The 174,474-nt window shown below is 44.7% G+C and carries 155 protein-coding genes, 11 tRNA genes, 4 pseudogenes and 1 riboswitch; of the genes and pseudogenes, 141 read left to right on the forward strand and 29 right to left on the reverse strand.

Annotated features, from left to right (window positions below; genetic code table 11):
• Window positions 1-103 precede the first annotated feature (103 nt).
• From B9N86_RS02570 to B9N86_RS02685, 24 genes are all read left to right on the forward strand, one after another.
• Window positions 104-179, forward strand: a tRNA-Asn gene (locus tag B9N86_RS02570).
• Between the two features lie 3 nt (window positions 180-182).
• A tRNA-Thr gene (locus B9N86_RS02575) sits at window positions 183-258 on the forward strand.
• A 12-nt stretch (window positions 259-270) separates the two neighbouring features.
• A tRNA-Glu gene (locus B9N86_RS02580) sits at window positions 271-345 on the forward strand.
• Window positions 346-394: 49 nt separating this feature from the next.
• Window positions 395-470: transfer RNA gene (locus tag B9N86_RS02585), tRNA-Val, on the forward strand.
• A 57-nt stretch (window positions 471-527) separates the two neighbouring features.
• Window positions 528-602: transfer RNA gene (locus tag B9N86_RS02590), tRNA-Gln, on the forward strand.
• A gap of 69 nt (window positions 603-671) precedes the next feature.
• Window positions 672-747: transfer RNA gene (locus B9N86_RS02595), tRNA-Lys, on the forward strand.
• A gap of 14 nt (window positions 748-761) precedes the next feature.
• Window positions 762-845: transfer RNA gene (locus B9N86_RS02600), tRNA-Leu, on the forward strand.
• Between the two features lie 7 nt (window positions 846-852).
• A tRNA-Gly gene (locus B9N86_RS02605) sits at window positions 853-927 on the forward strand.
• Between the two features lie 6 nt (window positions 928-933).
• Window positions 934-1,010, forward strand: a tRNA-Arg gene (locus B9N86_RS02610).
• A 21-nt stretch (window positions 1,011-1,031) separates the two neighbouring features.
• Window positions 1,032-1,105 (forward strand) — tRNA-Pro (locus B9N86_RS02615).
• Window positions 1,106-1,116: 11 nt separating this feature from the next.
• A tRNA-Gly gene (locus B9N86_RS02620) sits at window positions 1,117-1,190 on the forward strand.
• Window positions 1,191-1,472: 282 nt separating this feature from the next.
• The gene (gene ppc / locus B9N86_RS02625; protein ID WP_208917638.1) at window positions 1,473-4,259 is read left to right on the forward strand and encodes a phosphoenolpyruvate carboxylase; all 2,787 of its coding nucleotides are present in this window, start codon (window positions 1,473-1,475) and stop codon (window positions 4,257-4,259) included.
• Window positions 4,260-4,523: 264 nt separating this feature from the next.
• Window positions 4,524-5,093, forward strand: a complete 570-nt coding sequence (gene sigW, locus B9N86_RS02630; protein WP_208917639.1) for an RNA polymerase sigma factor SigW — start codon at window positions 4,524-4,526, stop codon at window positions 5,091-5,093.
• 115 nt (window positions 5,094-5,208) lie between these two features.
• Window positions 5,209-5,823: a zf-HC2 domain-containing protein gene (locus B9N86_RS02635; protein WP_208917640.1), complete on the forward strand. Its 615-nt coding sequence runs from the start codon at window positions 5,209-5,211 to the stop codon at window positions 5,821-5,823.
• A gap of 200 nt (window positions 5,824-6,023) precedes the next feature.
• Window positions 6,024-6,863, forward strand: a complete 840-nt coding sequence (gene cdaA, locus B9N86_RS02640) for a diadenylate cyclase CdaA (protein WP_208917641.1) — start codon at window positions 6,024-6,026, stop codon at window positions 6,861-6,863.
• Window positions 6,847-8,310, forward strand: a complete 1,464-nt coding sequence (locus B9N86_RS02645; protein WP_208917642.1) for a CdaR family protein — start codon at window positions 6,847-6,849, stop codon at window positions 8,308-8,310. Before cdaA ends, B9N86_RS02645 begins: the two co-directional genes overlap by 17 nt.
• Window positions 8,311-8,346: 36 nt before the next feature.
• The gene (gene glmM, locus B9N86_RS02650) at window positions 8,347-9,687 is read left to right on the forward strand and encodes a phosphoglucosamine mutase (protein WP_208917643.1); all 1,341 of its coding nucleotides are present in this window, start codon (window positions 8,347-8,349) and stop codon (window positions 9,685-9,687) included.
• A gap of 664 nt (window positions 9,688-10,351) precedes the next feature.
• Window positions 10,352-12,184 (forward strand): glutamine--fructose-6-phosphate transaminase (isomerizing), encoded by a 1,833-nt coding sequence (glmS, locus tag B9N86_RS02655; protein ID WP_208917644.1) that lies wholly within the window; start codon window positions 10,352-10,354, stop codon window positions 12,182-12,184.
• A gap of 351 nt (window positions 12,185-12,535) precedes the next feature.
• Window positions 12,536-12,727: a hypothetical protein gene (locus B9N86_RS02660; protein ID WP_210190633.1), complete on the forward strand. Its 192-nt coding sequence runs from the start codon at window positions 12,536-12,538 to the stop codon at window positions 12,725-12,727.
• Window positions 12,728-12,755: 28 nt separating this feature from the next.
• Window positions 12,756-13,103, forward strand: coding sequence for a M24 family metallopeptidase (locus tag B9N86_RS30550; RefSeq protein WP_208917646.1), 348 nt, complete (start codon window positions 12,756-12,758; stop codon window positions 13,101-13,103).
• Complete coding sequence (locus B9N86_RS30555) at window positions 13,039-13,467, forward strand: M24 family metallopeptidase (RefSeq protein ID WP_210190634.1); 429 nt, start codon at window positions 13,039-13,041, stop codon at window positions 13,465-13,467. The genes B9N86_RS30550 and B9N86_RS30555 overlap by 65 nt, the downstream gene beginning before the upstream one ends.
• Before the next feature lie 470 nt (window positions 13,468-13,937).
• Window positions 13,938-15,014 (forward strand): ribosome small subunit-dependent GTPase A, encoded by a 1,077-nt coding sequence (rsgA, locus tag B9N86_RS02675; RefSeq protein WP_208917648.1) that lies wholly within the window; start codon window positions 13,938-13,940, stop codon window positions 15,012-15,014.
• Window positions 15,011-16,093 carry a phosphotransferase enzyme family protein gene (locus B9N86_RS02680; protein ID WP_208917649.1) on the forward strand — a complete coding sequence of 361 codons (1,083 nt, stop codon included), beginning with the start codon at window positions 15,011-15,013 and terminating at the stop codon, window positions 16,091-16,093. The genes rsgA and B9N86_RS02680 overlap by 4 nt, the downstream gene beginning before the upstream one ends.
• 142 nt (window positions 16,094-16,235) lie before the next feature.
• Window positions 16,236-17,593 (forward strand): IS3 family transposase gene (locus B9N86_RS02685; protein ID WP_208914705.1). Its coding sequence is split into 2 segments (ribosomal slippage): window positions 16,236-16,689 and window positions 16,689-17,593, totalling 1,359 coding nucleotides; the frame shifts between segments, so codons are not numbered across the junction.
• A 286-nt stretch (window positions 17,594-17,879) separates the two neighbouring features.
• On the opposite strand, the gene B9N86_RS02690 is transcribed toward B9N86_RS02685, so the two are convergent.
• The gene (locus B9N86_RS02690; protein ID WP_210190635.1) at window positions 17,880-18,164 is read right to left on the reverse strand and encodes a hypothetical protein; all 285 of its coding nucleotides are present in this window, start codon (window positions 18,162-18,164) and stop codon (window positions 17,880-17,882) included.
• 153 nt (window positions 18,165-18,317) lie between these two features.
• Here B9N86_RS02690 and B9N86_RS30890 point away from each other — a divergent pair, with 153 nt between their 5' ends.
• From B9N86_RS30890 to B9N86_RS02765, 15 genes and pseudogenes are all read left to right on the forward strand, one after another.
• A complete protein-coding gene (locus B9N86_RS30890) occupies window positions 18,318-18,455 on the forward strand; it encodes a Cap15 family cyclic dinucleotide receptor domain-containing protein (protein ID WP_425298595.1) in 138 nt (45 codons plus the stop codon).
• A gap of 672 nt (window positions 18,456-19,127) precedes the next feature.
• Entirely contained in the window at window positions 19,128-19,916 is a 789-nt protein-coding gene (locus tag B9N86_RS02700) for a helix-turn-helix domain-containing protein (RefSeq protein WP_208917652.1), read from the forward strand.
• Window positions 19,906-20,256, forward strand: a complete 351-nt coding sequence (locus tag B9N86_RS02705; protein WP_244562929.1) for a YfzA family protein — start codon at window positions 19,906-19,908, stop codon at window positions 20,254-20,256. Before B9N86_RS02700 ends, B9N86_RS02705 begins: the two co-directional genes overlap by 11 nt.
• Window positions 20,257-20,544: 288 nt before the next feature.
• Window positions 20,545-21,330 carry a MerR family transcriptional regulator gene (locus B9N86_RS02710; RefSeq protein WP_208917653.1) on the forward strand — a complete coding sequence of 262 codons (786 nt, stop codon included), beginning with the start codon at window positions 20,545-20,547 and terminating at the stop codon, window positions 21,328-21,330.
• 58 nt (window positions 21,331-21,388) lie between these two features.
• A complete protein-coding gene (locus B9N86_RS02715; RefSeq protein ID WP_208917654.1) occupies window positions 21,389-22,144 on the forward strand; it encodes an SDR family NAD(P)-dependent oxidoreductase in 756 nt (251 codons plus the stop codon).
• A 296-nt stretch (window positions 22,145-22,440) separates the two neighbouring features.
• Window positions 22,441-23,088: a TetR/AcrR family transcriptional regulator gene (locus tag B9N86_RS02720; protein WP_208917655.1), complete on the forward strand. Its 648-nt coding sequence runs from the start codon at window positions 22,441-22,443 to the stop codon at window positions 23,086-23,088.
• Window positions 23,081-24,379 carry an MFS transporter gene (locus B9N86_RS02725; RefSeq protein ID WP_208917656.1) on the forward strand — a complete coding sequence of 433 codons (1,299 nt, stop codon included), beginning with the start codon at window positions 23,081-23,083 and terminating at the stop codon, window positions 24,377-24,379. Before B9N86_RS02720 ends, B9N86_RS02725 begins: the two co-directional genes overlap by 8 nt.
• Window positions 24,364-26,682: an ABC transporter permease gene (locus B9N86_RS02730; protein ID WP_208917657.1), complete on the forward strand. Its 2,319-nt coding sequence runs from the start codon at window positions 24,364-24,366 to the stop codon at window positions 26,680-26,682. The genes B9N86_RS02725 and B9N86_RS02730 overlap by 16 nt, the downstream gene beginning before the upstream one ends.
• Window positions 26,683-26,686: 4 nt before the next feature.
• A complete protein-coding gene (locus B9N86_RS02735) occupies window positions 26,687-27,445 on the forward strand; it encodes an ABC transporter ATP-binding protein (protein WP_208917658.1) in 759 nt (252 codons plus the stop codon).
• A 331-nt stretch (window positions 27,446-27,776) separates the two neighbouring features.
• Complete coding sequence (locus B9N86_RS02740) at window positions 27,777-28,187, forward strand: NUDIX hydrolase (RefSeq protein ID WP_425298568.1); 411 nt, start codon at window positions 27,777-27,779, stop codon at window positions 28,185-28,187.
• 283 nt (window positions 28,188-28,470) lie between these two features.
• Window positions 28,471-28,926, forward strand: a complete 456-nt coding sequence (locus B9N86_RS02745; protein ID WP_208917659.1) for a DinB family protein — start codon at window positions 28,471-28,473, stop codon at window positions 28,924-28,926.
• Between the two features lie 358 nt (window positions 28,927-29,284).
• Window positions 29,285-29,944 (forward strand): TetR/AcrR family transcriptional regulator, encoded by a 660-nt coding sequence (locus B9N86_RS02750; RefSeq protein ID WP_208917660.1) that lies wholly within the window; start codon window positions 29,285-29,287, stop codon window positions 29,942-29,944.
• Between the two features lie 510 nt (window positions 29,945-30,454).
• Window positions 30,455-31,594 carry a histidine kinase dimerization/phospho-acceptor domain-containing protein gene (locus B9N86_RS02755; protein ID WP_208917661.1) on the forward strand — a complete coding sequence of 380 codons (1,140 nt, stop codon included), beginning with the start codon at window positions 30,455-30,457 and terminating at the stop codon, window positions 31,592-31,594.
• Between the two features lie 46 nt (window positions 31,595-31,640).
• Window positions 31,641-31,871: pseudogene (locus B9N86_RS02760) on the forward strand (ATP-binding protein); the annotation flags it as partial.
• Window positions 31,872-31,904: 33 nt separating this feature from the next.
• Window positions 31,905-32,402 carry an SRPBCC family protein gene (locus tag B9N86_RS02765; protein WP_208917662.1) on the forward strand — a complete coding sequence of 166 codons (498 nt, stop codon included), beginning with the start codon at window positions 31,905-31,907 and terminating at the stop codon, window positions 32,400-32,402.
• Window positions 32,403-32,538: 136 nt separating this feature from the next.
• Here B9N86_RS02765 and B9N86_RS02770 read toward each other — a convergent pair whose 3' ends face one another.
• From B9N86_RS02770 to B9N86_RS02780, 3 genes are all read right to left on the reverse strand, one after another.
• Window positions 32,539-33,948, reverse strand: coding sequence for an alpha/beta hydrolase family protein (locus B9N86_RS02770; RefSeq protein WP_208917663.1), 1,410 nt, complete (start codon window positions 33,946-33,948; stop codon window positions 32,539-32,541).
• 72 nt (window positions 33,949-34,020) lie between these two features.
• Window positions 34,021-34,662: a TetR/AcrR family transcriptional regulator gene (locus B9N86_RS02775; protein ID WP_208917664.1), complete on the reverse strand. Its 642-nt coding sequence runs from the start codon at window positions 34,660-34,662 to the stop codon at window positions 34,021-34,023.
• Window positions 34,663-34,747: 85 nt separating this feature from the next.
• Window positions 34,748-35,329 (reverse strand): TetR/AcrR family transcriptional regulator, encoded by a 582-nt coding sequence (locus B9N86_RS02780; protein WP_208920057.1) that lies wholly within the window; start codon window positions 35,327-35,329, stop codon window positions 34,748-34,750.
• Between the two features lie 380 nt (window positions 35,330-35,709).
• Between B9N86_RS02780 and B9N86_RS02785 the strand changes: the two genes are divergently transcribed.
• Genes B9N86_RS02785 through B9N86_RS02795 form a run of 3 tightly spaced genes read left to right on the forward strand, consistent with a single transcriptional unit; the run spans window position 35,710 to window position 39,023 of the window.
• A complete protein-coding gene (locus B9N86_RS02785; RefSeq protein ID WP_244563116.1) occupies window positions 35,710-36,909 on the forward strand; it encodes an MFS transporter in 1,200 nt (399 codons plus the stop codon).
• A 49-nt stretch (window positions 36,910-36,958) separates the two neighbouring features.
• Window positions 36,959-38,038 carry an LLM class flavin-dependent oxidoreductase gene (locus B9N86_RS02790; protein WP_208917665.1) on the forward strand — a complete coding sequence of 360 codons (1,080 nt, stop codon included), beginning with the start codon at window positions 36,959-36,961 and terminating at the stop codon, window positions 38,036-38,038.
• A 46-nt stretch (window positions 38,039-38,084) separates the two neighbouring features.
• The gene (locus B9N86_RS02795; protein ID WP_208917666.1) at window positions 38,085-39,023 is read left to right on the forward strand and encodes an alpha/beta hydrolase; all 939 of its coding nucleotides are present in this window, start codon (window positions 38,085-38,087) and stop codon (window positions 39,021-39,023) included.
• A gap of 85 nt (window positions 39,024-39,108) precedes the next feature.
• On the opposite strand, the gene B9N86_RS02800 is transcribed toward B9N86_RS02795, so the two are convergent.
• Complete coding sequence (locus B9N86_RS02800) at window positions 39,109-39,693, reverse strand: LysE family transporter (RefSeq protein WP_208917667.1); 585 nt, start codon at window positions 39,691-39,693, stop codon at window positions 39,109-39,111.
• Between the two features lie 114 nt (window positions 39,694-39,807).
• On the opposite strand from B9N86_RS02800, the gene B9N86_RS02805 reads away from it, so the two are divergent.
• On the forward strand, window positions 39,808-40,362 hold the full coding sequence (locus B9N86_RS02805) for a helix-turn-helix domain-containing protein (RefSeq protein ID WP_208917668.1): 555 nt from the start codon (window positions 39,808-39,810) through the stop codon (window positions 40,360-40,362).
• 140 nt (window positions 40,363-40,502) lie between these two features.
• Here B9N86_RS02805 and B9N86_RS02810 read toward each other — a convergent pair whose 3' ends face one another.
• On the reverse strand, window positions 40,503-42,002 hold the full coding sequence (locus B9N86_RS02810; protein WP_208917669.1) for an ATP-binding cassette domain-containing protein: 1,500 nt from the start codon (window positions 42,000-42,002) through the stop codon (window positions 40,503-40,505).
• A gap of 424 nt (window positions 42,003-42,426) precedes the next feature.
• On the opposite strand from B9N86_RS02810, the gene B9N86_RS02815 reads away from it, so the two are divergent.
• Window positions 42,427-42,843 (forward strand): NUDIX hydrolase, encoded by a 417-nt coding sequence (locus tag B9N86_RS02815; protein ID WP_208917670.1) that lies wholly within the window; start codon window positions 42,427-42,429, stop codon window positions 42,841-42,843.
• Between the two features lie 56 nt (window positions 42,844-42,899).
• Complete coding sequence (locus B9N86_RS02820) at window positions 42,900-43,418, forward strand: DinB family protein (RefSeq protein WP_208917671.1); 519 nt, start codon at window positions 42,900-42,902, stop codon at window positions 43,416-43,418.
• A 66-nt stretch (window positions 43,419-43,484) separates the two neighbouring features.
• On the opposite strand, the gene B9N86_RS02825 is transcribed toward B9N86_RS02820, so the two are convergent.
• Complete coding sequence (locus tag B9N86_RS02825) at window positions 43,485-45,764, reverse strand: alpha/beta hydrolase (RefSeq protein WP_208917672.1); 2,280 nt, start codon at window positions 45,762-45,764, stop codon at window positions 43,485-43,487.
• Window positions 45,765-45,930: 166 nt separating this feature from the next.
• On the opposite strand from B9N86_RS02825, the gene B9N86_RS02830 reads away from it, so the two are divergent.
• Both B9N86_RS02830 and B9N86_RS02835 read left to right on the forward strand, forming a co-directional pair.
• Complete coding sequence (locus B9N86_RS02830) at window positions 45,931-46,656, forward strand: response regulator transcription factor (RefSeq protein WP_208917673.1); 726 nt, start codon at window positions 45,931-45,933, stop codon at window positions 46,654-46,656.
• Window positions 46,646-48,085 (forward strand): sensor histidine kinase, encoded by a 1,440-nt coding sequence (locus tag B9N86_RS02835; protein WP_208917674.1) that lies wholly within the window; start codon window positions 46,646-46,648, stop codon window positions 48,083-48,085. The genes B9N86_RS02830 and B9N86_RS02835 overlap by 11 nt, the downstream gene beginning before the upstream one ends.
• Before the next feature lie 39 nt (window positions 48,086-48,124).
• On the opposite strand, the gene B9N86_RS02840 is transcribed toward B9N86_RS02835, so the two are convergent.
• Window positions 48,125-49,465, reverse strand: a complete 1,341-nt coding sequence (locus B9N86_RS02840; protein WP_208917675.1) for an aminotransferase-like domain-containing protein — start codon at window positions 49,463-49,465, stop codon at window positions 48,125-48,127.
• A gap of 119 nt (window positions 49,466-49,584) precedes the next feature.
• On the opposite strand from B9N86_RS02840, the gene B9N86_RS02845 reads away from it, so the two are divergent.
• The 16 genes from B9N86_RS02845 (at window position 49,585) to B9N86_RS02920 (ending at window position 66,160) form a co-directional block, all read left to right on the forward strand.
• Complete coding sequence (locus B9N86_RS02845) at window positions 49,585-50,505, forward strand: DMT family transporter (RefSeq protein WP_208917676.1); 921 nt, start codon at window positions 49,585-49,587, stop codon at window positions 50,503-50,505.
• Between the two features lie 32 nt (window positions 50,506-50,537).
• The gene (locus B9N86_RS30895; RefSeq protein ID WP_483243737.1) at window positions 50,538-50,687 is read left to right on the forward strand and encodes an EamA family transporter; all 150 of its coding nucleotides are present in this window, start codon (window positions 50,538-50,540) and stop codon (window positions 50,685-50,687) included.
• A gap of 60 nt (window positions 50,688-50,747) precedes the next feature.
• Window positions 50,748-51,215 carry a DMT family transporter gene (locus B9N86_RS02855; RefSeq protein ID WP_208917678.1) on the forward strand — a complete coding sequence of 156 codons (468 nt, stop codon included), beginning with the start codon at window positions 50,748-50,750 and terminating at the stop codon, window positions 51,213-51,215.
• Between the two features lie 147 nt (window positions 51,216-51,362).
• Entirely contained in the window at window positions 51,363-52,022 is a 660-nt protein-coding gene (gene catA / locus B9N86_RS02860; protein WP_208917679.1) for a type A chloramphenicol O-acetyltransferase, read from the forward strand.
• 272 nt (window positions 52,023-52,294) lie between these two features.
• Window positions 52,295-52,855, forward strand: a complete 561-nt coding sequence (locus B9N86_RS02865; RefSeq protein WP_208917680.1) for a MarR family winged helix-turn-helix transcriptional regulator — start codon at window positions 52,295-52,297, stop codon at window positions 52,853-52,855.
• Window positions 52,856-52,968: 113 nt separating this feature from the next.
• The gene (locus tag B9N86_RS02870) at window positions 52,969-53,469 is read left to right on the forward strand and encodes a hypothetical protein (RefSeq protein WP_342193541.1); all 501 of its coding nucleotides are present in this window, start codon (window positions 52,969-52,971) and stop codon (window positions 53,467-53,469) included.
• Window positions 53,466-54,332, forward strand: coding sequence for an SDR family oxidoreductase (locus B9N86_RS02875; protein ID WP_208917682.1), 867 nt, complete (start codon window positions 53,466-53,468; stop codon window positions 54,330-54,332). Before B9N86_RS02870 ends, B9N86_RS02875 begins: the two co-directional genes overlap by 4 nt.
• Window positions 54,333-54,403: 71 nt before the next feature.
• Window positions 54,404-55,297 (forward strand): DUF2268 domain-containing putative Zn-dependent protease, encoded by an 894-nt coding sequence (locus B9N86_RS02880; RefSeq protein ID WP_208917683.1) that lies wholly within the window; start codon window positions 54,404-54,406, stop codon window positions 55,295-55,297.
• A gap of 149 nt (window positions 55,298-55,446) precedes the next feature.
• Window positions 55,447-55,890, forward strand: a complete 444-nt coding sequence (locus B9N86_RS02885; protein ID WP_208917684.1) for a MarR family winged helix-turn-helix transcriptional regulator — start codon at window positions 55,447-55,449, stop codon at window positions 55,888-55,890.
• A gap of 50 nt (window positions 55,891-55,940) precedes the next feature.
• Entirely contained in the window at window positions 55,941-56,882 is a 942-nt protein-coding gene (locus B9N86_RS02890) for a ring-cleaving dioxygenase (RefSeq protein WP_208917685.1), read from the forward strand.
• Window positions 56,883-56,899: 17 nt separating this feature from the next.
• Complete coding sequence (locus B9N86_RS02895) at window positions 56,900-57,958, forward strand: LLM class flavin-dependent oxidoreductase (protein ID WP_208917686.1); 1,059 nt, start codon at window positions 56,900-56,902, stop codon at window positions 57,956-57,958.
• A 13-nt stretch (window positions 57,959-57,971) separates the two neighbouring features.
• On the forward strand, window positions 57,972-58,538 hold the full coding sequence (locus B9N86_RS02900; protein WP_208917687.1) for an NADPH-dependent FMN reductase: 567 nt from the start codon (window positions 57,972-57,974) through the stop codon (window positions 58,536-58,538).
• Window positions 58,539-58,960: 422 nt separating this feature from the next.
• On the forward strand, window positions 58,961-62,785 hold the full coding sequence (locus tag B9N86_RS02905; RefSeq protein ID WP_208917688.1) for a glycosyl hydrolase family 18 protein: 3,825 nt from the start codon (window positions 58,961-58,963) through the stop codon (window positions 62,783-62,785).
• 143 nt (window positions 62,786-62,928) lie between these two features.
• Window positions 62,929-63,702, forward strand: a complete 774-nt coding sequence (locus B9N86_RS02910) for a sporulation protein (RefSeq protein WP_208917689.1) — start codon at window positions 62,929-62,931, stop codon at window positions 63,700-63,702.
• 101 nt (window positions 63,703-63,803) lie between these two features.
• Window positions 63,804-65,498 (forward strand): M3 family oligoendopeptidase, encoded by a 1,695-nt coding sequence (locus tag B9N86_RS02915; RefSeq protein ID WP_208917690.1) that lies wholly within the window; start codon window positions 63,804-63,806, stop codon window positions 65,496-65,498.
• Between the two features lie 185 nt (window positions 65,499-65,683).
• Window positions 65,684-66,160 (forward strand): DinB family protein, encoded by a 477-nt coding sequence (locus B9N86_RS02920; protein WP_208917691.1) that lies wholly within the window; start codon window positions 65,684-65,686, stop codon window positions 66,158-66,160.
• 130 nt (window positions 66,161-66,290) lie between these two features.
• On the opposite strand, the gene B9N86_RS02925 is transcribed toward B9N86_RS02920, so the two are convergent.
• Window positions 66,291-67,763, reverse strand: coding sequence for a sodium/proline symporter (locus B9N86_RS02925; RefSeq protein WP_208917692.1), 1,473 nt, complete (start codon window positions 67,761-67,763; stop codon window positions 66,291-66,293).
• A gap of 224 nt (window positions 67,764-67,987) precedes the next feature.
• Between B9N86_RS02925 and B9N86_RS02930 the strand changes: the two genes are divergently transcribed.
• The 5 genes from B9N86_RS02930 (at window position 67,988) to B9N86_RS02950 (ending at window position 77,638) form a co-directional block, all read left to right on the forward strand.
• Window positions 67,988-68,698 carry an L-2-amino-thiazoline-4-carboxylic acid hydrolase gene (locus B9N86_RS02930; protein WP_208917693.1) on the forward strand — a complete coding sequence of 237 codons (711 nt, stop codon included), beginning with the start codon at window positions 67,988-67,990 and terminating at the stop codon, window positions 68,696-68,698.
• The gene (locus tag B9N86_RS02935) at window positions 68,691-69,905 is read left to right on the forward strand and encodes a Zn-dependent hydrolase (protein WP_208917694.1); all 1,215 of its coding nucleotides are present in this window, start codon (window positions 68,691-68,693) and stop codon (window positions 69,903-69,905) included. Before B9N86_RS02930 ends, B9N86_RS02935 begins: the two co-directional genes overlap by 8 nt.
• 356 nt (window positions 69,906-70,261) lie before the next feature.
• Window positions 70,262-75,472: an S-layer homology domain-containing protein gene (locus B9N86_RS02940; protein ID WP_208917695.1), complete on the forward strand. Its 5,211-nt coding sequence runs from the start codon at window positions 70,262-70,264 to the stop codon at window positions 75,470-75,472.
• Between the two features lie 296 nt (window positions 75,473-75,768).
• Window positions 75,769-76,338 (forward strand): TetR/AcrR family transcriptional regulator, encoded by a 570-nt coding sequence (locus B9N86_RS02945; protein WP_208917696.1) that lies wholly within the window; start codon window positions 75,769-75,771, stop codon window positions 76,336-76,338.
• 91 nt (window positions 76,339-76,429) lie between these two features.
• Window positions 76,430-77,638, forward strand: coding sequence for an MFS transporter (locus B9N86_RS02950; RefSeq protein WP_208917697.1), 1,209 nt, complete (start codon window positions 76,430-76,432; stop codon window positions 77,636-77,638).
• A 132-nt stretch (window positions 77,639-77,770) separates the two neighbouring features.
• Here B9N86_RS02950 and B9N86_RS02955 read toward each other — a convergent pair whose 3' ends face one another.
• The gene (locus B9N86_RS02955) at window positions 77,771-79,300 is read right to left on the reverse strand and encodes a DHA2 family efflux MFS transporter permease subunit (protein WP_208917698.1); all 1,530 of its coding nucleotides are present in this window, start codon (window positions 79,298-79,300) and stop codon (window positions 77,771-77,773) included.
• A 291-nt stretch (window positions 79,301-79,591) separates the two neighbouring features.
• On the opposite strand from B9N86_RS02955, the gene B9N86_RS02960 reads away from it, so the two are divergent.
• The 6 genes and pseudogenes from B9N86_RS02960 to B9N86_RS30115 all read left to right on the forward strand — a co-directional run.
• The gene (locus B9N86_RS02960; protein WP_208917699.1) at window positions 79,592-80,203 is read left to right on the forward strand and encodes a TetR/AcrR family transcriptional regulator; all 612 of its coding nucleotides are present in this window, start codon (window positions 79,592-79,594) and stop codon (window positions 80,201-80,203) included.
• Between the two features lie 191 nt (window positions 80,204-80,394).
• Window positions 80,395-80,955, forward strand: a complete 561-nt coding sequence (locus B9N86_RS02965) for an NADPH-dependent FMN reductase (protein WP_208917700.1) — start codon at window positions 80,395-80,397, stop codon at window positions 80,953-80,955.
• Window positions 80,956-81,170: 215 nt separating this feature from the next.
• Window positions 81,171-81,701, forward strand: coding sequence for a DUF2179 domain-containing protein (locus B9N86_RS02970; protein ID WP_208917701.1), 531 nt, complete (start codon window positions 81,171-81,173; stop codon window positions 81,699-81,701).
• A gap of 90 nt (window positions 81,702-81,791) precedes the next feature.
• Complete coding sequence (locus B9N86_RS02975; protein WP_208917702.1) at window positions 81,792-82,037, forward strand: hypothetical protein; 246 nt, start codon at window positions 81,792-81,794, stop codon at window positions 82,035-82,037.
• 30 nt (window positions 82,038-82,067) lie between these two features.
• The gene (gene rnhA / locus B9N86_RS02980) at window positions 82,068-82,724 is read left to right on the forward strand and encodes a ribonuclease H (protein ID WP_208917703.1); all 657 of its coding nucleotides are present in this window, start codon (window positions 82,068-82,070) and stop codon (window positions 82,722-82,724) included.
• A 788-nt stretch (window positions 82,725-83,512) separates the two neighbouring features.
• Window positions 83,513-83,788 (forward strand): annotated as a pseudogene (locus B9N86_RS30115) (type 1 glutamine amidotransferase family protein); the annotation flags it as partial.
• Here the strand turns inward: B9N86_RS30115 and B9N86_RS30560 are convergent.
• Window positions 83,768-83,902, reverse strand: coding sequence for a hypothetical protein (locus B9N86_RS30560; protein ID WP_280175014.1), 135 nt, complete (start codon window positions 83,900-83,902; stop codon window positions 83,768-83,770). The pseudogene B9N86_RS30115 and the gene B9N86_RS30560 overlap by 21 nt on opposite strands.
• A 122-nt stretch (window positions 83,903-84,024) precedes the next feature.
• Between B9N86_RS30560 and B9N86_RS02990 the strand changes: the two genes are divergently transcribed.
• From B9N86_RS02990 to B9N86_RS03030, 9 genes are all read left to right on the forward strand, one after another.
• Window positions 84,025-84,960: a DNA-binding transcriptional repressor DeoR gene (locus B9N86_RS02990; protein ID WP_208917705.1), complete on the forward strand. Its 936-nt coding sequence runs from the start codon at window positions 84,025-84,027 to the stop codon at window positions 84,958-84,960.
• 343 nt (window positions 84,961-85,303) lie between these two features.
• Window positions 85,304-85,969, forward strand: a complete 666-nt coding sequence (gene deoC, locus B9N86_RS02995; RefSeq protein WP_208917706.1) for a deoxyribose-phosphate aldolase — start codon at window positions 85,304-85,306, stop codon at window positions 85,967-85,969.
• 32 nt (window positions 85,970-86,001) lie between these two features.
• Window positions 86,002-86,397: a cytidine deaminase gene (locus B9N86_RS03000; protein WP_208917707.1), complete on the forward strand. Its 396-nt coding sequence runs from the start codon at window positions 86,002-86,004 to the stop codon at window positions 86,395-86,397.
• 115 nt (window positions 86,398-86,512) lie between these two features.
• Entirely contained in the window at window positions 86,513-87,691 is a 1,179-nt protein-coding gene (locus B9N86_RS03005) for a NupC/NupG family nucleoside CNT transporter (protein ID WP_208917708.1), read from the forward strand.
• A 60-nt stretch (window positions 87,692-87,751) separates the two neighbouring features.
• Window positions 87,752-88,930 carry a phosphopentomutase gene (gene deoB, locus B9N86_RS03010; RefSeq protein ID WP_208917709.1) on the forward strand — a complete coding sequence of 393 codons (1,179 nt, stop codon included), beginning with the start codon at window positions 87,752-87,754 and terminating at the stop codon, window positions 88,928-88,930.
• 24 nt (window positions 88,931-88,954) lie between these two features.
• Window positions 88,955-89,662 (forward strand): purine-nucleoside phosphorylase, encoded by a 708-nt coding sequence (gene deoD, locus B9N86_RS03015; protein WP_208917710.1) that lies wholly within the window; start codon window positions 88,955-88,957, stop codon window positions 89,660-89,662.
• Window positions 89,663-89,734: 72 nt separating this feature from the next.
• Window positions 89,735-91,036, forward strand: a complete 1,302-nt coding sequence (locus B9N86_RS03020; protein ID WP_208917711.1) for a pyrimidine-nucleoside phosphorylase — start codon at window positions 89,735-89,737, stop codon at window positions 91,034-91,036.
• A gap of 450 nt (window positions 91,037-91,486) precedes the next feature.
• Window positions 91,487-92,452, forward strand: coding sequence for an MraY family glycosyltransferase (locus tag B9N86_RS03025; RefSeq protein WP_208917712.1), 966 nt, complete (start codon window positions 91,487-91,489; stop codon window positions 92,450-92,452).
• Window positions 92,453-92,863: 411 nt separating this feature from the next.
• Complete coding sequence (locus B9N86_RS03030; RefSeq protein WP_244562931.1) at window positions 92,864-94,276, forward strand: serine hydrolase domain-containing protein; 1,413 nt, start codon at window positions 92,864-92,866, stop codon at window positions 94,274-94,276.
• Between the two features lie 176 nt (window positions 94,277-94,452).
• Here B9N86_RS03030 and B9N86_RS03035 read toward each other — a convergent pair whose 3' ends face one another.
• Window positions 94,453-95,403: a BadF/BadG/BcrA/BcrD ATPase family protein gene (locus tag B9N86_RS03035; RefSeq protein WP_208917714.1), complete on the reverse strand. Its 951-nt coding sequence runs from the start codon at window positions 95,401-95,403 to the stop codon at window positions 94,453-94,455.
• 222 nt (window positions 95,404-95,625) lie between these two features.
• Here B9N86_RS03035 and B9N86_RS03040 point away from each other — a divergent pair, with 222 nt between their 5' ends.
• From B9N86_RS03040 to B9N86_RS03080, 9 genes are all read left to right on the forward strand, one after another.
• Window positions 95,626-96,816, forward strand: a complete 1,191-nt coding sequence (locus B9N86_RS03040) for an anhydro-N-acetylmuramic acid kinase (RefSeq protein WP_208917715.1) — start codon at window positions 95,626-95,628, stop codon at window positions 96,814-96,816.
• 50 nt (window positions 96,817-96,866) lie between these two features.
• Complete coding sequence (locus tag B9N86_RS03045) at window positions 96,867-98,297, forward strand: FAD-binding oxidoreductase (RefSeq protein WP_208917716.1); 1,431 nt, start codon at window positions 96,867-96,869, stop codon at window positions 98,295-98,297.
• Window positions 98,294-99,718 carry a (Fe-S)-binding protein gene (locus B9N86_RS03050; RefSeq protein ID WP_244562932.1) on the forward strand — a complete coding sequence of 475 codons (1,425 nt, stop codon included), beginning with the start codon at window positions 98,294-98,296 and terminating at the stop codon, window positions 99,716-99,718. Before B9N86_RS03045 ends, B9N86_RS03050 begins: the two co-directional genes overlap by 4 nt.
• Before the next feature lie 255 nt (window positions 99,719-99,973).
• Complete coding sequence (gene melA / locus B9N86_RS03055; RefSeq protein WP_208917717.1) at window positions 99,974-101,272, forward strand: alpha-glucosidase/alpha-galactosidase; 1,299 nt, start codon at window positions 99,974-99,976, stop codon at window positions 101,270-101,272.
• Between the two features lie 156 nt (window positions 101,273-101,428).
• Window positions 101,429-101,656: a helix-turn-helix domain-containing protein gene (locus B9N86_RS03060; protein WP_208920060.1), complete on the forward strand. Its 228-nt coding sequence runs from the start codon at window positions 101,429-101,431 to the stop codon at window positions 101,654-101,656.
• Between the two features lie 286 nt (window positions 101,657-101,942).
• Entirely contained in the window at window positions 101,943-102,725 is a 783-nt protein-coding gene (locus tag B9N86_RS03065) for a TerC family protein (RefSeq protein WP_208920061.1), read from the forward strand.
• A 304-nt stretch (window positions 102,726-103,029) separates the two neighbouring features.
• Complete coding sequence (gene map / locus B9N86_RS03070; protein ID WP_208917718.1) at window positions 103,030-103,782, forward strand: type I methionyl aminopeptidase; 753 nt, start codon at window positions 103,030-103,032, stop codon at window positions 103,780-103,782.
• A gap of 102 nt (window positions 103,783-103,884) precedes the next feature.
• Window positions 103,885-104,691 (forward strand): pyridoxine/pyridoxal/pyridoxamine kinase, encoded by an 807-nt coding sequence (gene pdxK / locus B9N86_RS03075; protein WP_208917719.1) that lies wholly within the window; start codon window positions 103,885-103,887, stop codon window positions 104,689-104,691.
• Window positions 104,692-104,928: 237 nt separating this feature from the next.
• Window positions 104,929-105,573, forward strand: coding sequence for a YqaA family protein (locus B9N86_RS03080; RefSeq protein WP_208917720.1), 645 nt, complete (start codon window positions 104,929-104,931; stop codon window positions 105,571-105,573).
• Between the two features lie 102 nt (window positions 105,574-105,675).
• Here the strand turns inward: B9N86_RS03080 and B9N86_RS03085 are convergent.
• Window positions 105,676-105,891: pseudogene (locus B9N86_RS03085) on the reverse strand (GNAT family N-acetyltransferase); the annotation flags it as partial.
• A gap of 114 nt (window positions 105,892-106,005) precedes the next feature.
• On the reverse strand, window positions 106,006-106,629 hold the full coding sequence (locus B9N86_RS03090; RefSeq protein WP_208917721.1) for a hypothetical protein: 624 nt from the start codon (window positions 106,627-106,629) through the stop codon (window positions 106,006-106,008).
• A gap of 302 nt (window positions 106,630-106,931) precedes the next feature.
• Here B9N86_RS03090 and B9N86_RS03095 point away from each other — a divergent pair, with 302 nt between their 5' ends.
• Both B9N86_RS03095 and B9N86_RS03100 read left to right on the forward strand, forming a co-directional pair.
• The gene (locus B9N86_RS03095; RefSeq protein WP_208920062.1) at window positions 106,932-108,014 is read left to right on the forward strand and encodes an ATP-binding protein; all 1,083 of its coding nucleotides are present in this window, start codon (window positions 106,932-106,934) and stop codon (window positions 108,012-108,014) included.
• A 120-nt stretch (window positions 108,015-108,134) separates the two neighbouring features.
• The gene (locus B9N86_RS03100) at window positions 108,135-109,352 is read left to right on the forward strand and encodes an MFS transporter (protein WP_208917722.1); all 1,218 of its coding nucleotides are present in this window, start codon (window positions 108,135-108,137) and stop codon (window positions 109,350-109,352) included.
• A 95-nt stretch (window positions 109,353-109,447) separates the two neighbouring features.
• Here the strand turns inward: B9N86_RS03100 and rnjA are convergent, their stop codons facing one another.
• On the reverse strand, window positions 109,448-111,163 hold the full coding sequence (gene rnjA, locus B9N86_RS03105; RefSeq protein WP_208917723.1) for a ribonuclease J1: 1,716 nt from the start codon (window positions 111,161-111,163) through the stop codon (window positions 109,448-109,450).
• A gap of 216 nt (window positions 111,164-111,379) precedes the next feature.
• Here rnjA and B9N86_RS03110 point away from each other — a divergent pair, with 216 nt between their 5' ends.
• Complete coding sequence (locus tag B9N86_RS03110; RefSeq protein WP_244562933.1) at window positions 111,380-112,138, forward strand: YqcI/YcgG family protein; 759 nt, start codon at window positions 111,380-111,382, stop codon at window positions 112,136-112,138.
• A gap of 296 nt (window positions 112,139-112,434) precedes the next feature.
• The gene (locus tag B9N86_RS03115; RefSeq protein ID WP_208917724.1) at window positions 112,435-113,838 is read left to right on the forward strand and encodes a glycosyl hydrolase family 18 protein; all 1,404 of its coding nucleotides are present in this window, start codon (window positions 112,435-112,437) and stop codon (window positions 113,836-113,838) included.
• Window positions 113,839-114,011: 173 nt separating this feature from the next.
• Here B9N86_RS03115 and ymzB read toward each other — a convergent pair whose 3' ends face one another.
• On the reverse strand, window positions 114,012-114,350 hold the full coding sequence (gene ymzB / locus B9N86_RS03120; protein WP_208917725.1) for a protein YmzB: 339 nt from the start codon (window positions 114,348-114,350) through the stop codon (window positions 114,012-114,014).
• 368 nt (window positions 114,351-114,718) lie between these two features.
• A complete protein-coding gene (locus B9N86_RS03125) occupies window positions 114,719-114,898 on the reverse strand; it encodes a hypothetical protein (RefSeq protein ID WP_208917726.1) in 180 nt (59 codons plus the stop codon).
• Between the two features lie 122 nt (window positions 114,899-115,020).
• Between B9N86_RS03125 and B9N86_RS03130 the strand changes: the two genes are divergently transcribed.
• The 7 genes from B9N86_RS03130 to B9N86_RS03160 all read left to right on the forward strand — a co-directional run bounded on the left by B9N86_RS03130 (window position 115,021) and on the right by B9N86_RS03160 (window position 122,542).
• Complete coding sequence (locus B9N86_RS03130) at window positions 115,021-115,815, forward strand: sulfite exporter TauE/SafE family protein (protein WP_208917727.1); 795 nt, start codon at window positions 115,021-115,023, stop codon at window positions 115,813-115,815.
• Window positions 115,816-115,854: 39 nt separating this feature from the next.
• Window positions 115,855-116,763, forward strand: a complete 909-nt coding sequence (locus tag B9N86_RS03135; RefSeq protein WP_208917728.1) for an aldo/keto reductase — start codon at window positions 115,855-115,857, stop codon at window positions 116,761-116,763.
• Between the two features lie 295 nt (window positions 116,764-117,058).
• The gene (locus B9N86_RS03140; protein ID WP_208917729.1) at window positions 117,059-117,928 is read left to right on the forward strand and encodes an ABC transporter ATP-binding protein; all 870 of its coding nucleotides are present in this window, start codon (window positions 117,059-117,061) and stop codon (window positions 117,926-117,928) included.
• Window positions 117,921-120,128 carry an ABC-2 family transporter permease gene (locus tag B9N86_RS03145; protein WP_208917730.1) on the forward strand — a complete coding sequence of 736 codons (2,208 nt, stop codon included), beginning with the start codon at window positions 117,921-117,923 and terminating at the stop codon, window positions 120,126-120,128. The genes B9N86_RS03140 and B9N86_RS03145 overlap by 8 nt, the downstream gene beginning before the upstream one ends.
• 63 nt (window positions 120,129-120,191) lie before the next feature.
• Window positions 120,192-120,866: an RNA polymerase sigma factor gene (locus tag B9N86_RS03150; protein ID WP_208917731.1), complete on the forward strand. Its 675-nt coding sequence runs from the start codon at window positions 120,192-120,194 to the stop codon at window positions 120,864-120,866.
• A complete protein-coding gene (locus tag B9N86_RS03155) occupies window positions 120,847-121,692 on the forward strand; it encodes a hypothetical protein (RefSeq protein WP_208917732.1) in 846 nt (281 codons plus the stop codon). The genes B9N86_RS03150 and B9N86_RS03155 overlap by 20 nt, the downstream gene beginning before the upstream one ends.
• The gene (locus B9N86_RS03160) at window positions 121,685-122,542 is read left to right on the forward strand and encodes an ATP-binding cassette domain-containing protein (protein WP_208917733.1); all 858 of its coding nucleotides are present in this window, start codon (window positions 121,685-121,687) and stop codon (window positions 122,540-122,542) included. The genes B9N86_RS03155 and B9N86_RS03160 overlap by 8 nt, the downstream gene beginning before the upstream one ends.
• A gap of 47 nt (window positions 122,543-122,589) precedes the next feature.
• On the opposite strand, the gene B9N86_RS03165 is transcribed toward B9N86_RS03160, so the two are convergent.
• Entirely contained in the window at window positions 122,590-122,793 is a 204-nt protein-coding gene (locus B9N86_RS03165; protein ID WP_244563117.1) for a DUF3949 domain-containing protein, read from the reverse strand.
• A 341-nt stretch (window positions 122,794-123,134) separates the two neighbouring features.
• On the opposite strand from B9N86_RS03165, the gene B9N86_RS03170 reads away from it, so the two are divergent.
• The 6 genes from B9N86_RS03170 (at window position 123,135) to B9N86_RS03195 (ending at window position 129,865) form a co-directional block, all read left to right on the forward strand.
• On the forward strand, window positions 123,135-124,427 hold the full coding sequence (locus tag B9N86_RS03170; RefSeq protein ID WP_208917735.1) for a homocysteine synthase: 1,293 nt from the start codon (window positions 123,135-123,137) through the stop codon (window positions 124,425-124,427).
• Window positions 124,428-124,616: 189 nt separating this feature from the next.
• Window positions 124,617-125,795, forward strand: coding sequence for a thioredoxin domain-containing protein (locus B9N86_RS03175; RefSeq protein ID WP_210190636.1), 1,179 nt, complete (start codon window positions 124,617-124,619; stop codon window positions 125,793-125,795).
• A gap of 361 nt (window positions 125,796-126,156) precedes the next feature.
• Entirely contained in the window at window positions 126,157-128,181 is a 2,025-nt protein-coding gene (locus tag B9N86_RS03180; RefSeq protein ID WP_208917737.1) for a heavy metal translocating P-type ATPase, read from the forward strand.
• Between the two features lie 58 nt (window positions 128,182-128,239).
• The gene (locus B9N86_RS03185; protein WP_208917738.1) at window positions 128,240-128,494 is read left to right on the forward strand and encodes a hypothetical protein; all 255 of its coding nucleotides are present in this window, start codon (window positions 128,240-128,242) and stop codon (window positions 128,492-128,494) included.
• A gap of 130 nt (window positions 128,495-128,624) precedes the next feature.
• Complete coding sequence (gene trxB / locus B9N86_RS03190) at window positions 128,625-129,566, forward strand: thioredoxin-disulfide reductase (protein WP_208917739.1); 942 nt, start codon at window positions 128,625-128,627, stop codon at window positions 129,564-129,566.
• Window positions 129,567-129,622: 56 nt separating this feature from the next.
• Window positions 129,623-129,865 (forward strand): glutaredoxin family protein, encoded by a 243-nt coding sequence (locus tag B9N86_RS03195; RefSeq protein WP_208917740.1) that lies wholly within the window; start codon window positions 129,623-129,625, stop codon window positions 129,863-129,865.
• A 186-nt stretch (window positions 129,866-130,051) separates the two neighbouring features.
• Here B9N86_RS03195 and B9N86_RS03200 read toward each other — a convergent pair whose 3' ends face one another.
• Both B9N86_RS03200 and B9N86_RS03205 read right to left on the reverse strand, forming a co-directional pair.
• Entirely contained in the window at window positions 130,052-130,249 is a 198-nt protein-coding gene (locus B9N86_RS03200; protein WP_208917741.1) for a hypothetical protein, read from the reverse strand.
• Window positions 130,250-130,390: 141 nt separating this feature from the next.
• Window positions 130,391-131,563: an ROK family protein gene (locus B9N86_RS03205; RefSeq protein ID WP_208917742.1), complete on the reverse strand. Its 1,173-nt coding sequence runs from the start codon at window positions 131,561-131,563 to the stop codon at window positions 130,391-130,393.
• Between the two features lie 240 nt (window positions 131,564-131,803).
• On the opposite strand from B9N86_RS03205, the gene xylA reads away from it, so the two are divergent.
• The 4 genes from xylA (at window position 131,804) to B9N86_RS03225 (ending at window position 138,668) form a co-directional block, all read left to right on the forward strand.
• On the forward strand, window positions 131,804-133,120 hold the full coding sequence (gene xylA, locus B9N86_RS03210; protein ID WP_208917743.1) for a xylose isomerase: 1,317 nt from the start codon (window positions 131,804-131,806) through the stop codon (window positions 133,118-133,120).
• 125 nt (window positions 133,121-133,245) lie between these two features.
• Window positions 133,246-134,742 carry a xylulokinase gene (gene xylB, locus B9N86_RS03215; protein WP_208920064.1) on the forward strand — a complete coding sequence of 499 codons (1,497 nt, stop codon included), beginning with the start codon at window positions 133,246-133,248 and terminating at the stop codon, window positions 134,740-134,742.
• 304 nt (window positions 134,743-135,046) lie between these two features.
• Window positions 135,047-137,386 (forward strand): YcdB/YcdC domain-containing protein, encoded by a 2,340-nt coding sequence (locus tag B9N86_RS03220; RefSeq protein WP_208917744.1) that lies wholly within the window; start codon window positions 135,047-135,049, stop codon window positions 137,384-137,386.
• 139 nt (window positions 137,387-137,525) lie between these two features.
• Window positions 137,526-138,668: a transglutaminase domain-containing protein gene (locus B9N86_RS03225; RefSeq protein ID WP_208917745.1), complete on the forward strand. Its 1,143-nt coding sequence runs from the start codon at window positions 137,526-137,528 to the stop codon at window positions 138,666-138,668.
• Window positions 138,669-138,724: 56 nt separating this feature from the next.
• Here the strand turns inward: B9N86_RS03225 and B9N86_RS03230 are convergent, their stop codons facing one another.
• Window positions 138,725-140,173 (reverse strand): amino acid permease, encoded by a 1,449-nt coding sequence (locus B9N86_RS03230; RefSeq protein WP_208917746.1) that lies wholly within the window; start codon window positions 140,171-140,173, stop codon window positions 138,725-138,727.
• A 109-nt stretch (window positions 140,174-140,282) separates the two neighbouring features.
• Window positions 140,283-140,475: riboswitch (Lysine riboswitch) on the reverse strand.
• Window positions 140,476-140,567: 92 nt separating this feature from the next.
• Window positions 140,568-141,701 carry a virulence factor gene (locus tag B9N86_RS03235; RefSeq protein ID WP_208917747.1) on the reverse strand — a complete coding sequence of 378 codons (1,134 nt, stop codon included), beginning with the start codon at window positions 141,699-141,701 and terminating at the stop codon, window positions 140,568-140,570.
• A gap of 355 nt (window positions 141,702-142,056) precedes the next feature.
• Between B9N86_RS03235 and B9N86_RS03240 the strand changes: the two genes are divergently transcribed.
• The 5 genes from B9N86_RS03240 (at window position 142,057) to B9N86_RS03255 (ending at window position 147,483) form a co-directional block, all read left to right on the forward strand.
• Complete coding sequence (locus B9N86_RS03240) at window positions 142,057-143,409, forward strand: cytochrome ubiquinol oxidase subunit I (RefSeq protein ID WP_208917748.1); 1,353 nt, start codon at window positions 142,057-142,059, stop codon at window positions 143,407-143,409.
• Complete coding sequence (locus B9N86_RS03245; RefSeq protein ID WP_208917749.1) at window positions 143,406-144,437, forward strand: cytochrome d ubiquinol oxidase subunit II; 1,032 nt, start codon at window positions 143,406-143,408, stop codon at window positions 144,435-144,437. Before B9N86_RS03240 ends, B9N86_RS03245 begins: the two co-directional genes overlap by 4 nt.
• 5 nt (window positions 144,438-144,442) lie before the next feature.
• Window positions 144,443-144,544 carry a cytochrome bd oxidase small subunit CydS family protein gene (gene cydS / locus B9N86_RS30900; protein WP_425298569.1) on the forward strand — a complete coding sequence of 34 codons (102 nt, stop codon included), beginning with the start codon at window positions 144,443-144,445 and terminating at the stop codon, window positions 144,542-144,544.
• Window positions 144,545-144,651: 107 nt separating this feature from the next.
• Window positions 144,652-145,659 carry an MBL fold metallo-hydrolase gene (locus tag B9N86_RS03250; RefSeq protein ID WP_208917750.1) on the forward strand — a complete coding sequence of 336 codons (1,008 nt, stop codon included), beginning with the start codon at window positions 144,652-144,654 and terminating at the stop codon, window positions 145,657-145,659.
• Window positions 145,660-145,857: 198 nt separating this feature from the next.
• On the forward strand, window positions 145,858-147,483 hold the full coding sequence (locus tag B9N86_RS03255; protein ID WP_208917751.1) for an ABC-F family ATP-binding cassette domain-containing protein: 1,626 nt from the start codon (window positions 145,858-145,860) through the stop codon (window positions 147,481-147,483).
• Between the two features lie 164 nt (window positions 147,484-147,647).
• Here the strand turns inward: B9N86_RS03255 and B9N86_RS03260 are convergent, their stop codons facing one another.
• The gene (locus B9N86_RS03260) at window positions 147,648-147,833 is read right to left on the reverse strand and encodes a hypothetical protein (protein ID WP_208917752.1); all 186 of its coding nucleotides are present in this window, start codon (window positions 147,831-147,833) and stop codon (window positions 147,648-147,650) included.
• Between the two features lie 235 nt (window positions 147,834-148,068).
• Here B9N86_RS03260 and B9N86_RS03265 point away from each other — a divergent pair, with 235 nt between their 5' ends.
• On the forward strand, window positions 148,069-148,938 hold the full coding sequence (locus B9N86_RS03265; RefSeq protein ID WP_208917753.1) for a cation diffusion facilitator family transporter: 870 nt from the start codon (window positions 148,069-148,071) through the stop codon (window positions 148,936-148,938).
• Between the two features lie 56 nt (window positions 148,939-148,994).
• Here B9N86_RS03265 and B9N86_RS03270 read toward each other — a convergent pair whose 3' ends face one another.
• The gene (locus B9N86_RS03270; RefSeq protein ID WP_208917754.1) at window positions 148,995-149,396 is read right to left on the reverse strand and encodes a hypothetical protein; all 402 of its coding nucleotides are present in this window, start codon (window positions 149,394-149,396) and stop codon (window positions 148,995-148,997) included.
• 234 nt (window positions 149,397-149,630) lie between these two features.
• Here B9N86_RS03270 and B9N86_RS03275 point away from each other — a divergent pair, with 234 nt between their 5' ends.
• A complete protein-coding gene (locus tag B9N86_RS03275) occupies window positions 149,631-150,206 on the forward strand; it encodes a hypothetical protein (RefSeq protein WP_208917755.1) in 576 nt (191 codons plus the stop codon).
• A 241-nt stretch (window positions 150,207-150,447) separates the two neighbouring features.
• Here the strand turns inward: B9N86_RS03275 and B9N86_RS03280 are convergent, their stop codons facing one another.
• Window positions 150,448-150,612, reverse strand: a complete 165-nt coding sequence (locus B9N86_RS03280) for a DUF1328 domain-containing protein (RefSeq protein WP_208917756.1) — start codon at window positions 150,610-150,612, stop codon at window positions 150,448-150,450.
• A gap of 232 nt (window positions 150,613-150,844) precedes the next feature.
• Here B9N86_RS03280 and B9N86_RS03285 point away from each other — a divergent pair, with 232 nt between their 5' ends.
• The 11 genes and pseudogenes from B9N86_RS03285 (at window position 150,845) to B9N86_RS03335 (ending at window position 162,518) form a co-directional block, all read left to right on the forward strand.
• A complete protein-coding gene (locus B9N86_RS03285) occupies window positions 150,845-151,357 on the forward strand; it encodes a DUF948 domain-containing protein (RefSeq protein ID WP_208920065.1) in 513 nt (170 codons plus the stop codon).
• 61 nt (window positions 151,358-151,418) lie between these two features.
• Window positions 151,419-151,952, forward strand: a complete 534-nt coding sequence (locus B9N86_RS03290; RefSeq protein WP_208917757.1) for a hypothetical protein — start codon at window positions 151,419-151,421, stop codon at window positions 151,950-151,952.
• Between the two features lie 76 nt (window positions 151,953-152,028).
• Window positions 152,029-152,376 (forward strand): YflT domain-containing protein, encoded by a 348-nt coding sequence (locus B9N86_RS03295; protein ID WP_208917758.1) that lies wholly within the window; start codon window positions 152,029-152,031, stop codon window positions 152,374-152,376.
• Between the two features lie 187 nt (window positions 152,377-152,563).
• Window positions 152,564-153,745 (forward strand): PP2C family protein-serine/threonine phosphatase, encoded by a 1,182-nt coding sequence (locus tag B9N86_RS03300; protein ID WP_208917759.1) that lies wholly within the window; start codon window positions 152,564-152,566, stop codon window positions 153,743-153,745.
• The gene (locus tag B9N86_RS03305; RefSeq protein ID WP_208917760.1) at window positions 153,735-157,388 is read left to right on the forward strand and encodes a response regulator; all 3,654 of its coding nucleotides are present in this window, start codon (window positions 153,735-153,737) and stop codon (window positions 157,386-157,388) included. The genes B9N86_RS03300 and B9N86_RS03305 overlap by 11 nt, the downstream gene beginning before the upstream one ends.
• 65 nt (window positions 157,389-157,453) lie before the next feature.
• Complete coding sequence (locus B9N86_RS03310) at window positions 157,454-158,323, forward strand: CheR family methyltransferase (protein ID WP_208917761.1); 870 nt, start codon at window positions 157,454-157,456, stop codon at window positions 158,321-158,323.
• An 18-nt stretch (window positions 158,324-158,341) separates the two neighbouring features.
• Window positions 158,342-159,565 (forward strand): annotated as a pseudogene (locus tag B9N86_RS03315) (ATP-binding response regulator); the annotation flags it as partial.
• Window positions 159,566-159,731: 166 nt separating this feature from the next.
• Entirely contained in the window at window positions 159,732-160,070 is a 339-nt protein-coding gene (locus B9N86_RS03320; protein WP_208917763.1) for an STAS domain-containing protein, read from the forward strand.
• A gap of 16 nt (window positions 160,071-160,086) precedes the next feature.
• Window positions 160,087-160,539: an anti-sigma B factor RsbW gene (gene rsbW, locus B9N86_RS03325; RefSeq protein ID WP_208917764.1), complete on the forward strand. Its 453-nt coding sequence runs from the start codon at window positions 160,087-160,089 to the stop codon at window positions 160,537-160,539.
• Complete coding sequence (locus B9N86_RS03330; protein ID WP_208917765.1) at window positions 160,536-161,306, forward strand: sigma-70 family RNA polymerase sigma factor; 771 nt, start codon at window positions 160,536-160,538, stop codon at window positions 161,304-161,306. The genes rsbW and B9N86_RS03330 overlap by 4 nt, the downstream gene beginning before the upstream one ends.
• 231 nt (window positions 161,307-161,537) lie before the next feature.
• The gene (locus tag B9N86_RS03335; RefSeq protein WP_208920066.1) at window positions 161,538-162,518 is read left to right on the forward strand and encodes a magnesium transporter CorA family protein; all 981 of its coding nucleotides are present in this window, start codon (window positions 161,538-161,540) and stop codon (window positions 162,516-162,518) included.
• Between the two features lie 58 nt (window positions 162,519-162,576).
• Here the strand turns inward: B9N86_RS03335 and B9N86_RS03340 are convergent, their stop codons facing one another.
• Window positions 162,577-162,987: a DUF5665 domain-containing protein gene (locus B9N86_RS03340; RefSeq protein WP_244562934.1), complete on the reverse strand. Its 411-nt coding sequence runs from the start codon at window positions 162,985-162,987 to the stop codon at window positions 162,577-162,579.
• Window positions 162,988-163,149: 162 nt separating this feature from the next.
• Entirely contained in the window at window positions 163,150-163,536 is a 387-nt protein-coding gene (locus B9N86_RS03345) for a YtxH domain-containing protein (RefSeq protein ID WP_208917766.1), read from the reverse strand.
• A 344-nt stretch (window positions 163,537-163,880) separates the two neighbouring features.
• Between B9N86_RS03345 and B9N86_RS03350 the strand changes: the two genes are divergently transcribed.
• Window positions 163,881-164,885: an asparaginase gene (locus B9N86_RS03350; protein WP_208917767.1), complete on the forward strand. Its 1,005-nt coding sequence runs from the start codon at window positions 163,881-163,883 to the stop codon at window positions 164,883-164,885.
• Between the two features lie 154 nt (window positions 164,886-165,039).
• Here B9N86_RS03350 and B9N86_RS03355 read toward each other — a convergent pair whose 3' ends face one another.
• Window positions 165,040-165,264 (reverse strand): DUF1128 domain-containing protein, encoded by a 225-nt coding sequence (locus tag B9N86_RS03355; protein ID WP_208917768.1) that lies wholly within the window; start codon window positions 165,262-165,264, stop codon window positions 165,040-165,042.
• 184 nt (window positions 165,265-165,448) lie between these two features.
• Between B9N86_RS03355 and yyaC the strand changes: the two genes are divergently transcribed.
• The 5 genes from yyaC (at window position 165,449) to B9N86_RS03380 (ending at window position 171,663) form a co-directional block, all read left to right on the forward strand.
• Window positions 165,449-165,988, forward strand: a complete 540-nt coding sequence (yyaC, locus tag B9N86_RS03360; RefSeq protein WP_208917769.1) for a spore protease YyaC — start codon at window positions 165,449-165,451, stop codon at window positions 165,986-165,988.
• A gap of 107 nt (window positions 165,989-166,095) precedes the next feature.
• Window positions 166,096-166,887 (forward strand): alpha/beta fold hydrolase, encoded by a 792-nt coding sequence (locus tag B9N86_RS03365; RefSeq protein ID WP_208917770.1) that lies wholly within the window; start codon window positions 166,096-166,098, stop codon window positions 166,885-166,887.
• 162 nt (window positions 166,888-167,049) lie between these two features.
• Window positions 167,050-167,727 (forward strand): DUF6483 family protein, encoded by a 678-nt coding sequence (locus B9N86_RS03370; RefSeq protein WP_208917771.1) that lies wholly within the window; start codon window positions 167,050-167,052, stop codon window positions 167,725-167,727.
• A 100-nt stretch (window positions 167,728-167,827) separates the two neighbouring features.
• Window positions 167,828-169,003 (forward strand): class I SAM-dependent methyltransferase, encoded by a 1,176-nt coding sequence (locus B9N86_RS03375; protein ID WP_208917772.1) that lies wholly within the window; start codon window positions 167,828-167,830, stop codon window positions 169,001-169,003.
• A gap of 314 nt (window positions 169,004-169,317) precedes the next feature.
• Window positions 169,318-171,663: an O-antigen ligase family protein gene (locus tag B9N86_RS03380; RefSeq protein WP_210190637.1), complete on the forward strand. Its 2,346-nt coding sequence runs from the start codon at window positions 169,318-169,320 to the stop codon at window positions 171,661-171,663.
• Window positions 171,664-171,676: 13 nt separating this feature from the next.
• On the opposite strand, the gene B9N86_RS03385 is transcribed toward B9N86_RS03380, so the two are convergent.
• The gene (locus B9N86_RS03385) at window positions 171,677-171,991 is read right to left on the reverse strand and encodes a hypothetical protein (RefSeq protein WP_208917774.1); all 315 of its coding nucleotides are present in this window, start codon (window positions 171,989-171,991) and stop codon (window positions 171,677-171,679) included.
• A gap of 156 nt (window positions 171,992-172,147) precedes the next feature.
• Here B9N86_RS03385 and uptA point away from each other — a divergent pair, with 156 nt between their 5' ends.
• The 4 genes from uptA to B9N86_RS03405 all read left to right on the forward strand — a co-directional run bounded on the left by uptA (window position 172,148) and on the right by B9N86_RS03405 (window position 174,339).
• Complete coding sequence (gene uptA / locus B9N86_RS03390; protein ID WP_208917775.1) at window positions 172,148-172,756, forward strand: undecaprenyl phosphate transporter UptA; 609 nt, start codon at window positions 172,148-172,150, stop codon at window positions 172,754-172,756.
• Between the two features lie 2 nt (window positions 172,757-172,758).
• The gene (locus B9N86_RS03395; protein ID WP_208917776.1) at window positions 172,759-173,325 is read left to right on the forward strand and encodes a thioredoxin family protein; all 567 of its coding nucleotides are present in this window, start codon (window positions 172,759-172,761) and stop codon (window positions 173,323-173,325) included.
• 6 nt (window positions 173,326-173,331) lie between these two features.
• The gene (locus tag B9N86_RS03400; RefSeq protein ID WP_208917777.1) at window positions 173,332-173,958 is read left to right on the forward strand and encodes an MBL fold metallo-hydrolase; all 627 of its coding nucleotides are present in this window, start codon (window positions 173,332-173,334) and stop codon (window positions 173,956-173,958) included.
• A gap of 189 nt (window positions 173,959-174,147) precedes the next feature.
• A complete protein-coding gene (locus B9N86_RS03405; RefSeq protein WP_208917778.1) occupies window positions 174,148-174,339 on the forward strand; it encodes a hypothetical protein in 192 nt (63 codons plus the stop codon).
• Window positions 174,340-174,474: the final 135 nt, after the last annotated feature.

Genomic DNA, 174,474 nt, shown 5'->3' on the forward strand with positions numbered 1-174,474 from the left:
TCCACGCGTACCCATCCCGAACACGACCGTTAAGCCTTCCAGCGCCGATGGTACTTGGACCGAAGGGTCCCGGGAGAGTAGGACGTCGCCAAGCGGTATATATTCCCTGATAGCTCAGTTGGTAGAGCACTCGACTGTTAATCGAGTTGTCACAGGTTCGAGTCCTGTTCGGGGAGCCACTTGCTTCCATAGCTCAGTAGGTAGAGTGCATCCATGGTAAGGATGAGGTCACCGGTTCGATCCCGGTTGGAAGCTCCATTTTAGCAATGAGGCCCGTTGGTCAAGGGGTTAAGACACCTCCCTTTCACGGAGGTAACAGGGGTTCGAATCCCCTACGGGTCACCACTTATTTAATCGTTTCAGGGGATGAAAATCCCATTATCCCTACCAGTATGGAGGCTTAGCTCAGCTGGGAGAGCATCTGCCTTACAAGCAGAGGGTCGGGGGTTCGAACCCCTCAGCCTCCACCATTATTTTACTCATGTTCTGTTGCAGAATGGGATAGAATATAATCAATACCTCGTTATTGGGGATTAGCCAAGCGGTAAGGCAACGGACTTTGACTCCGTCATGCATAGGTTCGAATCCTATATCCCCAGCCACTTTACCCTAAAAAGTGAAGTATGGCTTTGAAGGTAAATCCGAATGCTTTTTCGGGGACCTTTAAATGCGAGCCATTAGCTCAGTTGGTAGAGCACCTGACTTTTAATCAGGGTGTCGAAGGTTCGAGTCCTTCATGGCTCACCATTAGTTTTACTTGTGCGCGTGTGGCGGAATTGGCAGACGCACTAGACTTAGGATCTAGCGTCTTTGACGTGGGGGTTCAAGTCCCTCCACGCGCACCATGTTTTTGCGGACGTGGCTCAGCGGTAGAGCATCGCCTTGCCAAGGCGAGGGTCGCGGGTTCGATTCCCGTCGTCCGCTCCATGATTTGCGCCCTTAGCTCAGCTGGATAGAGCGTTTGACTACGAATCAAAAGGCCGGGAGTTCGAATCTCTCAGGGCGCGCCATTTTTAATTCTTCATATGTAACGGGATGTAGCTCAGCTTGGTAGAGCACCTGGTTTGGGACCAGGGGGTCGCATGTTCAAATCGTGTCATCCCGATTGTTACATCTGCGGGTGTAGTTCAATGGTAGAACTCCAGCCTTCCAAGCTGGTAGCGTGGGTTCGATTCCCATCACCCGCTCCATACATAAAGCAGGACATCACAGTGTGTGATGTTTTTTTTACATATTGTCACCACACTCCTGCGAAGTGTCAACGTGTTAAAGCAATCACCAGTGACAAATGAAGAACAGATGGGGAATTATAAGGAGATTGAGAAGAAATTACCACTGTAAAAACGTCCTCTTTTGTCGATTTGGCGAATTTTTTCGGTTGGAAAGTAAAGATTTTCAGGCGCATTTATTGTATGATATTAGGAAGGCATAAAAAGACAAACTGTTGAACGGGTTTAGATGGGAGGAGTAGCATGACTGAACTTACTGTAACCGCAAAAAGCAATTCCAATAATCTGCTGCGGCGTGATGTACGGTTCCTGGGAAACATTCTCGGTGAAGTTCTTGTCCACCAGGGGGGCAACGAGCTTTTAGATATAGTTGAGAAGATTCGCGAGACTAGCAAGTCATTACGTTCCGTATTTTTACCAGAATTGTTCGCAGATTTTAAAAGGATCGTCAGCACGCTGGATCCGGACAATCGTCATCAAGTAATCAGAGCGTTCGCCATTTATTTTCAATTGGTTAACATCGCAGAGCAAAATCACCGGATACGCCGGAAACGCGATTATGAACGTTCCGCAGGTGAGAGTGTCCAGCCAGGATCGATCGAAAGTGCAGTCCAGGATTTGAAAGAGCGTAATTTTACGTATGAAGAAGTTCAAGACATTCTCGAAAGTCTTTCCTTGGAGCTCGTAATGACTGCGCACCCTACAGAAGCAATGCGACGTGCCATTCTCGACATCCACAAAAGAATTTCAGAAGATGTTATGCTCCTTGATAACCCAACGCTCACATTCCGTGAAAGAGAACAGCTTCGGGAAAAACTTCTTAACGAGGTGATTACACTCTGGCAAACGGATGAGCTGCGCGACCGTAAGCCAACGGTATTGGATGAGGTTCGCAATGGTATGTATTATTTTCATGAAACGCTGTTTCACATTCTGCCAGAAGTTTATCAAGAACTTGAGCGCTGTCTTACTAAATTTTATCCCGGCTACAATTGGCATGTACCGACATATCTCCGCTTTGGTTCATGGATCGGTGGAGACCGTGACGGTAATCCTTCGGTAACAGCAGACATTACTTGGAAGACGCTAGAAATGCAGCGGAAACTGGCTATCCGGGAATACCAGCGCATTTTGACAGGGCTCATGAAAAATCTCAGCTTCAGTGCAACGATTGTTAACGTGTCCGATGAATTAAAGCAGTCTATCCGCAAGGACCGTGAGAATGTAACACTGAAGAAGATGGAAATTTGGCACAATGAGAAAGAGCCGTACCGCATCAAGCTTGCTTATATGCTTGCCAAAATGGCCCACGTGCTGGATGAAAGCATGATTGGAGCAGAACGTTATCAGTCACCGGAAGAGTTTATTGAAGACTTGCAAATTATCGACCGCAGTCTGCGCCATCACTATGCTGACTATGTGGCTGATACTTATATTAAGAAACTGATTCGCCAGGTTGAACTGTTCGGATTCCACACAGCTACACTGGACATTCGGCAGCACAGTAAAGAGCATGAGAATGCAATGACTGAGATTTTAGCGAAAATGAACGTAGTCGAAGACTACTCTGCACTTGAAGAAGAAGAAAAGATTGAGCTTCTGAACAAACTGCTTAACGATCCGCGTCCGCTGACTACTCCTTATCAGGAGTACAGCGATAGTACCGAAGAGTGCCTTGAAGTTTACCGTACCGTATACCGGGCGCAAAAGGAATTCGGTGTTAAGTGTGTCTCCAGCTATTTGATCAGCATGGCAGAAGGCGCCAGCGACATTATGGAGGTAATGGTATTTGCGAAGGAAGTTGGATTGTTCCGGAAGGATAACGATGGAACCATAGTAGCTACTCTTCAGGCTGTACCGTTGTTTGAAACGATCGAGGATCTCCACGCAGCTCCCGATATTATGCGCCGTCTGTTTAACCTCCCGATTTATCGTGAGGGTGTTAAGGCAATGAATGATCTCCAGGAGATTATGCTTGGCTATTCTGACAGTAACAAGGATGGCGGTGCAGCAACAGCCAACTGGGAATTACAGGTTGCCATGAAGGACATTACCGCGGTTGGTAATGAATTCGGTGTGAAACTGAAATATTTCCATGGCCGTGGCGGTTCACTCGGACGTGGTGGCATGCCGCTTAACCGTAGTATTCTGGCACAGCCTGCGAATACAATTGCTGGCGGGATCAAAATTACCGAGCAGGGTGAGGTTATTTCCTCTCGCTATTCTTTGCAGGGAATTGCATACCGTAGTCTTGAGCAGGCAACATCAGCGCTGATCCGAGCATCTATAATTGCCCGGTCACCGGAGGAAAATCCACACGAGAAGGAGTGGGAGCAGATCTCGGCCCGAATTTCGGCTGACTCCCAAAAGAAATACCAGGATTTGATTTTCCGTGATCCGGATTTCCTGAGCTTCTTCAAGGAATCCACACCGCTGCCTGAGGTAGGGGAACTGAATATTGGGTCCCGTCCCTCCAAGCGTAAGAATAGTGACCGTTTTGAGGACCTGCGTGCCATCCCTTGGGTGTTTGCGTGGACTCAGAGCCGTTACCTGCTACCAGCTTGGTATGCGGCTGGTACGGGCCTACAGAGCTTCTATCAGGACAATGAAGAGAATCTGAAGATCTTGCAAGATATGTATGTTAACTATCCTTTCTTTACATCAATGATCGATACTCTGCAAATGGCGATGGCCAAAGCCGATCTCACCATTGCGAAGGAATACTCGCTGATGACGAAGAATGATGTGGCCCGGGAGCGGATATTCGGTCTGATTACAGAAGAATTTAAGCTTACGAAAGAAATGGTTCTCAAAATTACTGGGCAGCAGGAAATTCTGGATAATCAACCGGTATTGCAGGAATCCATACGACTCCGCAATCCGTATGTTGACCCGCTAAGCTATCTGCAGGTGCAGCTTCTGAATGAGTTGCGTGATCTGCGAGAAAAAGGTGAGGATGATCCGGATCTGCTGCGTGAAGTGCTGTTGACGATTAACGGTATTGCAGCAGGACTTCGTAATACAGGTTGATACCCTTTTTCGTGAAATATATACAGGGTTAGGGATAGTCAAAGGCGAGGTTCCCTGTGGGAGCCTCGCCTTTTGCATTGTTAGCAGAAACTGCGAATGATTAGTACAGCTTTAATGAAGACTGTATTACAAAATTGATAAAGCTAGAAATCGCAGTAACGCTGTGTTTTCGAATTTTGTTGCATTTTCGAATAAGTTGAATTACCATTTGAATGATGCTTTTAGACTTAAAGACGTTACCCATCAGACCATTCTGGGGGAATTATGGTGGACAATTTAGATGTGAGATTGGCGAAGCTGGCCCGAAAAGGGGACCAGCGTGCTTTTGCCGAAATAGTAGAGCTATATAAAGATAAGATTTTTCATCTGGCGTACCGGATGCTGAATAACCGGCATGAGGCTGAGGATATTGTTCAGGAGACGTTCTTACGCGTGTACAAGAACCTGGATCGATATGATGAGAATCAGAAATTTTCGACATGGATTTATCGGATTGGTACAAACTTATGTATAGACCGGTTACGCAAGCGCAAGCCATCCTACTCTCTCGACGCGGATATGAACGACCAAGAGGGAATGGATGGTTATTCGATGATACCGAGTGATGACCGCACACCGGAGTCGGAGATGCTGATATCCGAGACGCAGCGGATTATCCATCAGGCTATCGAGTCTCTTCCTGCAAAGTATAAGACGATTATGATACTACGGTATATTCAGGATATGTCACTTCAGGAGATTAGTGAGGTGCTTACTCTGCCTGTGACGACGATTAAGACAAGAGTTCACCGCGGGCGGGAGTTTTTACGTAAGAAACTCGAATTTAAATTATAGGTTTTTAAAAATAATGAAACATCGCCGCTTCCGGTGCGTATGAACATTAAGCAAGTCTTATGCCCCTGATGGGGAGTAGACCCAGCAAAGAGATTGAACGAAAGGACTGGCTCATATGGATTGCAAATTGGCCGTCTCTTTGATGCACGATTATCTGGATAACGATTTGTCCAGACAGCAGCAGCTGGAACTTAAATCCCATTTGCTGCAATGTGTTGACTGCCGGAATAGGTTCGAGGAACTGGAGCAGACAGACATGCTTCTGTATTCCTTGACACATCATGCCACAGGGCCTTCTGACGATCTGGCGGACCGGATTATGGGAATGCTACCTCAGCAAAAGAAGCAAAAGCTTTGGTTAACTTGGATAAAGAATCACCCGGCAATCACGGCTGCTGCTCTTTTTCTGGTCGTAATGCTCTTTAGTACCGTCAGCTTCTGGAGCCAGGAGAATCAACTGATCGTTAAAGGCAGTGAACTCGACAAACTTATCATCGAAGGAAATACGGTTATTATTCCACCAGATCAGATTATTACGGGTGATATAACTGTAGAGAACGGAAAGACGCAGGTTTTCGGACAGGTTCAAGGAAACTTAACCGTTATCGACGGAGAGCTTTTTCAAGCCTCTACGGCCCACATATCTGGACAAGTGAAGGATATAGATAAAGCAATGGATTGGATCTGGTATAAGATTACCAATCTGTTTTCGGATGTCGCTTACCGCTAAGATGAAGTTTGCACCCTGATGAATAACGGCGCCTCTTTTCTCCGAAAAGACGGCGCCTTTTTTGTGGTTTTTGATATTTTTTTATCCTGCAAACGGGGCCTGACTTGCATCGTGAGGATTAACGTTATAACCTAGATAGTGTAGAGCACATACTACATCTAAAGACGCAAGCGTTATTAAGCAATGACGGGGGTTGCAGTATGGAGTATTTTACGGACTTAACCTGGAAAGAGTCCATTAAGGATATTATCGATATACTAATCGTTACCTATATTATTTATCATCTGATACTGCTTGTCCGCGGTACCCGGGCTGTTCAGCTGCTGAAAGGGATTTTGGTGTTGGTGCTCATCTGGGCGCTCAGTACCTGGTTTGACCTTTATACACTGAAATGGCTGATGAACCAAATCTTCACGTTTGGTGTTCTGGCGGTCTTTATTATATTCCAGCCGGAATTGAGACGGGGATTGGAGCAGCTTGGACGCGGGAAGCTGTTCGGAAGGTCAGCAGATATTGATGAAGAGACCAATAAATTAATAGCAGAAACCATTAAAGCAGTGAATTATTTATCACGACGGAAGATCGGGGCACTGATCGTTTTTGAGCGGACAACCGGTCTGAATGAATTTGTGGAATCCGGTATTCCTATGCGATCCGTGATTAGCTCAGAGCTGTTTATCAACATTTTCATCCCAAACACGCCACTTCACGATGGTGCGGTGATCATTCAGAGTAATCAAATTGCAGCGGCAGGATGTTATTTACCGTTGTCGGAGAATCCCTTCATTAGTAAGGAACTAGGGACCCGGCACCGGGCAGCGATTGGAATTAGTGAGGTGGGTGACGCTATCTCTGTCGTCGTTTCTGAGGAAACGGGACAGGTCTCCCTTGCGATTAACGGACAGGTTGTCCGTGATATTAAGGAAGAATCACTCATATCCAAACTGTATGAAGAGCTGCGCCCTGCCGCATCCATAAAGGAGAAACGTTCGTTCTTCTGGAAACGGAAGGGAGACGGTGATAATGGAAAAGTGGTTTAAAAACAACATGGTATTAAAACTCATGGCACTAGCGGTCAGCGTATTGCTGTGGGCAATGGTTCATATGGACAGCGGAGCTCCCACTCCGCCAACGACCATTATTGATACGAATGTAATTGAAGATGTCAAAATCCAGACGTATGGCTTTGATGATAGTGAATATACGCTGACGGGCATCAATATTGACCGTGTGAATCTGGAGGTTCGAGGTAAGCGGACAGATCTCACCACGATTTTTTCAGATGAATATAAGGTGAAGCTGGACCTAAGCAGTGTAAAGAAACCGGGAACCCATACCCTTCCACTGACGTACTCACTTCCGGCAGGTGTGGAACTGGTATCCATGGATCCGTCTATGGTGACGGTAACTGTAGAGGAACGCATCACCAAACCCGTTACAGTAAGTATTGGAACTAAAGGAGAGCCCGCCAAGGATTATCGGGCAGGTGAACCTGTGACAATCGAACCAGGGAGCGTAAATGTTACCCTTCCAGAATCAGAGCTTGCTACCTTGGCTCAAGTGAGAGGGACCGTGGATCTGGATGGGGCAAAAGAAAATATCGTGGAAAAAAAGGTGAAGCTCGCCGCATATAATAAAGAAGGAAAAGTGATGGAGGATGCGATTATTGAGCCTTCCTCCGTAGCTGTGGAAATTCCTGTGGAAGCTTCGTTCGTCACGGTTCCTCTTGAGATGGATTATACGGGACGACTGCCCGAAGATCTGGTTCTTTCCAAAGTGAATCCGAAAGTTAAAGAGGTTAAGTTGTTCGGAAGTAAAGAAGCATTAGCAGGAGCAAAGTCCTATACAGGAGTTACTGTTAATTTAGGAAGTGTAAGAAATTCAGGGACAACGGTTCTTACGGCCGACTTGACGACGCCCGAAGGTTTTGAGAAAATCGAGCCTAGTTCCGTTCAGGTTGAGATTACCGCTGTCTCGCACGGCGAACGAGTGTTGGATGGAATCCCTGTTTCTTTGAAGGGAGTTCCTTCCGGAATGGAAGCCATCATAACGGAACCGAAGAGTCAATCCATGTCGATGACGTTGACTGGAGCACCGGATCTGCTAGACAGTCTGCAACCTACAGATATTGGATTGGTCGCAAATGTTGCTGGCTTGAAGGCCGGGGTGCATGAAATACCGCTTCAGGTTACTCTGCCCAATTTGATTAATCGGGTGGACCAGAAGCAGCTTGTTGTAAAAGTGGAGTTGAAGGAAACTGATAAACCGGTGACCACTGAACCTACTCCCAAGCCGGATGAAGGTAAAGATAAGGAAAAGCCGGATGAGCCACAAGATAAGCCTGGTTCTGGCACCGACAATGGATCGGGAGATGGCCAGACTGGTGGCGGTGAAGGCGGTGATCATTCCGGTACAGAACCTCCCACGGGAGAGGGAAGCGAAGAGGAAACTCCAACACGGAATAGCACGGATACACCAAACGAATGACAATATAAAGAGTAGGACAAAAGGAGCTAACGTAACATGGGGAAATATTTTGGAACAGATGGTGTCAGAGGGGTTGCCAATAAAGAACTAACTGCTGAATTAGCATATAGCATTGGACGCTGCGGAGGATATGTTCTCACAGGAGACAAGGAAAAACCAACTGTTGTTATCGGTATGGATACCCGTGTATCCGGTGCAATGCTGGAGTCTTCTCTGGTAGCTGGACTACTGTCCATCGGTGCGCATGTGGTTCGCTTAGGCATTGTCTCGACGCCTGCAGTAGCATATATTACAAGATTACTTAAAGCAGACGCTGGGGTTATGATTTCCGCTTCCCACAATCCGGTTGAGGATAATGGTATTAAGTTTTTCGGTGGAGACGGCTTTAAGCTGTCTGATGAAACAGAGCTGAAGATCGAGGAATTGATGGATGCGGAAACCGATGAGCTTCCTCGTCCGGTAGGTAAGGATCTTGGCGAAGTGATTGTGGATGATGAATCAAAGTATAAATACTTGGAGTATATCAAGACAACAATCAGCAACCGCTTTGACGGATTGAAAGTTGTATTGGATTGCGCGAACGGAGCAGCTTATGAGCTTGCGCCTAAATTGTTCCGTGAGCTCGGAGCAGAGGTTATAGCGATTGGTGCTGAGCCGAACGGCTTGAATATCAACGATGAATGTGGATCGACACATCCGGAGCATTTGAAGGAAGAAGTGATCCGTCATGGAGCTGACCTGGGGCTGGCTTTTGATGGCGATGCAGATCGGCTGATTGCGATTGATCATACGGGTGAAGAAGTGGATGGCGACTTCATTCTGTGTATTTGTGGTGAAGCCATGAATCAGGCAGGCAAGTTAAAGGAAGGCACGGTTGTATCTACCGTCATGAGTAATATTGGTTTCTATAAGGCATGTGACACGTTGAAACTGAAGACAGCTAAAACCGCTGTAGGCGACCGTTATGTCATGGAAGAAATGCGCCGTGGGGGATACAACTTGGGCGGTGAGCAATCTGGGCATGTCATTTTCCTAGATTACAATACGACGGGTGACGGTATTTTGACGGGTATTCAGCTTGTGGACACGATCGCATCTTCTGGAAAACGTCTGAGTGAGCTGAAGTCCAGTATGCGAAAATATCCGCAGGTGCTCGTGAATGTTCGCGTAGGCGACAAGAACAAGTATGAGGGGAATGCTCAGATCGAGGCAGCTATTACGGAAGTTGAGCAGTTGCTTGGTGACAATGGCCGCGTATTGGTTCGTCCTTCAGGAACAGAGTCTTTGATCCGAGTTATGGCCGAAGGTCCGGATAAGGATGAGCTTGATCGCTTTGTGACACAGATTGCTGATGTAGTAAAGCGGGAGCTGGTGTAAGCCGCAGGGTGTATTTTTAGAGGTATATGGGGCTAGGCCTTGCTTGGGCCGGTGGGACTAAAAAAATGGTTTCACCGGCTTTGTTGCGAGGTTTATTATGGTTAAGGCGTCCGGGAGTGGAAGTGTGACCCAGTTGCCAAACCTGTGCCGCATGAATATAATAAAGAAATGTTATTCAAAGATAGAGAGCGAGGATCGTGAGGTTACGAAGTTACACAAGCGCCAGAGCTTGAGACTGCGCGGGAACGGCTATGTTGTGAAAGAGAAGTTGCCTTGATTACGAGGCTAACTGATTTTCTTTTTCATAGATTGGGCCATCGGCAGAGCAAGCTGACGAGGTGGAGGTGTTCGAATTGTTCGGCGGGGACCTCCCGGTAATCTGCACCAACCGTAAGCCGTATCGGAAAATGAGTGGGCGACCGTTCATACAACGTACCGGCGGGTGCTATCATCATACTAACTTAAAACATGAGTGTACGATGAACGCGGTCAACGCGGCGGAAGAAGAGTGCATTCATGACGATTCAATCGGAATATATAATTATCTGATGTTATTGGAACGTTGAAAATTGAATAATTCATTCTTCTTTTGATATGCCGCACATGTGTGCCGCGTTCTTTTCCACACGATCCTATATGGAAAATCGAACGGAGGAATATTACTATGTGTGGTATTGTCGGATATATTGGAAATCAGAAGACTCAGTCGGTGTTGATCGATGGATTGAAAAAGCTGGAGTATCGTGGGTACGATTCAGCGGGAATTGCCGTGTTTACAGACAAAGGTCTTCGTGTCACAAAAGCGCAGGGACGTCTTGCCAATCTGGAATCCAAGCTGGAGAATGCTCCACTTGTCGGTACAGCCGGGATTGGGCATACCCGCTGGGCAACGCACGGGAAACCTTCGGACGTGAACTCCCATCCACATACGGATGAGAGCCAGAAGTTCTCGGTAGTTCACAACGGGATTGTAGAGAACTATCTGGAGCTGAAGGAAGAGCTGATGGAGCAGGGACACCATTTTGTGTCTGAGACAGATACAGAGGTTATTTCCCATCTGGTTGCACGCGAGTATGATGGAGATATTGTTAAAGCGGTACAGAAGGCTATCTCCTTAATGAGAGGCGCATTTGCTCTTGGTGTGCTGACTGAATATGAGCCTGATAAATTGGTCGCTGTGCGTCAAGCCAGCCCGCTGATTATCGGTCTTGGTGATGGAGAGAACTTCATTGGTTCTGATATTCCGGCAATTTTGAAATATACGCGAAATGTGTACATTTTGAATGACGGGGAGATGGCATTGCTTACAGCAGATGCTGTCGAACTGATGACAATTGAGGGGAACTTTATTTCTCGGGAAATGATTCGTGTCGATTGGGATGCCGTTACTGCAGAAAAAGGCGGTTTCGATCACTTCATGCTGAAGGAGATCCATGAACAGCCTAGAGCATACCGTGATACGATGCTGGGACGTGTTGATGAAAGCGGCCGTAAGGTTGTATTGTCCGATCTGAAGCTGAGCAAGGATCAGATTGCGAATATTCGTAATATTCAGATCGTTGCATGCGGTACCGCGTATCATGCCGGCCTTATCGGACGTAGTGTCATCGAATCATTGGTTCGGATTCCTGTTGAAAATGACGTGGCATCCGAATACCGCTACCGTTCCCCAATCGTTACACCGGAGACTCTTGTCATCGTGGTCAGCCAATCCGGCGAGACAGCGGATACGCTGGCTGCACTGCGTGAAGCTAAAAGCAATGGGGCTCACGTATTGGCGATCACAAACGTAGTGGGCAGCTCGATTGCCCGTGAAGCGGATGATGTGCTTGGAACGTTGGCGGGTCCGGAAATTGCCGTGGCGTCAACTAAAGCCTATACATCACAGCTGATTGCGTTTTATCTATTCGGTCTGTATTTGGCTCAAGTTCGCGGTACCATTACCGAGGAGGCTTCAGCTGAAATCCTGGCCGCTATGGAAGCTCTGCCAGAGCAGGTTGAGTTCATGCTGGCGAATACCGGAGCCATTAAAAATTACGCAGAGCAAATTTCGAAATATGAGCATTTGTTCTTCATTGGTCGCGGTCAAGACTTTGCTGTCGCCCAGGAAGGCTCGCTCAAGCTGAAAGAAATCTCCTACATTCACTCTGAAGCGTACGCTGCAGGTGAATTGAAACACGGTACGCTTGCTCTCATTGAGGAAGGTATCCCTGTGATCGCCTTGGCAACACAGGAGGACGTTCTTGAGAAAACCGTGAGCAACATCAAGGAAGTTAAGGCACGTGGTGCTGATGTTATGGTTATCACCCATGAAGAGCATGTGGTTAACCTGCTGAAGTCCGTGGATCAAGCTTTTGCGATTCCTAAGACGCTGCCGATTCTTACAGCGGCATTGTCCGTAGTACCATTGCAGTTGTTGGCTTACTACGCATCACTGGCGCTGGGTCATGACGTGGATAAGCCGCGTAACCTGGCGAAGAGCGTGACGGTGGAGTAAGCGGGGGAGAGTTAGAGTTTAGTTGTCAGATGATAAAAAAGTCGTGAACCAGTAAAAAATGTTGTGAACCGAAATGCAAGATGATTGAACATCTAGAAGGGAGCCCGGGGGAATGATTCGGGCTCCCTTTTAATCTGTGTAGAAATAAATGTACACGGGATTTTACGATTGGTGATGAAATTGTTGAGTGACATTGGACATAGAATCAAATGTATCCGCAAAGAGAACAATTTAAACCAAATTCAATTTGCAAAAAGTATAGGCATTTCTTAGGGGAACCTGAGTGAAATTGAAATGGGAAATAGTAATCCGTCTGCGGAAACATTAATATCTATTCGAACACAATATAATGTGAACTTAAACTGGTTATTAACCGGTGTCGCTGCAGAAGATGGGACGACATATGAAGATGAATTCGAGAAAAGGCTGATTGAAGTTTTTAGAAATCTTGATGATTATGACAAGAACGAAATAATTGAGTTTATACGAGTAAAAATATTTACAGGACTTTCTCCAACGCCGGTTTGTTCGAATGGCTGCTAAGCAAAACTAACCTAAGGAGTAACATGTAATGGATCATTTGACTACGTATGCTTATGTTCAATCTATTGCAAAAGCAACGATGAGCAGCCTGAAGGATTTTATACAAGAGGGAATTACGGAAAGGGACATCGTAGACCAGACGGAACGCATCATGAGAAATTTCGGAATCCATCAGTTTTGGTATTATGATGTAGGCGCTTTTGTTCATGTTGGGGAACGAACGATAATTTCGGAATCAGGCAAGCATTACAAACCAACGAATCAGACCGTTCGAAAAAATGATATCGTTACGATTCGATTTGAGTCCTGTAATGAACAGCTACTGGGGAGATTATGCCAGAACCTATATCATTCGGGACGGACAAGCATTAACTGAAGATGAGCTGACGCAGCACAAAAGCGATTCTGAATTTGCATATGGAATAACTACCGAACAGTTGCTTCACCACAAGTTTATGGAGTATGTTTCTCCAGACAAAACCTTCGAGGATGTTTACCTGTACATTAACGAAATCATAAAGCAGCACAACTACAAAAACCTTGATTTTGCAGGAAACCTGGGGCATACCATCGAGTTTCATATGGAGGATCGGCAATATTTTGAAGCTGGCAATCAAACAACGCTTGGCGAGGTTCGTTTATTCACCTTTGAGCCGCATATTCAGAGAAGTGATGGACGTTACGGATTCAAGAAAGAAGATATCTATTACTTCCAGAATGATGAAATCGTGATGTTGTAAGGTTAACTGCCTGTAGACTTTGTTCCTAATGGAATCGTCTAAAGCCTTTATCCAAATATATACATACAGCAGGAAATATGGTATATTACTTATGTTGTACCGTAGTTTTATAAATGTGTAAAGGGGCTGTTTCGTAATGAAAAACGCAAAAACATTTGAGGTATCCCATACTTAAAACCGAATAAGGGCGCATGACTGAATTTTTACTGGGAGTGTATCCCTTTATTCAGTATGCCAAAAAAGTAACCTTTCGTGAATATTGAAGCTTTGGTCAAAAGCAACGGTAGCACACTTCTGGGTGTGTTATTTTTATGCTCATTTTTCCTTCATCATTGGACCGCAGCAGACAGCCATGAACGGCTGCTTGCTGCGGTTTTTTTGCATTGCGCCCTGGACGGTAACAAAAGTATGGCCTGTAATATGGTTTCTCGGACGTGGTTTTTCTTTACAAAAACAGCAGGGAGGCATCCATGAACACTTTTACACTACGTGACTATGGCTTCACGCCGCAACATGATCCACTACACACAGATGGAACCTACGCAAGGGTTACCGCTGTGCATAAACAACACTACAGCCTCATAACCGAGCAGGGGGAATGCCTTGCGCGACTGAAGGCGGGTATCTACTTCAACAACTGTACCGAAGAATTCCCTACCACCGGGGATTTCGTGCAAATTCAATATAATCCCGACGGCGAAAGCCTGATTATCAGAACGCTGCCACGCAAATCGAAATATGCTCGAAATGACTTATCCGGTCATGCGGCTAACTTTGCAAAGACCATAAAAGAGCAGACGGTGGCCGCCAATTTCGACTACGTATTCATCATGCAATCGCTAAACCATGACTTCAATCCGCGTCGGATTGAACGTTATCTGGCTTTATCATGGCAGTCGGGCGCCATTCCCGTTGTCATCCTGACCAAAGCGGATTTGATAACCGATACCTCGGAATACCTTGCTGCGGTGAATCAAATAGCAATCGGAGTTGCGGTTTATGTCATTAGCGCAAAAACCGGTTACGGCATAGACGGACTTTCCGACTACCTGACAAAAGGGAACACTATTGTGTTTCTCGGCTCTTCTGGTGTAGGAAAATCAAGCCTTGTCAATAAGCTTGCAGGAAAGGAAATGATGACGGTTAGCGACATCCGCGAGGATGACAGCAAAGGCAAGCATACCACTTCCCATCGCCAATTAATTCTCCTGAGCAGCGGCGTTATGGTCATTGATACGCCGGGGATGCGCGAGCTTGGCATGTGGGAGGCCTCCGAAGGCATCCGTGAAGGATTCTCCGATGTGGAGCGTTACCTGGGTCATTGTAAATTCTCCGACTGTGGGCACGCAAGTGAGCCGGGTTGTGCCGTCAGAGCCGCCATACAAAACGGGGAGTTGCCGAAGGAGCGTTGGGACAGCTATCTCGCTCTTAGAAGGGAAGCCGCATTCGTAGAGGACAAAGCTGCCTATTTGCGCAACAAAACGGCCCAGATCGTGGCTTCAAAAGTAATGGAGAGACAGCAAAAAAGAGGAGGAAAACATAGATGAGCATAACCTACCAAGCAGCGGCCGCAACAGCACAAAGTCTGTTATTGCCCGCAATTAAGAGACTATATGGTTTAGAGGACTACTCCTTTTCCCAAATTCCACCGCATGACGGCGGTAGAAATCTGGTGTACACCTGCCATAAAGCAGAAGCACAGGATATGGTCATCCGAATCTCTTTTCTGGACGACCGCAGCAAAGATGACTTTCTGGGCGAGCTCGAATATATCTGTTATTTGCACGAACACGGAGGCAGTGTATCCAATGTCATCCACTCAAAGAATGGTCGGCTTCTGGAAGAAATTCAGCATGAGGGTCAAGTCTTCTTTATCTGTTTGTTCGAACGGGCCGCAGGGAAGCAGCTTGCGGAAAACCACTACCGTTATCGGGATGGAGCGCCACTGACCGAATACTTCTACAACTGCGGCAAAACGCTTGGCAAGCTGCACCAATTGTCCAAAGCCTATAAGCCCACCTGCCGGAGATACGATTTCTTCGATAAATACAATAAAACCTATATAGAACAAATAGTTCCCGACTTCTTGTCGCCGGCGGTCAAGGAGAAATTGTTCCGTATTCTTGAGCAATTGCAGGGGCTCAACAGGCATTCCGATCATTATGGCATGGTTCATTTTGATTACAGTGACGGAAACTATAACATCGATTACGATAACGGACAGATTACGGTATTTGACTTCGACAACTCCTGTTTCTGCTGGTATATGTACGACTTGGCGGGTCTGTGGGGACATGGCGTTGGCTGGATTCAATTCGAAAAAGACGTAAACAAACGGATGAAGTTTATGGAGGACTATTTTGAGACTGTTCTGGACGGCTATCGCTCCGAAACTGATCTTGATGATGCTATGCTGGAGCAATTGCCTTTATTTATTCAAACGACTATCTTGGAGAATATGATTGACGCATTTGAGGTGGCACAACAGAACGGAGAGCAAGTGGAGTGCGACGAAGCATTGCTGTACCTTATCAAATGTTTGGAGGAAGACATCCCGTATAGAGGATTTTTCCACGACATTTATTCATTCGAAGCGCCTTTTCAATACGAGGAAAACAAGAGGTAACAGCGGTCATGGGCAGTGATGTATTGAATTAGGGATAAACCATCGGTTCTCTTCCCCTGATGCGGGTGATTGTGCATTGCGGAGGAATGAACTGCACCCCAATTGTTAGACACCATCTAACTATTGGAGGTGCAGTTTTTATATGACCAGATTCAGTACAGATGAAAAAATACAAGCAGTTATGCGTTACCAAAAGGGATCCGACAGCTTAAAAGCTATCGCAAAATCCATAGGTATTCACCATACTGTCTTTTTAAACTGGATTAGACAATATGAGCATCATGGTGATGAAGCTTTTAAAAAGGGCTATACATCATATCCTGTACAGTTTAAACTAGACGTACTTAATTATATGAACGAATTTGGGACGTCTGTTAGAGAAACGGCTGCGGTATTTAATATTGCGAGTCATAGTACCATTTTAAGCTGGCAAAGGAGCTTAGAATTACATGGAATGGACGCTCTACAACCAAAGAAAAAGGGGCGTTCACCCATGAAAAAAGAATCTAATAAACAAAAGAATCAAACGTTAGTAGAAGGATCTGTAGAGGCTTTACATGCAGAGGTAGAGCGTTTACGAATGGAGAATGCATATTTAAAAAAGTTGAATGCCTTAGTTCAAAACAAGGAAAAATCACCAAACAAGACAAAGCTCAAGTAGTCTATGAACTAAGGAACGAATTTTCGGTGAAAGCACTTCTACAGCTAGCAGATATCCCTCGTAGCACGTATTATTACGCGGTAAAAACGTTTGGGATGCCAGATAGAGATACGGAGTTAAAAGACATTATCCAAGCCATTTATGAGGAGCATGAGGGGCGCTATGGTTATCGTCGTATTCGTGACGAGTTAGTGAATCGTGGATACCGTGTGAATCATAAAAAGGTACAACGTTTGATGAAAGTATTGGGATTAAAATGCTTGGTACGCATGAAAAAATATCGTTCGTACAAAGGGACGGTTGGCAAGATTGCACCGAACATATTAGAACGTAACTTTTACGCTGAAAAGCCAAATGAGAAGTGGGTTACAGATATTACAGAGTTTAAATTATTTGGAGAAAAGCTGTATTTATCTCCAATGCTAGATCTATACAATGGTGAAATTATTACGTATACGATCGGTTCAAGACCGGTCTACTCGCTTGTTTCAACGATGTTAGATCAAGCATGTAGCCGATTAACAGATGAAGATAAGCCCCTTATTCATTCTGACCAAGGTTGGCACTATCAGATGAAACAGTATCGTCATGCCCTCAAAGAATGCGGTATCAAGCAAAGTATGTCCCGAAAAGGTAACTGCTACGACAACGCTGTCATCGAGAACTTCTTTGGCATCATGAAATCTGAATTTCTGTATTTAAAGGAATTTGAAAGTATCGCACATTTTAAAAAAGAGCTATCAAAATACATCGATTATTACAACAACAAGCGTATTAAGGCAAAACTAAAAGGCATGAGTCCGGTACAGTACCGAATTCATGCCCAACAAGTCGCCTAATGACATAACCTGTCTAACTTTATGGGGTCACTTCAGAACCGGTGGTTTTTCTTTTGGTTTGTTTATATATAACATACTTGCCAATAATCGATTCAATAATTTTGAAGTTGAAAAATCTGACAGTATCCCTATGCAGCTCTGAGCTGCGTTTTAATCTGGGCTAATGTAGCCCCAACTTGAGCTTGATAGTAGACACTCAATCATGTCCTGCTTTTTCTGTGAGCGGTAGGTATGCCATCAATCAAGCTTCCATGTCCATCACAGATGCAGCACATCGAAGCAAACATCAGCAGGGCAGCGTTTTCCAACGATTGAGCTTTCCTTCATAGCGATAGACCCGATAAGCGGAGGAGCCGATGGTCACCAGATCGGTATCCGATTTCGAGATATAAGAAGCAAAGCTTTTGAGCGATTGCCGAATGCCTTGGGGATAGAAAATACGAGTCGTTTTTAAACCGCTAATGACATGAAAGCCTCGCTCTGCGCACGTTTGAAGCACCGAAGACGACGGGTACCACGAGTCCATCAGCACGTAGGTTGGGTACTTGGACATCGGGACGGCTTGAATCATCTCGCAGGCCAGGTCAATTTTACTCGTTCCTTCCGGGTCGTAACGTTCCGCAGCAAAAGGATACACCTCATCACCCGAACGAAGCAGAAGGTTATATTTTAAGTTATGAGTATCAAAATGATCCTAATTATAACTCTGTAAACACAATGATAAATTCATCGTGGGTTTACTCGTCTAAGGCTTATGGACAATAAAATGGGACTTGAAGGAGAGTATTATACAGGAAGAGGTAGATTAAATTATGGGACAATGAAGTTCCAAAAAAACTTAAATATGGTTCGTTTCAAATAATCTGTTCCCTGAATATTCGATATTAAGTAAGAAAGCTAAATGAATCATTTTTTAAATTTCCTTACTTAAATAACGTTATAAACTTTGTAGTTTCTAACTTTCTTTTCATGGTAATTTTTAGTGGTTCCAGACTTTTTATTTATCGTGTTTATCACGTGCTGTTGCAAACCCAATAAAATCAACAAAATTAGTTCCAGAGATTTTTATCACCCGACAATTTAAAATGAAGTCGTATCGTTTATAAATAAGATGCACCGTTTTACCCCTTTGGATATGATTATCTAAAGGGGTGTTTTTGTGTCTAAAAGAAAAAGAACATCTAAAGTCGATAAGTGGATTAGAGAAGGTCGTGGAACTGGCAGTGGGGTAGAATATCAACCATGATATATTACCGGAAGGCCTAGGAGAGAGGGAATTTACAAAGTTAAGCGATGGTATTACCAAAAGGAGTTACATAATTGCCGAAGTATTTATGATGAGTGGAAGACGACTCAGCATTATTGAGGTAGAACGTGAACGTCATTCCTTATCAACAAGTTACGCAATCGGGCCATATTATAGAGTAATAACAAAAATGCAACCATAAGTTGACAAAGTGCATTCGCCGCGAGATAGAAAGAATAGCAATGTTTTCATACAATATAGGTAACAAAACGAAAGGGATTGAAGTTAATGACTTTTGGCGAGAAACTTTTTAAGCTAAGAAAAGAAAATGGGCTTTCTCAAGAAGCTTTGGCTGAAAAATTAAACACGACAAGACAGGCAGTCAGTAAATGGGAAAATGGTCAGGGGTATCCCGAAACTGAGAAAATTTTGATGATTGGAAATATTTTTGAGGTGTCTATCGACTATTTGCTGAGAGATACCGCTGAGCCAAGTCGGGAAAATGATGAAGGGTATTATGTAAGCAAAGAAATGGCTGAAGGGTATTTGTTGAACAAAAGTAAAGTCAGTAAATATATTGCTTTAGGACTTTTTGTTGTTGCGTTATCTTTTATACCTTATTTCTTTTTTAACCAGGATCCTTCAATGTATTCACTTCCAACTATTATTATTGCTACAGTAGGAGTTGGAATAACTGCATCAGCAAATTATTTAGAAGAAGATCAATATAAAATACTGAAGCAGGAACCTTTGCTGTTTGACGAAAAATACCTTAAAGAGCTGAAAGTGAGATATGAAAAAATGAAGAAAAAATATGCTGCTCTCATGTTAGTTGGGACTTGTTTATTTATTGCAGGTTTCTTACCCATTCTATTCGAAAGAAGGGGTATTACATCAGGATTTTTCATACAATATTATCCGATTTGTATCGCTTTGGTAGCAGTCGGTATCTTCATTTTAAGTCTCACTTCAACCATACTGGATGGATATAAACTTCTGGCTAAAAATGAGGAGTACACTAATCGCATTAGTTTTAAACTAAGAAAAAAGGTAAGGAAAAAAGTGGATGGAATTTAATAACCAACGTAAATATGAACAAAAAAGTGAAAGGAGAACTGGTCAAATGACAGACAAACGAAAAAAAGATCATCCTAATCGAATAAGAAGTTGGGTTATTACCCTTGGTGTTTTTCTCATTGTGCAATTAATCTTTATCGCCGTTGATGGCACATCATTGGAACCGAACATAAACGATTCGCGCAACATAGCAGGTAGGCTTTTACAATCGGAGCTCTTTACGGAATGGATCACTCCTTATAGCTTCCCATTTTTCAACCTGTGCACGGTGATTTGCGTCATTGCTATACTCGCAAAAGCAGTAACAGACATCTTTTCCAGCATCTTTTCTAGAGAATGAATCAACCTACTCAAGATTAGTCAAGATGATGATATTTTGGTTTTTATCTCTTCAAGTATAGGGCGCAATTGTGGAGCAACAAGGTAGAGAATGATCAAACTTTTTTATAAAGCTACAGTGCAAAAAGGATACACTGAAACCCATTTGTATATGAATGGGTTTTATTTTTCGTATTGTATTTATTCAGAACGTCTCGTCAAGCGGAAGATCCACGTTTTAATAAATTGAACTTGAATCCTATAATGTATATTATAAATTTAAATAAAATTGATAGTAGGTGTTTCAGTAGTGAATAATGATTTGCTTCTGATAAAAGATTTTAGCAAGTTAACTGGCTTATCAAGAAAAGCTTTGTATATTTATGATGAACATAATATTTTGAACCCTGTGTTTATTCATCCAGATAATGATTACCGATATTATGATAAGAATCAGCTACTAACTGCTAAACGAATAAATTTGTTGAAACAAGCAGGATTTACCTTGAATGACATCAGTAAAATCATTCATAGAAAGTTATCAGATGATGAAATAAATAACTTGATAGAAGAAAAGCTTCAACTGGAAATGAATAAGATAAAAGAGGCAAATCAAGCAATAAATAAATTGAAAGAGCTGAATCATCCGATTGCGATTTTAAATAATGAAGTCAATGAAGATTATCTAGAATCATTGATCGTATATGAATATGAATTATTACCAAATGAAAATATATGTGTAGCGCTGAATAATTCAGAGGAAATGATTAATGAACTTAATGTTAAAAAAAATGAAAAAATCATCAAATATAAAATGACAGATAATAAAATTCATCCTGTTAGTATCGCCCTGCCATTAGAAAACCAGGAATTGAATCAATCGGGAGTGACAAGATATTTTGGTTTTCAAACGCAAAAGTTTTTCTGTGAAATTGATCCTTATCAAGAAGAATCGGTATTAAGGATAAATGAGATAATGAAAAATAACGAATTAGAATTATCCGAACCATATATTTATGAACGTATATTAACCCCGGATGATTATCTATATTCCTCCAAACGCCTTTCGGAATTTATTTTTCCGTCTAAGTATTAAGTAATTGACCTTACCCTTAGGTTAACCTTTAGACTCTCTTTAAAGGAGGGGTTAACACATGAAGAACAATAATTACGCATTGGTAACAGGAGCTTCTAGAGGAATAGGAAAAGCAATCGCAATCCAACTTGCAAATGATGGGTTCAATTTATTATTACATTATAATCAAAATATTGAAAAAGCCAATCAGGTCAAAGAGGAAATTGAATCAATTGGCAGACAAGCACAATTAATTCAAGGTGACTTCAATTCCAGTGAAAGAATTAAAGAATTTATTGAGAAAACTAAAAAAATGATAATCCAAGATAATAATGTATCACTGCATACAATCGTTCATAATGCTGGACATGCTACATCAAATGGATTTGGAGAAGTGGACTATGATGAGTTCGATCGGCTATTCAATGCAAATGTTAAAGCACCATATTTTATTACACAATCTCTAATCGGACTTTTAGAATCCAATGGCAGGATAATAAACCTATCATCAGGTGTGACACGTATCGCATTTCCTCATATGATGGTATACAGTATGACAAAAGGCGCAATTAATACAATGACGTTTTCACTAGCAAAGGAATTAGGTGAAAAAGGAATTACGATTAATTCCGTAATGCCTGGAATCATTGATACGGATTCAACTGCTAACTGGCTGCATACAGAAGAAGGTCAAGAAAATGCAAAGAATATGAGTGCTTTAAAAAGAGAGGGTCAACCAGAAGAAATTGCAAATGTTGTTTCGTTTCTAGCGAGTGAAAAAGCGAGTTTTATTACTGGGCATAATATGGATGTAACTGGTGGAAGTCATCTGTAATTATTGAAGATTCACAATAAAGTTGGGAACTAAAAATTTTCACAACTACCCGCTAGTTCTTCTAGAGGGTAGTTTTTTTATGGGGATTGAAAATCAGCTTACCTCTTAATTGAGCATAGATACATTTCGGTTCACTTTTTTCATGCCTTAATAAACATTGGAGTCGAAAACTCCTGATGGAGTAATTTAAAGGTCAGTTTTTGACGAGATTTTTCACACTCTCTTGACAGCTAAAAATAGTATGCTATTATATTACCGACAGGCAGTCGGTCGGTTTATAATAAGGAGATGTAAAAATGAGAGTTGTAAAAGAAGCGGAGGAACGCAGGAACGAAATACTTGATGCGGCGGATGAGCTTTTCGGTCAGAAGGGTTTTGACGGCACAAGTACAAACGATATTCTCGAAAAGGTCGGAATTGCGCGGGGAACGCTGTATTATCACTTCAAGTCGAAGGAGGATATTATGGACGCGTTGATTGAGCGGTATAGTATCCGTATTTTAGGTGCGGCCCAGGAAGTTGCCGCAGATAAAAGCATACCCGTAATCGAGCGCGTGATCCGCGCTGTAATGGCAATGAACATAAGCGGCGGAAGCAGTGAGGTAATTATGGACCACATTCACAAGCCGCAGAACGCGCTTATGCATCAAAAAATTGAAAAGGTCATAATCAATGGCGTTCCGCCGATACTGACGGGAATCATCCGCGAGGGCATTGAGCAGGGACTATTCAGCACACCGTTTCCGTATGAATGCATGGAAATGGTTGTGATATATGCGAATACCGTTTTTGATGATGATATGGTTACAATGACGAACGAGGAGCGCGGTTCACGAATGCTGGCCTTTGTTTGCAACGTAGAAAGGCTGCTCGGTGCAGAAAGTGGAAGTCTTATGGACGCTATGCAGATGTTTGGTGGAGGAGACGGAAGCAGCTATGAATAAATCGGGAAAATCCTTCAGAAAATTTCTTCTATTGTGGTCGGGACAGCTTACTTCAGCAATAGGAAGCGGGCTTACGTCGTTCGGGCTAGGGATTTTTGTTTTCCAGCAGACGGGAAAGGCATCGGCAATGGCACTTGTAACCTTGCTTGCGTTTATGCCGTCGCTTCTCTTAAGCTCCTATGCGGGAGTACTTGCAGATCGCTATGATCGCAGACTGTTAATGGTGTTAGGCGATAGTCTTTCCGCAATAGGACTTGTCTACATTCTGATTTGTATGCTTCACGGAGAAGCACAGCTATGGCAGATTTGTGTGGGAGTTACAATAAGCTCGGTGTTTTCATCGCTGCTTGATCCCGCATACAAAGCTACGGTTACGGATTTGCTTACCGAGGAGCAGTACACTAAGGCAAGCGGTCTTGTCCAGGTGGCGGGCTCGGCAAAATTTCTGATTTCGCCGATTATTGCAGGATTTTTGCTAACTCTTTCGGATATAAAGCTATTGCTTATAATCGACATTTGCACTTTTTTTGTCACCGTTACTAGTACTCTTGTTGTACGCAGCGGTCTTGCTTCCAAGACCTGCGAACAGGCTAAATCGTTTATCCACGAATTCAAAGAGGGCTGGCGGGCAGTTTCTAAAAACAGAGGTGTGCTTGTTCTTGTGATCATAACATCAGTGCTGACATTTTTCCTCGGATTTATTGAAACACTTTCCATACCCATGCTGCTTGCTTTCACGGATAGTTCCGTAATTGGAACGATTGAAACTATTGTCGCTTCGGGGATGCTTGTATCAAGTGTGATAATAGGATTTCTTCCAATAAAAAAGGGTTATGTGAAAATTCTTACGATTGCGCTGTTTTGTGAAGGAATGTTTATGGCGGCGTTCGGATTTCGTGAACATATCATTTGGATCAGTGTTTCAGGATTCCTCTTTTTTGCGATGATGCCTTTTGCAAATGTAAGTCTTGATTTTCTTGTTCGCACCAACATTGATAATTCCGTTCAGGGCAGAGCATGGTCACTTATCGGAGTCATTTCTCAGCTTGGATTTGTTGCGGCTTATGCGCTTTCGGGTGTACTGGCGGATTATGTGTTCACTCCTTTATTAGTTAACGGCGGAGTGCTTGCTGACAGTGTGGGAAAGATCATCGGCACGGGCAGCGGCAGAGGAACGGGATTTCTCATTATAATCGCTGGGATGCTGTTATGTGTGACTTCGGTAATTCTGTATAACGCAAAATCAGTTAAAAAGCTAGAAAACAGAGGTGACTTATGTATTACAGAATAATCCGCAATGACATTTCAAAAAGCAAACTGATAACGCTGACAACAACGATATTTGTCGCTGCCGCGGCTATGCTTGTTTCTCTCTCGGCGATACTTGTCGTAAATCTTTCGGGTTCGATAGATACACTCATGAAGCAGGCGAAAACTCCGCATTTTATGCAGATGCATTCGGGTGATATTGATACTGTACGGCTTGCGGATTTCGCGGAGCAGAACAGCAATGTCGATGAATATCAGGTGCTTGAATTTCTCAATGTTGACGGTGCGCAGATTGTAATTGACGGAAACTCGCTTGCGGACAGTGTTCAGGACAACGGCTTCAGCACACAGAGCGAAAAATTTGATTATCTCCTTGATCTTGACGGAAACGTTATAAATGTATCCGATGGGGAGATTTATGTTCCGGTAGGTTATATGAAGGACGGCACTGCAAAAGTCGGTGACAAGGTTGTGATAGACGGAAAGAAATTTACCGTTGCGGGATTTCTCCGCGATTCACAGATGAATTCGTTACTTGCCTCGTCAAAGAGGTTTCTTGTGAGCGAAAATGATTATGCGGTAATTAAGAATTTCGGAAGCACGGAATATCTGATTGAGTTCAGATTAAAGGACTTGTCTGAAATTAGCGCATTCGAAACTGCTTACACCTCCGCAGGACTTGAAGCAAACGGACCGACAATTACATATCCGCTTTTCAAAATGCTTAATGCCATTTCCGATGGGCTGATGATTGCGGTCATACTTCTTGTAAGTGCGCTTGTCGTTGCAATCGCATTTATGTGCATACGCTTTACGCTCCTTGCGAAAATCGAAAACGATTATCGCGAAATTGGCGTTATGAAGGCAATAGGGCTGCGTATCTCCGACATAAAGAAGATTTATCTTGCGAAGTACGCGGCGACTGCGGCGGCAGGCTGTATTCTCGGTTTTGCACTTTCTTTTGTGTTCAAAGGCATGCTTCTTGAAAATATCCGGCTTTATATGGGTGAAAGCGAAAATTCTTCTTTTGCCTTGTTGTTCGGAATAATTGGCATACTGCTTGTATTCCTTGCAATAATTGCCTATGTAAGCGGAGTGCTGAGACGCTTTCGGAAAATATCTGCCGCCGAAGCAATCCGTTTTGGCACTTCACACGAAAAAAACACGGGCGCAGAGCGTTTTAACCTAAGCGGAAACAGGCTGTTTAACACGAATATTTTTCTCGGTGTCAAAGATGTTCTCGCAAGGAAAAAACTTTACGCCACAATGCTTGCGGTGCTGATGATTTCGGCATTTATCATTATTGTTCCGCAGAATCTGCACAACACGATTTCCTCGAAAAGCTTCATCAAATATATGGGGATAGGTAACAGCGATATACGCATAGACATTCAGCAGAGCGACAATATTTCTGAAAAAGCCGCTGAAATTATAAAAACGATGAGCAGCGACAGTGCCATTTCAAAGTATGGCATGCTTACAACAAAAACATTCAAAGCAAAGACGGAGGACGGCTCGGAGGAAAGGTTAAAAATTGAGCTCGGCGACCATTCAATATTCCCTGTAGAATATTCCGAGGGCAGAGCACCAGCCGCAGAAGACGAAATTGCGCTTTCGGCTATGAACGCCGATGAGCTGAGCAAAAAGGTCGGCGAAATCATTACACTGGTGATTGAGGGGAAGGAAAAAAATCTCACGGTAAGCGGCATTTATTCCGACATTACCAACGGAGGTAAAACCGCAAAGGCTGTTTTCACTAACAATTCGGCGGACATTATGTGGTACGTGATCTGTGCGGAGCTTTCAGATCAATCTCTTATCGACAGTAAGGTTTCGGAATATGCGGACAGGTTCGATTATGCAAAGGTTTCGGACATTGATGAATATATTGCACAGACATATGGCTCGACAATAAGCTCCGTCGGAAAGGCCTCCAATTCTGCAATTGCCGTCGCGCTGATTATAACGGTGTTGGTTACACTGTTGTTTATGAAAATGCTTATCGCAAAAGACAGATATTCCATTGCCGTCATGAAAGCTTTCGGTTTTACACACTCCGACATTAAGGCGCAGTATGTTTCACGTTCGGTATTCGTTCTGATTGTCGGAATTGTTCTCGGTACGCTTCTGGCAAACACTCTCGGAGAGATGCTTGCGGGCGCGGTGATCTCCTCGTTTGGAGCGTCGACGTTTCAATTTGCAGTCAATCCGCTTTCGGCGTATCTGTTTAGTCCGCTAATGATGATATGCTCGGTACTTATCGCAACAATGATCGGCACATCGGGCGCAGGACAAATAAAAATTTCCGAAAATATAAAGGAGTAGGCATATGAAGAAGATTATTATCGGTGATCATATAGTAAAATCTTTCGGCGAGGTCGATGAACAGCGCAATGTTCTCGATGGAGTGTCCGCCTACATTAACGAGGGCGAGTTCGTTGCGGTTATGGGACCTTCGGGCTCAGGAAAATCGACGCTGATGTTTGCATTGAGCGGAACGGATGGCGTTAATAGCGGAAAGGTCGTTTTTGACAGCAAGGATTTATCGGCGGCCTCGGAGAATGAACTTTCAGATATACGTAGAATAAAAATGGGATTTGTTTTTCAGCAGCCGACGATGCTGAGAAATCTGAACATCCTCGACAACATCATTCTTCCGTCCATGCGCGGAAACAGAAAAAACGCCGCTGAAATTTCGGAGAAGGCAAGAGCGCTTATGAAAAGGGTAGGCATTGCGGAGCTTGAAAAGCGTGACATTACACAGGTTTCGGGAGGTCAGCTTCAGCGTGCGGGAATATGCCGCGCTCTTATGAACAGGCCAAAAATTATCTTCGGCGACGAGCCGACGGGTGCGCTCAACTCAAAATCTGCGCAGGAGATTATGGACATATTTTCCGAAATCAACGCGGACGGTACTGCGATTATGCTTGTAACTCACGACGCAAAGGTTGCGGCGCGGACGGAGCGCATTATGTTTATGCGCGACGGAAAAATCGTAAGCGAACTGAAGCTTCCGAAGTTTGACGGGACGGATATGGATGGCAGGGTCGAGAAAGTTACGAAGAAAATGTGGGAAATAGGAATATGATTTGTTGTTTCACAGTCACGATTTTTACTAATAACACTTTCAGATATCCAAGAAAAAAAGTCTTAGACTGATGATGCGATATTAAGCTAACGGGCAGGATAGTAAAGTTTATAAATCCCCCACAACAGTAAATATTTGGGTTATGATAGTGTGGGACTACATAATTCATTTCGGGAGGATATTATGTGAAATATAGATTACATCAATTATTATTGGCAAGATAATGAAGTTTGATTACGTTCTTGGAACTACATAAGAAGCCATCTCCTAACTTGAGGGGACACCGTGTTTACTTAGGTTTTATTAGTTGAAGAATTGGAGGATGATGAGAGTGGCTCCAAAACATTTTATTTCTGCAGCGGCAATTGTACTTAATGAGCGTAACGAAATATTATTAATAAAAGGTCCTGATCGAGGTTGGGAAATGCCAGGTGGGGTTGTTGAGGAAGGCGAATCGTTGATAAATGCAGCGATTAGGGAAACAAAAGAAGAGAGCGGTATAGATATTGAGGTAACAAAATTTTGTGGTGTTTTTCAAAATTTACATCAATCTATTTGTAACACATTATTTTTGGGTAGACCAATTGGAGGTGAACTAACAACAACTCCTGAGTCTTTGGAAGTAGGTTTTTTTCCAATTGAAGTAGCATTAGAGAAGGTAACCTGGGGTAATTTCAAGCAGAGAATCGAGTATTGTTTAAATGAAGAACTCCATCCATTTTATGTAGATTTTCGACTATAACCATTGTGCTAACGGGACACGATAGCTGAATAACTATAAGATGGCAGCCGGTTAGTGCGAACGGCTGCTTTTGTTCAACTAACGGGCAGAATAATTCCAATATGTGTTAATGTGGATTTGTCGGTTTACAACATTCTATAAAGGGGTGTGTCCCATTTATGAAGTTTGATAAAGACCGCACAAAATTGGATGACATGTCGAAAAAGCACCTCTGACCAAATGATTAAACTAACGGATAACAGTAGGTTCAAGTAATCGATGAGACGAAGAGGGGGAAACCGAAATGAAGACGATCAAGCGCATGATGGACCACCTGTACTGGGCGGACGGACGCATCTTGGACGCGCTCGAGGAGAGTGAGACGAAGAACAAGGACCTTCTGAAGCTGGTTCGGCACGTCGCGGTCGCGGAACGAGTCTGGCTGTCACGATTGCAGGGCAAGGGCAGCGCGCAATATTCGTTGTGGGAGGAAGCGGAAGACCTGACGGCGATCCGGACGATGTTCGAAGAGAACGCCGAGCAATATCGCGTCTATATCGAAGGGCTCGAGGAATCCGAGTTGGACGAGATGGTCGACTATGCGAACCAGAGCGGGGTTCCGTTCCGAACGTCCGTCCGGGACATCCTGTCGCAGGTCCTCTTACATGGGCAATATCACCGGGGACAGATCAACCGGGCACTTCGGTTCGAATCGGCAGAGCCCGTCCAAGTCGATTACATCACGTTCGCGAGGCTCTAACGGGGCCTAATAATCACCATCACTTGGAATGGGATTGGCATTGACCTAACGGGACACGATAGTTCAATAATACAGCTAAAGATGTGATGTTTGTAAAAAAGTTACAAAGCTTTACCCCTTTAGATAGTATCTAAAGGGGTGTTTTTATGTCCAAAAGAAGAATATCTGAAATTAAAATATGGATTATAAAAATGAGCAGGCAGTATGGGTTATCTAAGAGTATGCAACTCATTTTACATGGAGGAAATGATGATCATATTAAAATGACTGTAGTGTCATTTTAATATTGACAATGAATAGCCCATGCCATACTAGAAAGATGACTATGGTGTCATTTTTATTTTAGGAGTTGGGTACTATGCCAAAGGTAAGCCAGGAGTATGTGATAAAAAAGAAAAATACCATTTTAGAAGCAGGTTTATCGGTGTGTAAAGTTAAGCCACTCTATGAAATTACGATGAGAGATATCATTAAAGCGTCAGGAGTAAGTCAAGGTGGGATTTATCGCTATTATTCGGATTTGGACGAAATACTTGTTGCTGTCATTAATCAAGCTAATGCTAATGCAGACTATACGCAAGTTGTCGATGCGATCATTGAAAATAGCAATTCTCCCAAAGAATCGATAAACAAACTGTTTACTTTTCTCGGTGAGTACATTAAAGAAAACTTATCAACGGTTGGCAAAATTCAATTTGAGCTCACAATCGTATTTGCGAACAATCCAGAGAGACAAGAGAAAATTTTATCGAACATTACTGAAAATGAAAGCGGACAATATTTGGTCGAGCGGTTATTTAGCACAATTCATGAGGGAATTTCTTTAGGGAGCTTTCAGCCTGTAGTATCACCAGAAGATTTATTTACTTTTATTATGACATCCATTGATGGCATTGTAAGAGATGTTGTTTTACAAAAATGTTATGGTATGTTCCAAAATGAACAAGTGCAATTTGACGAAATCCGTCTGATGGATACTCTATGCAAGTCCGTATTATTAATGTTGGGGTCTAAATAAGGAGGGCTACAGTTTGGGAAAAGAGATAAGAAGATTTCTATTTTATACCTTTGTATCGTCGTGGATACTATGGGGCGGCTTAGCGATATTAACACAGTTCAATCTGCTCAGGTTTGGAACTGCATTTTCAAGATGTTGTTTATTCTTGGTGGTGTTACCCCTGCCATTTGCGAGATTTGGCTGCTTTATTTACACTTTTGTTTGCGCTGTTTATTTTTACTACATTTGAATTGTATCGAAAGAGGAATATCACTAAAGGGCATAATTTATTTCATGGATAACCATGTTTTCACCACTTAACTAATAGAATGTGAAGAACGTAGCCCAAGCGATGATTCGGGAGCGTTCTCTTTTTTTTGAACAGACCGTTAATCAAAATTGAAGGGGAATATGCGAAGATGTTTAACGCCTAGGACAAGCCGTATATTTCTTAATTTTCCATATTTTAATATGTGTTTAAGGTTTGTGTGATATCTTAACTTGCATATAAAACCAAAGGCGTTGAAACAAATGACATTAAAAACAAAATTATCATTGGTTCACTCTTTGATATTAATGGTTATGTTAATTGTTTTTGGGGTGGCACTTTATTTTTTCCTGCATCAATATATATATAAGGATATAAAAAAAAATTTGGCCTATGAGGCTGGATTGGTTCGAAATTCAATTTCGTATAAGCTAGAGATATCGAGAAGAGATTGGAACTTATTGATTAGTATTGATGAACGGGCTAGTCTCCAAAAGGGAATGTTTTTTCAAATTACTAATTTTTTTAACGGTGCTATTATTAAGTCTAGTAACTTAGGGTACTTAGAGTTACCTGTAGAGGGGAAAAATGTAGCTACGGCTTATTTTGATACTGTATCTTTGTTAGAATCGCCTGTATTGATCTATTCTGCTCCGCTAACTTTTAATGGTGATATTGTAGGGGTAGTACAATCAGCTGTTAATGTAAGCCAATTTGAAAATTTTTTTAAGATACTACGTTATGCTCTGTATATACTTACTTTGAGTGTCGTATTATTGGCAGTTGTATCAGGAAGGGTACTATCAAAAGTTACCCTTAAACCATTACAATCGATGATTGAGGACCTGGAGAAAATAAGAAATACAGGTGAATTGAAAAACAGAGTATTCTATAAAAGGTCTAAAGATGAAATTGGAACATTGGTTACAGCTATTAATTTTATGCTTGAAAGCATAGAGATCAATTTTGAAAAAATTAATTATATGTATATTAATCAACAACGATTTGTGGCGGACGCATCTCACGAGCTTCGTACACCATTGACGTCTATTTTAGGAAATGCACAACTCTTACAGAAAATGTGGTTGAATAAGTCAATCGGTGATTCAAAATTGGAGGATTCGATTGAATGCATTCATGATATCGTCGATGAAGCTGAGCGTATGAGAAAATTGGTTAACGATTTACTATTTCTTGCCAGATCGGACTCTAGGTTCAAGATAGAACTTCAAGAAATAGAGTTTAAGCCTATTGTGGAAAAAGTTATTCGGCAAGTCGATGTAATGCCTAAAAAAGTCAAATGGCTTCACAATGATATCTCTGTGTTAAATAATGTATACATCTTAGGTAACAGTGACTATGTACAACAATTGCTACTAATATTTATAAGACAATGCCTTTAAATATACCCTAGAGGGTTCAGTCGCACTATCTTTTACAACAAACAATAATATGGTTGGAATAAGCATTAAAGATACAGGAATTGGATTAGATAAATCTAAAATTCCCTACATTTTTGATCGTTTTTACAGGGCGGATAATTCTCGAGGTAAAATCGAGGGAACTGGCCTTGGTTTATCTATTGCCAAATTTATTATTGATGAACATCATGCTTCTGTAGAGGTAACAAGTTCAAAAGACATCGGATCTACATTCACTATATGGTTTAGAGAATGTTGATGAAGGGTATTTTCAGAGGAAAGGAGTTTTAAGATGAACAACTATTCAACAACCACTTTAACAATGACAAGAAACTTTGATGTAACACCTAAAAGAGTTTTTGATGCATGGTTGAACCCTGAGATGATGAGAAAATGGTTCTTTACATTGGAGGGGACAAATAAGGTAGCGCAAAATGATCCTCAAGTAGGAGGCACCTGGGAAATTGTTGATCATCGGGATGGGAAGGATTATCGTGCGATTGGGGAGTACATTGAAATTGATCCGTCTAAAAAATTAGTGTTTACTTTTAAAATGCCACAGTTTAGCGAATCAGAAGATACGATTACAGTTGAGCTAAAAGAACTTCAACAAGGCTGTGAAATGACATTTTCACAAAACATCATTGTTCCTCATGAAGAAAATTGGACACCAGCTGATATCGAAAAAGCTCTTGGAGAATATCACGATGGATCCGAGCATGGTTGGAATTTAATGTTCATGGGACTTAAGGAATTAGTTGAGACAGGAAAAGTTAGCTATAGAGGCTAAAATCGTTTGAGCAATCAAAAGTTGTTTCAGTGAACTCGATTAAGACAAAAGGGGCGCACTTCTTGAGTAAGTGCGCCCCTTTATAAATTGGCCTAAGAAACCGTTTAGAATACTATTACTGATGATGATTTTGTCCTTAATAATTCGTTAAGTTAATATCAGGATGATTCTTCTGAATTTCTTCTAATTTATTTTCATTTGTCCCTTTTAAATGTTTATCAAAGAAGCCAAGCGCCATTTCATTAATCAGTTTATAAATCGCATTCACATCTGCCCCTGATTCATTAATGATTGGTGAAACTGCTGCTAAGTCCGTAAAGCTACCATGATTCGTTTTTGGAATAGTTGTTGTGTAAACACCAGGCGTTTCAACTGTTTTATTTCTGAAATAGGCCTCTTCAAACAATTCATCACGATTACCTGGCTCTTGGCCATGTGCTTCCTTCATAAAGTTAATTGAAGCCTCAGCATTCATCAGCATGAATGGCTTTCCGGGACCATTTTTCGGCATAGGATCTCCATACAATCCGCCATCCATATCTAATGCTGCTTTAATTCGATCATCCTTCACTAACATCTGTGCAGAAGTTGCACCGCCAAAAGAGTGACCTAGCATACCGATTTTGTCATAATCAATTAACTCCGCAATTGGTTTGAAATTCTTATCAAAATCACCTTTAATGACTTCATCTAAAACAAAAGAGGCATCCTGCTCCCAAAGCTTGATACGATTGTTCAAGAATGTAATCGTATTTTCAATCGGTGTAAAATCAACACGGTCTCCATCTGGGAAAACCGTTGTTGCCGCATCCCCTGTAAAGTTAAGAGCTACTACAACATAACCCTGACTCGCTAATTCTTCTAGTTGGAATGTGTTCTGGCGACTATATAAACTCATCCCATGCGCAAATAAAAGAAGTGGGAATTTTTCTTTTGCTTTTACCGGTGTTGCATCTTTATAAGAATGTGTTTCTGTCAATCCTAAGTGTGTTGTTGCAATATGTGGAAAGCCTTGTGTGACAGATAATTGTTCAGTTAATGCATCTATATTTTCATAGTAAGGAGAAGGTTTCCCTGTCCCTTTTTCAGCAGGATAATAAACCTGTACCATCAACTCACGATTCACCTGATTATTCGGCACAACAAATTCTTTTCGATTTTTATCAACTAGATGAAATGCTTGAGTCCCTACCGTATACTCTCCTGTCGGCTCTGGGAATGTCATGATTGGGAAAAGCTTCGGTAATGTAAACATTGCAATAGCAGCTACAACAATCCCTGCACCTTTTATGATTTTCATCTCTAATTTTTTCGAAACAATAGTGTTTTTAGGCTTCACGAAAACTTGCAATGTTAAAACTAGTGTTACGATATAAGCAGGTATCATGCGCCAGTTTGCACCGATTGCAATGATGGTTACCAATAAAAACACATAATCGATTGCTAAAATGATTAAATTATTTTTTGTCAGACCACGTTGTCTGAAAACTAATAAAATGCTCGATAGTATCAACACAGCTACAAAAATGACTTCTAAACTTTTCATATTTCATCTCCATTCCACATACATACGAATGTATGTAAATAAACAAAATAATAAACTACATGGAGTAGTCTATTATTCTTGAACTTTATCTAACAAATCCAAAAATACATTTTTCAATTCTTCATTCACAATTGGCATTCCAATCCCTTCAAACATCAAACGAATATGCTCGATTTTTTGAATGAATTCATCTCGACTTACACGAAATATTTCTGGATTCATCCAAATATCAAAAAGCATCGTAAAGGTTTCAGCCGCTTGTTTTGGATAAGCAATTTGTATCGAACCGTCTTGATTACCTTCTTCAATAATTTTCTGAATCCCAGGCGCAACAACCTGAATACCTTCTGTGATGCGACTAAAAACAAACTCAGCTGAATTCATTTTTAGAGGAATCGTTGATAGATTGTCTTCTTTTAGACTTTGCAAAATCGAAAAGGAAATGCCTTGTCTTAAACGATCTAAAGCAGGTAAATTCTCTAAATCAGGAATTTCATTAAAATAATTATTTTCCATCAGCATTTCTTTCGTGATGGCATCAATAATATCTGCGCGTGTTTTGAAATGATGATAGAAGGCACCTCGAGTAATGTCCCCGACATCATCTACAATTTCTTGAATCGTTACATTGTCCCAACCATTCAGCGTGAACAATCTAATAGCCGATTCAATAATTCTCTTTCTTGTAATTTCCGGATATTTATTTCTGGCCATATCATATCTCCCTAAACATACATTCGAATGTATCTAACATATTAAATTAAACTATTTCATTAGTCAACAAGATGCCCAGTCCGAATTACTTAAGCAATGTAAGTGTCGCTTTTATCGCATTATCAACAAATGATCGCTGTGGACGAGACTTCATCATTACGGTTAGTCCGATCAACGATACGATTAGCGCTTGTGATAAAGCCTTCGCATCTGTATTGGCCTCGAGCTCACCTGATTGTATACCTCGTTCAATGGTTTCTTGAAATATGACAGATAGGTACATTTGATGTTCCCTTGTCAGAATTTCAAATTTCTCATCATGAGGTGCAAGTTCAACCATTGTATTGATGCAAAAGCAGCCCCGACTTCGATCTTCTGCATATTCCTCAGCAACCACACCCTCAAAAAAAGTGGAAAAGGCTTCTTTTACCGATGAATGGTTTTGAAGTCTAGTTCGCACATCGGAAGCACGGGACATCGTGTATTTGCGCAGTGCGGCTTCGAACAATTCTTTCTTGTCTCCAAAGGCAGAGTATATACTGGGGCGTTGAATGCCCATTCTGGAAGTTAAATCGCTTAATGAGGTAGCCTCATATCCTTTCTCCCAAAATAGTTGCATAGCTGCATCTAATACTTTTTCTTCGTCAAATTCACGGGTTCTTGCCATCATGAATACCTCTCGTTACTCTTTATTTTTTTCCTTGCTCAATGATTTCGATTGTAGGTGACTGTCAACTGCCTCTATTTACGTACCGAACAGTATATTATAATTTTATAATTGGCCGTTTACTTTGTCAAATGTAGGTTAGTTTATCCTAATAAAAGAAGCTTCATATTAAGTTATAACCAGTGAAATCAAATGTAATTGTTGACATCGAGAGTAACCGTGAGATATATTTACTGGGAATTATAACATACCGATCGGTACATTATAATATTCAGCATTTAAAAAGTGAATGGAGGTAAGGTGTGTACAAAACGGAAGAGGTTATAGAAAAAGTAGCGGACAATACCGATAGAAAGGCGGATTCGTCACAGGCGCAGCCGATCACATCTGATTCAGATCATCGTGCTTCCATGTCTCGCTATGTGACACTATTATTCGCGGCTGCCTGCGGGATGTCAGTCGCCAATATCTACTTCGCACAGCCGTTACTCGATCAGCTGTCGAGTGAGTTTGGTATTGAGCATTCCATCATTGGCATTGTTATTACCATCACTCAGATCTTTTATGGATTGGGATTGCTGCTGCTGGTACCGCTTGGAGATTTGCTGAACCAGCGCCGCTTGATTATCGGCCAGATGTTATTATCCATAATAGCTTTGGTTATCGTTGGAACTGCTTCTACCAGCGCGGTACTATTCGCAGGTATGGCTTTGGTGGGACTGCTTGCAGTTGTGACTCAGACTCTTGTGGCGTTCGCGGCAACTATGGCCGCCCCTGCCGAACGAGGACGTGTCGTTGGTATTGTAACAAGTGGGATTGTAATCGGCATACTTCTTGCGCGGTCCATTGCAGGGATATTAACGGATCTTGCGGGTTGGCGTTCCGTATATCTAGTTTCTGCAACGCTGATGCTTTTTATGGTTTGGATGTTTATTAGGGTGTTGCCCAATGCCCAGCGCGAGGTAAAGTCACTGTCCTATCCTCAGTTACTTAGATCGGTGCTTATGCTGTTTAGACAAGAACGGATATTACGCATCCGCTCCATTCTGGCTCTGCTGATTTTTGCTGATTTCAGTATTTTGTGGACTTCACTCGTACTGCCTCTTAGCGCGCCGCCATTATCTCTTTCGCACAGTGCAATTGGAGCATTTGGTCTTGTAGGAGTAGCAGGAGCGTTAGCTGCTGCACGAGCGGGGAAGCTGGCTGATCGAGGTTTCGGACAGAGAACGACGGGCATTGCTTTGATCCTATTGTTGATTTCGTGGTTGTTCATCAGCTATACAGAACAGTCGCTGTTCGCATTGGTCATTGGTATTGTTCTTCTTGACTTGGCAGTGCAGGCCGTACATGTCACGAATCAAACTATGATCCTTCCATTGCGTACGGAGGCACGTAGTCGGCTTACTGCCGGATACATGATTTTCTATTCCATCGGCAGTGCTAGCGGTTCAATTGCTTCAACTCATATATATGCACATTATGGCTGGGACGGAGTATCTTTGCTCGGGGCTTCTGTTAGTGTTTTAGCTCTTCTATTTTGGGCAATGACCAGGCGGGCTACGGCCTCCGCATTAAAATAAGATTGCTTGTATGTTTACGGAGAAAAATTTGAAATAGGAGAGATTACTCGTGGAAATAGGTATTACTTCGTTTGTAGAAACAAAGCCGGATGTTCAGACTGGTGAAGTGATAAGCCACGCACAGCGATTGCGTGAAGTGGTAGAGGAAATTGTGCTTGCCGATCAGGTGGGACTTGATGTGTTTGGTGTAGGTGAGCATCATCGGGAAGATTATGCGGCATCTTCACCAGCAATGGTGTTGTCTGCGGCTGCCTCGCAGACGAAACGGATTCGGCTGACTAGTGCAGTGACGGTGCTTTCTTCAGCTGATCCGGTGCGCGTTTTTCAGGATTTTTCTGCGCTCGATGGTATTTCAAATGGACGTGCGGAAATTATGGCGGGCAGGGGTTCCTTTATCGAATCCTTTCCATTGTTTGGCTATGACTTAAATGACTATGATGAGCTGTTTGAAGAACATTTGGAATTGCTCCTAAAAATACGGGGGTCCGAAAAAGTAAACTGGAAGGGCGGGCATCGGCCAGCGATTAATAATTTGGGCGTGTATCCACGGCCCGTTCAGGATTCTTTACCGATATGGGTTGGCAGTGGGGGTAGACAGGAGTCTGCTGTCCGTGCAGGTTTGTTAGGATTGCCTCTAATGCTAGCGATAATTGGTGGGAAACCGACGAATTTTGCACCGCTCGTGCAGCTTTATAAGAAAGCAGCTGCGCACGCTGGTCATGATGAATCGCGGCTTAAGGTTGGATCACACTCGATAGGATTTGTTGGAGAGAATACGGAACGAGCTGCCGATACATTTTTTCCTTCTACCATGGCAGGTATGAATAGATTAGGCAAGGAGCGGGGCTGGGCACATTATGATCGTTCTAGCTATGATGCCGCGCGCAGCTTTGAAGGTGCACTGTATGTTGGCGATCCCGAGACGGTTGCCCAGAAGATCATTCACCTTCGCAAAAATGTAGGTGTTACACGCTTTATGCTGTATGTACCGTTAAGTACGATGCCGCATGACCAAGTGATGAGAGCTATTGAGCTGTTAGGAACTGAGGTAGCGCCCCGAGTTCGGGAGGAAGTAGCCAAGTGGGAAGCTGAGACGGAACAAGTATCATCATTCAATCTTGATTCATAAAACCACAATTGATTCACGAGCACATTTAATTACAGGAGGAATTGACATGGATTTTGAAAGTCGGGTACTGCCGGAATTAAGGTCGGCATTAGCACTATTTCCAGGTTTTCAACTGGAGGGGAATTTAGAGTGGAGCAGGAGTTTGTTGTCAAATCCTCCGATTGAGAAGTCAGAGCATGTACGTACGACAAGCCAGATGATTCCGGGCGCAGCAGGCGAGATGCTGGTTGAAATCTACGAGCCAGCCCAGCGAACTGACGCGAAGCTTCCAGCCATGTTGTGGATTCACGGGGGAGGCTATGTCATGGGACATCCCGATATGGACGATACTTTGTGCGAACGCTTCGTACAGGCGGCTAATTGCGTTGTCGTATCGGTCGATTATCGACTTGCTCCCGAGCACCCCTATCCAGCTGCTATCGATGACTGTTATGCCGGCTTGATATGGATGACGGACGAAGCTGAGTTGCTGGGTATCGATGTGGATCGCGTCGCGATTGCCGGTGCAAGCGGGGGCGGCGGTCTGACCGCAGCACTTGCTTTAATGGTTCGCGACAAAGGCGGGCCAGACCTCATCTTCCAAATGCCGCTGTATCCGATGATCGACAACCGCAATATGACGGCATCGAGCCATGAAATTACGGCCGATAACGCAACTTGGAACCGGACGAACAATTTGACGGCCTGGAGCATGTACTTGGGTGAGGGTGCTGATGATATCGTGGAATCCCCATATGCGGTGCCGTCGAGAGCGGAAAGCCTGGCGGGGCTACCGCCGACCTATACGTGCGTAGGTCAGCTCGATCTGTTCCGAGATGAGACAATCGAATATGTGACGCGCCTTGCGGTAGCGGGCATAGACGTCGAATTTCATCTGTATCCCGGCACCTTCCACTGCTTTGAAGTATTCGTTCCCGAAGCGGAAGTGAGCCAGCGCGCCAGCCAAAGCTATGTGGATGCGATGGCGAGAGCGCTTAACCCTTAAACCATTATAGGGGCTGTCTGTAGGTTCAGTATTAATACCTCCTTTGCAAGATCTGACTTATCAGATACATGTGAAGGGGGCTTTTTCATTGGAATAGAATTGAAAAAGCACTATATACCAATAAAACGGCCATAATAATATTAAACTGTTGTCTGTATTGTAATAAGAATTTTTGAAAAATCGAACCAAATAGACTCCAACTAAATGTACTCATTACACCAACCATTCCTAAAAACAATGAGAATAGAAGGTAGCTGAAATATGAAGTGTAATAGGGGAGAATGTAGGTTGCTACTACTGTAATCCCAAACAGAATACCTTTCGGATTAACAAATTGTAACAAGATTCCTATTAAGAAAAAGTTTCTACTATTTTCATCATGTCCGCCGCCAATATCTTTACTGGTAAGTATTTTATAAGCCAAATATAACATATAGCCTACACCAAAAAGGGTCAAAGGAAATTCAATTATTGGCATAACACTTGTAAGTATGATATTGAAAAAACTACACAATAATGTGATAACAAAAAATCCGACACCTACGCCTAAACTAAATACAATTGTTTTTTTTAATCCATGTTTATTCGCAAACGCCATGGCCATGATATTGTTGGGACCTGGAGTGAAACTGGTAATAAAGACAAATAACAAAAATGAAAATAAAGGCATTTTGGGAGCTCCTTTTTAGTGTGTATGTTATAATGTTCGAAATAGACGATATAACGTCGTGCTTTTTATTATACATATTGGTCGTTATATTGTACATATTATGGGAGTGAGTTTATGGAGGAAATTCATCTTATTCTTGCAAGAAATTTAAAAGCTCTCAGAGAGAAGGAAAAATTAAGTTTGGAAAAGGTCTCTCAATTAAGTGGAGTAAGCAAAACGATGATAGGGCAAATTGAAAGAGGAGAGTCAAGTCCAAGTCTCACAACGATTTGGAAAATAGCTAATGGATTAAAGATCTCCTTTACTTCCCTAATAAATAATCCGCAGCCTGATACTAAAGTTGTTTTAAAAAATGAAATTCAAGTATTGTCTGAGGACAATGGAAGGTATAGAGTATTTCCCTACTTTCCCTTCCAAGAGGATAGACGCTTTGAAGTTTACTCTGTTGAAATTGAAAAAGAAGGACTACTAAGTTCTGATTCCCATAGAGAGGGAACTGAGGAATTTATCACTGTTTTCGATGGAGAAATAACTATTCGTGTCAGTGAAGGTGAATATAAATTAAAAAGTGGTGATTCAATCAGATTTAGAGCTGATAGACCTCACACATATTATAATTCTGGAGAAACCTTAACCCGATTAAGTATGACGATATATTATCCAAGCTAACAAAGGGTTTATCGCTGAGTACTAAAGTTGTTTAAAAGTTACAACAAAAACATCCGTTCGCTTATTTTGATTATAAGCGAACGGATGTTTTTTTAGGTTGAATTGTAATAGATAATACTTTGAGAAGATGGAATATGATCCTATTTTATTTTTGTTAAACCTTCAGAGGTTAGTTCATAAATAGTTGTTGCTACTTCATATAAATACCGGCGATCATGTGAAATACTAATAATAACACCCTCAAAAGCGGTTAATGCACTGCATAGAACAGGCGTCGTTAATGGACTGAAATTCCTTGTTGGTTCATCTAAAATAAGTACCTCACACTGATCTAATATCATTTTTAATATGAGCAATTTCGCTTTTTGTCCCCCACTTAGGTTTTCCATTGAATGATGCATTTCATCAGACGTAAATTTCATACTACCTAAATGCGTAAAAGCCTTCGTGATCGCTTCCTTAATCCCTGTTGTTTCTAAAAATTCAATCGGCGTTTTTGATAAATCTAATAAGTCTTCATAGTTTTGTGGCATGTAGCCTATCTTTAGTGAAGAATGTTGGATTAACTCATCTTTCACTTTTTTCAATAACGTCGTTTTCCCAACACCATTTTCTCCGATAATCGCTATTTTTTCTGGTCCAGTAATCGATAAATGGATATTTCGCGATAATTTTTTGTCTGCTATTTGTAGTGTTTCCAGTGAAAAGTCGAGTATGTTTTTACTGTTATGCACATGAATCGTTGAGTCGAATCGAAATTCGCTTGCTTCTTCCACACTCGGCACATCTTGGAATGCTTCAGTTGCTTTTTCAATACGTTTTTTTTGATTTTTTAATGACTTTACTTTCTTTTGCAATCTTGGATCTGACCGAGACACATTCTGATGTTGATGTTCTGCTTTTTGCCATACGTCATTCCATTTATTCATTTGTTTTTTATGATCTGAAGCTTGTTTTTTCGCTACCTGCTCTTGTTTATTCAAATGGTTCGCTCGATTGGAGAGATATGTTTCATATGGCTCTCTCGAAATCGTATATCTTGGTACTTGTTTGCGTTGTGTTTGTTCCATATGAATAATGCCGTTTGCTGTATTACTAATAAATGTTTCATCATGGGATACCAATAAGATCGGTCTAGTCGTCTGCTGAATAAATACTTCTAACCATTCCATCGTTTGAATATCCAAATCATTCGTTGGTTCATCTAACAGAAGGATATCGGGGTCTAAGGCTAACAGTTGTAAAAAGCGGTATTTAAACCGTTCACCACCTGAAAGAACGCCTATCTTTTTTTCTGAAATCAATGATTCAATACCAAAGTCATTCATCGCTTTTAATAAATCTTTATTCCAATTATTTTCGATAAAATAGTCAGTAATGGTTATTTGTTTTTCTTCATCTGTTAGTTCCTGTGAAAGAAATCCCAATGAATAATCATTTCTAATAATTTTTCCCTCGTAGGTGCAGTAATCTGCGATTAATTGCTCATCGTAAATTAATTTTAACAATGTGCTTTTTCCATTTCCTTCTTCACCGATGAATGCTAATTTATCTCCACTTTGAATACTTAAATTAAAGTCTTGTATTAGTGTCCGACTGTCTTTTGTTGTGTGGATTGTTATGTTTTTGATTTCAATCATTTTGATACCTCATTTCGTTTCAAATTGTTTTAGAGGTTTTATTATTATTTGTTCATATACATCACCCCAAATTTTTTTCAACAAAAAAAGATGCTTCTGTTCATAAACAGAAGCATCTCGTTCGAAATCTATTTCAAAAATAGAAATAAAAACATACTATATGGAATAAAACACCATATATAGATTTGTTAAATATGATTGTAGGTGAAATCAGCTTCTTGTTTATTTATTAAGTTATTTGCTTTTTTAATAAATAAACAATTGCTCAAATGATTCACCCTCCGTTCAAAAAATATTAACTTCAATCTAGCACTTTACTATAGCTTCTGTCAATTTGGGATTACACAAGCGCATTTCGGTTGCTTTAGTTGAAGATCGCAATAATGTTATAGTCTAATTAGATCAATATCAAGAGGTGTTATATATGAAGAGAGTAGATGTTGTATATGCGTTTATTTATGATGAAATAACAGAAAAAGTATTAATGGTTAATAATCGGCATTCAACTTGGTCACTACCAGGTGGTGCAGTTGAAATAGGAGAAACCTTAGAACAGGCAGTTATTCGCGAAACAAAAGAAGAAACGGGTTTAATAGTTGAAGCAGGAAGTATTATTGCAGTTAATGAAGCGTTTTTCACAAGACATGGGCATCACGGTCTAATGATTACATTTGCAGCAAAAATTATAGAGGGGCAAATTACCATTGAAGATGAGAAGGAAATCGTCGAGATCAAATGGGTGGATAAAGATACTGCTAATAACTTAATGCCTTATCATCCAGGTGGAGTAGAAAGCTTATTAAAAGCAGCTGCACCGTATGTTTTTCAGGGTGAATGTTAATAAGAAGATTCACATTTTATTCGTCATTTTTTTGGGTACGAGAGAGGAGCGGGAATATGGTTAAAGAGCTGATGGTTGGGGACGTTATGCAGGAGTTTACCGGTACGCGTCGCATACTGGAGAACATTCCAGAGGAGCACTTAACGTGGAAGCCGCATGAGAGATCGATGAGTCTCGGTGAGCTGGCCACACATATCGTCAACTTGTTCATCTGGCAGGAGGCAATCCTTCGTTACCCTGAGTTTGATCTAGCAGCGGCGCCGCCAAGTCGGGCAGCATTGGAGAGCCGCAAAACGATCCTTGAAGAATTTGATACGAGATCTGGTGAGATCAGCAAGCTGCTAACTGAAAGCGATGAGGAGTATCTCCGTGAGGAGTGGACACTGCGACGTGGAGAGATGATTATCCAGCGTCAGCCGCGGGGGCTTGCGCTTCGCACCTTCGGAATAAGCCACATGATCCATCACCGTGCACAAATGGGGGTATATCTGCGGCTTCTCGATATACCGGTGCCGGGCCTCTACGGCCCATCAGCCGATGATAAACAACAACAAAAAACGCCAGATTTTATCTGACGTTCAAGGGTAGGTGAAGATAGTGATGGAATGATATTGGACCGGGCATCTGGTGTCGTTTTCGATTTATGGGCGGCTCACGGCTTCGTCGTTGCGGATGCCGATGTCTCGGATCAGTACCGTTCCTGTCTCTGTCTTATCGAACACGAAGCTGATTTTGCTCATCTGCTCCGGCAGAAAATTCGGGTTGACCTTTTTCAGATCGTCCAGCCTGAAGGCGAAGTTTTGAAATATCGGTTCCTTCGTCGGCAAGGATGAGGTAAACGGCCACTTGACAATGTTTCCTTCGAACATCGGCAGCAAGTTAGCTTCGCTGCTTAGCGGTAAAGCGGCTATATTGCCGTTCTTGTCCTCGGCTTTTACAGTCAAGTCGACGAGGACATCCGTGCCGGAAGCTTCTTTCTCGTCATTCCCGTCGGCCATGGCAAAAACAATCGAGCTATGCTCGGACACATCAAGCCCGTCATCTGGCAAAATAATTGTGTAGCCAGGAATGTCGGAAGCTGTCGCACGATCCCATCCGAGGCGAACTGCGCTGTACTGCTCAGTCGCGAATTTCATCTCAACTTTTTCTTCCTTCCACTCCTTTAAACCTTCGCCGATCATCCGCCCTCCGGCCAAGGTTGTCGTACCAAGATCGATGTCTTCGTCGAAGCTGCTGATGACTTTCGTATGCGAATCCATATAATTTCCGATGTACATTGTGTCCGGCAGCCACTCCCGGGCGTAGCCAAGGTCCTGGAAAACGGTACGGTATTCGTTACTCCCTTTCAGCGTCGCATCCAGGAAGGATGAGACTAGCACTTTCGCCGCTTGCAGCTGTTCTTCCTGCGGGATAAGTTGGGCCGTGTTATACAGCTTGTTGCCTAGTCCAGCAACGTCGGTACTCCCCCATACGGTATTGAATTGCCCATGGTTCGCCCCGTACATATACACCGACGCTTTAAAATAATCACTGTCGTTCGTAAAGCCGATCCGGCTGTATTGGCTCGCTCCGTCGAACGAGCTGACGTCCATGTCGTGTGCTCCCTGTAGGGCCAAATAGTTTAAATCCTCCAAAACCGTCGATTGTCCCGCAGGCTTGTATTGTCCATCGGTACCTGCAATCGAAATGACGGAACGGATGCCGAAATTGAAGTCGAACTTGATGTTGCCGTTCTCTGGGGAAGCCGGTAGCTTGTTGTACGCCGCAGCTACTGTTGTTGCTTCGCCGCCACGTGAGTGGCCGATCAGCGCGATCTGGTCCATGTCCGCTTTGCCGTAAAACGGGTTGCCCTTCGTTGTGTTCCATTCTTTCCACACCTTTAAATGCTCCAGCATTAGCCATCCCCGGGCCGGATTTTCCTTCTCTAACACGTTCAGCATAAATAAGTCGTCATACGGTGAAGTGTTGAGAAAATTTTCGTCGATCGATACGAATATATATCCGCGGCTCGCCAACAGCTTGCCCAAATATTCATAACCTGGATCTGAATAGTCGGTCGCGAGATGATTGCCGTGAACGGCAACGACAAGCGGGAATGGCCCTTCGCCATCGGGATACCAGACTAACCCATTTAGCGGCATCGCGTCCGGTCCAAAGCCAAACGTGCTTGTACGGATCGACGACCATTTTCTCACAAAATCCGATCCGTCCACTTGCTTCGTTACAAGCGATCCTTCCGCATTAAACTCCTTTCGATAGCTATTCGTGCTTCCATATGTCAATGTTTTGATTTTAAACGATCCTTGTTCCGCTGGATTCGCCATCGTTGTCGGGTAACGGTCTTCCGGTTTCATTGCTTGCAGCCGGTACGGCTTTGCCAGATCTGCATTGCTGTTGTCTAGCAGCCAATACCCGCCGATGCAGATGTAGCCGAACGTCACAGCTGTGACAACTCCAGCCATCACTTTCGAGATCGTCTTCGCCTCGCGATATGCTCCGGTTATCCATCGGAATAGGAGTGAACCAAATAAGGAACAAGCGATAATGACCGATAAAGTCACCAGAAACATTAGCTGCATCGGGCCAATGAAGCTGATGAACAGCAAACAAAACGAGGCAAGCGCCAGCCAAACGTAACGCGAAGGCATCCTTTTTGCCCAGTGAAGTATCCCGGTAATAATGCCGGTTATGAGTACGATCGCCAAGAGGAATAGTATGGTCCCGGTCAAATAATCGAAGGCGCCCCGCGTCCCGAGAAAATGATATCCTTGCACGAAATAAATACATAAAGTAATGAAGGTCAGCGCAATGAAGGCTCCTTTCCAACCCGGGGTAAGGGGTGCAATACGCTTAATCGGATTCGTGAACCACGCAAATCTTTTTTTGACCGGTTTATTCGGAGTCAATTCTGTTTTTGCCATGTAACGACCTCTTTCTTTCATGAATTCGTATTGCTTAAAAACATTATACATTTTCTATTATAGGGAATGTCTCTTTCTACCAGCTTTCACTTTTCTTAAATTAAACTTACATTGCAGGAGATTAATGGAACAACTCGAACAATACGTATTACAGGGAGGGAGAACGATGCGCAAGACGATTTTGCTAGTCGACGACGAACCGGACATTGTAGAATTACTTAAGTTGTTTTTGGAAAAAGAGTTTGATGTGCTCGAAGCGAACGACGGTCAGACGGCAGTAGAACTGTTCTCACGGACTTCGATCGATTTGGCCGTCATCGACATCATGATGCCGCATCTAGACGGCTTCCAGCTGCTGCAATGGATTCGTAAGCATTCGAAGCTGCCGGTCATTGTCGTATCGGCGAAAAATCAGGAAACCGATAAAATCACCGGGCTTGGCCTAGGCGCGGACGATTTCATAACCAAGCCGTTTAGTCCGCTGGAAGTGGTAGCGCGCATTCAGGCACAGCTGCGGAGAACGTACGAGTTCAATGATCATCCTGCTCTGACGCGGGTCGAAGTGGAGATGGCTGAAACGCATCTGGGCGATCTGACGCTCGATCACGAAGCTTGCATGTTGTATAAACGAGGCGAGCCGATAGCGCTCAGTGCCATTGAATATAAGCTGTTGAAGCTGTTTATGAACAAGCCGGGACGTATCTATACGAAAAAGCAAATTTTCGAAAGCGTATGGTCGGACCCGTATATCGCCGACGACAACACGATTATGGTACAAATTAGCCGGTTGCGGGATAAAATCGAGGATTCGCCCCGCATGCCTGTTTATGTGAAAACAGTTCGGGGGCTTGGATACCGGTTTGCCAAGAAGGAGGAGCTGCATGCGCCGTAAATCGAAATTGTTCGGCATGCTTCTCCGAAACTACATTTTCTTTTCGCTGACGGTTGGCGTAAGTGTGTTATTACTGCTGCTGTTTTTTGTCGAGCGAACGAATGAGTGGTTGTCTGCTCAGGAACTGTCCCGACTACAAGCTAGCGAGATCATCCGGCCGAATACGGCCGACATGCCAACGGAGGCGATTGAATCGTTTCAGGGCTGGGTGGAAATCCTCGATGAACGTCTGCGGGTAATTGAAGTAAAGGGCAGTAAGCTGGACAAGCCGACTTCGTATACGGAAAAAGAGCTGAACGCGTTATTTTATGATGTGAAGGAAAAACTTTATTACACTTCCATCGCCCCGTTCCACACGGATGACGGGCAGCTCCAGTATGCTCTCATTAAGCTACCGAAAACGAATATTAAATTAGAGATTGCCCTCGACGAGGGAACGGCGGACAACCAGAAATTTTTCTGGAAAGCCTTGATGGAGACGGGACTGCTGTTCATCGTACTGTTCGGAATCAACGTGTATGTGTACAGCCGTCTGACTGCGGTTAGAATAACGAATCCGTTAAGCGCGATTGCGACAGGTATCCGCAATGTTGCGGGCGGACGATATTACGAGAGACTTCATTTCGAGGCGAATTACGAACTGGCGCAAATCCAGGAAAGCTTTAACGCTATGGCGGAGAAATTGGACAAGGCGGAAGCGGAGAAAAAGCTGCTGGAGGAAAGCAAGCAGCGGATGCTCGTTCATATTTCGCATGATCTGAAGACGCCGATCACGACGATTCAGGGCTATGCCAAAGCACTGCAGCTCGGCATGATTGAAGATGAAGAGAAGAAGCAGCGGACCGTAAAGCTTATTCATGACAAGACAGAGCTTGTCACCGAGTTGATCGACGACGTGTTTGAACTGTCCAAGCTAGAAAGCCCAGACTATCCGATCGTCAAAGAAGCTTGTGACCTTGCTGAATTCGTCCGCGAGATGGCGGTTGATTATTATGACTTGTTCGAGGAGAAGCATTTTGTGTTTGAATGCGATATTCCTTCACAGGAAGTGTTCGTCCCGTTTAACGGGAAGCTGATGTATCGAGCTGTCTCTAATCTGCTGGAAAATGCGCTGAAATACAATCCGCCGGGAACGAATGTGCAATTGACGCTCGTTAACCGAGACACGGAGGTGCGCATCGAAGTGACCGATAACGGCGTCGGTATTCCCGACCATCTGCGGGATCGGGTATTCGACGCGTTCAGCCGCGGCGACGTGGCGAGAAAAAGCGACGGCGGGACGGGCCTTGGGCTGACGATCGCGAGGCATATCGTAGAAAAACACAGGGGCTGGCTCGTATTGGATACGGATGGAGGCACGACGCGGTTTGAATTGACGTTGCCGAAGAATGCGGTGGCAGCAACGAAGCTTGCCAGCGCAGCGAACTAGCGTGCATAAATAAAAGCTGTCCTCCAATTTAATAGCACTCTAAATAAAATAGTTTTTTAAATTGTTCAAGGCCTTGGCAATTTCTTTAATACCGGTCTCAATGTTATGCTCTTCGATATTTGTAACATTTAACTTTAATATTCTTTCACGATAAAATCCGTCTAAATAATTTCGATCAATGGTATCTAGTAAAATATGTTGTTGTTCCAAATGACGAAGAAGTGAGTTCATGTTGACTTGTTTTGGCAAAACGATATGACTATGCATGCAAATCTCTGATGGTGCTTCATACATTGGCAAATGTGTTCTAAGGGATTGCTGAAGAATTTTGGCACGAACCGTATAGGCCTCACGTACTTGCGCCTGATAGTGTTCAAACATGCCACTTTTCAAATAAAGCTCTAGGGCTGCTTGCGAAATCATCGAGCTATCAATATCGGTTGTGTTTTTATATTGTTGGAAAGTATTTTTTAACGCATTAGGTAATATTGCGAACCCAATGCGTAAGCCAGGAAACATAATTTTAGAAAGACTTTTTAAGTAAATAACACGTTCGTTTATATCATTCGTAAATAGCGGATCCAGTTTTTTATTTTGTTCAAAATCCGCTAAGTAATCATCTTCTACGATGTACACATCATATTTATTGGCTAGTTGGAGAATGGATTCTTTCTCTTTTTTGCTATAAGAAGTGCCTAGTGGGTTATGGAATCGTGGCATGGTGTAAAAATACTTAATGTCGCCTTGACGAAAAATTTGTTCTAATTCATCTAAATCAATGCCTTGCGTTGTACGCCGAATGCCAACAGCTTGTAGTCTATACGTTTTTATAAAGTCCATATATAAGTGATAGCTAGGTTGTTCTACAAGAATGGTTGTGCGATGATTTGGAAACGGCATGATGCTCAGTAAGGATAGTGCTTGCTGCACGCCTGAAGTAATGAAAATATGATCTGTATGTGTAAATACCTGATATGTTTCTAACAATTTTTTGGTTTCTGTAATTAATGAAGGCAAACCGTTCAGTGTACCATATCGAAATAAATCTTCTTGATACGTATCGATAGCTTTATTGATGCAATGCTGAAAATCTTTGTAAGGAAAATGGTTCCATGTTGGTGATGATGTTGCAAAATCTATGGAATCTGTAGTGGGTGGTTCCTGTGGCATTTGATGGTCTACGACATAATAGCCGCTCTTAGGAATCGCATATATCAGGTGTTGGTCTTCAAGTTTCTTTAAAGCGGCTAGTATTGTACTTTTACTACAAGAAAAGTGTTGTGATAAATTTCGAACAGAGGGCAGTTTTGCACCAGAATGTAGGCCGCCCGTCTGAATTTGATGACGTAGTTCGTCATATATCAGTTCATACTTAAGCATATTATAGCTCCTTACACATCTGTACTGGTACAGATGTGTATTTTTTATATCGTGCAAAATGTTATTTTTCATTACGATAGCTTTATCGGCCGGATAGAAAAGTACAGGGAGTGGATCAAATGGCAGAAAATAATAAAGCGTATATCGCAGCAATTGTATATGCATTCATTATTGGGCTTTCATTTATGTTTGTCAAAGTGACTCTAACCGTTGCGAGCCCAATGGACACACTTGCGCATCGATTTACGATTGCATTGATCGGTGCCACCATTTTTATAGGAATTAGCAAAAATAAATTAAGGATAGATTGGAGAGTTTTACTCCGAATTTTTCCTTTAGCGTTGTTATATCCTATTGCTTTTTTTGCCTTACAAGTGTTTGGATTAGTTCGTACATCTTCTTCAGAAGCTGGGATTATTCAAGCTACGGTTCCTATTTTTACGTTAGTGTTTGCAAGGATCATATTAAAGGAGAAAGCAACACGCGGACAGTTAGTCTTCATTAGTTTGTCGGTAATGGGTGTAATCTATTTGCTCTTTATGAATGGAGTAGGAGCTCAGATAACGAATTTGATCGGCAGTGGGTTAATTCTATTATCGGCTGTAGCTGCTGCGCTATATAACGTTTTTGCAAGAAAGTTAACGCAGCAATATTCATTAATGACATTAACCTATAGCATGACATTATTCGGATTTTTGGTGTTTAACACCATGGCGATTGGCAATCATGTGATGAAGGGTACAACAAAACAATTTTTCCAACCCTTTATGCATATCGATTTTGTCTTAGCCATATTATTTTTAGGTGTTTTATCATCACTCGTAACTTCGTATCTTTCGAATTATGTTTTATCAAAAATAGAGGCGACTAAAATGAGTGTGTTCAGTAATTTTGCTACGCTCATTACGATCTTAGCTGGGGTTATTTTCTTGAAGGAAGAATTTTACCTATACCATCTTGCTGGTGCCGTTGTCATTATTATAGGGGTTGTTGGTACGAATTACTTTGGCAGAGGAAGTAAACATCGTGAAAAAGTATAGTCTTTTACTAATGATTATATTTTTGGATTGCCATCTTTGAAGTCGTATTGCCTTTTATTCTTATTGCGCAAGGTCAAAAATCTGTATCGAGCAGTATTGCCTCAATGCTCATCGCGATGGTCCCGATCTTAACTTTAGTATTTCTCTTATTGATCTTTAAAAAGAAAATAAGTCAGTTATAGATAATTAGCATTAGTTTAGGATTCTTAGGGATTGTTTTCTTAGCGTGGCCATCTCAAGGAATGATGAGTGTTTCAGGGAATCTGCTTGGAAATGTGTTACTCATTCTGGCTGCTATGAGCTTTGCGTGGTCATTGATTTTAATGGAAAAATTAGAGGGGGGCTCTCCTGTAATTCATATGAGAAACGTTTTATGGATTGCAAGTATCCTATTGATACCCTTGGCATTCTATTTTGAACGGCTGTTACAAATCGATATAAATAATTCACAGTTGTTATATATTATCATTCTAGGTATATTCCACGCAGGAATCATCTACATGTTGTATAATGTTTTGATTCAAGAAGAGGGAGCGCTATTTGCATCATTCAGCAATTATATTGTCCCAGTTGTTGGTGTTATTTCAGGCTATTTCATTTTAAATGAACCTTTATTTTTGCAGCATAAGATTGGTATATTCATTATTCTTTTAGCACTTATTTTTTCTAATAAAGATATATTTAGAAAATGGGTTAGGAAAGATCATTAGTATCAAGCCTTGTGGGGTAGTTGAACAAGGGCTCTATAAGCGTTACACTGAAAAAAATGAATGAACGCACTGGGGTGAGAGTGTTGGTGAAATCAGAGGAAATAACCTTCTAAAATGAGAAATGATGAATTTTAGGAGGTTAAACTTATGAATTTTAATCTAATTGATATGGAAAGTTGGAACAGAAAACCTTACTTTGAACATTACTTAAATCAAGTTAGGTGTACTTTTAGCATCACAGCCAATATTGATATTACATCGTTATTAGTGACACTTCGTGCACAAGATATCAAATTATATCCAACTTTTATTTATATGATTACAAAGGTAGTCAATGCTCATGTGGAATTTAGAACATGCTTTAATGAGGAAAATGAATTAGGATATTGGGATCGTATGACACCGAGTTTTACGATATTTCATAATGATGATAAATCATTTTCGAGCATTTGGACTGAGTTTTTCGATGATTTTCAGACTTTCTATAATAACTATGAGAAAGATTTGAAACAATATGGTGATGTGAAAGGGATCGTAGCAAAAAATAATGTCCCTATGAATTCTTTTCCGATTTCCAGTATTCCTTGGGTTAATTTCACAGGCTTTAATATTAACGTCTTTAATGATGGTAAATATCTGTTGCCCATCGTGACTGGCGGTAAATATTTCTGCCAAGACGGCCGAACACTATTACCTGTTTCATTGCAGGTACATCATGCAGTGTGTGATGGATATCATGCAAGTCAATTCATGAATGAACTGCAACAATTAGCGAACAACTACGATGAATGGCTACAGCTATCATGAGCAGAACGTATAGCTGATTGAGATCGGAAGAGAAAGTCAGAGATGAAAAGAGCGTCTTCCATAAAGGAAGATGCTCTTTTTCATTCCTGATAACCTCTTGACCTTTACGCTGCGTCATAGCTTAAGGTGGTCGTAGGAGGGATTTTACGATGAATATTATTATAGAAGATACGATGAAATGCTTTCCATCAACGTTATATGGGTAGGCTTAGGTGTTAATGAATTCGAGGGAATATATTGACATGAAAATGATTAGGAGCCATACTATATGCATGAACAACAATAATAAAGTAACAAAAGACATTGGCGCTATTCCCTCGCTTGAACAATCTAAACGTCAGATTGATCTCTATAACCTAGACGTAGACGCACAGGCTGTTCTTGTTGCGTCTAGGCTAATGGCGACGGGAGCCAAGCTTGGACATGCTGCAGAGATTCATTTCTCCAGATTCGGTTTATCAACAGGGCGATATCGTTTATTGGCAGACCTGGAAGATAACGACGGAGAAGAGTTGCCCTCGCAATTAGCGGAACATCTAGGTGTTACTCGCGCTACAGTGACGGGTCTTATTGACACTCTTGAGCGAGATGGTCTAGTATCCCGACGGTCAAGTTCAGAAGATGGCCGTCAGAGATCGGTCATTTTGACGGAGAAAGGGGCGAAGAAGCTCCGTGATATGGCGCCTGAGCATTTCGAAAGGCTGGAAGCAATGGTGGGCTTGCTCAGTATCGAGGAGCGCAGCGTATTTCTCGACCTGTTAGGTCGGATTACACAAGGCATCTCAGCACTTACGGATGATCCAGGCGAAAAGGAAAACATCAGCAAGGAGTAGAACGGGCTAGTTAAGCTAGCCCATTTTCACTCTTATATAGTTAGGTTCCTAATTATATATCAATAAATCAACTGCTGAACGATTAAAAAGAAAGGAGTAACTAAATGAACAAGATGAAATATCTAGATCAGACAGATGGTGATTACCGCATTAAGGCTGGTGGTTCCAATGCAAAGACGTTTGTACTCTGGCGTGAAGTTGTAATGGCCTATGCTGCTCCTGCCATTATGGCAGGTATCGGGGGATTGATCACTGCCAATAGAGACCTTCAAATAGGAGCATTGACCACAATTGGCGGAGCGTCTGCCTTGGTGGCGTGGATGCTTGGTCTTTGGTTGCGCAGCCGAGGGGGACATAAGCGGTGGATCATTGGTGCACCTCACTTGGTTGTGGTAGGGATGTTTTCGTTGGTGGGGGCAGCGTTTGGTCTATTCGCCGCATGGGTGATATCTGGTTTACTGGAAATTATTATTCCGAATCATCACTTGGCATGGGTCGATCGTGTCTGGAGCGATTTCCCGCTATCTGGATTGATAGCAAGCACGATAATGACATGGCGTTGGCGTCTTAACGTCACAACAAATTTTTCATCAAAAGGAGAAGATAAAAAATGATAGTTATTATTGGAGCAACAGGTACGATAGGAAGTGCGCTTTTGAAACGTTTGGTTGATCTTGGCCTGCCCGCCCGGGCGATAAGCAGAGAGCCTGAGAAGTTGCGTGTTCAGCTTGGAGAGAAAGGTCAGTCAATTATCGAGGTCACATCGGCTGATGCTTCTGACCCCGAATCGTTGCGCCGTGCGTTTACAGGAGCTAGCCAGCTCTTCCTTGCCATGTCCAATAGTCTAAGACAAATCGAATTGGAGACATCGATCATACAGATTGCCGCCGAAGCTGGAATCGAACACATCGTAAAAATATCCAGTCCTGTCTTTGAGGAGAGCTCTCCAGTGGCGGTGGCGGGCTGGCATAACGAAATCGAGAAGATCCTGTCCGAATCGGGTCTTACCCATACCGTGTTGCGCCCATATGCGTTCATGCAAAACTTACTGCGCCTTGCACCAACGATCGCAACACAAGATATTTTCTTCGGCTCCATGGGTGATTCACCTTGTAATTTCATTGACTGTCGTGATATCGCAGACATTGCCGCAGAGGTTATGACCAACCGCGAGGTAGCAGGCCAAATATATACGCTTACAGGTTCGGAGATTTTCAGCTATCCCCAGATCGCGAGTAAACTCTCCACTCTGCTTAATCGGCCGATCCGTTACATCAACTTGGATCCCCAAGAATTACTTCGCAATCTCATCGAGCACGGGAGCATGCCTCCTTGGATCGCAAACCACGTTGTAGAAATTCAAGCCATGGCAACAGTGGTACCAGAAAGGACTACGAACACAGTAACATGCTTACTGGGCAGAGAGCCCCGTACGCTGGATGCTTTTTTGCATGAGTATGTAGAAAGTTTCCGGTAGAGTAACTAATGATAAGCTGTTGACCTTTACGCTGCGTCATAGCTTAAGGTGATCGTAGGAGGGATTTTACGATGAATATTATTATAGAAAATACGATAACCCAGTACGAAACCATGCTTTCTTTACCGAATGAGAAAAAAGAGGACTTCTTTAGGTACACAATGATGAAGCCTCTGGAAGATATGTGGAGGACAATAAATGTCCCCATGAAGGCTAAGGAGCCCAACGGATATGATGTTTTGATGGCCACTCAAATGATGGGATACTTAGACATTCATAATAACGATGTCGCTGAGAAGGCTTTAAGGGATTTAAAAGAAATCAACGCACTTGAAATCGCGAAGAAAACGATAGCAGACTGTATTGCATTTTCATCAGCATCAGGCTTGGTCGTAAAGGCGGAGGATATAATATTCGGGATGTATATTGCCGATCCTATAAAGCTCCAGAATGAAGATGGATACTGCGGTTTTGGTGGTATTCCGGGTTATGTCACGATAACCATTCATCCAAACGAATATAATATTCCGAGAATGCCCTCACTGATTGCACATGAGTTTCATCATAATTTGCGCTTTTCCTATTTTGATTGGGATCATGGGGATGTCACTGTAGGCGAATATATCATTATTGAGGGACTCGCAGATTCTTTCGCAACTGCTCTGTACGGGGAAGAATATTTAGGTCCATGGGTGACTTCTATTGATCAGGAAGAACTGGAATATTCCATTAACGTCATACGGGAAGGTCTGGATGTTAAAGGATTTGCGGAAGTCAGCAGTTATATGTTCGGGGATGAATTCGCCAAGAAGGAAGGCTATCCACCTGTAGGTCTATCCCCAGGAGCGGGATATGCTGTCGGTTATCATGTAGTTCAATCTTTTACGAAAAGAAACAATATTACAATTCAAGAAGCTACATTGCTGAGTGCAGAAGACATAATTAAGGGATCGGGTGTTCTTTAAACAATTTTATAATCGAAATAGAGCCGAGCAAATACAGGATGGTATTCTGATATTTGCCCGGTTTTTGTCAATCCGCTTATCCCCCCTTGCATTTTTATCAATTGAGTAGTAAAGTGATATCAAGGTTAACGATGAGAAGGAGAAATGAAGTGGAGAATAATACGATTGGTTCGTTAATCTGGTTACGTTTAATTCGTTTCACCAACCAGAGTAACCAAATGTCGAATGAGTTTTTAAAGCGATTTGATTTAACAACAGCACAATTTGATGTACTTGCGCAAATACATGTATATCAGCCATTAACACAGATCGAGCTTGCTGAAAAGGTAACCGTCACACAAGGTGGAATTTCTCGCATGCTTGCCCGTCTTGAAAAAGAAGGTTACATTGCGCGAAAGCAAGAGTGGAAAACAAAAACAATTTCCTTAACTGAAAAAGGGACTGCAATACTAGAAGAAGCGATGCCGGAACAACTAGCGTTCCAATCATCATTTTTTGACGACATATTAAATGAAGAAGAAAAGAAAACATTATATTCATTAATGACACGTGTGCATAAGCATAGCCAAAAAAAACAAATACCACCCCAGTAAATTTTTTTACACTATCACTTGATTAGTCAAGTTAAAAAGGAGGAACTACCATGTACCAAATTCCAGGACACCATCATATATCCATGCTGACAAAAAATGCTCAATTGAATAATGAATTTTATCAAAAGATATTGGGCTTACGCAGAGTGAAGAAGACCGTCAATCAAGATAATCCTTTCATGTACCATTTATTTTATGGGGATTTAACCGGAAGCGCGGGCACAGAGCTATCTTTTTTTGAAATGCCGGCCGCAGGCAGAACTGTGCGTGGTACCAATGCGATTACACAGATTGGCCTGCTTGTCCCATCATCCGAAAGCTTGGAATATTGGAAAGGGCGCTTTGAACAATACGATGTAAAACATGGTGATATCACCACGTATGCAGGCAGAGAAGCATTGCCATTTGAAGACTCGGAAGGGCTTCGCCTTATTCTCATTAACAACAATGGTGCGGAAGTGCCGGAGGATTGGGCGGCATGGGAACAATCATTAGTCGAACAAGAACATCGCATTTTAGGGATGGGAACGGTAGAAATGACCGTACGGAATGTAGACAAATTGGCTAAAACACTAACAGATATGTTCGGATATATCGAAGTCTCGCGTTCAGAACAAGAAGCGATTTACCAATCGGTTGAAGGGCAAGTGCTTGGTGAAATTGTGGTGAAGCAGCAAGATGGACCAAGCGAAAAGCCGGGCCGAGGTAGCATTCATCATTTGGCGATTCGTGTGAAAAACGAAGAGGAGATCGCTTACTGGAATGAAGTTGTAAAAAAACGGGGCTTCCAATCAACGGGTGTTATTGATCGCTTTTACTTCAAAAGTTTATACTTCCGTGAATCCAATGGTATTTTATTCGAAATTGCGACAGATGGGCCGGGATTTACAGCAGATTCTAAGGTTGAAGATTTAGGTGAAAAACTTGATTTACCACCATTTTTAGAAGGAAGACGTGCTGAAATTGAAGCTGGATTAACACCATTAGAATAAGAAGGAGAGATTATAAAATGGAAAAATATCGTATCGATACAAATAAAGGAATGGAATTTGGTTTATATTCGATCGGTGAGCATCTGGTAGATCCGACGACCGGAACTCGAATTAGCGCTGAGCAGCGTATTCATGAAATCATTGAAACAAGCAAGCTGGCAGAAGAAGCAGGCCTGGATGTATTTGCAGTAGGTGAGAGCCATCAGGCACATTTTACAACACAAGCACATACGGTAATTTTAGGCGCGATTGCCCACGCAACAAAGAACATTAAAATTGCAAGCTCGGCAACCGTGTTAAGCACGTCGGATCCTGTGCGCGTATACGAAGATTTTGCAACACTCGATCTGATTTCACAAGGCCGTGCTGAAATTGTTGCTGGTCGTGGCTCTCGTGTCGGTGCTTACAGTTTGCTCGGTTATGATGTACGTGATTATGAAGAATTGTTTGAAGAAAAGATGGATCTATTACTGAAGCTAAATGCTGAAGAGACCGTAACGTGGGAAGGACAATTCCGGGCACCACTCAAAAATGCAACCATTATTCCGCAGCCGCAAAATGAACAAATGCCGATTTGGCGTGCAGTAGGGGGGCCACCAGCAAGTGCAATCAAAGCAGGTTATGCCGGTGTTCCAATGATGTTAACAACGCTGGGTGGTCCGGCTGTTAACTTTAAGATTGCTGTTGATGCATATCGGGAAGCAGCACAGAAAAGCGGTTTTGATTCTTCAACATTACCAATAGCGACAACCAGTTTGTTCTATACAGCAGAAACCTCGCAGGACGCACTTCGAGAATACTACCCTCACATCAATTCTGGGATGATGGCATTAAAGGGTGGCGGATATCCAAAACAGCAATTTGCCCAGGCGACGGATCATCGCGATGCGCTAATGATCGGCAGCCCGCAGCAAATTATTGAAAAAATGCTTTACCAATATGAACTGTATGGACATCAACGATTCATGGCACAAATCGACTTTGGTGGTTTACCGTTTGAGAAAATCGTGAAGAACATTGAGCTCATAGCAACAGAGATTATGCCAGCCATTAAAAAGCATACGGCAAAAAAATAAAGGAGAATATGACATGAGAATTGTAGGCATTGCCGGCTCAAATATAGGCTCTAAAACAAGAACAGCAATGAATTATACATTGAAGGTAACCCGTGAAAAGTATCCGGACGCTGACATAACATTGCTTGATTTGGCCGATTATCATATGGTTTTTAGCGATGGCCGAAATTATTGGGAATATGAAGGGGATACAAAATACGTGACCGAAACAATCATGGCCGCGGACGCCCTTATCATCGGGACACCAACCTTTCAAGCTTCTATTCCAGCAGCGCTAAAAAATATTTTTGATTTATTGCCGATCAATGCATTTCGGGACAAGGTAGTGAGCATCTTTGTAACTGCCGGGACAGCAAAACATTATTTAATGGTGGAACAGCAATTAAAGCCAATTTTATCTTATATGAAGGCGCATATCGTACCTGGTTATGTATTCATAGAAGAAAAGGATTTTCATCGAAAGGAAATAGTGAATGATGATATCCTGTTCCGTATTGAGCGTCTAGTAGAGGATACCGTATTACAAGTCAACGCGGTTGCCAGCATGCAACAAGCAAAAGATGCGGCATATGATTTCTAATGAGGGCTTGCGGTGAAGCTCGGGAAAGTTGAATAACAAGTTTGGGGATTTGGGACTATCTTTCTGCAATTTAAAGCGCAGAAAAGATAGTCCCATTTTCATTTTCAAAGCAGTAGGTCGTGTCCATTTATGCATCATCCATTTTTATCCCTCTAAAATGGAAAAATCCCCCTTCCTATATGATGAACTTCATTCCATTATAAAAATGACTGAATTTACATACATAACATTATTTTGTAATGGAGGTGTAGCGTTCGTACAAGTACAAGCAAGAAAGTGAGTAGTAAACTAACAAGGAGGTTGGAAAGAACATATTTTTGCATAATATGGTAACCGCTTACAAAAAAACATCGCAGATAGGGGCTAATTTATAAATATTAAATCGAACTTATTTACAAAATTCAGTATTTAGAGGTGAACATATGCATAGATCTGGCCGGAAGAAGTATTCGAACATGATGGTTCTGTTCCTGAGCATGCTATTGGCGTTTGGTACATTGTTTAACGCTCCAACCTCATACGCTGAAACAGATGTTATTGAAAATCCTGCGGAAGCGCCTGCTCCTGAAGAGGTAGCTCCGGGAGAAGTTGTACCTGAGGAGGTTGCCCCGGTGGAACCACAAAATCCAGAAGGGACTCCTCAAGATCCGGAAGCACTTCCGCAGAATCCAGAGGCGGCTCCACAGAAACCAGAAACAGCTCAGGAATCAATTAAGGCGGCAAATGTCGGCCCTAAAAATCTTAGAGTCGTAGAAGTAACCCATAACACCGTATCTTTGGAATGGGATCCTGCACCGGACATCAAGCATTACTGGATTTGGGATACCAATAACAAGTACATTTTCTGGGCGAACGATGGAGCTCAAACCGTGGGTGGATTGACACCTTCGACGACTTATTCTTTTTACGTCGGACCGAATGGAGTACAGGCACCTAATCTTACACCAGAACAAAAAAGTAACGTAGTGACGTTTACAACATTGGAGGATGTAAGCGAATACAAGGATCCGCCTCTAACGCCACCAAGTTATTTAACAGTGACTGATGTCACGTATAACTCTGTAACGCTTGGCTGGGGGGGAGTTTCGAAGGCAACGGGATACGATTTTTATGTGAATGGCCAATGGATTAACGGTATATGGAGTAATACGGTAACCTCGATTACCTATGCACCTGAATCTGGCATGGAATTAGGTAGAACATATACCTTCGAGGTTGGAGCACAAAACCCTCCAAATCCGGTTTCAGCGAATAGTAATAAAGTTAAGATTACGTGGGGAGAGCTTTCCTCTCCTGAGGATTTACAGGTTATAACAGCAACGAGAACAACAGCTTCACTGGGGTGGGCCCCTGTACCTGGAGCGACAAGTTATGATATTTTTCAGGATGGTAAGCTTGTAGGTTCAAGCGAAACAAATCGCTTTGTAGCAAATGGACTTACAGAAGGGCAAAACTATTCATTTACCGTCGTGGCTAAAAATAATCTGTGGGAGTCTCCGGCAAGCAGTGAAAAGACCGTTGTGCCAGGAAGCGAATATACCAATGTTACGTACTACACTTCATGGTCTGGAATCGAAACACGAAACTTTAAACCAACTGACATTGACGTATCTCAAATTACGCATATCAATTATGCTTTTGCCGATTTATGTTGGAAGAAGTATGGCACAGGCGCCGCAGCTTGCCAGAACGAGAATATTCCATTGCAAAAAGATTATGTATTCGATGGTGAGATGATTATTGGCGACCCTGAGGTGGATATAAACAATTTTGAAACATTCGCAAACATTAGAAATCAAAATCCGCATTTGAAGATGATGATTTCGGTAGGCGGCTGGACCTGGTCCAAGAACTTCTCAAACATAGCAGCTACTGAAGAGACACGTCACACTTTTGCCAATTCGGTTGTGAAATTTCTAAGGGAGTACCGATTGGACGGAGTAGACATTGACTGGGAATACCCGGTTGAAGGTGGAGAAGATGACAACTCCAGACGACCGGAAGATAAAGAAAACTTTACACTTTTGATGAAAACGGTTCGTGATGCCTTAGATGGGGCCGGCTCAGAAGATGGTAAGTATTATCTTCTGACGATTGCTTCCGGACAAGGTGATAATTTTGTTGTGAATGCGGATTTTGTGAATTCCGCAAGCTATCTCGATTTTATTAATATTATGACCTATGATTACAGCGGAAAAAATGATGTACTTGGTCATCACAATGCGCCGTTATTTTATGATAAAAACCATCCAGGCAGGAATGCCCCTAGAAATAATGTGCAGGGTGGAGCTTTAGGCCATTTAAACGGTGGAGTACCCAAGCATAAGCTAGTACTTGGGATTCCGTTCTATGGGAAGGGCTATAGGGATTGTCTGCCCAATGGGCAATACCGGACCTGTGCCGGGGGCACGGAAACGGGGACATGGGAAGCCAATCTTTTTGATTACACCGATCTCGAGAGAAATTATGTGAACAAAAACGGCTATGTCCGTTATTGGAACGAGGCTTCGAAGGTAGCTTATCTGTATAACAGTGAGAACAAAGTCTTTATTACCTATAATGATAAGGAGTCGATGTTATACAGCGCTTCTCTCGTAAAATCGTTGGATATTGCGGGAGTCATGAGCTGGGACATCAGCGGTGACCGTAACAAGACCCTGAATACACAATTGGTGCATGACTTGCCGATTAACGGTACCGTGAATACGTCACAATTAACCGCTCCTTCTCAAATCTCGGTTACTTCCAAGCAGGCCAGATCGCTACAGTTGAAATGGAATGCTTCCGAGGGAGCCACAGGCTATGAGGTATACGTGAATAAGCAGTGGGTAGGCAATATAACAGAGCCGCAGTATACGATAAACGCTCTTAAACCAGACACCGAATATTCTATTCATGTATTGGCGATTGAGAAGGCTAATGAGACCGTGCAAAGAGTATCCAGAAACAGTGACGTATTGAAAGTGACAACCTCATCAGATCCGGTGACTCCACCATCATCTGGGGGAGGAGGAGGAGAAACAACCACTTCGCCACCGACAACACCTGTACCAACAGATAAAGACAAAAATGAATTAGGAACTAGGGTCAGCAAAAATGGCAACACAACAGTAGTCACGTTGACAACGGATGCTGCAGCCATTAAAAAAATTGCTGATTCGGCTTCAACGACATTCAACATTGTTATTGATAGTGACGGCGGAAAGCCTGTGGAATTGACCGTACCTCAACAGATCATTGCGGCAATTGCCAAAAAGGGAGAGGAAGCTGCACTCTCGATCCGTATGAAGGACGCTGAATACAGCATTCCGATTCATGCGATTCATGGAACGGCTGACATTAAAATTTCGTTCCAAACGCCGGAGCAGAGTGTCTTGGATCAGATGAAAAAAGGGCTCGGTTCCAAGGGCATAACAGATCTAGTTCAACCGTTTGAGTTAAAGATTGAACAGATCGCTTCTGGGCAAACGGCCAAATCACTTACCGATATCGGAAAATACTATATTAGCCGCGTATTCACATTAAATGCGAAGGATATCGATGTGAATCGCATTTCCGGTGTGATCTTCATCCCGGGAAGCAACGAGCTTCGTCCTGTTCCAACGGTATTTAAAGTGAATGCGGATGGAACGGTTACTGTCGAAATGAAAACAAAAGGCAGCGGTATGTACGCTTTAATCAAAACTAACTACAACTTCCTGGACGCTACAAAGGGCTGGTTACAGAAGGATGTTCATCTGGCAGCCGCGAAGCTGATTGCCTCTGGAGAGAGTGCAAATATTTTCGGAGTGAACAAGAGCGCTACCCGAGCTGAGGTCGTGTCAATGATCGTAAGGGGCTTGGGGATCGTACCGGATTCAACCAGTTCTGCGTTTAAAGATGTGGATGTAAAGTCCAAGTACGCTGGTGATATCGCAGCGGCATCAAAATTAGGTTTAATCCAAGGGAAAACGAAAGATACATTTGATCCAGACGGATTGGTGACCCGTCAAGAGATCGCCGTTATGCTTGCGAATGCAATGAAGTACGCAGGCAAAACGGGTGAAGCCAAAGCGGGTGTGCTGGGGCATTTTGTTGATCAATCCGCTATTTCTTCTTATGCGAAATCGTCAGTGGCCTTTATCGTACAAGAGCAGATTATGAACGGGGTTTCCAAAACCCGTCTGGATCCTCAGTCGAACGTAACGAAAGCTCAGACTGCGGTGAGCGTGATGAGAATGCTGCGATCCTTACAACTATCTAATTAAATTGAAGAGGGGGCGTCCCCAAAGGTCTGTTGGCCTGGGACCCTCCTCTTTTTTCTGTTATGAGATGAGAATAAATCAAGAAACCTTTCTAACCAAGTTAACGTATATCCCAATATCTTCAAAATTAGTGAGGGGGTTTAAGCATGTCATTTTTTAATAAAATGTTGGCCAGTGTTGGAATTGGGGCGGTAGAGGTAAATACGCATCTTGAAAAATCATCGTATTATCCCGGGGAAGATATAAGAGGAGTTATTCATATTAGGGGCGGGAACGTAGATCAAAACGTTGATCGAATCTACGTAAAGCTGATGACGGAATACATCAGAGAGCATGATGATAAGAAGTTCACGGAATCTTTCATCATTGCCAAAGTTAAACTATCGGACAGCCTGGTAGTAAAGCAGGGCGATAAGCTTGAAATTCCTTTTGAATTCCCACTCCCTCTGGAAACACCGCTTACCTTGTCCAGGCAGCCAGTTTGGGTGCATACAGGTTTGGATATCGAATATGCGATCGATCCGAAGGATCGGGATTTTATCGAAGTTACGCCGCACCCTTATACTTCAGTTGCACTGGATGCAGTATCGGAGCTCGGCTTCCAATTCAAGAAGGCAACCTGTGAGCATCATCCCCGATTAGGCCGCGGGCTTCCTTTTGTTCAGGAAATCGAGTTTTATCCGGGACGTGAATATGCAAGTAGAATTACAGAGTTGGAGCTGATCATGTATCTGGAGTCTGACCGACTAACCGTTCTGGTGGAAATAGACCGTAGAGGAAGAGGCTTGTCCGGCTGGCTTGAACGCTCGTTCGATATGGATGAACGTCAATGCCGAATGATTTTGGAGAAGAGTGAACTGCAAAAGGGCCCAACGTACATTGCCGAAATCCTTAAAAATATGTTGGATAGACAAATATAATAAAACAACAAAGCAGTCGATTGAATTGAAATTTATGGTAGTAACCCTCATGAATTTTAGTATAATAGATGTACTATATAACTGAAGGGAAGGGTTATCGTATGAAGTTTACGGAATATCCGTATAAGCGTCCTGACATTAAAGAAATTGAACAGCGGTTTAAAGAATTACTGAAAGCGTTTAATGAAGCATCCACTTTTGAAGAGCAGGATCAAGCGATGACGGCGATTAACGAGCTGCGCCATAACATGGATACCCAAGCCACACTGGCGAGCATCCGTCATTCGATCGACACCACCGATTCGTTCTATAAAGAAGAACAGGACTTTATGGATGAAGCCGAACCGGTGTTTCAGGAATACATAACCGATTATTACAGAGCGCTAATGGGCTCCAAGTTCCGCACTGAATTGGAGGCTAAATGGGGACAGCAGTTGTTCGCCCTGGCTGAATTGTCACTGAAGACGTTCAGTCCGGAAGTGATTGAAGACCTTCAGCTCGAAAATAAACTGTCGACCGAGTACTCGCAGCTGATTGCATCAGCAAAAATTCCTTTCAATGGTGAGGAGCTTACGCTTTCCCAGCTGACTCCTTATGAATTGTCCACAGACCGGGAAGTACGCCAGCGTGCTTTTGATGCGCGTTATCAATTCATGGCAGAGCATGAAGATGATTTTGACCGGATTTATGATGAGCTGGTTAAAGTACGGACGAAAATCGCCAAAAAGCTTGGTTATAACAATTTCGTGGAGTTGGGTTATGCGCGCATGGCCCGCACCGATTATAACGCAGAAATGGTTGCGAACTTCAGACAGCAGGTGCAAGATTATCTCGTGCCGATGGCCTCCAAGCTGAAAGAGCGCCAGCGCAGCCGTATTGGCGTTGACGATTTGTTGTTCTACGACGAGGGCTTCAGCTTTAAGTCCGGAAATGCAACGCCGAAGGGTGATGCCGAATGGATCGTGGAAAACGGTAAGAAAATGTACAGCGAACTGTCACCGGAAATGAATGAATTCTTCACCTTTATGATAGAGAACGATCTTATGGATTTGGTAAGCAAAAAAGGAAAGCAAGCCGGTGGATATTGTACGTTTATTCCGGACTACCGCGCACCGTTCATTTTCTCTAACTTTAATGGTACCTCCGGAGATATTGACGTGCTGACGCATGAAGCGGGTCATGCATTCCAGGTGTATGAGAGCCGCGGATTCGATGTGCCGGAATACAATTTCCCGACATATGAAGCGTGCGAAATTCACTCCATGAGTATGGAGTTCTTCACATGGCCTTGGATGGATCTGTTCTTTAAAGAGGATACCGACAAGTACAAGTTCAGCCATTTGTCCGGTGGTTTGGAGTTTATTCCTTACGGCGTGTCTGTCGACGAGTTCCAACATTTCGTGTACGCTAACCCGGATGCTACGCCGGCTGAACGTAAAGCAGCATGGCGTGAAATCGAGCGTAAGTACCTGCCGCATCGTAATTTTGCGGGTAATATGTATCTGGAAAATGGCGGCTTTTGGCATAAGCAAGGTCATATTTTTAAATCACCGTTCTATTATATCGACTATACGCTGGCTCAAATTTGCGCTTTCCAGTTCTGGGTACGCCTGCATGAGAACTATGAAGCCGCTTGGGCTGATTATTTGAAGCTGTGCCAGGTCGGCGGCAGCAAGTCGTTTGTTGAACTGGTGAAATATGCCGGTCTTAAATCTCCGTTTGAAGACGGCTGTATAGCTTCCGTTGTTGGAGATATTGAAAATTGGCTGAACAGCGTGGATGACAAGGCGCTTTAATCGTTAGTAGAGAAGTGGAATCATAACATCAAGAGCCGAGTGAGATTTTGGGATCATGTCCTAGATTTCACCCGGCTCTATTCATTGTCCTTACATTTCTGTAAATTTGTTGTTTGCAGATAAAAAGGTTAAAATGAAATTAGGTTACTTAAAGTAAGACCAATATCGAAATGGAGGAGTTAATCATGTCCCAAAATATTTTAAACACAGGTAAACTAGTTCATAACATGGCACTTCAACAGATTCAGGCTATTCCGGAGGAGCTATTTGATATCCAGCCTCCGCAGTTCAATAATACGATCCGTTGGCATGTGGGGCACGTTATCTCCAGCTTGAATTACTTTCTTTCTCTAGCTGTTCCGTTTAACTTTGAGATTCCGGAATCATATGGTGGATTATTCGGAACCGGAACGAGACCATCGGAATGGACGACAACACCTCCTACAAAGGAAGAGCTTGTCAAGTATTTCTCCGGTCAACTTGAAAGCTTGGCGGGTATATCTCCAAGTGCTCTTGAGCAATCGCTAAAAGCACCGATTGACTTGGGCAAGATGCACTTTGAAACCGCAGGAGAGTTGGTCAACTTCGCTCTGATTCATGAAGCTATGCATATTGGAAACATCTCCAGCATGTTGAAAGTCATTCAGCACAATCAGGCATAATCATATTGTTAAAAACGCCTTCGGCGTCCTTCTCAAGGACGCCGAGGGCGTTTGTGTTTGGTGAAGCAGTTTCACGGATGTGGTCGTTGTCGCGCACGTGGAATCGGCCAGCTTTTTATCAATTAAACAATTAAACAGCACTTTGCTCAATTTGCACAGCAACTGATTTACGATCGGGATATATTAAGCTTGCAATTATACCAACCAAGAGGCAGATGAAGAAAGTGCTGAATTTCGCAGAAACAATCGCTTCCAGTGGTGAAATCGACCACAGTATCGCACTGAGAAAACCTGTAATAATCGTTGCGATTACCCCAATACCCGATGTCTTTTTCCAGAAGAAAATTAATAAAATGACAGCAGAAAACGTATTGCCTATGCCTGCCCAAGCAAAGCTTACAACACCATAAATGATGGAATCAGACCATAATGAAATGATAAGACCTAATATCCCAGCTATAATAACGACGAGACGAGATAAATTAACTAAAGTGCTGCCCTTCATCTTAATTCCCATTGATTTATGAATAATATCTTCACTTACTGATGTAGTTACCACCAATAGTTGAGAGGAGGCTGTAGACATAATGGCAGCCAATATACTGGATATAATAATTCCTGCTACCCAAGGAGGCAATAAATCCGAAACCATATAAGGCAATATCATTTCGGCATCATCTATTGTGCCTTGTTTATAAAGAACGGAACCGAAAATCCCTACTAAAAACGCGCCGACATAAACAATAAGTGTCCAGATAAAAGCGACCCATTTCGCTGTACGCAGTTCCTTTTCATTTGTCAGCGCCATAAAACGAGAGCTTAATTGAGGTTGTCCGCCAAGCCAACCAAAGAACCACGAAAAGTTGGTCATCAACATGGCTCCTAACGCTAACCCTGTTAATCCTCCAAACCAGTTATTAGCGCCATTCCCCATTTCAGTCAAAGCATGAGAGATCGATAAATCATGATGTTGAATTTGGATAAACGCCACAATCGGAACGATGATAAATGTTAACACCATTAAAAAGCTTTGTACCGTATCTGTCCATACAACGGACATAAAGCCTCCCATGCACGAATAGGCAATGATAATTAATGCAATCACTACCGTTCCAATTGTGATATCCACACCGGAAATCGAATAAAGGGTTTTACCCGTACCTGAAAATTGGCCTGCAATATAAAAGACGGAAAATGCCCCCATAATTAAAGCGGATAATACCCGAATCATGTTGCTGTGGTTTGGAAATTTAACAGCTAAATAGTCCGGCAACGTAAAGACGTTATATTTTTTTCTTTCATTCATAAATTTCCGCGCTAAAAATAGCCAGGAAAAAACTACCCCTAAAAACATGCCAGACAATATCCAAATACCCGATAGACCAGTCACATAAATAAAACCAACCGCGCCTAAAAACATGTACGCAGATTCACCAGTTGCTCTTTCTGAAAAAGCCAATGCCCAACCAGGTAATTTATTTCCGCCTAAAAAATAATCATGTTGATCTAACTTTTTTCTACTAAAATAAACGCCGATTCCTAACATAGCTAGTAAATATATTACGATTTCTGCATAAATCACAAAGCTGCCTGTAACGTTCATGCGATTCCCCTCTTTTAATTCGTAGTAAACTTATAAGATTTATATAAATTTAAGCTACATACGATGATCTGTCAATAAATTAATATAATAAATAAAAAAATAATTCTCAGTAAACTCATATGAATTAAATTGAATTAAATAAGTATAGGCTATATAATGATGATTATTAATATAATGCAATGTCCCCTTATGCTTATAAGAAAATATAAATGGGAGTGTCTACTATGAATGAAACTAAAATCATCATCCCGCCATTATCGATGTACGCGATCACAGCTAAACTTTTTACACATGTAGAAAGAGCAGTTGTTTCTAAATACGGTGAACAAGGACAAGACCTTATGCAACAAGCAGTAGAACGTTTCGGATATAAAGATGCGGAAGACATTGCTAAAACAGCAACGGTTGATGGCGAAAACCATACATTATTCGAATATATTCCAAGTTATCATCATACTGAGAACAAATATAAAGACCTGACGATCTATGCATTAATGGCTAAGTTATTTGCGCAGCTGAGTAAAGCGGTCGTTGATGAATTTGGCGATGTAGGAAAGGATACGATTCGTGAAGGGGTTCGCACATTTGGTGAAGAGCGTGGCCGAGGAATCGCGCAAAGGGCTCGTACGAATGGGGAGAAAAATACAATTTATAACTACTTGTCCAATTATGATATGGGTAGAAGTGATTTATTCACCTATACGTCCGATATTAAGCCTGAGGAAATCGAGCAGAACTTTACGGCATGTCCTTTTGGTCAGCAATGGGCGGATGACGACATGCACGAATATGGTATTTTATATTGTGAAATGATTGACCCCGCTGTTGCGCGCGGATACAACAATAAATTTGAAGTTGAACATGATCAGTATGTGTTAAAAGAAGGCAACTGTCATTTTAGATTCAAATTAAAGGAATCTGAGTCAAATGATTAATATACAACGATTAAGCGAACATATCGAACAATTATCCTTAATAGGAAGAACGGCTGATGGGGGAATCAACCGCTTTTCTTATACGGATGATGAAAAAAGAGCGAACGAACTTGTTGCGCAATATATGGAAGCAGCGGGGTTAACCGTTCGTTACGACGTGGTTGGCAACCTTATTGGAAGTCAGACAGGCACCGAAGATTTACCTGTGATTTTATTAGGATCTCATATAGATACCGTACCTGACGGTGGAAGGTTTGATGGCAGTTTAGGTGTGTTAACAGCTATCGAAGTCATTCACTCTTTGAAGGAACAAGGAATAGATCTCAGACATCCGGTGAAAGTCATTGCTTTTAAAGATGAGGAAGGAACCCGATTCGGATTTGGCATGATTGGAAGCAGAGCGATTGCAGGGACGTTATCAACAACCGATTTGCTGAGAATGGATGAAGACGGAGTAACGATTGAGCAAGCCATCGCCAACGATGGTTTAGAGAGGAGACCTCTTTCCAGCGCTAAATTAGACAATGTTAAATGTTATGTAGAAGTTCATATCGAACAAGGAAAAGTGCTGGAGCGAAGTGATGCGGCAGTTGGAAATGTAACGGGAATCGCAGGACCTTTATGGCTGAAATTTCAGTTAATAGGGCTGGCTGAACATGCAGGCGCGACCCCAATGAACCAACGCCAAGATGCTTTAGTGGGAGCAAGTTTAGTCATTGCTGAAGTTGAGAAGATGGCGAAGAAATATCATTCTTCGGTGGCGACTGTTGGCAAATTAATCGTTAAACCCAATGGCGTAAATGTAATTCCTGGTGAAGTTGAATGGACTGTTGATATTAGAGATATAGACGAAGACAAGCGCAATCTACTGGAAAATGACATTAAACAGTATGCTGAAACCGTCGCCAAGGAACGTCAATTGCATCTACATGTCACCGAATTACAGCGTGTAGAGCCAGTTCAGTGTGATGAAAATATTCAAAATGCGATTAATGAAAGTATTCAAGAAATAGGTGAGAACGTTGTATCACTACCAAGCGGGGCCGGACATGACGCCATGCAATTTAAGCAAAACTTCCCTGTTGGCATGATTTTTGTCCGGTCTAAAGATGGAATCAGTCATAATCCTAAAGAATTTACTGCTGAAGAAGATATTGAAAAAGCAGCAAAGGTTCTATACAAAACGATTGTAAAACTGGATCGATAATCATATTGTTAATTTGGTCTCCCTGAGCTTTGAGCTTTGGGGAGATTTTTGTTGTGGTCGGAACGTCAGAACGTCAGAACGCTGCACGAAGGAATGGGCTAAGGTTATTCACTAAAACATAAAATCTTGACAAACATTAGCTGTTTTTAATCTATATAGAATACATGTATAAGTCCTGTATTTAACTCGGAAAAGATGCTATATTTTATTCATACTTCGATGAAAGTGCTTACAAATGGCTGTGGAAAGTGACAGAAAGGAAGGTGAGGCAGGGATGATGTAAGCTTTTTGAGGTCTAAATTGCTTCCGAGCATGGCCCTGATTAGAGATTGTAACGGTAGAGGAGGATATTAATATTGAACAGGTCATTAAGCGCAAAGGCGTTCATTCTAATGCTTAGCTTTTGTATGCTTCTATCATCCTTGGGCTTAGTAAAGTCTGCAGAAGCAGCTGAAGAGATATCGGAAAGTAATTTAACACTAGAGAATCCAGGATTTGAATTGCCGCTCACAGACGGAGCTGTACCTGGCTGGACACAGTTACTCGGCGTGAGCATGAACGGTGGAATATCGGTAACGGATGCCGTCTACAATTCAGGCTCATACAGCTTAAAGATTACAGATAACGATAAGGTCAATCTTGGTGTAGAGAGCAGTAAAATAGACGTCACTCCGCTGACCGAATATACAACAGGAGCCTACGTTCATATAGAAAGCGGCTCCGTTCAGCTGCAAATGCGGTTTTATAAACAGGATGGTTCTCTTATACCAGCCGTTGAAGGAGGAATCGCCGTTCACGATCCTAACTTTACAAGCACGCCAGTTGGTCAGTGGCAGCAATTGACGGTCAAGGCAGCTGCACCGGCTGGGGCGGTATCTGCGTCCGTTGTTCTGGTATCAGGCAAAAATGCATCGGGTATCAGCTACTGGGACGATATTAGTGTGGAAAAAGGTGGAGCAGTAACCCCGAATCCAGATCCGGATCCGGAACCGGAGCCTAATCCGGGAGAGCAGCCAGGTCCCGGGTTCTTTTTAAAAAACGGAGGGTTTGAACAGCCAAGCACTGAGCCAACTATTCCCGGTTGGACGGTAAAAGGGGGGCATGCTCGCCTAAGTCAATCGCTTGTTTTTGAAGGGCAGAACAGCTTGTACCTGGAAAATCAGGCGAATGTCGGTCCTGCTGTTCATGTAGAGAGTGATTTGATGAATGTGAAAGAGGGGGAGAGTTATACATTGACATCGAGCGTTTTCTTGCAGAATGGTCAACTGGAAGGCTTCTACGTCTATGTTTACGATGAGAGCGGAAAGCTGGTTCCCGGTCCGACAGGCTCGAACTTTCATCTGTATGTGAATGCACTGCCCGTGTTGGCAGACGGCAAATGGGGATTGGCTGAAGGCACGTTCAAAGTGCAGCCTGGTGGGAAGACAGCAAGGATATCAGTCATCACAGGTTCCAAGAAAAGCTTTCAGGTTTATATCGATGATGTCAGCTTGCTGAAATCGGTTCAGAACGGAGGTTTTGAAGAAGACGTAACCAATGGCATCGTGCCCGGTTGGAAAAAATTCAACGAAGCTACAGATAGCGGGTCTTACAGCGTAACCGATGAGAAATCGTCATCCGGGAACAAAAGCTTAAAAATTCAGAACACACCGGATGTCTATCTGAATGTGATCAGTGATCTGATTCCGGTGGAACCGGGGGTTACGTATACGGCGAAAGCCCGGAATTTTATTGAATACGGCTCGGCTGATATGTATGTCCGTTATTTTGATTCCAGTAGAAAGTATCTGGGCAAACAGCATTACAGTATTAAGTCTGAGCCTATCTCGGTTTGGTTTACGAATGATGTGGAGGCGATTGTTCCGGCAGAAGCCAGCTACGCGGCTGTTATGTTTGCTGGCAGTCCGAAAAAATCGTATACGTATTACGTGGACGATGTGAAATTCATCAAGGGCAATCATCTAGAGAAGGAAGTTCCGGTTCCGGATAACTCCATTTCTAAAGTCGGACAGAATCTGGGGGTTCAAATCCGCAAGGCAACCATCATGAGAGGTGATATTGGAAAATACGCCGATGGACGCAATGTGATTTACACGGTCGTACAAGGGGCGCCATCCGTATTTACGGTGATCGATATTAAAACAGAGAAAGTGCTCAAAAGCATGCCGCTGGAGAACACAGAGGGAGCTTGGTCTGTGAAAGTATCAACCGATGGAACGGTGTATCTCGGAGCCTATAATAAGGGACTGTTATACCGTTACCTGCCGGATACGGACGAAATGATCAACCTGGGTCATCCGTTGCTGACCAAGGATGCCGTACTGTACCCGATGGACAGCGGAAAGGACGGAAAGATGTACGGAGGAAACTACCCATCCGGGAGCGTTTATGAGTATGATCCTGCCACGAACAAGTTCACCGATTACGGTACAATGGCGTTCAAGACGCAGGGCGAACGCTGGACGCGTGTCACGGTATATGATCCGGAGCATCATAAGATTTACGCGGGTGTTGGCAATGAAGCACGGCTTGTGGAGTACGACATTGCGACTGGCGTGAAGAGGGACCTTTTACCGGAGAAATACAAGGACATCATTTCGGTCTATGACCTCAATCTGGTCGGTGGAAAGTTATTTGCACGCAAGGAAGCGAACAACAGCTTTGAAACGTTTGTGCTGGATGCTGAGAGTGGAGAACAGATTCAAATTACGAATGGAGATACTGGAGAGAAGGGCTTCGAGCTGATCAACTATTCACGCGGGGTATCCCCGAAGTCTCCGATCGCGAACAAATTATATTATGCTGGACTGAATGGGATGCTGTATGAGTACGACCTGAGTACAGACACGTACCGTTCTCTTGGCGCCAGCATCGAGGGGGCTGCAATCGGATACGGCTATGTGGAACTTGAAGAGGAAGGCTTCCCTGGTTACAGTCTGGTCGGATTGTCCGGCAACGGCGGTAAAATGTTCAAATACAATCTGGAGACCGGAAAAGTGAAGCTGACGGATGTCATGCTGCCAGCGGAGCCTGTGAAGATTCACGATATTGAGAGAGGTCCCGACGGCAAAATCTATACAACCGGCTATCTCGCCGGTAACGTGGGAGTCTACACGCCGACAACCGGAGACAGCATGTATCTTAATGGTTTGAGTCAGAGCGAAGGAACCACCGTCATTCATAACAAAATGTATTTTGGTATCTATCCGGATGCCAAAATTTACGAGTATGATCTGAGCAAACCATGGAATCGTGACAATTCCGATAAACTGAATCCCAATCTCTTGTTTACTCTGTCGAAAAATGAACAGATTCCGGGTTACACCTTGCAGGATCGGCCGTTTGGAGTGGCTGGTTCAGAGGAGTTGAATAAGCTGTTTGTTGGTACCGTTCCGAAGAACAGCCTTCTTGGCGGGGTGCTGGCGGTATATGATCTTACGGAGCGGAAGGCACCGGAAGTGTATTGGAATCTCGTACCGGATCAAAGCGTTCTCTCGCTCGTATATAAAGACGGGATTGTGTACGGAGGAAGCTCCGTTTATGGCGGGCAGGGAGGGACACCTGCAGCTTCGGAAGCCGTTCTGTTTATGTGGGATGTGCAGAAAAAGGAGAAGGTATTTGAAGTGGTTCCTGTCCCCGGTAAAAAATCCATTACCGCGCTTCATATTGGACCCGACGGGAACATTTGGGGACTATCCAACGGGGCGTTGTTCGTATTTGATCCGGAGCAGCGAAAGGTGATTTACAGTAAGGATGAATTTCCGGCCGCAGCTGGGCGCTGGATTGACGGATCGATGGAAACAGGTAGTGACGGGAATGTGTATGCGACGGTTGGAGGGAACTTCTTCAAAGTGAATGCCGATACGAAAGAAATGACCGTGTTGGCCACCGAAGTCCAGAAGGTCGCACAGGACGACTTTGGACATTTTTATATGTATACAGCAGATGGAACGATTCTTTATAAATACTCCATTCCTGAACTCATACTTAAAGTGACAGGCGCTGAGCTTTCAGCTTCGGATACCTCCGTCAAGGTTGGTGAGGAGTCTCAGTTATCTTTAAGAGCACAGTTGGAAAAAGGGCGAAGCACCAAGGAGCTGTCAGGCGCTAAGATTTCGTATACCATTAGCGATCGGGCAGCGGTGTCTATCAAACAAGGAATGATAACGGCACTAAAACCGGGCGTTGTCAGCATTCAGGCAACTGTAAGCTTAAACGGTACGGTGGTGGAGTCGAACTCAGTCCAGCTAACAATTACAGGCACGGGTAGCGGAGGTGATGGTGGTGAGAATGGCGGAGGAAATGGTGAAGGGACTCCGGGATCACCCAGCCCTGGAAATCCTCCTGCAGAGACGGGAACACCGTCAAAAGACAGTGAGACGTCTGCACAGGGTGCGACGCATGCCCGGATTCAAGTGAATGTGGCTATTGTTAAACTGCAAAATGGGGCAGCTGCACTGGAAATAAAGGATGATGTTTATAAGAAAGCTGCTGAGCAGGCAGCGGCTGCTGGTATTCACGAGCTCGTTATTCAGCTACCTACGGTCCAAGGACTGAATAAATGGAATGTTCAGCTTCCAGTTACGGCTTTGGAAACGGCGAAGAACAACAAGGTGACAAAGGTCAGATTGACCTCCGAAATTGCCGATATGGCGGTGAAACTGGATGCGATCAATAATGTCGCAGGCTCCGTGTTGCAGCTTGAGCTGAGCCGTATACAAGGGGAGGGCAGCAATCTTTCACATCTTAGGGGTGTGCCGATATACGAGTTTAATGTTTATCAGAACAATAAAAAAGTAACTGATTTCACACATAAGAGGGCACTTGAGATTGTTATTCCTTTCGAGCTTGCAGCTGATGAAGCCCCGGGTATGATGATTATGTACTTGCTTAATCCGGACGGCAAGCTCAAGCCTGTAAAGTCTTCAGCATATGATGCCGTGAAGAAAAGAGTTTATATGGTTAGTCATCAGCCCGGTCGATATGTTATTAAACAGGCACAGGTCAACTTTAATGATGTTGAAGAAAACCGTTGGTCCCAAAAGTACATTCATCAACTGGCCGCGAGAGGAATTCTCGAAGGGAGAACAAAGAACCAGTTTGCGCCCGGTGAACATGTGACCCGTGCCGAGTACTTGAAGCTGATGATGGAAGCTTTTGATCTTATTCAGGGACAATCTAAAGCTGACTTTGTTGATGTGAAAGAGGGCGCCTGGTATTACCAAGCTGTAGCAAGCGCTCAAAATCTTGGTATTGCCTCCGGCGTTGGAGGAAACAGGTTTGAACCTCATCAGCAGATCACGAGAGAAGAGATGGCTGTGATCGCAAGCCGGATCGCAGACACTTCCGGTATTGAGCTTCTGGTGAAGGCGGAGCAAGATGATATACACTTCAGTGACGGCGCGGATATTCGACCTTATGCGAAACAAGCAGTAGAACGTCTTCACAAGGCGGGTATTATTACTGGAATGGAGGGCGGTCGATTTAACCCTCAAGGAATGGCAACGCGTGAGCAGGCGGCAAAGGTCGTGTGGCTGATGCTCGAAGCCACGATGGAATCCTTGTAACATAATAACGGGAAATGGTGCATAATAACTGAGCGGAAGCAGGGGGAATCCTGATTCTGCTCAGTTTTTTTGTGAGATAAAAGTCGGAGTAAAGTGCATCCTTAGGCGAATATCATGAATTACCTGACTACAGTCAGTCTATATAATATCGATAATAATCCTATATTTATGGGATGTTTATCGTTTAGTCTGACCGTAGTTAAACAAAAAAATTGCAAAATAAAAGATGCCCTGTTAAGCTGTAATGAATTAGTTTTTGATGTTGATTTATTTTTGAAATAGAGGTGGTAAGAGCTGTGAATGAAGAAGTGATCAAAGAGATTGCGATGAAACATTTCATTTTATATGGATATGAAGGAACCAAGCTGGCCAAAATCGCGGAAGAGGCTGGCATCAAGAAGCAATCTCTATATCACTATTTTAAGAACAAGGATGAACTGGTCCTTAAGATGAATGAGGAAGCTATAGAAGAAGAAATTGAATTCCTGAAACGTTACTTTAGGGAGAAATCGACCAAACCACTGAATGAGATCTTGGTAACCTTTCTTATAGACTATAAAAAGCGTTATCTGTCAAATGACAATTTGTCGTTTATGCTTCTGATGGCATTTATGCCGCCTGCCCATCTATGTCAGGTGTTTCAGCCCAGCTGCCGAAATTATTATTCGCATCTGGAGCTGCTGTTGGAAAGAATCTTTATCGAGCACAAGGATGTTATTCGAGTCTCCCCGGAAGATGCGGCAGTGTCGTTTGTTATGTTTATGGACGGGGTCGTGGTACAGCTTTTTTATGAAACTCCGGAAGCCTTTGATAAGGTTTTGCGGATCTCTTGGGATATTTATTGGAGAGGGCTCTCCTGTGGATAAGTGTTGTTCGGAATATTACTGAAGACAGCCTCCTTCTGGCAGAGCATCTTGTCTTTTGTACTCTAGTTAATCTAAGAATGAGGTTAAAGATATGAATATCAAGCAAAAAGCACCATTAATTTTATTGTTAACGAATTTATTTATCGCTTTTCTAGGCATGAGTCTTGTCATTCCGATTATGCCCACCCTCATGAAAGAGCTTCATTTCTCCGGTGAAATCATGGGGTATCTCATCTCACTGTTTGCCATTGCCCAGCTTGTTACATCTCCTATCGCGGGGATTTGGGTAGATCGATTTGGCAGAAAAAAACTGATTGTTATCGGATTGTTTTTGTTTTCCGTTTCTGAGTTGATTTTTGCAGTGGGCAGCAATGTATGGATACTTTTCCTATCCAGAATACTGGGAGGGATTAGTGCCGCGTTAATTATGCCGGCGGTTACCGCGTTTGTGGCTGATATTACAACGATGGAGGAAAGACCTAAAGCACTCGGATACGTTTCTGCATCGATCAGTATGGGCTTTATCATCGGTCCGGGAATTGGCGGATATGCTGCCGAGTGGGGAATCCGGGTTCCATTTTTCCTGGCAGCTGCTGTTGCTTTGAGTGCGGCGATTTTTTCACTCTTTATGTTAAAGGAGCCGTTATCTCCGGAGCAGTTGCAGATTAACAAAGGGAAAAAAGCGAAAATTAACATTTTTGAAGAGTTAAAAAAATCTACGCATTCTGTTTACTTTATCCCGTTTATTATTATTTTCGTTCTATCCTTTGGACTGTCCGCATTTGATACCGTATTCGGTCTGTTCGTGGATTCCAAGTTCGGTTTTACACCTAAAGATATAGCAACGATTCTTATCGTAAGTGCGATCCTGGGAACCATTGCCCAAATCTTCTTATTTGGTAAGCTTGTTCAGATGTTCGGGGAAAGAAAGCTGATTCAGATGTTTTTATTGGTCTCCGCTGTATTCCTGATTATCTCTATCTTTGTCAGAAGCTATTGGCTGATTTTAGGTACAACCTTTGTGATGTTCCTCGCCTTTGATTTGCTGCGTCCGGCCTTAACGACGTTGCTGTCCAGAATGGCAGGGGAGGATCAAGGGTTTGTTGCCGGAATGAACTCGACCTATACGAGCTTTGGTAACATTATCGGGCCTCTTGCTGGAGGCATGTTATTTGATTGGAATATTAATTTTCCGTATACCTTCGCAGCGCTCATGCTTCTCATTGCCTGGACGTTTTCGGTGAAGTGGAAAGAGAAGCCGGCAGCTTCCGAAGCAGTTTATTCCACAGCAAACGAATGATTATGTACAACACGCGGTTTCTGCCGGTGAAAGCGGGGAAGAGATCGCTTATATAAAACGATACTAAAAAGGCTCCTGAGCAATCAGGAGCCTTTAGTTTAAGCTGGTACTTATAGATACTGTTGTTGCATTTTATGCTTTTTGAACCGCCGGAGCCTTGTCTGTGTTTAGTTCTTCATCAGGCTGCGCACGTTTGATGAATATGGCCAGCAGGAACGCAATCACGATGATCCCGGCGGATACGAGGAATGAATCGTTGATTCCTTCTATGGTACCCTGAGCAGTAATTTGCTGTGTTAATGTTTCGAGTTCTGCTGCTGAAGGCTTGGAGGTCAGCTTCGACATGGCCGATTCCATCATCGTTTCAATATGCGTTTTCGTGCGGGTTGACATAACAGTGACGAGCAGTGCTGTACCGATGGCACCGGATACTTGGCTCAGGGTACTGTTCATAGCTGTACCGTGAGGAGTAAATCTCATAGGCAGTTGATTCAACCCGTTTGTCATGATCGGCATCATGACCATGGACATCCCGAACATCCGGAAGGTATACATGAGGATTAGCGTATTGTATGACGTTTCAAGTGTCAACTGACTGAAAAAATAAGTAGTGACAACTGTAATGGTCAAGCCGGTTAAAGCCAGCGCCTTGGCTCCGAATTTATCGAACAGTTTACCTGTAATCGGGGACATAATACCCATAACGATCGCACCTGGAAGCATGAGCAATCCGGAGTCCATAGGTGAAATACCCCGAATGGATTGTAGGTAAATCGGCATGAGCAGCATGGCAGAGAACATGGCCATATTTACAGCAACAGAAATCACGGACGACAAAGCGAACATCGGGTATTTATACACCCGGAAGTCAAGCATTGGCTGCTTTAGTTTGAATTGACGGATAATAAAGAAGAACAGCGCGATAATACCGACAATAAGCGTGATATATACCTCGGAGTTGCTCCAGCCGCCCTTCTGGGTATCGCCGGCAGAACTAAAGCCGTACAAAATACCACCGAAACCGACACTGGATAGAACAATCGAAAGAACATCGAGGTTGATGGCGATCTTTTCTTTCTTGTCTTTCAGTTTGAAGAAAGCGAACAGCAACACTACGATTGCGATTGGCCAAATAATATGGAACAATAAGTTCCATTTATAATGCTCGATAATCCAGCCGGAGAGCGTAGGGCCAATGGCAGGGGCGAAGATCATGACGAGACCGAACATCCCCATCGCGCCACCGCGTTTTTCAACAGGAAAGCTGGTCAGCATTACATTCATCAGAAGCGGCATCATGATTGCGGAGCCAGAAGCCTGAACCATACGGCCAGTCAGCAGTACGGCAAAGGAAGGTGCAAATCCGCCCATGATCGTACCCAGTGCAAACAAACTCATGGCCACTAAGAACAAATGTCTGACCGAGAACCGTTGAATCAGAAATGCGGTTGACGGAATCATAATCCCGTTAACGAGCATGTAACCCGTTGTGAGCCACTGTACTGTTGATGGGCTGTCAATGTGAAATTCCTTCATGATCGAAGGGAGTGCAATGTTAAGTAAGGTATTGCTTAAGAGTGCGACAAAGGCACCTGTTAAAAGAATGGCTATAATTCCGAAAGGCGAGGTTGAGTGACTAGATCGCCCGTTAACATTTTCCATAATTTCTCCTCCAATAATTCAATTACTCTGAAATAATGCACTTAAGTTGGAAGGCGCCGGGTTCATCCCTCCTTCAATCACAACAATCCAAGTTATCTACATTATTTGTCCTAAATGATGCAAGAATACGCTTATGTTAATAAACATCTTGTTCATTAAAAGTCATGAAGTATATTATAATACACTTAATTCTCATTGCAATAAACAATTTGGGGGGAAATGTTATTTTCTGAACAAGTAGATGTTAAGTTGTCTAATATTTAAATATTTACATATGGTGGTGACGCTAAAATGAAAGAAAATGCCGTTGACAGAAGAATTGTTCGTACCAAGAAAGCTTTACGGGATGCGTTAACCGCATTAATGAAAGAAATTACATTTGATGAAATTACAGTAAGCGATTTAACGAGGAGAGCTGATATAAATAGAGGGACGTTTTACTTGCATTACCGGGACAAGTATGATCTGCTGGAGCAAAGCGAAGAAGAGATCATTGAAGGCATTCGGAGTATTCGGAGTCAAAAACAGCAATTAACGAAAGAGGATCTTCCCACTTTTGATTACATGAATGAACCGATGCCCTTTGTTACAGAGCTGTTTGCGTATGTAAAGGAAAACGCAGACTTTATGAGGGTTATTTTAGGCCCTAAGGGAAATCCAGCTTTTCATGTAAAGCTTAAAACAGTGATGCGCGACAATATGTCTCAGGGGATTTTAACACATCTGGATGAGGCCCAACTCATTGTTCCCATTGGATATATTTCAGCCTATGCCATTTCGGCACAGCTCGGCGTGATCCAGCACTGGCTGGACTCGGGCATGAAGGAGTCTCCGGAGGAACTTTCGCTCATTAATTCCAAACTGGTCTTTGGTAATCCCGCTACTATTTACAAAAAGTCCTAAGAGCGGTACAACGATTCGCCGAACGAAGAACGAACAGGATTACGTTGAGAAGGAGCATACGACGGATATTTCGCTCCACTTTACTGAAGAAAGTATAAGAGTCAGACTTTTGATACTTAGTCTAATTAGTTATATACTAAGCGATGAGCCTAAGTGATTGATATTATTCTATAACTTGGAGGAATTTGCAGATGAAAATCGTAGCTTTAGTCGGGAGCACCCGTAACAACTCCTACAACCTGAGATTGGCACAATATGTGCAGAATAAATATCAGGAGCAGTTGAATGTTGAAATTTTGAACCTGAAGGAAATTCCTTTTTATGATCAGGATATCGAGGTTAACCCTCCAGCAGCGGTGAAGGAGCTTGCTCATAAAGTGGCTGAAGCGGATGCTGTATTGTGGGTCACACCTGAATATAACTACTCTATTCCGGGTGTACTGAAAAATGCGATTGATTGGCTGTCACGCGGTGAGCGTGTGCTCGTAGGTAAACCTTCCTGGATTATGGGAGCTTCCATGGGAGGTTTGGGTACCGTTCGCGCGCAGCAGCATTTGCGTGATATTCTGTTCTCGCCAGGTGTTTCCTCTCCGCTGCTGCCAGGAAACGAAGTGTATGTCGGTCTGGTTCACGAGAAGATTGATGAAGAAGGAAATTTAAATCATGAAGCAACCGAGCTGTTCCTGGATGTAGTTGTTAACAACTTTGTGAAGTGGATGAAACAGCAGGAGGCAGCTAGCGCGGTTAAGTAAATATAGCGACATTTATGTACCATGGGGACCCTTTGCAGGGTCCTTTCTGTTTGTTATGAGAATAAAACGTTGAGAACATGTGCAAACGGGTAATATAAAGGATAAGTAACAATCTTTGTGAATACAAAAGGAGCTGATCGTGTGAACCGAAACTGTTTATCGATTTTCTTAAAGGAAATAGGGCCTGTGATTTATCAGGCTGAAGTTCGTATACGATGATTTCAATTGCTCTTATCGGTTCCATCATTGGAATTAACGTCGTATATGTATCTATCTTCACGCTTCGGTTGATCTTGATGATTAAAGGAAGAAGAGGCTTGGCTTCTTTTCTGTCCATGATTGAGGTTTTTGTCTATCTGATGGGTTTGAATCTCGTTTTGCAAAATGTGGACAACCCTTTTAATATGGCCGCCTATTGCCTTGGATTTGGCTTGGGTGTGTACATAGGAAGCCTTATAGAAGAATATTTGGCGCTAGGTTACCTTGTCGTTCAGGTTTTTGTAGATTCACTGGAGATGGAGCTGCCATCCAAGCTGCGTGAAAAAGGATATGGCGTCACATCGTGGACGGCTGACGGTAAAGATGGAAAGCGGCTTGTATTACAGGTACTGGTAAAAAGAAATAATGAAAGACGATTAATGGAAACACTGAAAAAGCTGTCACCGCATGCTTTCATCATTTCCCATGAGCCTAAAAGTTTTAAAGGCGGCTTCTGGGTTAGACTTACGGAAGGACGCAGATCATGAGCATGAACGAATTATAAACCGATACAGTTCCAATCGGCGGCTCTATATCGTAGAATAAAGAGTGTACTATCATAAAGGAGTGTGGGAACGATGGCTCGTACTAAAACTCAAAAGGCCATCCGCAAAGCGGATCGTGCCGGTAGCTGGTGTGCTGTAAGTATACGTAAGACGAATAAGGATTATGGTGCTCTGTCACAACATGTGAGAGTAAAGCCGACGAAACAGGAACAATTACAGAAGATCAAACACAAAAAGCGGATCGGAGACGATGGCGCTTTTTTTATTTATATGGATGTCGCTTTGCACTTCCCCAAGACTACTGCTATAGTACGCTAGAGAGGTTAGTCTTTAAGATGGAGGGGCTTTATGGCAAAGCAAAAATACTATGTTGTATGGGTGGGAAATCAGCCTGGAGTATATACAAGTTGGAGTGACTGCCAGCTGCAGGTAAACCAGTACAACGGAGCAAAATTTAAAGCTTTTGAATCGAAGGCAGAAGCCGAAAAGGCATATGCACAAGGCTGGAAAAGCTTCTGGGGGCAGCAATCTCAAGGGGGATCGGGTGCAGGCTCAAAACCGAAGAAAAACCGTACGACTGCCCCAGAGGAGCCTGGCGAAATCGATTATGACAGTATTTCCGTTGATGTCGGTACTCACGGAAATCCCGGGCCGGTGGAGTATAAAGGTGTGGATACCCAAACCGGAGATGTTATATTTTCCTGCGGTCCCATTCAGAAAGGGACAAATAATCTAGGTGAGTTCCTCGCCATCGTTCATGCTCTAGCCTATTTGAAGAAGATCGGCAGTACGAAGACCGTCTATAGTGATTCAGTGAACGCTATGAAATGGGTCAGACAGAAAAAGGCTGTCTCCACACTGCCGCGGGATGCGTCAACCAAGGAAATATGGGATCTGGTAGACCGCGCGGAACATTGGCTGAGGAATAATTCTTATCCAAATAAAGTGTTGAAATGGCAGACGAAGAGCTGGGGAGAGATCAAAGCCGATTATGGACGCAAGTAAAGCGTTCATGCACAGTTTATCCCCTGCTTGTGTGTAAATAGTTGAATAAATATACCCGAACGCTCCGGAATTAACCCGGGGTGTTTTTTTATGCACATGTGGATTAAATGGGGGGAAATCTATTTTTTGAAACATAAGGATCTGCTGTTCATAATATATGATGCGGCCTGCTCGGAAGGAGGATGATCCGCTCTGAAAAAGGTAAAAGTAAAAGCAATTATCCAAAGGAGGCCATCAGCTGCTAACTTAAAGCAATTAGCCTTTTTTGCCGCTGTATTGCTGGTCATCGCTGCATTAATAGGATTGTACATTGCGTGGGTCGAGTTAAATACTCCCGGTGCGACGGGAGAGCTGATTATTTAGACAATAAGTTTGGCAAGTGTCTCAAAAATTTAGCTTGGGTGCCGGGAATCAAGAGATTGGTTTCCGGCTAAGCTGCTAGATACCTGCGGAATTACATGAGGTGGATATGTGAATAAGTATTTTCAGATTAAGCGTATACACAAAGTTATGAACATCTTCGGGAGTCTGCTGTGATAAATAATCTGTTTTTGGACGTAGTTATACAGAGTTTGTGAACACAATGTGGAAAACATGTGGGATAACTTCCGAAGAAACAGCAAATAAAGCTCCAATTTGGGATAACCCAAGGAGTTTATTTAGATTTGACGCTGATGCTGTGGATAAGCCTAACGGCATCATTTTTATTATACACAAGTTTATGAACATATTAGAAATTTGCAGGAAAGATATTAGAATAACATGCCTTCCGGGTATGTGCAACCAAAATGTTATCCCCATATGGTAATTTCGGCCGGGTGGCAAACATTTATCCTTAAGGTATACATAAGGCAATTGCAGCTTTTTTGGAGAGGGACAGTAACCTGGAAGTATAGACGGCGGTGCTTGGAGAATCCGAACACGGTCTTACCGAAGGAGAAGCTGAATAAGACGGATGTATTAATCTGGTGGGAGCATATTGCCCATTATATGGTGACGAGGTGGTTGAGCGAGTCCGTTTGTGGGACCTGGACGGTATGGGGTTAATTGTACTTCATTCCGGCACCGGATGAGCTGGTGTTTATCTCTTGGTTAGCCGGCGGGGGGAAATATTCAGAAGCGGATGTTGTATCCTGCTTATCCACAGTGGATAAATGTGCAATTTTGAAATTTTCCATCCTGATTCGAACAACATCCCCTCCTTATTATGGAAGCGCTCGATATTTATACAGGAACCTTGTATAATGTATCCAATTCTTAATACTGAATGATGATTATGATTATAAAGTAGGTTGGATCAATGGATAATGATAAACAGCGTCTAAGCATCGAAGCGTCAAGACTGTATTATTTGTCGGATTTCAGCCAACAGGATATTGCCACAAGGCTTGGCGTGTCCCGTCCAACGGTCTCCCGATTGCTTCAGCATGCCAAGGAACAGGGTTATGTCCGGATCAGCATCGTTGATCCACTTGAAGATTTGGATGCGCTCGGTGAACAGGTGAAGCAGCGTTACAAGCTGGATCAGGTACTGGTCTGTTACAGTCCGCTGAATGAATACCGGGAAATACAGAAGCATATCAGTAAAAAAACAGCCGAATACTTGTATGAAACGGTGCAGGATGCCGATATCATCGGAGTAACGTGGGGAACAACCATGTATTCCGTCGCCTTGGAGCTTCAGCAAAAGCAGGTAAGAGGTGTTGAGGTTGTACAGCTGAAGGGGGGCGTAAGCCATTCCCATGTAAATACGTATGCGGCGGAAACCGTCAATCTGTTTGCAGATGCCTATCATACGATTGCTAGGTATTTGCCGCTGCCGGTCATCTTTGACAGCATTGAGGTGAAAAAGATGGTGGAGGAAGATCGGCATATCCAGCGAATCATCCAAATGGGCAAACAGGCGAACATTGCGGTCTTTACAGTGGGCACGGTACAAGAAGATACGCTTCTGTTCCGATTGGGTTATCTTAGTGAGAAAGAGCAAAAGCTGCTGCAAAGCACGGGCGCTGGAGATATCTGTTCCCGGTTTTTTGATGCTCAAGGAAACATATGCAGCGAGGTGATTAACAACCGGACCATTGGTATCGAGCTGGAGGATCTCCGGCACAAAGACAAATCCATTCTTGTTGCGGGAGGCCAGCAGAAGATTGATGCGATAAAGGCAGCCCTCATCGGAAGATATGCTAACATTTTGGTAATTGATCAATTTACGGCACAGGCGTTATTAGGTTAATAAGGACGGTATTAATAACAGAGCACCTCTATCCTAGATAGAGGTGCTTTTTTGTGTTGATTGTATCTGAAATGGAGCAAAGGAGCAGATTGAATATGTGTTTACGTTTTGCTGAACAGGGTATAGACATTAATATAAGGAGGATTTTTGGTTCCCAATAAATTCATGAATGATAACAAGTAAACAAGTGAAAAATGATATATATCATTGCCACAAAACCCCATGAACATAATTTCAATTGTTGTTTTACATATGTTCATAGCTATGATATGATGGAGCCGTTCAGAGATTTTAAGGTGTTTGAGAACGCTTTTATTAATGATAAATAAGGAGTGTCAAACAGATGAGTATAGCAGGAATGATAGATCATACGCTTCTGAAAGCGGATGCTGTGAAAGAGGATATTACGAAACTGACCGAAGAGGCGAAGAAATATAATTTTGCTTCCGTTTGTGTAAATCCGGCATGGGTTGCCTATTCAGCAGAACAGCTTGCAGGCACGAATGTAAAGGTTTGTACTGTAATTGGATTCCCTCTTGGAGCTAATACTCCGGCTGTTAAAGCTTTTGAAGCAAAGGATGCTATCGCAAACGGTGCTGATGAAGTAGACACGGTAATTAATGTTGGCGCGCTGAAGGAAAACAATGATGAGCTGGTATTGAATGATATCAAGGCTGTTGTTGATGCTGCTAATGGTAAAGCTTTGGTTAAGGTCATCATTGAGGCATGCCTTTTGACGGATGAAGAGAAGGTTCGCGCTTGTGAGTTGGCTGTTAAAGCAGGTGCTGATTATGTTAAAACGTCTACTGGTTTTTCCACAGGCGGAGCAACAGCAGTAGATGTAGCGCTTATGCGCAAGACGGTTGGCGATAAAGTCGGTGTGAAAGCTTCCGGCGGTGTACGCAGCCTCGAAGATATGAACAGCATGATTGAAGCCGGAGCTAGCCGAATCGGTGCAAGTTCAGGCGTGAAGATCATGGAAGGCGGACAAGATACATCATCTTATTAAACTTATCCCTGCCGATGAAGGAGGACTAACTCATGAAAGAAGAGTTGATTCAGGAAGCGATCGAAGCTAGGAAGCAGGCATATGTTCCTTATTCCGGGTTTCAGGTCGGTGCTGCAATCCAGACAGGCGGGAAGGTGTACCGGGGATGCAATGTTGAGAATGCATCCTACGGTCTCACCAACTGCGCGGAGCGCACCGCTATATTTAAAGCGGTATCCGAAGGGAATCGTAAGATTGATGCGATTGCCGTCGTAGCCGATACTGAAGGACCGGTATCCCCGTGCGGCGCCTGTCGTCAGGTGCTTGCCGAGTTTTGCGATAGTGACACTAAAATTTATTTAACTAATCTTCACGGGAACACGGAAGAGTGGAATATGTCCCAGCTGTTGCCAGGAGCATTCCAAGCGGAAGATATGGATAAAAAATAATCCATGTGCTAGGCACAATCACTGTATCCCAATAATGTAAGCGCTTAATGAAAATAATCACTGTAATTTTCAACAACTTAGAATTTCAAAATGCTCATCAATGGGGGAACATCTCATGAAATATTTAATCGCGATATTGGGGCTGCTTGTCGTATTCGGAATGGCGTTTCTGATTAGTAATGACAAGCGTAACATTCGTTACCGTCCACTGGCTGTCATGATTGTGCTGCAGTTAATTCTAGGATTTGCGCTGCTGAATACCAGCATCGGTGAATACATGGTCAAAGGTATTGCCAATACTTTTGAAGCTCTGCTCGGTTATGCAGGAGAAGGCATTAATTTTGTGTTCGGCGGTATAGCTAATGAAGGAGCGGGTCCGTTCTTCCTTAACGTGCTACTTCCGATCGTATTCATTTCGGCATTGATCGGTATATTGCAATACATCAAGGTTCTACCGATCATTGTGAAATATATTGGTATCGTATTGAGTAAAGTTAACGGTATGGGTAAGCTCGAATCTTATAACGCTGTGGCATCGGCGATTTTGGGACAATCGGAGGTATTTATTTCCGTTAAGAAACAGATTGCCCTTATTCCGAAACACCGGATGTACACCTTGTGTGCCTCCGCGATGTCTACAGTTTCGATGTCCATTGTCGGAGCATACATGACGATGATCGAACCGAGATATGTTGTAACCGCGCTTGTACTCAACCTGTTTGGCGGGTTCATTATTGCTTCCATCGTGAATCCTTACACCGTGCCTAAAGAAGAGGATATTCTTGAGGTACAAGAAGATGAGAAGCAGTCCTTCTTCGAGATGCTCGGCGAATACATTATGGACGGATTCAAGGTAGCCATTACGGTTGCTGCGATGCTGCTTGGTTTTGTAGCTTTGATCGCCCTGATTAACGGCGTATTCGACGCTATCTTCGGCATCTCTTTCCAGGAAATGTTGGGATTTGTGTTTGCTCCGTTTGCTTTTGTTATGGGTGTACCTTGGAAAGAAGCCGTCGATGCCGGCAGCATCATGGCTACGAAGCTCGTATCTAACGAATTTGTGGCAATGCTGGATCTGGCTAACTTTAAAGATATGTCAGAGCGTACTATCGGTATCGTCTCCGTGTTCCTCGTATCCTTCGCGAACTTCTCCTCAATCGGTATTATTGCCGGTGCGGTAAAGGGATTGAATGAGAAACAAGGGAATGTGGTTGCCCGTTTTGGATTAAAGCTGTTGTATGGCGCAACCTTGGTAAGCGTGTTGTCCGCAACCATTGCAGGATTGTTCCTGTAAAAAGCGAATGATATTGAATAACAGAAACTTGATCGTAATCTGAAATGGGGGAATATGGACATGGAGCAATTTAAACGGATTCACTTGATCGTATTGGACTCGGTAGGTATTGGCGAAGCACCGGATGCGGCTGCATTTGATGATGTAGGTTCCGATACGCTGGGACATATCGCCCACGAATGCGGTGGCCTGAACATGCCGAATATGTCAGCGCTTGGTCTGTCCAATATCCGTAAAATTGAAGGTGTGCCTGCAGCTGAGAAACCGCGTGCTTACTTTACCAAAATGCAGGAAACTTCCAACGGTAAAGACACCATGACTGGACACTGGGAGATCATGGGTCTTTACATTGATACGCCGTTCCGGGTGTTCCCGGACGGCTTCCCGGATGAGCTGATTACCCGCATCGAAGAAAAGACAGGCCGGAAGGTGATCGGCAATAAACCGGCCAGCGGTACGGAAATTATTGAAGAGCTCGGCGAGGAGCATGTAAAGACAGGTGCACTCATTGTGTATACCTCTGCAGATTCTGTACTACAGATTGCAGCACATGAAGAGGTTGTACCTTTGAAGGAATTGTATGAGATTTGTGAGTTCTGCCGTGAAATTACGCTGGAGGACCCTTACATGTTAGGACGCATTATCGCCCGCCCATTCGTAGGGGAGGTTGGCCAGTTTAAGCGGACGGCCAACCGTCATGATTACGCGCTTAAGCCATTTGGACGTACAACGATGAATGAACTGAAAGACGCTGGATTTGATGTAATTGCACTTGGGAAAATCTCCGATATTTATGATGGAGAAGGAATTACCGAGGGCATCAGAACCGTCTCTAACATGGACGGCATGGACAAACTGGTGGCCACCATGGATAAATCTTTTAACGGTCTAAGCTTCATAAACCTTGTCGACTTCGATGCTGTCTACGGACATCGCCGCGATCCGAAAGGTTACGGTCAGGCTCTGGAAGAATATGATGTACGTCTGCCTGAGGTGTTCGACAAAATGACGGATGATGATCTGTTGATTATCACAGCGGATCATGGTAATGATCCTACTTATAAAGGAACGGACCATACTCGTGAATATGTGCCGCTGCTCATATATTCCCCACGCTTTGCTGAAGGGAAGGAACTGCCACTCCGTAAGACGTTTGCGGATATCGGAGCTACTGTAGCCGACAACTTTGGTGTAACAAAACCTGAGTATGGTACGAGCTTTTTAAATGATCTCAAATAATATCAGAATGTGGAGGAATGGAACATGAGTACACATATTGGAGCGAAACCGGGAGATATTGCTGAATCCATATTGCTGCCTGGGGATCCGCTACGGGCGAAATTCATTGCTGAGACCTATTTGGAGGACGTTACCTGCTACAACGAAGTTCGCGGTATGCTTGGCTTTACAGGAACGTACAAAGGAAAGCGTGTATCCGTACAAGGGTCAGGCATGGGTGTGCCTTCGATCGGTATCTATGTCAATGAGCTTATCTCCGAATATGGTGTGAAAAATCTGTTCCGTGTCGGCACCTGCGGCGCAATGCAGCAGAATGTACGTGTTCGTGATGTAATTTTGGCACAGGCTGCTTGTACGGATTCAGGAATGAACCGCCATCATTTCCAAGGTTACGATTTCTCACCGATTGCGAGCTTCCCGCTGTTGAAAGCAGCTTACGAGCGTGGTGTTGAAAAGGGTCTGAATATGCATGTGGGCAACGTGTTTACTTCCGACGTGTTTTATCGTGAAGACAAATCAGCTGTTCAAAAGCTGATGGATCACGGGGTTCTGGGTGTAGAGATGGAGACGACGGCCTTGTATACAATTGCAGCGAGAAAAGGTGTAAACGCCCTGACGATTCTGACGGTAAGCGACCATCTCCTGACCGGGGAAGAAACGACATCGGAAGAGCGTCAGACGACCTTTAACGACATGATGGAAGTGGCTTTGGATACAGCAATTTCGCTTTAATAAGCCAGGATTACTTAAATTTTCCACTTAATTTATAGAGAATATCAACGCGAACAGTGAGGAGAATGTACGATGAGAATGGTTGATTTGATTGCGAAGAAACGCGACGGCAAGGAACTGACAACAGAAGAAATCAATTTCTTTATCGGCGGATACACCAAGGGCGAGATTCCTGATTATCAGGTCAGTGCGATGGGTATGGCTATCTTCTTCAAAGATATGACAGACCGTGAGCGTGCAGATTTGACGATGGCTATGGTGAACTCTGGTGAGACGATCGACCTGTCTGCGATTGAAGGCATCAAGGTCGATAAGCACTCTACTGGCGGCGTAGGCGATACGACCACACTCGTACTGGCACCTCTCGTAGCTGCGCTCGATATTCCGGTAGCGAAGATGTCCGGACGTGGTCTCGGCCACACCGGCGGAACGATTGATAAACTGGAATCCATTGAAGGCTTCCATGTGGAGATTAGCAAAGATGAGTTTGTTAACCTCGTTAATAAACATAAAATTGCTGTTATCGGTCAGACGGGTAACCTGACTCCTGCTGACAAAAAGCTGTACGCACTGCGCGATGTTACCGCAACCGTTGATTCCATTCCGTTGATTGCAAGCTCTATCATGAGTAAGAAGATTGCAGCTGGATCCGATGCTATTGTACTTGATGTAAAGACTGGTGCAGGTGCATTTATGAAAACGGTGGAAGATGCGAGGGAACTGGCACATGCGATGGTTAGCATCGGTAACAATGTCGGCCGTAAGACGATGGCGGTTATTTCTGATATGAGCCAGCCGCTTGGGGTGGCTATCGGTAACTCTCTGGAGGTGCAGGAAGCTATCGATACACTTCGAGGCGAAGGACCGAAGGATCTGGAAGAGTTGTGTCTTGCATTGGGAAGACAAATGGTATTCCTGGCGAACAAAGCAGAATCACTGGAAGAAGCCGAAGAGAAGCTGAAGGAAGTTATGCGTAACGGTAAGGCTCTTGAGAAATTCAAGGAGTTCATCGCAAACCAGGGTGGAGACGCCTCCGTTGTGGATAACCCTGAAAAGCTGCCACAAGCGAAGTACAAAATCGATCTTCCTGCACTTGAAGACGGTATGGTCGCCGAGCTCGTTGCCGATGAAATCGGAACAGCTGCTATGCTGCTCGGAGCAGGCCGCGCAACGAAGGAATCAGAAATCGATCTGGCTGTCGGCTTGATGCTGAACAAGAAGATTGGTGACACTGTGAAAAAAGGTGATTCCTTGGTGACGATTCACGCCAACCGTGAAAACGTGGATGATGTAAAAGAAAAGCTGTATGCAAACATCCGCATCTCAGATCACGCAGAAGCTCCTGTGTTGGTGCATGATATTGTAACTGAATAGTCGTAACCTTCTTAACATAAATGTGAAAATGTGACTGTCCCTCCAGTGTATTTTCGGGGGGACAGTTTTTTTGTAGGCTTATAGATCATATCGTCTGTGCGCCGCTCATATATTGCTAATGGGGAAAGGTAAGTAAGGCAGTTTGATGGGAGAGAGAGAAGCCGTTCGTAAGAGCCATCCTGATTAGGGAGGCGGGCGGCTATGACAATCGATCAGTTGATTGCTTTGCTGGCACTTATCGTTATGATCATCGGACTTGCGGTGAACAAGAGCAAATCATAAGCAAGTTCGGATGAGGGCAGATATTGCCCTCTTTCTTTTTGTTTTCTTTGAAGCCATCTGCACATTATTTCCACTCTAGTACCTGGTGCTATATTGCTAGATTTCGCAGAAAGTCATATACTGTGGTTGCAATGTTCTCCATATTTCATCAATTCATAGGAGGAAGTCATGCTCTATGTATCAGCGTTTGTCGTTTCTATACTGCTAGTGCTTCTACTGATTCCGCCGTTTCGCAAGCTTGCCGTCAAAATCGACTTTGTTGATAAGCCAAGGCCCGACAGTGAACGTAAAATTCACCGTGAACCTATTCCGCTTACCGCAGGTATAGCGATTTTCCTTGGATTTTTTATTACATATTTTGTGTTCATAGGCTCAATTACGAAAGAAGCCGTCGGGATTTTTCTCGGTAGTATACTAATATTAGGGATCGGCCTTGTGGATGATTGGTATAAAACCAATGGCAAGGAGCTGGCTTCACTGCCGAAGTTGATTGTTCAGGTGTGCGCAGCAATTATCGTGTACAGTTCCGGTATTGCATTTGAGGGATTTAACAATCCGTTCAACGGCCAGTACATCAATTTGCCGGAATGGCTGCAGCTTGTGCTTACAATTCTGTGGATTTTCGGCGTTACCACCGTCATCAATTTTTCGGATGGCATCGACGGTTTGGCTGGCGGGCTCTCGGCTATCTCGGGAGGAACCTTGTTCGTGGTCGCCTTGACGATGGGAAGAGGGGATTCGGCACTGCTTGCCGTCATACTGGTGGGTGCGGCTCTAGCGTATTTGCGATATAACAAACCACCGGCCAGAGTGTTTATGGGTGATGCGGGGGCGACGTTCCTTGGCTTTATTCTCGGCATTATCGCTTTGGACGGAGCTTTTAAGGGTGCTACGCTTGCCTCACTGTTCGTTCCGATCTTCGCTCTGGGTGTACCCATATTCGACAACATTATTGTGGTCATCCGTAGACTGCGTGAGTCTAAACCGATCTACCAAGCGGACGCGTCTCAGGCACATTACCGGCTGCTTGCGACAGGATTGAACCAGAAGCAGACACTCATCTTTCTGTGTTTACTGAATCTGTGTTTTGGTCTGACGGCGATTATCCTTGCCATTAACGGAGCTGGAGTGTAGTTGGTTATATCGTATTTACTAAGATGGAATAAAAGCTTTGTCCTTCCAATGGAAGCGGCAAAGCTTTTTTTGCGTTTATCTCGAAATTGTTAGATCGAAGTGACAAAGTTGTTAGTAACCGGTGCGATTTTGAAAGGTGAATCGATGGATCGCATACAAAATTTACCTTATATTTAAATCACAAAAGTTGATCAGACAACAGGGGAGGTTAGAGTTTGGCGGAGGCCTCGTCAACGTGCGGTGTGGCATTGCATGACGACGGTTGACCACATGCGGTTTCAGGTATATCAGTATCCGTGATCTGCTTTTAGTTTAATTGTACTCGAGGAGAAGAATACAAACATGGACCCATCTAAAAAAAATTACAAGATAATTCAATATCGGAGTACATCTATACTCGCAATTGTTTTTATGTTGTTATTGAATTCGGTTGTCTTCACACCGTCAGTTGATGCTGAATCGAATCAAAATCATATGGATACCGCAAAAATTGATCAATTCATGGAGTCTGCGATGGAACGACTCAACATTCCGGGTGCTTCCCTGGGAATTGTCAAAGGCGATCAGGCCGTCTATCTAAAAGGTTACGGGATCTCTGGTCCTGATAAATCGCCCGTCACGTCCCAAACTCCTTTTGTGCTGGGCTCCACAAGCAAATCAATTACGGCGACTGCTATCATGCAACTGGTGGAGGAAGGAAAGATACACCTAGAGACACCGGTACAGCATTATTTGCCCTGGTTTCAATTGGCTGATAAAGAAGCTTCAAGCAAAATAACTGTCAAGCATTTGCTTCATCAAACAAGCGGTATCTTTACTCGTGATGGTCGGGTCAGTTTGACAAAAGGTAATAAGTCTATAGAGGAACATATAAGAAGTTTACATAAGACACAGCTTACCAAGCCTGTAGGATCTGAATATCAATATTCCAATTTAAACTATGATATTCTCAGTGGAATTGTTCAAGCTATATCCGGGCAATCTTACGAACAGTATGTACGGACGAACATTTTTGATCCATTGGATATGAAGCATAGCTACACCTCACCCAATGATGCAGCTAAGGGTGGTCTGGCGACAGGTTATCAGCCTGTATTTGGATATATGACACCGACCAAACAGCTGAACCATAAGGGGACTATTGCTTCGGGCTATTTGATTTCAAGTACAGAGGACATGTCCAATTTTTTAATTTCTCAGATGAACCGCGGATATTTTAAAGACAAATCGATTTTGTCTGAAGAGAGTATGAAGCAGATGCATCAGCCTTCTTCATCTGCTGTGGACGGCCCATCTTACGCCATGGGTTGGAGCGTTAACGACAATGTGATATTTCATGACGGTGCCACGGAAAACACATATTCTTTTATGGCTATGGATGGGGAGTATGGGTACGTCCTTCTTGTTAATGCAATGGATTACCTCGTCTCCTATGAAAGTCTGATTGCCGGAGTTAGAGGTATAGTTCATGGTGAAGAACTTACACAGGATGATGTTCCCAGTGCAATGAATACGTATCTGGTGGCTGATCTTATCGCCTTAGTGGCGTTGGTATTTGTCATTTACTCAATCTACCGTTTATTTAAACGGAGAGACAAAGTACGGATTACAGGTTCTCGCGTTTTCATTCAAGTCTTATTGATGCTTGTATTTTATTTCACGCTTCCTATCGCCGTATTAATCTATATGAGTACAATAGCCCCTTGGCCGGTCATTGAGTTGTTCCTGCCTGGATTGGGACACCTGCTCTTCACTCTTTCCATACTTTTACTGATTATCGGTGGGACCAAGACAATTCTACTTATTCGCAGCCGTGTAACATAGAGAAAGAGAGGCTTGCGACGAGTGACATAACAGGGAAAATCGTCATTATTCGGGAGCATATAAATAAACAAAAGACCGCAGTGGCAGCCTTCATCGGCTAGTCCTGCGGCCTGTTTTTGATTACGGAGATTGTGACTTACATGTCTGAGCAGTGGAGGACGAAAGTCCACAGTTCCTCAAACTTTTTCTGAGTATAGCTTTCTGGATAATAAAGCTGCACCATCTGCCGGTGTAAGATCATTTTTTCCTTCCATGAAAGACAAGCCGGGGAAGCGGCTTAACAGAGTTTCACGAAAGGCATCACGGAAAATAGCGGAATGGTTGAATATAGAGCCAGTACAGACGACCTCGGTCTCTGTAAGCTCCGAGTCCCGCCCGATCAGGGCCGTCGTGGTTTCCGCAAGTTCTACCGCTTGATCCCTCAAAATGCCTTGGGCCAGATCATCGCCGTCCTTCGCAGCCTCCACGCAATAGCGGGCAAAAGCAGCAATGTCATTTCTTCCAATAGAAGACTGATAGACATAGGATTTCAGTTCTGAAATATGTCCGAAGTTATAAGCATCCGTAATACGCTGGGACATTAACGTAGCCGGCAGCATACCTTCAAGACTCTTGATTACCGTCTTCAGGGTAAGAAGACCGATCTGGTAGCCGCTGCCTTCGTCGCCGAGAATATGGCCCCAGCCACCGACGCGGTAGCGCTTACCTTTTTGGGTAATTCCATATGTATTGGATCCGGTTCCTGAAATGACCAAAATGCCATACTCCCGTTCCAGTGAAGCCATTAATGATATTTCTGCCTCGGTTGTGATCGATATGGGAAATGAGTGGTCATGCTGCTGCTGATAAGATCGGAGAAAGGAAATGACGTTATCCTTTTCTTCCGACGTACTTACACCCGACATACCCAAACATATACCTTTGATTGCTACATCAGACAAGGATAAGGATAAAGGCTCTACCACACGGTTAAGAACATTCGAAAGCTCCTGCATGGCACCATCAAAAGTGACGACATACGGATTGGTGGAGCTTCCCGAGTATCGAGATAATACTTTACCATGGCTGTCTATGGCGGCCGCTTCCGTTTTAGTACCGCCTCCGTCAACACCTAAAAAAATATCCATCGCTAATCACTTCGCTTTCCATTTCAGTATAGGAGAAAATCATAGTGTTGTAAAATAAAATTTTAAAAAACTAATAATCAATTGAAATATTATTTCATACATTTTATAATAAACACAATCTAACTTTTTGAAAGCGATATCATTTATTTGTCGAATTTTGATTTTTGATATAACGTTGGCCGTTATTTTTACGTCATTTGAAAGTTGAAGGAGGGGCAAGCCATGATCGTATCCGGTTGGGAAAAGGATCTTCCGGTAATCGTAGTCGGACTTATGTCGGGAACTTCACTGGATGGCATAGATGCGGCCGTTGTCCGGATTACCGGAAGCGGATTGCAGTCACAGGTGGAGCTTATTCATTACGCAAGTACACCGTATGATGCTTCAACCAGAGAGAAACTGAAGGCATTGTGCAGTGTGGAGCATTCCAGCAGCGCTTCGATATGCAGCATGAATGCCTATTTGGGAAGTCTGTTCGGTGAAGCAGTTCTTCAAGCCGTCTCGGAAGCCATGCTTCAAATCGATGACGTTCATTTGATTAGCTCGCACGGTCAAACGGTGTGGCATATTCCAGTGGGAGAGAGTGGAGATCACTATTCTGTTCCTTCTACACTGCAAATCGGTGATATATCGGTTATAGCCAAGCACACCGGAACAATGGTCGTGGGCGATTTCAGGCCTGCGGACATGGCCGTCGGTGGACAAGGCGCACCTCTTGTTCCATACGGTGATTTTATTCTGTTTCGGGATGAGCGCAAAGGGCGTCTGCTTCAAAATATCGGCGGAATCGGGAATTGCTCGGCCATCCCGGGTGGTGCAGGTCCCACAGAAGTGCTCGCGTTCGACACGGGACCGGGCAATATGGTTATGGATGAAGTCGTTTATGTCTTGTCTGGGGGCCGTCTGTCTTACGATGAAGAAGGACGGTGGGCAGCACAGGGGAGAGCCGACGATGGTCTTCTTGCGGAAATGATGTCACACCCTTATTTTCATATGACGCCTCCCAAGTCCACAGGCAGGGAGTTGTTCGGTAAGGGCTATGCTTCTTGGTTCTTGGATAAGGCCAAAGAGCGGAATCTTTCGGATGAGGACATCATTGCAACAGCGACAGCATTTACCGCTCATTCGATAGCAGACAGTTATCAAAAATATGTGTTTCCGGTTTGTAAAATTCATGAAGTGATCGTTAGTGGCGGCGGGGCTCATAATGCAGAGCTGCTACGGATGCTTTCCGAACTGATACCGGAGCAGAAGGTGTTGACCTCGGCACAGCTTGGCTTTCATGATGATGCGAAAGAAGCCGTCATTTTTGCACTGCTGGGTAATGATTTCATGCATGGCATTCCGAATAATTTGCCTGCGGCAACAGGTGCGGGACGTCCTACAGTCATGGGGAAATTGGCATTGCCATAGAGGATTCCGAAGGGATCAGGAAAGTACCACGAAAGAGAGGATGAAGAACTGTGCTTAAGCCACATATACGGGAACAATTGGCTGCGGTCGTGGGAGAGAAATGGCTGAAAGACGACGCGGAAAGCCTTGTTTCTTACAGCTACGATGCTACACCGCTTTATCAGTCTATGCCGGATGGAGTTGTTTTTCCAGGGAGCACCCAAGAGGTTTCCGATATAGTGAAAATATGTGCTGCGAACGGAATTCCGATTGTCGGACGAGGGGCCGGAAGCAATCTGTGCGGGGGAACCGTACCGCTTCAGGGCGGGCTCATTATTGTGATGACCCGAATGAACAAGCTGCTTGAGATTGATGCGGATAACCTGACCGCAACCTTTCAGACAGGGCTGAATACGAAGCAATTTCATCAAACAGTGGAGCGTGCTGGACTATTTTATCCGCCGGATCCAAGCAGCATGATCATTTGTACGATGGGTGGAAACATTGCGCTTGGAGCCGGCGGACTGCGGGGACTTAAATACGGTACAACCAAGGATTATGTACTGGGACTCGAAGCAGTCCTGCCGGATGGAAGTATTATGCGCACGGGTGGCAAGCTGGTGAAAGACGCGGCTGGATACGATTTGACCCGTCTGCTGGTCGGGTCGGGAGGTACGCTAGCTATTTTGACGGAAGCAACGGTAAAGCTGATTCCGAAGCCGCCGTACCGGCGTGCAATGGTCGCCATGTACGATGACATTTATGCGGCGGCACGTACAGTATCGAACATTATTGCCAATCATATTTTTCCGTGCACATTGGAATTTATGGATCAGCCGACGCTTCAGGTCGTGGAGGATTTTGCGAAGATTGGTCTTCCAGTGCACGCAAAGGCGATGCTGGCGATTGAGCAGGACGGTAGTGAAGAGGACGTAGAACGTGATTTGAAACGAATCGAAGAAATTTGCCTGGAATCAGGGGCTACCCAGATGAAGATTGCGGCTTCGCCGGAAGAAGGGGCCAAAGTTATGGAAGCCCGGCGCAGCGCGCTCGCCGCCTTGTCCCGTCTGCGTCCGACAACGATCCTAGAGGATGCGACCGTTCCGCGCTCCAAGATTGCCGATATGGTGCTCGCAGTTCAGCGTATAGCTCAGAAATATGATGTGCAGATTTGTACGTTCGGCCATGCAGGGGACGGAAACCTTCACCCGACGGCTATGACGGATGCGAGAAATCCCGAGGAAATTCACAGAGTAGAGCAAGCATTTGCTGAGATATTTGAAGCAGCGATTGAGCTGGGCGGTACGATTACGGGAGAACACGGTGTAGGTATTGTAAAAGCTCCGTACTTGGAGTGGAAGGTTGGCGCTGCCGGATTGGATATGATGAAACGGATTAAGGATGCCATTGATCCGGCTGGTATTATGAACCCCGGCAAAATGTTTGCGGAGACGAGAAAACGGATTGTGATGCAGGAGCAGCCTAAGTTAACTGGAGTATGAAGGGAATGACTGGAATGGAACAATCACATGGTGCGCTCGCCCAGCGCATGAAGCTGACGCTGGATGAAGAGCAGCTGACCAACTGCATGCGTTGTGGCTTTTGCCAGATGGCCTGCCCGACTTTTCTCGAGACTGGACTCGAGGCGGCATCGCCGCGGGGCCGGATTGCACTCATGAAAGCGGTCGTGGACGGGATTATGGAACCTGATGAAAGCTTCCAGAGCCAGATGGATCTGTGTCTCGGCTGTCGTGCCTGTGAGCCTGCATGTCCGTCCGATGTGAAATACGGGCAGCTTATTGAACAGACGCGGGAAGCTATTGTGAAGGAGAAGAAATTTTCCGTACCTGTGAAGCTTGTCCGAAAGACTTTTTTACAGGGGATTTTTCCGCATAAAGGCCGGCTGAAGTTTATGGGCAAGAGTCTTAAATTTTATCAAAAGTCAGGCCTGCAGAAATTCGCCCGTAGTTCTGGCGCAATGAAGATGTTTCCTGAGCATCTCCGTCAGCTGGAGAAGGTGGTTCCTACGGTAACCGGAGACGGCCTGACGGATCTTTGGAAAAAGGCAGGGTTCCCGCTACGTACAGAGAAGACCTCGTCTGGATCGGATTTACTGATCATTCCTGCAGTGGGTGAGAAGGTATCAAGGGTCGGCATGTTCCGCGGCTGTATTATGGATGTGATGTTTGCCGAAACGAATGTGAATACGGTTCGATTGCTGCGTCAGGCTGGCTTTGAGGTAGCGATCCCGGACAGTCAGGTATGCTGCGGGGCATTGCACGCACATGCTAGTGAGATGGAGGATGCGCGTGATTTGGCCGGGCAAAACCTGATCGCATTTAAGGAGGCAGGGGTCGACTATATCGTAAGTAATGCCGGCGGCTGTGGAGCGCTGCTGAAGGAATACGACCACTTGATGAAGGATGCAGCCGATGCCGGGCAGCAAGCCGATGCACGTCAGTTCGCCGGACAGCTGAAGGATATTTCCGAGCTGCTACAGGATATTGGTCGCCCACTTATCCCGTTAGAGGATAAATCGGATGAGACGGCACCGGTGAAAGTGACATATCAGGATTCCTGTCATCTGCGGAATGTTATGCGTGTTCAGGGACAGCCGAGAGAACTGATTCACCAGATGCAGGGTGTGAGTCTGTGCGAGCTTCAGGGATCTGAGGTCTGTTGCGGCTCGGCGGGTATCTACAATATGACACAGCCTCAAATGTCGATGGATCTGCTAGACCATAAGATGGATCATGTAAAAGACACCCGTGCGGAGGTAGTGATTACGTCTAATCCGGGCTGTCTGCTTCAAATGAAGTGGGGGATTGAACGGGCTGGAGTTCAGGACCATGTCGAAGCTGTTCACCTCGTGGACTTCTTGACTGAACGTGTCCGTCTTTACGATAAGGACCAAGATGATTAAAATGAAAGTGCAATGATACTATCGATTCGATTGCCCTCTGCATCTATGTGCTGGGGGTTTTCTTTATTATGAGTGGGGCGTGCTGATGGTGGACTTATGAAATTGTACTATGTAAAATATCCGAAAACTCATCTGAAAGCGGATACGGAAATGGGATTATGACATGTATTGCTTGGGTTTCTCCATGTTTTTTAGGCTGAAGGGCGGTTATAGTTAGATCAAGCGTGAGGCCAGAACCTTAGGAGGAATCATTTCATGTCTAAAATAACGTTTATTGGTGCGGGCAGCACCGTATTTGTCAAAAATGTGCTAGGTGACGTGATGGCAACACCCGCATTGCAAGGCTTCGAGCTTGCATTGTTCGATATTGATCCGGAGCGGCTTCAGGATTCAGAACGGCTGCTTAACAGTATGAGGAGTACACTTGGCAGCACCTGTGTCATTAAGGCATATTCGGACCGCAGGGAAGCGCTGAGAGGTGCCAAATATGTAATTAATGCAATTCAGGTAGGCGGTTATGATCCTTGTACGATTACGGATTTTGAAATTCCGAAGAAATACGGTCTGCGTCAGACCATTGCAGATACGGTTGGCATAGGCGGGATATTCCGTAACCTGCGTACGATTCCGGTGATGCTTGATTTTGCAAGAGATATTCAGGAGGTATGCCCGGATGCATGGTTCCTTAACTATACGAATCCGATGGCGGTTCTAACGAATGTGATGAATACAGCAGGAGGCGTTAAGACGGTTGGATTATGCCATAGCGTTCAGGTCTGTGTGGACGGATTGTTCCAATCGCTCGGCATGGATCAGACCGGTGTAGAGTCCAAAATTGCCGGGATTAACCATATGGCATGGCTGCTGGAAGTCAAAAAGGATGGAATCGACCTGTATCCGGAAATTAAACGCCGTGCAGCTGAGAAACAGAAAGAACAGCATTGGGATATGGTCCGTTATGAGCTGATGTTTCGCTTCGGTTACTATGTGACTGAATCATCCGAACATAACGCAGAATATCATCCGTACTTTATTAAGCGTAGCTATCCGGAGTTGATCGAGAAGTACAATATTCCACTGGATGAGTATCCACGCCGCTGTATTAACCAGATTAACGGTTGGAAGGAAATGCGCGGGAAACTGTTTGAAAGCCAGAGTATCGAGCATTCGCGTTCCAAGGAATATGCTTCCTACATTATGGAGGCGATGGAGACGAACGTTCCGTTCAAAATCGGCGGCAATGTCATGAACACTGGGTTGATTACAAACCTGCCGAAGGAAGCCTGTGTAGAAGTGCCCTGTCTCGTAGACTCGTCGGGTGTTACGCCTACGTACGTGGGAGATCTGCCTCCGCAGCTCGCTGCACTGAACCGTACCAATATCAATACTCAGCTACTCACCGTCGAGGCGGCCATCACCGGCAAAAAAGAACATATCTATCACGCTGCTATGCTTGATCCGCATACAGCAGCCGAATTGTCTCTCGACGATATTGTGGGGCTTTGTGACGAACTGATCGAAGCGCACGGCAGTTGGTTGCCTTCATTTAAATAAACGGAACATAACACGAATACCGCAAAAAGACGCTCTTTTCCTGCAATGGTTTGTGGGAACAGGGAGCGTCTTTTTATGTTAGGAAGTTATGTCTGACTAAGATAAGAAGCAGGCGTTTATAATATGTTTAACTGATTTTAGGAAGAGAGGGATTTGATGAAAGTTGAGCTTGGCCGTTGTCTGTTGAACGAAGTGCTGAAAAAGGCTGGAATGACGACGGTAGACCTTTCCCGCAAACTGCTGTACAAACCTGAACGATTGTCCGATTATATCGATAATAAGAGGGTGATGCCGCTGAAGGTTGCTCTATCGATCGCAGATACGACTGACTGCCGTGTGGAAGAACTATACGAAATCATTCCGGTAAAAAACCATGAAAATTAAATAAATTTCTTCTCTTGGCATGATTCTGGGCGACATGATATAATGCTCGTAATTAGTAAAGGGGAGTAGCTCCACAACAAAGTCGTCATTACGTGACAACGCATGTCTCCGGCTTTGTTGGCAACGAAAGTTGTTTGCGAGACCTTTGCCGTAATCGGTAAAGGTATCTATTCCTGCTGCACATGTACGGGTAAATACCTTTATCGCCGACTTTTCGGGGTAAGGGTATTTTTTGTTTCCTTTGATCTGAAAAGAGCGGACTATCACATAGAAGGGAAGGATGCTGTTGAATACGGGGCTGTTACTGGAGTACGGATGGGTTCTTTTGGTGTTAATTGGTTTGGAGGGAATTCTTGCAGCGGATAATGCACTGGTTATGTCGATCATGGTTAAACATCTTCCGGAAGAGCGGAGAAAGAAGGCTTTATTTTACGGATTAGCTGGTGCATTTGTGTTTCGTTTTGCTTCCCTCTTTATTATCTCGTATTTGGCGGATGTTTGGTACGTTCAGGCATTGGGGGCAGCTTACCTGCTGTATATCAGTATCAATCATATCGTGAAGCAGTTCTTTGTGAAGAAGAAGGTTCACATGAAAGAGGCTGCAAAAAAAGACGAGAAATTCTGGGTCACCGTACTTAAAGTAGAGCTGGCGGATATCGCCTTTGCGGTTGACGCCATCTTGGCAGCCGTTGCGCTCGCGCTGACTTTGCCGGAAACGAATTTGCCGCAAATCGGCGGAATGGATGGCGGACATTTCCTTGTTATCTTAACTGGCGGGATCATCGGACTTATTATTATGCGTTTTGCTGCATCATACTTTGGCAAGCTTCTCGTCCGAAGACCTGGTCTGGAAACAGCAGCATTCATGATTGTCGGTTGGGTGGGAATAAAGCTGGCCGTATATACGCTGGCACATCCTGACATCGCAATGATTGACAAGGGATTTCCGAAAAGTACAGGATGGAAGCTCATTTTCTGGGGTGTTCTGATCCTGATTGCTGTCCTCGGCTGGTTCTTGTCTAAGGACAAAAGCGAGCTTACGAAGACAGAGCAAAAGCAGGTGGAATAAGACTTGTCGCTGTTGTTGAAGTTTCCTCCGCGAGTGCAGAGACCGGCGGCGGGCAGCAGCAGCTGTGGTTGTAAAGATGCACGCATAACCTGTAAGAGTACAGGGAAATATTTTTAATAAACGTATGCTTATTGTGGTTACTACAATAGAGGAGTAATATATTAGTATCAGGCAATACATTTTTTATAAGTGAACAGCCTTATTGGCCGATGTATTCGGAGTAGGCAAGTGCCTGTTCGATGCTCGTTGGCCGTTAAGGCTTTTTTGAGCTTTATACGAGAACAAAAGTGATAGGGGTGCAGTTATGATCATCATCAAGACGGAAGAACAAATTGCAAAAATGAACAAAGCCGGACAACTGCTTGCAGAATGTCACCGGCAAATCGCCGGAATGGTTAAGCCCGGTATTACAACATTGGAAATCGACCAGTTTGTCGAAAAATTCCTTAAACAACATGGAGCGCATCCTGAGCAAAAGGGTTATCATGGTTATCCCTTCGCTACGTGTGCGTCAGTGAACGACGTCATTTGTCATGGGTTTCCAAGCGATGTGCCTTTGAAGGATGGAGATATCGTTACCATTGATATGGTCGTTAAACTGGACGGCTGGCTGGCGGATTCCGCCTGGTCTTACGCTGTCGGAAACGTCTCCGAAGAGGCACAGCATCTGCTGGACGTAACTAAAAAGGCACTTTACCTCGGCATTGAGCAGGCTGTTATCGGGAATAGGATTGGAGATATCTCACATGCAATCCAGTCGTATGCTGAATCGGAGAACTTGTCTGTGGTACGGAATTTTGTTGGCCACGCCATCGGCCAGGACATGCATGAAGAACCTCAGGTTCCTCACTATGGACCTCCTCACCGCGGTCCCCGCTTGAAAGAGGGAATGGTCATTACTATTGAGCCGATGCTCAATATCGGTTCCTATGGCTGCAAGATCGATCCGGATGGTTGGACTGCCCGGACGGTTGACGGAAAATGGTCAGCGCAGTATGAGCATACGCTAGCCATTACCAAGGATGGCCCGTTGATTCTTACGGAGCAGGATGCTTGATCACTTTTCAGTAGCTTATAATCGTTAAATTTTTTAAAATATAAAAAGTATAAGTTTTGACTTATACTTGACCTATATTTCACGTATGAAGGGACAAAGAACATGACGATTAAAAAAGCTTTGACGGTTGCCGGTTCGGATACAAGCGGTGGTGCTGGCATCCAGGCAGATTTGAAAACATTTCAGGAATTTGATGTTTACGGCATGACGGCACTGACGACTATCGTGTGCATGGAGCCGGAAACGTGGAATCATCAGGTATTCCCAGTAGCTCTGGATATTGTGGAAACACAACTCAAGACGGTGATTGAAGGAATCGGAATTGACGCTATGAAGACGGGCATGCTCGGTTCCGTTGAGATTATTGAGCTTGTCTCACAATTTATTGATCGTTATAACCTGAAACGGGTCGTTATCGATCCCGTGATGGTATGCAAGGGCACCGATGAAGTACTCCAACCAGAGAACACGGAAGCGATGATTGAGTTTCTGCTGCCGCGGGCGGATCTAGTAACACCGAACCTATTCGAAGCTTCGCAACTCGCGAAATCCGGTCCGATCAAGACTCTGGAACAAATGCAGGAAGCTGCAGCAGTGATCCACAGCAAGGGAGCCAAGAACGTCCTGATTAAAGACAGAGGAAAGATTCAGGAAGGCAAAGCAATGGATCTTCTGTATGACGGCAAAAATTTTGAGTGGTTTGAAGCGGATGCTATCGTTACGCAATTCACGCATGGTGCGGGCTGCACCTCCTCCGCGTCGGTAACAGCCGGTCTTGCCAAAGGGCTTACCGTTCGGGATTCAGTTCAGCAAGCTAAGGCATTTATTACTCAAGCCATTTCAAACGGCTTCCAATTGAACAAATTTGTTGGTCCAACACGTCACTCCGCACATCGGAGTACCTTATAGTCAACGGTAGAAGCTGACGGTCTATCATTGGACTACGATAACGATACAAAAAGCCTTTCTTTATGAAAGGCTTTTGTTTTTATGTGCAGTTTTGTGTATATATATACTTGTATAACGAAGGACAGGGCTGCTGATTCATTCGTAATTGAGATGTTAGGCGCCTACATACATCAATATGTGATATACTTCAAATTAAGGGTCTTCTAGAGAAATCAGAAAATGTTTAGGGGTTGAGATATGTTTCAGGACGTACTGGATTTTTTGATGAAGTTTGGTCCATGGGGATTGTTTATTCATTCATTTTTTGATGCTGTAATATTTCCGATTCCCGCTTTCTTTCTACAAGTTTCTTTAAGTATGCTTCATCCGTCAACGGCCCTATGGCTGGCAACTTACGGTTTTATCGGTTGTCTGCTCGGTACGCCTATCGGTTATCTGATCGGTAAACTGCTAGGCAAATCAGTACTATACAAAATATTAAAAAAAGAATGGATCGATGCTGCTACTGAACGGTTTCAAAAAAACGGCGAAGCCGCTATTCTGGTCGGTTCGTTTACGCCGATACCATTCAAAGTGTTTACGATTCTTTCAGGCTGTCTGAATTTTCCGCTATGGCGACTTATGGCTTACGCTGCAATAGGCAGAGCAACAAAATTTTATGTCGTAGGAACGCTGTTCTACTTGTACGGCAATGCAGCTGAAGGCATGGTGAAGAACGTGTCCCTTTATATATTCATCATAGCTGTTCCATTACTGTTGCTCGGCGTGTACTGGAACCGGAGACGTAAACGCAAACGTAATGAGGTTATTCAGTCTGAGACGGAGACTGAGAAACCTGTCCTTGAATCTAAAATCCCGGATCAACAAACTCCATCAGCATAATTAACATAAAATCACAGTTGATTTTTAAGCTGAATTAGTGATAATTTAGCATACAAAAACGCTTGGACAAATTTCCAAGCGTTTTTGGCTTATATTTATTTTTTAATTTCCAGATTGCATTTTATAGTTCCTCAAAATCATACCATTAGTCTTCGTCATACCGAACTTGTCATAATAAGGAACTAAGTCATCGTCACAACATAAATCAATCATATATATGTCATCAAGTTCTTTTAGCATCCGATTTACTAGTTCCTTGCCTATACCTTTATTTTTGTATTCTGGTAAAACTTCAAGAAATGGAATGTAGGCAGATAGTTTCAAAATCCCTGTACTAGACTCATTGTTTATAAACATACAAAAGACAGGAGAGAGCCTGGGTTGGCATCTCCTGTCTCAAAGAAGGTAAATTATCGTTGCTACGAAGCCCGACTAACCAGTCTTTCCGAATCTGAAAATTTTCCCTCTATCTTTGGTGTCCGTCACAGGTTGGAAGGTTGAAGTAGAGGATAACGATGAGTTCACCAAATTATTCAAATAACCATCAAGAGGGCCCCGATATATTTCATTCAATTGCGGTGAATTGGAGAAATCCTCTGGCGTGACGAGGTGCGGAGGTTTATTAACCAGATGCAGTCCGGCTTGCTCAAAGACAGTCGCTACGAAGTGGGAACAGAAGTAGGCATCATCGCGATCGATATGAATTCTAAATAGTATACCCAGCAGTCCAAGCAGGTTGTACTTATAGCGATCCTGATCGTGCATCATTTCTTTGACCAGGTTGTACATATGCTGGTAATCTTCACAGCTGACACGGCAGCGGTAAACAGCGCATTCTGATGTGCGGAAGAAAGGTGCTCTAAGATTCTCGCGGACCAAACCTCCATCGAACGGATTGTTCGCTTGTTTACGACCGAAGCTGTAAACTTCATGCAGATCGGAATCAAACGCGATAGAAGCGTGATTCAGCGGGGCATTCGTAAAGCATCGGATCATCCTGCTGAACCAGGTGCCTGTGCCTGTAAGCACAATCCAAATATTTTGTTCCGTATACATACTCGCAAACTCCTTTGTTAACGGTCCATACCTGTACTCATATATATGCTTGCTCCTTTCACAATAAACGAAAAGAGCGTGCTATTCAAGTTAAAAAAAACCATTTTCTTTCAAATCAGTTATTATACCACTTATTTAAAAAGAGCTCTCAGAAGAGCAGACATAAAGGTGAAGAGAGCTAATTAACGATGTTTTTCTTATAAAAATCTCGGCTACTGCAGTACGTTGAAGGAGAACGGAATCCCAATCTAGAATTGTATGTACAATAATTGTACAACGAGAGATTGGGGGAACTTCAGACGATGATTAATGGCAAAAGCCTATGCAGCGATCTCATGATTCAGGCTATAGAGAGGGCACCGATCGGAACGGCATTTCTTAATTCCGAAGGATACATCATAAATGTTAATCCTTTCGCATGTTTACTGGTGGGATGCGAAGCTGATGAGCTTATGAATCGCTCTATTCATGACTGGATCCATCCGGATGATGCTTCGTTGGTTCATTCCCGCCTCGCTGAGCTGTTAAAGGGAGATCAGCATACCAATCAGGTTGAGCTAAGGATGCTTCATAAATTGGGTCATATGCTATGGGTGTCTTCCACATTGTCTGCGGTAAAAGATGACGAAGGAAGAATCTTCGGATTTGTGGTACATTTAATCGATCTGACAGCGCAGAAGAGAGCCTACCATTACGCAGAGGAAGTGATGATTCAATCTGACAAGCTGTCGATGGCAGGACAGCTGGCAGCTGGTATAGCTCATGAAATCCGAAATCCGATGACATCTATCAAGGGCTTTGTTCAGCTTATGCGTTCAGGCTCAGGAAGTAAAGAGGAGTATTTTGACATTATATCTTCCGAAATCGAACGTATCGAGCTGATCCTTGGGGAACTGCTGTTATTAGCTAAGCCCCAGGGTATCAAATATGGGCAAAAAGATATTCGGCTTCTGCTTGAACAGGTTATCACTCTTCTTAATACTCAGGCCATCCTCAACAATGTGGAGATTATCACGAGATTCGGCACGGAAGCAGCTTATGTGAAATGTGATGAAAATCAAATGAAACAGGTGTTCATAAATTTTATTAAGAATGCAGTAGAATCCATGCCGGGTGGGGGGAAACTTACAATTCATATCGAATGCGACAGTGTGGATCAGCTTGTTATTTTTTTTGTAGACGAGGGCTGCGGCATTCCGGAATCTATTTTATCCCGGCTGGGTGAACCGTTTTATACGACAAAAGAAAAAGGAACCGGTCTTGGCTTTATGATCAGTAAAAAAATGATCGAGGATCACTGCGGCCAAGTTGTCGTATTCAGTAAGCCCAATGAGGGAACAACGATAAAGGTTACACTGCCCCTCGCACATACGGCGAATGACTGACAGCAATTGCAAGTAACACGTAACTGACGTGTAATGATGCTTTAGGTTTAATAAAACTCTTGACCAGATGTATCCTTAAACCTAAATTATAGAAAGATACAGGAAGAAGGAGGGCTGTTCATGAGTCATACTCACTTGATGAACGATCCCAAACGGCGTAAATTGCTGTTCAGCGCCGGCCTCAGCTGGATGTTTGATGCTATGGACGTCGGCATGATCTCATTTATTGTGGCTGCACTGGCTACAGAATGGTCGCTTAGCTCACAGCAGATTGGTGTGCTTACAAGCACCACTTCCATCGGAATGGTGTTTGGTGCTGCACTTGCGGGCTTTTTGGCGGATAAGTACGGCCGGAAAAATATTTTACTGTGGACACTGCTTATTTTTTCAGCAGCAAGCGGTTTATCCGCACTCGCCACAGGTTTTGTTATGCTCTGTATTTTTCGATTTATTGCAGGTTTCGGGCTGGGAGGCGAACTGCCAGTAGCTTCGACTCTTGTGTCTGAAAGCATGCCGGTGGAAGACCGCGGCAGAGCGGTTGTGCTGCTCGAAAGCTTTTGGGCTGCGGGATGGATTTTGTCAGCGTTGATCGCTTACTTTATCATTCCGGATTATGGGTGGAAAATGGCATTTGTCATTGGAGCGTTACCTGCGTTTTACGCGCTATACTTGCGGAGAGCGATTGAAGATCCTCCAAGGTATCTTCAGCAGAAGAGCGCACGCAAGCTGACATTCATTCAGCGTGTACAATCCGTCTGGTCTCAGGAGCACCGTAAAACGACGATTATGTTATGGATTCTCTGGTTTACGGTTGTGTTCTCTTACTATGGAATGTTTCTATGGCTGCCGACGGTTATGCTAGACAAAGGCTTTAGCCTGGTCAAAAGCTTTCAGTATGTGTTGATTATGACACTCGCACAGTTACCGGGATATTTCACTGCCGCTTACTTCATTGAAAAGTACGGTCGAAAGTTTGTGCTTGTTACTTACTTAATTTTTACGGCTCTTAGTGCTATATGGTTCGGCTATGCTGATTCCGTTGGCACCCTAATGGCTGCTGGCATTTGCCTTTCCTTCTTTAATTTGGGCGCCTGGGGCGGTTTGTACGCCTATAGTCCAGAATTGTATCCGACGCGCGTGCGCTCCACCGGAGTCGGGCTTGCAACGTCCTTTGGACGTATCGGCGGTGTGATCGCGCCACTGTTGGTTGGCGTGCTGAAGGGGAGGGGGACAAGCATCGAATCGATCTTCATTATGTTTTTTATCGTGATTTTGATCGGGGCATTCGGTGTGATGCTGTTAGGCAAGGAAACGAAGGGGCGGGAGTTAGCTGATTAGCGATAACCGGAGTTTAGGAGAATAACCTAACAAGAGGGGTGCCTCAAGGTCATGGATTAGACCTTGAGGCACCCCTCTTTGTGTGATGTATTTTGTTATACCTCCATGATGGAAGGCATAATGAACGGACTTCGTCCCAATTCTCTTTTGAAATAGCGGTTTAGTGTCGTTGTGGTGATCTGTTCCCAGGCTGCGCGGTCATATTCCCGCTGCTCACCTGCCTTATTGAGATGCTTACGGAGCATAGCCTCGGCACGGCGCAGCAGCGGCTTGGAATCCTGCATGTATACAAAACCGCGGGTGATCAATTCAGGTCCGGCAAGCAGCTTGCGTGTTTCACGGTTTATCGTAATTGCAACAATGACAACACCGTCATGCGCGAGCTGAACGCGCTCCTCTAGCAGTTCTTTTTCATGAGTGCGAAGTTCGCCATTGTTGATATACACATCCCCGGAAGGGATATTTCGGCCTTTGCGGGCTCCGTTCCGGTATAGGGACAGTGTGTTGCCGATATTAAGAAGATACACATGGTTCTCCGGTACGCCGACCTGTATGGCCAATTGACGGTGGTTCAGCATCATCCGGTATTCACCATGAATAGGTACAAAATACTTTGGACGCAAGCTGCTGAGCATCAGCTTCAGATCTTCCCGGCATCCGTGCCCCGACGTATGGATGTCCAGTATGGAGCCATAACGTACATCTGCACCAGCACGCATCAGCAGATCGATGCTGCGGTTTACGTTCTGCGTGTTGCCCGGAATCGGTGAAGATGAGAAGATGACGGTATCGTCAGGATGAATTTGAATGGAACGGTGTGCTCCCGAGGCAATTCGGGTAAGCGCAGCATTCGGCTCTCCCTGACTGCCGGTACAGATGATCAAAACCTGCCCATCACGGTACCGATTAACGGCTTTGACGTCAATTATCATACCGTCGGGAACACGAATGTAGCCAAGCTCCTGTCCGATGACAAATACCTTTTCCATACTGCGTCCGACAATAGCGATTTTACGGTTCGTGCGGATCGCAGCATCCACAACCTGCTGCAGCCGGTGAACATTGGAGGCAAAGGTTGCGAATAATATCCGGCCAGGGCATTCTTGAAACTGCTTAAGTATGGAATCGCCTACAGTTCGTTCAGAAGGCGTGAAGCCTTCACGCTCACTATTTGTACTGTCCGCAAGCAGAGCCAGTACACCTCTCTGACCGATGCTCATAATTTTGTGAATATCGGCGGGTTTATCCTCCGGTGTAAAGTCGAACTTAAAGTCTCCGGTATGTACGACCGGCCCATAAGGTGTCTCGACCACGATGCCAAAAGCATCGGGAATACTGTGCGTTGTCCGGAAGAAATGGACGGAAAGATGCTTGAAAGAGATGGTCTCGCTTTCATGGAAAATACGCAAGTCGCTTTGATCCAGCAACCGGTGCTCTTCCAGCTTGGCACGTACAAGACCTATCGTTAGCGGGCCGCCGTATATCGGCATCTGAATCTGGCGTAGTACATAAGGGATTGCCCCGATATGGTCTTCATGGCCATGCGTGAGAAACAGTCCTTTGATCTTGCTTTTATTCTCAATCAGGTAGCGGATATCGGGAATAATATAATCTACACCGCTCATTTCAGCGTCCGGAAATTTAAGACCGGCATCAATAATAATAATCTCATTTTTAAACTCAACACCGTACATATTCTTGCCGATTTCACCAAGACCTCCGAGCGAAAATATGCGTACAGGAGGCGACGATGGCTTAGGCTTTTTGGAAGGAACCGTCTGGATCTTTTCTGTTAGAAGGGGTTTAGACATAATGTAGAAGTATTCCTCTCTATGGTAATTAAGGGCAGTGCCCGAATATATGTGTTAATGATAAGTACCACTAACTAAGATATCAGAAAGTACAAGCTTATTGAAACGTATTTCTAAAATACAACGCGGACAAAAGGTTAATTTAGCACAAACAGACGAAGGACAGTCACCCATTTTCCTCTTTATTTATAATCTGTAGGAAGAGGAGGGCTGCCCGTGATAAAGCCGTTGAAGATTGAAGATGTTCTTCTGGCACCGGAAAACCATAACACATGGCAGCTGGATGCCATAAATAAATGGACGGTGAAAATGACGGACCGCGAATCCAAGTTCCCCTGTATTCCGGCTGTTCAAGGATATGCTTTTAATCATCTGAGGTACGGATTTGTTCAACAAGCTGAAGATTTCGCCGCGGAGGAGCAGCTAGCCGCTCTACTGCAGAATTATGGTGAGCAATCTAGAGTGTTAGGTCACTATACTTCACTGGTCGTATTTATTCACAGTAACGCTGAGCCGTACCGGAAGGACGGTGTAGAGTACTACGAACGATTATTTTGGTCTCTTTTAAGCCGTACTACGGCGATGGATCGTAAACCATGGCCTGCTCATTTACCGGATGATCCGTCGGATCATCTTTGGGAATTTTGCTATGACGGTGAACCTTATTTTGTATACTGCGGAACACCCGCTCACAAGCTTAGACGGAGTCGCAGCTTTCCTTACATGGTCCTTGCCTTTACGCCGCGATGGGTCCTTGAGAAGTTTAATTCGGCACCACTTCAGGCGGAGAAGACAAAACAGATGATCCGAAGAAGGCTTTACGCTTATGACCCTGTACCTCCACATCCAGATCTGAAGATGTATGGGGCAGAAGACAATTATGAGTGGAGACAATATTTTTTACGTGACAGTGGCAATTCGCTATCATCATGTCCATTCATGCGTATGTATCCTAATTATGAGAGCAAGACGTAATTCTATAGAATCAATCGTCAGCTAGTTACTAAATAATCATTGGAAGGTGCCCTTCAGCATTTGGAGTGGCGCCTTTTTTGGCTGGCTAGATATTTGAAGAAGGGCTAAGGTGATCGGGTGTCTGTACAATTTTGCCCCCGAATTAGCAAATCTTATCCTTGTTGTTCCAAATTTTACCGAGTTACACTGAAACTGAACTTATTTAAGTTTAACACTTTTGTGAGGAGGTGTGGAGGAAGAAAGTTTAAAAGAGGGCTTGGGAGTCTTTTTATTTTAATATGTGAAGGAGAGATGAAATGACGAACAAACAAACGATAAAAATGAAAGCGCTTCTTTTAGGATTGGCTGTAATGCTGCTGCTGAGTATGTTCCCTGCATCCCAGTCAGCCGCAGCGTCAGCCTGTACTGATCCAGCCTGGAGCAGCACGGGTATCTATACCGAAGGAAATATAGTCTCCGACAACGAGCATGCATGGAAAGCGAGATGGTGGACACAGGGCGAAGCGCCCGGCTCTGGAGGATCGTGGGGAGCGTGGCAGGACCTAGGAGCTTGTGATACCGGAACACCTCCAGTGGACCCACCGATAGACCCACCGATAGACCCACCGGTAAATCCGGTTCAAGGTGACCGAATGTATGTAGTTTATGCCAGCTCATGGAATACAAGCATTTATGATCTGAGTACAGCGAACATACCAGATTATATAACACATTTAAATCTTTCTTTTGTGAGACCGGATACGACGTATGCCCAAGGCTCTTATGCATTTGACCAGGAGATTGCCGGATTGGAATTTTACGAAGGTGCTACGACGCCTAATGGACAGAAGAAGTTTACAGCACAGCAGTCACAGGATCTCCGCAATAATATTGCTGCTCTGAAAGCTCGCGGAATGAAGGTATTTGTGTCTGTGGGTGGATGGTCATACAGCCAAGGTACACAGTGGTCCCATTTCAACGCCAAAAATATCGTGGATCTGGCACAGGATCTCGGGGCGTCTGGAGTAGATATCGATTGGGAGTCCAGCAGTAGCAACTGCAACAAGCAAGTAGACAGCCAGTTCAGCTGCAGTAAGGACGGAGAAATCGCAGGCATCATTACAAGTCTAGATCAAGAGATTAATACTCGAAATTCCAATTTGCAAATTTCTATCGCGGGTTGGTCAACAGGAGCTTATTATGTGAAAGGAACACCATTTGAAGAAGGAAAAGTACAATGGGGTTCACCATTTGGAGGAACCATGTACAGGGTCGTGAAGGATCATGGTAGCAAGATCGATTTTATCAACCTGATGTCTTACGACGGCGGTCAATATTTTGATCCGCGGGAAGGATATGAATCCTACCGTGCCATTTATAACGGGCCGATCAATATGGGGATGCAGATCGCTCCGGAAGGCTCCGGCGGTAACGTCCTGAAGCTGAATGCAGAACCGGGGACAGTATATGATGCAGAAATGCTGACAGGACAGAACAATATCGCAACCCAGTATTATAATGTAGAAACATTGGTCCAATATATTAAGAACAAGGGAAGAGCTAATGACGGATTCATGCTGTGGCAGCTGTGGAAACAGCGTGTTCATCAACCTGCCCCGTCAGGAGCAGCAACAGAGAACAGTGCCGGCCAATATGTATGCAGCAATCTGCCTCTTAATGGTGACTGCAGCCAAAGCATTCCGGTTTTACCGAAATTATAATTTTTTGCGAAATTCAGAAGGTGTGAAATTCATATGTCCGAATCCGACATCCATAGCGATGTCGGATATTTTGTGTTCTGGTAGGCATTTCATGTTTAAATAACAAAAACAGCCGGTAAACAGGCAGGGAGGTCTCTGGCTTACCGACTGCTATTGTATATGGATATTATTCATCATTGAGGCATTATGGTATATGCACCCCGTCCGGTTTGCAGCGTTAACTGATGATCTTCAACGTTTACTGAGGATAGACCGTCCACAGCAAGGGTAAAGGTGCTGTCAGGGAGGGGGGACTCATGCCCATCTGTTATGACAACTCCGCTTCCGTGAAGCAGAAGTGCTTTGCAGGCAACGTAGTCATCAATTGAACAATTATCGCCATCTTGGTACCCGATAAATTCGAGCATCAAGCGAGCCTGATCCAGATCATCCTGCTCACGTTTTTGGATAAGTAAATTTTGATTTGTATGTGACTGTAGCCATTCTGATACGTCTTCCAGCGGATGTTTCATGACCTACACCTTCCTCTATTGCAAAATAGTTGTACTTGTAGTCATTACCCAAAACCGTCCTGCTTATTTCAAAAGTTCTGTAGAGAAATATTCAGTGAGTGACATGGTTTCCAGAACGAAATGTTGTTCTAACGTAAGATTGTGGGTAATTGAACAAAAATTTGTATAGGCAGGGATCTGAATCATGCACCATGTTCTGAAATAGTACAATAAGGGTGTTCCTTAGGTCACATGACCTCTTGGAACACCCTCGTTTTTGTATATGTGATATGAAAACTTTAAGTATCCCAGACACAAGAGAAATAGGGCTTGCTGCCCTGAAAAATGTGATAACATTAAAAAGCGTTCATTTTAACAATCAACGGATTTCAATTGTCCTGATAGTCCGTTTTATATACAATCGTCACGCCAAGATGTTGATAGGTTTCTTCGGTATAGTGGTGATCTGGACAGTGCTTGGTCAGCGACATGTTGTCATAATGCGAAACCAGTTTTTGTTCGCAATCTGGACATCTGTCTTGAAACAGGGATTTTAATTTGCTGAACAATTGATATGCACCTCCGGTTTTCCGATGTATTTACTTGGTTTTATTATAATTCATAATTTATCGTTCGTACAGTATTAATGTTGCCTACATATTTAAAAAATTACGAATGGAGATCGGTCAGCATGGTTATACAGCATGTCATTATGGTTTTAATCGGCCTGGTAGGGTCGTTTTTCTCCGGGTTGCTCGGAATAGGCGGTGCTATTATTAACTTTCCATTGCTGCTATATGTGCCGGACTGGCTTGGATTTACTAGCTTCACCCCTAAAGAGGTTGCTTCAATCAGCATGCTGCAGGTTTTTTTCGCTTCCCTGTCAGGTATGATTTCTAATCGTTTAAGCGCCAAGGGAGGAGCTACACTTGTCCACAAAAAGCTTGTCATTCAGATGGGCCTAAGCACATTAATCGGTAGTTTGATCGGCAGTGTATCTTCTTTATACCTGAACAGCGAAACGATTAATGTGGTCTACGGATTCCTTGCGGTCATGGCCGTTTTCATGATGGTGATCCCCACAAAAGCTTCATCAGAAAACACACCGGTTTCACAAGTGACCTATAACACGCTGCTCGCTGTGACTTCAGCCTTTCTGGTAGGTATTGTATCCGGTATTGTGGGTGCCGGCGGAGCCTTTATTCTGATTCCGATTATGCTGACCCTGCTCAAGATTCCTACGAGAATTACGATTGCCTCTTCACTCGCCATTGTGTTTCTGTCAGCAGTTGGCGGTGTAATCGGTAAAATAGCGGCAGGTGGCATACCGCTCTGGCCGGCGGTATTTGCGGTAATTGGCAGTCTGCTTGGCGCTCCGCTCGGTGCCTATCTGAGTCGGAGATTGAACGTCAGGATGCTTCGGTACGCACTGGTCGTTCTGATCGCAGTAACGGCCGTGAAAATATGGATGGATATTTTGATATAGCTGTAAGGTAATGGATAAATGAACAAGGAGGAGATAAGGATGAGGAAAAACCGTGTGGGTTCATCGGATTTATATGTAGGTGAAATCGGGCTGGGCTGCATGTCTTTAGGTAGCGAGGAAAAACAAGCTGTTCGTCTCATTCACGAGGCACTGGAGCAGGGGATCAATCTGCTGGATACCGCCGATCTGTATGACGCCGGGATGAATGAGGAACTGGTCGGGAAAGCCATTAAGGGGCGCCGGGAAGATGTAATCATCGCTACCAAGGTCGGCAATCGTCGTGTACCTGGTCAGGAGGGCTGGGCTTGGGATCCATCGAAGGAATATATCAAGTCAGCAGTGAAAGACAGTATGCGCCGGCTTGGCACAGACTATATCGATTTGTATCAGCTGCATGGTGGGACATTGGACGATCCGATCGACGAGACGATTGAAGCTTTTGAGGAATTGAAAAAAGAAGGGTGGATCCGTCACTATGGAATATCATCGATTCGCCCAAATGTCATCCGGGAATATGTGAAGCGTTCGAATATTGTTAGCGTCATGATGCAGTACAGTATTTTGGACCGACGGCCGGAGGAGGAGGCCTTTCCATTGCTTGCAGAGCATGGAATTTCCGTCATTGCCCGAGGACCGCTAGCCAGAGGGATCTTGAGTAATCGAAGCGTAGCGAAAGCGGAAGAAGGCTACCTCGACTATACTAAAGAAGAGCTGCTCGATGTAACGAGACAGGTGAATAAGGAGTTTACTTCCTCTCACGATCTGTCTCATACAGCGATCCGTTACGCTCTTTCGCATCCTGCAGTGGCATGCGTTATCCCGGGAGCAAGCTCAGTGGAGCAGCTGCGGCATAATGCTGCGGCAGGGGAAACGGAGCGACTGACGCCTCAGGAGATTCAGAGTATTCAGGTTATCAGCCGTGCGAATCGGTATGAACAGCACCGCTGATCAGTTACACCACTCTTATTTCATAAGGACAATAGTCTATTTACTTCCGATTCCGTTGGTTATATCGGTGTATAATAAAAGCAGATGAATGATGAACGCTGTTAATGTTTAATATGCTGCAGCAATTCATGCCCGGCACCGATTACAGGTCGCCGGGCATGTTTGGGAACTATATAGATTGAAAATTTATCTCTGGTAAAAGATATAAATGCAAACTTTTTTTTGTTCGATTCGTTTCCATAATAAGAACCGCGCGGACTTATTTTATTTTTGAAGTTATGAAAGGGCATAGCACATGATTACGATTGAGCATTTATCCAAAACCTACCGAAAGGGCGCATGGGCGCTTCTGGACGTTTCACTTACATTTGATAAAGGCATGACGGGTCTGCTCGGGCCGAACGGTGCGGGTAAAACAACGCTGATGCGTATATTGGCCACATTGCTGGCGCCTACTTCAGGACAGGTGACGGTAAATGGGATTCCGCTTGGGAGACCGGAAGAAATCCGCAGAATGGTTGGATACCTTCCACAGTTTTTTCACATTTATCCGCAGATGACTGGGCGCGATTATCTAGACTATGTCGGTGTAATGAAAGGAATCACAGATAAAGCGGTGCGCCGTAAGGAAATTTCAAAGCTTTTGGAAATGGTCAATATGCAAGAAAAAGCGGACAAAAAAGTTCGCACTTACTCGGGAGGCATGAAGCAGCGTATCGGCATTGCTCAGGCTCTGCTCGGTTCCCCAGATGTGCTAATCGTGGATGAGCCTACGGCAGGGCTGGACCCGCAAGAGCGGGTCCGGTTCCGCAATCTGCTAACCCGGTTCAGTATAAACCGGACGGTACTGCTGTCGACACACATAGTGGCCGACATTGAGAGCAACTGCCGCCGAGTTGCCGTGATGAATCAAGGCTGTTTGCTGATGACAGGGGATCTGGCTGAGCTTCAGGCATGCGGAGATGGATACGTATGGGAGGCCGTATTGAGCCCTGCACAATTTGCTAGGGTTGACCCGGCCCTCATCGTATCAACCCGCACCATTCCGGAAGGGACGGTGTGCAGAATGACAGGAGACAGACCACCGATGAATGACGCGATTCCGGTTGAACCTACCCTGGAGGATGGTTATTTGGCGCTGCTGCGGAGGGATCGGAATGAATAAATGGCTGAAGCAGTTTGCGCTTGAACTCCGACTGGTTTTCGGTAACCCTCTGTTTGTGCTGTTCCCAGTTATCTATGCCGTTATATTTCTGTTATTCGCTCTGGGGGCAGGAGATTATGCCAATCCCAAAGTATACAACATGCTATACCAGTATTATTCCTTCGCTCATACCATATCGCTTGGACCGGCGATGCTGCTTGGTATCCTGACAGTCCGCCGTGATATCAGGCGGCCTTCCTATGAATGGAACCGCAGTTTTCCGGTTTCCTTTGGGATGCTGTTGTCCGCCAAATATATTGTAGGGATCATTTATATGTCGCTATTTACAATGTCGGCATCCTTCATCTTTTATGTGATTTCGATAGGGAGTGGAGTAGATAGTAGCCTCGTCATGCGGCATACCATGAATATTGTGGTTCAATCAGAGATATCTTACCTGGTCACTTTTGCGCTTGCGATGCTGCTTGGTGTTTGTATAGCGAATCGGGTGGTGTACCTGATCGGATTTTGTGCTTGGATGTTCGGCACCTTTTTTATGGATATTTTTCTTATAGAACAACTTAGGCTTTTACCGCTCAAAACCTTTCATCTTAACCAGTTTTTTGTGACAAACAATCCGCTTGGGGATGAGACGTGGGGATATGAATTGTTCAGGGAAGAACTCTTCAGTTCCTGGCTGTTCGTCTTGGCTTTCACGCTTCTGTTGCTGGTGGTCAGTCTTCTACTGCTGAACCGTACCCGGCCTACGATGAACATCAAATGGTGCTGGCTGGCAGCCGTAGGCGCTGCGGTACTGAGTGTTGCGGCCTTTGTTCCTTACGGCTCCATTTGGCAGGAACGTTATGCAAGTATTAATGAGAAATTGAATGATTCCACGATCCGATTATCTGAGACGGAATTTTCAAAAGACGTAAGGCTAAACATCTCTAAATATGACATAACCCTAAAGCGAAGACCAGATAATTTGCTACAATTCCAAGCCAAACTGGAGGTCCCAACGGAAGAATGGTCGGGGAAGTCTTCATTTCCGCTTACACTTCACCGAAACTTTCAAGTGAGTAAGGTCCTTGTTCAGGGAATTGACACACCGTACCAACGTAAAGGGGAACGTTTGAATGTCGAGATTCCGAATGAAGCAGCTGATAAGCTCCAGATCGAAGTGTTTTATGCCGGGAATATAAAGGATTTCCTATCGGACTATAACAGAGAAAGGTATCCTGTTTTCAGTGTAGGAAGTGAAGTTTATCTTCCGAGATATATGGCTTGGTATCCGCTTCCTGGACATCAAGATGTGTATGTGAAGACTGAAGATCCGGCAAATCGGATTCATACCGGTAACAGGTATTCTGGCATGTATTTTCCACCCGCAGAAATGAAACTTACCGTTGAGGGATATTCGGTTCCACTGTATACCGGAATGCCGGAGATTGAACGAGAGGTAGGATATCAGCGATTTGAAGGTAAGGACGTGATGGGTCTCACTCTGCTCGGGAGTGAAAGCTGGATTGAACTGAAGGAGGAAGGTTTACCGGTTACGTTAGTAACAACGCCTTATAACCGGGAGAATGCACAGATACAGCTGGCGGAATTAAAAGAAAAGTATGATTACTTTACACAATGGATTCCTGAGCTAAAGCCTGTCGTTACACAGATTATGTATTTTGGAACGAGTGTAGAGAGCCTGCAAGAAGAAAGCGGCAAGGTAGACAATGGATTAATCCTTTCTTCACGAACTTCTTTTTACGATTCAGGAAGTGGCCTGCCGGGGGAATGGATGAACGCCATGCTCTTTGGTGGTCAAGAAGGACTCGTAATGTATTCAGGGGGAGACGTAGAAGAAGATGTTCGCGGAAGAATCAGCAGTCTGTTCTGGTATTTATATTACCGGGAAGCGAAAGGTGTAAGTGACGAAGAGTTGATGGACTATTATGGTTGGGCAAGATCCATTCAGATGTTAACGATGAAAGATACGGATTATGATCCGAAAGGTATCGGCCGTAAGATGCTGAGGCAGGTTTCGAAAGCGCTGAATAGAGGAAAGGAAGCTGAGGTTAAAGAGCTTCTGCAGCATTTTTATAATCAGGGAATCAGCCAGCCTGGTAGACGAGACGATTTTTTCCTTAAAGAGCAGCCAATTTCTTATAAAGAATGGAAGCAGGAATGGAATCGGGTCGTGCACAGTCATCGCCAGGATAAATAGAAGTAGCTAATCTAATGATATGGGAAAAAGAAAGCATATTAACACGGAAAGGGGGAGTGAGGCATGATTTCCGATCAACAGTTGTCTGAGAGAATGGCAGCCGGTGACCAGGATGCATTTGAGATGTTAGTAACCCGCTATCACGGTCCATTGCTTAGTTATACATCCAATCAGTTGCAGGACCGTCAGAAGGCGCAGGATATCGTCCAGGAGACGTTTATCCGGCTGATCCGTCATCTCAGACAGCATGGGGCTCTGGAGCATGTCAGATCCTGGCTCTACCGTGTTGCCCTGAACCAGTGCAAGGATTATTGGAAAAGCTCTGCTTACCGGTCAGAAGGTCTGGCTGGTGAAGAGTTTCCTGAGCGTTCGGATCCTTCAGCGGGTGCTGAAGAACTGCTTGAGAGGCAGGAGACGTCAGCGGAAATCGCAGCTTCTCTGGAAACTCTGCCGGATGTCCAGCAGAACATTATATCCTTGCGATTCTTTCACGACATGAAGCTGCAGGAAATATCGGAGCTGCTGGATCTCCCCCTGAGCACAGTGAAGACACACTTATACAATGGACTGAGAAAACTTAAAAAGCTGATGACAGTAAAAGATTCCTATGCTCCGGCAATTACCGCCCGTTCAGGCGGACCGCCGGGCGGTACCCGGGGGAGATCCGGGACTGAAGATGGCCGGCAAGTCAAACAAAAAGAAAGCGAGGTGTATTCCCATGGATCATCCTTCCGATAATGAATTAAGAAGGCTTGAAGAGGAGCTTAGAGGACCGCTTACCCGTGCCGTTTATCCGCCGCCGTTCCCGAATGAAACTGCACAGCTGATTGCCTCTCTTCAGGGGGAATTTGACCAGCTTAAGCTGGAGGCCGCGCCTCCCAAGTTGGATTTTAACCCTCAGGTGGATCCCCCCTCATTGAAGCAGTTGCTGCGCAGTCAGCTTCGTCTCAATCAGAAGTCGATCCTTCTCGCAAGTGCGGCTGTATTTAGTATGCTGATTCTGCTGGTTGATCCGGAGTATCCGCTGGATAATTTCGGCGGCATTCCGGGAGGAATATTTCCGCTTATCACACCGCTTCTGCTGATCGCATCAATGTTGTTCAGCAGCCGGACATGGGATCGGGGGATGAGGGCTGTAGAGACCATTACCCCTTATCCACCAGCGCTTGTACTATACAGCAGACTTCTCATGGTTACTGGTATGGTGGTCGGTATGGCGCTGATCAGTACGCTGGTTCTTGGAATAAGGGCCATGAATGCGGAGTCGTCTCATTTTTTGTTTGGGCCCTTTGTACTTGAATGGATGGGCGTTCTGCTCTTAACTGGCGGTGCTGCGATGTATATGATGTTCCGAAAGGGTATGGCGGCGTCCATGCTGTCAGCTATACTGGTGTACGGCATGTGGATTGTGCTTCAGGGACAGATTGGTGGCTATGGAGTGTCGCATTTCATTAAAATACCCGTAGATGTGACAGTTCTCCTCATTGGAGCTGCTCTCCTAATTTCATCGTATGGGCACAGTCGCAGAGATAATATTCTCCCTGGGGGAACAACTCATGATTAGTATCGAGGACCTTACACGCCAGGCTGGCATATACCGGCTTGAGATCGGCAATGCCAGACTTAATTCCGGGCTGAACTTGATCGTTGGCGCGAACGGCGCAGGAAAAACGACGTTGATGGAAATATTAACGACGCTTCAAGCTCCGGATGAGGGAACAATTTTGTACAAAGGGCGTAAGGCATCAGATCACCTGCCACTTGTTCGCAGCCAGATCGGGTATGTTCCGTCGGATATTGAATTGTATGGTGATATGAAAGTTGGAAAGCTGCTGACTTATTTGGCTGAAATGAAAGGGGTATATTCTCCTGAGGCCATAGATCGTCTCATGGGAGACTTTCGTCTGGAAGTACATCGCCGCACCAAGGTTAAAAACCTATCCCAAGGGGTGCAGCGCAGAATTGCAGTTGTACAGGCTCTCTTGGCCTCACCGTCTTTCTTATTTTTGGATGAGCCGTTGAACGGTATGGATGCAGAAGAACGGAAGTTTCTGATTACTTATTTGACACGCTATGCCAAAGGCAGAATGGTGGTTGTAGCCGCCCATGAGCTGAATGAGTGGGAAGATGCGACAGACACGGTTATCTGGATACACCGGGGACGGATTCGTTACAACGGGCCTCCACGGACCTGGAAGCTGGCCGCTCCTTTACGGGTATGGGAAGGAGAGGTCAGTCTGACGGAATTCGAACAGATTCCAGAACAGAACATTATTCATTTCAGAATGCTGCCGCATGGTATTCGGGTGAGGTTGATGGGCAGCATTGCTCCGGGTCCGGAATTCTCTGAAAAGGAACCAACACTGGAGGATACATTCTTCGTTCATATGGATGCCCTCACTCATAGATCGTAAATTAAAAAACATCTCCTAGTTCTGGTTCAGGAGATGTTTTTTTGCGCTTAATTCGGCTTTTTCTTCTTATGTCTGAATTTATAAATGAGTGAAGCGACGAAAGATGATGGCCAGAACAGGCCTCCTTGTGAGTTGAAATGAAGCTGTTCTTCCTGAAATGACATGCCTTCGTAGTACTCATTCTGGGTTTTTTCTTTTCTTCTAGGATCTTCATTCAAGGCCTTAATGTAATTGTATTGGACAGGAATCATAACAAGGAAAAGCAAAAACAGAACGCCAGCAATTATCCAAATGGTGATGTCCAATGTTTCACACTCCCTTTTTGGGATTATTTTACGCATCTTACTCTTTTAATACGGGTAAAGAGGGCGCGTGTTTCATTATTTATTATGACGATAAATTTTGACTTCAGAGCGCCGATGCAGCTTAGTAAACCCTAATTCAAGATGTGATTAGCAGAAATAAAGCTTAAAAAATAATTCCGATGAATTTAATGGGAATTACCTCTTTTCAAACGATGGAAAGTATGAGAGAATGGGAGAAATTATTCGCATCATAAAATTTCCATCGGAAGCAAAGGGAGGAAATACCTATGTCAGAGGAACGCAAATTTTCTATTGAAACGTTAGCCGTACACGCAGGACAAGAGATCGATCCGACAACGATGTCCCGTGCGGTCCCGCTTTATCAGACGACATCCTACGGATTTCGAGATAGTGAGCATGCAGCCAATCTGTTCTCGCTGAAAGAATTCGGCAATATCTACACCCGAATTATGAACCCGACAACGGACGTCTTCGAACAGCGTATTGCAGCACTGGAAGGCGGAGCGGGCGCGTTGGCTACAGCTTCCGGGCAAGCAGCCATCACGTTCTCGATTCTGAATATTGCGGGCGCAGGCGATGAGATTGTTTCTTCTTCTAGCCTGTACGGTGGTACACATAATCTGTTCTCCAACACACTTGCGAAACTGGGCATTAAAGTTCATTTTGTTGATTCCACAAATCCGGAAAACTTCCGTAAATACATTAACGATAAGACGAAAGCTTTATTTGCCGAAACGATTGGCAACCCGCAGGGCAACGTGCTGGATGTGGAAGCGGTGGCTGCGATTGCACATGAGAATGGCATCCCGCTCATAGTTGACAACACCTTCCCAAGCCCGTATCTGCTTCGTCCGATTGAGTATGGTGCTGATATCGTAGTGCATTCCGCTACGAAATTTATCGGCGGTCACGGAACTTCAATTGGCGGTGTCATTGTAGATGGCGGTAAATTCGATTGGGCGGCAAGCGGTAAGTTTCCGGGTCTGACTGAGCCAGACCCAAGCTATCATGGTGTGGTGTACACCGAAGCGGTTGGTCCGATAGCTTATATTATTAAAGCCCGCGTACAGCTACTCCGTGATATTGGAGCTTCCATTTCTCCGTTTAACTCCTGGTTGCTGCTGCAAGGTCTTGAGACGCTGCATCTGCGCGTGGAACGCCATAGCCAGAATGCGCTTAAGGTGGCGCAATACCTGGAAAACCACGATGCAGTGGAGTGGGTTAGTTATGCTGGTCTATCAAGCCACTCATCCTATGAGCTGGCACAGAAGTATCTGCCAAAAGGGCAGGGGGCTATTTTGACATTTGGCATTAAAGGCGGAACCGAAGCAGGACGTAAAGTGATCGAGAGTGTGAAGCTGTTCTCCCATCTCGCCAACGTTGGAGATTCCAAATCACTCATTATTCATCCAGCCAGCACAACACACCAGCAGCTCACAGAGGAAGAACAGGTTGCTGCAGGTGTAAATCCGGAGCTTCTTCGCATATCCGTCGGAACAGAGTCTATTGACGATATTTTGTATGATCTGGAACAGGCTTTGGCTGCAAGCCAGCAGTAGAAGCACTATACAATAATTTTATACCATCGACATACAGAGGCATTTTTCTCAGACTGACTGAGGAAGGTGCCTTCTTTATTTACAGACCTCAAAACGAAGCACGTTTGTATATTTCCTGATCCTTCATAATAATCTTTAGGGAAGGCGAAAGAACCACCAATTCAAGTGAAAAGGGGTAGAACGATAATCATGACCGAGGGGAAACGAGGAAATGGCACTGAATTGGGGAAACGCTTTTATGACATGTTCAGCAGAGGTGACCGGGAGCGTCCGACTGGAAATATCAACGACGTGGATTTGTTGGGTGATTTGGCGATGACTGGCGGGATTACCCACGAAGAAGCCTTGCTGCTGCTGGCTGCTCCCGAGGACATAGAGGAAGCGGTACGAAAAAAGGAAGCCTTCGGCAAAGATCAGTCTTCTCTTCAGCGCCTGCTCGGCTGGAGCGATGACAAGAGGAGGCTGAAAGTACTGTCCCGTGCGGCTAGCTTGGTGCAGGCTTCTGCTGGCATGGACCGAGGTGCTCAGGGAATCGGCCTTATGAGAGGGGAAGCTGCGCTTCATTCAGGTGGACCGTTGAGTGAAGTATACCGTGACTGGATGGAAAGTCGGGGAGAAAGTGAGAAACAGCATTACCGACTCCGTCTGATTTCGTTATGGACGGAGGAATGGGTCAGTGTTCTCCAAGCAGCCCGCGGCTACACGTGTGCAGTTAGCCTTGCGTGGGATACTGGAGCAGAATGCAGTTCTCAAGAAAGGCTGGAACTTCAGGATATCCAGCTGGAATCGGTGTATCGTGCGGTCGTACGTTGTCAGGAAGAGGGACTGGATTGCCAGCTGGAGCTGTTGGCACTTTGGCCGCTGGATTCAGCGGATTTTACGGAAGCGCTTGATTTCATTGAAGAGGTCGGGAGCCAGACACTGTGCCATCTAAAGCCCTCTGTTGATATAAAGATTGGAGCGCTACTTCATCCGGATATATCATCATCGGATGCAGCGGACATTGCCCGCTTGGCGGACGTCATCGTTATGGATACAGAAAGTGTCCCGAAACTGCATTTAATGGATGGGAAGGGTTCTTTAGAAGGAGCTTGGAGAGGAGTCGGGCTGCAGGAGCCAATTACGGACTGGGCCAGTCCAGCCTTGCTGCAAAACAATCTGGAAGAAACGATTCAGCGTATCCGGCGTGTGAAACCGCATATTGGAATTAGGGCGAGTGGGGAAGTAAACGTATCCGACCTGAGAACGGTATACCGCTTGGGTCTGACAGGGGTATGCTGTGCACCAACTTCTATGGCAGCTGTTCGTCTTGCGGGCGTTCGATTGGAGTGGATGATGAACCGTTTACCTGCTGCGGAGGAAGCTTGAGAAAATAAGATTTATATTTCATTAGAAAGTATAAATTCCCATTCATAAAAGAAAGCGAGTCCGGGTGTTTCCTGTAGACCCCCGGACTTTTTTGATATGGACAGGTGGGACAAGCCGGTAACGATTAAGCGTCTTGCTTGATAACAACGTGATGCAAAAAAGTAGGCGAAAGTATATTTACAAATAGGCAGGTTATGGGTATGATAAAAATATAAAGTTGCTCTAAGGAAAATAAATTGTACTGGGACAAAAATGATTCTCATTCTCAATTAGCATGCTGCTCCGGCCTAGCCGGGGCAGCATGTGTCATTTTAAGGGTAGTAATAATGGATTTCATTCTCAATTAGGAAGGTGATTAGATATGGAATGGGTACACAATGGGCGGGTCGGATCGGTATCGCCAGTAGAGAAGGGTACTGGCCCTCGGGAACCGCGTCATCCGGGTAAATGGGATCTTCGCAGCTTGCTGTCTAATCCGGAGGTGATAGCAGCGCTCGGCAGTGGTATTCTGATGGTTGCCGCATGGATTGTAGGTCAGTGGTCGGAATGGCTATCTGTTACTTTATATGTGGTGTCTTATACGATCGGTGGTTGGATCAAGGCGAGGGAAGGCATAGAAACACTTATTAAAGAGCGAGACTTGGACGTGAATTTGCTGATGATTGCTGCCGCTCTGGGTGCAGCATCAATCGGTTACTGGAACGAAGGCGCGATGCTGATTTTTATCTTTGCATTAAGTGGTGCGCTGGAGAGTTACACCATGGAACGGAGCCGGAAGGATATCTCCTCTCTTATGGAGCTTCAGCCGGAGACAGCGCTGCGTATTGAAGCCGGAGAGATGGTGTCGGTGTCCATCGCAAAATTGGAGATAGGTGATCTGATCCTTGTAAAGCCGGGTGAACTGATTCCGGCAGATGGCAAGGTATACCGGGGCGGCTCTTCAGTCAACCAGTCATCGATTACGGGAGAGTCCGTTCCCGTGGATAAAGCGGTGGGTGATGATGTATTTGCCGGTACGCTGAATGAAGAAGGTGTTCTTTATATAGAAGTAACTCAGGCAGCAGGGGCGACCCTTTTTGCCAAAATCATTAAATTGGTGGAGGAAGCTGAAAACGAAGTTCCTGAATCTGAGCGGTTCATTAAACGCTTCGAATCGATTTATGCCCGCGTGGTGGTATTCGTTACCGTAGCATTGATCGGACTGACCACACCAATTCTCGGATGGGATTGGGACACTTCATTTTATAAAGCGATGGTATTTCTCGTTGTAGCCTCCCCATGTGCACTGGTGTCGTCTATTATGCCGGCTATGCTGTCCGCCATTTCGAACCGTGCCCGCAAAGGGGTGCTGTTTAAGGGTGGCGCCCATATCGAGAATATGGCACGAACCGCAGTAGTTGCGTTCGATAAGACAGGAACATTGACCCTCGGTTCTCCAGAGGTCACCGATTTTATTGCGGGTGATGAGCTGATGCGAAAGGAGTTGCTTGCAATCTGCGCATCTGTGGAGAGCATGTCGAAGCATCCTCTAGCCGTAGCTATTGTTCGCAAAGCTGCAGAGGAAGGCATCGAGCTTCATCCTGCTGAGAACGCCCAGTCTTTAACTGGTTGGGGAATGCAGGCCGAGGTCGAGGGCAAGTTGTGGAAAATCGGAAAAAGTGATGTGTTGGATCGCGAACAGCATGAAGTGGTTGAAGGTGTCTCGGGAGCTGGAATGGGTGCAGTATCCGTTACTGAGACCCCCGGAAATGCCCCGGACTGGATTGCCATCCGTTCAAAATTAGAGTCGGAAGGTAAGACGGTATCCGTCGTGCTGGAAGGTGATACTGTAGTCGGAATGATTGCTCTGCAGGACGCGGTTCGTCCGCAGGCAGCTGCCGCTGTGAAACGTCTGCAACAGCTGGGCATTAAGGTAGCCATGCTGACGGGCGACCGGAAGGCAACCGCCCAGGTGATCGCTAAGCAAACAGGCGTCGACATGGTATTCTCTGATCTGCTGCCGGAAGATAAAGTGGAGCATGTGAAGAACTTGCGTGAAAAACACGGTCATGTCGTCATGGTTGGCGACGGTGTAAATGATGCTCCGGCGTTGGCAACAGCCACGGTCGGTATCGGTATGGGCGTCACCGGTAGTGGAACTGCGCTGGAAGTGGCCGATGCGGTATTGATGAACGACAATATCGAAGAAATTGCTGGAACCGTCAAGGTAGCCCGCAAGGCACAGCGGATCGTGAAGCAAAATATGATATTCGCGATTACGGTTATACTGACTCTGATCGTAACGAATTTTGTGGCCGGTGTTGCGCTTCCGCTTGGTGTAGTTGGCCATGAAGGCAGTACGATATTGGTCATTCTGAACGGACTCCGTTTGCTTCGTACGAAATAATGGATGAAGAGGCACTTTACTGAAAAAGGTGGAGCTGCCTCTTTTTTTTCATTTGGAAGTGAAAATTAAGATTATTGCAACTCAAAGGATAGCTATGTATCATCTAAGACGATTGTTTATTCCGGAAGAGGTGAGACCACCAATGTTACCGTTATATTTTGATGTTAGGCTGCCGCAGGAGATGGAGTCTTTGGGTAATCTGCAATCTTTATATATGAACAACAATGTTCTGTTGAAGAAACCATCATTTTTACAGCGAATGACGAAGCTCGAGCAAATGAATCTGGAGAACAATCCTTTTTGCGATACTTAAAATATTTTCACAATTTTCATACATATGTGGCAATGCGTATTGACAGGCAACAAGAAAGTAATCATAATAAATATTAATTTATAATTATTATAAATAAGATGCGATATTACATATTAGGAGGAGATCATAGATGTATAAATCCGTTATTATTGGTACAGGACCTGCAGGCCTCACGGCTGCTATTTATTTGGCTCGCGCCAACCTCAGCCCACTAGTTATTGAAGGACCACAGCCAGGTGGACAGCTTACAACCACAACAGAGGTAGAGAACTTTCCCGGGTTTATAGATGGCATTCAAGGCCCTGAGTTGATGGACAATATGCGTAAGCAAGCAGAACGCTTCGGTGCGGAATTCCGTACGGGCTGGGTCAACAGCGTGGAATTTGGAGAGCGTCCTTTTAAGTTGAACGTTGAAGGCATGGGTGAAGTTGTTACCGAAACACTGGTTCTTTCGACTGGTGCTACTGCAAAATATTTGGGCATTCCAGGAGAACAGGATAACGTGGGCCGTGGTGTAAGTACATGCGCCACATGTGATGGTTTCTTTTTCCGCAACAAAGAGATCATTGTGGTCGGCGGAGGGGATTCCGCACTGGAAGAAGCGAACTTCCTGACCCGCTTTGCTTCCAAAGTAACGCTGGTTCACCGCCGTGATGAGCTGCGCGCCTCCAAAATCATGCAGGACCGCGCTCGTGCCAACGAAAAAATCGATTGGGCGCTTAATCGCACACCGCTTGAAGTCATTGCGGATGAGCAGGGCGTGAGAGGCATTAAGGTTCAGAATAACGAAACAGGTAAAGAAGAAGTTATTGAAGCCAGCGGCGTATTTGTGGCAATCGGCCATCATCCGAACACTAGCTTTCTGGGCGGTGCAATTACAACCGATTCAAACGGTTATATCGTCACTACACCAGGAACATCCGAGACGAATATTCCAGGCGTCTTTGCTTGCGGTGACGTGCAGGATACCCGCTATAGACAAGCGATTACAGCGGCAGGCAGCGGCTGTATGGCGGCAATGGACACAGAAAAGTACATTGAGAGCTTGGAACACAGCGCGATCGTGATGTAAACTGGTTGATATAGGCTGCATTATAAATATAAATACTATCAGAGGTGAAATCATTCATGGAAAACGTTATTGTCTATACATCAAACAACTGCCCTCACTGCAAGCAGGTAAAGAGCTTCCTGTCTGAGCAAGGGATTGCGTATGAAGAACGAAACATCGAAACGAATGACGAGTTTGCACAACAGGTATGGGATATGGGAATACGCGCTGTTCCGTTGACTATCATCGGCGAGCATCGCATTATGGGTATGAACAAGCTGCAATTTAACAAAGCGTTGGCACCGCAAACCGAAGCATAATAGGCGGCAGCTATACGCTTGAACATAATAAGGGCTCTTCCCGTTTGAGAGGGAAGAGCCCTTTTGTATTAAAGCTTTTGTTTCTCGCAGCAACCGAGTATCCCTAGGAGAGGACCGTAACCTGGCCTATTCCTGAAAGTTGATGTTTCTTGATTCCGTTATCGTTTTTTCGTAGTTTCTTTCCCGTCAGAAAAAGATCATCATGATCAGCTGAAAAATTGCATATACGGCGATTCCCGCAACGATCAGCAGCAGACCTGCTTTTTTCTTACCCTGAAAGAGACGCAGAATGGCCAGACTGAACAATGGCGCAATGACCAAGAGAAACAGCAGCACGGTTACAAACATCTGCGCCGAAATATCCGATGTATCGACATAAGTCATGAAACGTTCCTCTCCTATCTGTATCTTTCCTGTATGCATTCTGCATTTCATGGTGACATATATCACATATATGAAATTCATTATATAGTAAACTGACGTTTTTTACCTTAGTCACTTCTTAAAAAATGAGGCGAAATTACGTCAATTTACAGGCATTGACACACGTACAGGTCCGAGAAACTGCGAAACGGCAGAGTAAGCGGCTCCAATGACCGTAGAACGGCTGCCAAGCTCCGCAAAGTGAATCTCCATTTCTTCACGGTGGTAGGGCAGCGTTCGCTCGGAGACAACCTTCTGCATGGTGTCTCCAATCCAGTCACGTGCATCTGACAGAGGGCCGCCGATTACAACCGATTGCGGGTTGAACCCGTTGACCAGATTCGTGATACCCACGCCAAGATAGCGTCCCATTTCGGAAAAATGGTCAATCGTTTCCGCATGGCCTTGCTCAGCAAGCTTGACCAATTCGGAAGTCCGGCGTGAAGGCAGAGTAGATCTTGTTAGATCATAGGCTTTTTCCGAGGCGTACAGCTCCCAGCAGCCCCGGTTTCCGCATGAGCATTCCTTCCCGTCTGCTTCGATTGTCATATGTCCGGTTTCCCCGGCATATCCCCTAGCTCCTTTATACAATTCCCCATTGATGATGATGCCTGAACCGATACCGCTTCCGGCACTGATATACAGCAGATGCTTTGCATCGCGTCCCGCTCCGAAGCGAAGTTCTCCTTGGGCTCCGGCGTTAGCTTCATTGTCGATGGTGACCGGCACGCCGATTTCATTCTCAAGGAGCTGCTGAAGCGGAACCATTTCCCACCCGAGGTTTGGCGCAAAAAGAACCATGCCGTCACCGTCCACCATACCAGGCACACCTACTCCGACGCCAACGATACCGTAATGGGAATTAGGAGCGAGCTTCATCAATCCATTGATCATGTGAATCATCATATCTAGCACAGATGAGACATCGTGCTGTTCTAGCATACATTCTTCTTCTGCAAGAATCCGACCTTCAAGATCGGTTAGTACCGCCATCATCTGCTTGAGGCGAATTTCTACGCCCACAGCATAACCGGCTTCTCCGTTAAACAGCAGCATTCGCGGTTTTCGGCCGCCACTTGATTCGCCGGGTCCGATCTCCTGTACAAGATGATTATCGCACAGCTCCAGCACCAGATTGGATACGGTTGCTTTATTAAGTCCGGTTAGTTCCGAAACTTTGGCGCGGGAGAGGGGGGCATTGCGGATGATTGTATTCAGTATAATAGACGTATTTATTTTTTTAACCAGCGCTTGATCACCGGTGATATTTGTCATGGTAACCCATCCTTTAGAAGTTAAATCAATCGTAAGATATGCTCATAGTCTAGGCGGAAAAAACGAAAAATGTCAACACGTCAAGAATGGCTTTTGCAGATAAGAAGCGGTTGATGAGGGATGTGATAGGAAGCTGTCCAATCAACTTAGTTTAACCAATAGACAAAGTTATATCTGTGTGCTAGGATAGCATTGTAAGCGGTAACCACATATTAATCAGGAATAGGGAGGATTTATCTCATGGCCTATTTTAACAACATTAACAAGATCGAATATGAAGGAAGCAAATCAACGAATCCATATGCGTTTAAATTTTATAATCCGAATGAAGTTGTGGCCGGCAAAACAATGGAAGAGCATCTCCGTTTCGCCATGGCTTATTGGCATACATTAACTGCGGGTGGTTCTGATCCGTTCGGCGCGGACACTGCTGTTCGTCCTTGGGGTAAGTTTTCCGGTATGGATCTCGCTAAAGCTCGCGTTGAAGCCGGTTTTGAATTTATGGACAAACTGAATATGCCTTTCTTCTGCTTCCATGATGTAGATATTGCACCGGAAGGAAACAATCTACGTGAGTTCTACAGTAACATTGACACGATCGTAGACATGATTGAAGAGAACATGAAGTCCAGCGGTAAGAAGCTGCTGTGGAACACAGCTAATATGTTCACGAACCCGCGCTACATGCATGGTGCAGCTACAACCTGCAATGCTGATGTGTACGCACATGCCGCTGCACAGGTGAAGAAAGGTCTGGAAGTGGGCAAGCGCCTTGGAGCAGAGAACTATGTATTCTGGGGAGGCCGTGAAGGCTACGAGACACTGCTGAACACAGATATGGGTCTTGAGCTGGATAATCTCGCACGCCTGTTCAATATGGCAATCGACTATGCGAAAGAGATCGGCTTTGACGCCCAATTCCTGATTGAGCCTAAACCGAAAGAACCTACGAAACACCAATACGATTTTGATGCGGCTACTACGATTGCGTTCCTGCAAAAATACGGCCTCGACAAACATTTCAAACTGAACCTTGAGGCAAACCATGCAACCTTGGCCGGACACACATTTGAGCATGAGCTTCGTGTTGCCCGCCTGAACGGTATGCTCGGCTCGCTGGATGCGAACCAAGGCGACATGCTGATCGGCTGGGATACCGACGAGTTCCCGGTTAACATTTATGATGCAACATTGACATTGTATGAAGTGCTCATGAATGACGGCCTCGGTCGTGGTGGTGTAAACTTTGACGCTAAAGTACGCCGTCCTTCCTTCGAGCCTGAGGATCTGTTCCTGGCACATATCGCAGGTATGGACACTTATGCTAAAGGCCTCAAAGTGGCTGCCAAGCTGATCGAGGATCGTGTGTTCGAAGACTTCATCGCGAAACGCTACAGCAGCTTCACTGAAGGCATCGGAGCAGATGTTGTCTCCGGTAAAGCTACTCTGGCTTCCTTGGCCGAATATGCGCTGAACAACGAGAAACCACGAAAGAATGAATCTGGACGTCAAGAAATGCTTAAAGGCTTGCTCAACCAGTACATTCTTGCTGACTAAGTGATAACGGATAAATAAAAACTTCACCGGCTCCCGGAAGGGTGGCCGGTGAAGTTGTTTCACCCTAAGGTTTCAGCAGAGCCATGACCTGCTCCTGCTGCGGCCAACCTTGAGGAGGAATGATGATGAGTTATGTGATCGGAGTCGATCTTGGTACAAGTGCGGTAAAGACTGTACTTGTAGACCGTAGGGGCAAAGTGGTGGCGGAGCATTCGGAGTCATATCCGCTGAGCCAGCCCAAGCCGGGATATAGTGAGCAGCGGCCCGAGGATTGGGTCGAGAAGACCTTGTTGTCCTTGAAGCGGTTAATGGAAGAGACCGCTATCGAGCCGTCGGAGATTGAGGGATTGAGCTTTTCCGGCCAAATGCACGGCTTGGTGCTGATTGATGGAGAGGGGACTGTGCTTCGTCCGGCGATTTTGTGGAATGACACTCGAACGACAGCCCAATGCCGACGGATAGAGGAAACACTGCAGGACAAATTGCTTGGCATCGCCCGCAACCGTGCATTGGAAGGCTTTACTCTGCCGAAAATCCTGTGGGTTCAGGAGTTTGAGCAAGAGCTGCTGGATCAAGCGGCGCTGTTCCTGCTGCCGAAAGACTATGTGCGCTACCGGCTAACCGGGAAGTACGCCATGGATTATTCGGATGCGGCAGGCACGCTGCTGTTGGATGTAACAGGCAAAGATTGGAGCAGCGAGATATTGGATGCATTCCAGCTGCCACACTCGATTTGCCCGCCGCTGGTTGAATCGTTCGACCTGTGCGGTACGCTGCTGCCTGAAATTGCAGAACAGTCCGGCCTGCTGCCGGATACGAAGGTGTTTGCGGGCGGTGCTGACAATGCTTGTGGAGCGATTGGAGCAGGCATCCTTGCAGAAGGACAGACGATGTGCAGCGTAGGCACTTCCGGCGTGGTACTTTCCTACGAGGAACGTAAAGAGGTCGATTTTGAAGGGAAGATTCACTTTTTTAACCACAGTGAGAAAGATGCTTTCTACATTATGGGCGTTACGCTTTCAGCCGGATACAGCTTGGAGTGGTTCAAGAAGACGTTTGCTCCTAGTGTTTCCTTTGATGAATTGCTGGAAGGTATCAGCGACATTCCCGCGGGAAGTTGTGGCCTGCTGTTCACGCCGTATATCGTGGGCGAGCGCACTCCATATCCGGATGCCAATATCCGCGGTAGCTTTATCGGCATGGACGCGGGACACAAGCTCCCGCATTTTACGCGGGCCGTCCTTGAAGGGATTACGTTCTCATTGCGGGAGTCGATTGACATCCTGCGGGCATCCGGCAAAAAGATCGATACTGTCATCTCGATCGGCGGCGGAGCGAAGAACGAGAACTGGCTCCAAATGCAGGCAGATATTTTGGGCGCCGAGATTGTGAAGCTGGAAAGTGAGCAGGGGCCTGCAATGGGTGCTGCGATGCTGGCGGCTTACGGCTGCGGATGGTTCCCTAGTCTGCAGGCTTGTGCATCAGCATTTTTGCGTCCGGCGCAGAAATACGTACCGAACTCGGAGACTGTCGCGAGTTATGAGAAGCTGTTTGCGCTGTATCAAAGTGTGTATGGAGTAACTCGTCAGCTGAGCGGCCAATTGTCAGAATATCGTGGTTAATTAAATATCAAAGGCGCTGTTCCTACATAAGGGGCAGCGTTATTTTTTTGCATAGATTAAGATTTTTGGACAGGATAGGTCATCTTTTTATGGCAGGAGACATAAGAAATAGAGTGACATCCTATGAAATTCTTTAATTCACAAAAATTAAAGTGGGAAGGGGCGTAACCAGACTGCCCTTATAAATGTTCTACATTAGGAGAGTTGTTATGTCCTTGCTACACTGATCCTTCTTTTCAAGCCGTACACACCACTGTGTGTAAGAGTAAAGTATGGATCCAACCAAGTGAAGGGAGCGAAAGGATTGAAAAACAAGTCCAAAAGATCGGTTCAAATCAAATCTACCGTATGCGCCGTTACGGCCATGCTCTGTCTTGTTCAGCCTGTATGGGGGGAGGCAAGCACCGTGAGCGTTACCCCAGCTCAAGCCGCAGGAGATTTAGAAAACATGGCACAGGTAACGAATTCGGATATTCCGGATGGAGCCAAAATATCTTCCAAACAAGCGGAAGAAACCATCAAGAAATTGTTCCCGCTGCTGAAAAAAGCGAAAGTAACGAATGCCGAATTCAGTGAACAGAACATTGCAAGCTCCGGCATAAAAGTATGGGATATTCAGTTTTCTTATCAAAGAGGGAATACGAACACTGGTTTCAATGCTTCAGTAAATGCTGTAACGGGTGACATTGTTTCTGTCTATCTTCCACGCAATCTGCTGTTGATGGCTGGGGGAGAAACCGGGCCGGAGCTGAGCCGGGAAGAGGCTTCCCAAAAAGCACTGGAATGGATCAAGCAAAATATAAAAAGCGTTAATGTGAGCAACTTGACTGAAAATTCGCTCTACCTAGGCATGACGAAATCATTGTTTAGCCCGACAACATACGATTTTTATTACAATATGTCTATTGACGGCATACCGTCTGATGCGGATCAGATCAGCATGAGTGTAGATCAACAGGGGCGGGTGACTTCCTTCAACAGACAACAGTTCACAGCGAAAATACCATCTGCTAAAGCTAAAATATCAGCAAAAGAGGCACGAAAGCTATATGAGGAATCATTCACAGTAGAGCTTTCATACATCCCTACCTCGGTGAATGGCGCGCCTAAAGGTCCTTATTTTTTAGGGTATGTACCGAAGACTGAGTCTAGTCTCGTTATCGATGCCAATACAGGCAGCAAGCTGGACTATTCAGGAGAGTTGCTTAAACCGGATCAATTCAAACTTACGGAGATTACGGCAGGGTCAGATGTATTCAAGCCTTCTTCAAAGCCTTTAACCAATGGAAATGACGCGGTGAAATGGGTGGAATCCCATATTAATATTCCGAAGGGTTATAAGTCAGAATCCAAAAGGCTCGGTCAGCGTTGGAATGATAAGGAGTCGAAAGTCTGGAATATCAGTTGGAAAGGCTCCGACTCTCCTTATGGCGGGGACCAGATCATGGCGGAGGTCGATGCAACAACAGGAAAGATTTACTCCTATAATCATTATCCTTTCCGTAAAGGAATTGAAGTGAAGCAGAATAAACCTGCAGCTTCGAGCATTTCGAAGAACGAAGCGGAACAAATGGCATTTAACACAATCGCGAAGCTAGTTCCGAATGCGGCAAAGGAATGGAAGCTCACAAATGTTGTCGAGCCAGATAAAAATGAAGCATTCCAGAGTTATCAGTTCTCATTTAATCGTTATGCAGGCGGTATATCAATCTTGAACGAATCCATTTCAATTTCGATCGGAACAGAGGGCCTGCTTAGCCACTTCACCAATTACTCTTATGTAGATTTCTCTGATCTGCCGAACAGTAAACCGGTTGTTTCGGTAGAGCAAGCAAAGGCACAATTTTTAAAGGAAACGGATTTAAAGCTTAAGTTTGCTCAATATGGAGGTTATACGTCAGGTAATGAATCGGTTCAATTTACTACGAAGCTAGTGTATTCTCCGGTTCGGAAAGATAATATGGGCCAATATTATGGCATTGGGCTGCCTCTGGATGCAATAACAGGAAAATGGCATGAGATGGTACCGGCTGAGTATAGCAGCAAGGATATTATTCCGGCTAAGGATACAAAGGGTCACAAGTCTCAGACTGCCCTCGATAAAATGGTGCAGTATCGTGTGATGATTCCTGATGCAGATGGCAAGGTTCTACCGGATCAGGAAATCACGACAGGTGAATGGTACCAGTTCGTTGCCAGAGCTCTAAATCCATCAATTGATCAGTATTACGAGGATAGTTCGGAACCATATGGCACTTTGCTACCAGCAAGTCCTTACTACAAGGCAATACAGACTTTGATTCCCCAGAGTTGGCTCCCGTATGAACCGGCAGTTACCTTTAGTGTGGATCAGAAGTTAACCCGGGATGAACTGGCTTTAATGCTTACCCAAATGTTGAAGTATGAGAAGTTAGGGCTTTCCTTTACCAAGAATGACGAGATTCCGGGAGTCAGTGATTCGTCTTCGGTTATGAACCGGGGAGCTGCAATCATCTCGATGAAATTAGGCTTACTTCCGGCTGTTGACGGAAAGTTTATGCCGGGACGGGTAGTAACACGTGCAGAGGCGGCTGAAGTACTTTTGCGTTTATCCGAAATGGTTGGTAAAAGCGACTCGTTTCTGAATGAGTATATGATGTGGTAAAAGCGGTTAGTAGGGTAGTTGCAACACCATCGCTATCGTGTTTCGTGCTTGGTCGACAAAACTAGAATCCTCAGACCCTGGGTTATTATGATACAATAAATATGCAAACGAATGTGGAAGACGAAGGGCGGGTGTACCCATGAAACGAAAACGGTCGACATTTGTGAAACTGCTGTTGGTTGGGACTTTGGCGGTAACTGTAGCTGCCGTTCCTGAACCGGTTGAAGTCAGCAATGTATATGCCAATTCCGATAAAGCGGTTGTAAAGTCTGTTAGCGAGATCCAGCAGAAGCTGCTTTCAGCTATGAACAGCAGGGAGTCAACCGTTCGTTTTGTGTATCAGGGCCAGACCGAGTCGCTCAAGACGCAGCTTAAGGAGGCGCTGGATCAAGCGATGGACAGCGATCCTTATATTCACTATACAATAGCCAGTTATAGCTATGATTACCGGGGAACTTCAAGCTCGGCCGATGTGACAGTACGGCTTACCTATCGGGAAACCGGAAGTCAAACCGAGTATGTCAACAAACGGGTCAAGAGTGTACTGGGTTCCATCATGAAGTCTGGTATGAATGATCACGAGAAGGTCAAGGCTATTAATGACTGGGTTGTACTGAATCTGAAGTATGACACGACACTTGAAAAGTACACGGCTTATGACGGGTTAAGTACAGGAAGCACGGTTTGTCAGGGATACTCGCTATTAACACATAAGCTGCTGAAAGAGGCGGGGATCCAAAATAAAATCGTGGAAGGAACCGCTTATCCTGAGGGTAATCCACAGGGTCAGCTGCATGCATGGAATCTGGTTCTTCTAGATGGTAAATGGTATCATCTGGACACGACGTGGAACGATCCTGTACCTGACCGGGACGGTGCCGTATCCTATACCTACTACCTCCGGAGTGATGTCCAGATGAGAAAAGATCATACATGGACGAAGTCTTACCCGGCGGCGAATACGACTTACCGCAGCACCCTTAAAACGCTGGCCGCTCAAAAGTCAGCAAAATCCAGTGTTTATCGGACGCTGATGAATGAGCTGGAGTACCATTTGTACGAGAGTAACGCGGTTGTGCGTACATACCTTGACTTGAACTCCAAAGTAAAAGCCGCAAAGCAGTCTGGAAAGAAAGAGCTTGTGTTCCGATTTGGCGGCAAGGAAAATGATCTGCTAAAGGTACTACAGGATCTGCAGCGCAAAGCGGGTGTCGGGGCTATCCGTTATTACCATAATCTTTTTGAAGATACGAACGATTTGAAGGTTCACATTTCATGGTAAATCAAAACAGCTTCTTCCCAAAAGGAAGAAGCTGTTTTTTTGCTTATTACAAATGCTTATTGGATATTCGTGCTGAGGTCGCAATCCTGCAGCGGAACGATTTTGCTTTTCTTTACCAGACGGTAGCCGAACCAGATCGCAAGGAACAGCGGAATGCTGAAATAGGTTGCAAAAATCGTATACCAGTCTGTTTCGCCACCGAAGTTCCCCTGGCCGATGATGGCCACAAGACAGAGCAGGAAGGCGAAGATCGGTCCGAACGGGAACCAGCGGGCACGGAAAGGCAAATCCTTGAGATCCCGGCCCTGCGCCTCATAAGCTTTTCGGAAGCGGTAATGGCTGACCGCAATGGCAAGCCAGTTAATGAAGCCGCACATACCAGAGGCGTTCAGCAGCCAGATGTACACGACGCCATCACCGAAAAAGGAAGCGAGGAAGGCGAGTATACCGACAGATGAGGTCACAATAAGAGCTGCTATGGGAACGCCGCGGCTGTTCAGACGGCTCAGCCATTTTGGTGCCATTCCCTGTTTTGCCATCGCATAGAGCACGCGGGTAGAGGCATACATGCCGGAGTTTCCTGCGGATAGAACGGAACTCAAGATAACAGCGTTCATCACGGAAGCGGCAAAGGCCAGGCCGGCTTTTTCAAACACGAGCGTAAATGGACTGACACCGATATCACCCACGCCCGATTGCAGCAAGCTTGGATGCGTGTACGGTATAAGCAAGCCAATGACGAGAATAGCAAAAATGTAAAAGATCAAAATGCGCCAGAATACTTGACGGATGGCACGCGGCACGTTTTGTCGCGGGTTTTCGCTCTCTCCGGCGGCAACACCGATGAGCTCGGTTCCCTGAAAAGAGAATCCTGCGGCCATGAAGACGCCGACGAGGGCAAAGAAGCCACCGTGCATCGAGCCACCGTCCATATTGAAGTTGGAAAATCCGACTGCCTCTCCGCCGAGAATCCCGAAAATCATCATGACGCCAACGATCAGGAAGATAATGACGGTGACAACTTTGATAATAGAAAACCAATATTCCGATTCGCCGTAACCTTTAGCCGACAACGCATTCAGACCGAACATGATGCCGAGGAATAACAAGCTCCACAGGAAAGATGGGCTGTCCGGGAACCAGAACTTAATAATTACTGTTGCGGCAGCAAGCTCTGCGGCAATGGTGACTGCCCAGTTGTACCAGAAATTCCAGCCGACCGCAAAACCGAATGCCGGGCTGACAAAACGGGTCGCATACGTACTGAAGGACCCGGAATCGGGAAGATAGGTGGCCAGCTCGCCGAGACTGGTCATCAGGAAATAAACCATTAGCCCGACAGCGGAATAAGCGAGCAATGCGCCACCCGGTCCGGCGGCAGCAATTGCGCCGCCGCTGGCGAGGAACAGGCCGGTTCCGATGGAACCGCCCAGCGCGATCATGGTCATGTGACGGGCTTTAAAACTGGGTTTGAGTGAGGTCGCTGGTGCTTTCTTGCGTCTCATGGTGAAACACTCCTTCTTTCAATAAATATGATCTATAAACACGTTCATGGATAAATGCAAAAGGGCCGCAGTGTACACTGCGGCCCTGAATATAACCGCATCATACCTCCATTAAGATAGCACAACACGGGAAGCGTAAGGATTGGCTCCCGTGACAGTTCCGTCCCTTTCGGGATCGGACCCAGCAGACGGTGTAAGAGCACAGCCGTCCACTTCGGCGAAAATGCCTTTCAAGCGTGCGTCATAGGTGACTCTTCACCTCGGCACGTTTACTAATCACATTCGCAACCTCTACCTCATCTAGGAATGATGAGGCTATCTTTATTTTGTTTAAGCGAGTCTAAGTATATAGATTCTTCACGATACAAGCAATGGATATTTATAACATCACATGTTAATTCCGTGAACGTTTGGCCATTTGCTGCCATACGGTGCCGGCGGCCTGTTCGCCTGATTCGATCCGCTCCAGCGCCATTCGGGCCTGCAGACTTACTTCGAATTCTGGATCCTGTGAGGCTTCTTCGAGTGCAGGGCGGGATTCCTCGGTTCCAACTTCATACAGGAAGCGGGCTGCACGCCAACGTACAAGTTTGCTGCTGTCGTTAAGCGAATTCATCATGACCGGAGTTGCTGCAGGGTCCCCGATATCGGACAGAGTGTCCCCGGCAGTACGCCGTACGGCCGGCGTATCGTCAGACATCGCTGCATATAAAAGTTCCATCGCCTCTGGCGTGCGCAAGTCTCCAAGATAGACCACTGCCAGACGGCGAATCTGCATTTTGGGATCTTTCAGTGCGGTGCTAAGCAAAGGAAGGTGTGCCTCTGTCGGCTCCAGCACATCAAAGGCAGCATACCGTACACGCCAGTCCGGGTCTTCCATTGCTGACAGCATTTCCTCATCGGTCAGTTTGCGGCGCTGCTCCACAAATTCTTCCTCGTCTGCGCCATGGGCAATGGCCTGGGCAACGACTTTATCCAGCCGATCTTGAGGATATGCGGCTTCCAGTTCTTGCTCCACCTCACGTGCAATATCCTCAAGCTCACCATAGCGTACGCCATAATCTTTAAGTTTTCGTTCCTTGATCAAGGTAGTGGAAGCTACTTCTGTTACCGCATGCGTGAAGCGGGAGGAAAGAGCGATGCGTTCTTCGCGACCTTCACCTTTTACGCGGATTTGCATCGGAAGGCCTCGAAACAGCTGGACAAACACCTGGGCTTCCCCAAATCCCGTACCGTCGTTTTCATTCTCCTCGAGGCCTGTTTTCAATCCTTCTTGGCCAAACTTTTCCTGCACTTCTCCCAGAATGGAGGGCCAATCGGCATTTCCTTTACGGTCAAGCGCAATAAAGTCAAGCGTGTGAAAAATGCTTTTTACACCGGAAATATGAAGCAGCTCACGGATCCACGCTGGTGCGGAACGTTCATTATCTGTGGTATATGTCTTGCGAATCCCAGGTTCCAGAGACTCATCTAGATGAAGTTTCATGGAGTTCGGACTCGGAGTAGGTTCGATAAACGTAATTTTCATTTCATTCGCTACCTCCTTTTCATCTAACCTATTGTACCTCTTTTACGGACAGGAAAAAACATAACCCGTCTTATCTTCATCATGAATATTCCTCGAAAATCAGGATTTTCAACAATCCCGGATAAAAAGAGGAAGGGATTGTCAAACTGTATATGTCGAGAACTCTTTTTTAAGGTATCTAATTAAAGGAGGCTTTGCAGCATGAATGTGAAACAGGATAAAAAATTGGCTGTCGTCTGTTTTGTAGCCGCTGCGGTTATGTTGTACGCCACGGTAAAGGCTTTTATACGCTATATGCGTTATTTCGGATAGTTTCTCCCTCTCAAAAGATGAATTACTACAAGGAGTGAACCTGATGTCTACCCTGGATCCTGTTTTGATGAGCCGGGTGTTAACTGGCTTAACATTGTTCGTTCATATCGTTCTAGCCACAATCGGAGTAGGTATCCCTGTGATGCTTGCTCTGGCGGAATGGCGGGGCATACATACGGGGGATGGGCATTATACGCTGCTTGCCCGCAGGTGGGCAAGGGGGTACGTTATCACCGTAGCGGTCGGTGTCGTGACGGGCACAGCAATCGGGCTTCAGCTCAGCTTGCTGTGGCCGACGTTTATGCGCGTAGCGGGCAAAGCGATTGCGCTTCCGCTTTTTTTGGAGACGTTCGCTTTTTTTGTAGAGGCTATTTTTCTGGGAATCTATCTGTACACCTGGGACCGGTTCAAAAGTAAATATACGCATTTGCTGCTGCTCATTCCCGTAGCCATCGGCGCTTCCTTCTCAGCTATTTTCATTACGAGTATGAACGCGTTTATGAACCAGCCGCAAGGTTTTGAACTAGTGGGCGGGGTGTTCACGAATGTAAATCCGTTTGTCGCTATGTTCAATCCGGCTACGCCGACAAAGGTGAGTCACGTGTTGGCTTCTGCCTATACGACCAGCGCCGCCGCTTTGGCGAGTATTGCCGCTTACAGCTTGCTGCGGGGGAACAAGCACACTTACTTCAAAAAGGCTTTAAAGCTAACGGTCATTTCCACGTTTGTATTTGCCGTAGCAACGGTAATGATCGGTGATTTCTCCGGAAAATTTCTGGCAAAGTACCAGCCCGAAAAGCTAGCGGCAATGGAATGGCACTTTGAGACCATGAAAGAGGCCCCGCTCATTTATGGCGGTGTATTGGATGAGAACCGGGACATTAAATATGCGTTGAAAATTCCGTATGCGCTAAGTATCCTGGCGGGAAACCGCCCGGATACCGAGGTCATCGGCCTGAATGAATTTCCGGAGGACGAACAGCCGCCGCTCATGATTCATTATTTCTTCGATTTAAAAGTAACGAACGGCGTTTTGCTTGTCGTGATTCCGCTTTTGTATATGTTTCGCAAATGGCTTCCGGGCAAGAAGGCTTATCCGAAATGGTTGCTCATAGGCATTTTGGCGCTTGGTCCAATGGCCTTGGTAGCCATTTGGCTCGGCTGGTTTTTGGCTGAAATCGGCCGGCAGCCGTGGATTTTGCGAGGGTATATGAAGGTGGCGGATGCGGCGACAACTTCACCAAATGTGGGATGGATGCTGCTGCTATTCATTTTGCTGTATTTGGTGCTGTCGGTATCTGCCATTCGGGTACTTACCAAGCTGTTTCGCAACAAAAATGCAGAGGAAGAGCTTGCGATGCTTGGACTGAATAGCAAGGGAGGCAGCGGACAATGAGTTACGGATTGGTAGCTATCGCAATTCTTTGGACGTTTCTGTTTGGCTATCTGATTGTGGCGTCCATCGATTTTGGGGCTGGATTTTTCAGCTTTTACAGTGCTCTGACAGGCCATGAAAACAAAATACACAACATTATTCAAAGATACTTGTCGCCTGTATGGGAAGTAACAAACGTGTTTCTCATTTTTTTCGTCGTTGGACTCGTCGGATTTTTTCCGGATGCGGCGTTTTATTACGGTACCGCGTTACTCGTTCCCGGCAGTCTGGCTACTGTGCTGCTCGCCATCCGGGGAGCTTATTACGCATACAACACATACGGCAGCAGCAAGGAAAATAACAAAATCTACATGGCTCTATATGGAGCAACGGGGCTGTTGATTCCGGCTGCACTATCCACGGTTTTGGCCATCTCAGAGGGCGGAATCATTTACCTGGCCGACGGCAAGGTGCAGTTGGATTGGAATAATTTTTTCACGAACCCGTATACATGGTCTGTGATTGTGCTGGCTCTAGTAAGTGTTCTATATATATCCGCGATGTTCTTGTCTTACTATGCGAACCGGGCTGGAGACGAAGTTGCATTTGGTGTCGTCCGGGGATATGCATTAATCTGGAGCGGACCGACGATTCTGTTTTCGTTCTTTGCGTTTTTAACTTTAAACAGGCAAAATCCAGAACATTTTGAGGCGATGCTCGATATATCGTGGATGTTTATCGCATCATTCCTTTGCTTCCTGTTTGCTGTTTACGGCGTCTGGAAGCGGAGATGGCTGGGTCTGTCTTTCATTATGGTTATGCTTCAGTTTGCTTTTGCCTGGTACGGATATGGCCGCTCGCATTTACCGTATGTGTTGTATAACTATATCAATATCCATGAGAGCGTAACGAACGATACGATGGCTATTACCATGATCACGGCATTTGTCCTCGGTCTGTGCGTGTTGATTCCATCACTGATCTTGCTGATGCGCCTGTTTCTGTTTGATGCCAACTACATTCTTGGCAAATCCGGCAAAAAGGGGTGAAGGAAATGGACGATTTCACTATTTTTATTGCTCCCATGCTGACGGTGGCGGTCTCTGTAGTTTTCATGGTGGTGTACGCATTGAAATATAAAGACCCGTCAGAATAGGACGCACATTGCTTCACTGTATGAAATATAGATGGTAAAATGTGAGCTCGGTTGAGGACTTATAAAAAAATGGGGTAAAATATATGGTAATGGAAGGAGGAGGCAGAATGCCAAAAATCCGCTATAACAATATCGATAACGTCAGTACAGATAAAACATTGAAACAGTTCAAGCAATGGCGTGACGAACGCCGTAACAAGAAAAAAGACTATTCGTATGTCATACCGAATCTGGAGCCCGATCTCGAATATTTACACGGAAATCGGCATGAAACCTCCGTTACTTGGGTTGGGCATGCGACATTTTTCATCCAATATGAGGGCTTAAATATCGTAACTGACCCGATATGGGCACGGAGGATGGCGTTTACGAAACGTCTTGGAGAGCCAGGGCTTCCGATCGCCGAAATTCCGCCACTGGACATTATTCTCATATCGCATTCCCACTATGACCATATGCATATCGCCTCGATACGTAAACTGTATCGGACTGAGACGACCATTGTTGTTCCCGTCGGTCTGCGGCGTAAAATGCTCAGCAAGGGTTTCAGACGTGTGGTTGAGCTGAAATGGTGGGAATCGACGACGATTGGCGGCGTCACCATAACATTCGTTCCAACTCAGCACTGGACGCGGCGCACACCGTTTGATACGAACACTTCCCATTGGGGTGGCTTTGTGTTGGAACCGGAGCTTCAGCAGAAGGAGACACGTGATGAGGAGGCGGATTCACAGGATACCTCTCGTGTTCTTCCGCCGAATTTGTATTTTGCCGGAGACAGCGGCTATTTTCCGGGATTTAAAGAAATCGGTAATCGATTTAATATTCATATTGCGCTCATGCCAATCGGAGCCTATGAGCCTGAATGGTTTATGACCTCACAGCATGTCAATCCGGAGGAAGCATTGCAGGCGTTTTTGGACGTGAAGGCCGAGACGATGATTCCCATGCATTACGGCACGTTCCGGCTCGCAGATGATACGGCGCAGGAAGCGTTGGAGCGGATGGAACTTGAGCGTAAGCGACTCGGAATCGGTGAAGAGCAGATTCGCATTCTAAAGCATGGCGAGACCTTTAAGGTGCAGCCGGAGCGGAGGAAAGTAGAATCCTCATGACATGTAAGCAAGCCTCAGAAACCTTCTGATGCCTGTCAGCCGGGCAGGGTTATTTCAGGAGGTTTTTTCCTTTTGTTTAGACCTTTATTACTCTAAATGCATCATAATGACGTTTTTAAGCGGTAAGGCTTCGTTAAAAGGATTTCTTATGCTATAATGTGCTGGGAAACCAATAGTATAAAAGGATGGTAATGCTTAATGATCAGTACAAGCGGGATTACGCTCCGCTATGGCAAACGAGCACTATTTGAAGATGTAAATATAAAATTCACTCCTGGCAACTGTTATGGCTTGATTGGAGCGAACGGTGCAGGTAAGTCTACTTTCTTGAAAATCCTGTCCGGTGAAATCGAACCGAACCAAGGCGAAGTTCATATGACACCGAACGAACGGATGGCTGTCCTCAAACAGAACCATTATGAGTATGATCAATATGCGGTTCTGGAGACCGTTATCATGGGTCACGCACGCCTTTACAAGATCATGAAGGAGAAGGATGCCCTTTATGCAAAAGCTGATTTTTCCGAAGAGGATGGCATGCGTGCTGGTGAGCTGGAGGGTGAATTCGCTGAGCTGAACGGTTGGGATGCTGAGCCGGATGCGGCTGCACTCCTGATCGGCCTTGGTATTTCGCGTGAACTTCATGACAAGAAAATGGCAGAACTCAGCGGTAACGAAAAGGTCCGTGTCCTTTTGGCACAAGCTCTGTTCGGCCGCCCGAACAACCTGCTGCTTGACGAGCCTACCAACCACTTGGATCTGGAGTCTATTCAATGGCTCGAGAACTTCCTGATGGATTATGAAGGCACCGTTATCGTTGTATCCCATGACCGTCACTTCCTGAATAAGGTGTGTACGCACATTGCGGATATTGATTTCGGCAAAATCCAGCTGTATGTCGGTAACTATGACTTCTGGTACGAGTCTAGTCAACTGGCGCTTCAGCTTCAGCGTGAGTCGAACAAGAAGAAGGAAGAGAAGATCAAGGAACTCCAAGCCTTTATCCAGCGTTTCTCGGCAAATGCTTCGAAATCGAAGCAGGCGACATCCCGTAAGAAGCAGCTTGATAAGATTACACTGGATGACCTTCGTCCGTCGAACCGTAAATATCCGTTCCTTAACTTCAAGCCGGAACGTGAAGCAGGTAAGCAGCTTCTGACGGTGGACGGCATTACGAAGACGATGGAAGGCGAGAAAGTACTGGATAACGTCAGCTTTGTCGTAAACAAAGGTGACAAGATTGCTTTTGTTGGACCGAACAGTTTGCCGAAGACAACGTTGTTCCAGGTTGTTACCGCTGAAACGGAAGTGGAAGCCGGCGAATACAGCTGGGGCGTAACAACAACCCAGGCGTACTTCCCGAAAGACAACTCCGTTTATTTTGACGGTGTGGATATGAACCTGGTAGATTGGCTGCGCCAGTACTCCAACGATCAGGATGAAACGTTCCTACGCGGTTTCCTCGGACGTATGCTGTTCTCTGGCGAGGAAGCGCTGAAGAAGGCGAGTGTTCTGTCCGGTGGTGAGAAGGTCCGCTGCATGCTGGCCAAAATGATGCTGAACGGTGCGAACGTGCTTATTTTTGATGAGCCTACGAACCACTTGGACCTCGAGTCCATCACCGCGCTGAATAACGGATTGATCGATTTCGATGGTACGATCCTATTTACATCGCATGACCATCAGTTCATTCAGACCATTGCGAACCGAATCATTGAGATCACACCGAACGGAGTTATCGACCGTACGATGAGTTATGATGAATATCTGGAGAGCGAAGAGATTAAAGCCCTTCGTGAGAGCATGTATCCGGTTGAGGCTTAATATATTTGCATACAAGAAGAAACGCCTTCGTCGTCCTTTTCAAAGGGGAGACAGCGTTTCTGCTAGAAATATAAGCCAAGTATAAAACTTATACTTTCTTAGATTTTGAAAAAGCTGCACCCTTCGTTTGAAGGGGCAGCTTTTTTTGCGTTTAAGCGGCGTTGTTACGATCCGCCGGTACGACGGCGTTGGTTGTTCGGTTTTTTGTTGTTTTGGCTCTTCATTTTTTGCGTAGTACCGGGCTGATATGAACCCTGTTTGCCAGATGAATTTTGTTGTTTCTTCTGTTCCAGCTTCTGACGAATCGCATCTGCCAGACTCACCTTGCGTGAATCGTTATTTTCCGACATGACGGCTTCCTCCTCGGATTATGAGTTGTCCTCATTTTATTCGTTTTTAAAACGTACGGCAAGGGTAACAATAAATATATTCGGTTATGAGCCTATTTTTTGCCTTAAGCAACTCTGTTTCTCTTGTCTCACAAGGTTTCTCTAGACCCACAAGGTATGCCTTTGCTAGGATAGGTAAGTAAGTTTTGAAGCGGCCCCTTAGTAAGAGAGAAGCAGCGAAGGAGAGACATGCACGGTGAATGTATATGATGATATAAAAAAGGGAGAGCGCGGAGCGTGGATCAGCATTGCTGCTTATCTGGTACTATCTGCGTTTAAATTAATCAGCGGTTATCTATTCGCCTCGAGCGCGTTACTAGCTGACGGTTTTAACAACCTGACGGACATTGTGGCCTCGGTTGCAGTACTGATCGGTCTGAAGATATCACGGAAGCCTCCTGATTCGGATCATGCTTATGGGCATTTCAGAGCCGAGACGGTAGCGGCACTTATCGCCTCATTTATTATGGCGGTGGTCGGAATACAGGTGCTGGTTGAAGCGGTTAGTTCCTTTTTTGAGGGAAGCAAGGGTACACCAGACCTATGGTCAGCCGGAGTGGCAGGGTTGTGTGCTATTGCTATGTTTGGCGTTTACAAATATAACGTCAGACTGGCACGTCAGATTAACAACCAAGCGCTGATGGCTGCGGCGAAGGATAACCTTTCAGATGCAATGGTTAGTATAGGCGCGGCTATAGGTATTATTGGAGCTCAATTCGGGCTTCCTTGGCTGGATACGGTAGCGGCACTCGGAGTTGGATTGCTGATCTGCAAAACCGCGTGGGAAATCTTCCGCGATTGTACACATAGCCTGACAGATGGATTTGATGAGCAGCGGCTATTGGATTTCCGTAGGACCATAGCACGCACTCCCGGTGTTGAAGGAATCAAGGATGTGAAAGCCAGAATTCATGGCAATCATGTGTTGGTTGATGTTGTTGTTGAGGTTGACCCGCAATTAAGCGTTATTGAGGGACACAAAATCAGCGAAACGATTGAAGAGCGGATGGTAAAATATCATAATATTATGAACGTTCATGTTCACGTGGAGCCGAAGGATCTGTAGGGTCTCATCCTACAAATAAAAAAAGGACTGCAAATGATTGCAGCCCCTTTTTGGGATTAATTATCGCCCATGAAGATCCAATATTTACCGATCCAGGTGTAAACTTCAACCCACTCACCGTCCGCAACCACTTGCGTGCTGGTCCTAGTTGTATCGATTATTTGAGGTGCCAGAACACCTTTGATGGTTCCGTTTGGCATATCATAGAAGTAAGTTTTCTTGGTGAGCTGAATGAGCTTCATAGGAATCAGCGGAATCTCTTCCGCTTTAATGGTAGGCTCTTTAAATTCAAAATAAGTTGAAGTTGTTGCAGAAACCTCTACTACCGGGGTAGTGGTTGTTGTTGTCGTAGTAGTAGATTGAGTTGTTTCTACAGTTTCAACCGGATCGGCTGCTGCTATTGCCGCCATTGATAGAGTAAGGCCGAGTACTGCTGTAACGCTTAGAATTTTTTTCATGGTTTGTCTCCTCCTTGAAATTGGATGTAATATGTATCGACATTAACGATATAACCATTATAAAGGTAAAATGAACCAATTAAGAAGGAATATTTTTTAAGTCAACAAGAATTGTAAGGTTTTACATAAGCTGTTGCTTGTGAGTTACGTGACAAGGAGGACGGATTCAGCTATACTTTTGGACGAGTATTCATGATCGATTCATGCGATACATACTCGGAGGAGGGAAGCCGAATGAGTCGCCGCAAAAAGAAAGGCGGGCGGATCCTGCTTGGGCTATTAATGCTTATTATCATCGTTGTTGGAGCAGGGATCTGGTATGTGACACCGACAAAAAACTTGGATTTAAAATATCGTTCAATCGATACGAAAGGTAAAATCATGAGCATGTTGGAAACGCGCCAACCGCAGATGGTTTTGAATAAAGACGAAGTAGCGCAGATGAGCAAGAAAAACCTGATCAAATATTTGAGCACACATGATGTCGGTGTGGATATAACAGGTGCCGATTTCCAGATGAATGGCGAAATGATGAATGCAGAAGTGAACGGGAAGTGGGGCGTATTTCCTTTTGGAGCCACTTTGCAATTCCATATGACTTCGAACGGAAGCAAGCTTATACTGGAGCATCAATTCACGAAAATCCGTAGTGCGGACATTCCGTTGTCCATTTTTAAGTTGGAACCCATTGAAATATCATTGAAGGACTATCTGCCTGACATTGTTACGGTTAAGGAAGTTGATTTTTTGGAAGAGGGCATGAAGCTGACGTTTAAGATCGATTGGTTCTCCATTCCGTCGTTATGGTGAATAAGTTTGTAAAATCGTAAAGGGTCCCCTCCGCTGCTTCGTGCATAACCAATGGATCTGTAAGAACGAAAGTGAACCTAGAAATGGGCTGAATTCTCAAGCCCACAATTTCTCAAGAAGCACACCATGGAACACAAAACCAACCAGACCCCTAAGGATGTGATGAATCCTCGGGCGGCCTGGTTTTTCTTTTTTCTGAGAAGCTATATGTGTATGCGGGTAATGATTCATGCTGCCCTAGTTACATTGATCGTCTGCGTCCGGTAAAGAGAGAAATAACGAACAATACCAGGAAGATGAAGAAGAGGACCTTCGCGATACTTACCGCAGCTTCCACGATACCGAAGAAACCAAAAATTCCTGCGATAAGTGCGATGACGAGCAATATAACAGACCATCTTAACATAATAAATCACCCTGCTTTCCGTATGAGTTTGAATTGGATGCGTATCTCTTGTCCTTCTAAGGGCTTGAGTCTTCATCCTGACCCCTCGTAGTTCTCTTTAACCGTGACTATTTCTCTTGAAACAAATCGGCGTGCTGGAACAAATCGACCATTTTGTGCTTTGTTTCGTACCGGAAGAGTGAGGGTAACTATGGAATATCGAGACAAACAAACGGAAAGTGAGGTCGTGTCTATGCTAACACAGATTAGTGTTGCGATTATCGCCATTGCCTTTGCAATCCTTGTCTTTTTTCTAATAAAGACACTAAAAGCAGCGACAAACTCTTTGGACAAGGTAACTCAGACGCTTCAGGAAGTTCAAAAGACAATTGATGAGTTGAGCTATGAAGTGAAGCAGACGATCCGCAACACGAATGATATAACTGTGGACGTCCAGCACAAGATGAAACAGATTGATCCCGTAATAGATACAGTCAAAAATCTGGGCGAAGCACTAAGCGAAGTGACCTATGCAGTGAAGCAGGTTTCTTCCGGTGTCGTCAGCCGTTATAGACAAACTAAAGTAGAGAAAAAGAAACATGAGCTGCGACAATCCACAGTGCCGATAACGGCTCAAGACCGAACGTTCCAGTCTTATGATGCTGTATATAATGAACCTAAAGCTTCGAATCCAGGCCAATGGTTGAATTATGTCGATGTGGCAGTTGGCCTTTGGAGTAAGTTCCGTCGTCAGAAAGCCCGTTAAAGCCAGGCATCAGCGCTGATATGGCCGGTTGTCTGTAAGGAAAAAGAAAGGGTGAAGAATCATGTTGAATGTCGTGCTGCTGTTGATGGGTATGCTTTCACCCTTCAGCGATGGAGCAGGTGCCCTGCCTGTTTCCGCTGCAGGAATCACTGCACCTGTAGTCCATGCTTCGATGTCCTTCGATTCTACAGTTTCTGTTCAACAGAAAGAAGTGATTGAGGGGTATGAGACTTTAAATGGAATCGACTTGACGGACCGTACGGAAGATGTGGTTCGTAAAATGGGGGAACCGCTTGAAGTAACACATGATCCATTATTAGGAATGATCGAGTATCACTATAAGGATATGTCGGTCGGTTTCTGTGACGGGTTAACGGAGTATGTTCATGTGAAGCCTTCGGCTAGATCCATCCAGGTGAATGATCAGTCCATTTTACTTACAACTGGCCACATCTCAACATCTCTCGGTGATCCTGATTTCAAGGCCGAGGATGGAGATGTGTACGTACAAGATCATCAAGTCATTAAAGTTTTTAAAGATCGAAGTTCCGGGGAAATTACCGGTGTAGATTTATTTTTCGATTACAGCGAATAACCTGTTTCAATTGTTTGAAATAAGGTTAAATAATCTAGGGCTACAAACCTAGTATATCCTATAGGAGGTATTCAATATGGAATCTACTAATGCAAAAGCCTACGCAAAAATCGTCGAGAACGGTACTTTGGCTGTTCAGGAAATTCAAAATTTACAGACTACGGGTTATATAACCGATCATATTTATGTATTGGCTCATGACTCTGATAAAACGGAGCGAATAGCACATGCTTCGGAAGCTAAAGAAGTCGGGATAAAGGAAGAAGGCGTGTTTGACTCCATAGCGAATTTATTCCGCTCACGTGGGGATGAGCTTCGCGCCAAAATGGTTTCATTGGGATTTACAGAGGCTGAAGCAGATTTTTATGAAAAACAGCTGGACCTTGGGAAGGTTCTTGTTATTGCCAAAAAAGATCAGCCATGAGGCAGTTCCTTCGGAAGATTTCCACGATGGGAAATAGGTCTTGAAACATAGATAAGGAATGGGACGAAGACCGTCTCATTCCTTATCTATGTTTTTAAATAGGTGAAATATTCATGGGGTGGAGTATAGTATAATAGTTTGAAAAAAAGGGTTTCTGCGCATTGAGAGTAACGTTAAGGAGAGGGTTATGAGAATACTAATTGTTGATGACAATCCGACTAACGTCATAATTATCCGAGAAATCTTAAAGAAAGAACAATATCGTGATATTGTAACGGCGTCTTCGGCCTTGGAAATGCTGGACGACCTCGGTATCGGAGAACGTACCACGGACCTCCGTCCCAAGCGTGTTGATATAGATTTAATACTGCTCGATATGATGATGCCAGAGATGGACGGGATTGAAGCCTGCCGGATCATACAACAGTACGATCATTTGAAAGATATTCCTATTATTATGGTGACAGCAGTTGGCGATTCCAAAAAGTTAGCCGAAGCTCTTGATGCTGGAGCTGTAGACTATGTAACTAAGCCTATTAACAAAGTAGAGCTTATGGCGAGAATTCGCTTGGCGCTTCGCTTGAAGCATGAGAAGGATTGGCATAAGGAGAGAGAACAGCGAATCAAGGATGAATTAACGCTGGCAGCCATGGTTCAAAATGCTGTGCTGAGTTCTCCCATTGAAGAGGAGCTCTTTGAGGTTCACGCCCTGTACCAGCCATCAGCCGAGTTAGCCGGTGATTTGTATGCATGGTATCCACTGGGTGACGGCCGATATGGCATAATACTGCTTGATATGATGGGACATGGAATTTCCTCGTCTCTTTTCTGCATGTTCATTGCCTCGGTTTTGAAAGACACAGTTACCACTTATGTGGAACCTGAGAAGGTTATACAGGAATTAAACCGCAGGTTCAATCAGCTCCATCTTGGTGATCAATTGATTCAATATTATTTTACTGCTATTTACCTGGTCGTGGATACACGCATGAAGCGGGTGGATTACGTTAATGCAGGCCATCCGCCGGCGCTATTTTTTCAGCAGGACGGTTCGGTGATGACGCTGGATCAAGGCTGCTGCCCGGTAGGACTGTTTGACCGCATTGATGGAATGGAACCACGTAGCTTTCATTATGAAGGCAACGCTCATCTTGCGATGTATACGGACGGTATTCTGGAGCTTGTTGAGGGTAGCCACGAGGATAAGCTTGATTATTTGAAGCAGCATTTAGGCGGCTCCAGCGAGTGGAGAGAAGATGTAATGAAGGAACAATTTTTTATAGATAATCCTGCCGGGGAGCGTGAAGATGATAAGTGCCTCGTATGGATAACACTGAAAGAGGGAGTGGGGGGGACGAATGAAGATTAAAAGCAAGCTGGTCATAGGATTCACGACACTGCTTACGATTATGCTTATTTTGACTTTGATCGGATATGATCGGATCAGTTTTATGAACCAGCAGCTCGATACGATTTATAGTGAACGCTACTTAAAGGTTCGTGATTCCAGCGCAATGCGGGGGCAAGTGAACGACATGGCCCGTACACTTACCAATATGATGTTGAGTGAGGAAACAGCAACCTCAGACAAGGCAAGGGCAGAAATTGAAGCCATAGATCAAGAGGTAAGCGTTTATTTTGACGGACTGATAAAAGGTATAAATACAGCGGAAGAGCAGCAGCTACTTGATCGGATTGAAAAGGCTAGAGAACAATATGTAGGATATCAATCTAGAACATTGGAACTTTTGGCGGAAGGCAACTTAAGTGGAGCTAATTCTTACCGTATTACGACGGGTCAAGCTGTTCAGGAAGAAATGCTGGACAGTCTGAATGCACTTTCGAGCTATCAGAACGCTAAGATTAACGAAGATATAGAGGATGCCAAGACGGCTTACGAGCGCTCCATTCAGATTACGACCTTTTTTATGGCTGCAGGGCTTCTGATCGGCTTGATCGTTTTTCTTTGGGTGGTTCCGAGCATAACTCGTGGAATTAACGTTGTTTCCATGATGATCAAGGGCTTTGGTGAGGGCCGAATAAAAGCGGTCCGCCGGATCAAGGTCACCTCGAAGGATGAGATCGGACAAGTAGCGCAAGTTTTCAAGGAAATGGCTGAGGATATTGAAGAAAAACAGAGACTTGAGCAGACCTATCTGCAGGCTCAACGGGACCAATCTTGGATTAATTCCAACATGGCCAGAGTGACTGAACTGTTCGAAGGGATCAATTCTCTGGAAGAGGTTAGTCAACGGTTTATTAGCGAATTTACACCGGTACTGGGTGCCCGCTACGGAGCACTGTATATTCGCGAGGAGGACAAGAATCCGAATAAACTTGAAGTTAGAGGTTCCTACGCATTTGAAGGCAGTGAAAGCCCTAAACAATTTTTTGTGATTGGCGAAGGTCTTGTAGGTCAAGTGGCTCTCGACAAGAAGCCAATTTCGCTGGACAGTCCGCCGGAAGGTTATATGAAGGTTCAGTCTGGATGGGGTTCATCCAAGCCAGGGGCCATCATGATTTATCCAATCATGTTTCAGAACGAAATCCTCGGCGTTGTGGAGGTAGCTTCATTCGAACAGTTTACGTCACTTCAGGAACATTTGTTGTCACAGCTAAGTCAGTCTCTTGGTATTATCCTGAATAATATTACCGGTCGTATGCGGGTAGAAGAACTGTTGCGTGAATCTCAAGCACTTACGGAAGAGCTGCAATGTCAATCGGAAGAGCTGCAGACTCAGCAGGAGGATCTCCGCCGTTCCAATGAGAATTTGGAAGAGCAGACCGAGGCGCTTAAACGGTCCGAGGAACTGCTTCAGCGGCAGCAGGAAGAACTGGAACATTACAATACAGAACTTGTTGCCAAGACGCGGGCTCTGGAGGAACAAGTTCAGGAAGTGGAAGAGAAGAACGACGAGATTGAAAAAGCACGTGAACAGATGGAGAAACAGGCCATGCAGCTTTCTGTCACGACCAAATACAAGTCCGAATTTATGACCAATATGTCGCATGAGCTTCGAACACCGCTTAACAGCTTGCTAATTTTGTCTCAGCTGCTTTCCGAGAACAAGGACGGAAACTTATCTTCTAAGCAGATTGAATATGCTCAGACGATTTATATGTCGGGTGCGGATCTACTGAAGATGATCGATGAAATCCTTGATTTATCCAAAGTGGATGCCGGCAAAATGGAAATCAACAACGAGCCTGTGCGTATGACGGAAATCGAAGGATTTGTACAGCAGAACTTTGCGCCGGTCGCTTCTAAGAGAGGCGTTGACTTAAAAGTCGAAATAGAAGATGGGATACCCGAGAGCATCGTAACTGATGGTCACAGGGTCAAACAGATTTTGCGCAACCTGTTGTCTAACGCCTTTAAATTTACCAGCAAAGGTTCTGTTAAAGTGGATATTGCTTCGGCCGATCCAGAGAAACTTCCATATTTTCTGAATTGTGAAAGCGACTATATCGCATTCTCTGTAAAAGACACGGGTATTGGTATCCCTGATGATAAAACTGACCTTATATTCGAAGCATTTCAACAGGTAGACGGAACGACGAGCCGCAAATACGGAGGAACCGGACTTGGATTGTCCATTAGCCGGGAGCTTTCCCGTCTTCTTGGCGGCGCCATTCATGTGGAGACAGAAGAGGGCAAGGGCAGCTGCTTTACGCTCTATTTGCCTAGCCGGCGAACAGAAGCTTCTGCTGAACAAGAAGCAGCCGCTACGGTGCAAACACCAGATTCCGAATTTATACTGTCCAGAAGCTTTCTGTCATCTAAGCAGACAATTAAGGCGGTACGTTTTGAGGACGACCTGGATCAGATTGGGCCAACGGATAAAGTGCTTTTGATTGTTGAGGACGACGACAAATTTGCTAAGATTTTGCTGGATATGGCAAGAGGTCGTGGATTTAAAGGATTGGTTGCTCTGCAAGGTGATGTGGGTCTCAAAATGGCCCAGTCTTATCAGCCTGATGCTATCATTCTGGATATTCAACTGCCGGTAATGGACGGATGGTCAGTGCTCGGGGAGCTTAAAAGCTCAGCATCGACCCGTCATATACCTGTACATGTCATATCGGTTATTGATGAAGTGAAGCAGGGTCTGATGATGGGTGCTATCGCTTATCTGAAAAAACCTTCTTCACGTGAAGCACTAGAAGGTGCCTTCTCTCATATTGAATCTTATACCGAGCAGTCCGTGAAGCATCTGCTGATCGTAGAGGATGATGACATCCAGCGGCATTCCATCATTGAGCTTATCGGTCATGATGATGTCTCGATAACCGCAGTATCGACAGGAAGGGAAGCACTTGAAGAATTGAGGAAGCAGCGTTATGACTGTATGGTACTGGACTTGATTTTAACAGATATGACCGGTTTTGATCTGCTTGATCAGATTCGTGACGATGATAAACTCATTGATCTGCCAATCATTATCTATACAGGTAAAGAGTTAGATAGTAAGGAAGAAACCCGCCTACGGAAATATGCGGAGTCCATCATTATTAAGGATGTGAAGTCACCGGAACGTCTGCTTGATGAGACAACGTTGTTCCTGCACCGGGTAGAGGCCAATTTGCCAGAGGATAAGCGTAAAATACTCCAGAAGTTGCATAATAAAGAAGAACTCTTTGATGGCAAAAAAATCATGCTTGTGGATGATGACATCCGGAATGTGTTCGCCCTCTCAAGTGTGCTTGAAAGCTATAACATGGAAGTAACCTTCGCCGAGAATGGACGGGAAGCTTTAGAACTTCTTGAAGCCAACCCGGATTATGACCTGGTGCTGATGGATATGATGATGCCGGAAATGGACGGTTACGAGGCGATGCGGAGATTGCGTCAAATGCCTCAATTCGAGAAGATGCCGATCATTGCCCTCACGGCAAAAGCAATGAAAGAAGATCGAGCGAAATGTATTGAGGCAGGTGCTTCGGATTATATGAAGAAGCCGATTCAAACTGAACAACTTCTTTCGTTAATGCGTGTGTGGCTGTATTCGTAAGTGACACTTTTGGGTAATGAATAACAAATATATAAATGTTAAAGGGAGAAAGCCGGTGCAAAACAATGACATCAACTGACCATACGGATATCGAATGGAATCTGGAAGATAAGAACGACCGAGAGCTGGAACAAATCGAAATTGAGCTACTACTTCAAGGCATTCATCGATTCTATGGTTATGATTTTCGCAACTATGCTCTCCCTTCATTGAGGCGAAGAATCTGGCACCATGTTTATGCAGAAGGGTTATCTTCCATTTCAGCTTTACAGGAGAAAGTTCTGCATGAACGAGCTTGCTTTGAACGCCTCATCTATAATTTGTCCATTCCGGTTACGGAAATGTTCCGGGATCCGAATCTTTTCCTGACGTTCAGGCAAAAGTTGGTCCCGCTTCTGAGAACATACCCGTACATCCGGATTTGGCACGCCGGCTGCTCGACTGGCGAAGAGGTATACTCCATGGCAATTCTACTGCATGAGGAAGGCCTGTACGATCAGGCACGTATTTATGCAACCGACATGAATTCACGTTCGTTACAGCAGGCTAAGGAAGGCGTTTTCGATATAAAACGCATGAAACAATACACTAAAAATTACTTGGAGGCGGGCGGTACTCGCTCGTTCTCCGAATATTATACGGCTAAATACAATTCTGTTATCTTTCATCCGTTCCTGAAGAAAAATATGATTTTTGCAGAACACAATTTAGCGACAGATCGTTCCTTCAACGAATTTAATGTGATCTTTTGCAGAAATGTGATGATTTATTTTAATGATGAACTTCGCAATCACGTACATGGACTATTTCATGAGAGCTTAAGTCATTTTGGTATTCTTGTACTGGGGGCGAAAGAGTCGATTCATTTTACGAGTTACAGTGATTCGTACGAACCGCTGGACCGGGTAGAGAAGATATACCGAAAGATTAAATAGTGTTTTTAGGAGGATTCCATGGGGGTTCACGATCCGATTCATATTTTGCTGGTAGATGACCGCTCTGAGAATTTGCTTGCACTGGAAGCGGTGCTCGACAGTAAACAGTATACGCTTGTCAAAGCAACTTCCGGGGAAGAAGCGTTAAGATATCTCTTGAAATATGAGTTCGCCGTGATTGTACTTGACGTTCAGATGCCGGGCATGGATGGAATTGAAACGGCGCGGCTCATAAAGGCGAGGGACAAGACGAAAGATATTCCTATCATATTTATTTCGGCTAACAGCAAGGAAGCGGAACATCTGTTTGCAGGGTACTCTGCCGGAGCTATTGATTATATGGTAAAGCCCTTCATCCCCCAAATTCTGAAATCTAAGATTGAGGGATTTGTGGATATGTACCTGACAAATAAAAGGCTGAAGACTCAATCCATGCTGCTTCACAAGAAGACTCAGGAGCTGGAGAAAATCAATCATGAGCTGATACAGGCCAAGGAAGCGGCAGAAATTGCGGCCAAAGCCAAGACGGAGTTTCTGGCGATGATGAGCCATGAGATTCGCACACCCATGAATGGGGTTATCGGTATGATTGATTTATTGATGGATAGCGATCTTCAGGATGAACAGAAGGAGTATGCAGATATTATCCGAAACAGCGCTGATGCGCTGGTCTCGATTATTAATGATATTTTGGATTTCACCAAAATGGAGTCAGGGAAAATGGAGCTGGAGGAGTATCCATTTGAGCTGAAATCTTGTGTGCAGGAAGTTTTTGGACTTTTTTCGGCTGAGGCCAACAAAAAAAATCTGGAGCTTCTCTATTTCATAGAAGATCAGATCCCGCGCATGGTTTATGGCGATATGGGGCGTCTGCGTCAGGTGCTGATGAACCTTGTTTCCAATGCGGTTAAGTTCACTAACCAAGGCGGGGTATATTTGGTTATTTCACTTATTGAGCGAGAGGACGAAACCTTAACTCTTGAATTTAACGTAAAAGATTCAGGAATAGGTATTTCAGCGGACAAGATTGACAGGCTTTTTAAACCATTCTCACAACTGGATTCTTCCATGACCCGTAAGTATGGGGGGACTGGACTCGGTCTGGCCATCTGTAAGTCACTGGTGCAGATGATGGGTGGAGAAATCCGGGTCGAATCCACTGAAGAGATGGGGGCAACGTTTGTCTTTACCATTAAGGTTCATAAGCATGAAGAGGAAGATCAGCTGCTAGGTCGGGATAAGCTACCTTTCAAGATTATCCCTATCTCATAGGCAAAAGTCGATAATGAACATCCACCATGCTCAATAGCTCAAATGTTACTATGATGAATCTGGTTGCTGAGTTGTTTCAACACATCGAATAACGGGTTATTTGTAAGGAAAACAAATTTTGGGAGAGAGTGTGTGTATGAATACAAACAGTAATGATAAGTTTAATGCCAAGACTCACATGAACGAAAGTGTATGCACAGTGCTTTTAAGCGGCGAGCTTGACTTGTCCGTTGCACCTGATTTTCGAATGGTTATGGAACCTCTTGTGAGCAATTCGGACATGGATTTGATCGTCAATTTGAAGGAAATTACATATATCGACAGTACGGGTATCGGAATTCTGTTGTCTATTTTAAAAGCAAGACATGGTATGGAAGCCCGCTTTGCCGTTGAGGAAGTTCCTCAGCAAATCCAAAAGCTGTTTGACATGACTGGTATTGCGAAGTTCTTTGCCCCTCAGGAGAATTCCCAATAGGAAAGGAAAGAAAAGAATGAATGCTGAAGTACAAAAAATAACGCTCAATTTACCTGCCAATGCGGAATATGTTGATATTGTTCGATTGAATCTTTACGGAATAGCTTCCAAAATGGGCTTCACTTATGAAGAGATTGAAGATATGAAGGTAGCTGTATCAGAAGCATGCAATAACACCGTTTTATACGCTTATGGACAAGAGGGCGGAATGGTGGAAGTCGTGTATGAAGTCACTAGTGAATCATTATCCATCACAGTCAGAGACGAAGGGGAGAGTTTCGAGAGTGATGATAATGCAGACGGTCGTGGAACCCTCCATGATAAAGAGCTCAGCGAAGTTCAGATTGGAGGCCTCGGTTTTTATTTGATGGAGGCGCTCATGGATGAAGTGAGTGTGACGAATCAGAGAGGAAAGGGTACACAAGTTATTCTTACCAAACGGCTTGCGAAAAGCGAGGAGCTTGTATGAGCGATAAAGTGACTCCCCCAGAGTCCAAAGATGAAGCGATTCGTCTGATTAGGGAATATCAACAGACGAAGGATAACGAAATCGCTACCGTCTTAATTCAAAAATATGAACCGATGGTTAAAATGGCTGCGGGTAAAATTGCCCGTAATCGTCCTGACCTTTACGAAGATTTATATCAGGTGGGGCAGATGTCCCTGATCCGGTTGCTTAAGCAGTATGATATCAGTCTAGGAATTCCATTTGAGCCGTACGCGATGAAGAGTATGATCGGTCATATGAAAAACTTTTTACGCGATAAATCTTGGTATATTCAGGTTCCTCGTCGGATTAAAGAAAAGGGCGCACTTGTTCAGCAGGCTATCGATGAATTGATGATGAAGCTGGAACGATCGCCTGGTGTTAATGAGATTGCGGAATACTTGGATCTGACAGTTGAGGAAACCGTAGAAGTTCTGGCCGGCCGTGAATGCTATCATTATGTATCATTGGATTCTCCATTATCTCAAGAAGAAACGGGTGCTACGCTCGGTGAACTTATCAGCTCTGATGTGAACGACTTTGATTCTGTTGAGAAGCGAATGGATTTACAGCAGGCATTAAGTCAGTTGAAGGAGCAGGAGCAGAAAGTGCTGCTCTTGGCATTCCAGGACGGACAATCCCAGCGCGCCATTGCGCAGAAGCTCGGTGTTTCACAGATGAGTGTATCCCGTATCCAGAAGAGAGCAACAGAGAAATTGAAACAAATCATGTCTAATTCATCGTATTGATATGGACAAGCTTCTCTGTATCGGGTATGAGGACTGGTCTACATAAGGGCACGCTATTCCTGAGAGAAGGATATGCGTGCCTTTTTTAGAGATAAGAAAGAATAAACATCGGAGAGCAAAGTGCATCCTTATCTCGCAAGAAAAACTACCGCTAAATGTGGTCTGTCTTCTTTGAGGTACGTCGATAGATGTTTTTCTTTTAGTACATATGATGAAGGATGTGATGAATTGATGACGACCTTGAAGCTGGAGGAGGGGCAGAGGTTATATACGCTTACAGGAGGCTGGAAGTGGTACGATCTTCAGGTTGATGATTGGAGCTCGCCTCTCATTGGTGAGCTACGTACCGAATATCCTAACACATCGAAATGGTTCGATCTGATATCTTCATTGAAAGGCAAGAACTATATGTCTGTTCGTTTTCCTGACGGAGTAAACCCTATTATTGTAGGATCTATACTGTATACGGTGGCCTCAGGTCTTGATGAGGAACGTAAAGATGAACAGTTATATTTCTATATCGACCAGAACGTACTGATTACATTTAACTTGGACGAGCATACCAGAGGGGTCATGGGAGAGAAGGACCGCATCTCCATGTTGCATCAATGTAAACGACCGATCGATGGGATGTTTGTTCTTTCAAGGGCGATATTGCATTATTTCCATGCTGGTATGGATAAATTTGAGGCAAGACTTCGTGAAGTTGAATCCGTCATGAGAGAGCATAACCAACGAAATTTGATGGATAATATACTTTCATCCCGCTTTGAACTGCTCTATTGGAGTAATCTCTTTATTCCGTTTCAGGAATTGATTGCAGCATCCAAAGAGGGGTATTTGGACACACTGGAGGACAGCAAGTATTATCAACAGTTGCTTCATCGTGTTGAGCGAATGGAGAAGTTGTTCCAGCATTATGAAGAGGAAATCGATACTTTAGTTTCAATTGACGATGCAATTGCCGGTTTCCGCGGGAATGAAATTATGAAGACGCTAACCATCATAACTGTAATCTTCACACCGACAACTGTGGTAGGAGCTATATGGGGAATGAACTTTGAAAACCTTCCGATTACAAAGGTATCGTGGGGATTCCTGGTGGCTATTCTCTTTACTTTGGTTTTAACGGTGGGCATGTATGTGTGGATGTATATGAAAGGCTGGACCGGTGATTTACTGAGAGTAAGAGCAAAGAACAAAAACATATAATGGAGCATAAAGAAGTCCGAACTCGTTAGAAGGAGTTCGGACTTCTTTATGCTAAACACTACTTGGATTTATTAATATAGCCTTGTAATTCCGCAATATAATCACCAATAAGCGGCATATCCACGAACAGGCTTAAGATGTAACCGAGCAAACCTAGAACAACGAAAGTTCCAATCGTCATGCCGAGGCCGCGGGAGAGGCCGGCTGTAAAGTTGGTAATCATTCGTTTTTTCGGGTTCATGTAGTTCTCCACAATGTCTATAAAGTCTGATCTTTCAAGGAAATCAGCAATTTTATCCAATCGGCTGTTCAATCTCTTGACTTCATGTCTCAATTGAAAGGGATGTTCGTCCACATCATAAACGCCACGCTTCTGGTCAAGCACGCGGTCCCGTTCCCGCGAACGTGCATGACGCTCTGATCGATCAAAAATCCTCGGACTGCCGTTATAAGGATTTGCTTTACTCATGTCATATCCCCGCCTTCCTAAAGGGAAGCACACGGCTTCCTATAATTAAAGTTACGGCAATTTTTCACGTAGGCACAAAGTATTGGGGACTTAAATAAAGAAGCCAGCTATTGTCAGCTGGCTATTACTACTATCGCGGCTTTGGTATCTCGTCGACTTCATCTATTGGCTGACGTCAGATGAAGCATCTTTTGTCACGTTTTTGACGTCTTCAGAAGCAGTCGCTACTTCATCCGTCACATCCATCGAAGCCTGTTTAACGCTCGACATAATGTTACCGCGGCTTTCATTTACAGTTGTCATGACGTCGGAAGCCTTGCTGCTTACTGTTTTGGCAAGCTCAGTAGCCTTATCGCCAACAACGCCTGCAACATCTTTGGTTTTATCTGTAACCAGCGTGATTTTGTCTGAAAGCTCCCCACGAAGTTCTCGGCCAGGCTTCGGTGCAAACAGTAGAGCTGCTGCAGCGCCGACCAATGCACCAATAAAAGCACCCTTAAAGAAAGTTGATCCACTCTGTACCGGATGTTCTTGTTCTGTGTGATTCATGACCATTCACTCCTTTAGATTAATATAATTCAGTATCTCTAATCTGTTAGGATTAGATAGTTCTTCTAAAGATTTTGGCTACGAGTCCCAACAAGAATATGAAGAGTGCTGTCCTTTTCAGAGTCTTGTTTTCGATGGGGCTTGCTTATCTGGTATTTAAACGTGAGGGAAGATGATGAAACAATAAACGTGAGATATAGAGAAAGTGATGTCTATATTAGAGTATAATTGCCTGCTGATATGTGCTCCTTTTTGTACTATAATTATTAAGCTACGTTTTAACTTAAATCTTGTCCTATGGTATGGGCAATAATATATGGATTAGTATAGAAGGAGAGAACATCATGGAAACTGTTCTGGTTAAGGAATATCGTGCGGACGTCATGGAGTGCTCCCACAGTGGACATATATGTATCGTAAACGATGAGGGAAAGGTTAAGGCGTTTGCCGGCGACCCGCATTATGTCACATTCACCCGTTCTTCTGCGAAACCCCTGCAGGCTATTCCGGCCATTCGTGCGCATTTAGCAGACCGTTATCATCTGACGGATCAGGAAATTGCCATTATGACTGCATCTCACCGAGGGGAACATGAACACCAAGAGACGCTAATCTCTATAATGGACAAGACGGGAATCGGAGAAAGCCGACTTGTATGTGCCTCGAGTTATCCGCTCGATGGTGAAACGAGAGATTCTCTAATCCGCAGTGGAGGAAATAAAAATAAGCTTTATCATAACTGTTCAGGAAAACATTTGGGTCTGCTTGCTTATAGTCAGATGAAGGGACTTCCCCTTGCAGGGTACGAGGACCCCAATCATCCTGTACAGCAGGAAATTCTGAGCACCATAGCGTATATGTGTGGTCTGTCGAAAGATGAAATCATACTCGGTACAGACGGCTGTGGTCTTCCGGTATTTGCATTACCCTTGCAAGCATTGGCTACTGCTTATATGAAACTGGCTTGTCCTGATCGGATAGAGGACGAGCCGACTCGACGCGCGGTTGAAAAGATTGCACAGACGATGAATTCCCATCCCTTTATGGTGGCGGGAAGCGGAAGAGTGGATACTCTTCTGCTTCAGGATCAAAATATCGTTGCTAAAGGCGGCTTCAAAGGAGTTTACTGTTTTGGCCTGAAAAAGGAGAGACTCGGCATTACCTTCAAAATATTGGACGGCTCGGAGGAAGAATGGGGGTATATTGTAGAGTCTATCCTTGATCAACTAGGTTACGATAACCGGGCCACAATTGATTCTTTAAGAAAAGCTTTTACGAAAGATCTGTACAATGATGGAGGTAAAAAGGTAGGCCGAGCGGAAACAGCATTCAGTTTAAATTACGTTTGATGAATGCGAAGAGGTTATTTTTAAAGGAAACAGTGAGGGAGAAACAGAATTTATCGTTATTGATATGCCTTAAGAAATGATACTTAAAGCCCCCACACGTCTCTCTGTAGTAGGAGAGTCGGGTGGGGGCTTTTAAGTAATGACAAAGACGTGATCAATTTCCACGCAGGCGTCCCAACTCGGATACGAGCGCTTCAACCTCGGATATGCTCAATGTGTTCTTGCTCATAACCATATCATACAAATCACGTATATCTTCATATTGATCCTTGGAGAAGGCCGAGGCCTGCATAGCAGCCGCTGAAGCCATGCGTAGCTTTAATTTGATTTGTTCGATCATATACTCAATGTTTTCCTGAGATTTCTCATTTAGATCCATGATTGGCACCATTCCTCTCACTTGATAACGAGTTTACGTCCTGTATTGTACCATGTTGCTGCCAGACGAACCAATGTTTTTGCCACAGTGCTCCGGTTAGGGTAAAATCAGGGAAACTACGGATTCGCAGATTATAGTGAGATTCGCAGCAAACACAACACATATACCGTGAAGGGGGAAGGCAATGGGCGATTATGTGGGTTTTCAACAGGCTCCGCCTGTGACGAAAACCAAATTGTCGGGAGAGCAGCTGCAAAGTTTTTTTACAGGCATATCTCAGCAGCATTCAATGGACCAAGTTACATTTTTATGTATCGGGACTGACCGTTCAACAGGTGATGCGCTAGGACCACTGACAGGAAGCAGACTGCTAGAATATGGATTTCCGCACGTTATCGGCACACTTTCCGACCCTTGTGACGCTTGTAATCTGGAGACCAAGCTGCAGGACATTCCGAAAGGAAGTACTGTAATTGCGATTGATGCTTGCTTGGGCCAGTCTTCCTCCGTTAGCTTTTTCTTTGGATCTGCAGGTCCGATCCATCCAGCCCAGTCTGTGGGCAAGCCGCTTCCTTCGGTTGGTCACTACAGTATAGCTGCGGTTGTTAATGTACAGGGGCCTAAGCCTTACTGGACTTTGCAGGTTACTTCTCTTCATCTGGTTATGACAATGGCCGAAGAAATCGCACATGCTGCCGCATCCGCCTTTGGCCTTAGTACTTGAGACAGGCGTTTCAGCAGGGCTGGTTTATGGTTTAATAATAGTACATCTTTATAAAACCATAGGTACTTTAACGAAGTGCCTATCTATAGAAAGAAGGGTAGCGTGTAATGGAAAAAGTAAAATGCAACGGCAATACGATATGTTATCTGGAACAGGGACACGGAGAGCCGGTTATTTTGCTTCATGGTTATTGCGGAAGCTCTTCTTACTGGGAACAGGTACTGCCATATTTGAACGGTTACCGGGTCATTGTACCGGATCTTCGAGGTCATGGACGTTCTGACGCACCGGTGGGACCTTATACCATTGAACAAATGGCTGATGACGTATTGCTGCTGATGGATGAGCTGGATATTCAGAAGGCAACGCTGCTTGGACATTCTCTCGGTGGCTACATTACGCTGTCATTTGTTCAGCGATACACTTCGCGGTTGAATGCGTGTGGCCTGATTCACTCTACAGGTTACCCGGATTCGGATGAAGCCAAGGAGAAGAGAGTGAAGGCAGTAAGCGTCATTCAGGGAGAAGGAATTACAAACTTTGTGGACGGGCTCATTCCTGGCTTATTTGCTCCTGGAATGGAGAATAGAAAACCGGAATGCATTCAGAAAGCGAAAGAAATCGGATATTTAACGCCACCGCAAGGAGCAATCGGCGCAGCGCTTGCGATGCGTGAGCGGCCTGACCGGAGGGATGTACTTTCTTCAACAACACTTCCTGTTCTGCTTATTGCAGGAGAGAAAGACGGCCTCATACCGTCAGAGCGTGTCTTTACAACAGACCACACGAACGTAACCCAGAGTGTAATTAAAGAAGCGGGTCACATGAGCATGATGGAAGAACCAGAGGAGCTGGGGAAAGTCATTCATTCATTTTTAGATCATGTTCATTCGTCTTAAACATCATATAAGCACGGATTAAAGAGCTATAGCCGGAGGAGAAGAGCCTCTGGCTTTTTCGTGGTAATGAAGGGGGATTGCTGGTACTGGTAATATGATGGCTGATCTTTTACAATCTATCTAGATTGAAATAACAGATTAGTCAAGAAATGGGGAAGCGGAATGTATCGGAAAGATTATCTCCTCCGTCTTGTGGAGGAAATGACGCAGATGATATCCAAAGTATTTGGCTTAAAGCAGCAGAAAAAGCATAACGAGGCTCTTTTGGAAATTAACGAAATGCTGAGCCGCCAATTCCGTCTCAATTCCAAATTGTTGAAATCATTGTCAGCAGAAGATATCGTTCAGCTGTTCCACAGCGGTGGGGTCGTTGAGGCCGATAAGCTGCAAAGTACGGCAAGGCTGTTGGAGGAAGAAGCTGATATTTATCTTGATATGGATCGGCTGGAGGATGGGAATACTCTGTTGGTAAAGGCTCTTCATTTATACTTATCCGCTTCTATGCATGGTGGAGATCGACATATACTGGACATGCCGCGCCGGATCAATGAACTTCTGGAACGTGTACGCCCCCATGGTTTGCCTAACGAGACGGAACGCCTTTTATTTACTTACACGGAAAGAGAAGGTGAATATGCGGCTGCGGAGGACAGCCTCTACCGGCTTCTGCAACGAGAAGCGGTAGATTATCGGGAGGGAAGGCTTTTTTATGAACGTCTTCTGGCCGTAGATAAGGATGAGTTGGAACGGGGAAGACTTCCTATAACGGAAGTTCAGGAAGGACTTGAAGAACTGAAACTGCGTTATTCTCATGTAACGCAGTCCCAGAACCCCTATTAATGGTTCTCTGCTTTCAAGTCACCTGATTGGGCAGCATTGACCGGAGATGTTATCATAAATAATGTGGTTTAACGGGCTGCAAATACAACATGAAAGTGAGATGTACCTTTTGGATGCACTGCGTAAACTTGTTCACCAAATCATTGATAACACATCATTGATTACGGCCATCCTCAGCCAGCTGCGTAAGCGGGAAGGGGTTTCTTATACGAAGGTGACGGTCAAACCCGTCGAATTGAAAAACAAGCTTCATTATCAGTTTGCCTATTTTTCTGGAAACAAGGTGACACATCAGAACGTGCCCTCCGATGAAGCGGAGGCTGCTCTGATCAAGCTTTTGGAAGAGACGTTCCGTCAAGCGATTATCTGTACACCGGAAGCAGACTATCAAGTGCTTATATCCAAAAAGTACAAGGTGTCTATTCTGACCAAGTCACCAACTAAAACTCAAAGTGACTTGGCCCACAATCGTAAAAAAACGTATGTGCTTGAAGAAGGTACACCTGTTCCATTTTTGGTGGAGCTCGGTATTATGAACGATGAGGGTAAAGTTTTTGCTCGGAAGTACGATAAGTTTAAGCAGATCAATCGTTTTCTGGAAATGGTAGAAGATGTACTCCCTCATCTGCCAGAAGATCGGCCGCTCACCATTGTTGATTTTGGCTGTGGTAAATCGTATCTTACGTTTGCACTTTATCATTATTTGGCGGTCACCGCACGAAGATCGCTGAAAATTGTCGGATTGGATCTAAAGGCGGATGTTATCGAACACTGCAGTTTGCTGGCAAAAAAGCTGAATTACTCGCAATTGCGGTTTCTTGTCGGCGACATCGCGGATTATGATGAATTAGAGCAGGTCGATATGGTAGTAACGCTTCATGCCTGTGACACGGCAACGGATGCCGCCTTGGAAAAAGCAGTACGCTGGGGTGCGTCTGTTATTCTATCGGTTCCTTGCTGTCAGCATGAGTTGTTCTCCCAGGTGAACAGTCCTGTGATGGAGCCGCTCCTGTCGCATGGAATTTTGAAGGAACGCTTCTCGGCGCTCGCAACTGATGCGATCCGTGCTAAGCTGCTTGATTTGATGGGTTACCGTACTCAACTGCTAGAGTTTATTGATTTGGAGCATACTCCGAAAAACATTTTGATTCGTGCGGTCAAGGGAACAGCTGGAGATAAAAATAAACTATGGCAGGAATATACGGCGTTTAGGGACTTCCTTAGTGCTTCGCCGTATTTGGAAAATGCATGCCGAGATTTGCTACCGAAGTCTTGATAGGAATAAGCTCACCTACAATTCTGATAGGTTAAACGGTCCGGCCTTGGAGTGTAGGCTCCAAAGGTGCGAACCGTTTTTTTTGCATGATCAGGTCAGCCAGAGATTTCTGGATGGCCTATTTTTTGTGGGGATCCCTGTTAAGTAACGCCACACCGCGCTTTGGTAGATTCGTCTGGTAAGTACGGTGGTTTGCACAAATAGATGTTCAGGGAATACATTGTTTGCTGCTCGACCACAATGGGGAGGTATCCCACTTTGGAAAGGGCGAAAGGGTAATGACAAACCTCCTTGTTCGACGCTGTGGAATAATAATGCTGATACTAGTAATGGGTATGTCCAGCCTGAAAGCAGGTCTGTTTTTTGATGAGGATTTACATGGAGTAAGTATCATGTGGGGAATATCCTGCATGCTGTTGACTGCTGGATATGTACTTACCGGCAATAAGCCCCGCTTCTTGAAGCAGCACAAAACCCCCCTCTTTCCTCTTCTAGTGTGCGTTGGTGGAATAGTAATCATCTATATATGGCATGGGATGAACGGTTCGATATCCGCAGAGGGTACAGGAAATGAGATTATACGCTGGGGCTTGTTCGGATCGGTTGGAACTGCTCTCTGGATGGCTAGCAGAGAGCAGGAAGGAGGAAGAATGCTGCGTTTGGTGTGGCATATGACGGGGTTAATTCTATGCGGCAGCGCTTTGCTGGCCGTATATGGATTGGTGGATTTGCCGCACGCGTTCTTTCGTTCGGTTAATCTTGAGGTAAGTGCAACCGGCGCGAGGCTGGGCGGCCTGCTGCAATACCCGAATACGTTCGGGGCAGTGATGGCCGCATTTCTCCTCGAGCGGCTGTTTGCACTGCCCGCCGCGCTCCGGGGGCGGGCAAGCCCGCTTCGCGCCGCGGCAGCACTGCTGCCGCTCGCGCCCTACACCGCCGCGCTGCTCCTGACGGAGTCGCGCGGTGCCTGGCTTGCGGCCGCACTGGCGTGCGCGGCCGGTCTGGCCGCAGAGCGGCGCTGGGCAGCGCCGCTCTTGGCGGCAAGTGCCGCGCCCGTCGCAGGCGCGGCACTGCTCTATCGCCAGCTGGCTGATGTCCAGCTGGCTCCGGCGGTGCTGCCCGGCCTGCTATGGCTGGCCGGGCTTTGGGCCGGCAGCGTGCTCGCCGGCCTGCTACTGTGGCGGGGGCTGCGCAGCTCTTCACGCCCAGCCCCTGTCTCTGCCCCCGACACCATCGCCGGCCGGCCTCATGACAAAGCTCTTAACCTGCCATCCGTCATCATCCAGGGTACTGCCCCCGATCAGGTTCTCGTCCCCGCCGACAGACTGTCCACCGATACCGCTCAAGGCACCGTAAGCGACACTACCGCCAGCACGTCTCTTGGCAATGGCTGCGGCGCTGCGTCCGGTATCATCTCCGTCCCGGCTTCTGTCACTGGCTATCGTCAGCTGGTTGTAATAATCATGTCATCGGTTCTTTATGCCATCGCTTTTGCAACGGTTCTATCACGTGTAAAGGCCCGCCTCGTAGGCGGAGCAGAGACGATGAGTGCCCGTCAATTGATGTACCAGGATGCTTGGGGATTGTTCTCATCAGCGCCTTGGCTTGGACGCGGTGGTGACACATGGCGACTTTCATACCGCTCCATTCAATCACAGCCTTACGTCGGGGCTGAAGTGCACAGCGGATACATCGATTTGCTGCTAAATACCGGAGTGATTGGTTCACTTATGGTATTCATTTTATTGCTGATGTCGGCAATTCGATTAAGAACAACTTGTCCGCCTTTGGTGCCTTCTCTTTCCGTTCTGATGATTCACAGCATCATTGACTTTGATTGGAGTTTTGGACTGGTGTGGCTTCTTATACTTTGGCTGGCAGCCATGGGAGCGGGGCAGACCAGCAGAGAGGCCTCACAAGCAGCAGTCTTGAAACGTACGACGGAAGTATCCCGTACATCCCGTTTTCGTCTGATCTTCTTCATCCGAAAATTCCGTTGGCACCATGTTCTCTTTATAACAGGTATGGTATGTCTAACGGCATGGACGGCTCTTGCTTCATCCTATTGGATGGGAAACCGCTATTACGAACAGGCGCTATACACAGCAAATAGGGAAGAACGCAAGCAGCTTCTGAAGACTTCGATACGCTGGAACCCTGTTTCACCAGAAGCAGCTGCACTGCTCGCAGAGCTGCTACCAGCGAAGGAAGCGGCTGACCTGCTGAATCGAAGTCTCGCCCGCTCACCGGGACATCCGGCACTCACTTGGCAGATGGCCGAATTACATGCGATGAGCGGAAATTCCAGACAGGCGGCTGTATGGTATAAGATCAGTATAGACAGAGACCGTCATCATACGGTGAAGCAGACTCGAGCGATTCTCTCCCTGGCTCAAATGGCCCGAAACCAGTGGGCTTCGGGAAAAAACAGAGCTGCTATACACACGACTTATTCCGCTTTGGAGATTTACGATTTGTATCGACAATCGGTAGAAGTGATGGCAAGAAATCCTCTTGTCAGAAATGATAGGGATTTCAGAATGACGATTCAAGCCGAGCAGGAAGGAAGGAAATTGAAGCAACGGATTGCGGAATCCAATCTTCGAATAAACGCTAACGCGATGGACATTCCCGTACTGCTCACGCCCAATACGAGATGATAAAAACCGCTAGTTATCCGCCAAAAGCATCCCTAAAGGCGGAGGCGAGCGGTTTTTCAGGTATTTGCCAGAGCTCAGCAAGCTCACCGCAAACCTCTTTTTCCCACCAGTCACATAGAGCCTTTTTATTACTGTAGTTATCGTGGATCCAGATCAGATTGCCTATCACTTTTCGGTAATAAAGATCTTCGCCCTGCTTCAACAACTCCGGTGAAATATATTGCTTCAGCCGCTTAGTTGTACGATACAATTCTTTGCTGCAAGCACGGCGTATACCCCTCGGTGTCGGAGGGCGGCTACCAACCTGCTTGGCGTGCGATGAATGCATGTTGCTCACTCCTTTTACTTCACCATATGTGAAAGTCCGGGCGAAAGTCACAGGCGTCAGATCAATTGGGCGGACTGGAACGCATGTCCAAGGCTATGTTAGAATAGGCTATTATTAAGGATAAGGATAAAGGTGCTTTAGGAAGAGGGGGAAATCGTGGAGTTTGTTTACGATTTGGTTGGCCGTTTGTTTGATTGGATCCAGAGCTTGGGTTACTTCGGCATTATGCTTGGTCTAATGATGGAAGTCATCCCTAGCGAAATTGTGCTCGCATACGGTGGATATCTGGTTTCCATTGGAGAAATTAACTTCTTTGGGGCTATGTTATTCGGTACGGTTGGGGGAGTCGTTGCACAGCTGTTTGTTTATTGGATCGGACGCTACGGTGGTAGGCCTGTTTTGGAGAAATACGGGAAGTACATATTAATTAAGAAGAAACATATCGATTATTCCGAAGAGTGGTTTAAGAAATACGGTACAGGTGTTATATTTACAGCGCGCTTTGTTCCTGTCGTTCGGCATGCGATATCCATTCCGGCGGGTATCTCCAAGATGAATGTATGGCGCTTTACGTTACTGACAACACTTGCAGTCATCCCTTGGACAGCGTTATTTTTATATCTGGGGCTGCTGCTGGGTGACCAATGGGAGCATATCGACGAAAAAGCATCTCCGTTTGTACGTGAGTTCCTGCTCGGCGCATTGGCATTAATGATAATTTATTTTGTGATCAAGTGGTTTAAATCAAAAAAAAGGAGGTCATAAACATGGCAGTTAATCTGGCTCACAAATTCGGTACCGGCATTTCACCAAAGCAGTTTATGGAAGGTATGGAGAAGAACAAGGAAGCTTTTAAAGCAGGGTATGACCAATTCACCTGGAACAGCGAAGAGGACCGGGAATTTTTTGAAAGTCTGAATTTCAGGGATGATCTTCGAGTACTCATTCTTGCAGCCGATTGGTGCGGTGATGTCGTTCGTAATGTGCCGGTTGTATTCCAGGCGCTTGAAACGGCTGGGATGGAGACGGAAGTACTCGTTATGGAGCAGCATCTGGATGTGATGGACCAGTTTCTTACCATGGGTGGACGTTCTGTTCCCGTTGTCATTTTTGCCGATACCGGAGGACATGTTCTTGGTCAGTGGGGGCCCCGGCCTGAGCACGTGCAGCGGTTTATGATTGAATTCAAGAAGGACAACAGTGATCGTGAGGCTCCGGACTACCAAGAGAAACTTGGGGCTGTCCGTCAAGATATTATTAAGGCTTATGGGGAAGGAAATGAAGCTCATGCGGTTATCATAGCCGAACTGCGCGAGCTGATTTCAGGGTTTTAAGTAGACATGCTGAAGATTGAAACATTTAACCTTGGACCCCTGCAGACGAACGCATATCTTTTAACTGGCTCGGAGGAAGGCAAAGCTGTGATCATTGATCCAGGCATGAATCCGGGACCGCTGCTTAAGCGGATTGCGAATCTCGAGATTGAAGCGATTTTGCTGACCCATGCTCATTTTGATCACATGGCCGGTGTGGAGGAAATTCGGAAGCTGAAGGGTTGTCCGGTTTATCTCCACGATCTGGAAAGGGACTGGCTGGGTAGTCCGAAGCTGAACGGTTCATTAATGTGGCCGCAAGTAAGCCCGCCGTTATCTACAGATCCTGCAGAATATGATCTGGCTGCTGGACAGAAGCTGAACCTGATCGGTCACACCTTTACGGTGTACCATACTCCGGGACACTCGCCGGGAAGCGTCAGCTTTCTAAATGGGAATCATCTGTTTTCCGGTGATGTTCTGTTCCGTATGGGAGTAGGGCGTACAGACTTGCCTGGCGGGAGAGAGCGGGATCTGCTGGATTCCATCCAGAATACGCTATACAAATTTCCAGATGATGTAATTGTTTATCCAGGCCATGGCCCCCGGACGACGATAGGATTCGAAAAACAACAAAATCCATACGTCAATTGATGTTATATGAACTGAAAACGACAAAATTCGAGAGAATTGTCTGGACAAGGTAAGACAAGATTGATACAATAATGTCAACTAAATGTTACCTTTGCGAAGCACGCAGACTGTGGAATTATAATCCCGGTTTGCGTTCTTTTATTTTTGTGGCCATTTTTGGGGTGTGGTCTACCATTAGGGGGATTAGGAATGAAGGATAATAGGTTACTGCAGCTTGTGGAGATTAGTGCTGTAAGGCATGTCGAAAATGAAAGCTCAGCTGTAAACAGTCCTGACATTCAGTTGACGAAATCTGTGGTATGGCACAGATTATTCCGGGGGAATGAATCTGGGACTCAGCCATGGCAGGATAGATTGAACGAATATCGTCAAAATAAGTGAAATACATACAGCAAGCGGGATTGTCCCAGATATGATTTTTGAACATTGTTGAAACAGCTACTAGTAAAAGAAAAAGCAGGCCATCTAAGGGATTTGAAGTGCCCCCTGTCAAGTAGACAGTGTAAAAAACAAAAA

Origin of the sequence: Paenibacillus uliginis N3/975, assembly GCF_900177425.1 — a bacterium.
Classification (GTDB): Bacteria; Bacillota; Bacilli; order Paenibacillales; family Paenibacillaceae; genus Paenibacillus_AQ; species Paenibacillus_AQ uliginis.

Coding starts and splice junctions, on each gene's coding strand:
- B9N86_RS03365 (WP_208917770.1), top strand. CDS start 166,096: ATGGAAAAAGTAAAATGCAACGGCAATACGATATGTTATCTGGAACAG.
- glmM (WP_208917643.1), top strand. CDS start 8,347: ATGGGGAAATATTTTGGAACAGATGGTGTCAGAGGGGTTGCCAATAAA.
- B9N86_RS03385 (WP_208917774.1), bottom strand. CDS start 171,991: ATGCATTCATCGCACGCCAAGCAGGTTGGTAGCCGCCCTCCGACACCG.
- B9N86_RS02830 (WP_208917673.1), top strand. CDS start 45,931: ATGCGCAAGACGATTTTGCTAGTCGACGACGAACCGGACATTGTAGAA.
- B9N86_RS02910 (WP_208917689.1), top strand. CDS start 62,929: ATGTCATTTTTTAATAAAATGTTGGCCAGTGTTGGAATTGGGGCGGTA.
- B9N86_RS03090 (WP_208917721.1), bottom strand. CDS start 106,629: ATGTATACGGAACAAAATATTTGGATTGTGCTTACAGGCACAGGCACC.
- B9N86_RS30555 (WP_210190634.1), top strand. CDS start 13,039: ATGAACAGCTACTGGGGAGATTATGCCAGAACCTATATCATTCGGGAC.
- B9N86_RS02880 (WP_208917683.1), top strand. CDS start 54,404: ATGAATATTATTATAGAAAATACGATAACCCAGTACGAAACCATGCTT.
- B9N86_RS03035 (WP_208917714.1), bottom strand. CDS start 95,403: ATGGATATTTTTTTAGGTGTTGACGGAGGCGGTACTAAAACGGAAGCG.
- rnhA (WP_208917703.1), top strand. CDS start 82,068: ATGGCAAAGCAAAAATACTATGTTGTATGGGTGGGAAATCAGCCTGGA.
- B9N86_RS03150 (WP_208917731.1), top strand. CDS start 120,192: ATGATTTCCGATCAACAGTTGTCTGAGAGAATGGCAGCCGGTGACCAG.
- deoB (WP_208917709.1), top strand. CDS start 87,752: ATGGAGCAATTTAAACGGATTCACTTGATCGTATTGGACTCGGTAGGT.
- B9N86_RS02680 (WP_208917649.1), top strand. CDS start 15,011: ATGAGCATAACCTACCAAGCAGCGGCCGCAACAGCACAAAGTCTGTTA.
- B9N86_RS03200 (WP_208917741.1), bottom strand. CDS start 130,249: ATGACTTATGTCGATACATCGGATATTTCGGCGCAGATGTTTGTAACC.
- B9N86_RS03290 (WP_208917757.1), top strand. CDS start 151,419: ATGTTGAATGTCGTGCTGCTGTTGATGGGTATGCTTTCACCCTTCAGC.
- B9N86_RS02990 (WP_208917705.1), top strand. CDS start 84,025: ATGGATAATGATAAACAGCGTCTAAGCATCGAAGCGTCAAGACTGTAT.
- B9N86_RS02700 (WP_208917652.1), top strand. CDS start 19,128: ATGACTTTTGGCGAGAAACTTTTTAAGCTAAGAAAAGAAAATGGGCTT.
- B9N86_RS02705 (WP_244562929.1), top strand. CDS start 19,906: ATGGAATTTAATAACCAACGTAAATATGAACAAAAAAGTGAAAGGAGA.
- B9N86_RS03300 (WP_208917759.1), top strand. CDS start 152,564: ATGAGAATACTAATTGTTGATGACAATCCGACTAACGTCATAATTATC.
- B9N86_RS03305 (WP_208917760.1), top strand. CDS start 153,735: ATGAAGATTAAAAGCAAGCTGGTCATAGGATTCACGACACTGCTTACG.
- B9N86_RS03240 (WP_208917748.1), top strand. CDS start 142,057: ATGTCTACCCTGGATCCTGTTTTGATGAGCCGGGTGTTAACTGGCTTA.
- B9N86_RS03060 (WP_208920060.1), top strand. CDS start 101,429: ATGAAAGTTGAGCTTGGCCGTTGTCTGTTGAACGAAGTGCTGAAAAAG.
- B9N86_RS03270 (WP_208917754.1), bottom strand. CDS start 149,396: ATGAAAAAAATTCTAAGCGTTACAGCAGTACTCGGCCTTACTCTATCA.
- B9N86_RS02780 (WP_208920057.1), bottom strand. CDS start 35,329: ATGGCAAGAACCCGTGAATTTGACGAAGAAAAAGTATTAGATGCAGCT.
- B9N86_RS02915 (WP_208917690.1), top strand. CDS start 63,804: ATGAAGTTTACGGAATATCCGTATAAGCGTCCTGACATTAAAGAAATT.
- B9N86_RS03040 (WP_208917715.1), top strand. CDS start 95,626: ATGATCGTATCCGGTTGGGAAAAGGATCTTCCGGTAATCGTAGTCGGA.
- B9N86_RS03115 (WP_208917724.1), top strand. CDS start 112,435: ATGACGAACAAACAAACGATAAAAATGAAAGCGCTTCTTTTAGGATTG.
- B9N86_RS03025 (WP_208917712.1), top strand. CDS start 91,487: ATGCTCTATGTATCAGCGTTTGTCGTTTCTATACTGCTAGTGCTTCTA.
- ymzB (WP_208917725.1), bottom strand. CDS start 114,350: ATGAAACATCCGCTGGAAGACGTATCAGAATGGCTACAGTCACATACA.
- B9N86_RS02815 (WP_208917670.1), top strand. CDS start 42,427: ATGAAGAGAGTAGATGTTGTATATGCGTTTATTTATGATGAAATAACA.
- B9N86_RS03355 (WP_208917768.1), bottom strand. CDS start 165,264: ATGGATCTAAATGAGAAATCTCAGGAAAACATTGAGTATATGATCGAA.
- B9N86_RS03310 (WP_208917761.1), top strand. CDS start 157,454: ATGACATCAACTGACCATACGGATATCGAATGGAATCTGGAAGATAAG.
- B9N86_RS02690 (WP_210190635.1), bottom strand. CDS start 18,164: ATGATTCAAGCCGTCCCGATGTCCAAGTACCCAACCTACGTGCTGATG.
- B9N86_RS03145 (WP_208917730.1), top strand. CDS start 117,921: ATGAATAAATGGCTGAAGCAGTTTGCGCTTGAACTCCGACTGGTTTTC.
- B9N86_RS03095 (WP_208920062.1), top strand. CDS start 106,932: ATGATTAATGGCAAAAGCCTATGCAGCGATCTCATGATTCAGGCTATA.
- B9N86_RS02925 (WP_208917692.1), bottom strand. CDS start 67,763: ATGAACGTTACAGGCAGCTTTGTGATTTATGCAGAAATCGTAATATAT.
- B9N86_RS02975 (WP_208917702.1), top strand. CDS start 81,792: ATGGCTCGTACTAAAACTCAAAAGGCCATCCGCAAAGCGGATCGTGCC.
- B9N86_RS03340 (WP_244562934.1), bottom strand. CDS start 162,987: ATGAGTAAAGCAAATCCTTATAACGGCAGTCCGAGGATTTTTGATCGA.
- B9N86_RS02970 (WP_208917701.1), top strand. CDS start 81,171: ATGATTTCAATTGCTCTTATCGGTTCCATCATTGGAATTAACGTCGTA.
- B9N86_RS03395 (WP_208917776.1), top strand. CDS start 172,759: ATGGCAGTTAATCTGGCTCACAAATTCGGTACCGGCATTTCACCAAAG.
- B9N86_RS02730 (WP_208917657.1), top strand. CDS start 24,364: ATGTATTACAGAATAATCCGCAATGACATTTCAAAAAGCAAACTGATA.
- cdaA (WP_208917641.1), top strand. CDS start 6,024: ATGGAGTATTTTACGGACTTAACCTGGAAAGAGTCCATTAAGGATATT.
- deoC (WP_208917706.1), top strand. CDS start 85,304: ATGAGTATAGCAGGAATGATAGATCATACGCTTCTGAAAGCGGATGCT.
- B9N86_RS03260 (WP_208917752.1), bottom strand. CDS start 147,833: ATGTCGGAAAATAACGATTCACGCAAGGTGAGTCTGGCAGATGCGATT.
- B9N86_RS02895 (WP_208917686.1), top strand. CDS start 56,900: ATGGAAAAATATCGTATCGATACAAATAAAGGAATGGAATTTGGTTTA.
- rnjA (WP_208917723.1), bottom strand. CDS start 111,163: ATGTCTAAACCCCTTCTAACAGAAAAGATCCAGACGGTTCCTTCCAAA.
- B9N86_RS30560 (WP_280175014.1), bottom strand. CDS start 83,902: ATGGAAAATTTCAAAATTGCACATTTATCCACTGTGGATAAGCAGGAT.
- B9N86_RS03030 (WP_244562931.1), top strand. CDS start 92,864: ATGTTGTTATTGAATTCGGTTGTCTTCACACCGTCAGTTGATGCTGAA.
- B9N86_RS02805 (WP_208917668.1), top strand. CDS start 39,808: ATGGAGGAAATTCATCTTATTCTTGCAAGAAATTTAAAAGCTCTCAGA.
- yyaC (WP_208917769.1), top strand. CDS start 165,449: ATGGGCGATTATGTGGGTTTTCAACAGGCTCCGCCTGTGACGAAAACC.
- B9N86_RS02900 (WP_208917687.1), top strand. CDS start 57,972: ATGAGAATTGTAGGCATTGCCGGCTCAAATATAGGCTCTAAAACAAGA.
- B9N86_RS03140 (WP_208917729.1), top strand. CDS start 117,059: ATGATTACGATTGAGCATTTATCCAAAACCTACCGAAAGGGCGCATGG.
- B9N86_RS03180 (WP_208917737.1), top strand. CDS start 126,157: ATGGAATGGGTACACAATGGGCGGGTCGGATCGGTATCGCCAGTAGAG.
- B9N86_RS02820 (WP_208917671.1), top strand. CDS start 42,900: ATGGTTAAAGAGCTGATGGTTGGGGACGTTATGCAGGAGTTTACCGGT.
- B9N86_RS03235 (WP_208917747.1), bottom strand. CDS start 141,701: ATGAAAATTACGTTTATCGAACCTACTCCGAGTCCGAACTCCATGAAA.
- B9N86_RS02835 (WP_208917674.1), top strand. CDS start 46,646: ATGCGCCGTAAATCGAAATTGTTCGGCATGCTTCTCCGAAACTACATT.
- B9N86_RS03280 (WP_208917756.1), bottom strand. CDS start 150,612: ATGTTAAGATGGTCTGTTATATTGCTCGTCATCGCACTTATCGCAGGA.
- B9N86_RS02635 (WP_208917640.1), top strand. CDS start 5,209: ATGGATTGCAAATTGGCCGTCTCTTTGATGCACGATTATCTGGATAAC.
- B9N86_RS02960 (WP_208917699.1), top strand. CDS start 79,592: ATGAAAGAAAATGCCGTTGACAGAAGAATTGTTCGTACCAAGAAAGCT.
- ppc (WP_208917638.1), top strand. CDS start 1,473: ATGACTGAACTTACTGTAACCGCAAAAAGCAATTCCAATAATCTGCTG.
- rsbW (WP_208917764.1), top strand. CDS start 160,087: ATGAATGCTGAAGTACAAAAAATAACGCTCAATTTACCTGCCAATGCG.
- B9N86_RS03255 (WP_208917751.1), top strand. CDS start 145,858: ATGATCAGTACAAGCGGGATTACGCTCCGCTATGGCAAACGAGCACTA.
- B9N86_RS03320 (WP_208917763.1), top strand. CDS start 159,732: ATGAATACAAACAGTAATGATAAGTTTAATGCCAAGACTCACATGAAC.
- B9N86_RS02720 (WP_208917655.1), top strand. CDS start 22,441: ATGAGAGTTGTAAAAGAAGCGGAGGAACGCAGGAACGAAATACTTGAT.
- B9N86_RS02890 (WP_208917685.1), top strand. CDS start 55,941: ATGTACCAAATTCCAGGACACCATCATATATCCATGCTGACAAAAAAT.
- B9N86_RS02875 (WP_208917682.1), top strand. CDS start 53,466: ATGATAGTTATTATTGGAGCAACAGGTACGATAGGAAGTGCGCTTTTG.
- B9N86_RS03375 (WP_208917772.1), top strand. CDS start 167,828: ATGTACCTTTTGGATGCACTGCGTAAACTTGTTCACCAAATCATTGAT.
- B9N86_RS02865 (WP_208917680.1), top strand. CDS start 52,295: ATGAACAACAATAATAAAGTAACAAAAGACATTGGCGCTATTCCCTCG.
- B9N86_RS02825 (WP_208917672.1), bottom strand. CDS start 45,764: ATGGCAAAAACAGAATTGACTCCGAATAAACCGGTCAAAAAAAGATTT.
- B9N86_RS02950 (WP_208917697.1), top strand. CDS start 76,430: ATGAATATCAAGCAAAAAGCACCATTAATTTTATTGTTAACGAATTTA.
- sigW (WP_208917639.1), top strand. CDS start 4,524: ATGGTGGACAATTTAGATGTGAGATTGGCGAAGCTGGCCCGAAAAGGG.
- B9N86_RS03135 (WP_208917728.1), top strand. CDS start 115,855: ATGAGGAAAAACCGTGTGGGTTCATCGGATTTATATGTAGGTGAAATC.
- B9N86_RS03380 (WP_210190637.1), top strand. CDS start 169,318: ATGCTGATACTAGTAATGGGTATGTCCAGCCTGAAAGCAGGTCTGTTT.
- B9N86_RS03295 (WP_208917758.1), top strand. CDS start 152,029: ATGGAATCTACTAATGCAAAAGCCTACGCAAAAATCGTCGAGAACGGT.
- B9N86_RS03405 (WP_208917778.1), top strand. CDS start 174,148: ATGAAGGATAATAGGTTACTGCAGCTTGTGGAGATTAGTGCTGTAAGG.
- B9N86_RS03100 (WP_208917722.1), top strand. CDS start 108,135: ATGAGTCATACTCACTTGATGAACGATCCCAAACGGCGTAAATTGCTG.
- xylA (WP_208917743.1), top strand. CDS start 131,804: ATGGCCTATTTTAACAACATTAACAAGATCGAATATGAAGGAAGCAAA.
- B9N86_RS02965 (WP_208917700.1), top strand. CDS start 80,395: ATGAAAATCGTAGCTTTAGTCGGGAGCACCCGTAACAACTCCTACAAC.
- B9N86_RS02755 (WP_208917661.1), top strand. CDS start 30,455: ATGACATTAAAAACAAAATTATCATTGGTTCACTCTTTGATATTAATG.
- B9N86_RS03175 (WP_210190636.1), top strand. CDS start 124,617: ATGACCGAGGGGAAACGAGGAAATGGCACTGAATTGGGGAAACGCTTT.
- B9N86_RS02750 (WP_208917660.1), top strand. CDS start 29,285: ATGCCAAAGGTAAGCCAGGAGTATGTGATAAAAAAGAAAAATACCATT.
- catA (WP_208917679.1), top strand. CDS start 51,363: ATGAATTTTAATCTAATTGATATGGAAAGTTGGAACAGAAAACCTTAC.
- B9N86_RS02645 (WP_208917642.1), top strand. CDS start 6,847: ATGGAAAAGTGGTTTAAAAACAACATGGTATTAAAACTCATGGCACTA.
- B9N86_RS02765 (WP_208917662.1), top strand. CDS start 31,905: ATGAACAACTATTCAACAACCACTTTAACAATGACAAGAAACTTTGAT.
- B9N86_RS03285 (WP_208920065.1), top strand. CDS start 150,845: ATGCTAACACAGATTAGTGTTGCGATTATCGCCATTGCCTTTGCAATC.
- B9N86_RS03225 (WP_208917745.1), top strand. CDS start 137,526: ATGAAACGAAAACGGTCGACATTTGTGAAACTGCTGTTGGTTGGGACT.
- deoD (WP_208917710.1), top strand. CDS start 88,955: ATGAGTACACATATTGGAGCGAAACCGGGAGATATTGCTGAATCCATA.
- B9N86_RS02905 (WP_208917688.1), top strand. CDS start 58,961: ATGCATAGATCTGGCCGGAAGAAGTATTCGAACATGATGGTTCTGTTC.
- melA (WP_208917717.1), top strand. CDS start 99,974: ATGTCTAAAATAACGTTTATTGGTGCGGGCAGCACCGTATTTGTCAAA.
- B9N86_RS03050 (WP_244562932.1), top strand. CDS start 98,294: ATGAAGGGAATGACTGGAATGGAACAATCACATGGTGCGCTCGCCCAG.
- B9N86_RS03230 (WP_208917746.1), bottom strand. CDS start 140,173: ATGAGACGCAAGAAAGCACCAGCGACCTCACTCAAACCCAGTTTTAAA.
- B9N86_RS03155 (WP_208917732.1), top strand. CDS start 120,847: ATGGATCATCCTTCCGATAATGAATTAAGAAGGCTTGAAGAGGAGCTT.
- B9N86_RS03165 (WP_244563117.1), bottom strand. CDS start 122,793: ATGATTCCTGTCCAATACAATTACATTAAGGCCTTGAATGAAGATCCT.
- B9N86_RS03330 (WP_208917765.1), top strand. CDS start 160,536: ATGAGCGATAAAGTGACTCCCCCAGAGTCCAAAGATGAAGCGATTCGT.
- B9N86_RS03080 (WP_208917720.1), top strand. CDS start 104,929: ATGTTTCAGGACGTACTGGATTTTTTGATGAAGTTTGGTCCATGGGGA.
- cydS (WP_425298569.1), top strand. CDS start 144,443: ATGGACGATTTCACTATTTTTATTGCTCCCATGCTGACGGTGGCGGTC.
- B9N86_RS03345 (WP_208917766.1), bottom strand. CDS start 163,536: ATGAATCACACAGAACAAGAACATCCGGTACAGAGTGGATCAACTTTC.
- B9N86_RS03245 (WP_208917749.1), top strand. CDS start 143,406: ATGAGTTACGGATTGGTAGCTATCGCAATTCTTTGGACGTTTCTGTTT.
- B9N86_RS03205 (WP_208917742.1), bottom strand. CDS start 131,563: ATGACAAATATCACCGGTGATCAAGCGCTGGTTAAAAAAATAAATACG.
- B9N86_RS02795 (WP_208917666.1), top strand. CDS start 38,085: ATGGATTTTGAAAGTCGGGTACTGCCGGAATTAAGGTCGGCATTAGCA.
- B9N86_RS03400 (WP_208917777.1), top strand. CDS start 173,332: ATGCTGAAGATTGAAACATTTAACCTTGGACCCCTGCAGACGAACGCA.
- B9N86_RS02800 (WP_208917667.1), bottom strand. CDS start 39,693: ATGCCTTTATTTTCATTTTTGTTATTTGTCTTTATTACCAGTTTCACT.
- B9N86_RS02735 (WP_208917658.1), top strand. CDS start 26,687: ATGAAGAAGATTATTATCGGTGATCATATAGTAAAATCTTTCGGCGAG.
- B9N86_RS02745 (WP_208917659.1), top strand. CDS start 28,471: ATGAAGACGATCAAGCGCATGATGGACCACCTGTACTGGGCGGACGGA.
- B9N86_RS02840 (WP_208917675.1), bottom strand. CDS start 49,465: ATGCTTAAGTATGAACTGATATATGACGAACTACGTCATCAAATTCAG.
- B9N86_RS03130 (WP_208917727.1), top strand. CDS start 115,021: ATGGTTATACAGCATGTCATTATGGTTTTAATCGGCCTGGTAGGGTCG.
- B9N86_RS02810 (WP_208917669.1), bottom strand. CDS start 42,002: ATGATTGAAATCAAAAACATAACAATCCACACAACAAAAGACAGTCGG.
- B9N86_RS03275 (WP_208917755.1), top strand. CDS start 149,631: ATGAGTCGCCGCAAAAAGAAAGGCGGGCGGATCCTGCTTGGGCTATTA.
- pdxK (WP_208917719.1), top strand. CDS start 103,885: ATGACGATTAAAAAAGCTTTGACGGTTGCCGGTTCGGATACAAGCGGT.
- B9N86_RS03250 (WP_208917750.1), top strand. CDS start 144,652: ATGCCAAAAATCCGCTATAACAATATCGATAACGTCAGTACAGATAAA.
- B9N86_RS03020 (WP_208917711.1), top strand. CDS start 89,735: ATGAGAATGGTTGATTTGATTGCGAAGAAACGCGACGGCAAGGAACTG.
- rsgA (WP_208917648.1), top strand. CDS start 13,938: ATGAACACTTTTACACTACGTGACTATGGCTTCACGCCGCAACATGAT.
- B9N86_RS02870 (WP_342193541.1), top strand. CDS start 52,969: ATGAAATATCTAGATCAGACAGATGGTGATTACCGCATTAAGGCTGGT.
- B9N86_RS02920 (WP_208917691.1), top strand. CDS start 65,684: ATGTCCCAAAATATTTTAAACACAGGTAAACTAGTTCATAACATGGCA.
- map (WP_208917718.1), top strand. CDS start 103,030: ATGATCATCATCAAGACGGAAGAACAAATTGCAAAAATGAACAAAGCC.
- B9N86_RS03160 (WP_208917733.1), top strand. CDS start 121,685: ATGATTAGTATCGAGGACCTTACACGCCAGGCTGGCATATACCGGCTT.
- B9N86_RS03370 (WP_208917771.1), top strand. CDS start 167,050: ATGTATCGGAAAGATTATCTCCTCCGTCTTGTGGAGGAAATGACGCAG.
- B9N86_RS02845 (WP_208917676.1), top strand. CDS start 49,585: ATGGCAGAAAATAATAAAGCGTATATCGCAGCAATTGTATATGCATTC.
- B9N86_RS03170 (WP_208917735.1), top strand. CDS start 123,135: ATGTCAGAGGAACGCAAATTTTCTATTGAAACGTTAGCCGTACACGCA.
- glmS (WP_208917644.1), top strand. CDS start 10,352: ATGTGTGGTATTGTCGGATATATTGGAAATCAGAAGACTCAGTCGGTG.
- B9N86_RS03195 (WP_208917740.1), top strand. CDS start 129,623: ATGGAAAACGTTATTGTCTATACATCAAACAACTGCCCTCACTGCAAG.
- B9N86_RS03350 (WP_208917767.1), top strand. CDS start 163,881: ATGGAAACTGTTCTGGTTAAGGAATATCGTGCGGACGTCATGGAGTGC.
- B9N86_RS02775 (WP_208917664.1), bottom strand. CDS start 34,662: ATGGCCAGAAATAAATATCCGGAAATTACAAGAAAGAGAATTATTGAA.
- B9N86_RS03000 (WP_208917707.1), top strand. CDS start 86,002: ATGAAAGAAGAGTTGATTCAGGAAGCGATCGAAGCTAGGAAGCAGGCA.
- B9N86_RS02935 (WP_208917694.1), top strand. CDS start 68,691: ATGATTAATATACAACGATTAAGCGAACATATCGAACAATTATCCTTA.
- B9N86_RS02725 (WP_208917656.1), top strand. CDS start 23,081: ATGAATAAATCGGGAAAATCCTTCAGAAAATTTCTTCTATTGTGGTCG.
- B9N86_RS30550 (WP_208917646.1), top strand. CDS start 12,756: ATGGATCATTTGACTACGTATGCTTATGTTCAATCTATTGCAAAAGCA.
- B9N86_RS02955 (WP_208917698.1), bottom strand. CDS start 79,300: ATGGAAAATGTTAACGGGCGATCTAGTCACTCAACCTCGCCTTTCGGA.
- trxB (WP_208917739.1), top strand. CDS start 128,625: ATGTATAAATCCGTTATTATTGGTACAGGACCTGCAGGCCTCACGGCT.
- B9N86_RS02930 (WP_208917693.1), top strand. CDS start 67,988: ATGAATGAAACTAAAATCATCATCCCGCCATTATCGATGTACGCGATC.
- xylB (WP_208920064.1), top strand. CDS start 133,246: ATGAGTTATGTGATCGGAGTCGATCTTGGTACAAGTGCGGTAAAGACT.
- B9N86_RS02855 (WP_208917678.1), top strand. CDS start 50,748: ATGATGAGTGTTTCAGGGAATCTGCTTGGAAATGTGTTACTCATTCTG.
- B9N86_RS02770 (WP_208917663.1), bottom strand. CDS start 33,948: ATGAAAAGTTTAGAAGTCATTTTTGTAGCTGTGTTGATACTATCGAGC.
- B9N86_RS03335 (WP_208920066.1), top strand. CDS start 161,538: ATGACGACCTTGAAGCTGGAGGAGGGGCAGAGGTTATATACGCTTACA.
- B9N86_RS03005 (WP_208917708.1), top strand. CDS start 86,513: ATGAAATATTTAATCGCGATATTGGGGCTGCTTGTCGTATTCGGAATG.
- B9N86_RS02715 (WP_208917654.1), top strand. CDS start 21,389: ATGAAGAACAATAATTACGCATTGGTAACAGGAGCTTCTAGAGGAATA.